At 59.6% G+C, this 196,386-nt stretch carries 175 protein-coding genes and 5 pseudogenes (1 of these 180 cut by a window edge); 129 read left to right on the forward strand and 51 right to left on the reverse strand.

The annotated features are described in order from the left end of the window. Window positions 1–84: the 5' end (the start) of a sensor histidine kinase gene (locus HMPREF9696_RS20110; RefSeq protein ID WP_002714898.1), read on the reverse strand. 1,347 nt of this gene lie to the left of the window's left edge; the window shows 84 of its 1,431 coding nt (coding positions 1–84); it begins with the start codon at window positions 82–84; its stop codon lies beyond the left edge, outside the window. A gap of 393 nt (window positions 85–477) precedes the next feature. Between HMPREF9696_RS20110 and HMPREF9696_RS20115 the strand changes: the two genes are divergently transcribed. The 5 genes from HMPREF9696_RS20115 to HMPREF9696_RS20135 all read left to right on the forward strand — a co-directional run bounded on the left by HMPREF9696_RS20115 (window position 478) and on the right by HMPREF9696_RS20135 (window position 15,656). Beyond that, window positions 478–9,768 carry a peroxidase family protein gene (locus HMPREF9696_RS20115; RefSeq protein ID WP_002714899.1) on the forward strand — a complete coding sequence of 3,097 codons (9,291 nt, stop codon included), beginning with the start codon at window positions 478–480 and terminating at the stop codon, window positions 9,766–9,768. 72 nt (window positions 9,769–9,840) lie between these two features. Then, entirely contained in the window at window positions 9,841–11,580 is a 1,740-nt protein-coding gene (locus HMPREF9696_RS20120; RefSeq protein WP_002714900.1) for a type I secretion system permease/ATPase, read from the forward strand. Then, window positions 11,577–13,583 (forward strand): calcium-binding protein, encoded by a 2,007-nt coding sequence (locus HMPREF9696_RS21440; RefSeq protein WP_002714901.1) that lies wholly within the window; start codon window positions 11,577–11,579, stop codon window positions 13,581–13,583. Before HMPREF9696_RS20120 ends, HMPREF9696_RS21440 begins: the two co-directional genes overlap by 4 nt. Window positions 13,584–13,613: 30 nt before the next feature. Then, complete coding sequence (locus HMPREF9696_RS20130; protein WP_002714902.1) at window positions 13,614–14,942, forward strand: HlyD family type I secretion periplasmic adaptor subunit; 1,329 nt, start codon at window positions 13,614–13,616, stop codon at window positions 14,940–14,942. Window positions 14,943–15,341: 399 nt separating this feature from the next. Continuing rightward, window positions 15,342–15,656, forward strand: coding sequence for a low affinity iron permease family protein (locus tag HMPREF9696_RS20135; RefSeq protein ID WP_002714903.1), 315 nt, complete (start codon window positions 15,342–15,344; stop codon window positions 15,654–15,656). Window positions 15,657–15,696: 40 nt separating this feature from the next. On the opposite strand, the gene HMPREF9696_RS20140 is transcribed toward HMPREF9696_RS20135, so the two are convergent. Further along, window positions 15,697–16,086: a helix-turn-helix domain-containing protein gene (locus HMPREF9696_RS20140; RefSeq protein WP_040301676.1), complete on the reverse strand. Its 390-nt coding sequence runs from the start codon at window positions 16,084–16,086 to the stop codon at window positions 15,697–15,699. A 21-nt stretch (window positions 16,087–16,107) separates the two neighbouring features. Continuing rightward, window positions 16,108–17,178 (reverse strand): LysR family transcriptional regulator, encoded by a 1,071-nt coding sequence (locus HMPREF9696_RS20145; RefSeq protein ID WP_002714904.1) that lies wholly within the window; start codon window positions 17,176–17,178, stop codon window positions 16,108–16,110. A gap of 67 nt (window positions 17,179–17,245) precedes the next feature. Here HMPREF9696_RS20145 and HMPREF9696_RS21090 point away from each other — a divergent pair, with 67 nt between their 5' ends. From HMPREF9696_RS21090 to HMPREF9696_RS20165, 5 genes are read left to right on the forward strand one after another with little or no spacing between them, the layout of a single operon-like run. Continuing rightward, window positions 17,246–18,469 (forward strand): GNAT family N-acetyltransferase, encoded by a 1,224-nt coding sequence (locus tag HMPREF9696_RS21090; protein ID WP_002714905.1) that lies wholly within the window; start codon window positions 17,246–17,248, stop codon window positions 18,467–18,469. Further along, window positions 18,466–19,068 carry an isochorismatase family protein gene (locus tag HMPREF9696_RS21445; protein WP_002714906.1) on the forward strand — a complete coding sequence of 201 codons (603 nt, stop codon included), beginning with the start codon at window positions 18,466–18,468 and terminating at the stop codon, window positions 19,066–19,068. Before HMPREF9696_RS21090 ends, HMPREF9696_RS21445 begins: the two co-directional genes overlap by 4 nt. Further along, the gene (locus HMPREF9696_RS21865; RefSeq protein ID WP_081602426.1) at window positions 19,052–19,273 is read left to right on the forward strand and encodes a hypothetical protein; all 222 of its coding nucleotides are present in this window, start codon (window positions 19,052–19,054) and stop codon (window positions 19,271–19,273) included. Before HMPREF9696_RS21445 ends, HMPREF9696_RS21865 begins: the two co-directional genes overlap by 17 nt. Further along, window positions 19,270–19,953, forward strand: coding sequence for a DedA family protein (locus tag HMPREF9696_RS20160; protein WP_040301680.1), 684 nt, complete (start codon window positions 19,270–19,272; stop codon window positions 19,951–19,953). The genes HMPREF9696_RS21865 and HMPREF9696_RS20160 overlap by 4 nt, the downstream gene beginning before the upstream one ends. Window positions 19,954–19,982: 29 nt before the next feature. Beyond that, a complete protein-coding gene (locus HMPREF9696_RS20165) occupies window positions 19,983–20,249 on the forward strand; it encodes a hypothetical protein (RefSeq protein WP_002714908.1) in 267 nt (88 codons plus the stop codon). A gap of 367 nt (window positions 20,250–20,616) precedes the next feature. Here HMPREF9696_RS20165 and HMPREF9696_RS20170 read toward each other — a convergent pair whose 3' ends face one another. Further along, the gene (locus HMPREF9696_RS20170) at window positions 20,617–20,877 is read right to left on the reverse strand and encodes a hypothetical protein (protein WP_002714909.1); all 261 of its coding nucleotides are present in this window, start codon (window positions 20,875–20,877) and stop codon (window positions 20,617–20,619) included. 541 nt (window positions 20,878–21,418) lie between these two features. Here HMPREF9696_RS20170 and HMPREF9696_RS20175 point away from each other — a divergent pair. After that, entirely contained in the window at window positions 21,419–22,816 is a 1,398-nt protein-coding gene (locus HMPREF9696_RS20175; RefSeq protein WP_002713063.1) for an ISNCY family transposase, read from the forward strand. Window positions 22,817–22,825: 9 nt separating this feature from the next. Here HMPREF9696_RS20175 and HMPREF9696_RS20180 read toward each other — a convergent pair whose 3' ends face one another. Beyond that, window positions 22,826–23,026 (reverse strand): hypothetical protein, encoded by a 201-nt coding sequence (locus HMPREF9696_RS20180; protein ID WP_002714910.1) that lies wholly within the window; start codon window positions 23,024–23,026, stop codon window positions 22,826–22,828. Between the two features lie 164 nt (window positions 23,027–23,190). Here HMPREF9696_RS20180 and HMPREF9696_RS20185 point away from each other — a divergent pair, with 164 nt between their 5' ends. Both HMPREF9696_RS20185 and HMPREF9696_RS20195 read left to right on the forward strand, forming a co-directional pair. Further along, a complete protein-coding gene (locus HMPREF9696_RS20185) occupies window positions 23,191–24,714 on the forward strand; it encodes a recombinase family protein (protein ID WP_002714911.1) in 1,524 nt (507 codons plus the stop codon). A 512-nt stretch (window positions 24,715–25,226) separates the two neighbouring features. Next, window positions 25,227–25,997: a S1 family peptidase gene (locus tag HMPREF9696_RS20195; protein WP_002714912.1), complete on the forward strand. Its 771-nt coding sequence runs from the start codon at window positions 25,227–25,229 to the stop codon at window positions 25,995–25,997. Window positions 25,998–26,739: 742 nt separating this feature from the next. On the opposite strand, the gene tnpC is transcribed toward HMPREF9696_RS20195, so the two are convergent. The 4 genes from tnpC to HMPREF9696_RS22090 all read right to left on the reverse strand — a co-directional run bounded on the left by tnpC (window position 26,740) and on the right by HMPREF9696_RS22090 (window position 29,815). Continuing rightward, window positions 26,740–28,281, reverse strand: a complete 1,542-nt coding sequence (gene tnpC / locus HMPREF9696_RS20200; RefSeq protein WP_002711355.1) for an IS66 family transposase — start codon at window positions 28,279–28,281, stop codon at window positions 26,740–26,742. A gap of 72 nt (window positions 28,282–28,353) precedes the next feature. After that, window positions 28,354–28,713 (reverse strand): IS66 family insertion sequence element accessory protein TnpB, encoded by a 360-nt coding sequence (gene tnpB, locus HMPREF9696_RS20205; RefSeq protein WP_002711356.1) that lies wholly within the window; start codon window positions 28,711–28,713, stop codon window positions 28,354–28,356. Then, complete coding sequence (gene tnpA, locus HMPREF9696_RS20210) at window positions 28,710–29,231, reverse strand: IS66 family insertion sequence element accessory protein TnpA (RefSeq protein ID WP_002711357.1); 522 nt, start codon at window positions 29,229–29,231, stop codon at window positions 28,710–28,712. Before tnpA ends, tnpB begins: the two co-directional genes overlap by 4 nt. Window positions 29,232–29,629: 398 nt before the next feature. Beyond that, a complete protein-coding gene (locus tag HMPREF9696_RS22090) occupies window positions 29,630–29,815 on the reverse strand; it encodes a toprim domain-containing protein (RefSeq protein WP_002714915.1) in 186 nt (61 codons plus the stop codon). Window positions 29,816–29,900: 85 nt separating this feature from the next. Here HMPREF9696_RS22090 and HMPREF9696_RS20220 point away from each other — a divergent pair. Then, a pseudogene (locus tag HMPREF9696_RS20220) lies at window positions 29,901–30,209 on the forward strand (short-chain fatty acyl-CoA regulator family protein); the annotation flags it as partial. A gap of 48 nt (window positions 30,210–30,257) precedes the next feature. On the opposite strand, the gene HMPREF9696_RS20225 reads toward HMPREF9696_RS20220, so the two are convergent. Continuing rightward, entirely contained in the window at window positions 30,258–31,388 is a 1,131-nt protein-coding gene (locus tag HMPREF9696_RS20225; RefSeq protein WP_245259247.1) for a substrate-binding domain-containing protein, read from the reverse strand. A gap of 199 nt (window positions 31,389–31,587) precedes the next feature. Here HMPREF9696_RS20225 and HMPREF9696_RS20230 point away from each other — a divergent pair, with 199 nt between their 5' ends. The 9 genes and pseudogenes from HMPREF9696_RS20230 to mobB (HMPREF9696_RS20270) all read left to right on the forward strand — a co-directional run. Next, a complete protein-coding gene (locus HMPREF9696_RS20230) occupies window positions 31,588–32,481 on the forward strand; it encodes a LysR family transcriptional regulator (protein WP_002714918.1) in 894 nt (297 codons plus the stop codon). Window positions 32,482–32,671: 190 nt separating this feature from the next. After that, window positions 32,672–33,148, forward strand: a complete 477-nt coding sequence (locus HMPREF9696_RS20235) for a formate dehydrogenase subunit gamma (RefSeq protein ID WP_002714919.1) — start codon at window positions 32,672–32,674, stop codon at window positions 33,146–33,148. Then, window positions 33,145–34,698, forward strand: coding sequence for a formate dehydrogenase beta subunit (locus tag HMPREF9696_RS20240; RefSeq protein ID WP_002714920.1), 1,554 nt, complete (start codon window positions 33,145–33,147; stop codon window positions 34,696–34,698). The genes HMPREF9696_RS20235 and HMPREF9696_RS20240 overlap by 4 nt, the downstream gene beginning before the upstream one ends. Before the next feature lie 9 nt (window positions 34,699–34,707). Continuing rightward, window positions 34,708–37,578: a formate dehydrogenase subunit alpha gene (fdhF, locus tag HMPREF9696_RS20245; RefSeq protein ID WP_002714921.1), complete on the forward strand. Its 2,871-nt coding sequence runs from the start codon at window positions 34,708–34,710 to the stop codon at window positions 37,576–37,578. Then, window positions 37,579–38,403, forward strand: a complete 825-nt coding sequence (fdhD, locus tag HMPREF9696_RS20250) for a formate dehydrogenase accessory sulfurtransferase FdhD (protein ID WP_002714922.1) — start codon at window positions 37,579–37,581, stop codon at window positions 38,401–38,403. After that, window positions 38,390–38,614, forward strand: coding sequence for a formate dehydrogenase subunit delta (locus HMPREF9696_RS20255; RefSeq protein ID WP_002714923.1), 225 nt, complete (start codon window positions 38,390–38,392; stop codon window positions 38,612–38,614). The genes fdhD and HMPREF9696_RS20255 overlap by 14 nt, the downstream gene beginning before the upstream one ends. A gap of 61 nt (window positions 38,615–38,675) precedes the next feature. Further along, window positions 38,676–40,331 carry an OFA family MFS transporter gene (locus tag HMPREF9696_RS20260; protein WP_002714924.1) on the forward strand — a complete coding sequence of 552 codons (1,656 nt, stop codon included), beginning with the start codon at window positions 38,676–38,678 and terminating at the stop codon, window positions 40,329–40,331. A gap of 78 nt (window positions 40,332–40,409) precedes the next feature. Then, window positions 40,410–40,682 carry a hypothetical protein gene (locus HMPREF9696_RS20265; protein WP_002714925.1) on the forward strand — a complete coding sequence of 91 codons (273 nt, stop codon included), beginning with the start codon at window positions 40,410–40,412 and terminating at the stop codon, window positions 40,680–40,682. A gap of 118 nt (window positions 40,683–40,800) precedes the next feature. Then, window positions 40,801–41,058: pseudogene (gene mobB, locus HMPREF9696_RS20270) on the forward strand (molybdopterin-guanine dinucleotide biosynthesis protein B); the annotation flags it as partial. A gap of 60 nt (window positions 41,059–41,118) precedes the next feature. Here the strand turns inward: mobB (HMPREF9696_RS20270) and fahA are convergent. Genes fahA through HMPREF9696_RS20285 form a run of 3 tightly spaced genes read right to left on the reverse strand, consistent with a single transcriptional unit; the run spans window position 41,119 to window position 44,501 of the window. Further along, window positions 41,119–42,444, reverse strand: coding sequence for a fumarylacetoacetase (fahA, locus tag HMPREF9696_RS20275; protein ID WP_002714926.1), 1,326 nt, complete (start codon window positions 42,442–42,444; stop codon window positions 41,119–41,121). A 55-nt stretch (window positions 42,445–42,499) separates the two neighbouring features. Further along, window positions 42,500–43,783 (reverse strand): CaiB/BaiF CoA transferase family protein, encoded by a 1,284-nt coding sequence (locus HMPREF9696_RS20280; protein ID WP_347335775.1) that lies wholly within the window; start codon window positions 43,781–43,783, stop codon window positions 42,500–42,502. Continuing rightward, on the reverse strand, window positions 43,734–44,501 hold the full coding sequence (locus HMPREF9696_RS20285; protein WP_002714928.1) for an enoyl-CoA hydratase/isomerase family protein: 768 nt from the start codon (window positions 44,499–44,501) through the stop codon (window positions 43,734–43,736). Before HMPREF9696_RS20285 ends, HMPREF9696_RS20280 begins: the two co-directional genes overlap by 50 nt. A 169-nt stretch (window positions 44,502–44,670) precedes the next feature. Between HMPREF9696_RS20285 and HMPREF9696_RS20290 the strand changes: the two genes are divergently transcribed. The 11 genes from HMPREF9696_RS20290 to HMPREF9696_RS20340 all read left to right on the forward strand — a co-directional run bounded on the left by HMPREF9696_RS20290 (window position 44,671) and on the right by HMPREF9696_RS20340 (window position 56,117). Then, window positions 44,671–45,783 carry an AraC family transcriptional regulator gene (locus HMPREF9696_RS20290; protein ID WP_245259248.1) on the forward strand — a complete coding sequence of 371 codons (1,113 nt, stop codon included), beginning with the start codon at window positions 44,671–44,673 and terminating at the stop codon, window positions 45,781–45,783. A 407-nt stretch (window positions 45,784–46,190) separates the two neighbouring features. Next, complete coding sequence (locus HMPREF9696_RS20295) at window positions 46,191–47,408, forward strand: ABC transporter substrate-binding protein (protein WP_002714930.1); 1,218 nt, start codon at window positions 46,191–46,193, stop codon at window positions 47,406–47,408. Between the two features lie 241 nt (window positions 47,409–47,649). After that, window positions 47,650–48,651, forward strand: coding sequence for a helix-turn-helix domain-containing protein (locus HMPREF9696_RS20300; protein ID WP_245259249.1), 1,002 nt, complete (start codon window positions 47,650–47,652; stop codon window positions 48,649–48,651). A gap of 197 nt (window positions 48,652–48,848) precedes the next feature. Next, window positions 48,849–50,066, forward strand: coding sequence for an ABC transporter substrate-binding protein (locus HMPREF9696_RS20305; protein WP_002714933.1), 1,218 nt, complete (start codon window positions 48,849–48,851; stop codon window positions 50,064–50,066). Window positions 50,067–50,115: 49 nt separating this feature from the next. Then, a complete protein-coding gene (locus HMPREF9696_RS20310) occupies window positions 50,116–50,994 on the forward strand; it encodes a branched-chain amino acid ABC transporter permease (RefSeq protein WP_002714934.1) in 879 nt (292 codons plus the stop codon). Next, window positions 50,991–51,977, forward strand: coding sequence for a branched-chain amino acid ABC transporter permease (locus HMPREF9696_RS20315; RefSeq protein WP_002714935.1), 987 nt, complete (start codon window positions 50,991–50,993; stop codon window positions 51,975–51,977). The genes HMPREF9696_RS20310 and HMPREF9696_RS20315 overlap by 4 nt, the downstream gene beginning before the upstream one ends. Further along, window positions 51,974–52,723: an ABC transporter ATP-binding protein gene (locus HMPREF9696_RS20320; protein WP_002714936.1), complete on the forward strand. Its 750-nt coding sequence runs from the start codon at window positions 51,974–51,976 to the stop codon at window positions 52,721–52,723. Before HMPREF9696_RS20315 ends, HMPREF9696_RS20320 begins: the two co-directional genes overlap by 4 nt. Further along, window positions 52,716–53,417, forward strand: a complete 702-nt coding sequence (locus HMPREF9696_RS20325) for an ABC transporter ATP-binding protein (protein ID WP_002714937.1) — start codon at window positions 52,716–52,718, stop codon at window positions 53,415–53,417. Before HMPREF9696_RS20320 ends, HMPREF9696_RS20325 begins: the two co-directional genes overlap by 8 nt. A 47-nt stretch (window positions 53,418–53,464) precedes the next feature. After that, window positions 53,465–54,664 (forward strand): CaiB/BaiF CoA transferase family protein, encoded by a 1,200-nt coding sequence (locus tag HMPREF9696_RS20330; RefSeq protein ID WP_002714938.1) that lies wholly within the window; start codon window positions 53,465–53,467, stop codon window positions 54,662–54,664. Window positions 54,665–54,705: 41 nt separating this feature from the next. Further along, window positions 54,706–55,449, forward strand: a complete 744-nt coding sequence (locus tag HMPREF9696_RS20335; protein ID WP_002714939.1) for an SDR family NAD(P)-dependent oxidoreductase — start codon at window positions 54,706–54,708, stop codon at window positions 55,447–55,449. Beyond that, window positions 55,449–56,117, forward strand: coding sequence for a glutathione S-transferase family protein (locus HMPREF9696_RS20340; protein ID WP_002714940.1), 669 nt, complete (start codon window positions 55,449–55,451; stop codon window positions 56,115–56,117). The genes HMPREF9696_RS20335 and HMPREF9696_RS20340 overlap by 1 nt, the downstream gene beginning before the upstream one ends. Before the next feature lie 357 nt (window positions 56,118–56,474). On the opposite strand, the gene prpB is transcribed toward HMPREF9696_RS20340, so the two are convergent. The 4 genes from prpB to HMPREF9696_RS20360 form a co-directional block, all read right to left on the reverse strand. After that, window positions 56,475–57,422, reverse strand: a complete 948-nt coding sequence (gene prpB / locus HMPREF9696_RS20345) for a methylisocitrate lyase (RefSeq protein ID WP_002714941.1) — start codon at window positions 57,420–57,422, stop codon at window positions 56,475–56,477. Window positions 57,423–57,566: 144 nt separating this feature from the next. Then, a complete protein-coding gene (prpC, locus tag HMPREF9696_RS20350) occupies window positions 57,567–58,730 on the reverse strand; it encodes a bifunctional 2-methylcitrate synthase/citrate synthase (protein WP_002714942.1) in 1,164 nt (387 codons plus the stop codon). Between the two features lie 19 nt (window positions 58,731–58,749). Continuing rightward, complete coding sequence (locus HMPREF9696_RS20355; RefSeq protein WP_002714943.1) at window positions 58,750–60,291, reverse strand: MmgE/PrpD family protein; 1,542 nt, start codon at window positions 60,289–60,291, stop codon at window positions 58,750–58,752. A gap of 20 nt (window positions 60,292–60,311) precedes the next feature. Further along, window positions 60,312–60,740, reverse strand: a complete 429-nt coding sequence (locus HMPREF9696_RS20360; protein WP_002714944.1) for an acyl-CoA thioesterase — start codon at window positions 60,738–60,740, stop codon at window positions 60,312–60,314. Between the two features lie 139 nt (window positions 60,741–60,879). On the opposite strand from HMPREF9696_RS20360, the gene HMPREF9696_RS20365 reads away from it, so the two are divergent. Continuing rightward, window positions 60,880–62,304 carry a short-chain fatty acyl-CoA regulator family protein gene (locus HMPREF9696_RS20365; RefSeq protein WP_002714945.1) on the forward strand — a complete coding sequence of 475 codons (1,425 nt, stop codon included), beginning with the start codon at window positions 60,880–60,882 and terminating at the stop codon, window positions 62,302–62,304. Between the two features lie 402 nt (window positions 62,305–62,706). Here the strand turns inward: HMPREF9696_RS20365 and HMPREF9696_RS20370 are convergent, their stop codons facing one another. Further along, a complete protein-coding gene (locus HMPREF9696_RS20370; RefSeq protein WP_040301688.1) occupies window positions 62,707–63,798 on the reverse strand; it encodes a helix-turn-helix transcriptional regulator in 1,092 nt (363 codons plus the stop codon). A 206-nt stretch (window positions 63,799–64,004) separates the two neighbouring features. On the opposite strand from HMPREF9696_RS20370, the gene HMPREF9696_RS20375 reads away from it, so the two are divergent. Genes HMPREF9696_RS20375 through HMPREF9696_RS20385 form a run of 3 tightly spaced genes read left to right on the forward strand, consistent with a single transcriptional unit; the run spans window position 64,005 to window position 67,768 of the window. Then, window positions 64,005–66,167, forward strand: coding sequence for a TonB-dependent receptor (locus tag HMPREF9696_RS20375; RefSeq protein WP_245259250.1), 2,163 nt, complete (start codon window positions 64,005–64,007; stop codon window positions 66,165–66,167). Between the two features lie 12 nt (window positions 66,168–66,179). Then, complete coding sequence (locus HMPREF9696_RS20380) at window positions 66,180–66,548, forward strand: hypothetical protein (protein ID WP_002714948.1); 369 nt, start codon at window positions 66,180–66,182, stop codon at window positions 66,546–66,548. Then, on the forward strand, window positions 66,548–67,768 hold the full coding sequence (locus HMPREF9696_RS20385; RefSeq protein ID WP_002714949.1) for an MFS transporter: 1,221 nt from the start codon (window positions 66,548–66,550) through the stop codon (window positions 67,766–67,768). Before HMPREF9696_RS20380 ends, HMPREF9696_RS20385 begins: the two co-directional genes overlap by 1 nt. A 107-nt stretch (window positions 67,769–67,875) precedes the next feature. On the opposite strand, the gene HMPREF9696_RS20390 is transcribed toward HMPREF9696_RS20385, so the two are convergent. Beyond that, window positions 67,876–68,286 carry a MarR family winged helix-turn-helix transcriptional regulator gene (locus HMPREF9696_RS20390; protein ID WP_002714950.1) on the reverse strand — a complete coding sequence of 137 codons (411 nt, stop codon included), beginning with the start codon at window positions 68,284–68,286 and terminating at the stop codon, window positions 67,876–67,878. Between the two features lie 136 nt (window positions 68,287–68,422). Then, complete coding sequence (locus HMPREF9696_RS20395; RefSeq protein WP_040301689.1) at window positions 68,423–68,971, reverse strand: hypothetical protein; 549 nt, start codon at window positions 68,969–68,971, stop codon at window positions 68,423–68,425. A 313-nt stretch (window positions 68,972–69,284) separates the two neighbouring features. Between HMPREF9696_RS20395 and HMPREF9696_RS20400 the strand changes: the two genes are divergently transcribed. From HMPREF9696_RS20400 to HMPREF9696_RS20415, 4 genes are all read left to right on the forward strand, one after another. Then, window positions 69,285–70,619 carry a substrate-binding protein gene (locus HMPREF9696_RS20400; protein WP_169332511.1) on the forward strand — a complete coding sequence of 445 codons (1,335 nt, stop codon included), beginning with the start codon at window positions 69,285–69,287 and terminating at the stop codon, window positions 70,617–70,619. 125 nt (window positions 70,620–70,744) lie between these two features. Then, window positions 70,745–71,620, forward strand: coding sequence for a branched-chain amino acid ABC transporter permease (locus HMPREF9696_RS20405; protein ID WP_002714953.1), 876 nt, complete (start codon window positions 70,745–70,747; stop codon window positions 71,618–71,620). A 13-nt stretch (window positions 71,621–71,633) separates the two neighbouring features. Continuing rightward, window positions 71,634–73,466 carry a branched-chain amino acid ABC transporter ATP-binding protein/permease gene (locus HMPREF9696_RS20410; RefSeq protein ID WP_002714954.1) on the forward strand — a complete coding sequence of 611 codons (1,833 nt, stop codon included), beginning with the start codon at window positions 71,634–71,636 and terminating at the stop codon, window positions 73,464–73,466. Further along, the gene (locus tag HMPREF9696_RS20415) at window positions 73,463–74,161 is read left to right on the forward strand and encodes an ABC transporter ATP-binding protein (protein ID WP_002714955.1); all 699 of its coding nucleotides are present in this window, start codon (window positions 73,463–73,465) and stop codon (window positions 74,159–74,161) included. Before HMPREF9696_RS20410 ends, HMPREF9696_RS20415 begins: the two co-directional genes overlap by 4 nt. A gap of 86 nt (window positions 74,162–74,247) precedes the next feature. On the opposite strand, the gene HMPREF9696_RS20420 is transcribed toward HMPREF9696_RS20415, so the two are convergent. Next, window positions 74,248–74,673: an HIT family protein gene (locus HMPREF9696_RS20420; protein WP_002714956.1), complete on the reverse strand. Its 426-nt coding sequence runs from the start codon at window positions 74,671–74,673 to the stop codon at window positions 74,248–74,250. A gap of 470 nt (window positions 74,674–75,143) precedes the next feature. Next, window positions 75,144–76,700: a L,D-transpeptidase gene (locus tag HMPREF9696_RS20425; RefSeq protein WP_002714957.1), complete on the reverse strand. Its 1,557-nt coding sequence runs from the start codon at window positions 76,698–76,700 to the stop codon at window positions 75,144–75,146. Between the two features lie 254 nt (window positions 76,701–76,954). Between HMPREF9696_RS20425 and HMPREF9696_RS22160 the strand changes: the two genes are divergently transcribed. The 10 genes from HMPREF9696_RS22160 (at window position 76,955) to ccoS (ending at window position 85,546) form a co-directional block, all read left to right on the forward strand. Beyond that, complete coding sequence (locus tag HMPREF9696_RS22160) at window positions 76,955–77,089, forward strand: hypothetical protein (protein WP_002714958.1); 135 nt, start codon at window positions 76,955–76,957, stop codon at window positions 77,087–77,089. Window positions 77,090–77,115: 26 nt separating this feature from the next. Then, entirely contained in the window at window positions 77,116–77,565 is a 450-nt protein-coding gene (locus HMPREF9696_RS20430) for a DUF6455 family protein (RefSeq protein WP_002714959.1), read from the forward strand. Between the two features lie 114 nt (window positions 77,566–77,679). Then, window positions 77,680–79,305, forward strand: coding sequence for a cytochrome-c oxidase, cbb3-type subunit I (ccoN, locus tag HMPREF9696_RS20435; RefSeq protein WP_430642322.1), 1,626 nt, complete (start codon window positions 77,680–77,682; stop codon window positions 79,303–79,305). Window positions 79,306–79,315: 10 nt separating this feature from the next. Further along, window positions 79,316–80,050 (forward strand): cytochrome-c oxidase, cbb3-type subunit II, encoded by a 735-nt coding sequence (gene ccoO, locus HMPREF9696_RS20440; RefSeq protein ID WP_002714961.1) that lies wholly within the window; start codon window positions 79,316–79,318, stop codon window positions 80,048–80,050. Window positions 80,051–80,062: 12 nt separating this feature from the next. Then, entirely contained in the window at window positions 80,063–80,227 is a 165-nt protein-coding gene (locus HMPREF9696_RS20445; RefSeq protein WP_002714962.1) for a cbb3-type cytochrome c oxidase subunit 3, read from the forward strand. A gap of 6 nt (window positions 80,228–80,233) precedes the next feature. Next, window positions 80,234–81,109 carry a cytochrome-c oxidase, cbb3-type subunit III gene (gene ccoP / locus HMPREF9696_RS20450; RefSeq protein WP_002714963.1) on the forward strand — a complete coding sequence of 292 codons (876 nt, stop codon included), beginning with the start codon at window positions 80,234–80,236 and terminating at the stop codon, window positions 81,107–81,109. 94 nt (window positions 81,110–81,203) lie between these two features. Further along, window positions 81,204–82,661 (forward strand): cytochrome c oxidase accessory protein CcoG, encoded by a 1,458-nt coding sequence (gene ccoG / locus HMPREF9696_RS20455; RefSeq protein WP_002714964.1) that lies wholly within the window; start codon window positions 81,204–81,206, stop codon window positions 82,659–82,661. Between the two features lie 22 nt (window positions 82,662–82,683). After that, window positions 82,684–83,184, forward strand: a complete 501-nt coding sequence (locus tag HMPREF9696_RS20460) for a FixH family protein (RefSeq protein WP_002714965.1) — start codon at window positions 82,684–82,686, stop codon at window positions 83,182–83,184. A gap of 11 nt (window positions 83,185–83,195) precedes the next feature. Beyond that, window positions 83,196–85,388, forward strand: a complete 2,193-nt coding sequence (locus tag HMPREF9696_RS20465) for a cation-translocating P-type ATPase (protein WP_002714966.1) — start codon at window positions 83,196–83,198, stop codon at window positions 85,386–85,388. Beyond that, window positions 85,388–85,546, forward strand: a complete 159-nt coding sequence (ccoS, locus tag HMPREF9696_RS20470; RefSeq protein WP_002714967.1) for a cbb3-type cytochrome oxidase assembly protein CcoS — start codon at window positions 85,388–85,390, stop codon at window positions 85,544–85,546. The genes HMPREF9696_RS20465 and ccoS overlap by 1 nt, the downstream gene beginning before the upstream one ends. Window positions 85,547–85,570: 24 nt before the next feature. On the opposite strand, the gene HMPREF9696_RS20475 is transcribed toward ccoS, so the two are convergent. The 3 genes from HMPREF9696_RS20475 to HMPREF9696_RS20490 all read right to left on the reverse strand — a co-directional run bounded on the left by HMPREF9696_RS20475 (window position 85,571) and on the right by HMPREF9696_RS20490 (window position 87,887). Beyond that, window positions 85,571–85,777, reverse strand: a complete 207-nt coding sequence (locus HMPREF9696_RS20475; protein WP_002714968.1) for a YgaP family membrane protein — start codon at window positions 85,775–85,777, stop codon at window positions 85,571–85,573. Between the two features lie 433 nt (window positions 85,778–86,210). Further along, window positions 86,211–86,888 carry a nitroreductase gene (locus HMPREF9696_RS20485; RefSeq protein ID WP_002714969.1) on the reverse strand — a complete coding sequence of 226 codons (678 nt, stop codon included), beginning with the start codon at window positions 86,886–86,888 and terminating at the stop codon, window positions 86,211–86,213. Between the two features lie 84 nt (window positions 86,889–86,972). Then, entirely contained in the window at window positions 86,973–87,887 is a 915-nt protein-coding gene (locus HMPREF9696_RS20490) for a LysR substrate-binding domain-containing protein (RefSeq protein ID WP_002714971.1), read from the reverse strand. Window positions 87,888–88,047: 160 nt separating this feature from the next. On the opposite strand from HMPREF9696_RS20490, the gene HMPREF9696_RS20495 reads away from it, so the two are divergent. Both HMPREF9696_RS20495 and HMPREF9696_RS20500 read left to right on the forward strand, forming a co-directional pair. Further along, window positions 88,048–88,716, forward strand: coding sequence for a hypothetical protein (locus tag HMPREF9696_RS20495; protein WP_002714972.1), 669 nt, complete (start codon window positions 88,048–88,050; stop codon window positions 88,714–88,716). A 33-nt stretch (window positions 88,717–88,749) separates the two neighbouring features. After that, complete coding sequence (locus HMPREF9696_RS20500) at window positions 88,750–89,661, forward strand: SDR family oxidoreductase (RefSeq protein ID WP_002714973.1); 912 nt, start codon at window positions 88,750–88,752, stop codon at window positions 89,659–89,661. A 96-nt stretch (window positions 89,662–89,757) separates the two neighbouring features. Here the strand turns inward: HMPREF9696_RS20500 and HMPREF9696_RS20505 are convergent, their stop codons facing one another. Both HMPREF9696_RS20505 and HMPREF9696_RS20510 read right to left on the reverse strand, forming a co-directional pair. Continuing rightward, window positions 89,758–91,005 carry a c-type cytochrome gene (locus HMPREF9696_RS20505; RefSeq protein ID WP_002714974.1) on the reverse strand — a complete coding sequence of 416 codons (1,248 nt, stop codon included), beginning with the start codon at window positions 91,003–91,005 and terminating at the stop codon, window positions 89,758–89,760. Between the two features lie 168 nt (window positions 91,006–91,173). Beyond that, complete coding sequence (locus HMPREF9696_RS20510; RefSeq protein ID WP_002714975.1) at window positions 91,174–92,067, reverse strand: substrate-binding domain-containing protein; 894 nt, start codon at window positions 92,065–92,067, stop codon at window positions 91,174–91,176. 87 nt (window positions 92,068–92,154) lie between these two features. Here HMPREF9696_RS20510 and HMPREF9696_RS20515 point away from each other — a divergent pair, with 87 nt between their 5' ends. The 3 genes from HMPREF9696_RS20515 to HMPREF9696_RS20525 are packed head-to-tail and all read left to right on the forward strand — an operon-like array spanning window position 92,155 to window position 94,426. Next, complete coding sequence (locus HMPREF9696_RS20515; protein ID WP_002714976.1) at window positions 92,155–92,847, forward strand: ABC transporter permease; 693 nt, start codon at window positions 92,155–92,157, stop codon at window positions 92,845–92,847. Window positions 92,848–92,879: 32 nt separating this feature from the next. After that, entirely contained in the window at window positions 92,880–93,572 is a 693-nt protein-coding gene (locus tag HMPREF9696_RS20520) for an ATP-binding cassette domain-containing protein (protein WP_430642323.1), read from the forward strand. A 20-nt stretch (window positions 93,573–93,592) separates the two neighbouring features. After that, window positions 93,593–94,426 (forward strand): ABC transporter substrate-binding protein, encoded by an 834-nt coding sequence (locus HMPREF9696_RS20525; RefSeq protein ID WP_002714978.1) that lies wholly within the window; start codon window positions 93,593–93,595, stop codon window positions 94,424–94,426. A 30-nt stretch (window positions 94,427–94,456) separates the two neighbouring features. Here the strand turns inward: HMPREF9696_RS20525 and HMPREF9696_RS21465 are convergent, their stop codons facing one another. Next, window positions 94,457–94,747 (reverse strand): hypothetical protein, encoded by a 291-nt coding sequence (locus HMPREF9696_RS21465; protein WP_002714979.1) that lies wholly within the window; start codon window positions 94,745–94,747, stop codon window positions 94,457–94,459. Between the two features lie 119 nt (window positions 94,748–94,866). On the opposite strand from HMPREF9696_RS21465, the gene HMPREF9696_RS20530 reads away from it, so the two are divergent. Together HMPREF9696_RS20530 and HMPREF9696_RS20535 are read left to right on the forward strand one after the other, a co-directional pair. Continuing rightward, complete coding sequence (locus HMPREF9696_RS20530; protein WP_040301697.1) at window positions 94,867–95,988, forward strand: molybdopterin-binding protein; 1,122 nt, start codon at window positions 94,867–94,869, stop codon at window positions 95,986–95,988. Between the two features lie 7 nt (window positions 95,989–95,995). Continuing rightward, window positions 95,996–97,945, forward strand: coding sequence for a molybdopterin biosynthesis protein (locus HMPREF9696_RS20535; protein ID WP_002714981.1), 1,950 nt, complete (start codon window positions 95,996–95,998; stop codon window positions 97,943–97,945). Between the two features lie 6 nt (window positions 97,946–97,951). Here the strand turns inward: HMPREF9696_RS20535 and mobA are convergent, their stop codons facing one another. The 4 genes and pseudogenes from mobA to HMPREF9696_RS20555 all read right to left on the reverse strand — a co-directional run bounded on the left by mobA (window position 97,952) and on the right by HMPREF9696_RS20555 (window position 102,425). After that, complete coding sequence (gene mobA, locus HMPREF9696_RS20540; protein WP_002714982.1) at window positions 97,952–98,587, reverse strand: molybdenum cofactor guanylyltransferase MobA; 636 nt, start codon at window positions 98,585–98,587, stop codon at window positions 97,952–97,954. Further along, window positions 98,577–99,428, reverse strand: coding sequence for a formate dehydrogenase accessory sulfurtransferase FdhD (locus tag HMPREF9696_RS20545; RefSeq protein WP_430642324.1), 852 nt, complete (start codon window positions 99,426–99,428; stop codon window positions 98,577–98,579). Before HMPREF9696_RS20545 ends, mobA begins: the two co-directional genes overlap by 11 nt. Before the next feature lie 66 nt (window positions 99,429–99,494). Beyond that, window positions 99,495–100,367: pseudogene (locus HMPREF9696_RS20550) on the reverse strand (Mrp/NBP35 family ATP-binding protein); the annotation flags it as partial. Between the two features lie 18 nt (window positions 100,368–100,385). Further along, on the reverse strand, window positions 100,386–102,425 hold the full coding sequence (locus HMPREF9696_RS20555) for a 4Fe-4S binding protein (protein ID WP_002714985.1): 2,040 nt from the start codon (window positions 102,423–102,425) through the stop codon (window positions 100,386–100,388). A gap of 147 nt (window positions 102,426–102,572) precedes the next feature. Between HMPREF9696_RS20555 and HMPREF9696_RS20560 the strand changes: the two genes are divergently transcribed. The 12 genes from HMPREF9696_RS20560 to HMPREF9696_RS20615 all read left to right on the forward strand — a co-directional run bounded on the left by HMPREF9696_RS20560 (window position 102,573) and on the right by HMPREF9696_RS20615 (window position 113,870). After that, the gene (locus HMPREF9696_RS20560; protein ID WP_002714986.1) at window positions 102,573–103,331 is read left to right on the forward strand and encodes a biotin/lipoate--protein ligase family protein; all 759 of its coding nucleotides are present in this window, start codon (window positions 102,573–102,575) and stop codon (window positions 103,329–103,331) included. A 5-nt stretch (window positions 103,332–103,336) separates the two neighbouring features. Further along, complete coding sequence (locus HMPREF9696_RS20565) at window positions 103,337–103,894, forward strand: DUF6505 family protein (protein WP_002714987.1); 558 nt, start codon at window positions 103,337–103,339, stop codon at window positions 103,892–103,894. Further along, window positions 103,891–104,910, forward strand: a complete 1,020-nt coding sequence (locus HMPREF9696_RS20570) for a DUF6352 family protein (protein WP_002714988.1) — start codon at window positions 103,891–103,893, stop codon at window positions 104,908–104,910. The genes HMPREF9696_RS20565 and HMPREF9696_RS20570 overlap by 4 nt, the downstream gene beginning before the upstream one ends. A 31-nt stretch (window positions 104,911–104,941) precedes the next feature. Further along, complete coding sequence (locus tag HMPREF9696_RS20575; protein ID WP_002714989.1) at window positions 104,942–105,463, forward strand: DUF3305 domain-containing protein; 522 nt, start codon at window positions 104,942–104,944, stop codon at window positions 105,461–105,463. Beyond that, window positions 105,460–106,152 (forward strand): DUF3306 domain-containing protein, encoded by a 693-nt coding sequence (locus HMPREF9696_RS20580; protein ID WP_002714990.1) that lies wholly within the window; start codon window positions 105,460–105,462, stop codon window positions 106,150–106,152. The genes HMPREF9696_RS20575 and HMPREF9696_RS20580 overlap by 4 nt, the downstream gene beginning before the upstream one ends. Window positions 106,153–106,266: 114 nt before the next feature. Beyond that, entirely contained in the window at window positions 106,267–107,055 is a 789-nt protein-coding gene (locus HMPREF9696_RS20585; protein ID WP_002714991.1) for a Cro/CI family transcriptional regulator, read from the forward strand. A gap of 37 nt (window positions 107,056–107,092) precedes the next feature. Next, window positions 107,093–107,317, forward strand: coding sequence for a hypothetical protein (locus tag HMPREF9696_RS20590; RefSeq protein WP_002714992.1), 225 nt, complete (start codon window positions 107,093–107,095; stop codon window positions 107,315–107,317). A gap of 13 nt (window positions 107,318–107,330) precedes the next feature. Then, window positions 107,331–110,297, forward strand: coding sequence for a formate dehydrogenase subunit alpha (locus HMPREF9696_RS20595; RefSeq protein ID WP_002714993.1), 2,967 nt, complete (start codon window positions 107,331–107,333; stop codon window positions 110,295–110,297). 14 nt (window positions 110,298–110,311) lie between these two features. After that, complete coding sequence (gene fdh3B / locus HMPREF9696_RS20600; protein WP_002714994.1) at window positions 110,312–110,908, forward strand: formate dehydrogenase FDH3 subunit beta; 597 nt, start codon at window positions 110,312–110,314, stop codon at window positions 110,906–110,908. 77 nt (window positions 110,909–110,985) lie between these two features. Beyond that, window positions 110,986–111,996, forward strand: a complete 1,011-nt coding sequence (locus tag HMPREF9696_RS20605; RefSeq protein ID WP_002714995.1) for a formate dehydrogenase subunit gamma — start codon at window positions 110,986–110,988, stop codon at window positions 111,994–111,996. Between the two features lie 83 nt (window positions 111,997–112,079). Further along, window positions 112,080–112,607, forward strand: coding sequence for a molybdopterin-guanine dinucleotide biosynthesis protein B (gene mobB / locus HMPREF9696_RS20610; protein ID WP_002714996.1), 528 nt, complete (start codon window positions 112,080–112,082; stop codon window positions 112,605–112,607). 6 nt (window positions 112,608–112,613) lie between these two features. Beyond that, on the forward strand, window positions 112,614–113,870 hold the full coding sequence (locus HMPREF9696_RS20615) for a molybdopterin molybdotransferase MoeA (RefSeq protein ID WP_002714997.1): 1,257 nt from the start codon (window positions 112,614–112,616) through the stop codon (window positions 113,868–113,870). A gap of 4 nt (window positions 113,871–113,874) precedes the next feature. Here HMPREF9696_RS20615 and HMPREF9696_RS21870 read toward each other — a convergent pair whose 3' ends face one another. Beyond that, the gene (locus tag HMPREF9696_RS21870) at window positions 113,875–114,030 is read right to left on the reverse strand and encodes a hypothetical protein (protein ID WP_002714998.1); all 156 of its coding nucleotides are present in this window, start codon (window positions 114,028–114,030) and stop codon (window positions 113,875–113,877) included. A gap of 193 nt (window positions 114,031–114,223) precedes the next feature. Here HMPREF9696_RS21870 and HMPREF9696_RS20620 point away from each other — a divergent pair, with 193 nt between their 5' ends. The 5 genes from HMPREF9696_RS20620 to HMPREF9696_RS20640 all read left to right on the forward strand — a co-directional run bounded on the left by HMPREF9696_RS20620 (window position 114,224) and on the right by HMPREF9696_RS20640 (window position 120,519). Further along, entirely contained in the window at window positions 114,224–114,463 is a 240-nt protein-coding gene (locus tag HMPREF9696_RS20620) for a sulfurtransferase TusA family protein (protein WP_040301700.1), read from the forward strand. After that, complete coding sequence (locus HMPREF9696_RS20625) at window positions 114,460–114,837, forward strand: gamma-butyrobetaine hydroxylase family protein (protein ID WP_002715000.1); 378 nt, start codon at window positions 114,460–114,462, stop codon at window positions 114,835–114,837. Before HMPREF9696_RS20620 ends, HMPREF9696_RS20625 begins: the two co-directional genes overlap by 4 nt. 183 nt (window positions 114,838–115,020) lie before the next feature. After that, the gene (locus tag HMPREF9696_RS20630; protein ID WP_002715001.1) at window positions 115,021–116,730 is read left to right on the forward strand and encodes an NADH-ubiquinone oxidoreductase-F iron-sulfur binding region domain-containing protein; all 1,710 of its coding nucleotides are present in this window, start codon (window positions 115,021–115,023) and stop codon (window positions 116,728–116,730) included. Further along, the gene (gene fdhF, locus HMPREF9696_RS20635; RefSeq protein ID WP_002715002.1) at window positions 116,727–119,492 is read left to right on the forward strand and encodes a formate dehydrogenase subunit alpha; all 2,766 of its coding nucleotides are present in this window, start codon (window positions 116,727–116,729) and stop codon (window positions 119,490–119,492) included. The genes HMPREF9696_RS20630 and fdhF (HMPREF9696_RS20635) overlap by 4 nt, the downstream gene beginning before the upstream one ends. Before the next feature lie 250 nt (window positions 119,493–119,742). Next, on the forward strand, window positions 119,743–120,519 hold the full coding sequence (locus tag HMPREF9696_RS20640) for an SDR family oxidoreductase (protein ID WP_002715003.1): 777 nt from the start codon (window positions 119,743–119,745) through the stop codon (window positions 120,517–120,519). Between the two features lie 98 nt (window positions 120,520–120,617). Here HMPREF9696_RS20640 and HMPREF9696_RS20645 read toward each other — a convergent pair whose 3' ends face one another. Beyond that, window positions 120,618–121,022 carry a carboxymuconolactone decarboxylase family protein gene (locus tag HMPREF9696_RS20645; RefSeq protein ID WP_002715004.1) on the reverse strand — a complete coding sequence of 135 codons (405 nt, stop codon included), beginning with the start codon at window positions 121,020–121,022 and terminating at the stop codon, window positions 120,618–120,620. A 244-nt stretch (window positions 121,023–121,266) separates the two neighbouring features. Here HMPREF9696_RS20645 and HMPREF9696_RS20650 point away from each other — a divergent pair, with 244 nt between their 5' ends. Next, the gene (locus tag HMPREF9696_RS20650) at window positions 121,267–122,157 is read left to right on the forward strand and encodes an NAD(P)-dependent oxidoreductase (protein ID WP_002715005.1); all 891 of its coding nucleotides are present in this window, start codon (window positions 121,267–121,269) and stop codon (window positions 122,155–122,157) included. Window positions 122,158–122,187: 30 nt separating this feature from the next. Here HMPREF9696_RS20650 and HMPREF9696_RS20655 read toward each other — a convergent pair whose 3' ends face one another. Further along, window positions 122,188–122,958, reverse strand: a complete 771-nt coding sequence (locus HMPREF9696_RS20655) for an SRPBCC family protein (protein WP_430642313.1) — start codon at window positions 122,956–122,958, stop codon at window positions 122,188–122,190. A 218-nt stretch (window positions 122,959–123,176) separates the two neighbouring features. Between HMPREF9696_RS20655 and HMPREF9696_RS20660 the strand changes: the two genes are divergently transcribed. From HMPREF9696_RS20660 to HMPREF9696_RS20675, 4 genes are all read left to right on the forward strand, one after another. Then, window positions 123,177–124,052, forward strand: a complete 876-nt coding sequence (locus HMPREF9696_RS20660) for an FAD binding domain-containing protein (protein WP_002715007.1) — start codon at window positions 123,177–123,179, stop codon at window positions 124,050–124,052. Beyond that, the gene (locus HMPREF9696_RS21470; protein ID WP_002715008.1) at window positions 124,049–124,531 is read left to right on the forward strand and encodes a (2Fe-2S)-binding protein; all 483 of its coding nucleotides are present in this window, start codon (window positions 124,049–124,051) and stop codon (window positions 124,529–124,531) included. Before HMPREF9696_RS20660 ends, HMPREF9696_RS21470 begins: the two co-directional genes overlap by 4 nt. Before the next feature lie 46 nt (window positions 124,532–124,577). Beyond that, entirely contained in the window at window positions 124,578–126,968 is a 2,391-nt protein-coding gene (locus HMPREF9696_RS20670; protein ID WP_002715009.1) for a xanthine dehydrogenase family protein molybdopterin-binding subunit, read from the forward strand. Window positions 126,969–127,192: 224 nt separating this feature from the next. Continuing rightward, window positions 127,193–128,158 carry a winged helix-turn-helix transcriptional regulator gene (locus HMPREF9696_RS20675; protein ID WP_157170048.1) on the forward strand — a complete coding sequence of 322 codons (966 nt, stop codon included), beginning with the start codon at window positions 127,193–127,195 and terminating at the stop codon, window positions 128,156–128,158. A gap of 28 nt (window positions 128,159–128,186) precedes the next feature. On the opposite strand, the gene HMPREF9696_RS20680 is transcribed toward HMPREF9696_RS20675, so the two are convergent. Further along, on the reverse strand, window positions 128,187–129,398 hold the full coding sequence (locus HMPREF9696_RS20680) for an ABC transporter substrate-binding protein (protein ID WP_002715011.1): 1,212 nt from the start codon (window positions 129,396–129,398) through the stop codon (window positions 128,187–128,189). A 152-nt stretch (window positions 129,399–129,550) separates the two neighbouring features. Here HMPREF9696_RS20680 and HMPREF9696_RS20685 point away from each other — a divergent pair, with 152 nt between their 5' ends. The 15 genes and pseudogenes from HMPREF9696_RS20685 to tcuB all read left to right on the forward strand — a co-directional run bounded on the left by HMPREF9696_RS20685 (window position 129,551) and on the right by tcuB (window position 144,140). Then, window positions 129,551–130,342, forward strand: coding sequence for an ABC transporter ATP-binding protein (locus tag HMPREF9696_RS20685; RefSeq protein ID WP_002715012.1), 792 nt, complete (start codon window positions 129,551–129,553; stop codon window positions 130,340–130,342). Beyond that, window positions 130,339–131,076 carry an ABC transporter ATP-binding protein gene (locus HMPREF9696_RS20690; protein ID WP_002715013.1) on the forward strand — a complete coding sequence of 246 codons (738 nt, stop codon included), beginning with the start codon at window positions 130,339–130,341 and terminating at the stop codon, window positions 131,074–131,076. Before HMPREF9696_RS20685 ends, HMPREF9696_RS20690 begins: the two co-directional genes overlap by 4 nt. An 8-nt stretch (window positions 131,077–131,084) precedes the next feature. Further along, window positions 131,085–131,963 (forward strand): branched-chain amino acid ABC transporter permease, encoded by an 879-nt coding sequence (locus tag HMPREF9696_RS20695; RefSeq protein ID WP_002715014.1) that lies wholly within the window; start codon window positions 131,085–131,087, stop codon window positions 131,961–131,963. 8 nt (window positions 131,964–131,971) lie between these two features. After that, the gene (locus tag HMPREF9696_RS20700; RefSeq protein ID WP_002715015.1) at window positions 131,972–132,997 is read left to right on the forward strand and encodes a branched-chain amino acid ABC transporter permease; all 1,026 of its coding nucleotides are present in this window, start codon (window positions 131,972–131,974) and stop codon (window positions 132,995–132,997) included. Window positions 132,998–133,096: 99 nt separating this feature from the next. Further along, window positions 133,097–134,248, forward strand: a complete 1,152-nt coding sequence (locus HMPREF9696_RS20705) for an iron-containing alcohol dehydrogenase (RefSeq protein WP_002715016.1) — start codon at window positions 133,097–133,099, stop codon at window positions 134,246–134,248. Further along, window positions 134,245–134,691, forward strand: a complete 447-nt coding sequence (locus HMPREF9696_RS20710; RefSeq protein WP_002715017.1) for an acyl-CoA thioesterase — start codon at window positions 134,245–134,247, stop codon at window positions 134,689–134,691. The genes HMPREF9696_RS20705 and HMPREF9696_RS20710 overlap by 4 nt, the downstream gene beginning before the upstream one ends. Window positions 134,692–134,729: 38 nt before the next feature. Beyond that, window positions 134,730–135,503 (forward strand): enoyl-CoA hydratase-related protein, encoded by a 774-nt coding sequence (locus HMPREF9696_RS20715; protein WP_002715018.1) that lies wholly within the window; start codon window positions 134,730–134,732, stop codon window positions 135,501–135,503. A gap of 10 nt (window positions 135,504–135,513) precedes the next feature. After that, a complete protein-coding gene (locus HMPREF9696_RS20720; RefSeq protein ID WP_002715019.1) occupies window positions 135,514–136,269 on the forward strand; it encodes an N-acyl homoserine lactonase family protein in 756 nt (251 codons plus the stop codon). A gap of 51 nt (window positions 136,270–136,320) precedes the next feature. Then, window positions 136,321–137,073: a 3-oxoacyl-ACP reductase family protein gene (locus HMPREF9696_RS20725; RefSeq protein WP_002715020.1), complete on the forward strand. Its 753-nt coding sequence runs from the start codon at window positions 136,321–136,323 to the stop codon at window positions 137,071–137,073. Window positions 137,074–137,094: 21 nt separating this feature from the next. Next, window positions 137,095–138,660, forward strand: a complete 1,566-nt coding sequence (locus HMPREF9696_RS20730; protein ID WP_002715021.1) for a class I adenylate-forming enzyme family protein — start codon at window positions 137,095–137,097, stop codon at window positions 138,658–138,660. Between the two features lies 1 nt (window position 138,661). Continuing rightward, a complete protein-coding gene (gene gabD, locus HMPREF9696_RS20735; protein ID WP_002715022.1) occupies window positions 138,662–140,134 on the forward strand; it encodes an NADP-dependent succinate-semialdehyde dehydrogenase in 1,473 nt (490 codons plus the stop codon). A 264-nt stretch (window positions 140,135–140,398) separates the two neighbouring features. Continuing rightward, a pseudogene (locus HMPREF9696_RS20740) lies at window positions 140,399–140,524 on the forward strand (branched-chain amino acid ABC transporter substrate-binding protein); the annotation flags it as partial. 63 nt (window positions 140,525–140,587) lie between these two features. Continuing rightward, a complete protein-coding gene (locus HMPREF9696_RS20745; protein ID WP_002715023.1) occupies window positions 140,588–141,472 on the forward strand; it encodes an NAD(P)-dependent oxidoreductase in 885 nt (294 codons plus the stop codon). A 39-nt stretch (window positions 141,473–141,511) separates the two neighbouring features. Beyond that, window positions 141,512–142,942: an FAD-dependent tricarballylate dehydrogenase TcuA gene (gene tcuA, locus HMPREF9696_RS20750; protein WP_002715024.1), complete on the forward strand. Its 1,431-nt coding sequence runs from the start codon at window positions 141,512–141,514 to the stop codon at window positions 142,940–142,942. Further along, window positions 142,926–144,140: a tricarballylate utilization 4Fe-4S protein TcuB gene (gene tcuB, locus HMPREF9696_RS20755; protein WP_002715025.1), complete on the forward strand. Its 1,215-nt coding sequence runs from the start codon at window positions 142,926–142,928 to the stop codon at window positions 144,138–144,140. The genes tcuA and tcuB overlap by 17 nt, the downstream gene beginning before the upstream one ends. 342 nt (window positions 144,141–144,482) lie before the next feature. Here the strand turns inward: tcuB and HMPREF9696_RS20760 are convergent, their stop codons facing one another. Further along, complete coding sequence (locus HMPREF9696_RS20760) at window positions 144,483–144,935, reverse strand: hypothetical protein (protein ID WP_002715026.1); 453 nt, start codon at window positions 144,933–144,935, stop codon at window positions 144,483–144,485. A gap of 161 nt (window positions 144,936–145,096) precedes the next feature. Here HMPREF9696_RS20760 and HMPREF9696_RS20765 point away from each other — a divergent pair, with 161 nt between their 5' ends. Next, window positions 145,097–145,831: a cyclic nucleotide-binding domain-containing protein gene (locus HMPREF9696_RS20765; protein WP_002715027.1), complete on the forward strand. Its 735-nt coding sequence runs from the start codon at window positions 145,097–145,099 to the stop codon at window positions 145,829–145,831. Window positions 145,832–146,145: 314 nt separating this feature from the next. Here the strand turns inward: HMPREF9696_RS20765 and HMPREF9696_RS20770 are convergent, their stop codons facing one another. After that, window positions 146,146–146,943 carry an IclR family transcriptional regulator domain-containing protein gene (locus HMPREF9696_RS20770; RefSeq protein ID WP_002715029.1) on the reverse strand — a complete coding sequence of 266 codons (798 nt, stop codon included), beginning with the start codon at window positions 146,941–146,943 and terminating at the stop codon, window positions 146,146–146,148. Between the two features lie 78 nt (window positions 146,944–147,021). Here HMPREF9696_RS20770 and HMPREF9696_RS20775 point away from each other — a divergent pair, with 78 nt between their 5' ends. From HMPREF9696_RS20775 to HMPREF9696_RS20795, 5 genes are all read left to right on the forward strand, one after another. Further along, window positions 147,022–147,993: a Bug family tripartite tricarboxylate transporter substrate binding protein gene (locus tag HMPREF9696_RS20775; RefSeq protein ID WP_002715030.1), complete on the forward strand. Its 972-nt coding sequence runs from the start codon at window positions 147,022–147,024 to the stop codon at window positions 147,991–147,993. Between the two features lie 35 nt (window positions 147,994–148,028). Continuing rightward, on the forward strand, window positions 148,029–149,081 hold the full coding sequence (locus HMPREF9696_RS20780) for an amidohydrolase family protein (protein WP_002715031.1): 1,053 nt from the start codon (window positions 148,029–148,031) through the stop codon (window positions 149,079–149,081). 1 nt (window position 149,082) lies between these two features. Then, the gene (locus tag HMPREF9696_RS20785) at window positions 149,083–150,186 is read left to right on the forward strand and encodes an amidohydrolase family protein (RefSeq protein WP_002715032.1); all 1,104 of its coding nucleotides are present in this window, start codon (window positions 149,083–149,085) and stop codon (window positions 150,184–150,186) included. Window positions 150,187–150,188: 2 nt separating this feature from the next. Then, complete coding sequence (locus HMPREF9696_RS20790) at window positions 150,189–150,602, forward strand: Rieske (2Fe-2S) protein (protein WP_002715033.1); 414 nt, start codon at window positions 150,189–150,191, stop codon at window positions 150,600–150,602. Window positions 150,603–150,687: 85 nt separating this feature from the next. Next, window positions 150,688–151,008 carry a non-heme iron oxygenase ferredoxin subunit gene (locus HMPREF9696_RS20795; RefSeq protein WP_002715034.1) on the forward strand — a complete coding sequence of 107 codons (321 nt, stop codon included), beginning with the start codon at window positions 150,688–150,690 and terminating at the stop codon, window positions 151,006–151,008. Between the two features lie 11 nt (window positions 151,009–151,019). Here the strand turns inward: HMPREF9696_RS20795 and HMPREF9696_RS20800 are convergent, their stop codons facing one another. From HMPREF9696_RS20800 to HMPREF9696_RS20830, 7 genes are all read right to left on the reverse strand, one after another. Continuing rightward, a complete protein-coding gene (locus tag HMPREF9696_RS20800; protein ID WP_002715035.1) occupies window positions 151,020–151,901 on the reverse strand; it encodes a hypothetical protein in 882 nt (293 codons plus the stop codon). A 128-nt stretch (window positions 151,902–152,029) separates the two neighbouring features. Then, window positions 152,030–152,557, reverse strand: a complete 528-nt coding sequence (gene ppa / locus HMPREF9696_RS20805; protein WP_002715036.1) for an inorganic diphosphatase — start codon at window positions 152,555–152,557, stop codon at window positions 152,030–152,032. 54 nt (window positions 152,558–152,611) lie between these two features. Next, window positions 152,612–153,007, reverse strand: a complete 396-nt coding sequence (locus HMPREF9696_RS20810) for an acyl-CoA dehydrogenase family protein (protein ID WP_002715037.1) — start codon at window positions 153,005–153,007, stop codon at window positions 152,612–152,614. A gap of 241 nt (window positions 153,008–153,248) precedes the next feature. Next, entirely contained in the window at window positions 153,249–154,451 is a 1,203-nt protein-coding gene (locus tag HMPREF9696_RS20815) for a CaiB/BaiF CoA transferase family protein (protein WP_002715038.1), read from the reverse strand. Between the two features lie 92 nt (window positions 154,452–154,543). Next, window positions 154,544–155,320, reverse strand: coding sequence for an SDR family oxidoreductase (locus tag HMPREF9696_RS20820; protein ID WP_002715039.1), 777 nt, complete (start codon window positions 155,318–155,320; stop codon window positions 154,544–154,546). Continuing rightward, a complete protein-coding gene (locus HMPREF9696_RS20825; RefSeq protein WP_002715040.1) occupies window positions 155,317–156,297 on the reverse strand; it encodes a 3-hydroxyacyl-CoA dehydrogenase NAD-binding domain-containing protein in 981 nt (326 codons plus the stop codon). The genes HMPREF9696_RS20820 and HMPREF9696_RS20825 overlap by 4 nt, the downstream gene beginning before the upstream one ends. Further along, the gene (locus HMPREF9696_RS20830) at window positions 156,281–157,075 is read right to left on the reverse strand and encodes an acetoacetate decarboxylase (protein WP_002715041.1); all 795 of its coding nucleotides are present in this window, start codon (window positions 157,073–157,075) and stop codon (window positions 156,281–156,283) included. Before HMPREF9696_RS20830 ends, HMPREF9696_RS20825 begins: the two co-directional genes overlap by 17 nt. Window positions 157,076–157,465: 390 nt before the next feature. Here HMPREF9696_RS20830 and HMPREF9696_RS20835 point away from each other — a divergent pair, with 390 nt between their 5' ends. The 11 genes from HMPREF9696_RS20835 (at window position 157,466) to HMPREF9696_RS20885 (ending at window position 169,158) form a co-directional block, all read left to right on the forward strand. Further along, window positions 157,466–158,470 (forward strand): AraC family transcriptional regulator, encoded by a 1,005-nt coding sequence (locus tag HMPREF9696_RS20835; protein ID WP_169332505.1) that lies wholly within the window; start codon window positions 157,466–157,468, stop codon window positions 158,468–158,470. A 430-nt stretch (window positions 158,471–158,900) separates the two neighbouring features. Beyond that, window positions 158,901–159,842: an AraC family transcriptional regulator gene (locus HMPREF9696_RS20840; protein WP_002715043.1), complete on the forward strand. Its 942-nt coding sequence runs from the start codon at window positions 158,901–158,903 to the stop codon at window positions 159,840–159,842. A 216-nt stretch (window positions 159,843–160,058) separates the two neighbouring features. After that, window positions 160,059–160,868: an esterase/lipase family protein gene (locus HMPREF9696_RS20845; RefSeq protein ID WP_002715044.1), complete on the forward strand. Its 810-nt coding sequence runs from the start codon at window positions 160,059–160,061 to the stop codon at window positions 160,866–160,868. A 49-nt stretch (window positions 160,869–160,917) separates the two neighbouring features. Continuing rightward, window positions 160,918–161,355, forward strand: coding sequence for a phasin family protein (gene phaP, locus HMPREF9696_RS20850; RefSeq protein ID WP_002715045.1), 438 nt, complete (start codon window positions 160,918–160,920; stop codon window positions 161,353–161,355). A gap of 97 nt (window positions 161,356–161,452) precedes the next feature. Then, window positions 161,453–162,220: an SDR family oxidoreductase gene (locus tag HMPREF9696_RS20855; protein ID WP_002715046.1), complete on the forward strand. Its 768-nt coding sequence runs from the start codon at window positions 161,453–161,455 to the stop codon at window positions 162,218–162,220. A 30-nt stretch (window positions 162,221–162,250) separates the two neighbouring features. Beyond that, window positions 162,251–163,954: a long-chain-fatty-acid--CoA ligase gene (locus HMPREF9696_RS20860; RefSeq protein ID WP_002715047.1), complete on the forward strand. Its 1,704-nt coding sequence runs from the start codon at window positions 162,251–162,253 to the stop codon at window positions 163,952–163,954. Window positions 163,955–164,058: 104 nt separating this feature from the next. Then, window positions 164,059–165,561 (forward strand): WS/DGAT/MGAT family O-acyltransferase, encoded by a 1,503-nt coding sequence (locus tag HMPREF9696_RS20865; RefSeq protein WP_002715048.1) that lies wholly within the window; start codon window positions 164,059–164,061, stop codon window positions 165,559–165,561. A 58-nt stretch (window positions 165,562–165,619) separates the two neighbouring features. Continuing rightward, complete coding sequence (locus tag HMPREF9696_RS20870; protein ID WP_002715049.1) at window positions 165,620–166,954, forward strand: MFS transporter; 1,335 nt, start codon at window positions 165,620–165,622, stop codon at window positions 166,952–166,954. 94 nt (window positions 166,955–167,048) lie between these two features. Continuing rightward, complete coding sequence (locus HMPREF9696_RS20875) at window positions 167,049–167,612, forward strand: GNAT family N-acetyltransferase (RefSeq protein WP_002715050.1); 564 nt, start codon at window positions 167,049–167,051, stop codon at window positions 167,610–167,612. Window positions 167,613–167,661: 49 nt separating this feature from the next. Continuing rightward, complete coding sequence (locus HMPREF9696_RS20880; RefSeq protein WP_002715051.1) at window positions 167,662–168,273, forward strand: adenylate kinase; 612 nt, start codon at window positions 167,662–167,664, stop codon at window positions 168,271–168,273. Window positions 168,274–168,399: 126 nt separating this feature from the next. Further along, on the forward strand, window positions 168,400–169,158 hold the full coding sequence (locus tag HMPREF9696_RS20885) for an SDR family NAD(P)-dependent oxidoreductase (protein ID WP_245259251.1): 759 nt from the start codon (window positions 168,400–168,402) through the stop codon (window positions 169,156–169,158). Window positions 169,159–169,171: 13 nt separating this feature from the next. Here the strand turns inward: HMPREF9696_RS20885 and HMPREF9696_RS20890 are convergent, their stop codons facing one another. Both HMPREF9696_RS20890 and HMPREF9696_RS20895 read right to left on the reverse strand, forming a co-directional pair. Continuing rightward, window positions 169,172–170,089 (reverse strand): response regulator transcription factor, encoded by a 918-nt coding sequence (locus tag HMPREF9696_RS20890; RefSeq protein ID WP_002715053.1) that lies wholly within the window; start codon window positions 170,087–170,089, stop codon window positions 169,172–169,174. Further along, window positions 170,079–173,450 carry a hybrid sensor histidine kinase/response regulator gene (locus tag HMPREF9696_RS20895; protein WP_002715054.1) on the reverse strand — a complete coding sequence of 1,124 codons (3,372 nt, stop codon included), beginning with the start codon at window positions 173,448–173,450 and terminating at the stop codon, window positions 170,079–170,081. The genes HMPREF9696_RS20890 and HMPREF9696_RS20895 overlap by 11 nt, the downstream gene beginning before the upstream one ends. Window positions 173,451–173,600: 150 nt before the next feature. Here HMPREF9696_RS20895 and urtA point away from each other — a divergent pair, with 150 nt between their 5' ends. The 7 genes from urtA (at window position 173,601) to HMPREF9696_RS20930 (ending at window position 180,292) form a co-directional block, all read left to right on the forward strand. Next, on the forward strand, window positions 173,601–174,863 hold the full coding sequence (gene urtA / locus HMPREF9696_RS20900; protein ID WP_002715055.1) for an urea ABC transporter substrate-binding protein: 1,263 nt from the start codon (window positions 173,601–173,603) through the stop codon (window positions 174,861–174,863). A 118-nt stretch (window positions 174,864–174,981) separates the two neighbouring features. Then, complete coding sequence (gene urtB, locus HMPREF9696_RS20905) at window positions 174,982–175,908, forward strand: urea ABC transporter permease subunit UrtB (protein ID WP_002715056.1); 927 nt, start codon at window positions 174,982–174,984, stop codon at window positions 175,906–175,908. Between the two features lie 13 nt (window positions 175,909–175,921). Further along, window positions 175,922–177,118, forward strand: coding sequence for an urea ABC transporter permease subunit UrtC (gene urtC / locus HMPREF9696_RS20910; protein ID WP_002715057.1), 1,197 nt, complete (start codon window positions 175,922–175,924; stop codon window positions 177,116–177,118). Between the two features lie 9 nt (window positions 177,119–177,127). Then, window positions 177,128–177,883 (forward strand): urea ABC transporter ATP-binding protein UrtD, encoded by a 756-nt coding sequence (gene urtD / locus HMPREF9696_RS20915; RefSeq protein WP_002715058.1) that lies wholly within the window; start codon window positions 177,128–177,130, stop codon window positions 177,881–177,883. A 23-nt stretch (window positions 177,884–177,906) separates the two neighbouring features. After that, a complete protein-coding gene (gene urtE / locus HMPREF9696_RS20920) occupies window positions 177,907–178,596 on the forward strand; it encodes an urea ABC transporter ATP-binding subunit UrtE (RefSeq protein WP_002715059.1) in 690 nt (229 codons plus the stop codon). Between the two features lie 32 nt (window positions 178,597–178,628). Next, the gene (gene fmdA, locus HMPREF9696_RS20925) at window positions 178,629–179,858 is read left to right on the forward strand and encodes a formamidase (RefSeq protein WP_002715060.1); all 1,230 of its coding nucleotides are present in this window, start codon (window positions 178,629–178,631) and stop codon (window positions 179,856–179,858) included. A 92-nt stretch (window positions 179,859–179,950) separates the two neighbouring features. Continuing rightward, complete coding sequence (locus HMPREF9696_RS20930; protein ID WP_002715061.1) at window positions 179,951–180,292, forward strand: FmdB family zinc ribbon protein; 342 nt, start codon at window positions 179,951–179,953, stop codon at window positions 180,290–180,292. Between the two features lie 58 nt (window positions 180,293–180,350). On the opposite strand, the gene HMPREF9696_RS20935 is transcribed toward HMPREF9696_RS20930, so the two are convergent. From HMPREF9696_RS20935 to HMPREF9696_RS20945, 3 genes are read right to left on the reverse strand one after another with little or no spacing between them, the layout of a single operon-like run. Continuing rightward, on the reverse strand, window positions 180,351–182,888 hold the full coding sequence (locus HMPREF9696_RS20935) for a branched-chain amino acid ABC transporter ATP-binding protein/permease (RefSeq protein ID WP_002715062.1): 2,538 nt from the start codon (window positions 182,886–182,888) through the stop codon (window positions 180,351–180,353). Next, entirely contained in the window at window positions 182,885–183,760 is an 876-nt protein-coding gene (locus tag HMPREF9696_RS20940; protein WP_002715063.1) for a branched-chain amino acid ABC transporter permease, read from the reverse strand. The genes HMPREF9696_RS20935 and HMPREF9696_RS20940 overlap by 4 nt, the downstream gene beginning before the upstream one ends. Before the next feature lie 30 nt (window positions 183,761–183,790). Beyond that, window positions 183,791–184,999: an ABC transporter substrate-binding protein gene (locus tag HMPREF9696_RS20945; protein WP_002715064.1), complete on the reverse strand. Its 1,209-nt coding sequence runs from the start codon at window positions 184,997–184,999 to the stop codon at window positions 183,791–183,793. 173 nt (window positions 185,000–185,172) lie between these two features. Here HMPREF9696_RS20945 and HMPREF9696_RS20950 point away from each other — a divergent pair, with 173 nt between their 5' ends. The 8 genes from HMPREF9696_RS20950 to arcC all read left to right on the forward strand — a co-directional run bounded on the left by HMPREF9696_RS20950 (window position 185,173) and on the right by arcC (window position 193,639). Beyond that, window positions 185,173–186,135 carry a polysaccharide deacetylase family protein gene (locus HMPREF9696_RS20950; protein ID WP_085946822.1) on the forward strand — a complete coding sequence of 321 codons (963 nt, stop codon included), beginning with the start codon at window positions 185,173–185,175 and terminating at the stop codon, window positions 186,133–186,135. Window positions 186,136–186,190: 55 nt separating this feature from the next. Continuing rightward, window positions 186,191–187,396 carry an amidohydrolase family protein gene (locus HMPREF9696_RS20955; RefSeq protein WP_002715066.1) on the forward strand — a complete coding sequence of 402 codons (1,206 nt, stop codon included), beginning with the start codon at window positions 186,191–186,193 and terminating at the stop codon, window positions 187,394–187,396. 193 nt (window positions 187,397–187,589) lie between these two features. After that, the gene (locus HMPREF9696_RS20960; RefSeq protein WP_002715067.1) at window positions 187,590–188,339 is read left to right on the forward strand and encodes a TetR/AcrR family transcriptional regulator; all 750 of its coding nucleotides are present in this window, start codon (window positions 187,590–187,592) and stop codon (window positions 188,337–188,339) included. Between the two features lie 263 nt (window positions 188,340–188,602). Next, window positions 188,603–189,511, forward strand: a complete 909-nt coding sequence (locus HMPREF9696_RS20965) for an oxamate carbamoyltransferase subunit AllH family protein (RefSeq protein WP_157170118.1) — start codon at window positions 188,603–188,605, stop codon at window positions 189,509–189,511. Window positions 189,512–189,702: 191 nt separating this feature from the next. Continuing rightward, the gene (locus HMPREF9696_RS20970; RefSeq protein WP_002715069.1) at window positions 189,703–189,897 is read left to right on the forward strand and encodes a hypothetical protein; all 195 of its coding nucleotides are present in this window, start codon (window positions 189,703–189,705) and stop codon (window positions 189,895–189,897) included. Window positions 189,898–189,907: 10 nt separating this feature from the next. After that, the gene (locus tag HMPREF9696_RS20975) at window positions 189,908–191,158 is read left to right on the forward strand and encodes a YlbE family protein (RefSeq protein ID WP_002715070.1); all 1,251 of its coding nucleotides are present in this window, start codon (window positions 189,908–189,910) and stop codon (window positions 191,156–191,158) included. Then, entirely contained in the window at window positions 191,155–192,687 is a 1,533-nt protein-coding gene (gene fdrA, locus HMPREF9696_RS20980; protein ID WP_002715071.1) for an acyl-CoA synthetase FdrA, read from the forward strand. The genes HMPREF9696_RS20975 and fdrA overlap by 4 nt, the downstream gene beginning before the upstream one ends. Continuing rightward, window positions 192,674–193,639 carry a carbamate kinase gene (gene arcC, locus HMPREF9696_RS20985; RefSeq protein WP_002715072.1) on the forward strand — a complete coding sequence of 322 codons (966 nt, stop codon included), beginning with the start codon at window positions 192,674–192,676 and terminating at the stop codon, window positions 193,637–193,639. The genes fdrA and arcC overlap by 14 nt, the downstream gene beginning before the upstream one ends. A gap of 30 nt (window positions 193,640–193,669) precedes the next feature. Here arcC and HMPREF9696_RS20990 read toward each other — a convergent pair whose 3' ends face one another. Then, the gene (locus HMPREF9696_RS20990) at window positions 193,670–195,637 is read right to left on the reverse strand and encodes a hybrid sensor histidine kinase/response regulator (RefSeq protein WP_430642314.1); all 1,968 of its coding nucleotides are present in this window, start codon (window positions 195,635–195,637) and stop codon (window positions 193,670–193,672) included. 208 nt (window positions 195,638–195,845) lie between these two features. Between HMPREF9696_RS20990 and HMPREF9696_RS21875 the strand changes: the two are divergent. Further along, window positions 195,846–196,386: pseudogene (locus HMPREF9696_RS21875) on the forward strand (hypothetical protein); the annotation flags it as partial.

Genomic DNA, 196,386 nt, shown 5'->3' on the forward strand with positions numbered 1-196,386 from the left:
GGTCAGCCCTGCGGCGATCACGAATTGCTGAAGAAGGCCTAAGCGGAATTTTCCGAGGCCGGCTCTAAATGACGGCCAAAACATGGGGACAGCTTCTCTTGGTTTAAAAAGTTCGTAACCGGATCAACGGCAAATCTGCTTGGATCGCAGGGAGCCAGAGTTCTGCTTGGAATGATACACATACTGCAATCATTGTCTTCGGTTCCATCATTAATGCTAAATTTCCTGAGGGGGTATTTCTCGCCTATGGGTTCGTGGCGCCGCTGTGCGAAAAATACCTGATTGAAACTGGTTTAGCGCCCGGCTTTCGATCCCCGTCAGACCAAGGTCTGGCGGATTTTGGACTAACGTCGAAAGACCTTAGCCCGATGGAGATAACTCTTTGGTCCTGAGAGTCCTCGGACCTTTCGCGGTTAGCAGCAGACCCAAACGGATCAACAATAGGCAGTCATTTTCAGCCTATTGGGAGTTGGGTCCATGACCGCATTCGCGCTGAACCAAGCCGACCTTGAGTTCGTCCTCCGTCAGATCAAGATTGCAGAGGCACACGCGGCCGGGACCCCGTTAACTGAAATCTATGTGGACGCCGACGGCAACGTCGTTTCCGCCAGCACGCCGGGTGCAACACTCGCGATCCCTGATCCTCATGTCCCGAGTGGACTGCGCACAGTTGACGGATCGTATAACAACCTCATTCCAGGCCGTGAATTTTGGGGTGCCGCAGATCAGGCGATGCCGCGTGCGCTTGATGGCAGTTTCCGTGACGATGCCGATGGCGATCAAATGCCGCTCGGACCTCCGGGATCGCCTGTCGTCACGAATACCGATTACGATATCATCGGTGCGCCGACCGGCAATCCATTCAACAATGGCGGTAATTCAGGCAACGTCGCCGACGCGGACCCCCGTATCATTTCCAATCTCGTCGTGGATATGAGCGTCAACAACCCGGCGGCAATTCAAGCCTGGTTGAACAACGCCATTGCCCAGGCAGCCTGGGAGGAAGCCAATCCCGGCAAAATTCCTGTCGCCCCCGGTCAGCCGCTAGGCGACAACGGCGTCTACATCACCAATGAAGATATCTCGGCCATCCCGAACATTGCCGCGGACGAGGGCCTTACGGCGTCGTTCAATGCCTGGATGACCTTCTTCGGCCAGTTCTTCGATCATGGCCTGGACCTGATCAGCAAGGGTGGCAACGGCACCGTATACATTCCGCTTCAGCCGGATGATCCATTGTATGTGCCGGGTGGCAACGCCAATTTCATGGTCTTGACGCGCTCGACGGTTGTCGAGGGACCGGATGGAAATCACGAAACGCGCAATACGACCACGCCGTTTGTCGATCAGAATCAGACCTATACGTCACATGCGTCCCATCAGGTATTCCTGCGCGAGTATACGACTGTCGAAGGAAAATCGGTCGCGACCGGCCATCTGCTCGATGGCGCGAATGGCGGCCTGCCGACCTGGGCCGACATCAAGGCAAACGCCCTGACGCATCTTGGCATTCAGCTCGAGGATCGCGACGTCCTTAATATTCCGCTGATCCGGACCGACGCCTACGGAAAGTTCATCCCAGATCCGTCGACCGGATACGCTCAGCTGGTCGTTGGCCTCGGCACCGACGGAATACCGAATACTGCTGACGATATTGTCGTTTCCGGCACCAGTTCTGCTCCAGTGAACACATTTGCAGCTGGAGCTGTGCGCATCGGTCATGCCTTCCTGGACGACATCGCGCACAACGCAATTCCGGGGACGTTCTACGATACCGATGGGAATCCCGCGACGCAGGGAACCACCATGGTGGCTCCAGACTCGGATTCCGACCTGGGCAACGCAATCTCAGCCGATTTCCAGGGGCGTAACACGTCCTACGATAACGAGTTGCTCGATCGGCATTTCATCACTGGCGACGGGCGAGGCAACGAAAACATCGGTCTCACCACCGTCCATCACGTCTTTCATTCGGAGCATAACCGTCAGGTCGAAGCACAAAAGCTAACGGTTCTCCGCAGCGGCAACCTTGCCTTCATCAATGAGTGGCTCACGGATGATCTGACTTCGCTGTCTGGCGCTCCGGGACCTGATGCCACACCGCTCGAATTGACCGCCTTTGCCGCCACGCTGGAGTGGGATGGCGAACGGCTGTTTCAGGCCGGCCGCTTTGCCACCGAAATGCAGTACCAGCACCTTGTGTTTGAAGAATTCGCTCGCAAGGTTCAGCCAAACATCGATGCCTTTGTCTTCAATTCCACGACCGACATCGACCCGTCGATCTTCGCCGAGTTCGCTCATACAGTTTACCGTTTCGGTCATTCTATGCTGACCGACAACATGCCTCGCATCGATGGCGAGGGAAATATCTTTGATGCGGATATCAGTCTGATCGAGGCGTTCACGAATCCCATCAGCTTCGACCACGTCGATGACGGTATAGCCGGCAACGATCTGACCGCCGATGAGGCGGCAGCCTCGATCGTTCGAGGTATGACAATCGAAACCGGGAATGAAATCGATGAATTCATCGTCGGCTCGCTGCGGAACAGTTTGCTTGGTCTGCCGCTCGATCTCGCTGCGCTGAATATCGCGCGAGGCCGCGAAGCGGGCGTTCCGACCTTGAACGATGCCCGTGGCCAGCTCTACGGAGCAACCGGATCATCGTTCCTGAAACCTTATGACAATTGGGTCGACCTTGCCGCGAACCTGAAGAACTCGATGTCGGTGATCAATTTCATCGCCGCATACGGCACGCATCCCACGATTCCCGAGGATGGAACGCTACAGCAGAAGCGCGATGCAGCGATGGTGCTTGTTCTCGGCACAACCGATCTGAACGGGAATGGCACAATCGAGGCAAATGAGATCGCGCCTTCGGACCGAGTTGACTATCTCACAAGCACCGGCACCTGGGCGGGCAGGGAGACCGGTCTCAATCTGATCGATCTCTGGATCGGCGGATTGGCCGAAAAGGTCATGCCGTTCGGCGGCATGCTGGGTTCGACATTCAATGCGATATTCGAGGCTCAGCTCGAGAACCTGCAGGATGGCGACCGTTTCTATTATCTGACACGTACGCAGGGTCAGAACTTGCTGGTCTCGCTTGAGCAGAATTCATTCGCCAAGCTGATCATGGCCAACACCGATCTTGCACAGCCGGGTCCGGACGGGATTCGCGGCACGTCGGACGACGTGGTTGAGCGGCATATCGGCGTCGATTCCTTTGCCAAGTACGATTTCGTACTAGAGGTCAATTCCGCCAATCAGCAGGACTACAACGGCTCCGCGCCAGGCGTTGATCCGGAAGGCAACGATCCAGTTCTCGAAGCTCTGGGGCTGGGCAAGGTTATCCGAGATGATTCTGGTACCTCCGGTCCGGATGCAAACTACCTGCGGTTCACCGGCGGTGAGCATGTGGTTGCAGGCGGAACCAGCGGTAATGATACCATCATCACTGATGACGGTGATGACGGTATCTGGGGAGACGCCGGAGACGATCGGATTGAATCGGGTGCCGGTGTCGATCTCGTCAACGGCGGGGCGGGCAACGACATCATCACCGATTCCGGCGATACCGGCGACTTCCTGAAGGGCGATGAAGGCGACGACGTGATCGCCAATTCGAACGGTATTGATATTCTTATGGGCGGCAGCGGCAAAGACATCATCTTTGTCGGCGTCGATAGCACCGAAGTCTTTGCCGGGCAGGGCGACGATTTCGTTCTGGGTGGCGATGGCGCCGATCTGCTTATGGGCAACGAAGGCGACGATTGGCTCGAGGCGGGTGCTGGTTTTGACACCACCGCGGGCGACAACTCCGAACTGTTCTTCAACAGTACGATTGTCGGACACGACGTCATGTTCGCCGGTACGGACGAGCACGATTTCGACGGTGAATCCGGCGACGACATCATGGTTCAGGGCGAAAGCGTGAACCGAAGCGAAGGCATGTTCGGCTTCGACTGGGGCATCTTCAAGGGAATGGAGCTTGACGCTCTTGCCGATCTGGGCGTTCCGATTTTCACTACAGAGCAGGCCGATATTCTGCGTAACCGATTCGACAAGGTCGAAGCTTTGTCGGGATGGAAACACGACGACACGCTGATTGGCGATGATCGTGTGTACACGCCCCCGGCAGTGGGAGATATCACTGCGACGACCGAAGGGGCCTTTTTCAAAGATGGCCTTGATCAAGCGGGCATTGATCGGATCGCTGGGCTTGACCAGATCGTTAGCGTCGGATCGACAGGATTCTTCGAAAGCGGCAACATCCTTCTCGGCGGTGCGGGCAGCGACATTCTCCGCGGCAGAGCTGGCGACGATATTCTGGACGGTGATCGCTGGCTCAATGTGCGCATCAGCATCAAGGACCAGAACAATCCGACTCTGGAAATCGCGACAGTCGATAGCATGAAACATGTTTTCACGGTGTCGGAAAATCCGGCATGGGCCGGCAAATCGCTGTTCGAGCTGCTGATTGCTCGAACTGTCGTGCCGAGCCAGATGCATATCGTTCGTGAAATTTTGACCACCGGCGCAAGTGCTGCCGATGAAGACGTCGCAGTCTTTAGCGATCGCTATTTCGACGACAATGGAAGCCCGAACTACACGATCACAGCGAATCCCGACGGAAGCATTACGGTGACGCACGTTAACGTCACCACGGCGATCGATCCCACGACCGGACGACAGCTTCTTTCCGACGGCGTGGATACGCTGCGCAATATTGAAGTGCTGCGGTTCACGGATCGTGACATCAGATTTACTCCGCCGAGCCTGAAACTTGACGCATTTGATCCAGGCGGAACTTATGCCGATAGTTTCGGCACTCAAAATTACGGCAATACCAATGGCAGTCTGAACTGGGGCCCGGATTGGACGGAAATCAGCGATGACAACAGCGCATCCGCGACAGGCGGGCAAATCCGGATTACAGGTGGAGCTCTGCAATTCGACGCAGGAAACGGGGCATCAATCGAACGCAACGTTAACTTGTCCGCAGCGTCGTCTGCCCGGCTGACCTACGCGGTCAATGAAGATGGCTTCGATGCCGGCGAGACTGTGACGGTTTCGTTTGCACCTGACGGTGTCAATTTTACCGTCATTGAAACTATTGACAATTCAACCGGTAACGCGAACAGAAGCTTCGACTTTGCTGGTCCGTTCACCGCCAATGCGACGATCCGTTTTGCGGTATCGAATGTGGTCGGCAACAATGACTTCGTGAACATCGATAATCTTACGTTCACATTGACGGTGCCGAAAGCTGTTCCGACGGTGGATTTCGAAACGTCGTTTACCGAGGGGGCAGCGGCAGTCGCAATCGCCAGCGGTCCGTCGATCGTCGATGACGCCGTGCAGATGGTGTCTGCTCGGGTGGTGCTTACCAATGCATCGGCGGGCGATCAGCTGGTTGTGGGCGGCTTGCCTGATGGTATCACCGGTGCTGTCGATACGACGGTGACCGGACGTATAACCGTCACATTGGCCGGCTCAGCTTCGCTCGCTGCTTATCAGGCGGCTATTCAGGCAATTTCATTCCGCAATACGTCGGAGGCGCCTGCCACCGACGACCGGATCATACACGTCACTGTGAATGACGGGTTTATCGACAGCAACGTCGCGGTGACCATGATTAACGTGACGGCCACGAACGATGCGCCAGTTGCGGGCGACGACAGAATTGTAACCAACAACGTCAATGTGCCGTTCGCGATTCCGACCTGGGCGTTGATGGCCGATGACACCGATGCCGATGGTCCGATTCTGGCTGTCAGCGGCGTGTCGTCGATCAACGGTCTGACAGTTGCGCCATCGACCGGAATCTTGACGATCAATGACACCGGTACTGCCGGAGGAAGCTTCAATTACGCACTGACCGATTCGATTGCGACCGACACCGGTGCGGTCCAGGTGGTCCGTGACATAACTGGTTTGCTGAACGGTAATGGTGGAGATGACATCATCGTCGGAAACGCTGTCAGCAATACCATCGAAGGCGACGGCGGCAACGACATTATCTTCGCCGGAGCAGGCGACGACACGGTCTCATGGACTGCAACGTCCTTCAACTTGCTCGGAAATCCAATCGAACTTACGCAAGATGACCGCGACTTTGTTGATGGCGGCGATGGTAACGACGAGTTCGTGATCAATGGCAGCGGGATCGTTGAAAATTTCATTGTGTATTCGGCCGCCAACGCCGCTGCGGCGGGTATCACTGGGCTGAAGCCGGGCACTGAAATCGTAATAACGCGAAACGGTGCGGTTATTGCCGAACTCGACAACATTGAAGAGATCATCATCAATACGGGTGCGGGTAATGACACTGTTACAACGTCCGGTAACTTCAACCCAACAAGTCTGAATTTCAGCACCATCACGGTCAATGGCGGTTCTGGCGACGACACCGTCGATGTTTCAGACCTCCAGTCGGCTCACCGCATTCTGTTCCGATCAAATGGCGGTAACGACACCATCATCGGCAACCTGCGTCCACAAGATGTCGTTGAGCTGGCGCCGGGATCCGATCTGGGTACATATACGCTTGCCAACAACGGAAACGGCACCCAGACTCTCTCAAACGGGACGAATTCGATAACTTTCACAGGTTCGGTCCCTCCACAATTCCAGAACACGCCGCCAGCTCCTGGCAACGATGAAGGGATTTCGGGCGTATTCGAATATACGCCGGGTGATGTTGCCGGGTTGAAGGCTCTCGTGAATGGGCAAACCCCTGCAAGCGCTGGAGACGATGACGTTCCGGTCGGGCCGCGCGATCTGTCGGGCCATGGCAACAACACGGCCAATCCCGATTGGGGTGCGGCGGATGAACCTTTCATCCGCATCACGAATCCTCATTACGGTGAGGCCGATGCGTTCGAAAATCGTGCAATCAATCCGGTGTTCGATGGACTCGATGCACGCAACATCAGCAATATCCTCGGCACACAGGAAGCAGGCCTGCCCAAATCGGGGAATGACGCCAATATCTTCTTTATGGCGATGGGCCAGTACATCGATCACGGCCTCGACTTCCTCGGGAAGGGGGGCAACGGGACTGTCCAGATCGGCGCACCCGGCGGGGGCGGACCGGTGTCAGGCGATCCGGCCGATCTCACGCGCGGTACGGTCGATGGCTACGATGCGAATGGTGTGCCGCAACACATCAATCACACGTCGCCCTATGTCGACCAAAATCAGGCCTACGGCTCCAATGCTCTGGTCGGGCAATTCTTGCGGGAGGGTGACGGAACTGGCGGCCTCGGCGCGCATTTGTTCGCGGGCTCACCAGATCCATCCAATCCGAACTTGAAATTGCTGCCGACGCTGCGTGAGCTGATCGAGCATCACTGGGCGAACAATACCGTATTCCAGTCGGAGCAACTTTCCGGCGGAGAGGTTGCATTCCGCGATTACTTCCCGGGTCTCGTGGTCGGAGGAGTTATTACGTCTTCCATGCTGCCGGGCATGATCTCGAGCTTCATGGGCAGTGGCCATGCGCTCCTGCTCGACACCAATCCGTTCATCAACGTATTGGATCACTACGTGGCCGGTGACGGGCGCGCGAATGAAAACTTTGCACTGACGTCGATTCACACGATCTGGGCCCGAAACCACAATTTCCACGTGGAAGGGCTGGAGGCCGCGGGCTTCCAGGGTACGGCGGAAGAATTGTTCCAGGCCGCCAAAATGGTCAACGAGGCGGAATATCAGCGGGTCGTGTTCGATGAGTATCTTGAGACATTGCTGGGAGGTCTGCGCAGCGAAGGAACGCACGGCTTCGAGGAGTACGATCCTAGCGTAAACTCCGGCATTTCTCACGAGTTCGCTGCAGCGGTGTTTCGGTTCGGCCATTCGCTGATTGGCCAGACCATGACGATCCTCGACGCAGACGGGAATCCGACTCAGGTCTCGCTGTTCGACGCTTTCCTGAACCCAAGCAACGATCCGTCGGTGTTTCCGGTGGACGTTTCCGGGTACTACACGCCGCAACCTGGCTACGCGCAGCATGGCGTCAATGCCATTGTGGGCGGTATCGTAACGCAGCCGGCCGAGGATGTTGATTTCAATATCGTGGATGCCGTCCGTAACGATCTCGTTCGTATCAGTGCGGATCTTTTCGCCTTCAACGTGGCTCGCGGCTGGGATGTCGGCCTCGGTACACTTAACCAGGTCCGCAAGGATCTTGCGGCTTCCAGCAACGCCTATGTCAGCGATGCTGTAGGCTTTGCCGGCGGCAATCTCTCTGCCTACACGTCTTGGGAGGATTTCCAGCAGCGCAATAGTCTCAGCGATGCTGTGATCAATCAATTCAAGCAGGCCTACCCGGATCTTGTTCTGGCTGCAGCCGATATTGCGGCTTTCAACAGTGTAAACCCCGACATTGACGTGATCGTTCAGTCGGATGGAACTGGCATCGTCAAGGGAATCGACCGTGTCGATCTCTGGGTCGGCGGTTTGGCCGAGAAGCACATTAATGGAGGCGTTGTCGGCGAAACGTTCTGGGTCGTGCTTCACGAACAGTTCGACCGCCTGCAGGACGGCGATCGCTTCTACTATATCTCGCGCTTCGATAACTTCGACTTCTACGAAAACTTTATCGACGGTCAGGAGTTCGCAGACATCGTTGCTCGGAACACCGGTTTGACAAACCTGCCTGAGCACATGTTCGAAACCAACGAGCTCGACGATGAAGATGAAAACGCCGACGACGATGATGACACGACCGGCAATAACGACGACGACGAAGTCGACGAAGACGATAACGCTGGAAATGAGGACGACGAAGACGAAGATGAAGACGACACGGCCGGAAACGACGACGATGACGATGAGGTGACGCCCGTTCCAACAACCGGAGGAGCGACTCGCACGGGAACCCCTCAGGCGGATGTTCTGGCCGGAACGGCGGGCGACGACAACATCGTTGCGTTTGCCGGTGATGACGTGGCCATCGGAGAAGCGGGTGACGATGCAATCTCTGCCGCCGAAGGAAATGACTTCATCAGAGGCGGCGATGGTCGCGATGTCATCTTCGCCGGCACTGGCGACGATCAGGTCTTCGCAGGCAGTCAGGCCGATATTGTGTTCGGCGATGCTGGAGCCGATCGCATCTTCGGCGATGGCGGAAACGACATGATCAATGCTGGTGCGGGTAACGACACTGTCTTTGGCGGAGCCGGCAACGATCTGATCGTGGCCGACGTCGGCGACGGTGACGATGCCTACTTCGGAGACGACAGCGATGGAGGACCCGGCGTCGATACTCTCGATATGTCAGCGATAACCGTTAATGCAAATGTCAATCTGGGCTCTGGCCCGATGGCAAACGGAAGCGCCTTCAGCGCGCAAACGGGAAGCGATACGCTTTGGGGAATCGAGAACGTCAACACCGGATCCGGCAACGACACGATCACAGCGAGCAATGCAGTGAACGTGATGAACGGCGGAACCGGTGCTGACACGTTCAGGTTCCTATCAGCTTCCGGCGCCGATGGTGACACCATCATCGGCTTCGAGCCGGGTGATCGTCTCGATCTGAGTGCGATCGACGCCGACCTGGCTGCCGCGGGGGACCAGAGCTTCACCCTGGTGACGGGTGCTGCGTTCACGGCGGCTGGCCAATTGGCGGTCAGCTTCGGCTCGGGTGAAAATGGCGACTTCACGCTGGTTCAAGGCAACATCGACGGAAATGCCGATGCTGACTTCACAATCCAGATTGAAGGTCATCATACCCTGACGAATTCAAATCTTACGTCCTGATACCATCGGCGGTGGATTGGGGGCATCGCCCCCAATCCGTTTCAAAATGCCTTCAGTTAGTGAGTAGAGTCGATGGTCAAGTCCAAAGAACTAACGCCCGAAAAGCGGAAGAACCTCAGCGAACTAACGCAGGGGTTCAAGAGCATTGTTCTCTTCCTGTTCGTGGTCTCGGGAATGATCAATATTCTCGCGCTCACTGGCTCGCTCTACATGATGCAGATTTATGATCGCGCCTTGACGAGCGGAAGTGTCCCGACACTTGTTGTTCTATCGACGCTGGCGATAGGTCTCTATCTGTTTCAAGGTTGTTTCGATGTTATCAGGTCGCAAGTTCTGGTACGGGTTGGGGCAAGACTCGACAAGAAAATTGCACCAATGGCGCATCGAGTAGCGATCGATATGCCGCGATTCGGCTTCTCAACAGCTGAAGCGCTGGAGCGCGGCCGCGATGTCGATACGGTGCGAGGCTTTCTGGGTAGCCAAGGGCCGGGCGCACTATTCGATCTTCCTTGGATGCCGCTCTATCTAGCGTTCATATACTTTCTTCATCCGCTGCTCGGCGCGCTAACGTTTGCGGGGGCTATATTTCTTGCGGCTCTCACCGTTGTAAGCGAAATTCTGACCAAGCGCCTGAATACTTCGACACGAAGGGCGGCAATCGTTCGCAATTCAATCGCGGATTCCAATGCACGTAACGCCGAAATCTTGAAGGCGATGGGTTTTTCCGGCCGGGCTGTAGATCGCTTCAATCGGGCAAACGGCGAACACCTGGAATTGCAGACGAAAGCGAACGACATCAGCGGAACGTTTGCAGCTATCTCGCGTGTTTCGCGCATGCTGTTGCAATCAGGCCTCCTTGGACTGGGTGCCTATCTGACCATCAAAGGTGAACTTTCAGCCGGAGCGATCATCGCCTGCTCGGTGGCCTCGGGTCGGGCACTGGCACCGGTCGATCTCGCGATCGGGAACTGGAAATCCTTTGTGGCGGCCCGTATGGCCTATCATCGATTGCGTGAGACAGTCATCGCCTTGGCCGCCGTCGAGGAGCCGATGCAGCTTCCGGCCCCACATTGCAGCCTTCAGGTCGACAAAGTCACCATCGCAATTCCGGGCTCCGGACAGGTCGTTCTGAGCGACATCAGTTTTGATCTGACGCCAGGCCAGGCTTTGGGTATCATTGGGCCGAGTGCTGGCGGAAAAACGACGATGGTGCGCGCTCTCACGGGCTTCTGGCCCGTCCTACGCGGGAGTGTGCGGCTCGATGGCGCCGAGCTCGCTCAATGGCGCGAAGATGAAATTGGCCAGCACATCGGTTATCTGCCTCAGGATGTCAGCCTGATGGATGCGACAATCGAGGAAAATATATCGCGCTTCGAGCTGGCGCCCGATTACAAAAGAGTCATCGAAGCGGCGAGAGCTGCCGGCGTACACGACATGATCGTAAAGATGCCAGAAGGCTATCGAACGCAGCTCGGGCCGAATGGAACAGCGCTTTCGGCTGGTCAAAGACAACGCATCGCGCTTGCGCGCGCGCTCTACGGGAATCCTTTTGTCGTCATCATGGATGAACCCAACTCGAATCTGGACGGTGAGGGGGAAAGCGCGCTTACCGAAGCAATCGAAGGCATTAAAAAGCGCGGCGGAATCGCTATAGTCATCGCGCATCGGCCCAGCGCACTCGTCGCCGTCGATCTTGTTGCCGTCGTTCAGAACGGTCGAATGGTCGCTTTCGGTAAAAAACAGGACATTATGACCCCCGGCCTGCCGTCGTCTGCGAGGCCTGACGGGCTCAAGATGAGGCGGCCGGCATGATCAAGGTAAAAGCAATCAAGGAATCTCCAAAGAAGCAGCAGGGTCGCGAATACTACGATCAGCCGGAGCAGAAAAAGAGCATTATACCTCTGGCGTTTCTGCTATTTCTCACCGGTTGTGCGGCATACCTGAAAAGCTTCCTTCCGGTTCGCTCTGAGGTTACTGAATCCAAATCTGATCAGGCCAGATCGCTCCGGGATAGTGACGATCGTCAGGAAGCGCCTGCGCCCGATGTTGCGGGCGTTGCCTCCGAGGCTGAAATGGACGAGGAGATCGTTACAGGCTCATTGGATCCTAAGGCAAAGTCGTCAGACAACGTGATCGCGCTCCGGCTTGCGCCGCAAGCAGTCGAACAGTTTCTTGCCAATGATTCTCCAGCCATGGAGTTTAGCGCTCAAAGGCGTCACTCATTCACACGTACGGACGTAGGGTCGGGCAGCGATCCTGGACGTCCCGCCAACGAGAATCAATCTACACCCGCTCGTAACGGCGATACTTCTCACCCTGGTGGTGGTGGTGGTGGTGGAGGTGGTGGTGGCGGCAGCAGTGGCAGCGGATCCGATCAGGGTCCAAAGCAACCGCCTAATCCTGATCCTCCGCGCAATCGCGCGCCGCGAACTTCCGGGCCAGTCCAGTTACAGGATCTGGTCGGCTGTCACGCGTACTTGATCTCGGTTCTGGCGTTGTTGCAGGGGACGACAGACGCCGATGGTGATCCACTCGCATTGCGCGATGTGTCTATATCGTCGGGGACACTCACGTTGGCCGAGGGTGGAGGCTGGCTGTATACACCTGACAAGGGAATGCTCGGAGACGTTATACTCACCTACTATATCACCGACGGTGCGGAGATCGTTCAACAAACCGCCCACTTCAGAGTCGTTGAAGCACCGCCAATTGTCGGAACAGACGGCGATGACAATTTGCTGGGCACCCAATGTGCCGATGTCATCGATGGCCGGGCAGGGAATGACAATATCGTTGCCAGGGATGGTAACGATGTGATCTTTGGCGGCGATGGCGATGACCATATCGTTGCCGGCGCTGGCAACGACATCATTCACGCTGGAGCCGGAAACGACATCGTTTTTGCCGGAACTGGAAATGACATCATTTTCGGTGGCAGCGGCGATGATCGCCTGTTCGGGGAGCAGGGCGACGACACGATCAACGGCGAAGACGGTGATGACCTAATTTCCGGCGGAGAAGGTGCCGATGTGATCTTCGCCGGGATGGGTCATGACGTTATCCAGGGAGACGATGGCAAAGATACTATCGACGGTGGCGAAGGTAACGACAGGATCAGCGGTGGCGCAGATCGCGACATCATTCTTGCTGGCTCAGGCGACGACACCGTTTACGGTGATCAAGGTGATGACGTCATTTCCGACGGCGAGGGCAAGGACGTCGTTTACGGTGGCGAGGGCAACGATTACGTTCTGGCTGCGATCGACGGCGTTTCCGATATATATTCCGGAGATTTCGGCGAAGATACTCTAGACTATTCCTCTGCCACCGTAAGCATTAGGATCGATGTTGGCCGAGGCCGCGCCGAAAGCTTCGAAATTGGTAGGGATTTGATTGCCGGTTTCGAGAGGATCATCAGCGGTCAGGGTGATGACCGGCTGATTGCCGGTTCATCCTCCATCTCTATGACCGGCGGCGACGGAAACGATATCTTCCAATTTGATCGACCGACTGATGATCATCAGCCAGACCTTGTCAGAAAAATTACAGATTTTACGGTCGGCGACCGCATTATCGCGGCAAGCTATGAAATTCGATATCGCGAGGGCGACAACGTATCGGAGGCGGTCGGGGACCTGTTCGACAGCATCTATCTGTCGGATGATCGTGACCGTCCAATCCGCTTTCGTTTCGAGAAGCTCGATAATGATGATCGAACATTCATCGAAGTGCATGACAGGCCCGATTCGGAAGAGTTCTATTCGATAGAACTGTCCGGTTACCACAAGCTCGAAGTCGTTGTAGGCATTTCGTAGACCAACATCGTATTGTGTTTTGAGGTCACCATGACGAACATCATAAACCAGGGCTCAAGCTCAAGCATTGCCAAGCTTGAGTCTTTCTCGCTTTGGTCAAGGGTTGCTGCTGGATTGCTTCTCGTCGTCTTTCTCGTAATAGGTTGTGGTGGTTGGGCGGCTTTGGCTCGCCTCGAGGGCGCGGTTATCGCGACCGGAATTGTCAAGGTCGATCAAAATCTCAAGGAAGTTCAGCATCGGGATGGCGGTATCATCAAATCGCTTTCCATACGGCAGGGTGACCTGGTCAAAGAAGGGCAAATTTTGTCGACCCTTGACGACGTTCAGGTCAAGGCGGAGCTTCTGATTGTAAGGTCACAGCTGGCCGAGGCCCTCGGACGCCGAGCGCGGTTGATAGCGGAGCGGGACAGTATGCCTTCAATTGCCTTCCCTGATGAGCTGAAGGGGATGGCAAGTTCAGCTGATGCGGTCATGCAGGGGGAGATGCGGCTATTCGCAGGCAACAAGCGCGGCAGGGATAGCCAGAAAGAGCAGCTTGAACTCAGTATCAGCCAGACCGGCGAAGAGATTAACGGCATGGAGTCTCGGCTCGCCGCAAAGCTCGAGGAAATCAAGCTAGTCGGCGACGAACGGGAAAAACTCGCGAATCTTTTTGAGAAGAAGATTGTCGAATATGCTCGCGTTTACTCGGCACACAGGGATTGGGCCCGGATTTCCGGAGAACGCGGCGAAATTGAAGCCGGCATCGCTCGCGCGAAGGTTCGTACAAGTGAAATTAAAGTTCAAATCATCGCCGTTGATCAAAATGCAAGTACGGAAGCTCAACGTGATCTTCGCACTGTCGATGCGCGTATAGCCGAATTGAACGAACGCAAACTTGCGATCGAAGATCGTTTGTCGCGCACCGAAATTCGGGCGCCGGTCTCCGGATACATTAATGAGCTGTTCGTTCACACCGTGGGTGGCGTGATCACGCCGGCCGCAAAAATTGCGACGATTGTTCCCGAAAGCGCGGAACTGAAGTTCGAGGTCAGAATATCGCCCATCGATATCGATCAGGTCAGGGAAGGTCAGCCTGCCCGAGTGCGGCTAACATCGTTTAATCGCAATACCACGCCGGAAATGAAAGCCAAGGTTGTCATGGTATCGCCTGCGTCGGCGCGCGACCCTTCGACCGGCCAAGAGCATTACGTTGCTTACGTGCAACTGACCTCGGATGCGTTGTCTCAAATGAACGGAATCCGGCTCGTCCCGGGAATGCCTGCCGAAGTCTTTGTTTCAACGCAGGAACGAACAGCCGTATCGTACTTGATGAAGCCGTTCACCGATCAGATGAATAAAGCCTTCCGCGAGCGATAAGAATGAAACCACTGCGTGCTTAGCCAGCAATGAAGATTGCGCTCTCTCGTAGCATCAATGTATTGAAGCAACACGATGCTCACGAGAGAGGCCCCAGCTAAAAGCTAAAATGCAGACGATCGGACTAGTGAGTTTCGTTTCGGTGCGGGATCGGCCCCACATGTTCAATAAGCAACCTTGGGACACGGAAGAGCGAGCCAACTCCGACCTGCTTCCGAGATGGACCGCTGGATTTCGTCTTCCGGGCTCAAGCCTCCAAAGGGCTTTAGCAACTTGGATGCGATAGCATCATCCCTATAGTCCGAGCAGAGGAACAAGGTCTTAAGTTCCGCTCCACAGGCCGTTAAGGAACTACAAGTTATGAAATTCGTTCGTTACTGACATGCATTGGTACGATCTATGGGAAACGCAATTTCATCTGCTTTAACAAAGCTCGGCGTTCTGACGGCGAGTCCGCTCGCCTTCCTGATCGTGGTTATCTATGCAGGCATTTGGGCGATCGTCGACCGCGAAAGCCTCGATCTTCATGGCGTAGCAACTTTAGCAACGTGGCTAATGACACTGTTGATTCAACGCTCTGAACACCGTGACACGCAAGCCATCCATGCCAAGCTCGACGAATTACTGCGTGTGCACAAAGACGCCTCAACTGATCTTACTAAGGTCGACAACAAAGAACCGGAAGAGATTGAGAGACAGCGAAAGAAGAAATAATGTCGGGCATTTCTTTCGACGGCTGGGTTCCAATTACGTGCTACTTCTGCGGCTGATCTTGCAAGACGGTAGATTCAACGAGCTTGACCAGTCCCTCTCGCAGTTCAGGATCTGATATCTGTGAGAAAGCTCGGAGCATCCGCAGGTTCAACGCTGTTGATAATAGATCTATGGGTGAAGGATGATCGGCGCTTATTGAAACATCTTTGTCTTGAAAGAAATAGCCAAGCGGCACCCGGAGTACCTCTGCAACTTCCTTTAGCCGCGCAGCGCTAATTCGATTTATGCCGTTCTCGTATTTCTGAATCTGCTGGAATGTTAGGCCCAATTCGTTGCCAAGCGCGGTTTGCGTGACGCCGAGAAAGATCCGCCGCGCGCGTACCAACGCGCCGATCGTGCGGTCTATGTCGCTAGTTTCCCGAGGGGCCACGGTCGTTTCCGATGAGTTGTATTACACTGATTGAGCGGTTCTTAAGGTGGTGGACTGAGTAAAGCCCGCGAACAGATTGGCGAGCGGCTCGCCTTTGTACTGAGTAGGTAGCTCACTTGGATGAACAAACTCATCCCTGAACCATGGAAAATTCCGGCCATTAAAGGCTTCGATGGTCCAGTCGATTAGTTTCTTTACTCTTGGAATACGCTTCACATCGGGATGATAGGTCAACCAAATATCAAATTGAAATTGAATGCCGATATCCAGTGGAACGAGGCCGCCGACGATCGCGGGAACGTAGGTCGGTAGCCAACCTATGCCGGCGCCCTTGGCAACCGCCCATACATGAGCGCTGCTCACGTTAGTGCGCATCGCCACAAAACCCACTTGCGGCCTGCCTTTTGAGTGCTGCTTGTACAGTGCAAGAGTTTTCGTCTGTTCGGCAACCTGCATGACAATCCGGTGATTTTCACGGATGTCGTCTTCGCCCTTGGGCAATCCATAGATTGAAATATAATTGTCGCTGGCAAATGGCATCGAGTGAAGTCTGCCGATCTTCAAGACCTTCAGATCGGGATTCTCCGGCTTGTCGAGTTGTACCGATACATCGGCTTCCAGCCGTAGGACGTCAGCGGATCGCATCTCGCATTTGAGATCCACAAGAAGCTTGGGATAGGCCCGTTGAAACTCAATCAGCCGTGGCGCTATCCAGAATGTCCCGAGCCCCTCGGTGACACCTAATTTTACCTCGCCGACGATTTCGGGACGGGCGTGGGTAGGGGCCCGCTGGATCCCGAATGCGGCAGCTTCCATCTGCTTAGCCACGGCCAGAACATGCTGCCCCTCGGCAGTGACGCGAATTCCATCGACATGGCGGGTGATGAGAGGGTGTTTGGATTGGTCCTCGAGCTTTGAAATTTTGCTCCTAACCAGATTGACAGACACGCCCAATTGCTCAGCGGCGGCGCGCAGGCTGCCACGCCGGACGACCTCCAGAAATATCCGGACCGCGTCCCAGTCCACCGGTAATTCAGTAGCTTTACCAGGGTGTTCGCCTGTCAGAACACCCCTGTTCTTATCCGAGTACATACCCACAGCCCCGTTTCGGCTTCTAATAATTGCAGAATCATTCTCGCTCCACAACCAGAGGCTAGGTATGGCCTTCAATCCCATCACGTCATCGAAGCGCTCAGACGCTGTTCAAAGGTCATCGACCAATCACAGGCTTGACCGATCGGGGCTACCCGATTTGGCAAAGCGGCTTGTAATCTTCACACCTGCCGCGGCCGAAATCAGCGCGCTGCTCGCCAGGGCGCGGAAGCATATTCAGGGCCTCACAACAGACGAGATTGTTCACAACGCCGTACGGCACAACCCCGATTCCTTCTGGGCGATCTGCAGCCGGCATCGGTTCGATCTAGCTGCTCCCGCAGGGGATGGATTTCTTGCCGTACTGACCCTCAATCACGAGGGGATGATCAAACTGCTCGACGGCTCCCTGGACACTCGCAACCCGGATCACAAGTATCTCGCCCGTCAAAGCGAAAAACCGGCTGGCATCTATGTTTGGGCTATATATGCGCGCGGTGTCATGGCAGCGGGCATTCCCCTTGTATTTCAAAAGTTCTCAACACCTTTGCTCGCGGACTGCGACATCTACGCCAAAGCGGCGACCGAAGATGGCTCTCGCATTCTCGGAGCGGTTGGATTTCGTAAAGGTGCCGAATACGACAATCAGGTGTCATCCGAGCTCTTTATATTCGCGCGTGGCTCATCGGACGCCGATGGCGCCCTTCGCGGATCGGACTCGAGCCCAAAGACAAGGGTGTCTGTTGCAAGGACAATGGAAGATCTGGCACGCGTGTACTCAGTGCGGAGCGCTGTTTATATCGGCGAACAGGAATGTCCGTATGATGAGGAGTTCGACGGGAATGACTTCTCTGCGAGTCATTTGATCGGGTACTTTGGCAAAGAGCCGGTTGGGTGTTTGCGAATCCGCTACTTTGCCGGCTTTGTCAAATTCGAGCGACTGGCGGTGCTCGAGAAGGCGAGGCTGTCGGGGGTTGCCAGCCAGATTGTGGATGCGGCCATCGCGCTCTGCAAGAGAAAGGGCTATCAGAAATTCTATGCCCATTCTCAAACACGTCTGGTTGCATTTTGGGAACGCCACGGATTCTTCGCCAACAATAGCTCGCGTCATTTCCAGTTCTCGGACATGGACTATGTTGAGGTCTTCCGCACAACGGAGCCTGACGGGACCGCGCTGGCGATAGACTCAGATCCGCACATCCTGATCAGGCCTGAAGGCTTCTGGCACACTGCCGGAATCCTGGACCATTCAGCAAAACGCGGCGCGCGTACGTCTGTCGCGGTGGCATGACCGAGATCATCGATATTAACGCGCACCGGCGCTCGTTTGGTGAAACGACGCTGGTTTTGCTCGACATGCAACAGGCGCACCTTCAGACCATGCCAACGCTCGACACTGCGGGACCTGTCGGAAATTGTCTTAGAGCGTTGAGGCACGCAAGATCGCAGCGATTGCAGGTGGCATTCGCGCGCTGGAGCGGCCCGGGTGCATTCTTTCATCCTTCGACGGACGATCACGGATGGATCGAAGGCTTCACACCTCACCGCGAAGACTTGGTTTTCGATCGAGGTCGGCCGTCTTGCTATAGCAGTACCTGGTTCGATGATGCGATCTCGCAACGTTCTGGCCGCTTTGTACTGGCGGGCTTCTCGGGGGAAGTCGCGTGCCTATCAACCGTGATCGATGCATTTCATCATAATCATGTAGTGACCTTGTTGGTCGATGCAACGGCCAGCCGAGAACTGGGGGGAGTCGAATCGCGCAAAGTGCACCGTGTTGTGCACCAGATTGCGGATTTGTTTGGAATGGTGGCGACGACGAGTGAGTGGATTTCTCGCACGTCATGTGGGGTACTTGCGGAAGGAAAGCATCTTGAGGGACGGGTTTGAAGAGCTGGCGGCGGCGATTAGCGTGATTGAGCACCAGATCAGTGTCCTCAGGACGGCTAACGTTACCGTTGCGGTTCAGCTTTTAGAGATGACGAAGCTTGAATTGATGCTACATTTGAACGACATCTCTGCTTCCGAACTTGAGAGCTTTTGCATTCAAATACGTGAGGCAATAGAACGCAAATCATTGAGACACGATAATTGAGCATTCAGTATCGAGTTCTTTTATTGCCATTCGCAATCGCGGTGTTCGCTTGTCTGCTTTACGGTGTGTGGATCATACTGGATTTGCCACCGGAGCAACGTGTGATCGAGATCGCGCGCGAATATTTCAGCCGCTTTGGTCTCGCCATTATCATCGTAAGCTCGTTTATCGAGGGCCTCCTGATTGCGGGTCTGTATTTCCCAGGATCGATCGTGTTTTTTCTCGGGCTGATCGTGGCCAGTGACGATGTTGGCCAAGTGGCTAAAGTCGCTGTCTTTGCGATTATCGGGATATGGACTGCTTATGTTGCTAACTTCTATATCGGACGATTCGGCTGGTATCGCATCCTGATCGCGTTTGGATTGCAGGAGCCGCTTGACAACGCCAAGGGCAAGCTTGAGCGCCATGGTCTGAGTGCAATCGCGATGACGTTCTGGCATCCCAACATCGGAGCTGTTGTATCGACAGCAGCGGGCGTGTTGCAGTTTCGGGCAAGAGCCTTTTTACCGGCGTCGTTCCTCGCAGTCGCATTCTGGCTCTCGTGCTGGAGCATTCTGGTGTTCTGGCTGGGACCGAACGCCATTTCGATTTTGGGTTTTCGAGTGCTTATCATTCTTCTTTTGATCTGGATGACTTACCGCTTTCTGATGGCACGGTACCGGCCAGGCGTTCGAGACTGAAATCGACTCCAGGATCAAGGGAGGGCAGAATGCGTTTGTTCGTGGTTGTACTGCTGAAAGTGATGGTCACGGCAAGCGCGCAGGCCGACGATGGACCAAAGTCCATTAAGACGCTCAAGATTCAACAAGCCTCGCAGCAAGCAACAATGCTGTATGTTATCGACAGCGACGGTACCGTGAGGATCGATTGGGGTGCGGTCGAAGCTCTTTCCGCATCGAAGGCCGATCGCACGCTTTCGCCCTTCGCCGATGTCATGCTGGCAATCCGCGGCGAAACCTGGAAGGCGATGCGCTAGGGCAGACTTGCAGCTTCGATGCGAAACTCTTGTTTTCTCCGCAGAACTGATTACGTTTCCAATATCGTCAATCACGAAAGGAGGTGGTCCAGTGTCTCATTCCAAGCGCTGTCACCTCGCTGAGGCCGCCCGCTAAGCTCAATCGAGCTCCGGATAGGGCGGTCTTCCGCCTGGTTCAGCGAGATCTAGGAAGAGCGCGGGATTTGCTTCCCGCGCTCTTTTTCGTAAGCCGTCCTTTTGGCAATCATGTGATCGTGCAGGATACTCTGCATCAGCTCTTGCAATTCCCCGTTGCGCGCCGCGTCGCGGAAATCGAACCTGCGGATCGCCCATCCAACCACCGTTCAGCGGGGTGAGATTTCTCGTTTTAGTGAGACGTAACTTTCGGCAAAACCATCACGATGCCAATCTTCCGATCAAGGATTCCGGATGCGAGAGTTGCCAGATGTTCCGCATACTTGTCCTCGATTTCAGCGGCACAGTCATCGTCATAGGCATGCGCGAAAAGAATATCCCCTTCGACTTCACTAAAGGCGATTCCCAAAAACAGGCGATCGAACTCTTCTGCGCCAACCACGAGAGCGATGCGCGCAGTGATGGCCTGTTCCTGAACGAGGGAAAGTTTCATGGCTGTGTCCAGCGATAATGAGTGCAAGACGTGATGTATGCGCGAGGGTCGCGTGTTCAAGTCCATCGCTTTTAAAGCGGTAAACAATCAGCGACTGGTTAGTCGCGTCGCGAAAGGGCCGACAGGTCGGTTTGGCCAAGGCGGGCTGCGATCTGTTCGAGGATTTGCGGGTCGCGCGGATCGCCTGTTTCGATCAGACGCTTTGAGTTCTTCCAGATCCGCGCCGGCCTGAGGGGGCATCGGCGCAGCACGGGGCGGGGGCGTACCGGCCCAGAGGCTGCGTAACCACTGCTTGAAGCGTCTCATGCCCTTAGCAGAAGGGGTTTGTGCGCCAATGGGAAGCCTGAGGGCTCAATGGCGTCCCCTGGAGTTAGTATACCGCCCCGACAGACAGGGACGTCCTGGTGGTTACTTCGACGCAGGTTCCATAACATCTGATGTGCGAATCTACACTGTAGCAGCAAAGCTAAAATGTCAGCACTGAGCAAAGTTCAAATGTCAGTTTCTGGTCCCTTTGGGGACCTTGGAGGCTGTCATTTCGATGGGCATAGTGTTGATGAGCAAGCGCGAGCTGAACCGTCTTGATGTTCTGGCACGGCTGGATAGCGATAGACTGACCGTCCTCGCTGCGGCCGGCTTGATGAACGTAACACCGCGGCAGACGTATCGGCTGTTGAGCAGATATCGCGAAGGCGGTGCTTCAGCGATCGCCAACCAGCGCCGTGGCCGCCCCTCGAACAACCGGTTGTCCGACGAAGTGCGGGATCACGCGATCGCTCTGGTCCGCCAGCTCTACGCCGACTTCGGACCGACATTGGCGGCCGAGAAGCTAGAGGAGCGTCATGATCTCAAGGTCTCGCGGGAGACGCTGCGCAACTGGATGCGGCAGGCAGGAATCTGGGTATCGCGGGCCGAGCGCAAGCGGATTCAGCAGCCTCGGTACCGCCGCGAGCATGTCGGCGAACTGGTCCAGATCGACGGCTCGGAGCATCGCTGGTTCGAGGATCGCGCGGCTCCCTGTACGCTGCTGGTGTTCGTCGATGACGCCACAAGCCGACTGATGGAGCTGCGCTTTGTCGCCTCGGAGAGCACATTTGCGTATTTCGAGGCGCTGAAGGCTTATCTTGGTCGACACGGCAAGCCGGTCGCCTTCTACTCCGACAAGCATTCCATCTTTCGGGTGTCGAACGAGAACGCGGTCAGCGGCAACGGAATGACGCAATTTGGACGGGCCTTATCGGAGCTCAACATCGAGATTCTCTGCGCCAATACCAGCCAGGCCAAAGGCCGCGTCGAGCGTGCGCACCATACGTTGCAGGATCGCCTGGTGAAGGAGCTGCGGCTCGCCGGCATCAGCACGATCGATGCGGGCAACGATTTCCTGCCCAGCTTCGTCGCTCACTACAATGCCCGCTTTGCCAAGCCGCCCGCCCGTGAACAAGACTTCCATCGCGTGCTCGACCCCCGTCAGGATCTCGATGATGTTCTGTGCTGGCGTGAGCAGCGCAAGGTCTCGCATCAGCTGGTGGTGAACTACAATCAAATGAAGCTGACGCTAAGATCTCAGGGTTTGGCAGTTCGCCTGCGCGGCAAGATGGTCGAGATCTATGACTTTCCGGATGGACGGCTCGAGGTTCGCTGGAAAGGCAGATCATTGCCCTACACAGCCTTCGACAAGCTACAGCGGGTCAGTCATGCCGCCATCGTCGAGAACAAGCGCCTCGGCGAGATTCTTGCCTGGATCAAGGAGCGGCAAGACAGTCAACCTCGCTTCAACACTGTTCCGAAGGGCCCGCGCCGATCAAGCCAGAAGTCCGGTCTTATGAAGAACCGGACCTTGCGGATGAACGAAGCCAGCAACTCAGCCCCAAAATCCTCCCGCAGAGGACGGCGCCGCTCCGATACGATGGTCGGCGCGGCGCCGTCTCCTGTCCCCTGACAGGCCGCCCTATGATATTTCTACTTTGCACAAATCGTGACATCTCAACTTGGTTGCAACATACACGCGCAGCCCCACCACAACGGCGAGGGTGAGCACGAGGATCACCAGCACCATCGCAAGCGGCCAGCGCAAGGCGGCTATCGCCCGCTCGCCCGACACCATCACCCTGAGAGGCCAGAAGCGGATATCAATGCGATCAGGTCTCATTCCGATCTCCTCATCCAAAATAGGACTATAATCCTTAGATGGGAGATGTCAACCCGCACCGAAGCAAACTTGAAGATCAGTCGAGTTTTAGTCGCTGAGACTTTGTGTCGATAGCCCGGCGTTGGGTTTCTGACCCGTTGAGAAATGATCGGCTATCGTCGGTCATGTTACCATTTGAACAAAGAGCCGCGCAGTACGTCCGCATGTCCACCGACATGCAGCAGTATTCCATCGCGAACCAGGAGGCGGCAATATCAATCTATGCCGCCCAAAATGGTCTCCATATTGTCAAAAGATACGAAGACTCTGCAAAGAGCGGCCTCAGCATAGAAAAGCGCTCCGGCCTGAAGCAACTGCTCAGCGATGTGGTGTCTGGCGCGGCCGATTTCGCGAAAATTCTGGTTTACGACGTCAGCAGATGGGGACGATTTCAGGACAGTGACGAAAGCGCGCATTATGAATTCGTGTGTCGGTCGTCAGGAGTTCCCGTCGAGTATTGCGCAGAGCAGTTTAAGAACGATGGGAGCATCAACGCAGCGCTCCTCAAAAGCCTGAAGCGTGCCATGGCGGGCGAATATAGTCGCGAACTCTCTACAAAGGTTTTTCAAGGACAAAGCAGAATTGTTCGCGCTGGATTTAGAATCGGATCAACCCCAGGATTCGGGCTGAAGCGCGTCTTGGTCGATGGAGCCAAGAACAGGATCGCTGACCTTGGTTTCGGCGATCGAAAAAGTGTGCACGGTCAGCACACGATCCTAGCGCCAGGAAATCCTGATGAGGTCAAACTGATTCGCCAAGTCTATCGTCTATTTCTGAACGAGCGAAAAACGCCAAATGAGATCGCTGATATTCTGAACAGCGCCGGATCGATGAGTGCGAGTGGTCACCCGTGGTACTGGACGTCGGTCAGGGATCTTCTTACCAATGAAAAATACATGGGCAATAGTGTTTACAACCGCTCGTCAAGGAAACTTGGCGCCAAGTGTAAGCGAAACCCGAAGAGCGCTTGGGTGCGCGGCGTGGGGGCCTATGAAGCGATTGTCACGCCCGAAGAATTTCAGCGAGCTCAAGACCGGCTAGATGAAATCAAGGTGCGTTATTCGACATCGTTTATGCTCAATTTGCTTTCTTCGCTTTGGTGCAAACACGGCTGTCTCCAAATAGACCACATTTTGGCTTGGGAGGGCGCTCCGTCGGTAAATTGCTTCCAGGCGAGATTTGGCAGCCTGACTCAGGCATACGGTCTCATCGGATACAGGGCGCGCCAACATCGACTTTGCAACATATCGATACGTCGTGAAATGAAACGAAGGATTATGGAGGAGTTGCCAAGCCGTGGTGCGCTGACCTCCATCGATAATTTCCTGTTTCAACCAAGAATAAACGACGAATTTACAGTTTCCGTTGGCGTTGGCAGAACAAAGAAATCGAGCAAGCCGGGCACCTGCGAGTGGCAGCTCGGCTATAGGTCACGGAAGAAGCCAGACGTTTTTATCATTGCGAGAGCGGATTTCGTCGGGACGAAGGTTCGCGACTATTTCATACTGCCGTACATGTTATTGCCCCATGGTGCGTGGCTCACAGTGAGCGGCAAGAACTACGACCGACTGAGCTCATTCAGAGCTGAAACGCTTGATCCGTTTTTTGAGCTTTGCGCCCGAGAAAAATTGGAGCTGTCCAATGAATGAACCGGGCGTCATGCCCCGAACGAAAATGAGAGCTGTAAGAGCGGCAGCGAGGGCAGAGGCGGCGGATCGTTTCGAGAGAAATCGCCAGGCGGTGATCGTTGCGATAGAGGCCGGCCGACAATTGATGGCCGATACAAAGTTCCGCGCAATACTCATACGCATTGGAGTTTCAGACGCTCCACGCCTGCTTATGCAAAAGTCTGCGCCAAATAAAGACCGAAAGTCCGCTTTCGGCGACCCCTCGCTTGAGTTTGTAATTGCCTGGTCTTTCTTTAAGCCGCTGTTTGAACAGCCGCCCGTAGCCGAATATCTTAGTAAAAGGCAGCCGGAGTTTGTTATGCGAATGAAGGATGCTTTTATCTCCCTCGTCCTGGATGGCCCTTTTCCGTTAACAGAGGCGATTGGCCGGCCTGCTAGGTCGGTCATTCCTTCTCAGCGTGCGAGAGTACGGAGAGCAGGCTTTTCAACCAAATCTGGTTGACAGCGACCCTGCCTGGGACCATCTCTTGCCCATGCATTTTATAGCGTCTCGCTCAATCGCCGGTGCGATCAGCTTGTTTTTGCTTGTCCCACAGGCCTACGCTATCACCGGCAGCCGCTCCGCGCCTAGCAGCAGCGTCGCGCAATCTATCGTCACGGTGGTTGCTGCGGGCGGCGGTGTCTGCACCGGTGCGATGATCGCGCCCAATATCATCCTAACAGCTGCGCACTGTATCGCTCCGAGCGCTGCCAATCGCGCAATCGACTACTCATCAAAGCCGCCTGCGCTGATCGCGCCGAAGCAGGTTGCTATTCATCCGAATTACAATGCCAAATCCATCGGTGCCCATCGTGCAACTGCAGATGTAGCTCTGCTGCGTCTCTCCGCGCCGATGCCCGGCAAGTCCATCGCGCCTGTTGGCGTGCCGCGCGTTCCTTTCACGCCGGTTTCCCGCTTCACGGTTGTCGGCATCGGATCGACAGTCGCAGGCAGCGATGCTGGTGTCGGCACTGTTCGCGCCGCCCCGCTCGCCGTCACTGGCCAGCCTGGCACATTGCAGGTGCGGCTGGTGGATCCGCAAACCCAGAACAAAAGCGCGGGCATGGGTGCCTGCACCGGAGACTCGGGCGCGCCCGCGTTTGAGGATCAAGATGGTCGCAGCGTCATCACCGGCGTGGTGAGCTGGTCCACGGCTGCGAACAATTCGGTCGGCTGCGGCGGCCTCACCGGCGTTACACCCTTGACGTTATATATAGACTGGATCGTGAAGACGGCCCGAAGCTGGGGCGCTGAGATTCGATAACCGCGGAGCTTTAACCGAAGGGTTATTCGCTGCGGCTTGTCCAATGATGTTATTTTCAGATGTATGCGAGAACCACGATGCGCGCCTCGTTCATACCGATCATCAAGCACATCGCAGTCGTCGGGCTCTCGATTATACTCATGTCTGCAGCACAGGCGCAGCAAAACGAGCGAAGAAGGCCCCACTTACGTCTGAAAGGAGCGGCTCAGTATCAGCCTCTCAAGCCGGCTCGTCCACAACGCTCTGCCTGTTCCGAGTTCGGGCCCGGCTTCGTACGAATGCCAGGCTCGGACAGCTGCATCCGCTTTGGCGGCGGCGTTGGCATTGGCGTCGGCGCGGTGCCATAGGCGCTTGCCGCTTGCCAGTTCAGTGGTGATGGGTGCGATGCCGTTTCTTCTTGCGCGGGTGAGTCGGCTGCGGTCGCACCGGAGGCTGAACCTCCAGCCGATAACGCCTACGCGATTCTTCGAGCGCTCTCTGATAGCCCGGCGAATTCATGATGCTAGGTGCGGCGCCGCGCGCGAAGGCCGATGTGTTGGCCGATGCCGCACAAACGGTTGCGAAAAGGGAGATGACGATTCCAATCCTCAGGAAACGCTGCATACGCTCCGACTCCTCAGCAACGAAGGGCAATGTAAGGGCTACAATAGGCCGATGCGTGAATGGTTCCCAGCCCCCGACGTGCCGTTAGGTTCGCGAGGTATCTGATCCGCGCGTAAGCGTCAATTCCTTACACGTGGGCTTAGTGGAGGGTGTTGGAAGGCCGCCAATTCCAGGGCAGGATTTCGTCGAGCCGGTTCATCGGATACCCGTTGGACATGCGCTCGAGCACATCCTTGAGATAGGCGAATGGCTCGACATTGTTGAGCTTGGCGGTGGTGATGAGCGAGCAGACCGTCGCCCAGCGTGCTGCGCCGCCATCGGATCCGGCAAACAGATGGTTCTTGCGGCCGAGGGTAACGGGACGGATCGCGCGTTCGACCGTGTTGGTGTCGAGTTCAATGCGGCCGTCGTCGAGGAAGCAGCAAAGCGCGTCCCAGCGGCTCAAGGCGTAGCGGATGGCATCGGCGAGGCCGCCGCGGGGTGGGAGTCGAGCGAGCTGCTGGTCGAGCCAGGCCTTCAGCGCAGCAACCAGTGGTCTGGTCGCTGATTGGCGCATGGTCTGCCGCGCAGCGGCGGTTTGGCCGCGGATGGATGTCTCGATCGCATACAGTTCAGCGATGCGTCGCAGCGCCTCGGCTGCGACCGGCGACGCGGTCGCCTGTTGCACCTCGTAGAACTTTCTCCTGGCGTGAGCCCAGCAGCCGGCGAGTTCGATGCGGCCACCTTCGCGGAGCCGATCGAAGCCGGGGTATCCGTCAACCTGCACGACGCCACTGAACGCCGCCAGATGCGAGGCGGGACGCTCCGCCTTCCGATCGGGGCTGTAAAGATAGAGAGCGGCCGGCGGATCAGGTCCATTCCAGGGCCGGTCATCGCGAGCGTACACCCACAGTCGGCCTGTCTTGGTGCGCCCACGGCCAGGATCGAGCACCGGGATCGGCGTGTCGTCAGCGAACAGCTTTTGCGAGTTGAAGACGTGCTCGGCGAGCCTTGCCTGCAATGGCTCCAGCCACCAGCAGGCGCCGCCGACCCAGTTCGCCAGGGTCGAACGATCCAACTCGACACCCTGCCGGGCAAAGATCTGGCTCTGTCGATACAGGGGAAGATGATCGCAGTATTTGGAGACAATCACGTGAGCCAGAAGAGCCGCCGTCGCGAGGCCCTTGGCGATCGGGCGCTCCGGAGCCGGTGCCTGGTGGATGGTCCCGCAGGCCCGGCAGCCGTAGCGCGGCCGGCAAATGCGAATGACCCGCAGCCGTGCTGGTACGTGGTCGAGCATCTCGCTCGTGGTCTCGCCGATCAGATGGAGATTGCCCCCACAGCAACGGCAGGTCTGATGATCGAGGTCGAGCCGAACATCTTCGCGCTCAAGATGGGAGGGCAGGCTCGCCCGCTCGCCCTGTGTCTTCGTCGTCTTGCCCTGGGCGGGCGATGGCGGAAGCCTGGCTTCCGTCCGTGCAAGATCGACATTGAGATCCTCCAAACTGAGCCGCAGCTGATCGTCATCAAGCTGCTCGGCCCGCCGGCCGAACTGGCTACGCTGGAGCTTCTTGATGATGAGGTTGAGCCGTTTGATCTCGGCCTGCGCTTCGCTGAGGCTGGTGCGCTCTGCGGCAAGCGAGCGCACCAGCTTCTGCAGTGTCCCCACATCGTTCGGCAGAGCGGCGAGATCGATCTCCATGACGAGGAAGATTAACCGACTCGCGCCGCTCTCGCCGCACTGATTGTCTCATCGAGTCAATCAGCCGCAGCGTCAGCCCGCGATTGCCGGACGCCATCGTTGCTCCGGCGCGCGCCAGTCGACGCCTTCGATCAGTAGCGACAACTGGGCCGAGGTCAGCGACAGCGTCTCGTCCACCTTCATGCTCGGCGGCCACAGGAACATGCCTTGCTCGAGCCTCTTGGTGAAGAGACAAAAGCCGGTGCCGTCCCAGTAGATAATCTTGATCAGGTTGGCCCGGGTGCGTCCACGGAACACGAACAAGTGGCCCGTGAACGGATCCTGGTGCAGCACGCCCTGCACCAGCATGGCGAGGCCGTCGATGCCCTTCCTCATGTCGATGAAGCCTAGGGCCAGATGGACCTTCACATTTGGCGGGAGCATGGTCGTCATGACAGCGCCTCCATATCGGCAGATGCCGGGCGGGACAGCGGGTCATCGCTAATCCGCACGGTGACAAACGCCGGCGCTGCCAGATCTTGCTTCCATCGGCGCAGAACGCGACGATCGATGCCATAGCGACGCGCCACATTGGCGCTCGCCCCTGGTCGCGCGGCCTCTGCCAGGATCGAGGCCTTGTCTGCCTCGCTGAACCGGCGGCGATGCCCCTCGCGTGGCCGCGGAACAATGGGCGTTCTGACCGCGAGGAGGGATAAGTCCCCCGGACTTAAAGGCGGACCAACGGGGGGACTTAGGGGAGGACTTAAGGGGCGCCGCCGGTAGAGCAACTTGCGTTGCAACGGCTCCGGTTCGGCTTTGAACTTCTGGCGCCAGTTCTCGAATGCCTTCTGTGGCAGATTATGAAACTCGCAATATTGCCGCTGATTCAAGTCGCTACGCTTCCACGCCTCATGGTGTGCCCGCCAGAAGTCCTCGCCCTGACGTCTCCACACCCGCTTGTCGTTCGACATCTCGCTCTCCTCATCTACAAATCGAGAGCGAGAACAGATCGCGTCCGCAATAGCCTATTCAAGCGTGTCAGAATTCAGCGCTTACATCCGCGCCAATTTTTCTTGATCTGAAGAGGACGTTTCCCTGATGGCGGCGCCAAAATTCCCTGATCGCAGAATAGGGAATTCTTCCAAATCGGCCAAATTTTAGCGGAGAAAGCATAAATGAAGGCTCGTTCGCATCGAAAAATCGACTAATTCCCTGAAAAATTCCCTGTTTGCAGGGAATTCTCGCGGAGACGAGTGCGATCAGCACTGTGTCGCCAGCCAGACAGGCGGCCAGCATGGCGATGCCGGATTCGGGCGGGCACCGCACGGGAGAAGCCTTCAACGAGGGGGCGCTTCCGCGATTTCGGGTATCATGAGGTGAGGTCTGATGCTGCGCCCGACCGCCAGTTCGATGGTTCGAAAATCCAGGTCCCGTCCGGATCGATGTCGGACCAGTGGAAGATCGGCGTACCGGCCGGTACGGCATCGGCGAGAACGCGCAGCGCCTGCTGCGTTGCCAGCGACGGGTAGCCGCCGACGTATACGGTTGCGCCCATGCGCGCGGGGTCGGCTTCTATGATGTGCCTGCTAAAGCTCGCGAAGTTCTCGATCGCGGGAAGGTAGGCCGGTAGCTCGCGGAAACGGATGCCGGACGAGCGGACTTATCTGTGGATCGCGCGCACGGTGTCGCATGGGCAGGGCGGCTATGGCGCACCGACGAAAACGTTCGCGGTGGCGCTGGGGTGCGACGTGCGCCAAGCCGAACGCATCGTGTATTCGCAAGGCTTGAACATCGATCCGGCGGTGGCGACGCCGATCGGCATGGGTTGCAAGGTCTGCGAACGGCTGGATTGTCCGCAGCGCGCATTTCCGCCGATTGGCCGCGAACTCAACATTGATGAGTCGCGCTCGCATTTCGCGCCTTATGCGACCTCTGCGCCAAACACGTAATGACGCGTTATGGAATGTGATGTCGGAGTAGCTCCTATCTGCTTAGGGCTATTGCTTAGTAACTAAATTATCAAGTTCGATAATCGTCCCGGATCTAGAAACGTCGTAACCGGAGAGCGTGGCGGAAATATTGCGAAACGCCTTTGATTTCAGGACCGCCACGATGCCCTGAACATCTTTTCGCTCAAGTGCGTCGCGCTTAAATAGAAGATAATAGTCTTCAGCGAAGAGCGGGACGAAGCCGATATTCAGCTTTCGTGCGACAGTTTCGATGCCCAGCCCGACATCGGCGACGCCGCTTGCCACCGCTGATGCAATAGCGGCATGGGTGTATTCTTCGTTGCTGTATCCGTTTATTTTCCTCTTATCGAGACCCTCTCGCTCCAGCAACAGATCCAGCGCGATTTGAGTTCCAGATCCGCGCTGACGATTGATGAAGCGGGATTTCGTCTTGATGATGTCGGAGATGCTTCGGATGTTTAGCGGATTGCCGCGCGCAACGATCAAGCCTTGCGTCCGTCGTACGAAGTGAACGAGAACCTGTGAACGTGGCCGCAACCAGGGCTTGAACTCGCGCAGTACGTTCTGCCCGAGTTCTCCCTCGGGAAAATGAAAGCCGGCTATGTCGCAATGCGATTTGCAGAGCGCGGCAATGCCGCCAAGGCTGCCGGCAATTTGAATGTCCAATTTGGGGCCTGTGCGCGTCTGAAGCAGATTGCGAAATTCCATCAGCAGCAAATCGTGGCTTGCGATCATCCGCACCGCGTCCGCTGGAGCAGTCAGGAGCGGTGCGATTTTCTGATCAATGTCACGAACTGCTTTCGCCAGATGCGGAGCCATTTTGTCCCGCACGTGTCCGTGGGCTTGCAGCAGACTTTCACCCAGTGCGGTGAGCGACGTTCCTTTGCCGCGTTCCTTGAGAACGAGTGGCTGGCCGAGCGCATCCGACCATGATGTGATCAGTCCCCACGCCTGCCGATAGTGCAGCCCCACCTTCGCCGCCGCGTCGGTAAGCTTTCGGGTCCGTCTGATGGCCTCAAGCAGCGCGAACAGTTGCGGATCAACCTGAATGTTCGGTTGCCGCCCGTTGGTCCAGACCAGATCAAGGGTGAATGCAGGTAAAGTTTCCTTCATATGTAATTTTAAGCATATTTGCGATCCAGCGAACATGGTGTTCATTCCTGTCGATAGGACCCCTCTTTTTTGGGGGCTGTATCGACGGCTGCGTGGCCATAGGATGAGAAACGCATATTCCCGCGCCGGTCGTCATTTTCAGGAAATTCGAGCAGGCAAAGAACGTGTTCACTCGGGAAAGCCAATCAACTCAGGTCGAACTGCATAACCCTGGCGGCGATGCTGTCTTGCCGGGTGGCCGTTCTTGATCGACAAGCTTGAACTCCTGCTTGCGCTGGCAAAAGAACGGCACTTTGGGCGGGCGGCCGAAGCCTGCGGCGTCACGCAGCCGACAATGTCCACAAGCCTGAAGCAGCTCGAGGAAATTCTCGGAGTTATGCTGGTGCAGCGCGGCTCGCGGTTTGTTGGGTTCACGCCGGAAGGCGAGCGAGCGCTCGATTGGGCGCGGCGCATCGTCGGCGACACGCGTGCAATGAAGCAGGAAATCAATTCGCTCAAGGACGGTTTGACCGGAGAAATCCGGATTGCCGCGATTCCGACCGTGCTCGGCATGGTTGCGTCGCTCACCACACCGTTCAGGGCGCGGCATCCCAATGTGCGTTTCCGTATTGTGTCCTGCACGTCCTCCGACGTGCTGGGCCTTTTGGAGAACCTGGAGGTCGATGCTGGCCTGACTTACATTGAGAACGAGCCGGTGGGGAAGGTGCGCACCACGCCGCTCTACCGTGAGAGCTATCGCTTGCTGACGTCGCCGGATGGCATGTTTGGCGATCGCGATCAGGTGACGTGGAAGGACGTTGGACAGGTGCCGCTCTGTCTGCTGACGCCTGATATGCAGAATCGCCGGATTATCGATCGCGCCCTGCGCGAGGCCGGAACCGAAGCGACGCCAACGCTGACGTCGAATTCGATCATCGTTCTCTACACGCATGTGAAGACCGGCCGCTGGTCGAGCGTGATGCCGGCAAAACTTGCTGAAACACTGGGCCTGTCGGATGCGGTTCGGATTATTCCGATTGTCGATCCGCTCGTGACCTACAGTATCGGGCTTGTGACATCGCCGCGCGACCCAATGACGCCCCTTATCGCGGAACTCGTGCAGATCGCGCGGGACGTTGCTCCGACGCTTGAATCCTAGTTCCGATTTTCTCTGTTTCGCTGCGCCGGTGCTCGCAACAGATTCCCGCGCATCGATGGCATCTCCGAATTAGTCCATTCCTAATTCCTATCGATGCTCATTCCGTATCGCAGCATGAGACAGCTTTATTGATCTTTAGAGGGATTCTCATTCTCCTAAGCGCTCGCGATGTGCGCGATCGAGAGTAGCTATGCCGTCAGCATACGAAGCTTGGAATGCCGAGAGGGGCGCGGAGATAATCGCCGCCCATAAGGATCTTGAAGGTCCAACGATTGTCATCCTGCATGCGATTCAGGAGGCCTTCGGTTACGTGCCAGAGCCGGTAATTCCGATGATTGCCGACGCGCTCAATCTCTCGCGGGCGGAAGTCCACGGCGTCTTCACATTCTACCATGATTTTCGTCACAAGCCTGCCGGGAGGCATGTGCTGAAGCTCTGTCGCGCCGAAGCCTGCCAGGCTGCCGGCGGTGATGCACTCGCGGCGCATGCGGAGAGAAAACTTGGTGTAGCCATCGGAAACACGACCGCCGATGGTCGCGTGACACTGGAGCCGATTTATTGTCTCGGCCTTTGTGCGACTGCGCCGTCTGCAATGCTCGATGGCCGTGTTGTCGGACGGTTAGACACCAAGCGCCTTGATGCTCTGGTTTCGGAGGCGCAGCGATGACCTTGCGCTTTTACGTATCGCGTGATGCAGGCGCGGTTGCCGTTGGTGCGGACGAGGTTGCGCTCGCGCTTGAAACTCTGGCTGCAGATCGCAACGTCGCCGTTGAGATTGTTAGGACCGGATCGCGCGGACTCTACTGGCTGGAGCCGATGATCGAAGTCGCAACTGCGCGAGGCCGGATCGCTTTCGGACCGGTTACCGTCGAAGACGTTGCGTCGGTGCTCGAAGCGGCATCATCCGATGGCTCTCATGCCCTGCGGCTCGGTATCACGGACGAGATCCCGTGGCTGAAGCGGCAGACGCGTTTGACCTTTGCACGCTGCGGCGTCATCGATCCGCGCTCGGTCGAGGATTATCGCGCGCATGACGGCTACAAGGGCCTTGATCGCGCGCTGACGCTGGGCTCGGATGGCATTCTCGCCGATGTGAAGACCTCCGGCCTGCGTGGGCGTGGGGGCGCGGGCTTTCCGACCGCGGTCAAGTGGACGACCGTCGCGCAGACGACTGCCGACCAGAAATACATCGTCTGTAACGCAGACGAGGGCGACAGCGGCACCTTTGCCGATCGCATGATCATGGAAGGCGATCCGTTCGTCGTCATTGAGGGCATGACCATTGCCGGCGTCGCGGTCGGTGCCACCCGTGGCTACATCTATATCCGTTCCGAATATCCGCACGCGGTCGAGGCCATGAACGCCGCGATTGTTGCCGCGCGCAAGGCCGGCTATCTCGGCAAATCGGTCGGCGGTTCGAAGTATGCGTTCGACGTGGAAGTCCGCGTCGGCGCGGGCGCCTATGTCTGCGGCGAGGAAACCTCGCTGCTCGAAAGCCTCGAAGGGCGCCGCGGTCTTGTTCGCGCCAAGCCGCCGTTGCCTGCGCATCACGGCCTGTTCGGCAAGCCGACCGTCATCAACAACGTGCTGTCGTTCGCTGCTATTCCGTTTATCCTGAATGGTGGCGCGCAGGCTTACGCCGATTTCGGCATGGGCCGCTCACGCGGCACGATGCCGATTCAGCTCGCGGGCAACATCAAGAACGGCGGACTGTTCGAGGTGGCGTTCGGCATCACGCTTGGCGAACTGATTGACGACGTCGGTGGCGGCACCGCCAGCGGGCGGCCGGTTCGCGCGGTGCAGGTCGGTGGCCCGCTCGGTGCGTATTTTCCGCGCGCGCTGTTCGACACGCCGTTCGATTACGAAGCCTTTGCGGCGCGAGACGGCCTGATCGGCCACGGCGGCATCGTGGTATTCGACGACACCGTCGACATGTCGAAGCAGGCGCGCTTTGCGATGGAATTCTGCGCCATCGAGTCCTGCGGCAAGTGCACACCATGCCGTATCGGCTCGACGCGTGGCGTCGAGACCATCGACAAAATTCGGGCGGGCGATAAAGGCGCGGCGAACATCGCTGTGCTGGAAGATCTCTGCCACACCATGAAGTTCGGTTCGCTTTGTGCGCTCGGCGGGTTCACGCCATATCCGGTGATGAGTGCGCTGAAGCATTTCCCCGAAGATTTTGGCGCGACACCGCGCTTGCAAGCCGCTGAATAAGGACACGCCATGTCGCTCATTCATGAAACCGACTACGGAACGCCGCTTTCCAAGTCCGAGAAGATGGTGACGCTAACCATCGATGGGCAGAATGTGACGGTGCCGGAAGGCACTTCGATCATGCGGGCTGCGATGGAAATGGGGACGCAGATTCCGAAGCTTTGCGCGACCGATATGGTCAACGCCTTCGGTTCCTGCCGCATGTGCCTCGTTGAAGTGGAAGGACGTGCGGGCACCCCGGCGTCCTGCACCACGCCGGTGATGAACGGGCTCGTCGTTCACACCCAGACAGAGCGCGTGAAGAAGATTCGCAAGGGCGTGATGGAGCTTTATATCTCTGACCATCCGCTCGACTGTTTGACCTGTGCCGCGAACGGCGACTGCGAATTGCAGGACATGGCCGGCGCAGTCGGCTTGCGCGATGTTCGCTATGGCTATGAGGGCGAGAACCATGTCTTCGCCAAGAGCGGCGCCAACGAAAACTGGATGCCGAAGGACGAGTCGAATCCGTATTTCACCTACGATCCGTCGAAGTGTATCGTCTGCTCGCGTTGCGTGCGCGCTTGCGAGGAAGTGCAGGGCACCTTCGCGCTGACGATCTCGGGCCGTGGCTTCGACAGCCGCGTGTCGCCCGGCATGAGCGAAAGCTTCCTCGGCTCAGAATGCGTGTCGTGCGGCGCCTGCGTGCAAGCCTGCCCCACCGCGACCTTGACCGAGAAGTCTGTGATCGAGATCGGTCAGCCGGAGCATTCGGTGGTGACCACCTGCGCCTATTGCGGCGTCGGCTGCGCCTTCAAGGCCGAGATGCGCGGCGAGGAAGTCGTACGCATGGTGCCGTACAAGGACGGCAAGGCCAATCGCGGCCATTCTTGCGTCAAGGGCCGCTTTGCGTGGGGCTATACCACCCACAAGGAACGCATCCTCAAGCCGATGATCCGGAGCAAGATCACCGATCCATGGCGCGAAGTGTCATGGGATGACGCCATCAATCACGCGGCATCGGAATTCAAGCGCATCCAGACCAAGTATGGCCGCGACTCCATCGGCGGCATCACGTCCTCGCGCTGCACAAACGAAGAAACCTACCTGGTCCAGAAGCTGATCCGTGCGGGATTCGGCAACAACAATGTCGATACCTGCGCCCGCGTCTGCCATTCACCGACCGGTTATGGCCTGTCACAGACTTTCGGCACGTCGGCCGGTACGCAGGATTTCGACTCGGTCGAACAAACCGATGTCGTCATCATCATTGGCGCTAATCCGGCTTCGGCGCATCCTGTTTTCGCCTCGCGTCTCAAGAAGCGTATCCGCGAAGGCGCGAAGATGATCGTGATTGATCCGCGCGTTACCGAGATGGTGAAGTCTCCGCACGCCGAAGCCGAGTATCATCTGCCGTTGATGCCCGGCACCAACGTCGCGGTTCTCACCGCACTGGCGCACGTCATCGTCACCGAGGGCCTTGCCGACGAGGCCTTCGTCCGTGAGCGTTGCGACTGGACCGAATTCGAGGAGTGGGCGGCGTTCGTTGCGCTCCCGAAGAACAGCCCGGAGGCAACCGCTATCGCCACCGGCGTCGATCCGAAGGAATTGCGGGCCGCTGCGCGTCTCTTTGCCACCGGCGGCAACGGCGCGATCTACTACGGTCTCGGCGTCACCGAGCATAGCCAAGGCTCGACCACTGTCATGGCCATTGCCAACCTCGCGATGGCAACCGGTAATCTCGGACGTCCGGGTGTCGGTGTAAATCCGCTGCGCGGCCAGAACAACGTGCAGGGCGCTTGCGACATGGGTTCGTTCCCGCACGAACTGCCAGGCTACCGGCATATCTCGGGCGACGCGGTTCGCGAGCAGTTTGAGAGCATGTGGAACGTCAAGCTCAACAGCGAACCGGGCCTGCGCATTCCCAACATGTTCGATGCCGCCATCGAAGGCACGTTCATGGGCATATACTGCCAGGGCGAGGACATCCTGCAATCCGATCCGAACACCAAGCATGTCGTCGCCGCGCTGTCGTCGATGGAATGTGTCGTGGTCCACGACCTGTTCCTGAACGAGACCGCGAACTATGCGCATGTCTTCCTGCCGGGATCGACCTTCCTCGAAAAGGACGGCACCTTTACCAATGCCGAGCGCCGCATCCAGCGCGTGCGCAAGGTAATGTCGCCGCTCAACGGGTTTGGGGATTGGGAAATTACCCAGAAACTCGCCAATGCGATGGGCTACGCGATGAACTACGAACATCCGTCCCAGATCATGGACGAGATCGCGTCGCTGACACCGACGTTTACCGGCGTCTCCTATGCGAAGCTCGAGCAAATGGGTTCGGTGCAGTGGCCTTGCAATGAAAAGGCACCTGAAGGCACGCCGATCATGCATATCGATCACTTCGTGCGCGGGAAGGGCAAGTTCGTCATCACCGAATACATCGCCACCGACGAACGCACTGGACCACGGTTCCCGTTGCTGCTGACTACGGGCCGCATCCTGAGCCAATACAACGTGGGGGCGCAGACACGCCGCACCGATAATGTGATCTGGCATTCGGAAGATCGACTTGAGATGCATCCGCACGACGCCGAGCAACGCGGCGTTCGCGACGGCGATTGGGTCCGGCTCGCGAGCCGGGCGGGCGAGACTACCTTGCGTGCATTGATCACCGATCGCGTTGCGCCCGGTGTCGTCTACACCACGTTCCATCATCCGGACACGCAGGCAAATGTCATCACCACGGATTTCTCCGACTGGGCGACGAACTGTCCGGAGTATAAGGTCACGGCCGTGCAGATTTCTCCTTCCAACGGGCCGAGCGATTGGCAAAAGGAATATGATGAGCAGGCGCGCAACTCGCGCCGGATCGCACCGATGGAGGCAGCGGAGTAGTTGGCAAAGCCACCGGCCATAAGCACAGAGCGGTACGTCTGGCGCGAAAACGGATTCAGCGAGGGTTCTCGCTCGATTCCGGAGGAGACGGCTGTTGCCCTGACCTACAACGGCGGAACCTACGCGGTGATGATGGCGACGCCCCAGGATCTGGAGGACTTTGCCGTTGGCTTCAGCCTTGATGAAGGCGTTGTGCGATCTCACTCGGAGATCGAATCCCTTGAGGTGCTGCCGCTGGACGACGGGATCGAACTGCGGATGTGGCTTTCGCAGACCAACGCCGATCGTCTGAGCGAACGTCGGCGGCATATTGCCGGCCCGACCGGCTGTGGGCTATGCGGGATCGACTCGATTGTGGAAGCGCTGCGTCCTGCGACTATTGTCGGGATTGGGCGAAATTTCTCTCCGGCGCAGATTATGATCGCCATGCAGAGCCTGCCGCCACTTCAGAAACTCAACATCGAGACACGCGCAGTCCATGCCGCGGCATTCTGGAGCCCGGAGAAGGGCGTCGTTGCCTTGCGCGAGGATGTTGGGCGTCACAACGCGCTCGACAAGCTGGCCGGAGCGCTGGCGCGTTCAGCGGCCGAGACGGCGAGCGGCATGGTACTTCTGACCAGCCGTGTATCGGTCGAAATGGTTCAAAAGACGTCTTCCATTGGTGCATCGGTGATGGTGTCGGTTTCGGCTCCGACGGCGCTGGCGGTGAAGATGGCCGAGAAAGCCAACATCACACTCGCAGCCATCGCTCGTGACGACGGTTTTGAAGTGTTCACACATCCGCATCGAATCTTACCCGGAGGGGCAATTCATGTCGTCGCCTGACCGGCTTGTCTATATGGCCAACCAGATCGGCAAGTTCTTTACAAGCCAGGGCGCCGGAAAGGCGGTCCCGGGCATCGCCGAACACATCAAGAAATTCTGGGATCCTCGAATGCGTTCCGCGATCCTCGCGCATCTCGAGAAAGGCGGAGCCGGACTGGATCCGGACGTAAAGGAGGCGATCACGAGTTTGAGAAAAGCAGGAGCGCAATAAACAGCAGACACGCCCAAAACAAAAAACGGGCGGCTGAATTTTACTTTTGGGGAGAACAGACATGACGACGATAGAACAAGCAGGCACCATGTCGGGTGCCGCGCCGGGGATTCTCGACCGCGAGACAATCATCGCAAAGGCAGGTTTTAATCGCTGGCTCGTGCCGCCGGCCGCGCTCTGCATCCATCTCTGCATCGGCATGGCATATGGCTTCAGCGTGTTCTGGCTGCCGTTGTCCCGTGCCATCGGCGTGACGGCGCCGAAAACGTGCGCGAATATCTCGCTTTGGGGAGAGCTTTTTACAACGAGTTGTGACTGGAAAGTCGCGAGCCTCGGCTGGATGTATACGCTTTTCTTCGTCGTTCTCGGAATCGCGGCTGCGATCTGGGGTGGCTGGCTGGAGCGCGCCGGTCCGCGCAAGGCCGGTTTTGTCGCTGCACTGTGCTGGGGCGGCGGCCTCGTTCTCGGTGCCATCGGCATCTATACCCATCAGCTCTGGCTGATGTGGCTCGGCTCCGGCGTAATCGGCGGCATTGGCCTCGGTCTCGGCTATATCTCGCCGGTATCGACGCTCATCAAATGGTTTCCTGACCGTCGCGGCATGGCGACCGGCATGGCCATCATGGGTTTCGGCGGCGGCGCGATGATCGGTGCTCCACTTGCCAACCTTCTTATCAATTATTTCAAGAGCGCGACGGACGTCGGCGTATGGCAAACCTTCCTTGCCATGGGCATCATCTATCTCGTGTTTATGATGATCGGCGCTTTCTCGTATCGCGTTCCACCGGCTGGCTGGGTTCCGGATGGATGGACCGCGACCGCGAAGGCCAACACGATGATCACGACCAAGAACGTTCATCTCGACAATGCACACAAGACGCCACAGTTCTGGCTGATCTGGTGGGTGCTCTGTTTGAACGTGTCCGCGGGTATCGGCGTGATCGGCATGGCGTCGCCGATGCTGCAGGAAATCTTCGCCGGAAAACTTATCGGTCTTCCGGACGTCGGCTTCAATGCACTGACGGTGGAACAGAAGGCGGCGATCGCCGGCATCGCTGCCGGGTTTGCCGGCTTGCTGTCGCTGTTCAATATCGGCGGCCGGTTCTTCTGGGCCTCGCTGTCGGACAAGATCGGGCGGAAAAACACTTACTATACGTTCTTCATTCTCGGCATTGTCCTTTATGCGCTTGCGCCGACATTCGCTGCGATGGGATCGAAGCTCCTGTTCGTGCTCGGATTTGGCATCATCCTCTCGATGTATGGCGGCGGGTTCGCAACTGTCCCGGCATATCTTGCGGATATGTTCGGCACGCAGTTCGTCGGTGCTATCCATGGCCGTCTGCTGACTGCCTGGTCCACGGCGGGCATCATCGGCCCGGTTGTGGTGAACTACATCCGCGAATTCCAGCTTGCCGCCGGCATTCCGCGCGATCAGCTCTACAACACGACGATGTATATCCTGTGCGCTATGCTCGCGGCGGGCCTGATCTGCAACTATCTGATCAAGCCGGTCGATCCTAAATGGCACATGAGCGATGCTGAGGTTTCAAAACTGCAGGCGGTGAACAATGCGGGCGCAATTGCCGTGTCGTCTGGATCTTTCGGCATCGGAAAGGGCGGTCTCGACGCCAAAGCGGCTCTATTCTGGGCTTTTGTGGGCGTCCCGCTCGCCTGGGGCGTATGGAAAACGCTCGAAAGTGCCGTGAAGATCTTTTGATCGGTCACTGTGAGACGCGGGACATTCGTCCCGCGGCATCACGCCTGTCATTTGGAAAATTAATATCAGGGGAATTCCATGTCTCGTATCAAGAGCTGCCTCGTGGCAGCGCTTCTTGTCGCTGGCACGTTTTCGCCAGCGTTCGCGCAAACAACAGCGCCTGCACCAGCCGCTTCGTCGGCGGCAAAACCTTCAAAGATGAAACTGACGGCCGAAAAATTGAAGGCGATGAAGGTCAAGTGGAGCGCCAATAAAACCAGGCTCAAGGCATGCCGCAAGGACGTCAAATCCAAGGGGCTGGTGGGTGACGATCGCTGGTTCTACATCGAAGACTGCATGGGAAAGACCTGAAGCGATTACCAGTTTTGCGCAACGGCATGATGGCTCGATCCATCATGCCCCTTTTACGTCAGCAATCTCTGGCGGAGCGCCGCGGAGAGCGGAATTTCTCGCGAGGCAGCCGAATTTCATGAAGGTCATCGGACTTGCAGGATGGAGCAGGGCCGGAAAAACAACCTTGCTGACGCGCCTCATCCCCCATCTCGTCGCGGGTGGATTGAGTGTGTCCACGATCAAGCACGCCCATCATCGATTTGACGTGGATGCGCCGGGCGAAGATTCTCATGTCCATCGGCAGGCGGGTGCGGAAGAAGTTTTGGTTTCGTCGCCTCGCAGGTTTGTCCTGATTCATGAACTGCGAGATGAACCGGAGTACTCTCTCGCTGACTGATAAACGAAGGTGAATTTTTTTATAGCTCAATGCGACCGAAGGACCACGAGACTGGAACTAATGGCTGTGTGATGTCTTGATCGTGCCAGAGCAATGCCCGAAGCCGATCGAGGCGAAGCCCTGTCGCTGACATCGTCCTCTGAAAGTGATCTCATCGCCATCTTCCAGAAAGCCGCGCATCTCCCCATTGGGCAGCGTTATCGGGCGGGATCCCGCCGCTGTTAGCTCCAGCATACTGCCCAACTCGGCATCGCGCGGGCCGGAGATCGTCCCTGTGCCGATCAAATCCCCCGGGTGAAGGTTGCAGCCGTTCACGGTGTGATGGGCAACCATCTGCGCGGTGGTCCAATACAGGTAGCGTGCGTTTGAACGAAGAATTTCTGCGGGCATATCGCCTTCGCGGCGCATTCGTCCGGTCGACAGAAGCACACGCAAGTCAATGTCCAGCCCGCCGCTTGCCTGATCGTCGTCATCAAGAAGATAGCCGAGCGGTCTGGGGTCTCCTGCTGGCCGTTCCATCGCCGGAACGCGAAAGGGGGCGAGGGCATCCGCCGTCACGACCCATGGCGAAACAGAAGTTGCAAAGCTCTTGCTGAGAAACGGTCCAAGCGGAAACATCTCCCAGCGCTGGATGTCACGGGCGGACCAGTCGTTAAGAAGAGAGTATCCGGCAATGTGCCCGGCTGCGTTCTTGAGCGGAATGCTTTCGCTCAACGCATTGCCGCCGGTTACATAGAATCCCAGTTCGAGCTCGAAATCGAGCCGTTTGCAGGGGCCGAATTCTGGTGCTTCACCCGGCTGCGCGGGAGGCAATTGTCCAACGGGCCGTCGGATGTCGCCTCGCCCGATCTGCACCGACGAAGCGCGACCGTGATAGGCAATCGGCACCCACTTGTAATTCGCCGGCAGCGGATTTTCGGGCGTCAGCAGTGCGCCTGCCGCTTGCGCATGATAAATTCCAGCGTAGAAGTCGGTATAGTTCCCGACATTGGTCGGGCGATGGAGGCTGCTATCGCTCATCTGCACCAGCAGATCAATCGCGTGGTGGCGCGCCGGCGCGCTGCTTTCAGCTTCGCTGAGCAACTCTGACAATGCGTGACGAAGTCCGGTCAGTGCGTCGCGTCCGAGCGCAAACAGAGCATTGAGCGAGCTCTGTTCGATGGCTTCACCCGGAATATCGGGTGGAAGCAATCCGAGACGGTGAGCCGCTCTTAAATCGAAAATCTGGTCGCCGATAGCGATTCCCGGACCGGGCTCTTTTGAGCGATGGCTGAAAATCCCAAAAGGGAGATTCTGGATCGGAAAATCGGTGACGCCGTCGTTGGCGGTTTTGATAAAGCTCCGCAGCTCAGGGTCGTGCGTCTTGTCGATCGCTGGTTTCATCAGGCATCCTCACGCCGCTGCGGCGCGCATTCAATCTGTTCTGCTATTGCTTATGCTAGTCGTAGGCCCCAGCCGGGCTTTGGCGGCTAAGCAACACGCCTCGCTTCTTGAGGTCTTCGATCCGGGATCTGGCAATGTTGTTCTCGGAAAGAATATCCTCGTTGTGCTCGCCTTGAAAAGCTGGAACGCCAGGCGCGGGAAGAACAGATGCACTGAAACGCCAAGGATTGCCGGGCATCCGCGTGGTGCCGCCGGCACGGTCATCGACGTCGACGACCGCACCCCATTCCTTCACCCAGTCCGACTCGGCGAATTCACGAACGTCTCGAATCGTGCCGACAGCGAGGCCAGCTTCGCTGACCTGAGCCTGGAGTTGCAGCAGATCCGGGAACGTCATCAGCCATGCGCGGATTTCCGCAAGAAGCGAAGCGAGATTCTTCCGCCGCAGATGCGCGGTTGCGTAACGCGGATCGCCTAACAGGTCGTTGCGTCTCATCATTGCGCAATAGCGGCTGAACATCGGCGTATAGATGGGACTGCCGGCAATGGTCAGCTGGCTGCCATCGGGCATCTCGAAAATGTGCGATTCGTTCGCGGACAGCGCAATCGGTTCACCATCGGTATCGATGCCCGAGAGCTGGGCGCCGGCGCGCTCGTTGACCGACAGCATGGTCGCAGCCATCGAGACGTCGATGTGCTGGCCTTCACCGGTCTGATTGCGATGATTGAGCGCGGCGAGAATGGCAATGACGCCCTGCAGGCCGGTATAAACGTCGGCATGGCTGCATGCGTCACCGCGCGGCTCCGTGAGCGCGTCGCCAAAGTGCCCCCTGACGATAGCGGTCAAGCCGGTCTCACCTTGAACCGTCGGCGCGAAAGCGGGGCGGTTTCGCCAAGACGTCTGCTGGCCGTAACCGCTGAGTGAAGCGTAAACGACCCTTGGATTGAACGCGCGCACATCTTCATAAGCCAGTCCGAAGCGCGCAAGGGTGCCAGGACGGAAGTTCTCTACGATAATGTCGGCGGTGCGGCAAAGATCGGTGACGATCTCGCGTGCCTCGGCCCAGTTCAAATCGATACTCAGATTCCGCTTTCCGGCGTTTTGCTGCACAAAGTAGAGTCCCATGTCGCCGACATGTGGCAGGCTGACGCGGGCAAGATCGCCCGAGGGCGGTTCGATCTTGATGATCTGCGCGCCGAGGTCGCGCAGGGCCTTGGTGCAGTGAGGACCGGCAAGCACGCGCGTGAAATCAATGACGCGCAGGCCGTCGAGAGGAGCTGCCGACATGTCAGTCCCCCTTGAAAACGGCGGACGCCGGGCCGGTGGCGAAGAAGGCATCGAACCCGCGCTGACGATCGGCCGCCTGCCAGATCATGTTGTTGATCTCAATCTGTCGTGCATCAGCGGCATTAATGCCGCCTCTGGCTTCGAGATTGGCCTGCATTTTGATGCCTTTGATGATGGCCGTCGGTCCGGCCGCAAGCTGACGCGCCCAAGTCAGTGAAGCGACGGGGAGCTCGGCCTCCGGCACCACAAGATTGATGATGCCCCAGCGCTCAAACGCTTCCGGCGTATGCCGCCGTCCGAGCATTGCAATCTCCTTGGCGCGTGCGGAACCGGCGCGCTGTGCTAGTCGCTGCGTTCCGCCGAGGAGCGGCAGAAGACCGACAGTCACTTCGACTTGTCCGAGAAACGCTGTGTCGGCCGCGATAATCATGTCGCAGGTCAGCGCAAGTTCGAGGCCGCCGCCGAGAACGCCGCCATGAACCGCGGCGACTGTCGGGACGGGGACATCCTCCATCACTTGCAGGAATTCCTTGAACCGCTGTTCGTCGTTTTGAATATGGGTGGTGGTTCCGAACGACTTGAGCTCAGCGCCCGCGCAAAAGTGACGCATCGAACTGCGCAGCAGGATCGCCCGGCATCCGGCCGCCACCACCTGACGATAGGCAGCCATCAGATCTTCGATCATTACATCGTCGATAAGATTGTGCGGCGGCTTGGCGAGAGTGACGATCCCCACCGTACCGTCCATGTCGTGCGTGACTGTGGTCATTGGATTACCTGCCCTGATGGATATGGGCCGATGCATCGGCGGAGCGATGAATTCGGTCCTTATTTCCTTGTCGCGGCAACGTGTCTCTGTCCGGAGGTCGCGGCAACGTCGAAGAGTGCCAATTTTCGTGTCCTAAGCTGCCAGTGCGCTGCATCAAGGATGACGTGACATGTCAAAATGTGCCAATCTGAAGAAAAAAGAACGTGTGTCCGGAGGAAGCATGTCTTCATGGAAGGTTCTCAGTCCGCTGTCGGACGATATCGACGCGCCTACCCAGAGCCTGCTTGGGCTGGCTGCACTTGCAGCAGAACTCGCTACGGAAGGCGTCTCGGTCAAGGATCTGTTCGCGCGCACCGGCGTGCAGCCATCCCAACTTGAAGATCCTCATGCCCGCATTTCCCGGCGGCAGCGTCTTGCAATTTATCGAAACGCTGTTGCGCTCGCCAAGCGATCAGATATCGGGCTGCTCGCCGGCGCGCGACAGCGCATCAGCGACTACGGGATCTATGGTTATGCGATTGTCAGCAGTCCGACCTTCGGAGAGGGACTGAAATTTTCGGTCGAACACATAACCATGGCGGGATCGACCGTGCCGCAAATCAGTCTCAACGTGGAAAACGACATAGCGATTTTGCGGAGTCACGGCACACAGTTGCTTGGCCAGTTGCTGCCATTCGTCGCAGAGTTCTGGCGCAGCTCCATGACAGCGCTGTTCAGCCGCGTGCTGGAGGTGCCATTTCCCTCAACGCGAATGCTGTTCCCGTTTCCGGCGCCAAGACACTGGCGGAACTACGAGCGTATGTTCAATTGTCCGATCGAATTCGGCGCCGGCTCCATGGAGTGGCATTTTCCGGCGCATGTGCTGAACCGGCGCTGTCCCAATGCCAACCCGATCACCGCGCAGGTATGTCAGCAGTTCTGCGACGTCGTACTCGCCGAACGTCCAGGCGAAACCGAGTTGGTTCGCCGTATCAGAACGGCTTGCCTGAACAGTCCGCGCCGGTTCCCGCCGGCAGAGGATATCGCAGAGCAGCTTGGCCTGTCGTTGCGCACGTTGCATCGGCGCTTGGCGCAGGAAGGGATTTCGTACCAGTCCGTGCTCGACAACATGCGCCGCTCGATCGCAACGGAATTTCTCGAGAACACTCAGCTGATGATCGATGAGGTTGCGGAGCGTGTCGGCTTTGCCGATGCCACCAGTTTCCGCAAGGCGTTCAGGAAATGGACCGGTCATTCGCCGACCCACTATCGTCGCGCCAATCCTGCCATTCCCCAGGCATAGATCCGGATCGCGTCCGCCGCTCCCGTGCGTCAAAGGTGCCGGCAGGTTTCCTGCCGGTGGCATTTTTTGACGTGGCATTTGGCAGACTTCGACATTTGCCAGCGCGCGCGGCGCGCACAAACTTCGCGGCGAGACCTGCGGAGGATTTCATGTGCAGCCTTGATCGCATCTACGCCATGCTCGTTCTGGAATGTCGCAAGCAAACCGGCCGTTCCGAAATCCCCGTTCATCGCTCTCACGATGCGTTTGCACGAGGCAGACCTGACTTAGCGCCCGCAAAAAGTCGCGCGCTCCTACGCGGGGCTGTTCTCCCGGCCGTCGCGGCTTCGGCATTGCGGACAGCGCGATTCGATCGTGAGTGCCGCAATCATTCACTGACCAGCTAATCAAGGATAACGGAGGGGATCATGAGGCACATCGCATCGTCGGTTGTGGCGGGTATCGTGTTCAGCGTTGTTGTTGGCGCACCTGCCCTGGCGCAGAAGAAGTACGATCCCGGCGCGTCCGACACGACGATCCGAATTGGCAACATCATGCCCTACAGTGGTCCGGCCTCGGCTTACAGCGTCATTGGAAAAACACAGGCGGCCTATTTCAAGAAGATCAATGACGAGGGCGGAATCAACGGCCGCAAGATTGAATTCATCACATATGACGACGGCTATAGCCCGCCAAAAGCCGTCGAACAGGCCCGCAAACTTGTCGAAAGCGACGAGGTGCTGCTGATCTTCAGCCCGATGGGAACGCCGTCAAATGCAGCAATTCAGAAATACATGAATGCCAGGAAAGTGCCGCAGCTCTTTCCCGCTTCCTATTCGGCAAAATGGAGCGATCCGAAAGCCTATCCGTGGACGATGCTGCTTGGCACCAGCTACAAGACAGAGGGCGGCATTTATGCAGCGTATATTTTGCGCGAGAAGCCAGACGCGAAAATCGCAATTCTTTATCAGAACGACGACTTCGGAAAGGAATTGCTGAACGGCCTGAAGGCCGGGCTGGGATCGAAAGCATCCATGATTGTCGCAGAAGCGCCCTATGAGGTCGCAGATCCGACCATCGACTCGCAGATCGTCAAGCTCCGGCATTCCGGCGCGGACGTCATGTTCTCGTTCGGGACACCAAAATTCGTGGCGCAGAGCATCAAGAAGATCGGTGAACTGGGTTGGAAGCCGATGCACTTCATTCCCAACGTCGCTTCATCGGTCGGCACGGTGCTTGTCCCCGCAGGCGTCGAGAACGCGCAAGGCGTCCTGTCGGGGACTTTCATCAAGGATGCGTCCGATCCGCAATGGGATAATGATCGCGGAATGAAGGCGTATACGTCGTTTCTGGCCAAATATATGCCGGATGCGAACAAGGCGGACAGCCTGATGGTGCACGGCTATCTCGGTGCGCAGCTCATGGTTCAGGTTCTCAAGCAGAGCGGCGACAATCTTACGCGCGAAAACGTGATGAAGCAGGCCGCCAGTATCAAGGATTTTGAATCAGATGTTCTGATCCCCGGCATTGTCATTAACACCGGCAAGAACGACTTCGCTCCGCTGGAGGACATGCAGATGATGCGCTTCAAGGGAAGCAAGTGGGAGCCCTTTGGCGAAGTGATCCGTGGTCGAAGCGACGGTTAGCCCGCGTTTGTCTGATGTGTTGCACGTCTGGTGTCAGGGATCGTTTACAAGGCGTCTCAGAGGGTAAAGCGGCCCACCAGGCCGCAACGTTACAAAGATGATCGGCCAGGTGACGGAGGAGAACATAGCGGAAGGCCCTTAGAGGGCATGACCCTGCAATGTTCCCTGCCGTACGTGCAGCAGCAAAGCGCGGACTCCCTGATCAACCCGTCCACCCTGTATGCAATCGCTGCGGTGCAGCATGAGCAGGGCAGATAAGACGCCGCGAAAAGCGCTCGATTTTCGGCCTCTTTTAGTCCATTCTTCTTTGGAACCTAATGAGTTCAACGTGCGGACGCCTTGTGGGCGCTCGATCGCGCGATTGGAGGACGGCATGGGACGGGCCGGAGAAGAATATGTTCGCGTGGTCGGTGGGGATCTGGTGTCGTCAGTCATCACCGATACGACAAGCATGCGCATCGAAGTCCTTCGCCGCGAATGCCAGGGGCGGATGTACTGGCATTTCAAGCAGCCCGAACTGTCGCTGTTCTGGTTTGCCAAGGGGGCCGGACGCTTGAACGCGACCGTCGACGGCCGTTCGGTGGATTGCAAATTCGTTGGGAAATCCCAATTAGCGATCTTTCCGGCGGCGATTGAAATCGAGGGCGAATGGGATGTGGGACCCGAACTCGATTACACCGTTGTTTTTCTTAATCCGGCTTTTGTGACCGAGCGATTGCGGACGGCTATTACAAGCTCGACGATCGCATTTGAGCATCCCAGTCTCATGCGTAGTCTCGCGGAGTTATGCCGCGAAGCGGCGACACCCGACAATGTTTTTGACCTGATGGCGGAAGGCTGGTCGATCCAGGCGCTGGCGCACATCGCGCGTGTCAGTGAACGGCAGCAGCCCCAGGCCTCTGGCGTGAAGGGTGGTTTGTCCGCGCGAAGCCTCAAGCGGATCGAGGATTTTGTTCGTGAAAATCTTTCGCAATCCATCTCGCTTGGAGAACTGTCGCAGATTGCCGGCCTCAGCAAGCGTCATTTCCTGCGCGCTTTTCAGGAAAGTGTCGGAAAGACGCCATACAAGTACGTGCTTGGCCTTCGGATCGATGAAGCAAAGCGGAAGCTGGCTGAATCAGATGCCAGCATAACCGATGTGGCGCTGGCGGCCGGTTTCGGGCATGCCCAGCATTTTTCGACCAGTTTCCGCAACATGACCGGCGAAACGCCATCATCCTACCGCCATCGCATTTCGTGCTGAGAGCAGGGGATTGGCGGCATCGCGGACCCCAGAACATGACGCTCTTCCGTAGGTTCCGGCGCTAATGCGCAAGCCAGCCACGACGCTCCTCCCTTACTGCTGACAATAACAATCCGAGCAGGTCGTTCCGAAAAGGCGATCAAAGCCGGGACTTGCGGTGGGCGGAAACGGCCCACCCTTTCATGTCAGGAGGGAACATGGCCTTTTCATTCAGAGCATATGCACGTTTTGCCGCTGGAGCCGGTGCCGCAGTGGTCTTGGCAGCGGCCGCGACCACGTCCATCCGCGCGGAGGATCAGGCGCCGATCAAAATCGGCCTAATGCTGCCCTACAAGGGCGTCTACGCGCTTCCGGCGGAAAGCATCGACCGCGGATTTCAGCTCGCGCTGGAAGAATTCGGCAACAAGAGCAACGGACGTCCCATCGAGGTGATTCGCGCCGACGACGAACTCACGCCGAGCGTCGGTGTGCAGAAATTCAACAAGCTGGTGCAGGGTGACAAGGTTGACATCGTCGCCGGCATCATCGGCTCCAATGTAGGTATCGCGATTTCCGAGCTTGCCGAAAAGAACAAGGTTCCGCTGGTGTTCGCGAACGCCTTCGCGGACGAGATCACCGGAAAATTCTGCAGCCCGTATATCGCGCGGACGTCTTTCAGCGCCAACGGCTTTGAATATGCATCTGGCAAGTACTGGGCCAGCAAGGGCATCAAGACCGCTGTGACGATGGGTCCTGACTACACGGCCGGACGCGCGTTCATTGACGGCTTCAAGCGAGGCTTCGAGGAGAATGGCGGCAAGGTTGTCGAGCAAATCTGGACGCCTTTCCAGAAGACCAAGGACTACAGCGCGGCTTTGACGCAGGCCGCCAACGCCAACGCCGAGATCATTTACGCTTTCTACGCCGGTGCTGAGGCCATCCAGGTGGTTAAGCAGCATGCCGATTTCGGGCTGCGGAGCAAGGTTCCGCTGATCGGCGATCACTGGGTTTATGATGAAGCGCTGTGGCCGGCGCTCGGAGATCTCGTCATCAATGCGCGACACGTCGCGACGCATTATCCGGGCGTTCCGACCGAGGTAAATCGCAAGTTCGTCAAGGCGTATCAGGACAAGTTCAAGATGGAGCCGGACGTCAGCGCCGAACTCGGCTACGACAACGGCAAGGCCATCATGCTGACGCTGGAGAAGCTGGGCGGCAAGATTCCGGAAGACCGCGCGAAGTTTATCTCCACCATGCGCGGTCTCACGTTCGACGCGCCGCGCGGCAAGATCCGGTTCAACGCGCAAAATAGCGCCCAGCTTGAAAAGGTCTATCTCGTCGAGATCGTCAAGGGGGCGGATGGGAAACCGCAGCGCAAGGGACTGGATGAATTCCCCGGCGCGGGCGATTTGCCGGGCTGCACCAAGTCGTTCTAATCGGGAAGCTGGCTCCCCGCGGAGCCAGCACCCTTGCTCAGTGTGAGACATGCAGATTTTTCTTATCCAGATTCTCAACGGCATTCAGTTGAGCATGCTGGTGTTTCTTCTGGCCGTTGGACTGACTTTGATCTTCGGATTGATGGACACTCTCAATCTGGCGCATGGGGCGTTTTTTACCATCGGCGCATATTTCGGGCTGGTCGTCGCCAATGCGACCCATACGTTCTGGCTCGCGCTGCTGATCGGGCCGCTGCTTCCGTTCGCGCTCGGGTTCATCCTGCAATATTTCGTGCTGCAGCCGCTGGCACAACGGGGACGATCCACGCATCTCGATCTGGCGCTTCTCACGTTCGGGCTTCTGTTCGCGACGGCGGGAGCCGTCGAGTACATCTATGGTTCGGCCTTCTACAGCATCGCGCTTCCGGACGTTTTGAAAGGCCGCGTGGCATTACTCGGGATGGAATATCCGGTCTATCGCCTCTTCATCATTGGAATCGGCTTGCTTGTCGCCGTCGCACTGACGCTGCTCATTGACCGCACACTGATTGGCGCGATTTTGCGGGCGGGCGTCGACAATCGCGAGATGGTGACCGCGCTCGGTATCAACATCAACGTGGTCTTCGGGCTTGTGTTCGGCCTCGGTTCGGCACTGGCCGGCCTCGCCGGCATCGTTGCCGCGCCCGTTATGAGCATTTACTCCAACATGGGCATTGGGATCGTGGTGACGACCTTTGTCGTGGTGGTTGTTGGCGGTCTGGGGAATCTCCGCGGATCGTTCTACGCCGCGCTGATCGTCGGCATGACGGATACGTTTGCACAGGCTTTCCTTCCGGAAGTCGAGTTGTTCGCGATCTACGCGCTGCTGATTGTCGTCATGATCTTTCGGCCCCGCGGCCTCTTCGGCGTTGCCGGGAGAGTCGCATGATCATGGATACGGAACTGCCTGAAGTCGTTGACCGTGACATGAACAAGACGAGACTGGTCAGGATATCCGGCATGCTGCTCACGGCGGCCGGGTTGCTGGCCTTCCCGCGCATGGCCTCGACATACGGAATGACGCTGGCTGTGGAGGTTCTCATCGCCGGCGTATTTGCCTCGGGCATCAATTTGCTCGTCGGATATACGGGCATGGTTTCGCTCGGGCAGGCCATGTTTCTTGGCTTTGGCGGATACGGCATCGCGATGGGAACGGCGTTGTTGGGCTGGCCGCTGTGGGTATCTGTCCCCGTGACGTTGGTTGTCTCCGGTCTGATGGCAGTTTTGATCGGCGCAATCTGTACGCGGACGCGCGGCGTTGAGTTTCTGCTGATTACGCTGGCTTTCTCGCAGATGTTCTACGGCGCGGCGGTCAAGCTGCGCTGGACCAATGGTTCTGATGGTATGACGGGAATTCCTCGGCCCGATCTATCGCTGTTGGGATTGAGCGCTGACGATCCTGCTGTTTTCTATTACTACGTGCTCGGTATAGCGGCCATTGTCCTGATACTTGTCTGGAGAATCGTCAATTCTCCGTTCGGAAGTGTGTTGATCGGAATCCGTGAGAACGAATCCCGCGTTACCGCCATGGGTTATTCGGTCCCGAGCTACAAGATTGGCTCATTCGTGGTCGCCGGAATGATTTGCGCGAGCGCCGGCATTTTACAGTCTCAATACACCTATTTCATCAATCCCGACTCGATGAGCTGGCAGATGAGCGGCGAGGGTATCCTCATGGCCATTATCGGCGGACTTAACGTTGTCGTCGGGCCGTTCATCGGCGCGGCCGTGTTCGTCTTGGTCAAGAGTATGCTCAGTCAGGTGACCGAAGAGTATAATCTCTTCTTCGGCGTGTTCTTCATGCTGGTGGTAGCGTTTTTCCGCGGAGGTATCGGCGGAGCTCTGCGGACTTTGTGGGAGCGGCGGCGATGAACGCTCTCGAGATACGGAACCTACGCAAAGCCTTCGGCGGCCTTGAGGTCATTTCCAATTTCGATCTTTGTATTCCGCAAGGCCAGCGCCACGCGGTGATCGGGCCGAACGGCGCAGGCAAGACGACGCTTTTCAATCTGGTCACCGGCTGGATGTCTCCGACCAGCGGCGAGATCATGATTCACGGGCAGCTATTGAAGCCGGGTCATCCGGATGCGGTGACGCGCGGTGGCTTGTCGCGTTCGTTTCAGAAGAACATGTTGCTGGAGAACCTGACCGTTCTCGAAAACCTTCGGATTGCCTGTCAGGCATCGCATCCGTCGCGCCGCTCGCTGTTGCGTTCAAAAGACAACTTTCCAGACATCATCGAGAAAGCGCGCCGTGTTGCGGCGCAGATGCATCTTGATTCCTGTCTGGATCGGAAGGTGGGCGAACTTTCCTACGGTCAGAAGCGGCAACTTGAAGTTGCCATCGCTCTGTGCGCCGAGCCGAAAATTCTGCTGATGGATGAGCCCGCGGCCGGAACGTCACCAGATGAGCGCGAGCGGCTAATCGAACTGATTAACGGGTTGCCGCGAAATCTGACGATCATCCTGGTGGAGCACGACATGGATGTCGTATTCGGAATCTGCGAGATCATCACCGTACTCAGCTACGGCAAAGTTCTGGCGACAGGCACAAAGGACGAAGTGCAGTCCAACCCTCGGGTAATCGAGGCCTATCTGGGACAGCATCATCATGCTTGAACTCAGAAATGTTCATGCCTACTACGGCGAAAGTCATATCCTTCAGGGCATTGACCTCGATGTCGCGTCGTCGCGTTGCGTTGCAATTCTCGGCCGCAATGGCGCGGGCAAGACGACGACGCTCCGCTCGATCCTCGGACTCGTCCCGGCGCAGCAAGGGACGATCAGGTTCAAGGGCCAGGATATCACGCATGCGGCGACCCATCGCATCGTGCGTCTCGGGATTGCCTTCGTGCCCGAGAACCGCGGGATATTCGCCAATGTTACCGTTGAAGAGCATCTCGCGATCGCGCGGAGCGCCGCCAGCCACCGGCCAGCTCTAAAACCCATCGAGTACGTCTATGAGGTGTTTCCACGTCTGGCCGAGCGCCGTCACAGTCTCGGCGGCCAGCTATCCGGCGGCGAACAGCAAATGCTGGCGGTGGGACGCGCGCTGATCGCGGCTCCCGATTTGATGGTTCTCGATGAACCAAGCGAAGGCCTTGCGCCGGTGATTGTCGAGACGCTGGAACGTGTCCTGGTGGATGTGAAGGCGTCGGGGATTCCGATCCTGCTTGTCGAGCAGAATTACCATCTTGCGACACGTCTGGCGGATTACGTCTACGTGCTCAGTCAAGGTCGCGTGCAGTTCGCCGGAGAAACGGTGGCGCTGCTTTCGAACGAAGATGTCAGGCGCACCTATCTGAGCGTTTGACCGAGTGAGCCGGGCGTTTCCGCCGGGCGCTGGAATAAGAGGAAAACATGTCCGGTCCATTGAATGGTGTTCGGGTTCTCGATCTGACGGCGGTGGTGTCGGGTCCTTACGCGACGATGTTTCTGGCGGATCAGGGCGCGGACGTGCTCAAGATCGAGCCGATCAGCGGCGACGGCACGCGGCGAAGCCGGAACCTGATCGACGCGGCGGGCGAGTTCTCCGCGCTGTTCGTCTCGTGCAATCGCGGCAAGCGCTCGCTGTCCATCGACATCAAGAGCGAGACAGGGCGCGAGGTGCTGGCGAAGCTGGCCTCGCAGGCCGATGTGCTGGTGCAGAACTTCCGTCCCGGCACCATGGAGCGGCTCGGGCTCGGCCACGAGGAATTGCGCAAGAAGTATCCGCGCCTGATCTATGTCTCGATCAGCGGCGTGGGCGACAGCGGGCCCTACGTCAAGAAGCGGGTCTACGATCCGATCATTCAGGGCCTGTCGGGCTTCGCCGACATCCAGTCGCAGCCGGTGACCAACCGGCCGCAGATGATCCGTACCATTGTCTGCGACAAGACCACCTCGGTGTTCACCGCGCAGGCGGTGTCGTCGGCACTCTACGCCCGGGAGAAGACCGGGCAGGGCGACCACATCCAGGTTGCGATGCTCGACACCATGATCTCGTATCTGTGGCCGGAAGGCATGATGCAGTACACGGTGGTGGGGCAGGAGGCGGCTGTCGGCGATCCCAACGACCGGCCCGATCTCGTGTTCCAGACGCTGGATGGCTACATCACCGCCGGCACCATTTCGGATTCCGAGTGGCAGGGCTTCTGCAAGGCCTCCGGCGATCCGGAGCTTGCGAAGGACGAGCGCTTCGCGACGCCGAGCGCGCGGTTCATCAACGCCACCGCGCGGATCAACAAGATGCAGGAATATATCAGCCAGCGCACCACCGCCGAATGGCTGGAGCGTCTCGACGCAGCGGATGTGCCGTGCTCGCCGATCCTGCGCCGGGCCGAGATCATCACCAACGATCAGGTGGTGGCGCGGGGCCTGATCGAGGAGTTCGACCAGCCGACGGTGGGCCGTGTGCGCCAGCCGAAGCCAGCGGCGATCTTCGAGGTCAACAAGGCCGCGATCGGCGGTCCCGCGCCGCGCGTCGGCGAGCATTCGCGCGATGTCCTGCGCGAACTCGGCTATGCCGACGCCGCCATCGACAAGATGGTCGCAAGCAAGGCTGTCAGAACAGCCGTTTAAGCAACAGTTCAAACATATCTGTCGAAGCATTGGAGTGTGTGATGTCCGGAAAGAAAGACGGCGTGGTTCTGCTGGTCGGAGCAGGAGACGCAATCGGTGCTGCAGTCACGCAGCGGTTTGCTGATGGCGGTTACAAAGTGGTCATCGCGCGGCGAGATGCGGAAAAATCCCGGGAACTGGTCAACGAACTGACAAAAGCAGGCCGGGATGTGCGCGCGGTGAGTGTCGATGCACGGCAGGAGGCAGATGTGCAGGCGCTTTTTGCAAGGGTAGAGCGCGAAATCGGTCCGATCGAAGTGTGTCTCTATAACGCTGGCTCGAACGTAGCCAAACCGTTGCTGGAGACGACCGAGAAATTGTTCTTCAAGGCCTGGGAGCTGGCCTGCTATGGCGGCTTTCTTGTCGGCCGGGAAGCCGCAAAGTACATGGTGCCTCGCGGTCGCGGCACTATCCTGTTCACTGGGGCAACAGCAAGTGTACGTGGCGGCAAGGGATTTGCGGCGTTTTCGTCGGCGAAGTTCGGTTTACGCGCAGTTGCGCAGGCGATGGCACGCGAACTCGGACCGAGGAATGTCCATGTCGTCCATCTTCTTATTGACGCGGGTGTGGATAGCAAGGCGATACACGAGCGGATGAAGGCCGCAGGCGTCAATGTCGCTGAGATTCCCGAAGACAGCCTGACGAAGACATCTTCAATCGCAGACGCCTACTGGTTCGCCCATCATCAAAGCCGCGATGGCTGGACGCATGAACTCGATCTGAGACCATCAGCGGAGACCTGGTAATGACAAATGGTCTCATCCTTTGGGGCGCAGGCACGCCGCGCACGATGCGGCCCTGCTGGGCATTGCATGAACTCGGGCTCCGTTATGAAAAGAGACCGATTGGGCCCCGAACAGGGGAGACCAAAACACCCGAATACACCCGGCTCAATCCTCGACAGAAGGTCCCGCTGCTGCAGGACGGCGACTTCGTCATCGGAGAAAGCGCTGCGATTGTTGCCTATCTTGCCAAGACTTATGGAAGTCCGGAACGATCATTCATCCCCGAAGATCGGCAAAAGTACGCGACCTGGCTGGAGTGGAGTTTCTTTATTGTCACTGAACTGGACTCGACAAGTCTTTATGTGATGAGACGTCATGGTGTGAACCAGGGCTTGGCTCATCTCTACGGCCACTCGCCCGAAGTGGTTGATCGCGCCGCCGAATACTTCCGTGATCAGCTTAAGCATGTGGAGACCGCGTTGTCCGACGGCCGGACCTATCTGATCGGTGATCAGTTTACGACCGCTGACATTCTCCTCGCCACATGTCTGGAATGGGCGATCGCCTACGGCGTGGGGATATGCGACGTTGCGAAGCCTTACCTTGATCGCATCGTGGCGCGGCCGGCCTATATTCGTGCAAGAGACGAGAATGCGCCGGCGCCGGTCGAGGGCGAGGCGCGGAGGTAGCGAAAAAGCGTGAGCTTTGTTGCCCAAAACGTAACATCTCACATTGTCGCCGATTGCGGTTATCTCGTGCCGGAAGAAGCACCCGATGAGTTGAGCGAGGTGCTCGTCCCTTCCCTTGGCGGTTCGCAGTAAGGTGGCCTTAAGGCGCGTCCTCACCGCGCGCGGCCGCTGTACCGCGGAATTTGGCCCCAGAGTAACTCTTTGAAAGGCCAGCCATGGCGGGCCTTTGTAAACGAGGCGCGCAAGCGCCGTGCGCGCATGGTCACTGATCCGACGACGTTGTTCCGTGTTCGAGCCGATACAGTCAACCAGATCGCGCTGTCTGCGGACTAGCAGTTGATCCGCGAAGGGCCGAAACTAGCTTGTCGTGCTATGCGTTCCACCCTGCCGCTGCGGCATGCCCTCCGGCACGACGGTCTGGACAATCGAGGAATCAAGCGCTTCATAATCGTGCAATCGGATCGTGGCGTACAGTTCAGCGCGGGTCTGCATCCTTTCGACCATCTTGTGGGTGCCGCCATCGCGGGCGATGGCCGCGTATAGCTCCTGTTGCGCTTTATTGGCCACACGGAGCGATGACACCGGCCAGATCACCATGCGATAGCCCATGTCCTGGAATTCCTGTGCCGTGAAGAAGGGCGTTCTGCCGAATTCGGTCATGTTGGCGAGCAGCGGCACGCCGGGCATCCGTTTGGCGAAGGCGCGGAACATCTCTTCGGTGTTGAGCGCTTCGGGGAAAATCGCATCGGCGCCGGCCTCTACGTAGAGTTTTGCCCGCGCAACGGCGCCGTCCAGACCTTCGCTTGCGGCTGCGTCGGTTCGTGCAATGACGACGAGATCGCGGCGAGCCTTGGCCGCGGCGGCGACCTTCGCGGCCATGTCGTGCGCGTCAGCGAGCTTCTTGTCGTTCAGGTGTCCGCACTTCTTTGGCAGCAACTGGTCTTCAAGATGCACCGCGCCTGCGCCTGCGTCCTCGAAGGTGCGGACCATGTGCATGACGTTGAGTGCTTCGCCGTAACCCGTGTCGCCGTCGACCAATAGCGGCAGACCGGAACTGCGGACAATCTGGCGGACGAAGAACGCGACTTCATCCACGGTGATGACGCCGAGATCGGGAAGGCCCATCGAGGCCGTCATCGCTGCGCCCGACAGATACAGCCCCTCGAATCCCGCCGCCTTGGCTTGCAGCGCGGCCATGCCGTTATGGGTGCCGGGAAGGCGGAGGATATCTGGCCGTTTCAGGAGCACGCGAAAACGCTGTCCGGCGCTTTGGGCGGGAAGATCGGCGGCAATGAGGTAGGGCATGTCAGAACTTTCTCAGGCGTATTTGAAGACAACGCCGCCCTTGCGAGGAGTTTTTGCGACGAAGCAATCCAGCTTGCGGCCCAAGGACGGATTGCTTCGCTTCGCTTGCAACGACGTGATGTGAGCGGCGGCTCCCGATGATCTTCAGGCCGCGCGGATTGCGGATGTCGTCTTGCCGCGTGCTTCGATCGGAACGAAGCTGAGATTTTCGGGGCCAACGTAGTTGGCCGAGGGGCGGATGATCTTGTTGTCGATGCGTTGTTCGATCACATGCGCCGCCCAGCCGGACGTGCGCGAGATCACGAACAGCGGCGTGAACATCGCCGTCGGCACGCCAAGGGCATGGTAGGACACTGCGCTGAACCAGTCGAGATTGGGAAACATCTTCTTGGCGTCGTCCATGACGCTCTCGATACGCTCGGCGATGTCGAACATTTTCATGCTGCCAGCTTCCGCGCTGAGGCGGCGCGCCACCTCCTTGATGACCTTGTTACGCGGATCGGCAATCGTATAGACCGGATGACCGAACCCGATCACCACCTCCTTGGCATCGATGCGCCGTCGAATATCGGCTTCCGCTTCATCGGCGCTGTCGTAGCGCTTCTGAATCTCGAACGCGACCTCGTTGGCGCCGCCGTGCTTCGGACCGCGCAGCGCGCCGATGGCGCCGGTGACGGCCGAATACATGTCGGAGCCGGTTCCTGCGATAGAACGGGCCGTGAAGGTCGAGGCGTTGAACTCGTGCTCGGCGTAGAGAATGAGCGAGGTATGCATCGCGCGTTCGTGCGACGCCGGCGGAGTCTTGCCGTGCAACAGGTGCAGGAAATGCGCACCGATGGAGTCGTCGTCGGTCTCGACGTCGATACGCTTGCCGTTGTGTGCGTAGTGGTGCCAGTAGAGCAGCATGGACCCAAGCGACGCCATCAGCCGGTCGGCGATGTCGCGCGCGCCGGGCAGATTATGATCGTGCGCTTCAGGCAGCACGCAGCCGAGCGCGGAAACGCCCGAACGCATGACATCCATCGGATGCGCGGCCGCGGGGAGCAGCTCCAGCGCCTGCCGCACCGCTGCCGGGAGTCCGCGCAGCGATTTCAGCTTGGTCTTGTAGGCGTGCAACTCCGCCGCGGTCGGCAGATGGCCATGGACGAGGAGATAGGCAATTTCCTCGAATTCGCAGGTCTCCGCGACATCGAGAATATCATAGCCCCGATAGTGCAGGTCGTTGCCGGTGCGGCCGACGGTGCAGAGCGCGGTGTTGCCCGCGACAACACCGGACAGAGCGACGGATTTCTTCGGCTTCGTTATCATAGCATCCTCCCTTGAATGGTTAGCTGTTGGCAGCGCGCCTCGCGGCGGGCTGGGGCCAGTCGAAGATGCCGTGCACGGCGTGTGAGCCGAGCAGCTTCGCATCGGCGGTAAATGTGAGTTCGGTGAGTTCGCCGGCTTTCAGCGACGCGAGCCGCTCAACCGTCGCGATGAAGCGATCCTGTTCGCCGGGCGCGATGACCCCGTCCGACAGCGTGCGGAACTTCCTGATGTAATCGGGGCGTTTGAAGGGACGCGCGCCGAGCGGATGGGCATCTGCAACGGCAAGCTCGTCGCTGATGATGGAGCCACCCCTAAGCGTGACAACCACGCGCCCGCCGAATGCTTTTTCTTTCGGGTCGTGGCTGTGATAGCGGCGCGTCCATTCCGGATCTTCCAGCGTCGAAATCTTGTGCCACAGCGCGACGGTGCTTTCGCGATTGGCGCGCTCGGGCGCATAGGATTTTTCGTGATGCCAGCCGCCGTCTTCCAGCGCGACAGCAAAAATATACATGATCGAATGATCGAGGGTTTCGCGGCTCGCGGTCGGGTCCATCTTCTGCGGATCGTTGGCGCCGGTACCGATCACGTAGTGGGTGTGATGGCTGGTGTGAATGACGATGCTTTCGACCTTCGACAGGTCGCCGATCTTCGGACCCATGCGGCGCGCGAGGTCGATCAGTGCCTGGCTTTGGTATTCGGCGGAGTGTTCCTTGGTGTAGGTGTCGAGGATCGCGCGCTTCGGTTCGCCCTTTTCGGGCAGCGGCACGATGTACTGCGCTTTCGGGCCGCTCAACAGATACGCGATGAACCCGTCCTCGCCTTCCCATGCAGGCGAAGGCGCGCCTTCGCCGCGCATTACGCGATCAACAGCCTCGACCGCCATCTTGCCGGCGAAGGCCGGAGCGTAGGCCTTCCAGCTCGAGATTTCGCCCTTGCGCGACTGGCGCGTGGTGGTGGTGACATGCAGCGCCTGCTGTACGGCCTGATAGATCGTTTCGGTCGGGACGTTCAACAGCGTGCCGATGCCGGCTGCTGCGGACGGGCCGAGATGCGCGATATGGTCGATCTTGTGCTCGTGCAGGCAGATGCCCTTCACAAGATCGACCTGGATTTCGTAGCCGGTGGCGAGACCGCGGATCAGATCGGCACCTGAGGCGCCGACATGCTGCGCGATCGCGAGGATAGGCGGGATGTTATCGCCGGGATGCGAGTAGTCGGCGGCGAGGAAGGTGTCGTGGAAGTCGAGCTCGCGCACGGCCACGCCATTGGCCCAGGCCGCCCATTCCGGCGAGATGCGCTGTTGTTTGTTCAGGCCGAACACGGTCGCGCCCGGCTGGAACGGATGGGCCTCGGCCTGCGCCCGTGCGCTGGCAACGGGGCGGCGCGCCACCGACGCAGCAGCCACCGCCGCATTGTCGATGATCCGGTTGCCGATCATCTCGACGACTTCGCGCTCAACGGCAACAGGATCGGCCGCGACTTCGGCGATCTTCCACGCAAGCTGGTCGGCGCGATCGAGCTTTTCGGCGGACTTGTAGGTGCGAACGGTATGCTGCTTCACGATTGTAGGTCCTTGGTGCTTCAGGTCAGGTGATGGGTTGCAGAGCGTGATGTCTGTGGATCGATCGGGATCGGGCGGCCCTTGTCATCGACGGCGACCATCTCGAACGAGCCGCGCACCACAGGTTTGCGGGTGCCGGTCAGAAGATTCTCCCGGATGATCTCGACCGAGACGGTCATGGAGCTGCGCCCGGCGCGCTCCACCTGCGCGATGAGTTCGACGAGTTCGCCGACCGGAATAGGTTCGTGGAATTCGATCTTGTCGGAGGTCGCCATCACAACGTTGCAACGCGCGTGGCGGGTCGCCGCGACAAAGGCAGCCTTGCCCATCAGGTTCAGTGCGTTTCCGCCGAACAGCGTGCCGTAGTGGTTTGCCAGTTCGGGAAACACGACCTCAACGAAGCGCGTCTCGGGGGCCGGACGAGGGGCGGTGCTTGCAGAAAATTGCATGAGATCGCTCAGGACACCTTGCGCTTGTGGGTGAACTTCGCAATATCTGCATCGCGTGCCTTCGAGAAATAGCTGAAAAAGCGTAATTTTGCGAAGGTTTGGCGAGGAGTTTGCAAAGTTTGCAAAGTGGAGCGGCCAAATGAAAAAGACATTCATGGGCGTCCGGCTCAAACGGCTGCGTGAGGAGCGCAAGCTCACGCAGGCTGCGCTCGCGGCAAAGCTCGGCATTTCGTTGAGCTATCTGAACCAGTTAGAGAACAATCAGCGCCCGCTGACATTGCCGGTGCTGCTGGCGCTGAATGCGACGTTCGGTGTCGACGTGCAGACGTTCTCCGACGATGACGAGGCGCGGCTGATCTCGGATTTGCGCGAGGCTTTGGCCGATCCAGCCATTGGAGAGCCGATCGCGACGGCCGATCTGCGCGAACTGGCGCTCAACATGCCGGCCGTTGGCCGCGCGCTCGTCGCGCTTCACCGCCAGTATCGTCAGGCTGCGGAGCAAGGGGCGGCGTTGGCTGCGCGGCTGGGTGAAGACCGGCAAGCTGCCTCTGCGATCCTGCCGTCAACGCCATTCGAGGAAGTGCGCGATTTCTTCTACGCCAACAACAATCATATCCCTGAACTTGACGAGGCGGCCGAAGCCATCGTCACGCGCATGAAGTTTCCTATCGGCCGGATGGCCCCGGCATTGGCGACCTATCTCGAAGAGCGTCACCGCGTCAAAATTGTCCTTGACGCATTCGACGATATTCCGGCCGGGACGCAGCGCACGTTCGATGTCGGAACGCGGGTGATGCATCTTTCACGGCGGCTGCGGCCCGGCCAGCAGGCCTTTCAGTTTGCGACCCAGATCGCGTTTCTTGAGTTCGACAACGAATTGCGGTCCATCGTGAAGCGATCCAGATTCACCAGCGACGAGGCGCGGGGTCTCGCGCGCATCGGCCTCGCCAACTACTTCGCGGGCGCGCTGGTGCTGCCATATACGGCGTTCTTGAAGGAAGCCGAGAAATGCCGCTACGACATCGAGTTGTTGGGCGATCGTTTCGGCGTCGGGTTCGAGACAGTCTGTCACCGGTTGAGCACCTTGCAACGGCCCAACGCGCGGGGGGTGCCGTTCTTTTTCATCCGCGTCGATCGCGCGGGAAATATTTCAAAGCGGCAATCGGCGACGGATTTTCATTTTTCCCGTGTCGGCGGGACATGCCCGCTGTGGAATGTCTATGAGGCGTTCGCCAGTCCAGGCCGTGTCCTGACACAGCTCGCGCGGATGCCGGACGAACGAACGTATCTCTGGATCGCGCGAACGGTATCGCACGGGCAGGGCGGCTTCGGCGCGCCCATGAAGACATTTGCCGTGGCGCTCGGATGCGACGTACGTCATGCCGATCGCGTGGTCTATGCACGTGGATTGAGCATAGATTCGGCAGTGACGACGCCCATCGGTATGGGGTGCAAGGTTTGCGAGCGGCCGGATTGTTCGCAGCGAGCGTTCCCGCCGATTGGCCGCTCGCTGCATGTCGATGAGTCACGTACGCATTTCGCGCCATACGCAACGTCGTTGTAGCCCGTGGTGCGAAATGCGGCTCATCTCCATTGGGCTTTAGAGCGAATTTAAACCGTTGAGTGCAGCAATACGTCCGACTGTATTCGGAAAGAAGAGACATCAAAGACCGGGTTCGATACTGGGGATTTGGGACGTGCAGCAATTGTTTCGCCGCTACAATGGCGACCTGAAGCGCTATCTGCGCCACCATGTGCTTCCGCAGAGACTGCCGCGACCCCACTCAGAAAACATTCCTCCGTCTTTTGACGGCATCAGCCGCTCGGCCCGGTTGACAACGTGCAGGAATGCGACCCGCCAGGTTGCTCACTGCGGCTTGGCAGGGTTACGGATCGATTCTGCCGAGCGGCAAACTGATCCGGCCGCTTCGGCCATTCACAGTCGTTTCGTCTCCGCGGCGGGCGGTCAATTCTCGACGCCGGATGCGTTCACCAGGGCGATGCTGCGCGCGCGGGTTTCACGGGGCGTTATTCCGAACCGCTTCTTGAAGGTCCGGTTGAAATAGGAGAGGTCGCCGAAGCCGAGATCGAAAGCGATCGTACTGATCGGTTGTGGAACGACCACCGTATTGAGCAATAGCTGCCGAGCACGTTCAAGCCGCCGTTCCAGCACATAGTCGGAGAACGTCCGGCCTTCCGCTTCAAAGAGTTTTTGAAGATGCCGGACGGTGACGCCGCGCGCCGTCGCGAAGCTGGTCAGGGACAAATCCCTTTGACCAAGCCTCACCTCAATGTCGGCCTTGATTGCGATCAGACTCGGTTGCGATCGCGTTGGGCTGCTGCGCGGCGGTGCTGGCGCAACGCTCGCGGTGTTAGCCATCGCCGATACAAGGCTGTGCATATAGTCAGTTGCGAGGGAGGCGAGCAGGGCGGAGTTCATCGGCAGAAGCCCGCGCATCAGCGCAGCCGCGTAGTGACCGAGAACGATCAGCGCGCCGTTGTCCTGCTCGATCCGCTTCATCATATCGATCGCGATTGCATTATGCTGATCGGATCCCGTGGAGAGGATAAAGCAGTCGAACCGGCTTACGCCCGTGGCGATGAATGTGGTTTCCTTTGTGGCATCGAGAATGATTGCTTCGCGCTGAAGGCAGGTCTTGCGACTTTCTTGTTGCTCGGCGACCAGAATTCCGTCGGACGGTCTGATGACCATGATTTTTGGCGTCGCGCTTCGCGGCATGACGGAGCGCGTTGCCGGTTCGAAGCATGACATTAGTCCGAGATCAGGCTCCATTCGAAGGATGGCTTTTGATTTGAAGGGCGCATTCTGGAACGATTCCAAAGAGCAGCGCGAAATACTCCTGGACGGAAGGTGACCTTCGAGTCGCGCGCGCTCCGCATCGTCAATATCGTCGGCAATCATCCAGAGAGGATGTAGCACTTCATCCGGCGCGACACTTGAATGTGGCTCGGACCAGATTTGTAGCCGCTTTACCACATCATCAGGATCGGGATGAATTTGTTCGCTCCAGTCTGTGTATTTGAAGCGCGAGTCCAAGAAAGATTATCGAACAATCGCGTAGCGAGAGAATAGTCGGGTGGACGAAGAGTAAAAAGAAGCAAAGCGTCATCAGGAAATACAATGGTTCTAAAGTGGGGCCATTGGCGCGCGTTTCGGGGCTCTCGTTACCTGTTAGATTTGATCAAGCAATGCGAGCCAAAATGCGCGTCCGTTACCCTGTCCTGATTGCCACGGTCTCCGTAATGTCTTCGCAAACCCATGCGCAGCAGCCGCAAAATACCACCCAACTTGATGAGATCAGCGTCACGGCGGCGCGTGCGGAAAGGTCGATCTCCGATATTCCGCAATCCGTTCAAATCGTAAATCAGCAGCAAATCGAGGATCAACTGAAGCAGAGCGGAAGTGCCTCGGCGGCACTCTCCAAGCTGTTGCCGGGTTTCTCGTCGTCGAACCAGACAATTTCCGGTGCGTCTGAGACTTATCGCGGCCGAGATCTGCTGGTCTTGCTCGATGGTGTCCCGCTCGGAACCCCCTTGCGCGACGTCTCGCGGATTCTGGCCCTGATCGACCTGAATTCGGTTGAGCGGATCGAAATGGTCGCGGGCGCTTCCAGCCTTTATGGCGCCGGCGCGACAGGCGGCACCGTCAACTTCATTACCAAGAAAGCCCAGGCGGGGCCGCCACGGGTGACAGTGAATACAGCGTTGCGGGCATTTACGGCGAATGTCGGCAGTTCGATTGCCCCCGAAGCCTCGGCGACGATAAGCGGAAAAAATGCCGACGGGATCGACTACGTATTCGTCGGCACCGGCCGGGCTGCGCAAAAGACCTATGACGGTTATGGCCGCGAATTGCCTTCGGACGGCATGCTCGGCCAAGGTGGGGGCGACCGCTTTATTAGCGGCAACTTCCTTGCCAAGGTCGGTAAGGATTTCGACAATGGAAAACGTTTTGAGATCTCGGCAACGTCGATCTATCTCGATCAGCGTCCGCAGTATCTGACGAACTATTCTGGCGCCTACGCGCGGCCCGACTTCACCAAGCCCTACACTGGAGAAAGCGTGCTCGAAGATACCCGCTCGTTTTCGGCGCGATACAACGATGCCAATTTCGCGCTGGGCAACGTGAACGTTGTTGGCTTCTACAACGACATCAAAAAGCGCTTCAACTACTCTGTCTTTGCGTTTCCTTACAATAATCCGGTCTATTACTCCGGAAATCCCGCAAGCCCGACCAGCCCTTTCAACCAAACCACGCTGTATTCAGACCGCGGCGGCGTGAACCTGTCAATTGACACACCGCTTGACCGAATCTGGAGCGGCGCGAAGCTCACCTGGGGCAGTGACGTTATTTATGAGAAAACCACCCAGGAACTGACAAACGGTCAGGATGTCTTTACGCCGTTGACCCAGACCACCACTGCAGGCTTTGCATTGCTGCAAGTGCCGGTCACCGATCGGCTGACCGTACGGGGCGGCGTGCGCTACGAGCATTTCGATCTGAATGTCGATAACTTCGTTCGGCCTGCGGCTTATGCCGCGATCTCTCAGGTCGTTTCGTTCGTGCTTCCGCCGCTCAATGTTATCGGCGGAAAGTATGAGTATGCGTCTCCTACCTACAACGCCGGTGCAACATTCAAGCTGAATGATCGCTCGGAGATTTTTGGCGGATTCTCGCAAGGCTTCGCGTTGCCTGATGTGGGTGCTTATACGCGGCGCGCGGGCCTGAGCACCGCTTACGCTTGTCCGCTCAACAATCCAAATTGCACGCCGGCTGGCGGCCTGACGATCAGCTATGCATCGATCGCGCCGGAGGCCCAGATCGTAAACAGCTATGAACTCGGCATCCGCGGCGGAGACGACCGCTTCAAGGGCAGTCTTACTGGCTTCCTCAGCACATCAGACAATGGCGTTACGTTCGATCCATTGACCAACAAGATCTCTCAGCAGAAGGAGCAGATCTACGGTGTTGAATTTGTCGGCGAACTCGCTGTGACCTCACAATTTTCGTTCGGAACGGTTCTTGGATATCGCGAGGGCCGCTACGACAGCGACAAGAATGGGTCGCTGGACAGCTGGCTTCCGAACAATCGCATAGCGACACCGTTCCGCGGCACCATCTACACTGACTATCGCTTTGACAACGGCATCAAGGTCAGGCTCGAGGGCGAAGGATACACCGGGCGTGCAGCTCCCATCAATACGGCCGGGCAGGTCTATCCCATTGGCGGCGGAATGACGATGAACGCAGCAATCAGCGGTCCATGGCAGGGAGGCGAGGTCTACGCTGCAATCAATAACTTGTTTGATACTCCGCTCGTCAATCCAACGGCAACATCCGTGCGTAACCTGAATGTCTATTCCTGGGGCAGGACTGCGACGGTCGGCTACCGCAAAACCTTCTGATCTGGATCGATCATGGTAAGCCTCGAAGTCGGAAAGCTTCTGCTCACGCTGCGTTTTCTGCCGCCCTATGCGGACGGGGACGAACGCGACTACCTGGCCGCGCTTGCCGGAATCGGCGAACGCACCGATCCTTTCATGCTTCTCACGCTGTTTGGAGGCGGGGGCAGGTTGTCCGCGGATGGGGAACGGGCGCAGGCACTCTGGTTCAAGGCGACGCGAAAGACCCTGTCGGAGCGTTGCCTTGCGATTGCAATCGTTCGGCCGGATGCAAGCAGGAAGATGCAAGAGACCTTCCAGAAGCTCTGGCCGATGCCGACGAAGGTCTTTCAAGACGAGAGCGAAGCCCGCGACTTTCTCTCCAGCCATGCGCCGGCTGGCTGATGCCTGAAATCGCTCCCGCCGGACCGCTCAAGGTACCTGGACGCAAGCGGCTTTTGAAGGTGCTGGCGGGACTCTATCTCGCCCAGGCGATCCCCTCGTACCTGTTCGCGGCGGCTTTGCCTCCGATCATGCGCGAGGCCGGTGTCTCGCGAACAGCGATTGCCTATCTCAGCCTCTGGTTTCTGCCGCTGCTGCTCAAGTTCTTCTGGGCGCCCTATGTCGACCGCATCCGGCCCTTTGCGCGGGCTCATCGGGCCGGATGGGTCATTCTCACGCAAAGCGGCGTTATCATCAGCATTTTGTGCCTTATTCCGTTCGGCCCCACCGATGTCGGCGCGATTATCTGCGTGGGCATGCTGGGCTCGCTGCTGATATCGACACAGGATATTGCGACTGACGGCTACGCTGCAAAGTATCTGGCGCCGGAGGACAGGCCCGTCGGCAATGCCATTCAGGGCGGATCGGTGGCGTTCGGCGTGGTGATCGGCGGCACGCTGGGACTTGTCCTGTACTCCCGTATCGGCTGGACGGGAATGCTCCTGACGATTGCGGCATTCAGCTTCATCCCGCTCGTGGCGGCTTTCGCCATGCGTGAGGCCGACCCCTCGGCGGAAAGTAATCCTGTCGATCGGCCGTCGCTGAGGGCTTTCTTCCGCCGCAGCGAGGTGCGCAATGTGTTGTGGATCGCGCTGATCTACCGGATGAGCGAAGGACTGGTAAAGGCGATGGAAGGCTCGTACCTGGTCGATGCAGGTGTCCCGCTCACCCAGATCGGTTACTTGTCGGGTATTTCAGCAACGACGGCCGGCCTGGCGGGCGCTGCTGTCGCGGCTGCGCTGTTGCAGAGGTTTGGGACCGGGTGGACCCTGGGGCTTCTGGGCATACTCAGAACAATCTGCTTCGCGCTTTTTACCGCTCATGCGTTGGGTATCATGACCGGAATCATGCCGATTTTCGGAGCGGCAGGATTCCAGACGCTGATCCGCTATATGGAGATCGTCGCACTCTATAGCCTGTTCATGTCGGTCGCATCGAAGGAGCAACCGGGCACGGATTTTACAATTCTCGCCTGCGCCCAACTTATCGTCTACTTTGCTGGATCAATGATCTCCGGAAAAATTGTCGACATGCTTGGATACGGCCTGCTGTTCGGGACCGCCTCTGTGCTTTCGTTTGTGGCCGTGATTGCGACAGTCAGAATACTGGCTCCCCGCGGATAAAACCTGTGCTTTTGTTGCAGGAGAATACTCCTGTCTGCGCCAAACTTTTAGTTTAGCCGCGAGCACGCGGAATCCCCGTTCCAGCGAAGGCAGGCTTCGGCAAACTCTCAGCTTGCTGTTCGGCCAATCAGTCTCAGTATTTTCGACAAGGCGGAACTGGCCGTTCCGAGATGTTTGTAATTGACCGCCGCCACTTTCTCGAGGCGATGCGCTCCCGTCTTTGTCAGGGTCACCAGCACTCGTCGGTTGTCCGTGGAATCTACGGTCCGTCGCAGGAGTCCCCGGCTCGCCATCCGGGCAACAAGTTCTCCTGCCGTGTGATGCTTGATCAGCAAAAGCCGGGCGAGCTCACCGACATGCATCGGATCCTTTCCAGCCCATCCCCTGATAGCGAGAAGCGCCTGGTACTGCTGCGAGGTCAAGCCCGCTTTGCGTACGTTTGTTTCACTGAATGAGAGGAAGATTCTCAGTTGGTGACGAAATTCAGCAAGGGCCTTGTAGTCGATCGGCTTGCTCACTGCAGCCTTCCTTTGCCATTTGTGCGCAGAGCGATTTGACCCGGGCTGAGTTACTCACCAATCTTGCGAGAACAGAATCGTCGAAATCCGGTGCTCTTCCCCAAGACGATAAACGTCATGGCGCGACGACGTCACATTATTCATTCGAGGAGTTAAACAACTCCAAAAGCGCCTTCTGAAATTCAATCGGAATTCGGGTGTTTCGGCGGCGCGTCGAGACTTCCAAGGCGGCGGCCACCTCGGCTTTGGAGACGCCCCCTGAGGACATCTTCGCAATAATATCGTTCCACATGATCGTGAGCGATTTTCCGGCACGGAAGGACGGCTTGATCGTTCTTCCCTTCAGTTGTGCCCATCTCAGGATTTCCGCGAGTGTTTGCGGGCCGCAGTTTCGTGCAGTCGCAAGATGCCTGTAGGTCAGCCGGCGTATCAACAGGTCAGACGGCGTCCATCTGCCCCGCGGCGGGTTCTCGCCAGTCAAATCCGTTGAAAGAATCTTCAGGACATTCTCAGCCCGGACGCTCAACTGGATGTCCTGGTCCTGCGGAGAGCAGGCCGTCGCGGACCGCGGATCATGCAGACGGGCGCTCATCGCCCGTCCGTCGCCGTCATAGCGATCAACTGAATGCTTCGCGATGTTCGCGCGGGCGCGGTCCATGCGCTCAACACTCACTGTCGACTTCATTGGCGGGGGATGTCCACACCCGTCATTCGCAGCTTTCACGCTTGGTCGATTGTGCGATTTCATCGGCGCCGGGAAAACTGATTAATCCTGAGGCAGTAACCGTTTGGTGCGGAGCAATATATCGTATCGCGATATATTCACGACGGCAACGTATAGAACGAAAGTCACATTGACGAAAAGGGTGTGCGTGAAAGTATCAAGGGATCATCGGAACCGTCCGCAAGAGATCGGTCCGCAGGCCGGTTCGTCTTGATCGGCAACATAAAAGATCCAGGGAGGATTGCTCGTGACCAAGAAACTGTTCGATAAGGAAATGAGTTTGTCGGTTTCGCGTCGAAGCCTGTTGCAGAGTGGTGCGGGCTTGATCGGCGGAGCCATGCTTTCCACTGGCATGACGATTCCAGCATTCGCAGTGGGAGAGTCGCCGATCGGAACGTGGCCTGCCGGCTCGGCCGGAGACACGGTATTCATTGGAGCCACGATACCGCGCACCGGTGCCTACGCGGCGCAGGGCGAAGACGAGCTCAAGGGCATGGAACTGGCCGTTGAGCACATCAACGAGGGGCATGATCTTATCAAGAAGATCGCTCCGAAGGTCACCAAGGGCGTTCTCGGCAAGAAGGTGAAGCTGGTGTCCGCCGATTCCGCGGCCAAGCCGAACCAGGCGTTGCAGGCGCAGCAGACTTTCATCAACGACAACAAGATTGTCGCGATGACCGGTTCAACCTCGTCGGCGGTTGCAGTTGCGCTGAACAAGTTCGCAGAACGCGAGAAGATCCTCTATCTCGTGGCGATCTCCGGCTCGAACGACACCACCGGCAAGGACTGCTCGCGCTACTCCATGCGGCAATGCTTCTACGGTGACACTGCTGCCAACGCTATCGGACCGGTCCTGCTGAAGAATTTCGGCAAGGGCAAGAAGGCGGCGTTTATGACGCCGGACTACACCTACGGCCACACGGTCACCAAGGCGGTGAACGAGTACCTCACCAAGAACGGCGGCTGGACCATGGTAACCAACCAGGTCTCTCCGCTCGGCACACAGGACTTCAGCCAGTATCTGACCAACATCGCCAATTCCGGTGCTGAGTTCATCGTCAATGTGAACTGGGGCCGCGACGCAGTGTTGTCGGTCCAGCAGGCCAAGCAGTTCGGCCTGACGCCGAAGATGAAGATGGTGATTCCGTACCAGATTCCATTCCTCGCCAAGGAAGTCGGCGCGGAACTGACAGAAGGCGTCTTCGCGGCGACCGACTTCTGGTGGACACTGGAAGACAAGTATCCGCTGGCCAAGATGTTCGTCTCGACTTTTGAAAAGAAGTACGGCTACAAGCCCGAATGGGGCGCCGAGAACGCTTACATGCAGTTTGCAATGTGGGCACGCATGGTTTCGCAAGCCGGCACGTTCTATCCGCCGAGCGTCATCAAGGAATACGAAAAGGGCGAAACCTTCCCGTCGATGGTTGGCGATGTGCATTTCCGCGCCGCCGATCACCAGCTCGTCCGGCCGGTCATCATTGTCAGGGGCAAGGCGCCCAAGGACATGAAAAACAAGGAAGACTTCTGGGAAGTCATGGAAGTCGTCCCCGGCGAACCGCTGATGCAGAAGCCGGAAGCGTCCGGCTGCAAGCTCGGCGATTACACCTGATCGACGATTATCCGTTCTGTCCGAGAGCGGGTGCATTCGCAGTAGGCGATGGCCGGGCCATTTAGGAAAAGCCCGGCCATTCCTCTACCGCGTTCCTTGAATTTTATCCGACGGCGAGCGACAGCGTGATCAATTGGGCGAATTTCATCTCGCAGTGTTTCAACGGGCTGGTGCTCGGTGCGCTTCTGGCGCTGATCTCATCTGGATTGACGATCATCTACGGCACACTCGGGGTGCTCAACCTCGCGCACGGCGCGATGTTCATGCTCGGTGGCTATGCCGGCTGGTTTGCCTATAGCTATACCGGCTCCTTCCTGGTTGCCGTTGTCGTCGGATCCCTGTTCGTGATGCTGGTCGGTGTCGCGGTCGAGCGCGGGATTATCCGCTATTTCTATTCGCGGCCGCATGAGGATCAGATTCTCGTGACTTTCGGCCTCAGCGTCGTCTTCGTCGAGGCCGTTCGCTTTGCTTTCGGCAGCCTTTCAAAATCGGTTCCCCCGCCGTCGTTTCTCGTCGGCATCACCGATCTCGGATTCATGATTTATCCGACCTACCGGCTGGCGTTGCTCGGGATCGTCGCTGTTGCGCTGATTGTGCTTTACATCGTGCTTTACCGCACCCGTATCGGAATGATCGTGCGCGCCGGCATCGAGGATTCGACCATGGTCGATGCGCTCGGTATCGACGTTTACAAGGTCTTCATGCTCGTCTTCGGTATCGGGGCCATGGCGGCGGGATTTGCCGGAATCGTCAACGCCCCGGTGGTGTCGATTGCGCCCGATGTCGGCGAGGCGATCCTGGTGCAAACATTCGTTGTGGTTGTGATCGGGGGCGTCGGCTCTTTTCCGGGCGCGATTATCGGCGGGCTGATCGCAGGCGAGATCATCAGCATCACCTCGATGTTCAACCCTGGATATTCCTATGTGATGTTGTTTGTCGCTATGACGCTGGTATTGGTGCTTCGGCCGTATGGCCTGCTCGGCACCGCCGGCCGCGAATAAGGCTGCCGGTCCGATGCTGAAGAATCGTTCTTATCTTGTCGAGGCGCTGACGGCGCTGGGTTTGATTATCGTGCCGTTCGTGTTGCCGCATCTTGGCTTTTCGCCAACGACGATCGACCGCATTCTGATTTGGGGTCTTTTCGGGATCGGTTTCGATATCCTGTTCGGCTTCACCGGCTTGCTGTCGTTCGGTCAGTCCGCCTTTTTTGGCACCGGCGGAATGGTCGTCGCCTATCTGCTGACGATTGCGGGATTCCCTTATGGGATGGTGGCGCTGGTCATCGGCACCGTTGTTTCGGCGGTTGTCGGCTATCTGATCGGCCTTATTGCGTTGCGCCGGACCGGCATTTACTTCGCGATGATCACGGTCGCCATCGCCGAAGTGTTCTTTTTCGTCGAGTTCAGTCCGCTCGCCGAGTTTACGGGCGGCGAGAACGGTCTGCCGGGTGTGCCGCCGCCGTCGATCTTCCTGGGCTTCACAACGCTGAAGTTCAACACCGACTGGACCATGTATGGGTTCATCGCGTTCTGGTTCTTCGTGGGCATCGTGATTGCGCTGCGCATCATCCGTTCGCCGGTCGGCGCGGTGCTGCGGGCGATCCGCGACAACCCGCTGCGGGCGCAGGCGGTTGGCCACAACATCAAGGGCTACAAGCTCACCGCGTTCGTCATCGCTGCGGCCTATGCCGGATTTGCCGGCGGGCTGCTCGGCATGATGCAGGGCTTCATGCCGCCCGATGCGTTTACGTTCGAGACATCCGGACAGCTTGTGATGCAAACCGCCATCGGTGGAACCGGAACCTTGTTCGGTCCGGTAGTTGGCGCCGCGGTCTGGCTTTTCCTCAGCGACTTTTTCCAGAATACGCTGCACCTCGGCGCGACCTGGAAGCTCGTCCTTGGCATCATCTTCGTCCTGCTGGTCTGTTTCCTGCGGCGTGGCATTGTCGGTGGCTTCGTGGATTTGTTCAACTGGCTGGGCACGCGCAGGAGCCCGTCCGAGGCGAGCGACGGGGATTCGCATGCCGATTTTGAAGATACCGCTGCCGTTGCGGTCGCAGCGCCGCCACACCGGCGTGAAGGCGACAGAACCTCCGGCCCAATCCTGCAGGCGACCGGCCTGACCAAGCGGTATGGCGGTTTGGTCGCCAACAGCGACATCGATTTTACCGTGAATCACGGTGAACTGCGCGGCGTCATCGGGCCGAACGGTGCGGGCAAATCGACCTTCTTCAAGATGCTGACGTGCGAAATTCCGCCCAGCGCCGGAACGATCATGTTCGAGGGCAACGACATCACCGGAAAAAGCGTGACTGACGTTTGCCAGCTTGGACTCACCAAGAGCTATCAGGTCAATCAGTTGTTCACGCAGCTCACGGTGCGCGAAAACCTCACTGTTGCGGTGCTTGCCGACTTGCGCGGCAAATTCAAGCTCGACCTGTTCCGCGATCCGAATTCAATTCCCGGCCTCAAAGAGCAGGTCGAGCACACGCTTCAACTCGTGCGGCTGACCCGGCGCGTCGACACCAAGGTTTCCGATCTGGCCTATGGCGAAAAGCGCCGGCTCGAAATCGGCCTTGCACTCGCCACATCGCCGAGCCTTTTGTTGCTCGATGAACCTCTCGCCGGGATGAGCCCGCAGGAGCGCACCGAAACGGTCAAGCTGTTGCAGTCGATTCGCCAGGGCCGGACCATGATCGTGATCGATCACGATATGGATGCGCTGTTCGAACTGGCCGAGCGCGTCACGGTCCTGCAGGAAGGACGAGTGCTGGTGGAGGGGACACCTGACGAAATCAAGGCCAATCCTGCCGTTCAGGAAGCCTATCTCGGTGGGGTACTCGAATGAGTCTGCTCGAAGTCTCAGGGTTGAATTCTTATTATGCGGACTCGCACATCCTTTTTGATGTCGGTTTGCGCGTCGATCGCAATGAAGTGGTCGCTTTGCTTGGCCGCAACGGCGCGGGCAAATCGACTACCCTTAAAAGCCTGATGGGCATTCTGACCCCTCGCAGCGGCAAGGTGGTGCTCGACGGGACTGATGTCGCAGGATCGAAGAGCCACGCGATCGCCAATGCGGGCATGCAACTCGTGCCGGAGGATCGTCGCATTTTCGGCAGTCTCAATGTTGAGGAAAACATCGTTCTTGCGGGTTTGACCGCGCCGAAAAAATGGCCGCTCGATCGCATCTACGAAATGTTTCCACGCCTTAAAGAGCGTCGCGGCAGTCGCGGAACAGATCTGTCGGGTGGCGAACAGCAGATGTTGGCGATTGCGCGCGCGCTGGTGCGCGACCCCAAAATCATTCTGCTCGATGAACCGTTTGAAGGACTGGCGCCAGTGATCGTGCGCGATCTGGTCAGGGCCTGCCGCGATCTTGCGGCAAGCGGACAAACCATCGTGCTGGTCGAGCAGAATCTCGCGGCGACGCTCGCGTTGGCAAACCGTGTCTATATTATCAACAACGGCCATATCGCGCATGAGGGTCCGGCCGCCGAGATCAAGGCCAATCCGGATGTGCTGCAACGATATCTCGGAGTCTGAGGGAGCACGGCAGGGGTGACTGCGAGTTCCCCTTGCCGGCCGGTTGCCAATCTGCGGCGGTGTACGCAGGACTAAACCTGCTACTGCTACTCGCGGAGGGCTGCAATCAGCCGTGCCGCGTGCTGTTCAAGGACCTTCGGATCTTCCTTGCGCGTTTGCGCCGGCAAAAGGTCAATTCCCTGGGTCACAGGCATGACGTGCATATGCATATGCAGCACGACCTGGCCGCTGGCCGGCTCGCTGAACTGCTGAATGATCACGCCGTCGGCATTGAACGCACGAACTGCCGCCACGGCGATCCGCTTCGTCGTCCGCGCAACCTCTGCGAATGCATCGGCTGATATATCGAGGAGACCCCGCACCGGACTTTTCGGAATCACCAGCGTATGTCCGGGAGAGCGGGGCATGATGTCCAGAAACGCAAATGTATGTTCGTTCTCATAGAGCTTGTAGGAAGGTATTTCGCCGCGAAGGACTTTCGCAAAGATGTTTTTGTCGTCATAGACTGTCATCTTGTTTCTTTCCGCCTGAGGGCGACCAGGATAGCTCGCGGCGAGGTTATTGACACCTGTCTTTGTTGACCACTTGCCTCAGCGGAGGTCGCTCATCAGCCGTGCTCTCACAGTGAGCACGATTCCAGGAGGTCCCTTTAAAATTCAGCGCGCGCTGTTCCGGGCGGTGCGATCAGTTGATAGCGGGATTGTTGGCAATTCAGTCGTCGCATGCCCGGCAGACAACGCCGCGCAGCTTTTCAACAGACGACCGGTAAAGAGCAAGTGACTGCGAAAGCATGCCGAAAACGGCCAATTTCCGCCGCCGGTGAACGTGGCGCCGCGCCGGAGATGTTGTCGTCCGGCTTCGGCTCGAGCTTCAGGTCGAAAAGTTCCTGAAAAGCGTCCGCGCGATGTGACAGGCGGCGCGCTGACTGTCCTCCCGTGCGGTGGACGCGGCCAGATACGCCGATACGCCGTGCCGGTTTACGTCACCAGCCCGGCTGCACCGGAGAAAAGAAACGGCGACCTTCCCTGCGGGGAAAGTCCGGCTGGCGGGCCGGGCCGCGCTGGAAGAAAATGGCGAAGCCGTCGTCCTGACCGTTCCCTGTATTCCAGCCACCGTCGTCCGCCATGAGAACTTCACTCGGCCGGCGCGTGATGAAGCCGCCCTGTGGCTGGTCGCTCAGGACAGCGACGAACTCGGTGCGATAGTTGGTCTCCTCGCTCAATGGCTCGTCCGAGACCACGATGGAGGACCGGGGCGGCATGGTTGGCGCGAGACGGTCCAGAATTTCCTTCGGGATGGCGATGCGGTCGAGCGCGTCTTTGGCGTCGCTTCCTTTGTCAATCGTGACGGATGTCCAGCGCAGGCCTGAATCGCTGCGCGCTACCGCAGTAAAAATATGCGTGCCGAGCGGCTTTCCGGGGTCTCGTATCGTGATCGGCACTTCGATGGAAGCGTCAAACACTTCTCCGCCGCCGTCGGGAGCCGGCTTGTGTGTGTTGCGGCGGACATAAAGCCTGCGCGTCGCGCGGCTGATGTAGATCGAGACCGGTTCAAGCGCGAGTTTCGCATCGAGCGCGGTCTTTTCTGTCTCGGTCTTTCTCGCCTGCGCCGTCTTGGCAGCTTCTTTCGCAGCGCTGGCTGCATCGAGCTTGGATGCGGAATCCGCTTTCGCGGCGTCGAACTTGCCGCCCATCTCCGCTGCCTTTGCCGCCGCTTTCTGCTTGCGGTCCTCGGCGCGTGCTTTCGCTTGATCGGTTTTGGCGGAGGCCAGCGCCTTCTCGGCGGATGCGAGTTCGGCGTCGGCCCGTGTCTTGAGCCGCTCCAGCTTGCGCAGGGACGCAGCAAGCGGGGCTGCCTCGCGCGTCGCCGCGACAGCGGCTTTCTTCGCCGCATCGGCATTCGTCACCGCCTCCGAGGCCTCGGCTGCGATTGTCGCCGCCTTTGCCGGCGCGGCAGCGATTGCCTGCGCATCCGGCGTGAAGAGCGACAGCGCCGGATGAGAAAACTCGACTGGAACGGCATCGTCCGGCGAAACGATCACGCGCATCCCGATCCGCGTCTTGTCGAAAAGTTTTTCGGCAAAGCCATAAGGCATCCGCACGCAGCCGTGCGAGGCCGCATAGCCGGGCAGCGGGCCGCCATGCAATGCGAGGCCGTTCCAGGTGATGCGCTGCATGTTGGGCATCCAGGCATCGTCATACATGGTCGAGCGGTGGTCCTTGTCCTTCTCGACGACGGCGAAGACACCGGCGGGCGTCTCGCGCTCCTTGACGCCGGTCGAGACCGGCGCGCGCAGAATCCAGCCATCCGCGTCGTAAAGCGTGACCTGCTGGCTTTTGATCGACACGATCGCCATGATCGGTTCACCCGCTTCGCGGGGGGCAGCCGTTTCGGCGGGTTGTGCGCGGCGCGCCGGTTTCGCCGAGGCCTCGAAAGGCAGTGTTGTCAGCGCGATCACCGCAGCGACCATGGCAACGGCCGGAGGAATCCAGCGGCCCAGCACCCCAGCGGATTGTTCCGCCGTCAATCGATTCTGCATTCCATTCCTCGTCGCAGCGCGCGCCGCTGCCGCGCACAACTTCTCATATTCGGCATGGAGGAAACAAGTGTGCTCACTCGCGAATTGGTATTTGGCGGCAGGGTTCCAGCCATCCATTGACGCGAGGCGGTTGCCGGATTTCAGCCTTGCTGCGGCTCTCGCGGCGGCGTGCCGCCGCGCGCACACGAATTGATCCGTGTCAAAGACGTCATTCCGGTCATGCGGCACGCTCTTCACAATAAATGGAGTGAGCCATGTCCGCCAATGCGATGATTCTGTCCGCGATTGTCCTGCTGATGTTGGCCGGGTTCGGCGCCGTCTTGCTGTCGACGGACAAGCCGCGCCGCGTGGGGCCCGATGCCCCGAAGCCGCGCCGGCGCGCGTTCTGAAATTCCGGATGCAGGTGGAGGGTGCGATGGAGCCGCAAGCCGGACCTCTCGAACGTGTGTCGATATTGGGTCATGTCATGTCGTGGGCAAAGCGGTGCTCGCAGCGGTTTCGTCGGCCCGATGGATTGCAGGGGCTGGATGCCGATGAAGTCAACCGGATCGCCCGGGATTTCGGACTGTCGACTTCCGATCTTCTGACTCTTGCCGGCAGCGGCAGCCATGTGCGGGAGCTGTTGACGCAACGGCTCGCCGGAATGGGGCTGTCAGAAGAAATTCTGAAGAAAAAGCACTTCAGCGAGTTCGGCGATCTCAATCGTGTTTGCGCCAATTGCACCTCAACGAAGCGCTGCGCCAGCGATTTCCAGAACGGAAGATCCGGCCACTCCGGGTATTGCCCAAATACGGACACGCTGGAGGCGCTGCGCGCGGCGGGCGATGCGAACAACGAGCCTGACAAGGCAGCTCCAAAAAGCTGACCAGCCTTAGCTCAGGTTGATCTCGATCAATTCGGGCGCGGCGAAGTCATGATTAATGACCCGGACACGCACAGAGAAGCCTCAATCATGAACGAGTCGCAAGAAACCAAATGGATGACCTTTGGCGAGGGGAGCCTTGCAGCCTTTTTCGCGGTATCGGTGCTTCTCTGTCTGGTCGCCGCAGCCAAAGCCCAGGATGCCGCTTTCGCATTCCACGCCTATGTGGCGATGGGCGCGAGCCTGATAGCGGCATTTGCGATCATCAATCGCTATTTTGACAGACCTGCGTCTTTACCGCCCCAGGAAATCGGCGGGCGGCCGAATTACAATCTCGCGCCGATCAAGGTCGCATCGGTCCTGTCCGTATTCTGGGGAATCGCGGGTTTCACGGTCGGCCTCCTCATCGCCTCGCAACTGGCGTGGCCGCAACTGAATTTCGACCTGCCTTGGACGACCTTCGGCAGACTGCGGCCGCTGCACACCTCGGCGGTTATCTTCGCCTTCGGCGGCAATGTGCTGATCGCGACATCCTTCTATGTGGTTCAGAAAACCTGCCGGGTGCGCCTCGCAGGCGATCTTGCCCCGTGGTTTGTCGTGCTTGGGTACAACTTTTTCATTCTGATCGCAGGCACCGGGTATCTGCTCGGCGTGACGCAATCGAAGGAATATGCCGAGCCGGAATGGTATGCGGACCTGCTGCTGACGGTGGTGTGGGTTACCTATCTGCTGGTGTTCGTCGCGACGCTGATCAAGCGTAAGGAACCGCATATCTTCGTCGCGAACTGGTTCTATCTGGCGTTCATCGTCACCATTGCCGTGCTGCATCTCGGCAACAATCCCGGCGTTCCGGTTTCGCTGTTCGGCTCGAAGTCCTACATCGCCTGGGGCGGCGTTCAGGACGCGATGTTCCAGTGGTGGTACGGCCACAACGCGGTGGGCTTCTTCCTGACCGCCGGCTTTCTCGCCATCATGTACTACTTCATTCCGAAGCGCGCGGAGCGGCCGGTTTACTCCTATCGGCTGTCGATCATCCATTTCTGGGCGATCATTTTCCTCTACATCTGGGCTGGCCCGCATCATCTGCACTACACGGCGCTGCCGGACTGGGCGCAGACTCTCGGCATGACCTTCTCGATCATGCTGTGGATGCCCTCCTGGGGCGGCATGATCAACGGATTGATGACGCTGTCCGGCGCGTGGGACAAGCTGCGGACAGATCCGGTGCTGCGAATGCTCGTCGTGTCCGTTGCCTTTTACGGCATGGCTACGTTTGAAGGGCCGCTGATGTCCGTCAAGGCGGTCAATTCGCTCAGTCACTATACGGACTGGACCATCGGTCATGTCCACTCGGGCGCGCTCGGCTGGGTCGGTTTCGTATCGTTCGGTGCTCTGTACTGTCTCGTGCCGTGGCTCTGGGACCGCAAGGGGCTTTACAGCCTCAAACTGGTGAACTGGCATTTCTGGATCGCGACCATCGGCATCGTCCTCTACATCTCCGCGATGTGGGTGTCGGGCATCCTGCAGGGCCTGATGTGGCGCGCCTATACGTCGCTGGGCTTCCTTGAATACTCCTTCATCGAAACGGTCGAAGCGATGCACCCGTTCTACATCATCCGGGCCGCAGGCGGCGCGCTGTTCCTGATCGGATCGCTGATCATGGCCTACAATCTCTGGATGACCGCGCGAACCGACGAGGCCTCCGAGATGAGCTCGTCGCGCGCTCTTCAGCCTGCCGAGTGAGGAGCGAGCGATGTCATTCTGGAAGCGTCATCAGATTTTCGAGAAGAACTCCATCATTCTCATCATCGGCATTCTCGCCGTGATCGCGATTGGCGGTCTCGTCGAAATCACGCCGCTGTTCTATTTGAAGAGCACGATCGAGAAAGTGGAGGGCATGCGGCCCTATACGCCGCTCGAACTGGCCGGGCGCAATATCTACGTCCGCGAAGGCTGTTATCTTTGTCATTCGCAGATGATCCGGCCGCTGCGCGACGAAGTCGAGCGTTATGGCCACTACTCGCTCGCCGCAGAGAGCATGTACGATCATCCGTTTCAGTGGGGTTCAAAGCGAACCGGACCCGATCTGGCCCGCGTCGGCGCGAAATACTCGGACGAATGGCATATCACCCATCTGGTGAATCCGCGTGCCATCGTGCCGCAATCGGTCATGCCCGGCTATCCGTTCCTCTCGGAGACCGAAGTCGATGCGACGACAATCGCCGGGCATCTGCAAGCGAACCGGACGGTGGGCGTGCCCTATTCGGATGAGCAGATCGCGAATGCGATTTCCGATCTCAAGGCGCAGGCCGATCCGGACAACGGAGACGTCGATGCGCTGCAGAAGCGATATCCGAAGGCCGTCGCGCGAAACTTCGACGGAAAGCCCGGGAATCCGACGGAGATGGATGCGTTGGTCGCCTATCTGCAAATGCTCGGCACGCTTGTCGACTTCAAACTCTACGATGAAAAAGCCAATCTTCGCTAGGAAAGCCGAAACATGAAAGCGCTTCTTACGGCCCAGAATGCTGTTTCGGATTTCATCGTGACTTGGTGGACCCCGATCTTCGTCGGCACCTTTCTGGCTATCGTTGTCTACGCTCTATGGCCTCGCAACAAGGCGCTGTTCGATGCGGCGTCGAGACTTCCGCTGCGGGAGGACTGACGGATCATGACGCATCACAAGGAAGAGATTGATTCCGTATCGGGTACTGCCACGACCGGTCATCAATGGGACGGGATCAAGGAGCTGAATACACCGCTGCCGAGATGGTGGGTCATCACGTTCTACGCGACCATCGTGTGGGCAATCGGCTACTGGGTTGTTTACCCGGCTTGGCCGCTGGTCCAGGGCTATACGGCGGGGATTATCCGCTATTCGTCGCGCGCCGATGTCGCGGTCGATCTCGCAAACCTCGAGAAGCTGCGCGGCGGCAAGATGGCCACGCTGAACGCGACGCCGCTGGCCGATATCGAAAAGGATCCGGCCCTGCTTGCGCTGGCACGCGCTCGCGGCAAGGCCGCTTTCGGCGATAACTGCGCGCCCTGCCATGGCAGCGGTGCCGCAGGTGCAAAGGGCTATCCCAATCTCAACGACGACGAATGGCTGTGGGGCGGTTCGCTCGATCAGATCGGCAACACCATCGCGTTCGGCGTTCGCTCCGGACACGCCAAGGCTCATGAAGGTGCGATGCTGGCGTTCGGCAAGGATGGGATTCTGAAACCGGATCAGATTGTCGCGGTCGCCAACTACGTGCGGTCCCTGTCGGGACTCTCCACGGCGCAGGGATTCGACAAGGCGGCCGGGCAGAAAATCTTCGCCGAGAATTGCGCCGCCTGCCATGGCGAAAATGCCAAAGGCAATATCGAGCAGGGCGCGCCGGACCTGACGGACCAGATCTGGCTCTACGGTTCGGACGAGAAAATCCTGATCGAGACCATTACCAACGGACGGGCCGGGGTGATGCCGGCCTGGACCGGCCGTCTCGATCCGGCAACGATCAAGGCGCTGGCGGTCTACGTCCACTCTCTTGGTGGTGGAAAGTAGGCGGTTCTGAGGTCGAGCATCCGGCTCGGTTGAGCTGAATCAATGGCACGGGGACGATCGCGGCTATCTTGATTGATAGCGCGAGACCGATTTCATGAATAAAGTCACGATCCCCGGAGACCTGGAAGGCGACGACTATGGGCCGCTTTATGCGGCTCATAAGCGGGTCTATCCGCAGAGCGTTTCCGGAACATTCCGCAGCATCAAGTGGAAGCTGATGGCTGTATGCCTCGGCATCTACTACTTCCTGCCGTTCGTCCGCTGGAATCGCGGCGTGGGTGCGCCAGACCAGGCTGTTCTGGTGGATATGCCGAACAGCAGGTTTTACTTCTTCTTCATCGAGCTCTGGCCGCAGGAGGTTTACTACTTCACAGGCCTTCTCATCCTCGCTGCGTTGACGCTGTTTCTGATGAACGCGATCGGTGGCCGCATCTGGTGCGGCTATCTGTGTCCGCAGACGGTCTGGACCGACCTTTTCTACGCAGTCGAGCGCCTGATCGAGGGAGACCGCCGCGAGCGGATGAAGAAGGAATCGGAGGGATACACACTTCAGCGCTGCTCGGAGATCGCGCTCAAGCACTCGATCTGGATTCTGATCGCCTGGTGGACCGGTGGCGCCTGGGTTCTGTATTTCAACGACGCGCCGACGCTTGTGAAGCAGCTTCTGACCTTCCAGGCGCCCATGCTTGCCTACATCTGGATCGTCATTCTGACTTTCACGACCTACGCGCTCGCCGGATTCATGCGCGAGCAGGTCTGTGTCTATATGTGTCCCTGGCCGCGGATACAGGCCGCGCTCACGGATGAATGGGCTCTCAACGTCACCTACAAGTACGACCGGGGCGAGGAGCGTACGTCGCTGAAGAAAGCGCTGGAGCGGCGATCTCACGGCGAGGCGGTGGGTGACTGCATCGACTGCCGCCAGTGCGTCGCGGTCTGCCCCACGGGAATCGACATCAGGGACGGCGCGCAGCTCGCCTGCATCCAGTGCGGTCTTTGCATCGACGCCTGCGACACGGTGATGACCAAGATCGGCAGGCCCACTCGCCTGATCGGCTACGATAACGACATCAACATTCAGCGGCGATCTGCCGGAAAGCAGGAGATATTCAAGCCTGTCCGGCCCCGAACCGTTGTCTATGCGGCTCTGATCGCGAGCGTCGGCGCCATCATGCTCTATGCACTGCTGACGCGCTCCCTGCTGGACATCAACGTGCTCCATGATCGCAACCCCATCGCGGTCAGGTTGAGCGATGGCTCTATTCGCAATGCGTACACCGTTCGTCTGCTCAACAAACGCGGCTTCGACCGGACCGTTGCCATCGACATCGACGGCGTAAGCGGCGCGGTCGCACATGTTGTCGGCGCGGACACGCTCACGCCCGACAGGCCGACAATCGTTCTGGGCCGCGATCAGACCAAGGAGCTTCGCGTCCTGGTCACGGCCAAGCCGGCGGGCGAGCTCCCGAAATCCACGCCGTTGACGTTTCGTGTGACCGATATCGGACTCGGCGAGGCGGCATCCGCGACCGACAACTTTGTCACACCGTGACCATCAGGAACGGATCGTTTTCATGAACAGCTCGGCGGCTACGGAAAAACCTCTCACCGGACGCGCGGTACTTGCCATACTGATCGCGTTCTTCGGTGTGGTGATTGGTGTGAACGCCGTGATGATGCGGTTCGCGATCGAAACATTGCCAGGAACGGACGTCGACAGCGCCTATCGCGCCAGTCTGGCTTATGAACGCGAAATCCAGAGCGCCCACGAGCAGGAAGCGCGGCACTGGCAGGTCGAGGCAAGTGTCGCGCGCCACGATATCGACGGCGCGCAGATTCGGATTGTCGCGCATGACATGAAAGGCGCGCCGCTGACGGGACTGGAATTCTCCGCGCGGCTTGAACGTCCCACCGACAAGCGGGCGGATCGGACCGTTCCTCTGACCGATGCCGGAGCAGGTATTTACAAGGGCACCGTCGCGGGAATTTCGTCCGGGCAGTGGCACCTGGTGATCGAGGGCGATGCGCGCGGACAGCGCGTGTTCCGATCGCGCAATCGGGTTTTGCTGGATTGAGGGGAGACGTCATGGCTGTTGCGCGGGACTTCTCACATTACGTGAAGGATCTGGGATCGGGCGTCTCCCACATCGACCTTGCGGTCGAAGGCGTCAGTTGCGCCGGATGCATGATGAAGATCGAGCGTGGTCTGTCGGCCATTCCGGAAGTAACGCTCGCGCGTGTCAATCTGACCGACAGGCGTCTGGCGGTTGAGTGGAAGAGGGGGACGCTGGATCCTGCGCAACTCGTGGATCGGGTCGCGGCTCTTGGCTACAAGGCCTATCCGTTCGAGCCCGTCCGTGCGGAACTGACGGAGGTCGAGCAGTCGCGTTTCCTGTTGCGCTGTCTTGGCGTCGCGGCATTCGCCACGATGAACGTGATGATGTTGTCGATTCCGGTGTGGTCCGGAAATGCGACGGACATGCTGCCCGAACAGCGTGACTTCTTCCACTGGCTGTCGGCGCTGATCGCACTGCCAGCGGTCGCTTATGCAGGACAGCCGTTTTTCCGCTCGGCGCTTGCCGCGTTGCGCACGCGCAGCGTCAATATGGACGTTCCGATCAGTATCGGAGTCGTGCTGGCACTTGGCATGTCGGTCGTCGAGACGATCCATCATGCGGAGCATGCCTATTTCGATGCGGCCATCATGCTTCTCACGTTCCTGCTCGTGGGCCGCTATCTCGACCAGAGCATGAGGCGGCGCACGCGGGCTGTCGCCGGAAACCTCGCGGCGCTGAAGGCGGAGACCGCCACCAAGTTCGTATCGCCGACGGAGATCAGCGAGGTCCCCGTCGCTGCAATCGCGGCCGGCGATATGGTGCTGCTTCGTCCGGGTGAGCGATGTGCCGTCGACGGCACGGTGGTCGATGGGCGATCGGACATCGACCAGAGTCTGATCACCGGTGAGACGCGCCATGTTGCCGCGGAAGCGGGCACCGCAGTTTACGCGGGAACGATGAACATTTCCGGCACGTTGCGTATCCGTGTCGGCGCGGCAGCCGAAGGAACATTGCTCTCCGAAATATCCCGGCTGCTGGAAAACGCGCTGCAGGGTCGCTCGCGCTATGTGCAGTTGGCGGATCGTGCGTCGCGGCTGTATGCCCCGGTGGTGCATGTCACCGCGCTGCTGACCGTGCTTGGATGGGTAGCCCTCGGGGCGAACTGGCACGATGCGATCGTCACCGGGATCGCGGTTTTGATCATTACATGCCCGTGCGCGCTTGGCCTTGCGATTCCAACGGTGCAGACAATCGTCGCAGGCGCACTGTTCCGTGCGGGCGTCCTGCTTAATTCGGGCGATGCCGTCGAGCGTGTCGCCGAGGTCGATACCGTCGTCTTCGACAAAACGGGCACGCTGACTTTACCTGAACTCGATGTGGTGAACGCGGATGCTGTTCCGGCCGATGTTCTCAAGACGGCGGGTCGATTGGCACTGGCCAGTCATCATCCGGTCGCAGCGGCAGTTGCTCGCGCCTCAAAGGAAACATCGCCTCTGGAGGGAGCCGTCGAGGAGCCGGGGCAGGGCGTGCGCGGAATCGCCGGCGGCGTTGAGTTCAGGCTGGGCAAGCCTTCCTTCTGCGGGGCAGACTTGATCGCAAACGAACTGCTGGCGACGGATCCGGAAATTTCCGTTGTCGCGTTCGCTAAGGGCAATGAGCGGTTTGTATTCGCCGTGCGGCAGCAGTTGCGACCCGACGCGGCTGCCACGATCGGAGCGCTGATCAGGCGCGGCATCGCTGTGGAGATACTTTCCGGTGACCGCGCGCCTGCTGTACAGCATGCCGCCATGGCTTTGGGCGTTCCGGCCTGGCGGGCCGGACTCGATCCGGCGGACAAGATCGCGCACATCGAAGCGCTGAAGAAACAGGGCCGCAAGGTGATGATGGTCGGCGATGGCATGAACGATGCGCCGGCGCTGGCTTCGGCGTCAGTCTCGATGTCGCCCGTCAGCGCCACACATCTCAGCCAGGCGGCTGCGGATATGATCTTTCTCGGCAACAATCTCGCGCCGGTCCTGACCGCGGTGGATTTTTCGAGGAAGGCGCTACGGTTGATGCGGGAAAATCTGGTGCTGGCGATCGGGTATAACGCTCTGGCTGTTCCGATTGCTATCGCGGGATATGCAACGCCGCTGATCGCGGCGGCGGCCATGTCGGGATCTTCAATTTTGGTGATGTTGAATTCGCTGCGGGCGCGCCGCGTAAAGCCGGAGGGCAAGTGATGGAAGTCCTCGCATACCTCGTGCCGCTTGCTCTGGTTCTCGGCCTTCTGGGTCTCGTGGGTTTCCTTTGGTCGCTCAGGAGCGGGCAATACGACGATCTGGAGGGCGCGGGATGGCGCGCGATTGCCGAAGACGAGCCGCCTTCGCCATCCAGGTGAATGAGCTGTTGAGACCCGAGCCGGCTATTTCTGCCGCGCGCAGCTCGAATAGCCGATCAGGCTGTAGGCCGGGCACGTTCCGAAAAGACCGGTGAGAAGCGGGACGATTCCGATCAGTCCGGCCCAATCCCAGCCATGGACGGGAACGCCGTTGCGAAACGTGAATGCAATCAGCGCAAGTCCCAGCACGATGCGGACCAACCGATCCGCCGAGCCAACATTACGCAACATATCCGTACCTCCGGAGATTCTGGTTGTGGAAAATTTCACCGGAAGGCTGATCCCTTCGCTCATACGGAGCACTGATTTGGATCAAACCGGGCACGCTGCACTATCCGCAGCAGCTAAAGTAAGTCACCGCGGGCCACTTGCGCCAATGGGTCGGCGACATCTCCAGCTTCTTCATTGTCTCGGCATTCAGCCAGCCATCGGCCGTTAGAACGCAGGGGAAGAACGCAGCGTGGACTTCGGTCTCAATGACCGCTATCGCGAGGAATTCATTGACCGGCGCAGTGCATATGTCTTGCCACATATGCCATCGTTTACCGGCCGAGCTGGAAGCTCGCCTTGATTCAGATCAGCGGCATGAGCTGTCTTCAGCCGGCTGGCGTCGGCCATTGCCATGTCGGAATGGCCGGACGCCTACATTGTGTATCGGCGGCGCCTACTTGTCGAAACCGACAAATACGGCCGCTTCCTTGACGGGCTTTCGTTCCGACACCACGGCATTTGCCGGGAATGTGTCGTCCGGCCATCCCAGCGCGATACTTTTCATGATGACCTGATCGTCGGCGATGCCGGCATGTTCGCGCACCACCGGGGATTGCATGATGCCCTGACTGTTGATCACGGCGCCGAGTCCGCGAGACCATGCGGCGTTGACCAGCGCCGTCACCACGGCGCCGCAGTCGAACGGCGTATCGTCGCTGCCGTCGAGCACGCGGTCATAGGTCACGATAACGCAGACGGGCGCATCGAATTGGCGAAAGCCGCGCATGACCCAATCCTGCCGCCGGTCCTTGTCGTCGCGCGCAATTCCCATGGCGGAGAACAATTGCTTGGCGACGCCGACCTGCCGGTCGCGGTGCTGGCCCGTGAAAGGCTGGCCGGTGCGGAATTCGCGTGACTGGGGCACGCCCGCCAGCATTCTTTCCGTATTGCCCGCGCGAATCCGGTCCAGCGGTTCGCCGGTGATGACATAGAAATTCCATGGCTGGGTGTTCATCGACGATGGCGCGCGCATCGCCAGGCCGATGATTTCCTCAATCAATTTCTGTGGGACCGGATCGGGTTTATAGCCGCGGATACTCCGGCGGCCGAGAATAACGTCGTCAAACAGCATCAGACTGGGATTCCTGGGAAATGTTCAAACTGGCCTGCATTTTCGCCAGTTACCGGCCTTTGCGCAAGATGGATGGCAGGCGGGTTAGCGCGATTGGCGCGTCGCGCGGGAAGGGCTGGTTTCCGAAAGCTGGCCTGTTTTGGAAATGAGAAGTTTCAGGACCGGAGATTTGTTGGCCTTATGATAGGCAAGAATCAGATCGAGTGTGGGCGCTGCTCCCGCCACCGGCCGCATCTTCAGCGATTCCGGCAGGTAGTGTTTGGTATAAGCTGGCAAGAGCATAACACCGCAAGTCGATGCGATCATGGATATGGCGTGGACCACATTGTGTACGTCGTATCCCGATTTGATCTCGATACCTGCCCGACTGAAAGACTCCAGGACGACACGGCGCAACGCTGGTGCCGCCTTTGATGGAAGAAGAAAAGTCTCTTTAGCGATGTCGTCCAGACTGACCGAGGCTTGCGACGCAAACCGGTGATCGCTGGTGCAGACGACCGCCAGTGGGTCCGATCGTACCTGCTTGTAATTCAGATCGTCCATGTGCTCTTCCGGGCGAATAAAGGCCGCGTCGAGCCTGCGCCGCATCAAGCTCTTTGCAAGCACGGGGGAATAATCGCTCGACAGCCGGATTTCGATGCCTGGATACTCTTTTCGGAGGACTCGTTCCGTATTGGGCAACAAGCCGATTTCAACGCCCGAGATGAATCCAAGCGCGAACGAAGGGTTGGACGACTGAGCTGCGCGCAGGGCTGCTTCCTTTGCGGCCTCTGACTGCACCAGCGCCATCCGCGCATGTTCCAGAAACGCCTTGCCGGCCGTGGTCAGCTCGATGCCGTGTGGGCCGCGAAGCATCAACTGGACACCGACTTCGTCTTCGAGATCGCGAATCTGCCGGCTGAGCGATGGCTGGGAGGTGTGCAGCTTCTGCTCCGCCGCCACCGTCAGGCTGCCGGCATCCGCCACTGCAATGAAATAGCGGAGATGACGTAGCTCCATTCTATCCTCCATGCCTCGCAGGCATGGGGCCAACCTACAAAGTCTTTTCCGGTCGGGCCAGCAATCATTATAGCGATATGTCGAAGGTCTGCCTGTAAGGCAGGGCCAGTTCGTCGGCCGCTCCGGCGGCGAGGGCGTTGATCTGGGCTGGAGCATTCGCATGCGCAAGACATTCGCGGCGCCGATACTTTTCCTGCTGGCGCTGGCGGCGCCCGGCGTCGTTGCGGCGCAATCTTCCGGTCATCAATCGAAGGCAATTCACATGGAAGCAGACGTGGGCAAGATCAAGGATGCAATGCTCGGAACCTGGGAGAGCATTGCTCCGGAAGTGCGGCCGAGCAAGAATGCGGATGGTGGGCTCAAACCGTTCTATCTCACACGCAAATTCAAATATCTGCCGGCGGACCGGTTTGAACTCGAGATCGTCAACTCGGCGGACTCTTATGGCGCCGTTCCGCTGGCGCGGATCAGGATCGGCGGACATATGCTATGGCGAGGTCCCCATCCGATCGCTCCGGGAGCGCAGAAGGTCGATTTTGTCGCCGATGAGAGCTACGAGGTCACTCCGCTCGTTCAGGGTTTTGCGGATGTGCTCAACAAGGTGGCGTCCGCCGGGTACAATGCCTGGGCCGTCAATGTGCCGCAAAGCGTCTTCGGAAAGACATTCGTTCCGTTTGCGTTGAAGGAGGGAACGAATTTCATGGAATACGATCTGGTCTATCTTCGCGGAGACCTGCTGTTCTGGGGCGCTCGCAATGTCGACGGCCGAGGTTTCGACACAGAGCAGAATCGTCCGACGAACCTGCAGATCCCGATGGTCAGGAAATAGTTCCGAATTTGTGTATCGCTGATTGATTCTTCCATGACTGGTTCGACATCGGCTGAAATCCCGTCGCAACTTGGCAAGACTGCGGTCGTCACCGGCGCCACAGGCGGTCTCGGTTACGAGATCGCGCTCGCTCTGGCCAACGCCGGCTTGGACGTCATTCTCACGGGGCGCGACGATGAGAAGGGCCGGGCGGCGATCGAGCGGATTGCCAGTGCTGTCCCCGGTGCAAAGGTGAGTTACCAGCATCTCGATCTGGCGAGTCTCGCATCGGTTGCCGGCTTCGCCGAGCGGGTGGCGTCACGAGGTTCGCTTGATTTGCTGGTCAACAATGCCGGAGTCATGGCGCTGCCCCGGCGTCAAACGACCGAGGACGGCTTTGAAATGCAATTTGGAACCAACCATCTGGGTCATTTTGCGCTCACCGCCCGGTTGTTGCCGTTGCTGCGCGGCGCGCCTGCGCCACGGGTTGTCAGCGTCAGCAGCCTGGCGCATCGAACCGGGTTCCTGGATTTCGGGGACCTTCAGGGCGAACGGATGTACCTGCCGTGGAAGGCATATGGGCAATCGAAGCTCGCAACCTTGATGTTCGCGTTTGAACTGCAACGGCGCAGCGATGCCGCAGGCTGGGGTCTAACCAGTTGCGCCGCCCATCCCGGGTTTTCACGAACCAACCTGTTCGCGCGCGGCCCGGGTGGCTTGATCTCCATGGCGACCGATCTTGTGGCTCCCGTCCTCGGTCAATCTGCGGCCGATGGTGCCCGGCCGATCCTGTTCGCCGCGACCAGTCCGGACGTAAAGCCGGGCGGTTACTACGGTCCCGGCGGATTCGGCGAATTGCGGGGACCTCCCGCCCGCGCCGTCGTCATGCCTCAGGCGCGCGACGCTGCCGCAGCGGCGCGACTTTGGGACGTCTCCGAGAAATTGACGGATCTGCCGCTGCGATAGATGCATTCATCGCACGGATGTCACGGAGAATAATCAGTCAGGTCGCGACACGATCGCGATCCTCGTCAAGATCGCCGCTGTATGGACGGGGCGGAGCTATCTCTTCGTCACCCGCGCGAGAAATTCCACCAACGCCTGACGGTCTTTGTCCGAGCCGATGATCTGTTCGGGCATTTTGGTGCCGGGCGTATAGGCCGCGGGTCCGATTTCAAAAAGCCGGGATACGGTCTCGGGTGTCCAGACGATATCGAGCTTCTTCAGCGGCTCCGAGAAATTGTAACCCGGCAAGGTTGCAATTCGTCGCCCAAAAATTCCTGACAATGTCGGGCCGGCCTTGTTGCCTTGATCCGGCGCAAGCGTGTGGCAGGCGATGCACGCACGGAAAACCTCGGCGCCGCGGTCGCCCGCATAGGCCGCGAGCGGATCGTTGGGGCTTTCCTGGATGGCGGCTCCGATCGGCTCACCCGTGCGGACATTCCAGCGCCGGATCATGCTGTCGGCGCCGCCGGTGATAAGTGTGCCATTGTCCGGCATGAACGCGACCGACCACACCGGAAGTCCGGGTCCAACCAGCCGGCGCACCAGCGTCCGCGCCTTGCGGTCGATGATCGCGACGGATCCCCTGACGTCCGCCGCGGCAAGCAGCGCATCGTCCCGGGAGAGTGCCATCGCAATCACCGGGATTGAACCGGCGGCAACCTCGCCGCGAGATTTGCCCGAACTGTCGAGAAAGTAGATTTTCCCGTCAGCGCCGGCGGTGGCGATCTCGCCGTCGCTGGATACGGCGACAGAATTTAGCGGTGAAGGCAGTGTGACAATGGCTGGCGAGGTTGATCTGTCGAGCGGCCAGATGCGAACCGTCAGGTCATAGCTGGCGCTGATCAGGAACTTGCCGTCTGCGCTGAAAGTCACGCCGTTGACGTTCTGGGTGTGGCCCTCGAGCACACGCGGCGCGCCGCCGGCGAGCGGCCACAGCCGCACGGTATGATCCCATGATGCCGACGCAAGCGTTGCGCCGTCCGGCGAGAGCGCCAGCGCCACAATCGGCGCGGTGTGACCTTCAAGGACACTGTCAGGTTGCTGTTTGCCCGGAGTCCAGATCGCGATGCGTCCATCGGCGCCCGCCGTTGCGGCGCGTCCATCGGCGAGCAGGGCGGTGGCGTTGACGGCGTCGGCATGGAATCGCAGAACCTGCTCGGCGGCATCGCGGCCAAGCGACCAGCGGATTGCGCTGCCGTCGAAACTTCCCGATAGCAGCGTCTGTCCGTCCGGAGATACAGCCAGTGCGCGAACCGGCCCGCCGTGTCCGCGCAACTGGGCAAGAGCAGGCGGCACGTAAAGCATGGCTACAACCGCGCCGGCAACGAGCGGCAGGCGGATTCGAGTTGCTAGGCCGTGACGGGCAACGTCTCGCACAAAGGGTTCCCTGGACTGCGATCTCTTGAAGGCTGAACCTATCGAAGCACGAAAACCAGTTTCGATAAACGTCAGCAGGGAAAGGAGGTTCAGTCGTCAGGCGAAATAGCGGATTTGTCCCGCAGGCGCTGTGTCGTAGCCTGTGAGGTCATTCGCGCGCTGCTGAAGTGACGGCTGCGAGATGAAGCGGGTCAGCGCCTGCAGCGACGGCTTGAAGTAAGAGCGCTGGCGCATCAACAGATCGAAGTTTTCCCAGAGCAGGGGAACGAAGTCGAGACCTGCGGCCTTTGCCGCCGCGCGCGTCGCAATGCCGCAATCGGCCTTGCCGGTGCGAACCGCCGTGGCGAGATCGGGCCCAGTGAGGCAGGGTTGATCGAGCCGCCGCAGATCCTTCAGCGTGGCATTGTTCCGTTTCAGAAGCACATCGAGCAGCATCTGCGCGCCTGCGCCCGGCTGCCGTACAGCCATCGTGACGCCGGATGCAACAACATCGGCGATGCTTGCCAGGTTTTTGGGATTTTCCGGTTGCAGCAGAAGACCCTGCTCGCGCCGGACGAATCCCACCAGTACGGCATCATGCAAACCGGCCATTGCGCGCACCGCCGTGACATTGGCGTCGTCGCCGGCATCTTTCGCGTCGTCATCGGAGTGGAAGTGGATCGCTGCCGCGATCGCTTCGCCACGCAGTACACGGCCAACGCCGCTTTCCGTTCCTTCAACAAGGGTCGCAAGGCCCGAGCGGGACTCGCGCAGGCACCATTCCAGCAAAGCATCCTGACTTCCGCCGACGATCAAGGGAACGTCCGCATGCGCCATGCCGGCCGGTCGCATCAATCCCGCAAGAACCCATCGGTCAAGCTCATCTCGGGGAAAGAGCCATTTGCCGGTGACCTTGGTGCAAGGGATCGCGCCGTCCGCCACCAGCTCGTAGAGCTTGCGCTCTCCGAGACGCAGGTATTCCGATGCCTCGCTCGTAGTTAGAAGCTCCATCCTGCATTTGTATGCATATTCCTGTTCTTTTTCAAATGATTGACATGCCGGAAAAATATGCAGGACAAAGCATGTCGGAGGAAAATCATGCTGGACGGGCTGAGTGCCTGGCAATTGATCGCGGGTGGCGACGCAGCCCTGTTTGCCATCGTGAAATTGTCGCTGGCTGTCAGCCTTTCCGCGGTCGCACTTGCGGCCCTTGTCGGTCTGCCGCTTGGCGCATGGCTGGCGCTGACGCACTTCCCCGGGCGAGACGCGGTTGTCGTGCTTGTCAACGCATTCATGGGGTTGCCGCCGGTCGTGGTCGGTCTTGCGGTTTACCTTTTACTGTCGCGTTCCGGACCGCTCGGCGATCTCGGCGTCCTGTTCACGCCGACGGCAATGGTCATCGCGCAAGCCGTCCTGATCATGCCGATCATCGCTGCCCTGACGCGCCAGACCATTGACGATCTCTGGACCGAATACCGCGACGAGCTTTCGGCGATGGATGTCGGTCCGCTCGGTCGGATCACGACACTCTTATGGGATGCGCGGTTCAGCCTGCTGACGGCGCTCCTTGCGGGATTTGGGCGGGCGGCTGCGGAGGTCGGCGCCGTGATGATCGTCGGCGGCAACATCGACGGCTTCACCCGCACCATGACCACAGCGATTGCGCTCGAGACGTCGAAGGGCAACCTGCCGCTTGCGCTCGGTCTGGGAATGGTCCTGGTGGTTATCGTTCTTGCGATCAACGCCGCGGCGTGGGGTGCGCGAGTCTGGTCCGAACGGCAGGCGGGATGACCATGCGCGCGCCGGTGACCGATCTTCCTGTCATGTGCGATCGCGTCACGGTTCGCTCCGGAGCGACGACGATCCTCGATCGTCTCAGCCTCACCCTGACTTCCGGCTCACCTACATTTGTGATTGGTCCGAACGGCGCGGGCAAGAGCACCCTGCTGCGCCTGTGCATGGGATTGATCGAACCCAGTGAAGGACGCATCACCTGGGGAGGCCGCGCCGACACCAAACCGGACCGCCGCGCGTTCGTGTTCCAGCGGCCGGTGATGCTGCGCCGGACCGCGGCGGCCAATGTCGCATATGGATTGACCCACGCGAATTATCCGCGCGAGAAACTGGCTACGCGCACCGCTGAACTGCTCGAGCGGGTGGGGCTCTTGGACCTGGCGATGCGTCCTGCACGCCGTCTTTCCGGAGGCGAGCAGCAGCGTCTCGCTCTGGCCCGCGCTTTGGCCCGCGACCCCGAACTGCTGCTGCTCGACGAGCCGACAGCGAGTCTCGATCCCGCCGCCACGCGCAGCGTCGAGGAGATCGTCCGTCAGGCCGCGCAGTCGGGCATCAAGATCGTCATGGCCTCACACGATCTGGGCCAGGTGCGGCGGCTCGCGGGAGAGGTCGTATTCATGGTGCGCGGCACGGTACGCGAACATTCGCCCACTGAGGATTTTCTGAAAACCCCATCCACGCCGGAGGCCGCGGCCTTCGTGCGCGGCGATCTTGTCGTCTGAACTCTGAAAAGGAATACATCATGCAGCGCCGATATGCTTCGCTTGCTCTTGCACTGTCATTGTTGGCGGCGTTCGCCGCGCCGGCTTCCGCGCAGGACAAATCAATCGTGGTTGCTTCGACCACCTCCACACAGGACTCTGGCCTGTTCGGCCACATCCTGCCTCTGTTCAAGGCCAAAACCGGAATCGAAGTGAAGGTGATCGCGCAAGGAACGGGACAGGCCCTCGATACCGCGCGCCGTGGTGACGCTGATGTCGTTTTCGTTCACGCGAAAGCGCAGGAGGAAAAATTCGTCGCCGAAGGCCATGGCGTGAAGCGGTTCGACGTCATGTACAATGATTTCGTCTTGATCGGACCTAAAAGCGATCCCGCTGGCGTCAACGGATCGAAGGATATTGTCGCGGCGCTGAAAACCATTCAGGCAAAAGCGGTGCCGTTCGTGTCGCGCGGTGACAAGTCCGGCACGCATTCAGCAGAACTCGCACTTTGGAAACAGGCAGGTGTCGATATCGCGGCGGCGAAAGGGCCGTGGTATCGCGAGATCGGGCAGGGAATGGGGGCGGCGCTGAATACGGCGGGCGCGATGAATGCCTATGTCGTTTCCGACCGCGGCACATGGCTCTCGTTCAAGAACCCGGGCGATCTCGTGATCGCCGTTGAAGGCGACAAGCGGTTGTTCAACCAGTATGGGGTCATTCTGGTCAATCCGGAGAAGCATCCGGCGGTGAAGAAAGAACTCGGCCAGAGCTTCATCGACTGGTTGACATCACCCGAGGGGCAGGGCGCCATCGCTGCCTACAAGGTCAATGGCAAGCAACTGTTCTTCCCGAACGCCGAGAAGAAAGCGTCCTGAAGCATATGGGATGCCCCGGTTGGGGCTGTCCTATTTCTTCTGTTCGGGCGGGCAATCCGGCCGCACCTCCATCGGCTTGCCGTCGCTCTGCACCGTGGGAGCGGCGGAATCGGCATGTCCGCCGGCGGACGGCAGGATCGCGCTCTTTTCGATCCCCGTTGAAGTTCCCGTGGTGTTTCTGGCATGGTCGGAGGATGCGGCTGATGACGGCGTGTTACAACTCGTCTCAGCCTTGTCACTCTTTGACGTTGGAGTTTGCGCGAGCAATGGTGTCGCAACGAACAGTCCCGCACAAACGGCTGCGATAAGTTGAGAACGCATGTCGGCCTCCCGGCAATAAAACGACGAATGAAATCTCCTCCTCAATGTCCCATGACTGAGATCGTTCCCTGCCGCAAAGCAGCATCCTGCGCTGCGACGGGGCTTCATCGGGCGTCAAAATGACACAGCGTCTTCCGGCTGCACTGACCCCGCTCGACGCCGCCCTTCGGTTGCTGCTGGATGGGACAGGGCCTGTTGAGCCTATGGATGGGTCGCTCGCGGACTCCGTTGGGCGTGTGGCTGCCGTGAATGCGCCACAGCGAGAAGCACATCCGGCGTTCAGCGTCGCGGTCTCCGATGGATGGGCACTGCGCGCGAGCGATATTGCAGGCGCTTCGTCATACTCACCGGTGGCTTTGACATCCGCGCCGGTATGGGTCGAGGCGGGTGATCGATTGCCGGAGCATTGTGACTGCGTGCTCGATGCCGACATGACCGAGCAGATCGGCCCGATATTTCAGGTACTCGCCGAAGCGGTGCCGGGTCAGGGTGTTCGCCGGGCCGGAGACGATATCGCCGCCGGGCGTTCGATTGTCGTGCAGGGCACGCGCATAAGGCCTCTAGACCAGCTTGTTGCGCGTGTGGCCGGAAACAATCGTCTCCAGGTTCGCTCGCCGCGCGTATGCGTAATTGATGTCGCAGCGACAGACGGCAGTACGGCATCGTCGCAGTTCGTTCTGGAGTTTGCGGAAAGCGCCGGTGCACGGACGGTTGGTCTGCAAACTAAAGGGCGTGACGCAGCCGCTATTTCAGCCTTGATTAGCAAGGCGGACTGCGACCTGCTCGTGACTGTTGGCGGCACCGGCCTCGGCCGCGGGGATGCGGCGATCGAAGCACTGGTCACGCGCGGGGCCAGACTTGCTCACGGACTCGCGCTGCAGCCGGGACGCACAGCGGCTGTCGGAAAGATCGGTTCAAGGCCCGTGATCGCTGCGCCTGGAGCGCCCGATCAGGCGTTGTCCATTTGTCTGACTCTGGTTCAACCGGCGCTGGACCTGCTTACTGGACGTGGACCCCGCCACAAAGTCATCCGTCCGCTTGCGCGCAAGATTTCGTCCACTGTTGGCATGACAGAGGTCGTATTGCTGGAACAGGCGGGTGAGGCCTGGATGCCGATTGCCGCGGGGCAGCTTTCGCTGGATGCCATGACACGCGCCGATGCCTGGATGGCCGTGCCGGGAGACAGCGAAGGTTACGCGGCCGGTGCGCCAGTTGGCGCGTTTTCTCTTCGCGAGATATGAGATCGAGATGACCGAACCGATGGCGCCGTCAACCAAATCGAGCGTCGAGCAGGATCAGTTCCTGACCATCCTGTCGCGTGAGGAGGCGCTTGCCCGTTTCGAGGCTGCGTTGTTTCCGCGCCATCTTGCTGCCGAGGAACTGGACCTCGCCGCCGCCCTTGGCCTTGTGACCGCAACCGATATTGTCGCCGCCGTCGATGTCCCACCGTTCGATCGCTCCAATGTCGATGGCTTCGCGGTCCGTTCCGCGGATATTGCTACTGCGGGCGAAGCAGTGTCGGTTCGTTTGACGTTGAACGATGAGGTGATTGCGTGCGGCACGGCACCGCATTTGCCGGTGACGCGGGGCACAGCGACGCCGATTGCAACAGGCGGTCCCGTTCCACGCGGCGCCGACGCTGTTGTGATGGTCGAGCATACGCACCCCGCCGGCGACAGTGCGATCGAGATTCGCCGCGCGGCCTCGCCCGGCCAGTTCGTCTCCTATGCGGGATCCGATATTGCACGCGGTGAAATTTTGCTGCGCGCGGGGACGCTAATCGGGTCACGCGAAATCGGCATGCTGGCGGCGTCCGGCGTCGCGCGCGTGTCCGTGGTGCGCAAGCCGCGTGTTGCGATCATCTCGACCGGCGACGAACTGGTGCAGCCGGGTCAGCCGCTGCGGCCCGCTGCGATTTTCGATACCAATGGCGCGATCGTGACGGCGGCGGTGTCGGAGAATGGTGGGGAAGCGTCTTTTCTGGGTGCGTTTCCCGATGACGCGGTAAAGCTCGAAGCGGTCATGCGCCAGGCACTGGCGACAAGCGACATGCTGATCCTGTCCGGTGGGACGTCGAAGGGCGAGGGCGATGTGTCCCATCGCATTGTCTCGAAACTCGGTGAGCCCGGAATCATTGCGCATGGCGTGGCGCTGAAACCGGGCAAGCCACTGTGTCTCGCGGTGTGTGACGGAAAACCGGTCGTCATTCTGCCAGGCTTTCCAACTTCTGCGATGTTCACCTTCCACGATATGATCGTGCCCGTGCTGCGTCGCCTTGCGGGCCTGCCGCCGCGGAATGATGCGCGCGTGATGGCGAAGGTGCCGGTGCGGATTGCGTCGGAATTGGGCCGCACGGAATTCGTGATGGTGTCACTGGTCGAGGGTGACGCCGGCTTGATCGCGTATCCGACCGGCAAGGGTTCCGGAGCAATCACGTCATTTGCCCAGGCCGACGGGTTTCTGAAAATCGAGGCGCTCGCCGAGCAGATGCCCGCGGGCACCGACGCCGAGGTGACGCTGTTCACGCCGCATGTGCGGGTGCCGGATCTGGTGATTGTCGGGAGCCATTGTACCGGGCTCGACCTCGTGACGGCGCCGCTGGCGCGGGCCGGCCTGTCAGTGCGTTCGATTTCGGTGGGGAGTCTCGGCGGGCTGTCGGCGGCGCGGCGCGGTGAATGCGATCTCGCACCGATCCATCTGCTCGACGAGAAAACCGACACTTACAACGTTCCGTTTCTCGTCGATGGCCTTGAACTTGTGCCGGGCTATCGCCGTATGCAGGGCATCGTATTCCGCGCGGGCGATATTCGCTTTGAAGGTCTGGGTGCGGAAGACGCCGTGCGTGCCGCGCTGAACGATCCATCATGCCTGATGGTCAACCGCAATCAGGGCGCGGGGACGCGCATCCTGATCGACCGCCTGCTGGGAGAGGCGCGCCCCGATGGATACTGGAATCAGCCGCGTTCACACAATGCGGTGGCGGCGGCCGTGGCGCAAAATCGCGCCGATTGGGGAATGACCATCGCGCCGGTCGCACGCGCGGCGGGCCTCGGATTTATTCCCTTCGCCGACGAGCACTACGATTTTGCGCTTGTGACCGCGCGGAAGCAGCGTCCTGCCGTCCGGGCGTTTCTCGACGCCCTTCATTCGGCAGAGGTTCGGAACGCGCTGGAACAGGCGGGCTTTCGCCCGGCGTAATCCATATCAGGCGCGATCATCCAGCGCGGCAAGCTGGTCTGCTTCCGCGATATCCTCAACCGTGTTGGCATTGAAGAAAGGATCGAGCGGCACGACCGGCCAGTTGACCGTCGCCAGTTTGTAACGCGCCGTCCACCGGTCGATCTTGCGAATGTCTTCCACGACCAGCGCGTGACGCAATTCGCCGCGGAGCGCGACATTCCATAGCCCGATGACAGGATGGGTCTGATCGCCAGACGACGCGACGGCGAGTTGCGCCTGTTCTTCAATTCGCGCTTGCTGCAGCCGCGCGACAAGATTGCGGGGCAGGAATGGGCAATCTGTCGCGGTGGAGAGCACCCACTCGATATCCGGCCTGTGCGCGGCGGCCCAGTCGAGGGCCGCGAGGACACCGGCGAGCGGTCCTGCGAATCCCTCAACCGTATCCGCGACGACTGGAAGTCCGAATGACGCAAAGCGTGATGGATCGCCATTGGCGTTCAGAATGAGTCCGTCGCACTGTGGCGCAAGGCGCGTGATGACGCGCTCCAGAATGGTGCGCCCGCCGATGGTCTTCATCGGCTTGTCGCCGCCCCCCATACGCCGCGCGAGTCCGCCGGCAAGCAAAACGCCAAGAGTTGACGGACGGTCGTCAGTCATCATCGCTGCCCTTGCGCCGATGCCGGGCGGACTCCTCGGCGACGAATTCCAGATTCTGGTCGAACACGATCCGCTGTTGGCCCGAGAGCGCGATGAAGCGCTTGCCCTTGGTGCGCCCGACAAGGGTCAGTCCGACCTGCCGCGCAAGCTGAACGCCCCATGCGGTGAAGCCGGAGCGCGACACCAGAATGGGAATTCCCATGCGCACTGTCTTGATCACCATCTCCGAGGTGAGGCGTCCGGTCGTGTACATGATCTTGTCGGCGGTATCGACCTTGTGACGCCACGCCCAGCCTGCGATCTTGTCGACGGCGTTGTGACGCCCGACATCCTCCATGTAGCAGATCGGCTCGCCCTCCTTGCACAGAACGCAGCCGTGGATGGCGCCTGCTTCGAGATAGAGCGAAGGTGCGGTATTGATCGCATGGGTCATCTGATAGAGCCATGACGTCCGCAATTCGGCTTCGGGAAGCGTCGCGCCTTCGATGGCTTCCATCAGGTCGCCGAACGCGGTGCCCTGCGCGCAGCCGGAGGTGAGCGTCTTCTTTTTCAGCTTCTGTTCGAAATTGGTGCCGCGTTCGGTGTAGACAACGACGACCTGGAGATCGTCGTCATAAACGACCTCGGTCACCGTATCGTCCGGCCTGAGCATGTTCTGGTTGAGCAGGTAACCCAGGGCCAGATATTCCGGATAGTCGTTGATCGTCATCATGGTGACGATCTCCTGCGAATTCAGGTACAGGGTCAGCGGACGTTCGACCGGCACACTGATCTCGACAGGCGCGCCGGTCTGGTCAATGCCGGTCACACGTTCGGTCAGCCGCGGATTGTTCGGATCGGGCATCACCCGCGGCAAGCGCTGGTCGCTGCCTTCGGTTTCCGGTTTGGCTCGAAGTGTTCCGGTCATGATTTACTCGATCACGATGCGCGGCGCAGGTTTGGCCGCCGCGCCGGTGGTGATGGATGTCCAGAGCTGGCGCGCGATACCGATATAGTGCTTCGCATGCACGCCTTCAGGATCAATGGCAACAATCGGGCGTCCTTCGTCGGAGGTCTGGCGGATCGCCATATCGAGCGGGATTTCTCCGAGAAAGGGAATACCCTGCCGTTCCGCGTCAAGCCGCGCGCCACCGTGGCCAAAAATCGGCGTGACGTGATTGCAGGCCGGGCAGCAGAAGCTCGCCATGTTTTCGATCAGGCCAAGGATCGGGATGTTGACCTTGTTGAACATCTCGATTCCGCGGCGTGCGTCGATCAAGGCGATGTCCTGCGGCGTCGAGACGATCACGGCGCCTGCGAGGGGCGCCTGCTGCGCCATGGTGAGTTGCGCATCGCCGGTTCCGGGCGGGAGATCGACGACGAGAACGTCGAGGTCGTTCCACGCCACCTCGCGCAGCATCTGCGTGACGGCGGAGATCACCATCGGTCCGCGCCAGGCCATGGCGTTGTCTTCCTCGACCAGAAAGCCGATCGACATGACCTTGACGCCGAAGCGTTCCAGCGGCTCCAGCATACGGGGACCGAGCATCCGCGGCTTGCCGCGCAGACCGAACAGCTTCTGCTGCGACGGTCCGTAGATATCTGCGTCGAGAATGCCGACTTTCAGCCCCAGCGATGCGAAGCCGAGCGCAAGGTTGCAAGAGGTAGTGGACTTGCCGACGCCGCCCTTGCCGGATGCGACGGCGATGACGTGCTTGACGCCGGGAATTCCCGCGGCCTTCGAGGTCGCAGGCGGATGCGGTATGGTGCGAGCGACGGACAAATGCGATCTCCCGGCCGGTTGCGCGTCCCGCGCTTCGGATTATTGCGATCCAAATGGATCGTTCTTCTTGATGGTCTGCGCACGCAGATAGTCCTCGGTCGACATGACCGGCGGGCGCTGCGGTCCGGAATGCGGATCGAATCCCTCGTTGACAGCGGCTTCGACACGGCAATCTGAACACATCTTGATCACGTCGAGCCGCCGCGCGTTGGTGCCCTGGAACATCCAGTGCTTGTCCTGCAATTTCGACAGCACGCGCTCGATCGAGCTCCTTGTGCCGAACGGTGTGCCGCAGGCGATGCAGTGGAAGGGCTCTTCTTCTTTCAGGACACGGAGCGGTGCATTCCAGGCCTGGAAGTCGAGGCGCGGCTCCAGTGTGATGACATCTTCCGGGCAGGTCGCCTCGCACAGACCGCACTGAACGCACAGGCTTTCCGTAAACCGCAGCATGGCGCGGTCGGGATTATCCGAAAGCGCATGCGTTGGACATGCGGTGACGCAGGCATGGCACAGGGTGCATCCTTCGACGTTCAGTTGGACGCCGCCAAACGGAGCGCCGCGCGGAAGCGGCACGGAATCGATGGGAGCGGGTGCCGCAAGTTGAAGTTCGCGGAACAAGGTTTCCATGACGCCGCGTTTGGCGCCGCGCGGAATCAGCGTCGCAGGTGCTGGTGACGCGGTCGCGAGCGGTATGGCGTCGAGCATTGCGCGCAACTCATCCGGATCGTCGGTTTCCAGAATGCGAACGAGGTCTTCGCCGAAGCCAAGCGCGGCGGCGATCGTTCCGGACATTTGCGCGCTGCTGCGCAGCCCGGCTGTTTCGTGCCGGGGCTGTGCGCGCAACAGAAGCGCAACACCCGCGCCGCCATAGGCAAAGACCGCCGCAAGGGATTCCGGCCCAAGCTGCGTCACCTCGTTGACGCGAACCGGGAGCACGGTGGCGGGCAGGCCGTCGCCGAATCGTGCGAGTGCCTCGATCAGCGGCTCGCCGTGATCGCCGTCATGAAAAAGCACAATCGCCTGTTCGCCGCCGGCCTTGCGATAGGTCTGCAAGAGCGTGCGAAGGCGGCGCATCAGCGCGTCGGCGCTCGGCAGTGCATAGGATGCGGCGCCGGTCGGGCAAACCGACGCGCAGGAGCCGCACCCCGCGCATATAAATGGATCAATCGCAACAGCATTTCCGTTCGGCACAATCGCGCCGGTCGGGCACTGATCGAGGCATCGCGTGCAGCCGGTGATATTCGAGCGCGAATGCGCGCAGAGGGATTCTTCGAAATGGATGAAGCGCGGCTTGTCGAATGTTCCGACAAGGTTTCCGGCGTCCATGATTGCGCGTTCGACGGAGGCAGGGTCGCGCGGATCGGCGCGCAGGTAGCCGGGCCGCAATTCATGCGCCGGAAACAGCGGCAGACCGCCGCTGACATCGAGAATGACATCGCATGTCGAGGTCGCGCCGTCGTGCGCCATGCCGAACAGCAATTTGTCGCGGGACGAAGGCGAGGGGATCGCATAATCGTCAATCGCGAGTTCAAATTTCCCGAGATAGCCTCGCGCGTTGCGGATCGTGCCTTTCACCACCGGAAATTCGTTCACCGCGCGTGGCGCAAGATCGCCCGGCTTTGTCAGAACCACCGTGATGTCGAGGCGATCGGCGAGACGTTTCGCTGCATTGATGGCCACCTCGTCGCGGCCGTAGATCAGCACGACGCCGTTGCTCTCGAGCGTCACAAGCGAGATGGGCGGCATCTCTTCCGCCGCCGCGGCAATGAGCGCCGCGGTCTTTGGTCCGGCCGCCTCAGCATCCTTCGACCAGCCGCCGGTCTCGCGAATGTTAACGAATGTGAGCGGAACTTGCGGAAAATCCTCGGCGGTCTCCTTGAACAGCGGCGCTTCCTGCGTGCAGGCCACCGTTATCGCTTCACCCTCGGCGAGGGCCGCCTTGAACTCGCCGAGATCGGCGCCGCAGAGCTGGTCAGCCCGCGTCATTTTCGCCGTGCAGCCGCGCCCGATCGCCTGCGTATCGAGCGGTATGGTCTTTTCGCAACTGCAAACCAGAAGGCGGGTCTTCGCGCTGTTCATGATCTGCAACCTTGACCCTTGGCGTCTGCTAGGAGTGGTGATGTCAATCATATGGTGTCACGGCAAGGACTTGCGCAAGCATCGCAATGCCTTGACCGGGATAGCATAGACTGCCCAAATACAAAGAGCTTAGGGAAATTTTCTACGATGACGGTTTCGCGCGCGGCGCAGGCGGAAAAGCTGCTCGATCTGCCTCCAGGCTACACACTCGTCCCGCTCCGCGAGCATGGTGATGCGTTCGCCCATGGCTGCAGCATCGCTTCGGAGGCCGGAGCCGGGACGCTGGTTTGGGTCCGGCGTTACGATCTGGTCGAATTCGCCGTGGTTCTGGAGCCGGACGAACCGCTGCTATCCGCACGCCGCGCGTTTTTTGCAGGCATGAACGCGACTGCGGACGCGATTGCGGTTCATTGTCCGCCGGAGCGGCAGGTCCAGTTCATCTGGCCCGATACGATCCTGTTCGATGGCGGAATACTGGGCGGCGGGCGGCTTGGCTGGCCGGCGGCCTGCCGGGAAAGTGAGGTTCCGGATTGGCTGGTGTTCGGCGTGATGCTGCGCGCCGCGGATATGGCGCAGGTTGGCGAGACCGAAGCCGCGAGCGGAGTTGCGCTGCTGAACGAAGGTTTTGAAATGGTCGATACCGAAGCGATGATCGGCAGTTTCGCCCGTCACCTTCTGACAGCATTCGATCAATGGAACGAGCAGGGGTTCGACCCGGTGGCGCGTGACTATCTCAGCCGTCTGTCCGGAAAGGGCGGCGACGAGCAGCGCGGGATCGACACCAACGGCGACCTGCTCATCAGGATTCCTGGAGCAAAGGGACCGGTGACGCGAACCGGCCTTGTCGATGCGCTGGCCAAGGCCGCGTGGTACGATCCGGACTATCGCGCTCCGAAACTGGGGTGAGGCGGATGCTGAAACTTCCGCGCACGATCAGGCTCGATCCGTCAGATACGTTCGTGTTCGAGCGGGCGGCGGAGCCGGGCGAATGGGCGGTGTCGGGCGCATTCGTGTTCTGGGATCGCGATCCGGCGACCTTGGGCCAAAAGCAGAGGGTGGCGCTGCGGTCCGGGTTTCTTGGGATCGACAGTCTCGGCTGGTCCACGCTTGCGGTTGTCACCGAGGCGACGGAGGCCGAGAGGTCCGAGATTGTCGAGCGGCTCGCGGCGCAGCTTCTGGCGAAGTTTGGCGCGCCAGACATGGAAGCCGCGCGCGCTGCCGCCGGGGAGGAAGTCGCATTTGCATCCTCGCTGTGCGACCATGCGCCCCAGACGATCCTGGCGGTGCAGCGTTCCGTTGAGAACGGGGAAATCCGCGAGCGCTTCCGGACCTTGAAGCCGCGTCCGACCGGGCCGGGCGGGGATCAATTGCATCGCCATGCCCCGGCCTTTACCTTTCACGAAGTTGAAGGCGAAGAACCGGCCGAGGACGTCGATCTCCTCGGCCTTACGAAGACGGAGCGGACATGAGAGAATTCTGGGTCGCTTCGGGTCACCACCTGACACGTCGTGCCGATCACGGCGGGCTGCTTGCGACACCCGAACTGATCATGGCCTATCTGGCGCGGCCGGAACTGATGCCGCCCGATGACGCCTGCGATGCCGAGCGCAACCTGCATGCCGGGCTGCTTGCCGATCCATTTCGTCCGGTGACCAAGGCCGAGATTGCCGCGCTCGCCGATGCCGACGCCCGCGAGAACTGGACCTTCATGATCGCCTTCCGTGACAGGATTCTTGCGGCTCCGTCGCTCGAGGCTGTTTTTGTCTCGCTGGCGCGCAAAGGCACCAGTGATTTGCCGCCGATCTTTCTGTCGCAGTTGTGCCATCTGATTCTGCGCAACGCCCTCGAGGGTTGCGAGGATCCCTATATGCTGCGCGCCGCCGAGCTGTTCTATCGTAGTCAAAAGGCGACGGTTCACGAAGGCGCGTTGTTGCTGGCGGATGCCGAAGTGGTCGAGGCGCAGCATCGCGCCCAGCAGGATCTTCATACGTCTCCACTGACGGCGATGCTTCAGCCGCAGGCCTTCGGCGAAATGGATGTGATGGACGACAACAATGCCTGGACCTATTGGTCACGGTCTGACGCCCATGCGATGGTAATGAACCTGGGCGGCAATCCGAAAGCGCGCGATGCGCTCTGCCGGGTGATCGAGCGCTGGATCGCGCATCTCATGGGTGTTGTGGTGACGGTCGAACCGATGGCTTCCATCGAGGATCGTGACTGGCGCTGGTTCATCGGCCTCGATGGTGAGGGCACCCGAATCGGCAATGCACTTTGGAATGGCGACACGCCGGGCGCGCATGCCGCCGAGCGGATCGTCGCCCTGATGCGCCTGACGTTTGAGGACGCCCGCGTTGTCGACGGACGTGTTGGAAACAAGCCGGTCTATCTCATTCTGGCGATGGATTCAGACAAAATCGTTCGTCTGAAGCCGCAGAATCTTGTCGCGGGGCTGCCGCTGGCGTCCGCGGCAAACGTCGCGTGAATCATTTGTAACGGGAGGATCAGCAACGGTCATGACCGAGACGTCCCGTGAAGTCGGTGTGGTGCTGCGCCGCCGTGCAATCGACAATCCGTGGGTCGACCACATCTGGTCGCCGGTGACTATTCTCGAAGACGTCCCTTCGACCGCGCCATGGACAGTCCTGTCGCACGAGCCTGATGCCGTCCTGTATTATGCGGGCCGCGCGACTCTCGATCTCTTCAGCGCCGACACGGCGAACTACCGCGACAATCTTGCGGATGGCGAGCCGCGCATCTGGGTTGCGCTGCGGCGTCAGGACGGCGGTGCGGAGCTTGAACTGACAAAGGTGACCGCCGATCCGACCGAAGGCGAGGCGATGTTTGAAAGCGGCACCGATGTCATTGGGACAGTGCCGATGCCTCCGGATGTTGCGGCGTGGATCGCTGCATTTGTCGACGAATTTCACGTCGAACAGGTGTTCCACAAGCGCAAGCGCGACAAGGCGAAAGCGGGTCGCAGGCCAAGTGAAGGTCCAGGTGAAGGTTCGTCCGGAGGATGGAGGGACGACGTATGAGCCAGGACGAGAAAGACAACGGGAAGAGTTTTCTTTCACGCTGGTCGCAGCGCAAACAGGAAGCGAAACAGCCTGAGGGCGATAACGCGGCAGAAAAGCCGGCTGACGAGGCGGGAGGCAGCCCTCGCTCTATTGTTCCAGAAGATGAAGACACGCAATTCGATCTCTCAAGCCTGCCGAAGCTGGACGAGATCACGGAAAAAACCGACATCACCGGGTTCTTGCGCAAGGGAGTGCCCGAGAGTTTGCGAAACGCGGCGCTGAGAAAATCCTGGGCGCTGGATCCGGCGATCCGCAACTACGTCAATCCCGCGCTCGACTACGCATATGACTGGAATTCGCCCGGGGGTGTGCCCGGACACGGCGAACTGGCAGCCGGCACCGATGTCGCAAAGATGGTTCTGCAGATCATGGGCAGTGATCCGGCGGTGCACCATGCACAGGACAGCGCTGCACCGCCTCCTGAAGCGGTGGCCGATGCGGACACCGGCGGTGCTGAAATGCAAAATCCAGTGCCGGCATTGCCGCCGGAGTCCGTGCGGTTGTCGGCAAATTCCATTCCGCAGGCTGCCAGTGGCGAGGAGGCTGAAGGTGCCCCGTTTGACGATTCAGGGCACGAGCAGGACGCCGAATCCGCCGCATCGCAGCAAAAGGTGCGACGACATGGCACTGCAAAACCAAGGCTTTAGACAAAAGTTTTCGAGACATAGGACAAGCCTATGCTACAAATTTAGAACTAGAACAGTTCTAGTAAACAAGAATGCCTCGTTTTAGGGCACGGATGGGGGAACTCGGTTCGTACCATGCGCGATTCCGGATTAGAGCAAGCGATCAAGGCAGCAGGCGGCGTTGCAGCGCTGGCGAGAGCTGTTGGCATTTCCCAGCCCTCGATATCGGCCTGGTCGCGTATTCCAGCAGAGCGCGTGCTGACCATTGAAACGCTGACGCGCGTTCCACGTTTCATCCTTCGTCCCGATCTCTACGGATCAGCGGAGGTTGATGTGCCGTCGATGTCCAGCATTGACGAAATTGATCAACTCCGCAGCGCGGAGTATGGCCTGCTCGCATTGCTGCTCGGCAAGGCCCCGGATGCGCAAACGCTCGCGCGTGTCGCAACGCTCAAGGGCGACGCTTCCGATCTCGGCATGGCGCATGTCGAACTGGCGGAGGCGGCTGCGGATGTGACCGAGAGCGCCGCTGCCAGGGAATTTTTTGATCTCTTCATCGGTCTGGGGCGCGGCGAGTTGCTGCCCTATGCCTCGTACTACCTCACCGGCTTTCTTCACGAACGCCCGCTCTCGCGTGTCCGCGAGGATTTCGATCTGCTCGGAATTGAGCGGGCGGGATCGTCGCGTGATCCCGAGGATCACATCGCGATCCTGCTTGAAGTCATGGCCGGTCTCGCGCGCGGGGAGTTCGATGCCGACTTTGCCGCACAGGTCCGGTTTTTCGAGCGCCATCTGAAGCCGTGGGCGGCGCGCATGTTTGCCGACCTTGAGATGCAGAATTCTGCAAAATTCTACCGCGCTGTCGGTCGTGTGGGCCGCGTCTTCATGGAACTGGAATCTGAAGCCTTCACGCTGTCCGAGTAGCGGCAGGCGAAATGGAATCGATTGGAAGGAGATCGCTATGAGCAAGCCATCCAAAGCGAAAACGCAAGCGGGCCACGGCAAGGCGCCAGGACTCGATCGCCGCCGATTTTTCATGATGGGCGGATCGGCCGTCGCGGCCGCGGCCATCGTGCCGGTCTCCACCGAAGCTGAAGCCGATGAGTCGCAGGCCGAGCGCGTCAAGGCCCGTTACAAGGCCGATGCGCCGGACGTCAAGAATTTCTATCGCGTCAACCGTTATTGATGGAAGCACGCACATGTTGATCAAGCGAAAAGATGGATCGGCGGGACGCGCGCGGATGCAGGGCATCGCCGCCGGACTGGCTTCCGGTGTCCTCGATCGCCGCACATTTCTGCGCCGCTCCGGTCTGGTGGCGGGCGCGGGTGCAGCGATTGGACTGTCGCCGCTCGGATCGGTGCGCAAGTCGCAGGCCGGGCCGATGATTGTTGGCGCGCCGACCGAGGTCAAAAAGAACATCTGCACGCACTGCTCGGTGGGATGCACCGTCATCGCCGAAGTGCAGAACGGTGTCTGGGTCGGGCAGGAGCCGGCCTGGGACAGCCCGATCAATCGCGGTTCGCATTGCGCCAAGGGGGCGTCGGTCCGTGAACTGGTTCACGGTGACCGCCGGCTGAAATACCCGATGAAACTCGTCAATGGCGAGTGGCAGAGGATCGGGTGGGATCAGGCCGTCAACGAGATCGGCGACAAGATGCTCGAAATCCGCGCCAAGTCCGGCGCCGATTCGATGTACCTGCTCGGTTCGGCGAAGTTCTCCAACGAAGGCGGCTATCTGTTCCGCAAGTTCGCCGCGTTCTGGGGCACCAATTCGATCGACCATCAGGCGCGTATCTGCCACTCGACCACGGTCGCCGGTGTCGCGAATACATGGGGCTACGGCGCCATGACCAATTCCTATAACGACATCCGCAATTCCAAGACCATCATCTTCATGGGATCGAATGCGGCCGAAGCACATCCTGTGTCGCTGCAGCACATCCTGACCGGCAAGGAAATCAACCGGGCCAACGTCTTTGTGCTCGATCCGCGGTTCACGCGCACCGCCGCACACGCGACGGAGTATGTCCGCTTCCGCGGCGGCACCGACATCGCCGTGATCTGGGGCATGCTGCACCACATTTTCAACAACGGCTGGGAAGACAAGCAGTTCATCGCCCAGCGCGTTTACGGCATGGACCAGATTCGCGCCGAAGTCGCAAAATGGACGCCGGACGAGGTTGAGCGCGTCACCGGCATTCCCGGCGAGCAGTTGAAGAAGGTGGCTGAGACCTTTGCCAAACAGAAGCCGGCCACGTTCATCTGGTGCATGGGCGGCACGCAGCACACTGTCGGCACCGCCAATGTCCGCGCCTATTGCAACCTTCTCCTCGCAACCGGTAACGTCGGCTCTTACGGCACGGGCGCGAATATCTTCCGCGGTCACTGCAATGTGCAGGGTGCGACCGATATCGGCCTCGATATCACGTCGTTGCCACTCTACTACGGTCTTGTCGAAGGCGCCTGGAAGCACTGGGCTCGTGTCTGGGAAGTCGATTATGACTACCTGCAGAGCCGCTTCGATGAAGTGCCGGCCAAGGCCGGCCGTCCGGCCCGTACGCGCAAACAGAATATGGAATTGCCGGGCATTCCATGGACACGCTGGTTCGATGCGACGCTTGCCAAGCCTGACGACGTCGATCAGCGCGATACGCTGAAGGGCGTGTTCATCATGGGGCATGGCGGTAACACCATCCCGCGCATGACCGAAATGGTGAAAGGCCTTGAGGCGCTCGAACTGCTGGTGGTCGCGGACCCGCATCCGACGACATTTGCCGCGATCTCGGATCGCAAGAACGGCACCTATCTGCTGCCGGCATGCAGCCAGTTCGAGACATCGGGCTCGCGGACCGCGTCCAACCGCTCGTTGCAGTGGGGCGAGCAGGTCGTCAAGCCGCTGTTTGAATCCAAGGACGACTACGAAATTATCTACCGGTTTGCCAAGAAGCTCGGCTTCGCCGATTTGATGTTCAAGAACATCAAGGTCGAGAACGAGCGTCCTGTTCCGGAAGACCTTCTGCGCGAGATCAACCGCGGCGGCTTCTCCACCGGGTACTCCGGCCAGTCGCCCGAGCGCCTGAAGGCGCATATGAAGAATCAAGGCAAGTTCGATCTCGTCACGCTGCGCGCCAAGGCGGATGAGCCGGATATCGGCGGCGACTACTACGGCCTGCCATGGCCATGCTGGGGCACGCCGCAGGTCAAGCATCCGGGAACCCATACGCTCTACAACACCAATCTTCATGTGAAGGATGGCGGCGGTACGTTCCGCGCGCGCTTCGGTGTGGTCTACGAGGAGAAACAGCCCGACGGTTCGGTGAAGAAGGTCAATCTTCTCGCCGAGGGGTCCTACAGCAAGGGCTCGGAACTGACCGACGGTTATCCCGAATTCACCTATGGCGTTCTGAAGAAACTTGGCTGGGACAAGGATCTCACCGAAGCCGAGCTCGCCACCATCAACAAGATCGGCGGTAACAATCCGGACGGCGTGGGCTGGGCGGTCGATCTGTCCGGCGGCATTATCCGCGTCACGATGGAGCACGGGGTGATGGCGTACGGGAACGGCAAAGCACGCGCGGTGGCGTGGAACCTTCCGGACCCGGTGCCGGTTCATCGCGAACCGATCTACACGGCGCGGCCTGACCTCGTGTCGAAATATCCGACACGGCCTGACGGGCGTCAGTTCCGTGTGGCCAATCTCGGCTTCTCGATTCAGAAGGCCGCGGTGGACAAGGGACTCGCCAAGCAGTTTCCGATCATCCTGACGTCCGGGCGCCTCGTGGAATACGAAGGCGGCGGCGAAGAAACACGGTCGAATCGCTGGCTGGCCGAATTGCAGCAGGACATGTTTGTTGAAGTGAACACGTCCGACGCGGCTGAGCGCGGCATCAAGGACGGCGGCTGGGTCTGGGTGTTCGGTCCGGAAAACGGATCGAAGGCCCGCGTCAAGGCGCTGGTCACCGATCGCGTCGGCAAGGGTGTCGCCTTTATGCCCTTCCACTTCTCCGGCTGGTTCCAGGGCGTCGATCAGCGCTCGAAATATCCGAAGGGTGCCGATCCGATCGTTCTCGGCGAAAGCGTGAACACGATCACGTCGTACGGCTACGATCCGGTGACAGGCATGCACGAGGGCAAGGTGACCCTCTGCCAGATTCAAGCGGCGTGAGAGGAGAATGAACGATGGCTCGCGTCAAATTTCTTTGTGATGCCGACCGTTGCATTGAGTGCAATGCCTGCGTAACGGCCTGCAAGAACGAACATGAAGTGCCCTGGGGCATCAATCGCCGCCGCGTTGTCACCATTAATGACGGCAAACCCGGCGAGCGCTCCGTCTCCATGGCCTGCATGCACTGTACGGACGCGCCCTGCGCAGCGGTCTGCCCGGTGTCGTGCTTCTACACCACGGCCGACGGCGTGGTCCTTCACTCGAAGGACCTCTGCATCGGATGCGGCTACTGCTTCTATGCGTGTCCGTTCGGCGCGCCCCAGTATCCGAAGGTCGGAAACTTCGGCTCGCGCGGCAAGATGGACAAATGCACGTACTGCGCGGGTGGACCGGAAGCCGACAACACGCCTGCGGAATACGCCAAATACGGCGCGAACCGTCTGGCCGAGGGCAAACTGCCTATCTGCGCCGAGATGTGTTCGACCAAGGCGCTGCTTGCCGGTGACGGTGCGATCATCGCCGAGATTTACAAGGAGCGCGTGATGAAGCGCGGTTACGGCTCGGGCATGTGGGGCTGGAAAACAGCCTACAGCGATTCACCGACCGGCTAGGGCAGGCTCGAAGCCGTTTCGACGGCCTTCGACACCATGCTGAGGTCATTCTTGAATAGAACCGGAAGGTTTTGCCGATGTCGATCTCACTCTCAACTCTCAGGGCCGCATGTGCTGCCATCGTGCTGCTGTTCGCATATTCGCAACCGGCTGCAGCGCAACTGGTATTCAAGCCGACCGCCGATGCGGTGCATGAAGATCAGCTTCTCAAGTCGCTGAAGGAAGGCGACAAGATCACGGGCCGGATCACCATTCCCGATCCGATGGCGCGGAATCTGATCCAGCCTGCCGGAAAGGATTGGCGGGATTTTCAGCGTCATAAACTTCCGATCATCGGCGGTGTTGCCATCATCGGCATGCTGGCTCTTCTGGCGATCTTTCTCGCCGTCCGCGGCCGCGTCCGTGTCGAGCACGGGCTTTCAGGGATCAAAATCCTTCGGTTTGCCAGCTTCGAGCGGTTCACCCATTGGCTGACGGCGACGTGCTTCATCATTCTCGCGTTGTCGGGCCTGAACATCAGTTTTGGCCGGGTGCTTATCCTGCCGCTCTTCGGGCCGGACGCATTTTCCACGCTGACCGCCTGGGGCAAGATCGCGCACAACTATCTCGCGTTCCCGTTCATGCTCGGGATCGCGATCATGTTTGTCATCTGGATCAAGGATAACATCCCGGGAAAACTCGATCTCGTCTGGCTCAGGGAAGGCGGAGGCATTCTGAAGAGCGGCGAGCATCCGCCGGCGAAGCGCTTCAATGCCGGCCAGAAGGGCATTTTCTGGATGGTTGTTGTTGGCGGCGCGCTGATGTCGGTGTCGGGCTGGTTCCTGCTGTTTCCCTACATCCCCGCCAACGTCACGGCCCTGCAGTTCTGGACGGTGGTCCATGCGGTGATCGCCATGCTCTTTATCGCCGGGATACTTGCCCATATCTATATCGGCACCGTCGGCATGGAAGGCGCGTTCGAGGCGATGGGCTCCGGTGAGGTGGACCTCAACTGGGCCAAGGAGCATCATTCGCTCTGGGTCGAGGAAGAGCAGGCCAAGGGCCATGTCCCCGACACCGGCAGGTCGCGGCCGATGCCGGCGGAATAATTCGAGTTATCGTTCAGTTGCATGCCTATATAAGGGACTGTCCGGCATCGCCGGGCGGTCCCTTTCGATTTTCGGAGCATGGAATGAGAGTCATAGGTCTTTCGGGGTGGAGCGGAGCAGGCAAGACGACGCTGCTGACGCGCCTCATCCCGCATCTGACCGCCGAGGGTTTGCGTGTCTCCACTATGAAGCATGCCCACAGCAATTTCGACGTCGACATTCCCGGCAAGGATTCCTGGCTGCACCGGCAGGCGGGCGCAGCCGAAGTGCTGATCTCCTCCGGGCGGCGCTGGGCGCTCATGCATGAATTGCGAGGCGCCCCCGAGCCGCCGTTCATGGAGTTGCTGGCGAGAATGTCACGGGTTGATCTTCTGATCGTCGAGGGATTCAAGGCTGATCCGCATCCCAAGATCGAAATTCATCGCGCGGCGAACAACAAGCCGCTGATGTTTCCGAACGATCCGACGATCGCTGGCATCGCAGCAGATATTCCGGTCGACACGGGGTTGCCTTATGCCCATCTCGATGATGTTCCGGCCATTGCGCGCATGATGCGCGCGTTGGCGGTGAAGGTCGAGGATGTGCTCGCGTTCCAGCCCGCAGGAGCCTGACCGGCGATGGCGCAGCTTTCGGACGATTGTTTTGCGTTTGGCGGGCCGATGATGTCGGTCGATGACGCCGTTGCCACCATCGCGGCGCGCGTCAACGCCGTTGCGGAATGCGAGTCAGTTGATCTCGCCGACGCCGACGGCCGAGTGCTCGCCTCGGATGTCAGGGCGCCGATGGCGCTGCCGCCGTTTACCAATTCAGCCGTGGACGGATACGCCGTGCGCAGTGCCGATCTGCCGCGCGATAAGGAGCGGGCGTTTTCCGTCTCGGGCCGCATCCAGGCCGGGTCGCCTTCGCCGGGGGCGATTGCGGCGGACCATGCGATCCGTATTTTCACCGGCGCGCCGATGCCTGAAGGCGCGGACACCGTGTTCATGCAGGAAGACGTGCGCATTGACGGCACCGGCAACGTCGTGCTGCCGCCGGGTCTGAAAGCCGGCGCCAACGTTCGTCCCGCCGGCGAGGACATTCCGCAGGGACATCTGGCGCTGCCTGCGGGGCGTCAGTTGCGGCCGCAGGATATCGCGCTCTTGGCTGCACTGGGCATGACGCGCATCGAGGTGAAACGGCGGTTGCGCATTGCCGTATTTTCAACGGGCAACGAAGTGGTTTCGCCCGGTGAGCCACGCAGCCCCGTGCAGCTCTTTGATTCCAATCGTTTCATGCTGACTGCGATGCTGAAACGGCTGGGCTGCGAGGTCAGCGATCTTGGCATCCTGCGTGATGATCGCGCGTCTCTTGCCTCCGCCCTGCAAGACGCCGCTGCCCGTCATGATCTCATCCTGACCTCTGGCGGCGTTTCGACTGGAGAGGAAGATCACGTCAAGGCCGCGGTCGAAAGCGTCGGCACATTGGTGCTCTGGCGGATGGCAATCAAGCCGGGCCGCCCGGTTGCGATGGGCATTATTGGCGGAACGCCGTTCATCGGCTTGCCGGGAAACCCCGTCGCGAGCTTCGTGACCTTTACCTATGTCGTCCGTCCGGTCGTCATGGCGTTGGCGGGCGCGGTTCAACGGCGGCTGGCACTGACGCCGGTGTGCGCGGGCTTCAGTTACAAGAAGAAGGCGGGACGCCGCGAATATGTCCGGGCCAGTTTGCGCAGCACCGGCAACGGCACGTTGGAGGCGGTGAAATTCCCGCGCGAGGGCGCGGGTCTTCTGTCCTCGCTGGTGGACACTGATGGGCTGGTCGAACTCGGCGAGGAGATCGTCAAGGTTGAACCCGGCCAGACGGTCGGATTTCTGGACTACACGGCTTTACTCTGATGCTTCAGCCCGGCCCAATCAGGTTGTGGCCGGGATCACCAACGCGGGCGCCGCTTGTGGTGAATGCGACGTAGCCGGGCTCCTGGAACTTGTTGAGGAGCATCGACACTGCGGTGGCAGACAGGGCTGCAAAGACCAGCGCGACGATAAAGACCTTCATGGTTTTCCCCGGCAAATCGGTTTGTTACCGCATCATTTTGTGCGCCGGAACCGGACAAGGCAAGTTATCTGTTGTCGCGCTTTGGTCGCAGGGCCGCCTCCTGGTTGACAGGCCAGGACGGTCAGAATGATGCGTTGCGAGAGGAAATGGACGGCGCCGTTGACGCGGCATAGCGCCTCCGCCATTGAAGGGCATGGCCATGACCAAACTCGATTTGACGGGTCTCAAATGCCCGCTTCCAGTCTTGAAGACGCGCAAGGCGCTGAAGGCGCTGATGGCCGGCGACCGGCTCGAAGTCCACTGCACCGATCCATTGTCCGTGATTGATATCCCGAACCTGATCCGCGAAACCGGGGACCGGGTCGAGATCGTCGAGCGCGCGGAAAAACGCATTGTGTTCATGATCGAGAAGACGAACGGAGCCACCGCTTGAGCACGCCGTCTGTCTGGCCGGTGGAAATCCGGCTTGTGAAGGACAGGCGCTCGCTCAGGATCGCGTTCGACGATGGTTCGGAGTTCACTCTGCCCGCGGAGCTGCTCCGTGTGACCAGCCCTTCGGCTGAAGTCCAGGGCCATTCCGAGGCGGAGCGGAAGACCGTGGGCGGCAAGCGCAATGTCGCTATTCTTTCCGTCGATCCCGTCGGAAACTACGCTGTGCGGATCGGCTTCGACGACATGCACAGCACCGGAATCTACTCATGGTCCTTCCTGCATGATCTCGGCGAGAATGCGGAACGCCGCTTTGTGGATTATCTGGACGAACTGGCTGCCAAGAATCTCGATCGCGATACACCCGGCGTTCGCTAACCCGTCGCAGAGATGCCTTGGCCTCGGGTCGGCTGACCGGACACTGTTCGGAAGTTCATTTCATATTGTGGATGGGAGCCCGGAGGTTGTCATGTCGCAATCGAATGCTGGAATAATTCTTGGCATACGAAATGCCAGAGACTATCCTTCGCGGCAGGAAAGCATCAAGGATGAGACATTCGAATGAGCCATAGCGTTCAGACAGTTCAGCCGTTCGAACATCCAGGTGAGGGCCGAAAACGGGCCAAGTCCACTCCCAAGGGCCGTCAAATTGATCCCCAAGCGGCTGAAGAGATTGAGCTTTTGCTCGGTGACCGCCCCCGGCGGCGGGACATGCTGATCGAGCACCTCCACCTCATTCAGGACAAATACAACCAGATCTCGGCGGCCCATCTGGCGGCGCTGGCCGATGCGATGAAACTGGCTTTTTCTGAGGTATTTGAAACCGCGACCTTTTACGCGCATTTCGACGTGGTCAAGGAAGGCCAGCCGGATCTGCCGCCACTCACTATACGGGTTTGCGATTCCCTGACCTGCGCCATGCTCGGCGCGGAGGCGCTGCTCGGCGAGTTGAAGAAGAAAGCAGGACCGGGCGTGCGGGTCGTGCGGGCGCCTTGCGTCGGACGCTGCGACACCGCACCGGCCGCCGAAGTCGGACACAACTTCGTCGATCACGCCAGCGCCGACAAAGTGCTGGCCGCGGCCGATAGCGGCGACACCCATGCGCATCTGCCCAGCTACATCGACTACGATGCCTATGTCGCCAAGGGCGGCTACGCGCTCTTGCGGAAATTGCGCGCCGGCGAAATGTCGAAAGAGGACCTGCTGCAGGCGCTCGACGAAGCCTCATTGCGCGGTCTCGGCGGCGCAGGCTTTCCGACCGGCCGCAAATGGCGCGCAGTGCTGGGCGAGCCCGGGCCGCGACTGATGGCGATCAACGGCGATGAAGGCGAGCCGGGGACATTCAAGGATCGCTATTATCTCGAGACCGATCCGCATCGTTTTATCGAAGGCATGCTGATCGGCGCCCATGTCGTCGACGCGCCGGAGGTCTACATCTACCTCCGGGATGAATACCCGGCGGCGCGGGAAATCATCGCGCGCGAAATCGCAAAGCTTCCCCCCGGCGGACCGGTTCTGCATCTGCGCCGTGGCGCCGGCGCGTATATTTGCGGCGAGGAATCCGCGCTGCTCGAAAGCATCGAGGGCAAGCGTGGTTTGCCGCGACACAAGCCGCCATATCCGTTTCAGGTCGGCTTGTTTGGCCTGCCTACGCTCATCAACAATATCGAGACGCTGTGGTGGGTTCGCGACATCGTTGAGAACGGTGCGTCCTGGTGGTCCCATCAGGGCCGTCACGAACGTCACGGATTGCGCAGCTATTCAGTCTCGGGCCGTGTGAAAGAGCCGGGCATGAAACTCGCGCCCGCGGGAATCACGGTGCGCGAACTGATCGATGAATTCTGCGGCGGCATGGCCGATGGTCATACATTCCACGCCTATCTGCCAGGCGGCGCCTCCGGCGGCATCCTTCCGGCCTCAATGGACAACATTCCGCTCGATTTCGGCACGCTGGAAAAATACGGGTGCTTCATCGGATCGGCCGCCGTCGTCATCCTGTCCGACAAGGATCAGGTCAAGGACGCCGCGCTCAACCTGATGCGCTTCTTCGAGGATGAGAGCTGCGGACAATGCACGCCGTGCCGCGTCGGAACGCAGAAGGCTGCGATACTGATGAAAGAGCGGAACTGGAACCGCGAACTGCTCGAAGAATTGAGCCAAGCGATGCGAGATGCGTCCATCTGCGGACTGGGGCAGGCCGCATCGAATCCGCTGACCACTGTGATTAAGTATTTCCCCGAGGAATTCGCGCCCAAGGAAGCTGCAGAATGACCAGGATTCAATTCGAGCTCGATGGGAAAATGGTCGAAGCCCAGCCGGGCGAGTCGATCTGGCAGGTCGCCAAGCGCGAAGGAACGGACATCCCGCACCTTTGCTACTCGCCGGAACCCGACTATCGCGCCGACGGCAATTGCCGTGCCTGCATGGTGGAGATCGAAGGCGAGCGCGTGCTGGCGGCGTCCTGCAAGCGGATGCCGAATGTCGGCATGAAGGTGAAGTCGGCGAGTGCCCGCGCAGTGTCGGCGCGCAAGATGGTGATGGAGCTTCTGGTTGCCGACCAGCCGGCGCGCGAGACCTCGCACGATCCCGATTCCAAATTCTGGAGCTGGGCTGACAAGGTGGACGTCACCGAAAGCCGCTTTCCGGCGAACGAACGCTGGGCGAGCGATACAAGCCATCCCGCGATGAGCGTCAATCTCGACGCCTGCATCCAGTGTGGCCTGTGCGTCCGCGCGTGCCGCGAAGTTCAGGTCAATGACGTCATCGGGATGGCCTATCGCAACCACGACGCCAAGATCGTGTTCGACTTCGACGATCCGATGGGCGAATCGACCTGCGTTGCGTGCGGCGAATGCGTGCAGGCATGTCCCACCGGCGCGTTGATGCCATCTGCCTATCTCGATGCGAACCAAACCCGCACGGTCTATCCCGACAAGACGGTGGACTCGCTTTGCCCGTTCTGCGGCGTCGGCTGTCAGGTGGAATATCAGATCAAGGACGAAAAGATCGTTTATGCCGAGGGGCGCGACGGCCCCGCCAATCACAACCGGCTTTGTGTGAAGGGGCGTTTCGGCTTCGATTACATCCATCATCCGCACCGCATCACGAAGCCGCTGGTACGGCTGCCGAATGCCAAAAAAGACGCCGGCGATCAGGTCGATCCCGCCAATCCGTTCACGCACTTCCGTGAAGCGTCGTGGGACGAGGCCCTCGACATCGCCGCGCAAGGTCTTGTCAAAATTCGCGACACCAAGGGCGTCAAGGCGCTTGCGGGCTTCGGGTCGGCCAAGGGCTCCAACGAGGAAGCATATCTCTTTCAAAAGCTGGTACGCACCGGCTTCGGCTCGAACAATGTCGACCACTGCACGCGGCTGTGCCACGCATCGTCCGTTGCGGCGCTGATGGAGGGCCTGAATTCAGGCGCGGTGTCGGCGCCATTCTCCGCGGCGGCGGATGCGGAAGTGATTATCGTGATCGGCGCCAATCCGACGGTCAATCATCCGGTCGCAGCCACCTTTATCAAGAATGCGGTGAAGAAGGGCGCGAAGCTGATCGTGATGGACCCGCGGCGTCAAACGCTGTCGCGTCACGCCACCAAGCACCTGCAGTTCAAGCCTGGCAGCGATGTCGCAATGCTGAACGCGATGCTGCATACGATCGTCACTGAAGGATTGACCGACGCGCAATATATCGCCGGATACACCGAGGGATTTGACGATCTCAAGGAGAAGATCAAGGAATTCCCGCCGGAAAAGATGGAGCCGATCTGCGGCATTCCCGCCGAGACGCTGCGCGAAGTCGCGCGCATGTACGCGAAGGCGAAATCGTCGATCATCTTCTGGGGAATGGGCATCAGCCAGCATGTTCATGGCACGGACAATGCGCGCTGCCTGATCGCGCTGGCGCTGACAACGGGCCAGATCGGCCGTCCCGGCACAGGACTGCATCCGCTGCGCGGGCAGAACAATGTGCAGGGCGCATCCGACGCCGGTCTTATCCCGATGTTCCTGCCGGACTACCAGCCGGTGGGCCGCGTCGATCTGCGGCAGCCGTTCGAGCATCTCTGGCATCAGGAACTCGATCCGGTCCGCGGATTGACCGTTGTCGAGATCATGGACGCGATTCATGCCGGCACCATCTCCGGCATGTACATCGAGGGCGAGAATCCGGCGATGTCCGATCCTGATCTGCAGCATGCGCGCGAAGCGCTTGCCAAGCTCGAACATCTGGTGGTGCAGGACCTGTTCGTCACCGAAACGGCATTCCATGCCGACGTGATCCTGCCGGCGTCGGCGTTCGCCGAGAAGGCCGGCTCATTCACCAATACCGACCGGCGTGTGCAGATCGCGCGCCAAGTGGTCAAGCCACCCGGCGATGCCCGTCAGGACCTGTGGATCATCCAGGAAATCGCGCGGCGCATGGGTCTCGACTGGAATTATAACGGACCCGCGGACGTCTTCACGGAGATGACGCATGTGATGCCATCACTGAAGAACATTACGTGGGAGCGGCTGGAGCGTGAAGGCGCCGTGACCTATCCCGTCAGCGATCCGTTCGTGCCCGGCAACGAGATCATCTTCACAACCGGCTTCCCGACCGAGAGCGGCCGCGGGAAGATCGTTCCAGCGAAGGTGATTGCGCCGGACGAAATCCCCGATGACGAGTATCCGATGGTTTTGTCCACAGGGCGCGTGCTCGAACACTGGCACACAGGCTCGATGACGCGCCGCTCCGAAGTGCTGGACAATATCGAGCCGGAAGCTGTCGCGTTCATGTCGCCGAAGGACATGCGCAGGCTGAATGTCTGGCCGGGCGATTTCGTCCGGCTTGAAACCCGGCGCGGGGCAATCGAGGTCAGGGTCCGTTCGGATCGCGACGTGCCCGAGAACATGGTGTTCATGCCATTCTGTTATGCCGAGGCGGCAGCGAACCTGCTGACCAACCCGGCGCTCGATCCGTTCGGCAAGATTCCTGAATTCAAGTTCTGCGCCGTGCGCGCAAAACCTGCCGAGCTCCGCTCCGCAGCGGAATGACGTTGATTGGGGTTCCTTTAAGGCCCCGCGAAGCAAAGTTCTCCGCGGTCCGATTTCGATCGGATGCGAGCGGCGAACTGGATTCCCTTGCATACGACACAGACAAACGGCGGCAGGTTAAATGCGGCCAAGCGGGAGGTCATAAACCACCTCTTGGGCGGACGGTTCTGGCCGCTGATTGGTCTGGAAGGCTGCGTCAGCGCGGACCATAATGGCGTGGATATCTGCTACGCCAGCAAGAGGAATCCGGATGAAAATCGAAGAGCTTTTCAGTGTGCGCGGCAAGGTTGCGCTGGTCACCGGTGGAAGCCGCGGACTGGGAGAAATGTTCGCCCGCGCCTACGTGGAAAACGGCGTCAAGGTCTACATCTCTTCGCGCAAGGCGGAGGCCTGCGCCAGCCTCGCGGAAGAGCTCTCGAAGTTCGGGACTTGCATTCCCCTTCCGGCAGACCTGTCGAAGATGGACGAGATCGAGCGGCTGGCGAAAGAGATCGCCGCCCGCGAGAGCAAGCTCGATATCCTCATCAACAATGCAGGTGCGAGCTGGGGAGCTTCATTTGCCGAATTCCCTGAAAACGGCTGGGACAAGGTGATGGACCTCAACCTGAAGTCGGTATTCTTCATGACCCAGAAGCTGCTGCCGTTGCTGAAGGCGGCGGGCAGCGCCGAGGACTATGCGCGCGTTATCAATATCGGTTCGATCGAGGGAATCAGGACCTCGCATCTGGAGGCCTATTCTTATGCGGCTTCCAAATCCGGTGTGCTTCATGTCACGCGGATGATGGCGAAGTATCTGGCCAGCGACCACATCGCCGTCAATGCCATCGCACCCGGCTACTTTCCGTCAAAGATGACCGAGGCGATCGAGGCGGAGGACAGCGCCGAAATCCTGACCCATACGCCGATGAAACGCTGGGGGCAGCCGAGCGATATGGCCGGCGTCGCCCTCTATCTCGCCTCAAAAGCCAGTGCATTTGTTTGTGGCGCGGTGATCCCCGTCGACGGCGGCCTCGCCACCACTAGCTGACAGGAGCAACGAGGGCGCGCGCATGCTTATGGCGGGCACCGACAGAACTCACGGACGGGTCCCGGCATTCTGTGTGTCGAATGCCGGGATGCCGAGCCTTACTTTACTTGGCCCATTTCCTTGAGCACCTCGTTGGCGGCCTTGAAGGCATCGAGGCCCGCCGGAATCCCGCAATAGACCGTAGCGTGGAGCAGAACCTCCTTGATCTCGTCGACCGTTACGCCGTTGTTGATGGCGCCGCGCGTGTGCAGCTTGATTTCCGGTGAGCGGTTCAGCGCCGTCAGCATCGCGAGATTGAGCAGGCTGCGGGTTTTACGGTCGAGACCTGGCCGGTTCCAGGCATAGCCCCAGCACCATTCCGTGGTGATGTGCTGGAACGCCATCGTGAAGTCGTTCGCCGACCGGATCGACTTGTCGACATAGTCCGAGCCGAGCACCTCACGGCGCGCGGACAGGCCGATGTCGAACAATCCGCCAAGAGTAATCTTCTGATCGTAGCTCATGAGTGCTCCGTGAGTGGTGTTTGACGTCGAAGTGGACGGTCCGCCGCAGCTTGCGCATGAGCGGTTGCCTGATCTGCATCATGATTGAGGCGGCACGTTTCAATAGATCAGATCGGCGGTCAAGCTGATTGACAGAGTGTCCGGCAATCAGTTCATTGGCGATATCTCGCGGCATTGAACATGCGATCAGCAGCGACACCCGCCGCGCAGTCATACGCCAGCTTTATGGTGAGGAGCCTTTCTCGTGTCTCAGTCCACGGCCATCATCCCGCCCGCGAAAATCGCAGTGATCGGCCTCGGCAACATGGGGCAACCGATGGCGGCCTGTCTGTCCCGTGCGGGTTATGAGGTGGTCGGCTTCGATACGTCGGACGATGCGCGGCGCAAGTTCAGCGCTGCCGGCGGTATCGCTGCTCCCGGCGTGGCTGAGGCCGTGTCGGATGCCGCCCTCGTCATTACGCTTCTGCCGGATGGCACGATTGTTCGGGCTGCTATCGAAGGCATGAAACCGCATTTCGCGCCCGGTGCGGTGATTGTCGACATGAGTTCATCCGCGCCTATGGGGACGAAAGCCCTCGGCCAGGAACTGATCGCAGCAGGTTTTGAATTTATCGACGCGCCAGTGTCTGGCGGCGTGAAGCGTGCGATCGACGGAACGCTCGCGATCATGGCGGGCGGAGATGAAAGCACCATCGACCGGGCTGAACCCGTTCTGCACGCGATGGGCAAGTCAGTCTTCCGGACCGGTCCGCTCGGGTCGGGCCATGCCGCCAAGGCACTGAACAACTATGTCTCCGCAGCCGGTCTCGCGGCGGCGGTGGAGGCGGTTGCGATTGCAGAGCGCTTTGGAATTGATCCCAACAAGCTGGTGGACGTTCTGAATGCATCTACGGGGCGCAACAATTCCACCGAGAACAAACTCAAGCAGTTCATCATCTCAGGGACATTCAATTCCGGATTCTCGCTTGCCCTGATGGCCAAGGACATCCGCACGGCTGACGATCTCGCCCGCCAGCTCGATGTGCCGGCGCCGCTCGCCGACGAGGTGGCCGCGCAGTGGGATGAAGCGCTGAAGATGCTCGGATCGTCGGCCGATCATACCGAGATCGGCCGCTATTCCGCGGCCAGGCGGTGATTGCCGATTATGTGCGCTGTGTAACCGGCGTCAGTGCCGGCCGGTCTGCAGGCGGCCGAACAGATAGCCGATCGCGGCGACCATCAGGAGCAGGACCGCGCTGGCGAAGTCCGGAGAAACGGCCTGGTTGTTTCCCGCCGGGACCAGTTTTGGCAAACCGCCGCCAAGAAAATACCAGCCCGCGCCGACGAGCAGCGCGAGGGCCAAAAAGCTCGCAAGCCCCGCGCGTCCGGGGAAACCTGACGATCCCGTTTCAGCTTCAGGCTTGTAGGCCCGGCGGACGGCTTGCCGATCCGGTTCTGCTGCGGGCCGCGCCGAGGCGGTCTCAACACCAGCGGACGCATGTGTCGCGTTCCCCTTGCCGTACTGCCTCTCGATCTCCAGCGCAAATCGCTTGAAGAAGGCCGCCGACATCTGTTTGGCCGTTGCGTCAATCAGCCGTCCGCCAAGCTGCGAAAGTTTGCCGCCAATCTCCGCCGAGACGTCATAGTGGAGCAGGGTGGCATCTCCATCCGCTTCAAGGCGGACAACGGCGCCGCCCTTGGCGAAGCCTGCAACGCCGCCCTGGCCTTCACCTGTGATGCGATAGCCATTGGGGGGATCGAGATCGGACAGCGTGACCGCGCCCTGAAACTTCGCGCTGACCGGGCCGACCTTGATCACGGCGGTGGCAGTCATCTGCGTGTCCGAGAGTTTGACGAGTTCCTGACAGCCGGGAATGCACGCTTCCAGGATCGCCACATCGTTGAGGGCTTTCCATACAACGTCACGGCTGGCCGGAATGCGCTGTTGTCCCGCCATCTTCATATCGTGTTCCCTTGTCCGCCACGTTCCGCGATGGCGTTTGAATGCGCCGCAATATCCGATCCACAGGCGCGCCCTCGCGACCTTGACATTGCACATATTAGTACAGTAATGCAAGTCACTATGCTTGATGATTTTGGCTTGGACGGTATTGTCGGAGATCATGATGCCTGATGATCCATCGTGTTGATCGCCAGCCAGGTTGAGACATCGGTATGAAGCCAGCTTCCTTTGACTATGTCCGCGCCGAGAGTATCGAGCACGCTGTGCAGACGCTTGCTCGGGCGGATGGCGATGGAAAGGTCATTGCCGGCGGTCAGAGCCTGATGCCGATGATGAACTTCCGGCTCGTAAAGCCATCGGTGCTGGTTGATATCAATCGCATTCCCGGTCTCGACCGGATCGAGCAGCGCGGAAGCCGGCTCGCGCTGGGCGCGCTGGTGCGTCACCGGATGACGGCCGCCGATCGGCTCATCGCGACGCAGATTCCGGTGCTCCATCAGGCCATGAAGCATGTGGCGCATTTGACGGTGCGGAATCGCGGCACCTTTTGCGGCAGCGTTTGCCATGCGGATCCGGCAGCGGAAATGCCGATGATGACCCTGCTTCTCAACGGGGCCATCCAGATTTCTTCTCCGAGAGGCACGCGCGTAGTAGCGGCGGAGGATTTCTTCGTGAGTTCGCTGGTGACATGCCTCGAACCCGATGAAGTCGTCACGGAAATCGAAATCGACACGTTCCCTGCCGAAACTGGCTGGGGCTTTGAGGAGTTCGCCCGGCGCCATGGCGATTACGCGCTGGCGGCCGTCGCCGTGACGATGACGCGGCGAGACGGGGTGGTATCGGCTCCGCGGATTGCCTTGATGGGCGTCGGCGAAATGCCGATGCGGATGTCCGCGCTGGAGACGATGATCGAAGGACGAGAATTGACCGACGATCTGATCGGCGAAGTGGTCGCGGTCTTGCGGGATGAGATCACGCCGAACTCCGATCTTCACGGGTCGGCCGATTATCGGCGGCATCTGGCGGGTGCCCTTACGCGCCGCGCCCTGTCGGCCGCATGGTCTCGCGCAGGGGTGCGTGAAGAATGAGCAAGCAGATCGACATTACGGTCTCCGTGAACGGGCTGTCGTACACACGGCAGATCGAGCCACGGTTGTTATTATCCGACTTCCTGCGTAACGAACTGGGGTTGACCGGAACCCACGTCGGTTGCGAGCACGGCGTGTGTGGGGCCTGCACGGTGCTGCTGAATGGCCGCAGCGCGCGGTCCTGTCTGACGCTTGCCGTTCAGGCTGACGGTGCGGATATCGAAACGGTCGAAGGGCAGGGAAGCGTCGAGAATCTCGGGCGGATTCAGCGGGCGTTTCGCGATCATCACGGTCTTCAGTGCGGGTTCTGTACGCCCGGCTTCATCATGACGATCACCGATATGCTGCGTCACCACGGCCTTGAGAATGATGAGGACATCCGGGAGGCGCTTTCCGGCAACATCTGCCGATGCACGGGCTATGAACACATCGTCAATGCGGTGCGCGAACTCGCCAGAGAACGAGGGCCACTCAAGTGATCCGGACCCGTCTCAACAGAAGCGTGTTATCAGACGAGTGCGGCGAATGAAGAAGCCGGAAACGCCATCCGCGGAATTGCGCCCGAAGCTGGTGGGGCAGCGCATCAAGCGCACCGAAGATCCGCGCCTTCTGACGGGCGCGGGCCGCTATGTCGATGACATGACTCCTCCCGGAACGCTTCACGTCGCGCTCAGGCGCAGCGATCAGCCTCACGCCCGCATTGCGGGTATTGATGTGGGCGAAGCCTTCTCGATACCCGGCGTCGTGGCCATCTTCGATGCCACCGATATCGAAGGTGATCTGAAGCCAGCGATTCCGACCTCGAAGATGAAAAACTACTACGCCACGCCAATCTGGCCGCTGGCGAGGGGCAAGGTGCGGTACGTCGGCGAACCGGTCGTTGCCGTTCTCGCCGAAAGCCGCTACGCGGCCGAAGACGCGCTGGAACATATTTCCATCAAATACGAGCCGCTTCCGTTCGCGATCCGGCAGGTGGACGCTGTTGCCGACGATGCGCCGCTGCTGCACGACGAAGCCGGAACCAATGTCATCATTTCGCGCGAGTTCGCGCGTGGCGACGTGGACAAGGCGATCACGGATGCTCCGGTGACGGTGAAGGGCGTTTTCAGGATGACGCGGAAGACCGCGGTTTCGATGGAAAACCGCTCGTATCTTGCCGAATGGGATCGCCGCCGCCTTGCGCTGACGCTGCATTCGTCGACCAACATTCCCGGCATCATCCGCGATGTGCTCGCAGGTTGCCTCGATTTGCCGGGAAACCGCATGCGTGTGGTTGCGCCCGATGTCGGAGGCAGCTTCGGGGGCAAGGGATCACTCTATCATGAGGAGATGCTGGTTTGCGTCTTGGCGCGCAAGCTGGGACGGCCAGTCAAGTATGTCGCCGACCGCCTTGAGGATCTGTCGGCGACGAGTCAGGCCTTCGATGAATTGATGGAAGCCGAACTCGCGCTCGATCACGACGGCAAGCTGATCGGACTGCGCGCCGACGTCATCGGCGATATCGGCGCATACTCAATCTATCCATGGACCGGTGCTCTCGAGCCGGTTCAGGTGGTCAGCTTTCTTCCGGGACCCTATCGGCTGGAGCATTATCGCGGACGGATTCGCGGGGTGCTCACTCCCAAGCCGCCGACCGGTCCTTATCGCGGCGTCGGCCGTCCATCCTCGACATTCGCGATGGAGCGGCTGATCGAGATGGCGGCGCGCAAGATCGGAATGGATCCCGTCGAAATCCGGCGCCGCAATCTCGTGACCGCCGAGGAATTTCCGTATCGGACGGGCTCCGGCATTATCTGGGACAAGTCTGCCTTTCAGGAATGCCTTCAGGGCGCCGTTGATCTTGCCGATTATCCGGCCCTTGTGCGTGAGCGCGACAAGGCGCGCCAGGAAGGCAGATGGGTCGGCATCGGGCTTTCAAGCTATGCCGAATTGACCGGAATCGGGTCGCGCATTTCGGTGGCGCCGGGCATGCCGATCAACACGGGCACCGAGACGTCGTCGATCCGGATTGACGCCACCGGGGCGATCACTGCCGCCTTCGGCATCTCGTCGCACGGGCAGGGACTGGAAACGACCCTTGCGCAAGTCATCGCCGATGAGATGGGCTGCAAGATGCACGACATTGAGGTCCAGCACGGGGATAGTTCGCTCGTTCCCATGAGCAGCGGCACCTTTGCCAGCCGCTCGGCAGTGATCGCGGGCGGCGCGGCGACGATGTCGGCGCGTGTGGTCAAGGCCAAGGTGCTGAAGGCTGCCGCTTACCTGATGGAGGTCCCCGTCGACGATCTGGAAGCGTCGGACGGGATTGTCCGCGCGCGTTCCTCCAATGCCTCGATGACCTTCAAGGAGGTCGCGCATGCGGTCTATTCGCAGATGGGACGGATTCCGCGCGAATTGCGGGAAGACCTGGTCGCATCGGAAACCTACGATCCCTATCTCGGAACGGCATGTTCCTCCACGCATCTCGTGATGGTTGAGATCGACCCGCAAACCTTTGGCGTCACGATCAAGCGATATGTCGTCGCGGAAGATTGCGGTCGCATCATCAATCCTATGATTGTCGACGGCCAGGTTCACGGCGCGGTGGCGCAGGGAATCGGCGCAGCTTTGCTTGAAGAGCTTGTCTATGACGAGAAGGGGCAATTTCTCACGGCCAGTCTTGCGGATTATCTCGTTCCGGTCGCCACGAACGTGCCGGACATTGGAATCGTGCATATCGAGGCCGAACTGCCGAACAATATCGGTGGGTTTCGCGGCATGGGCGAGGGCGGCACGATCGGCGCGCCGGCGGCTATCGCCAACGCTGTCTCGGATGCATTGTCGCCGCTTGGTATCGAGATCGATACGCTGCCAGCCACTCCGGAACGCATTTTCCGTCTGGTCGAGGCTGCGCGTTCCGGCGGAGGGGTGGTGTAGGCGAGACACGGCTTCGGGCCGATCGGCTTGTTCTGGATTGAACAACTGGTATACATTGCTAAGTCTCGTGCGTTGAGATACGCGCCTTTCAATCCGTAGAATGTCTCGTCAGGGGCACTTGGTCAGAGCCAGACATGCGGCCAGCGGTTGCAGCAAAAGACAAGAAGCCGGCCAGATCCCCAAAGTCCGATTTGTCGGTTCGTTCAGAGGAAAAAAGCTCCGATTTGCTCGAGCGCAAATGCTCGATTGCAAGTACGGTCGGGATTCTGTCCGATGCTTGGGCATTTCTTGTCATTCGTGAGGCGTTCTTCGGTGCGCGGCGGTTCGAGGAATTCCGTTCGGGTCTCGAAATTTCGCGCGCGACACTGACTGACCGGCTGCGGCGGCTGACCCAGGAAGGCATTCTTCGCGAGGCCAGCTATTCGGACACGTCGAGCCGGGTCGAGTACAAGCTGACCAAGTCCGGGATCGATCTCTATCCGACATTCATGGCGCTGATGCAGTTCGGCGACCGCTGGCTCGATCCAACGGATGGACCGCTCCAGCTCATCCATGAAGATTGCAACTGCGTCAGCAAGCCGCTGGTCGCCTGTTCATGCTGCCAGAAGAAAATCACGGCGCGCGAGGTCACCTATCTCGACGGTCCAGGAGCGGGCGTGGTGGGCGCAGAAACCAATGCGCGGCGCACTCGCCGCACCGTCGACGATTTCATGCGCGGCCGTCCGAGCTCGGTGTCCCGTGCGCTGGAAGTGATCGGAGACCGCTGGAGCTTTCTGATCATTCGCGAAGCGTTCTACGGCGCGGCGCGTTTCGATCAATTTCAGGCCGAACTGAAAATCGCGTCCAACATTCTTACCGACCGGTTGAGCCGCCTTGTCGATCGCGGAGTCTTCAAGAAGCGGAAATACCAGTCAGCTCCCGAGCGGTTTGAATATCTGCTGACGCCGATGGGGGCCGATCTACACGGGCCGATCATGATGATGATGGCCTGGGGAGACCGCTGGCGCGCCGGCGGCGAGCCGCCGATGCTTCTCAAGCATTCCGTTTGCGGCAAGATTTTCACGCCGACCGTTGTTTGCAACCGGTGCGGCAAGCCAATCCATGCCTACGCGATGAAGTATCGGATGCGCTACGATCCCAACAAGTTCGGCGGACGAAAAAGCAGCCGGGCTGTGCCCGGCCGCGTCTGATCGGCGTCGTCCGGAATTTGTGGACGAGTTACTTCTTCACAAGCGGACACTTGCTTTCGGAGAGCGGGCGGAACGCCTCGTTCCCGGGAATGACGGCGCGGAGCTTGTAATAGTCCCAGGCGTATTTCGACTCCGACGGCTTCTTCACCTCGTACACGTACATGTCGTGGACGAACCGTCCATCCTCGCGAACGCGCCCGTTCTTGGCGAAGAAGTCGTTCACCGGCATCTCACGCATTTTCGCCATAACGGTTTTGGCATCGTCCGTACCAGCGGCCTTTATCGCATTAAGATAATGCATGGTCGAGGAATAGTCGCCGGCATCGCCCATATGCGGCATGCGCTTCATCTTCGCGAAGAAACGCTTCGAGAACGCGCGGGTTTCCTCGTCGCGATCCCAGTAGAAGCCGTTGGTCAGAACAAGGCCCTGTGCGGTCTTGAGGCCCATCGAATCGATATCGGTGATCCACACCAGAAGTCCGGCGATGGTCTGCTTGCCGCCGTCGGTCAGTCCGAAGTCTTTGGCCGATTTCACAGCGTTGATGAAAGTCGTGCCGGAGCCTGCGACGGCGACGACCTTTGCCTTGGACGCCTGCGCCTGCAGCAGGAAGGATGAATGGTCAGGTGTGTCGATAGGATAGCGGATCGATCCGAGAACGTTTCCGCCATTCGCCTTGACGACATTCGCTGTATCGCCTTCGAGAGCATGTCCGAACGCATAGTCCGCGGTGAGGAAGTACCATGAATTCAGACCTTCCTTGATCAATGCCTTTCCGGTGCCTTGGGCGAGGGCGTAGGTGTCATAAGCATAGTGGATGCTGTTGGGTGTGCAGGAATCGCCGGTCAATCGCGACGAGCCTGATCCGTTGACGATGGCAATGCGGTTCTTCTCCTGCGCAACATTGGTGACAGCGAGTGCAATGGATGAGTTGATCAGATTGGCAATCATGTCGACCTTGCCGACATCATACCATTCACGCGCTTTGGCGATGGCCACTTCGTTCCTGTTCTGGTGATCGGCCACGATCACCTCGATTTTCTTTCCGAGGACCGTTCCGCCAAAATCCTCAACAGCCATTTTCACGGCCGTCACAGAACCCTCGCCGGATTCGTGGGAAAACTGCCCCGACATATCCGTCATCACGCCGATCCGCACCACGTCGTCCGAAATCCTGTCCTGCGCAAATGCCGATCCGGCGAGCGCTACACTTGCGGCCAGTGCCAATGCAGTTGTTCTCATAGTGCCTCCTCCCGTTTTCAAAAACCTGCGGCTGCTCAGTCAGCTCGAAATTACAGGCTTGCATAACTAGACTAATTTGATATGACTGTGTCAACAGCGTTGCGCGGACTCATTGCGTTGCGGCGCACAAGCAAAATCGGGAGGAGGAGCGGATGGGTGCAACAGCGCGTCATCCGACGACGGAGGTCGTTCTGCAGGCGCGGGGACTGCGTAAGGATTTTCGCGGCTACACGGCTGTCGGCGGTGTTGATCTCGATATTCATCGCGGCGAGATTCATGCGCTGATCGGGCCCAATGGTGCGGGAAAGACCACGGTCTTCAACCTGCTCACGAAATTTCTTGTGCCAACCTCCGGGCAAATTCTTCTCGATGGAATCGATGTCTCGCATGAGCCGCCGGCGGCGCTGGCGCGGCGCGGACTTGTGCGTTCATTTCAGATTTCAGCGGTGTTTCCGCATCTGACGGTGAGCGACAACATCGTGGTCGCGCTGCAGCGGGCTTGTATTTCCCCTGTGGCGTTTTGGCGCGGACGAAAGCGCCTTGGCGATGTTTCGGCCCGGATCGGCGAACTGCTTTCGCAGGTGGATCTTGCCGCATTCGCGAAAACGCGTGCCGGCGATTTGCCGTACGGGCGCAAGCGGGCGCTGGAACTGGCGACGACGCTGGCGGCTGAACCAAAAGTGATGCTGCTCGACGAGCCGACGCAGGGATTGGGGCATGAGGACGTCGATCGCGTCACCGCGCTGATCAAGCAGGCGGCGGTTGGCCGCACTGTGGTCATGGTGGAGCACAACATGAAGATGGTCGCGCGAATTGCCGACCGGATCAGTGTTCTGAGGCGTGGAGAGATTATCGCCGAAGGCACTTACGAAGAGGTCTCGCGCGATCCGCAGGTCGTGGAATCCTATCTCGGTTCGCGATCTCGCGCGGAGAAAAAACAATGATGGCGACAGCCGAATTTACCGCTCCGGAAAATGCGGCGGACGTATTGACGGTCGACAGCCTTCACGCCTGGTACGGCGAATCCCATGTGCTGCACGGCATGTCGTTTTCGCTGCATCCCGGAGAGGTCGTGGCCTTGCTCGGCCGTAACGGCAGCGGCCGGACCACGACGCTGCGTGCGGTGATGGGCCTGACGGACCGGACCGAAGGGGAGATCCGGATCGGCGGCAGGAACGCCACGCGGTTGCCACCGCATCTGATCGCGCGCATGGGGGTCGGCTATTGTCCGGAAGAGCGCGCGATTTTCGCATCGCTATCATGCGAGGAAAACCTTCTATTGCCGCCCCGGCAGACGGATGGCGGCATGCCGCTGGACGAAATCTACGCGCTGCTGCCCAATCTCGCGGAGCGACGGCACACGCCGGGCACGCGGCTTTCGGGCGGGGAACAGCAAATGCTGGCGATTGCGCGCATCCTGCGCACCGGCGCCCGTCTGCTGTTGCTGGACGAAATCTCCGAGGGCCTCGCGCCGGTGATTGTCGACCGGTTGTTCGATCTGGTCGTGGAGCTGAAGTCGCGCGGCTACACCATTCTGCTGGTCGAGCAGAACAAGTATTTCGCCGCGCCGCTCGCGGACAGGTTTCTGGTGGTCGAGCGTGGAACCATTGTCATGCGCCTGACTGCTGATGAACTGGAAGCGCAAGCCGATCTTGTCGACCGCACGCTGGGCGTTTGAGAGGCATCATGTTCGATATTCCAATTCAGGTGCTGTTGGGGCAGGTGACGATCGGTCTCGTCAACGGGTCGTTCTACGCCATTCTCAGCCTGGGCCTCGCGCTCATCTTCGGGCTTCTCAACGTGATCAACTTCGCGCACGGAGCCCTCTACATGCTTGGTGCGTTCGGCGTGTATCTGGCCATGCAGAAGCTGGGCGTGAACTACTGGTGGTCGTTGATCCTTGTACCCGTCGTCGTTGGCGCATTCGGCGCCTTGATCGAGCGGCTTCTGCTGCGGCGGCTGTCGGGGCTCGATCATCTTTATGGCTTGCTGTTCACGTTCGGTCTTGCGCTGGTTCTGGAAGGCATCTTCCGCGACATCTATGGCTCGGCCGGACTTCCATATCCGACGCCGCCGGCGCTGCGCGGACTGATCGATCTGGGCTTCATGCGGCTTCCGATCTATCGCGTCTGGATCGTCTGCATGTCGCTGCTGGTTTGCATCGCCGTCTGGTTCCTGATCGAACAGACACGGCTTGGCTCCTATCTCCGCGCAGGCACCGAGAATGCCCGGATCGTACAGGCGCTCGGCATCAATGTCCCGCTGATGGTGACGCTGGTCTATGCGCTCGGAGCGGCGCTGGCCGCCTTCGCCGGTGTTCTTGCAGCCCCGATCTATCAGGTGCAGCCGCTGATGGGCTCCAACATCCTGATCATCACCTTCGCGGTCGTCGTCATCGGCGGGCTTGGCTCCACCGCGGGTGCGATCATGACCGGGCTTGCGCTCGGCGTGATCGAAGGCCTGTCCAAGGTGTTCTATCCTGAAATCTCGTCAACCATCGTGTTCATCGTCATGGCGTTCGTGCTTCTGATCCGCCCTGCCGGCTTGTTTGGACGTGAAGCATGAGCATATCCATGAGGACGTCCACCGCATTACTGATCAGCCTGCTCGTAATCGGGTTCATCGCGCCGTTCGCAGGCCTGTACACGCAATTTCTGATGAAGTGCGTCGCTCTCGCGTTGTTCGCCGTGGCTTTCAATTTTTTCACGGGAAACGTCGGTCTGCTTTCCATCGGCCATGCAGCCTTCTTCGGCATGGGCGCCTATGTCGCCGGTTACGTTACGAAAGAGTGGGCGTTGACGCCTGAACTCGCTCTCGTGGTCAGTCTTCTCACGGGTCTCGTGCTCGGCCTTGTGATGGGCGGCATGGCGATCCGGCGTCAGGGCATCTATTTCGCGATGATCACTCTGGCTTTGGCGCAGATGGTCTATTTCTTTTGCGTGCAGGCACCATTCACCGGCGCCGAGGATGGATTGCAGCGCATTCCAAGGCGTGACCTGTTTGGTGTCATTCATCTCACCGACGACCATGCGATGTACGTTTTCGTGCTCGTGGTCATGGTCGCAGTGGTATGGGCGTTTCAGCGGCTAATGGAAGCGCCGTTCGGTCAGGTTCTGCTTGCCATTCGGGACAACGAGCCGCGCGCAATTTCGCTCGGCTACGATGTGCAGGGCTACAAGCTGTCTGCATTCGCGATGTCCGCGGCGGTTGCTGGACTGGCCGGTGGCATGAAGGCGCTGACGCTGGGCTTTGCGGGATTGCCGGACGCGCACTGGACCCAATCGGGCAATGTCATTCTCATGTGTCTGCTCGGCGGGCTCGGCACGCCGCTCGGACCCATTATCGGCGCCATTCTGGTGGTGACGCTGGAAAGCAGGCTTTCCGGGCTTGGTACGATCCAGGTTGGTTCGCTGTCTGTCGATCTCTCGACCAAGGTTCCGATCATCATTGGGCTGATCTTCATGGTGTGCGTCCTGCTGTTTCGGCGCGGCATTGTCGGCGAGATCGCGGCCGCTTTCGACGCCGCGCGGGCTCGGCGCAAACCATCACCGGAGAGCAGCAATGCCGCGAAACGTGTTGACATCGCCACCGCCGATTAGTCTATTTATGCAAGTGACATGGCCGAGCGCGAGATAGAAGCGCGCGGCGATAAGATGATTTCGGGGCCGCTATCCTGGCTCCGTCGAGCGGAGTGCGCAGTGCAGGGGTTTGTCTTCCAGTCCACGAAATCGGTCCTGGTCGAGCCGGGATCGTCGTCTCGCATCGGAGAACTCGTCAGTTCACTTGGCTGCAAATCCGTGCTGATGGTGAGCGATCCGGGGGTCAGCGGCGCCGGGCTTCTTCAGCCGGGGTTGGATGGTCTGCGCCAGCATGGCGTGACCGTGACTCTCTTTACGGATGTCCAGGCCGATCCGCCGGTGCATGTGATCGACGCAGCGGTGAAAATGGCGAGGGACGCCGCGGTCGATGGTGTCGTGTCCATCGGCGGTGGAAGCTCCATGGATGTGGCGAAGCTGGTCGCGTTGCTGGCTGTCGGTGAGGAGCGGCTGGATGATATCTACGGCGTCGGCCTGGTGAAGGGGCGGCGTCTCCCGCTGGTGCTTGCGCCAACAACGGCAGGCACCGGCTCGGAGGTCACGCCGATCTCGATCGTGACGACAGGCGAGGGCGAAAAGAAGGGTGTCGTCTCGCCGGTCTTGCTGCCGGACTGGGCGGTACTCGATGCGGAACTGACCGTCGGTCTGCCCGCTCCGGTCACAGCAGCGACGGGTATCGATGCCATGGTCCACGCCATCGAAGCCTATACCAGCAAGCGGCTCAAAAATCCGCTGTCGGATTCGCTCGCGCGTGAGGCGCTGCGCCTGCTGGGTGGAAACATTCACGAGGCTTGCCGCAACGGCATGAACCGCGAGGCGCGCCACAATATGCTGCTCGGGTCCATGCTTGCGGGCATGGCCTTTGCGAATGCGCCGGTCGCCGCCGTTCACGCGCTGGCTTACCCGGTCGGCGCGCGCTTTCACGTCCCGCATGGCTTGTCGAATTCGCTGGTGTTGCCGCAAGTCATTCGCTTCAATGCAGGTTCGGCCGAGAACCATTATGGCGAACTCGCAGGCATCCTTGTGCCGGCGGCGAAGGGAAATGCAGCCGAACGCACCGGGGCATTGGTGGACATGCTTTGCGCCTTGCCGGTGGAGCTCGGGTTGCCGACGCGGCTTCGCGATGTCGGCATCACGTCCGGCGATATTGGACTGCTGGCCGACGACGCGATGAAACAAACGCGCTTGCTGGTCAACAACCCGCGCGACGTCGCGCGCGCGGATGCGGTAGCGATCTACGAGGCCTCCCTATGAGCGAGCGTCCGAAGCCGGATCTCCGCAGCGGTTATGCCTACTTCCAGCTCATGACGACGCGCTGGATGGATAACGATTCCTACCGGCACATGAACAATACCACATACTATTCGTTCTTCGATTCCATCGTGAACCAGTACCTCATCGAGAACGGCGTGCTGGATGTTGAAAAGAGCGAGGTGATCGGTCTGGTGGCCGAAACCATGTGCCGGTACTTCAGATCGGTCGGCTTCCCGTCCAGGCTCAATGTTGGATTGAGAGCCAGTCATATCGGCAACAGCAGCGTTCGTTACGATGTGGCGCTCTTCAGGGACGATGACGACGAAGCATCGGCGCAGGGGCACTTTGTCCATGTTTATGTCGACCGCGCGAGCGGACGGCCGGTGCCGATTCCCGAGAAGCTGAAGTCGGTAGTGAAGCCGCTGTATCGCGGCGAGGTCTGAGATTCAGTCGATCAACTGTATGCCCGCAGGAGAGACTATTGGCCGACATAGATGTTGCCGTTCAGGACAGGATTGCGGTGGTGACGCTCAACCGGCCCGCCGAACGCAATGCCATGACGCTCGCGATGTGGGAAGGCATTGCCGATATTTTTTCTCGTCTCGGCGTTGATCCTGAAGTGCGTGCCATCATTCTGACCGGCGCGGGCCGGAATTTCAGTGTCGGTGCCGATGTTTCGGAGTTCTCAAAGGTCCGTTCCAATATCGCGGAGAGCAAGGCTTACGAGGTCGCCGTGGATGCATCGTCGGATGCGATCGCCAGCGCGCCGAAACCGGTCATTGCCGTTCTCGAGGGGTACTGCCTCGGCGGCGGATGTCATCTGTCGATGGCATGTGATTTCCGCTACGCCGATGCCGAGACGTCGATCGGAATCCCCGCGGCGAAGCTCTCGATTGTCTATGGTGTGCGCAGCACCCAGCGGCTGCTTGCCCTGGTCGGGCTGGCGAATGCCAAGCGCGTTCTTTACGCCGCTGAACGGTTCAGGGCGGGTGATGCGGCGCGGATGGGACTGATCGACCACGTCTCCACGGACCCGATGTCAGCCGCGAAGGCGCTGGCGGCGGATATCGCCGGGCTGGCACCCCTCTCGGTTGCGGGAGCCAAAAGGATATTGACCGGACTTTCAATGGGCGCCGGGGCGCTCGATCTGCGGGAGGCTGATTCATTGATCGACGCGGCGTCGGCCAGCGAGGATTATGAGGAGGGCCGGCGGGCGTTTGCCGAGAAGCGCCCTCCGGTGTTCCGCGGCAAGTGAGGGCAAAACCATGAAGATGCATGTTCTGTCAGGTGGGCGGCTGCGGATGCGCAGGACCATCTATTTTCCCGATGCCGGCCGCGACGAAACAATCGAACTTCCCGTCTCCTGCATGCTGATGCGCCACAAGCAGGGCAATGTGCTGTTCGATACCGGATGCCATCCCTCGATTGCGGAAAATCCCGAAGCGCGATGGGGCAGCGTCGCCAAGTATATGACGCCGATCATGCCGCCGGGCGACAACGTGCTCACAGGCCTGAAAGCGGTCGGTCTTGGTCCGGATGATATTGATGTCGTCGTCTGCTCGCATCTTCATACGGATCACTGTGGCTGCAACGAGTTCTTCAGAAAATCGACGATTGTCGTGCATGCGCGCGAACTGGACGCAGCGAGGGCGCCGGACGCGGCCGGATATTTTGCCGCAGACTGGGATCATCCCATTCCCATGAAGGCCATTGACGGACAGTTCGACCTGTTCGGTGACGGGAAGATCGTGCTCGTTCCGTTGCCCGGTCACACGCCCGGGACCGTTGGGGCGCTGGTCAAGCTGGATCGCAGCGGCGAGTTCCTGCTCACGTCCGACGCCGTCAGCATCAGGGAAAACCTCGACAAAAACATCGTTCCGAAGAACACGAAGAACGCGGAGGAATTCCTCAAATCGTTCGAGGAAATTCGCCGCATCGAGAAGGCCGGCGCAACAGTGATCTGCAGCCATGATGAAGCGCAATGGAATTCGTTGCGCAAAGGCATGGACGCTTACGAGTGATGCGCGGACTGGCCGCAAAAAATTGCAATTTCAACGACAAAGGATACCGGAATGGACATGCATCTGAAGGGTAAGGTCGCTCTTGTCACCGGCGCGGGCCGTGACGTTGGCCGCGAAATCGCACTCAGTCTCGCGGCGGAAGGTGCTGCGGTCGCGGTCAACTACAACGGATCGCGTGAGAAGGCTGAAGCGGTGGTTGCGGAGATCGAAAAAGCGGGTGGCAAGGCCATCGCCTGCAAGGCGAACGTTGCCAATTTCGATGAAGTCCAAGCCATGGTTGCGAAGGTAGTTGAGCATTTTGGCGGACTCAACATCGTGGTCAACAATGCCGGCGTGGCGCTTCGGAATCGCTTTGTCGACACAACGCCCGAGGAATGGAAGAAGCAGATCGATATCTGCCTCTACGGCGCCATTCACATTTCCAAGGCGGCGGCGCCTCATCTGGAAAAGGCCGGAGACGGGAGGATCATCGCGCTGGTGGGCGACTCATCCCGTGTCGGCGAGTCCGGACTTGCCATCGTTGCGGCCGCGCGCAGCGGCGTTATTGCCTTGATGAAATCGCTGGCCCGGGAACTCGGACGTTTTGGAACGACGGCCAATACGATCTCGCTGGGATTGATCGAAACCCCGCACGATCTGGCGTGGGTGAATGCAAACCGCGACAAACTCACCAAGCTCTACCCGCTGCGCAGACTTGGCTTCCCGTCGGACATCGCACCGATGGTCACGTTGCTGGCGTCGAAGCATGGCGGCTGGATTACTGGTCAGACGATCAGTATCAGCGGCGGTTTCAGCATGGTCTAACGAGCAAGCTGAGAGGGAGACATGCTCCACACAGATCTTATCGCGCCGATTCCCGCGCTGTTGCGCCGCCATGCGGAGGCGCGTGGCTCGAAAATCGCCTTCCGCGACGCCGAGACGGCGGTCACCTACGCCGATCTGGCGGCGCGCACTGCCAATCTGGCTGGTCATCTCGTTGATCACGGCGTGAAGCCGGGCGACAAGGTGGCGATCTTCCTGCCCAACTCGGTTGCCTGGATTGAAAGCTGTTTCGCCGTCAATCGGGCTGATGCCGTCGGTGTTCCTGTCAGTTATGAGGCAACAGCATCGGAGGTTCTTTATCGGCTTCAGGATGCCGGATGCACAGCCATCATCACCACCGATGAGCGGATGGACATGATTGCGGCTTTGCGCGCAGACGCGCCGTCGCTGAATTTGATTGTGCTGGTGGACCGTGGACCGGAAACCCGGCAGGGCTTGAGATATTCTGAATTTGCAGCAGGAAAGCCAAAATCGGCTCCGCCGGATTCACTCGATATCCACGCGCCTGCTTTCATTATCTACACATCCGGAACGACTGGCCGCGCAAAGGGGGTGTTGCTTTCGGTTCACAGTATGCTCTGGGTGGTCGCGGCCTGCTGGGCGCCGATCGCGGGCCTGTCCGAAGCAGACACCGTGCTGTCTCCGCTTCCGCTCTTTCATTCCTACGCGCTCAACCTTTCCGTGCTCGGCATTCTTGCGACCGGAGCGACCGAGTACGTCATGGAGAAGTATTCGACCACCGAGGCGGCGCGCCTGCTGAAGACCGGCGAGTTCACGGTATTCCCCGGTGTGCCGACCATGTTTCACTACTTTCTCGAGGCGGCGAAATCAGAACCGGCGCAAGCGTTTCCGAAGCTGCGCATTGGCATGTCGGCCGGTGCGATCATGCCTGCGACGCTCAATCGCGAATTCGAATCCCGTTTTGGAATCAAGCTGCTCGACGGTTACGGCATCACCGAGACGTCGACGATGGTGACGATGAACTGGATGACCGGTGCCCGCATCATGGGATCGTGCGGATTGCCTCTCCCCGGACTGGCTGTTCGTATTGTCTCCCCAGCGTCCGGAGACGATGTTGCGATCGGTGAAGAGGGCGAATTGATCGTTCGCGGTCCCAACCTGATGAGCGGCTATCATAACAAGCCGCAGGAGACCGCCGCCGCGTTGCGAAACGGCTGGTATCATACCGGCGATCTGGCGAAGAGTGACGAGAACGGCTTCCTGACGATCACGGGACGTCTCAAGGAGTTGATTATTCGCGGCGGTCAGAACATTGCTCCGGCCGAAATCGAGGAGGCGGTCAATTCTCTCGAAGACGTGATCGACAGCGCGGTGGTCGGCATCCCCCACCAACATCTGGGTGAGGTTCCGGCCTTGTTTGTCGTCACCCGGGGTGACGGACGTATCGACGCGGAGGCTGTTCTGGAACATTGCCGGGGCCGTTTGTCTTCTTATAAGGTGCCGTTCTCGGTTCATTTCGTGGCGGACATCCCGCGAACCGGATCGGGCAAGATCATCCGCTTCAAGCTGCGCGAAATGCTGGTCGCGCCGGAAAACAAGGCGTCATAACATGCTGGACAAGGTCGCAAAGCTCACCCTGAAGGATTCCTCGCTGCTGCGTGATGCCTGCTTCATTGGCGGCGAATGGGTTGCCGCCGACGGAGGCGGAACGATCAAGGTCGATAATCCGGCGACGGGCGCAGTTGTCGGCAGCGTGCCGAACATGGGCGCGGCGGAGACGAAGAGAGCCATTGAAGCGGCCAACGCGGCGTTGCCGGCCTGGCGCGCCCGAACCGCGAAAGAGCGATCGGCGATTCTGCGCAAATGGTTCGATCTGATGATGGCCAATCAGGAAGACCTTGCGATGATCATGACGGCGGAGCAAGGCAAGCCGCTTGCCGAGAGCCGCGGCGAGATCGCCTATGCGGCGAGTTTCATCGAGTGGTTCGCGGAAGAGGGTAAGCGCGTTTACGGCGATACCATTCCGCCCTTCACCTCCGATCGCCGTATTGTGGTGCTCAAGCAGCCGATCGGGGTCTGCGCCGCGATCACGCCGTGGAATTTTCCGGCGGCGATGATCACCCGCAAGGCCGGCCCCGCGTTGGCAGCGGGTTGCACCATGGTCGTGAAGCCGGCGAGCCAGACACCGTTGTCCGCACTCGCGCTGGCGGTTCTTGCGGAACGCGCCGGCGTGCCGAAGGGTGTGTTCTCCGTGGTGACGGGATCCGCTTCCGCCATCGGCGGTGAGATGACGTCGAATCCAATCGTGCGCAAGGTGACGTTCACCGGCTCGACGGAAATCGGCAAGAAGCTGATGAAAGAAAGCGCCTCGACAGTGAAGCGGACCTCCATGGAGCTGGGCGGCAATGCTCCGTTCATCGTGTTCGACGACGCCGACCTGGACGCCGCAGTAAAGGGCGCGATGGCGTCCAAATATCGCAACGCCGGCCAGACCTGCGTCTGCGTCAACCGCATCTTCGCGCAGGATCAGATTTACGACAAGTTTGTCGAAAAACTCTCGCAGGCAGTGCGCGAACTGAAGGTCGGAGATGGCTTCGCGGAAGGCGTCACCATTGGACCGCTGATCAACATGGCTGCGGTGGAAAAAGTCGAAGAGCACATCAATGATGCCACGTCAAAGGGTGCCAAGGTGGCGGTCGGCGGTCACCGCCATGCGCTCGGCCGTACTTTCTATGAGCCGACGGTTCTGACGGGCACGACGCCCGACATGCTGATCTTCCGTGAAGAAACCTTCGGGCCTGTTGCGCCAGTGTTTCGCTTCAAGACCGAGGACGAAGCCATACGGCTTGCCAACGACACCGAGTTCGGGCTCGCGGCCTATTTCTATGGCCGCGATATCGGGCGGGTCTGGCGCGTTGCCGAAGCCCTTGAATATGGCATGGTCGGTATCAACGAGGGGATTATCTCCACGGAAATCGCGCCCTTCGGCGGCGTCAAGGAAAGCGGCAACGGCCGCGAGGGTTCGAAATACGGCATCGAAGACTATCTCGAGATCAAGTACCTGTGCATGGGTGGAATCTGAGGCAACGTGCGATCGCGACCGCCCGGTTTCGGACGCATATGCGGCTGCCCGAGATGACTCGGGTGTTCCGCCGCGCTTGCTCTTTGTAGGGCAGAGGCGTGCCAATTCAGGCCGCCTGATCAGGCTGCGCCGGATTTTCTGGACTTCCGCGCCGGTTGGACGTCCAGGAATTTCCCGGGCAGGTCGTAGTTCTTCGGCACTTCGGGAATTTCCCGCCCAATGTATGCGTGACCGGCGTTGCGGCGGCGAGCAGCAGGCCGCGCATTCCAGGTCAAAAAGCCGGACGAATCGAAGTACAAGTACGACTACTATAAAATCATTACGACATCGCCCGGCGAGCAGGCCTTTCGGCCGATGAGCGACGGCAACTGCCCGCTGGTGAAGGGCTGATCTGGTGTTGTGGCGGGCGCGGGATTCCGCACTCGTCGAGGTTCGATATTCAAGGAGTTTGGCATGGCGGGTGCCATTGGCTTTATAGGTCTCGGCGTGATGGGCGAGCCGATGTGCCGGAATCTCGCACGCAAAAGCGGGCGTGCTGTTTTCGGCTTCGACCGGGCGGACGATCCGCTGCAGCGGCTGGCGGCCTCAGGTGTCAAACGGGCCGCTTCGCTGGCCGAACTGGCGAAGCAATGCGACACCATCTTCATGGCGTTACCGAGCGGAAAGCATGTGCAGGCGGTCTGCGATGGGGAGGACGGCCTTCTGAAGCACGCCGAAGCCCGCCATATCATTGTTGATCTTGGAACGTCTCCCGTGGAGATGAGCCGTGAACTGGCGAAGCACTTCGCCGCAAAGGGCGCGCGATATGCCGATGCTCCCATCGCGCGGACAAGGCAGGCCGCGGAAGAGGGGACGTTAAGCGTCATGGTCGGCGCGGACGCCGCGACCTTCAGCGAACTCCAGCCGCTGATCGCGACTTTTGCTACGGACATCACCCATTGCGGCGATGTCGGCGCGGGTCAGGTCGTGAAAATCCTCAACAACATGGTCCTGATGCAGACGGTCGTAGCGCTTGGTGAGGCGCTGGAAACGGCGAAGCGCGCCGGACTTGATGCGAAGCTGCTGTTTGAAACCCTTGCGAAGGGTTCGGCTGACAGCTTTGCATTGCGCAATCACGGCATGAAGGCGATGCTGCCGGATATGTTTCCGGAGCGTGCGTTTTCCGCGGAGTATGCCCGCAAGGATATCTCCTACGCTCTCGACCTGGCCCGTTCAGTGGACATCAAGCTGCCGGGAGCCGAACTGGCCGACAAGGTGCTCGGCGAGACGATCGAGGCCGGATATGGTGATCTCTATTGGCCTGTGCTCGCGCGGGTCATCAAAATATCCCGCGCGTAGGGTCGCGGGTGAGGGGAAATCCTTGCAAGAATCTCGTTCATGATTGACGTCCTTGTCATCGGCGGCGGGAATGCCGCGCTGTGCTCCGCGCTGATGGCGCGCGAGGCAGGCGCGTCGGTGCTGATGCTGGAGGCCGCGCCGCGCGAATGGCGCGGCGGCAATTCCATGCATGTGCGCAACCTGCGCTGCATGCACGATGCACCGCAGGACGTTCTTGTCGAAGCCTATCCCGAGGAGGAGTACTGGCAGGATCTTCTGAAGGTGACAGGCGGACTGACCGATGAACCACTTGCGCGGCTGGTGATCCGTCATTCGTCGCGGTGCCGCCCATGGATGCGCGGTCACGGCGTTCATTTCCAGCCGCCGTTGTCCGGCGCTTTACATGTGGCGCGCACCAACGCCTTCTTCATGGGCGGCGGCAAGGCACTGGTGAATGCCTATTATCGCAGCGCCGAAAATCTTGGCGTCAGGATTCGCTACGATGTGCCAGTGAAAATGCTGGAGCTGAAGGATGGACGCTTTATCGCCGCCATCACGGAAGCAGGGGAGCGGATCACGGCGAAAAGCTGCGTCCTTGCCTGTGGCGGCTTTGAGTCAAACATCGAATGGCAGCGCGAAGCCTGGGGACAGAACGACCTTGGCGAGTGGGTCGCTGAGAACTTCCTGATCCGCGGCACGCGATTCAATCAGGGCGTGCTTCTGAAGTTCATGATCGACGTCGGAGCGGACTCCATCGGCGATCCAACACAGGCGCATTGCGTCGCCATTGATGCGCGGGCGCCACTTTACGATGGCGGCATCTGCACCCGTATCGACTGTGTTTCACTCGGTGTCGTGGTGAATCGCGAAGCGCGCCGGTTCTATGATGAAGGCGAGGACTTCTGGCCCAAGCGCTATGCGATCTGGGGCCGGCTGGTTGCACAGCAGCCGGGCCAGACAGCCTGGTCGATCATCGACCGGAAAGCGATTGGGCGTTTCATGCCGCCGGTGTTTGAAGGTACGCGGGCGGATACACTCGAAGATCTCGCGGGCAAGATCGGTCTTGACCCCGCAGTCTTCGTGCAGACGCTGTCAGCCTACAACGCTGGATGCCGTCCCGGCACATTCGATCACACCACGCTCGACGATTGCCATACCGAGGGTGTGACACCGGCCAAGACCCACTGGGCGCGCGCAATCGATACGCCGCCATTTTATGCCTATCCGCTGAAGCCGGGCATCACTTTCACCTATCTCGGCATGAAGACCGACGCCACCGCAGCGGTGCGCTTCAAGAATGTTCCAAGCGACAATCTTTTTGCGGCAGGGGAGATGGTGGCGGGGAACGTGCTGGGCAAAGGCTATACGGCCGGGGTCGGTATGAGCATCGGCACGGCATTCGGTCGAATTGCCGGGGTCTCCGCAGCGCAGAGCGCGGGCTTCCGTCATCCGATATTCCGGGAGGAACTGGCTTATGCAGCCGCTCGCTGACATGCCGGATGCTGCGGCCGACAACGGCGCGTGTGACGACGGAATCTCGCTTGTGAGCGCGCTCACCGCGGATGAGCGCGAGGTCGCGCGTGTCATGCAGATTTGCAACGCCTGCCGCTATTGCGAAGGGTTCTGCGCGGTGTTTCCCGCCATGACACGGCGGCTTTCGTTCGACAGGGCGGATACGCACTATCTCGCTAATCTCTGTCACAACTGCGGATCATGCCTGCATGCATGCCAGTATGCGCCTCCGCATGAGTTCGCGGTCAACGTGCCGAGAGCGATGGCGAAAGTGCGCAAGCGCACCTATCAGGACTATGCATGGCCCTCGTCATTCGGCCAGCTTTATCGGCGCGCGGGGCTCACCACGGCGCTCGCGCTTGCGGGTGGGCTTTCGCTGTTCCTTGTGCTTGCCGTTGCGATGAACGGAAAGCTCATCCACGCGCCACTGGCGGGAAACTTCTACGCCATCTTCCCGCACAATTTCCTGGCAATTCTGTTCAGTGTCGTTTTCCTGTTTGCGCTTCTGGCGCTCTTTATCGGCGTGATCAGATTTTGGCGTGAAGTTTCGCCGGCTAAAGACGTCGCTGCGCGCGACGTGGCGTCCATGGCGCAGATACGAATGCCTGCCGCGGCGGAGTCCCTCTCGGACGTTGCACGGCTGCGCTATCTCGGCGGCGGACATGGCGAAGGATGTAACGAGGAAGACGATCATTTTACGCTATGGCGGAGGCGCTTTCACCATTTCACGCTTTACGGATTTCTGCTGTGTTTCGCGGCGACCTGTGTTGCAACGCTCTATCACTATCTTCTCGGCCTTCACGCGCCTTATGCCTTCACCAGCTTGCCGGTGATCCTGGGATCGCTCGGCGGCGCCGGCCTTGTGATCGGTCCCGTCGGGTTGCTGTGGCTGAATCTGCGCCGCAACCCGCAACACGGTGATCCCGAGCAGCATGGCATGGACCGCGGCTTCATCCTGTTGCTGCTGCTGGTCAGCGTCACGGGCTTTGCGCTCCTTCTCTTGCGCGATACGCGATTCATGGCGCTGTGGCTTGCCATTCATCTCGGCACGGTCATGGCGCTGTTTCTGACATTGCCCTACGGCAAGTTCGCCCACGGGTTTTTCCGCTCTGCAGCGCTTCTGAAATTCAATATCGAGAAGCGCATGCCAAATCGTCTTGGAGTCGGTGGAGAGTAGTGCGGGGCAAAATCTGCACCGACCACTGCAGAGTGACGTCAGATTCTTCGGCATCGGCATGACGTCGCCAATGCTGCAGGAAATCTCCGCCGGGACACTTATCGGACTTCCGGATGCCGGCTTCAATGCACTAACGGTGGAACAGAGGCGAGCATCGCCGGCATCGCAGCCGGATTCGAAGATGAATCACTGTCCGCCACTCAGAGAAACCAATTTATGAGTATAGAACCTGGCCGGCGATGACCGCTGGTTTTATATCGAAGACTGCATGGGCAAGAACTGAACGGAAACGGGGCATGATCGCGGCCGTCATGCCCCTTGTTTTTGCGATGATGGCTGCAATCAGTGACGTCGCGTGCTCGGGATAAAGCTGATGCGGGCCGCCAGCAGATCGTAGGTTGTAGGGCAGGCGCCGGGGACACCGGTTCTGCGGTTGAACGGTTGCTCGAGGCTGATGGTCTGGCACGAGAACCGGGCAGCGAGTTCGTTTGCGCTTGTGATGATCGCCTCGTCGATCAGTTGACCGGGCATTCGCGCAACCACAAGATTGCCAAGACAGAGCTTCTTGCGGGCCCTGAGGTCGATGTCGATCCGGTAGCCGAACAGGGCATGGATCAAGCCCCGCCGGTCCCGGATGGCGATCAGACCCGTGCGGTCTTCCGGCTGGCGGCAGCGACGCCGGGCAAAGCGCATCCATTCGTCCAGCGAAATGCTGGCGTCATGCAGGTAGACCAGCGGGTATGCCGACTTGGCGTCCCTGAGGCCAATCGGATGCGCTTGAAAATGCTGGTCCATCGCCAAGAACCTGTTGCCGATCCGTCCCCGAAAATGGCAACCTGACCGTTATCCAGCCCTTATCGCATTGATGTGTATCAACGATTCCGGATTTTGATTTAGGTCAAAAGTGTTCAGGGAATTGGTATATATAAAGGGTCAGGTCAACACGGGCGGCAGAGATGGACACGGTCGAGCAGTGCGCGGTGGGTCAGCCTTGCAAGCACAATCGCAGCAGCACCGGGTGCGCGGAATGCGGTGTCCGATTGGTCAGCGTTTGCGGCGCGCTCGAACTGTCCGAACTTGAGGCGCTTGAGCGAATCAGCCACCCGACGACCTTCGCACCCAAGGCGATGCTGTTCGATCAGGGAGCGCTCGCCAGCCACGTTTTCAATATCACCGAGGGGGTCGTGCGGCTCTATAAGTCGCTGCCGGACGGCCGGCGGCAAATCATGGGATTTGCCCTGCCGGGGGATTTTCTCGGGCTTGCCCTGATGGATCGTTACGGCGTGACCGCCGAAGCGGTGACGCCGGTCAGGGTCTGCCGTTTTGTGCGCTCGTTGTTCGTGTCTTACATCGACGGCAAGCCGCATCTGCTGCGGCGCTTGCATGAGTTCGCTGGACACGAACTCAGCTTGGCGCAGGATCAGATGCTTCTGTTGGGGCGCAAGACAGCCGAAGAAAAGGTTGCCGCGTTTCTTGTCAATCTCCAGATGCGCTATGCGCGAATCGGGCCGATGTCAGTCACTGTGGCGCTTCCTATGGGACGACAGGACATCGCGGATTATCTCGGCTTGACCATCGAAACGGTGAGCCGCACACTGACCAAGCTCGCGCGCGAAAAAACCATCCTGATCGTCCCCGATGGTGTCCGGCTTCTCAGCAGTGAACGGCTCGATCATCTGACCGCGGCATGACCCGCCACACGCGAATGCGCGTTTGATCGAGGTCAATTCGCGCATCGTCTATCGGCGATAGGTGTTTCTCCATTGTAATGGAGACAACAATGCCGAGAGACACCGTCATCGCGATGATTCCCATCCTTCTCATGTTCGGGTTCTTTGCAGCGGCCATGATCTGGGCCGATATCTATTCGCGCAAACCGAGATAGAGAGTCAGGGCAGGGGCTTGGCTGCGTCGGCGCGCGCTGCCCTGTGCTGAGAGTCAAGGCGCGGGGCGGATGAGCATCCCGCGCCAGCAGGACTTCCGCTCGGCCGCGGAGTCTTGAGCGTCAAATCATGTGATTGCTGATTTCGTCGGCTGCCCTGATCAGCCGTGGCAGAAACTTCTTCACCAGCGCGGCGGGCGAGTGCCGCGCCAGATTTGTCGACAGATTGATCGCGGCGACCGTTTTGCCGCCTTCGCCCCGGATCGGGGCCGCAATGCCGAAGGCGCCCACTTCGAGTTCATCGGTGACGATACTCCACCCTTGACTGCGGACCGTCGCGATTTCCTTTTCAAGTTTGCGGATATCTGTGACGGTCTGGCGGGTCCATGCGCGGCGATCCGAATTCGTCAGCACCGTCCTGCACTCCTCCGGCGGCAACCCTGCCAACAGCACTCGCCCCATCGACGTGCAAAAAGCCGGAATGCGGCTGCCGATCGTCAAGCTCCGCCGCAGCACGCTCGTCACCTCCGCGCGGGTAATATAAATCACATTGGATCCGTCGAGCACCGAGATGGCGACAACTTCGTCAGCCTCGCGAGACAGCGTCTCGATGATCGGCTGTGCGACCTCGCGCAGCGAGAGCGAAGACAGATACGAGAAACCAAGTTGCAGAACGCGTGGCGACAGCGAGAACACGTCGCCGTCCTGACGCGCCATCCCCAACGCGACCAGCGTATGCAGCAGCCGCCGGACGCCCGCGCGGGGCAGGTTCGTTCGCTGGGCGACACCAGTCAGTGTCAGACCGCGCTCCTGACTGAAGGCGGCGATCACCAGCAGGCCCTTGGCGAAGGATTCCACGAACTGGTCGCTGCCCGGGGGCCATCGTGTCGCATCCGTCCATTGATCATCTAGCGTGAGCATGGATTGCCATCCCTGAGGTCTGTGTTATCGTGTTCGATAATAGACAATAAGTTCGACAGTCGAACAAGAGGAAACTACATGCGACGGGTTCAGTTCTTTTCTATTCTGGGTATGGTGGCGGCACTTGCGGCGGGCGCGGCGTCCGCACAGGATTTCCCTGTTCGTCCGGTCAAGATCGTGGTTCCAGCGGCGGCCGGCGGGCCGACCCACATTACGGCACAGCTCCTCGCGGATAAAATGCAGGCATCGCTCGGACAACCGGTGATCGTGGAGCCGAGGCCCGGCGCCGGCAACAATCTCGGCGCCGAAGTGGTCGCCAGAAGCGCCCCGGATGGATACACGCTGTTGTTCGCGACGACCGGGACGCACGCGATCAATCAGACCCTTTTCAAGAAACTGCCGTTCGACCCGATCAAGGATTTCGCGCCGGTTTCGCTTGTCGTGCAGTATCCGCTGATGCTGGTGGTCAACAACGACCTTCCGGTCCATTCCGTGAAGGAATTGATCGAATACGCCAAGAAGAATCCTGGCAAGCTCAATCGGGCTTCTGGCGGAAACGGCACATCAATGCATCTGTCGGGCGAGTTGTTCGTCAAGCAGGCCAACATCGACGCGCCTCATATTCCCTATAAGGGCAGCGCGCCCGCGCTGAACGATCTGATGGGCGGACATGTCCAGCTCATGTTCGACTCGATGATCACCACCATGCCGCTGGTGGAAGGCGGAAAGGTTCGGGCGCTGGCCGTCACCGGCAAGAAGCGCTCGCCTGCGGTGCCGAACATTCCGACGCTGGCCGAGAGCGGCTTGCCAGACTACGAGGCGACCGGATGGACAGGTATCGTCGCGCCGGCGGGCACGCCCCCGGACGTCATCAAGAAGCTGAACGCATCCATCGTGCAGGCGATCAAGTCTCCCGACGTTCAGCAGGCCTTTGCGCGGCAGGCTGCCGAACCGGCCGGCTCGAGCCCGGAGGAATTTGCCACCTTCATCCGGAAGGAAACCGATAAGTGGGGCAAGACCATTCGTGCCGCCGGCATTAGCGCGGACTAACGGCGTCCCGAACGTCAGCGAGAAGGAACGATCCGGTGCTGCAACGAGTCAATCCGACACCGAAGATCGACTGCGATCTTCATGTGACTTTGCCGACGACGCAGAAGTTGCTGCCGTTTCTGGACGACTATTGGCGTGAACAGGTGACCAGCCGGGGAATTGACCGGCTGGAATTGACAAGCGATCTGTCGAACATGCCTCCGGCGGTCCGGCCTGACTGGCGGGGCGAAACCGAAGTCGATCAGGTGCGCAAAAGGGCGCTGGACGACATGGGTTCGGACATCGCGATCTGCAACTGCCTTTATGGCAGTCAGGCGGTCTACAATCAGGATCTTGCTGCTGCGCTCTGCCGAGCGACGAATGATTGGCTTGCGAAGGAATGGCTCGACAAGGACGATCGCTTTCGCGCGTCGATCGTGATCCCCTGGCAATCTCCCGAACTTGCCGTCGAAGAAATCGAGCGCCGCGCGTCCGATCCGCGTTTTGTCCAGGTGCTGATGATGGTGCTGGGAGAGACGCCGCTCGGCAAGCGGCAGATGTGGCCGATCTATGCCGCTGCGGAAAAGCACGGACTTCCGATCGGCATACATTCGGGGACGATCTATCGCTCCGCGCCATGGACCAACGGGTGGCCGTCCTATCACATCGAGGATCAGGTCGCCCAGAGTGTGGGTTTTCAAACCCAGCTACTCAGCCTGGTTGCGGAAGGTGTCTTCGAGCAGTTTCCCTGGCTGAATGTCGTGCTGCTCGAATCGGGCGTCACCTGGCTTCCGTCGTTCCTCTGGCGGATCGACAAGCTCTGGCGCGGTTTGCGCATGGAAGTGCCGTGGCTGAAGCGCGCGCCAAGCGAAATCGTGAAGGAGCGGGTGCGGCTGACGATGCAGCCTTTCGATGGACCGAATGATCCGCAGATTGTGCGCGAAATGATCGACCAGATCGGTCCTGACATGATGCTGTTCTCAACCGACTATCCTCACTGGAACTTTGAGGGTGCCGACTTCGCGCCGGCTGGCTTCGATGCCGATCTGATGGCGAAGCTGCGCACCGAGAATCCGATGAAGACATACGCACGCCTGCAGGGGGCCTGAGATGAGCATCGTCGAAAGCACGCAAAAGTCAGCCGACGCCAAGAGCGCGGCCGGGATCATTGACTGCGATATTCATCCGCTGCCGAAGACCGCCAAAAGTCTTCATCCGTACCTGCCGAAGCGCTGGCAGGAACATGCCGAGGAATTCGGGGCGCACCTCAGACAGCCGTTCATCAACACGACGCAATACCCGCGCTCGGCGCCTCTGATCTGCCGCCGGGATGCGTGGCCGCCGGGAGGCGGACCTCCGGGATCCGACCTCGCGTTCATGCAGCAGCAGCATCTCGATCCATTCAATATCGTGCATGGCGTTCTGATTCCCCTGTTCGGAAATGTCGCGAGCGAACGGAATCTCGGTTACGCCCGGGCCATGGCGACGGCTCACAACGATTGGCAGATCGCGGAATGGTGCGAGCGCGACAAGCGGCTGTACGCGACGCTGGTCGTCGTGCAGGACGACGCGGCGGCGGCCGTCAGGGAAATCGAGCGTTGCGCCCGTGACAAGCGTTTCGTTCAGATCATGCTTGCGCCGCGCAGCAGCGAGCCGCTCGGCCGGGAACGGTACTGGCCGATCTATGAAGCGGCGCAGGCGTTCGATCTGCCGCTCGGAATTCACTCTTACGGCGTCGGCGGGCATGCCTCGACAGGGGGCGGCTGGCCGTCCTTCTATATGGAAGAACACTACGCCACGACGATGGGGGGACCCGCCGTCATGAGCAGCATGGTTCTTGAAGGAGTGTTTGAAAGATTCCCGAAGCTGAGAGTTGTCTTGGTGGAGATCGGCTTTGCCTGGGTTCCGAGCTTCGCGTGGCGTCTTGACCGGTTGTGGCAGCGCATGGGCCGGGAAGTCCCGCATCTGACCCGGCCGCCGTCCGAGTATATCAGACGGAATTTCTGGTACACGACACAGCCGATGGAAGAGCCGCCCCAGCCGGAACTGCTCCGGCGCACGTTCGATTGGGTTGGCTGGGACCGTTTGTTGTTCTCCAGCGACTATCCGCATTGGGATCAGGACGATCCGGCCTATGCGTTCAACATGAAGATGACGCCGGCGGAGCGGCGGCAGATCTGCCGCACCAATGCGGAACAGTTTCACAGGTTCTGATCATGGCGAAGGAAAAAGTCGGACTGGTGAGGGATATTCCGCCGGGACATCGCAAGGTCGTGACGGTTCGGGGCCGCGAGATTGTAGTTTTCAACGTGAAGGGCGATTTTTACGCCTTGCTCAATCGCTGTCCCCATGAGGGCGCGAACCTGAGCCGGGGCATCATCACCGGCTTGCCGGAATCCAGCGCGCCGGGCTGTTACAAGCTGTCGCGGCCTGGCGAGATTTTGCGCTGCCCCTGGCATGGGTGGGAATTCGACATCAAAACGGGAAAATCCTACTGCGATCCGCAGCGGCTGTTTACACGACAGTACAAGACCAGCGTTGAAAGCAGTTGCGAGCGCGTGGAGGGACACCTGACCGCGGAGACATTTCCGGTCGTGGTTGAAGAGGCGACGGTTTTTGTCGAGGTCTGATCCGGGTGAATGGTTCTTCGCACCTTAGTCCCGAAGACAACGCTTAAAAATAGCTTCCGTAAAATCTCTGAATACAGGAATGAATATGAGTGAAGTTTGGCATTCCGTTTGCGCGCGCGATGAGGTTCAGGCCGGAGCAATGCTCCCGATCGAAATCGGCGACATGCATATCGCTGTCTACAACGTCGATGACGAGTATTTCGCGACCGATAACATCTGCACGCACGGCTTCGCGCTGCTGACAGACGGCTTCCTTGACGGGGATAGCGTTGAGTGCGCCTTGCATGGCGGATGTTTCAACATCAGGACCGGAAAGGCGCTGTGCGAGCCGGTCGATGTCGATCTTCGCACCTTCCGGACACGGCTTGTGGATGACCGTGTCGAAGTTTGCATCGACGGGGCCTAAATATTCGGGCGTTATCGCAGCGGCATCGGCGGGCGCGGGACGCTGGCGTCGCCGGGCTGCGGCGGAAGTTGCGCGGGCGCAGCCGGGGCGGCGTAGGTGTCGCGTTGTGCGGGCGCATGCGGATACGCCTGAGTCTGTGATGGCGGATACGGCGCCGCTGGACGGGGAATCACAACGGGAGCGGCGAGCGCGCGCTGCGGCTGCGCCTGCCGTTTTGGCGCGGGTTTTGTGCCTTTCGCGCTGGCCGCCCGGCGCGCTTCCTGCTCATTGATCTTTGCGACATCGCGGCCGAGCTGCTGCTGACCGGTCTGAAGTTGTTCAACGGTTTGCCTGAGCGAGGCGATTTCCTGCTTCATGCTCTCGATCGACTGCGCGATCTCGGGCGGCAACTGAGCTTGACCGGGAACAGAGGTGGCTTCCGGCACGGAGGGGGCAGTGTTGGCATCCCGCGTGGAAGCATTCGGCGCGGTTGCGGCCTCGGCTTTTGGCTCGGACGGAGATGCCTGGCCCGCTGAATCCTGTGATTCAACAGAAGCGGTTTGTGGGACAAGCGCAGCAGGGCGGAGTTGCGGAATCAATTGTGAAATCTGCTGTTTCGCCGTGTCGCCATAGACAAGCCAGACTGCCGCGATGAGCATGCCGGCACACACAGTCGTCATGAAAAGACGGCGGCGCGACCTTGCGAGATGCGGCGAATCGAGGAGGTCGCCGATGTTGTCATTCAACGGTGCGGTCTGAAATTCCGGTTCGCGTGCAAGCTCCGGCGATACAGCAGGCGCAATGCTGAGTTGGGCGGATTCTTCCATGACGCGGGGAGCGAGGCCTCGGAGCTGCGCTGCGATCGCGTCATGGGGATCGGCCGAAGGGTCTGCGTGTTGCAGGTTGGGTTGCATGGTCGCTCCGTGATGTGTGCGAGGTGCGATGCGGCGCGGACATTCCGGGCAGTCTGCATCCGGAAAGAGGCATCGCGCTTTGACCACAACAAGGCGCAGGGGTGGAAAGTCTGGGGCAGGGGAACCGGCTATTTCCTTGCGCGCGCAATTGCCTCGACGATTAATTGGCGTGCATCCGCTGCATCACCCCAGCCGATCATCTTGACCCACTTTCCGGGCTCAAGATCCTTGTAGTGTTCGAAGAAGTGCTGGATCTGCTCGCGCGTAATCGGCGGCAGATCGACATAGTTGTGAACATTCTCATAGCGTTTGGTGAGGCGCGGCACGGGGACCGCGATGATTTTCTCATCACCGCCGCCGTCGTCCTCCATTCTCAGCACGCCGATCGGGCGTACATTGATCACCGCTCCGGGCACGATCGGCCGCGTGTTGGCGACCAGGACATCGATTGGGTCACCGTCGTCGGAGAGCGTATGCGGTACAAAGCCATAATTGCCGGGATAACGCATCGGTGTATGCAGGAACCGGTCGACGATCAGTGTTCCAGCAGCCTTGTCCATCTCATATTTGATCGGCTCGCCCCCAATTGGCACTTCAACGATCACGTTCACGTCTGCCGGTGGATTGTCGCCGATTGCAATCGCGTCGATGTTCATGGCCGGCTGTCCTCTGAGCGGATGTGTAAATGAAGCGAGAAGTAGCCGATCTCCTCAGACGAATGCACTCAGGCCGGTAATGGCACGTGCTGTGACAAGCGAATTCATCTCGCGGGTACCCTCATATGAATAGATGGCTTCGGCATCGGCGACAAACCGGCCGATATTATAATCGAGCACAATCCCGTTGCCGCCAAGAAGCTCGCGAGCCCACCCTACAACTTCGCGCATCCGATAAGTGCATGTTGCCTTGGCAAGTGCAGAGTGTTCGTGGCGATAGACCCCTTCGTCCTGTGCTTGTGCGAGACGCACCACAAGTCCGAGACAGGTCGTGATGTTGCCGAGCATGCGTACCAGCAGGTCTTGAACGAGTTGGTAGCTCGCGATCGGTTTGCCGAATTGCTTGCGGGTTTTTGTGTATGCGAGAGCGTGTTCATAGGCGCCCATCATGATGCCCACCTAACTCCAGGCGACCCCGGCGCGGGTGCGACGCAGCAGTTCGGCGGTGTCGCGGAAGCCTTTCGACGTCAATTGATGCGTAAGCGGGACGCAGCAGTCCGTCAGTATGATGTCGGCGACAGTCTGCTGCTCCTGTTCGGTCAGCAGACTCTAGAAATTGTAGAAATCACTGGGAAGTTGCTCGAGGATCATTGCAGATATCCTGAACTGTAATGATTGATGGATCGAACGGTTATGCGACGGCTTTCTTCTCTCGCAGTTGAGCGATCATGGCGTCGTTGTAGCCAGCTTCGCGCAGGATCTGGTCGCTGTGTTCTCCGAGCGCAGGAGGCTTCCGCGGCGGCACCTTTCTAGAGCCGGTGACGAAGAACGGACTGTTGACCGTCATCAGTGTATCGCCCTCGAATGGAATCAAAACTTCCGCAGCGAGCGCCTGTTGGTCGCTGGCGACCTGATCCATCGTGGATACGGCTTCGAACACCAGACCATTTTCCCGGAATAGCGCTTGCCAGTCGGCGCTATCGCGGGCGGCGAATGCTGCGTCGAGGATGGCAATCAGATCGCGCGAGTTCTTGGAGCGAGAGGCGCGGTCGGTGAAACGCGGATCGGCGACCAGTCCCTCGTTGCCGATGCATTTGGCGAGAATCGGAAAATGCTTGTCTTCGTTCACCAGTGCCAGAAGCAGCCATCCGCCGTCGCGGCACTGATAGTAGCAAGAGAGAGCGTTGAAGCTGTGCTCGCGCGGCGGGCGGGGCTGGAAGGTCGCGCCGCATAGGGCAGCTTGCGTCCATACGCCGTTGGCCCACATGCCGTTGGCGATCAGCGACGATCCGACATGAGCGCCACTGCCGGTTTTCTCCCGCTGATAGAGCGCCAGCATGATCGCGGCGAACAGCGAAATTCCCGAAGGATGATCGCCCATACCGCTCAAGGCGCGGGCGGGTGTCGCCCCGGCGTTCGGCACGACCTGATCCATCAGGCCGGAGCGCGCCCAATAGGCCGTGAGATCGAAGCCCGGTTTACCGGACTCGGAGCCGGTCTCGCCGTACCCGGTGAATGATGCATAGATCAGCCGGCCGTTCAGCGCGGAGAGTGTTTCATAGTCGATGCCCAGCTTCTTGCGGATCGCCAGCGGCTGGTTGGTGATGAAGACATCGGCGTCCCCGATCAGTTTGTGAAGAACCTCCTGTCCCTCCGGTGACGCCAGGTTGAGCGCGAGGCCGCGCTTGTTGCGGTTATCGAGAAGCCACGCGTAGTTGTGTTCGGATTTCGGCATGCCGGGATTACGGGTGACATGCCGATAAGCATCGCCCATCCCGGGCGGCTCGATCTTGATGACATTCGCGCCAAAGTCGCCCAGCACCGAGCCCGCGACAGGAGCTGCGATAAAGCTACCGCAGTCAATGACTTTCAACCCTTCGAGAATGCCGGTCATGAGTCTTCTCCCGAAATTGCGACAATGTTTCAGTCTGGCGATTGGTTTGTGCAACCGATCCGGACGGCGCACCGGCGCCGTCCGTTCGAGCCTCAGCCAAGGCTGGTCTGGTCTCCGTCGACAGGAATAGCCTGGCCGGAGATGTTCCGGCCCGCATCGCTGACGAGAAACACGACGAGCGCCGCGACATCTTCCGCGGTGACGCCACGCCGCAGCGAGATGCGCTGAAATGCACGCTCCTGAAGCGTCTCGTAAGAAATGCCCGCTGATGCCGCCTTTTCGCGCATCACGCGCTCGACGCGCGGGCCTTCGACCATTCCCGGCTGAATGGCGTTGACACGGATGCCTAACGGGCCAAGCTCGATCGACAGCGTCTTCGTGAACCCGATGATTCCCCACTTGGCGGCCGCATAGGCGGCGCGTTTGGGGTAACCGAGCCGTCCGCCGATCGACGACATATTGACGATGCTGCCGCCTCCGGCATCGCGCAACAGCGGGATCGCGCGCCGTGCGCAGAGAAAATGCCCGTCAAGGTTGACGGCGATCGTGCGCTGCCAGTCTTCAAGGGACAGTTCCTCAGCCGGCAAGGTCGGCCCGGAGATGCCTGCGTTGTTCACCAGAATATCCAGACCGCCGAGTTGTTGCTCGACCTGATCGAACATGACATCGACCTGCGCTTCGTCCGATACGTCGGCGCGCACCGCGAGACCCTTTCCGAAGGTCGACGTGAATGCGTCAAGCGCCGCGGTATCGACATCGCAGACCATGCAGCGGGCGTCGGCCTCGATCAGCCGCTCGGCGATGACGCGGCCGATCCCGGACGCTCCGGCTGTCACGAGCGCCCGTCGATCCTTGAGGAGGGCGCTCATACCGGCTTCTCATCTCTGTCGTTGACGGCAGCAAGCGCATGCAGGATCGCAAGCTGTGAATCATCGCGCCTGCGCTCCATCTCCGGAATGGACGTGCGTCCGAACGAAGCCGCAGCCTGGTCGATAATGCGTCGTTGGAGTTTCTCGTCGAGCTCGACCTGAAGAATGACCTTGAACGAATTGGCCATGTTCTTGCCCAGGTGCTGGAAGAACGATTCCAGTCCCTTCGGTCCCCCACCCATATGAAAAGAACTGAACGGACCGTTCACCGCCCATCGAAGACCGATTGAACTCGTGACGATGTCGTCAAGCTCATCGACGGTCACGACGCCTTCTTGTACGAGGTAGCAAGCCTCCCGCATGATGGCGCGCTGCAGCCGGTTCGCAACGAAGCCCTGAATTTCCTTTTTGAGAACGCGGGGTACCTTGCCGATCGCCTCATAGAACGCCACTGCATCGGCGGTCGCGTCGGGAGAGGTGCGTTCTCCGGGCACAACTTCGACCAGCGGAATCAGGTGCGGGGGGTTGAAGGGATGGCCGACAAGCATGCGGCTTGCATCCTTCATCAGCGCTGCCTGTTCCGTGGCGGGCCGCGCGGAACTCGAGGACAACAGCAGCGCGTGTTTTGGCACGAGCGGTTCGATCCGTGCCCAGAGCTGCTGTTTCCATTCCGGATTTTCCGGGCCGTTTTCCTGAATCAGGTCGACGCCGGTGATTGCGCGTTCAATATCCGGCTCGAAGCGCAGGTTCTTGTCGAGTCCTTCATGCGGCAGACCGAGCGCTTTCAGCGTCGGACCCGCCTTCGCCAACATCGTCCGGACGACCTTTTCGATATCCGGCTGCGGATCGTTGACGACGACATTAAGTCCACGGGCGAGAAAAAGCGCGGTCCACGATGCGCCAATCACACCGGCGCCGATGACGCAGGTGTTCTTGTAGCGGCTCAGAATTGCCTGATGATCAACTGACAGTGGCATGACGTTCACCTGATGCAGCCTTGGTTGGTTTATCCAGATAGTTGTAGCAAGGCTTGGCGCGGGCCAGTGTCAGATCCGTCAGGATGTGAGAGGCTCCGATAATTTCCCTGACGGGGAAGTCGGCCATTGGCGCGAGCGCGTGTGCGAACAATTCCAGCCTTGCCGGGCCTATCCATGCACCCTTGACGGTAATGTCGGTAATTTCGGTGCGCAAGAGTTCGCAGATGCGAGGCTCGCCGGCCGGCTTCGGGCTGTCATAGGTCCAGAGAATTTTCAGCATAAAGGTCGGTACACAGATCTCTCGTTTGGCTTCTTCGAGGTCCATGGCGCGGTGCTTGTATCCCATGGTGGCCTGGGCAACACGCAGGGTGCCGTAATCCATCGTTCCGACGAGCGTGTCTGAATCGACGTACAGCCGCGGCTTACCGAACACCTTTGGATAGGCACTGATCTCGCGACCGGATGCGAGCGCCGGCGCGTTGTCGAGATACATCGCATGCAGGTATTCGCCCTTTTCCTCACCCAGGCGGACCTGGATTGCTTGTCCGCATTCGGTGTAGTCGCCGAGGCCCGACGTATCGGGCATGCGCATGATTTCCCAGCGCACCAGCGGCTCGTCGATCTCCAGGGGTTCGGGAACGACAGCGCGGAGCGCTTCGATGTCGGTCCGATACAGGATGTTGAAGTATTCGCGGTTGTTGAAGCGAAACGGGCCGCGCGGAAAGGCCGGTGCGCCGATCGGAGTTGTTAACTGTTTGACGACGTCCTTTTCCTTCATTGCACTCCCCCCATTGTGCGATGCCGAAAACTTGCGAGCGAACGGCTTATTTGTTTCTGTTGATTGGCTGCATCGCTTCAATCGACGATGCACATGACGCATTTCGACCGACAAGGTGCGATCAGACCGATTGGAGGGTTACTTCAGGACATGCGCTTTCGACACGAAACCCTTTTCTAAACTTTCGGTCGTCGATATCGTGTGCATGTATCTAGTCGGATCGTTTCGCTGCCAGAGTAGCGAGGACTTGCGGGCCGCTCTCAACAAAGATCCCGAATAAGGGGACGCAAGCCGAGCTATGGATGGAGGAAACGAATGGTCAGGGTGAGCAAGCATGTTTCGGACGGAGCCGCGACTGAACTCGTTCGCCGGTGTCCGCCAGATTTCGATATGCGCATCTACTCACCGCATTCGATCGCAGCGCTCGTTGCCGAGCTTGCGACGCAGGGAACTCCGGCGGATGCAGTGCTTGGGGGAACGGATATCGCCGCCTCGCAGCTTGATGCCCATACGACAAAAATATCCTACAGACAGCTCGACCTCGTGATTCGTAATGTGCTGGGCCTATCGAGCGATCCCGCTGTCGCCCTGCGCGCAGGCAAGCGAATGCATATTACGGCTTACGGAATGTATGGCTATGCGCTGTTGAGCAGCGCGACGCAGGAGGAAGCGCGTGAATTCGGCGCCCGCTACATCCGGGTGGTCGGGCCGTTCTGCGATTTTTCCGTGTCGCAAGACAAATCCACCGTTGCATTGACCTTCGAGCCGTTGCACTGGCCCAACCCGACGGAGGACCTTCATCGCTTCGCGGTTGAGTTCGCGCTGTCCGCGCACTTGACGTCGACGGGGGATCGCATGGGCCCGGCGTTCAAGTTTTCTCGCGTTCTGCTCGACTACGCGCCGCCGCCGCATGCCGGCATGTACGACGATCTATTTCAGTGCCCGGTGCTCTTCGCGCAGCGAAGTTGCGGTTATGAGTATGAACGGAATGACGGGCCGGCGAGGCTGGCGGATGCGCGAACCCATGCGATGGCGCGCGAGATGTGCGAGCAACTTTTGGTTGATGTAAACCGATCTGGCGGCATTGCCGCGGATATCCGGCGAATTCTGATCGAGCATCCGGGAAAGTATCCGAGCATCGAGACGATCTCGGAGAAGCTCGGGATGTATCCCCGTTCGTTGCGGCGCAAACTGGAGGCTGAGGGGAATTCCTATCGCGATCTCCTGGCAGAGGTGCGCATGCGGCTCGCTATCGAATATCTGCGCAAGACACATATGACGAACGACGAGATCGCCACCCGGCTCGGCTATAGCGATGCGGCAAATTTCCGCCATGCGTTTGTCCGTTGGACAGGCAAGAGCCCATCAGATTTCCGAATTGCGGCGCGTACTTGAGTTTGCGATCGGTTCATTTCGTCCGCAAGTCACCGGGAGAAGGGATCAATCGCACCTCCCGCGCGTGAAGCGGCAGCGCTATGTTTTGGGGCTCATTGGTTTCCACCCCCAAACTCGACCGCTGGCGCCGCGCAACCAGCGGTCTCTTTTTTGAGACCGATGCAGCATAGCCTCAGGGCAACGCTCATGAGCGTGTCCGGAATTCACCCCGAGAACGAGTAGATTCGACCTTCCAATTCACCGGGATTATCGGATAGCGTCTGTTTCCGATCAGCCGGCGTTCTTTCGAGGCGCCAATACATCGCGCCAGATGGCATGCAAAAAGCCGGAGGAGAGCGGGATCGTGTATCGGCCTTCGCCCAATCTCATGCAGCGAGTGCATGCAGCTCACCGCATTGCGGCAGTTATCGCCGTTCTCAGGGAGGATGGAGTGCCTGCGTCGCAGGCGTTGTCGGGATCCGGGCTCAAGGTATCGACTTTCAAGACCGGCACCACGCGGGTATCCTATCAGCAGGTCGAAACCGTCTTCCGCAATGCCATTCACCTCTCGAAAGATCCTGCCATTGCATTCCGGGCCGGGCAGAAGATCAATGTGATGGCGTATGGGTTGTATGGCTACGCGCTCTTGAGCAGCCCGACTCGTGCCGAGGGGATTGATTTCACCACCAAATACAGTCGCGTGCTTGGCGCGATCGCGGACGTCATTTTCTCGCGCGACGAGGATACGGCGACTTATGCGCTTGAGCCGCTATTGTCGCGAAACCATAACGACGACGTCTACCGGTTTGCGATGGAGTTTGCATTTGCCGCCCTGATCACGCTTTGCAGGGATGTGTACGGCGGATCGTTCGGAATTTTGCGCCTGCGCGCGGCTTATTCCGCGCCTGCCCATGCCCGCATCTACAAACGCATGTTTCAATGCCCGATCAGTTTCGACCAGCCAAAGAACGAACTCGAATTCAACGCCGGCTGGATTGATCATCCGATGGTGAGGCCGGACCCGATCACCAATGTGATGGCTGCGGAAATGTGCGAGCGCTTTCTTGGCAAGGCGAAGGGATATGGCGGGGTTGCCGCCGATATTCGCCGCGCGCTGCTTGAACATCCCGGACGATTTCCAAGCATCGAAGCCATGGCCGCGGATCTGTCCATCCATCCGCGTACGCTGCGCCGCAAACTGGAAGCGGAGCAGGTCACGTATCGTGATGTTGTCGCGGAAGTCCGCATGAAGCTGGCCGTTGAATATCTGCGCAATACGCGCATGACCAACGAAGAGATCGCTGCGCGGCTGGACTACAGCGATGCTGCGAATTTCCGGCATGCCTTTGCGCGTTGGACAGGCCGAAGCCCTTCAGACTTCAGGGCAGGTTGAGCGGCTGCGGAGTTAGCCAAAAGGTGTACCGCTGTCCCAAATTCACCGGTCAAATGGTTCAATTGCACCTTTCCCGGCTTTGGAGCGCTGGCTAGCGTTTGTTCAGAAATCAAGCAGTGCGCGTGAGTGATCGTTCGCAATAGCGATCACGGGCGAAGACAAAGACTTGATGCTGAATGATGCGGAGATTCCGCAAAATCCGGGGGACATTCTGACATGGGCACTGCAGCCAGTTCTTCACATCCGCCATCGCAGTTACTTCTCGCGCTCGAACTGCGCGGGCTTTGGGAGCTGCAGGCGTTCTTCACGGCTTATCCTTTGCTGCGATACGCGCCGCGTGGCGACGGGCATCCTGTCCTTGTATTGCCCGGGCTCGCCGCAAGCGATGTTTCGACGAGACCGTTGCGGAGTTATCTCAAGGCACAGGGATATGCCGCGCACGGCTGGAAGCTCGGCCCGAACCATGGTCCACGCCCCGGCGTGGAGGACGGCATTGACGCACGTCTTGCCGAACTTTCCGATCGTTATGGCCGCAAGGTCAGTCTGATCGGATGGAGTCTCGGCGGCGTCTTCGCGCGTGAAGCCTCGCGGCGCGCTGCTGACCGGGTGCGTCAGGTGATCACACTCGGCAGCCCGTTCGCGAACGAGCCGAAGGCAAGCAATGCGTGGCAGCTTTACGAAGCCCTGAGCGGACGCCGGGTCGAGGATTGGCCTGGGCGTGAAGCCATGAAGCTGCCGCCGCCAGTTCCCAGCACCGCGATCTACACACGTTCCGATGGCATCGTCGCCTGGCAAGGATGCCGCGAGCAGCAGAGCGACACGACGCAGAATATTGAGGTGGAGGGTAGCCACTCCGGTCTCGGTTTCAATCCGGCGGTGCTTTATGCGATCGCGGATCGGCTGGCATTGGCGGAAGACAAGTGGTTGCCGTTCGACCGCAGCGGCTTACGGAGCATGGTTTATCCCGATCCGCATCGCAACGACAGCGAATGGGAAGCCGCGTTGCGGACAGGCGTCGCCGGGTAACAGCCGGAATTCTCGTCTTATCCGTTTCATATTCAAGAAGGAGGAATCCATGAACGCCGACAGCAAGCAGCCTTTCAATCCCGCGGCACTGATGCCCTGGATGGATGAACTCAAGAAACTTGTCGAGCAGTTCAAGCTGCCCGGCATTGACGTGGCTGCACTTATGGAGTGGCAGCGCAAGGATATGGAGGCTCTGGCCGAAGCGAACCGTCAGGCGTCCGAAGGTATCAAGGCGCTTGTCGATAGGCGCAATGAGATCATGCAGGAGGCGCTCGCGCAGTGGCAATCGGCCGTAAAGGATGTCACCAGCGCTGACGCGACGTCGAAGCAGGCGGAAGCGATGAAGCAGGGTGTCGAAAAAGCGGTCGCCAACTTTCGCGAACTCTCCGAACTGGAGGCAAAGGCGCGGACCAATGCGTGGACTGTCGTTCAGCAACGCATGCAGGAGAATCTGACGAATCTTCAGAAGCTGCTGCAGCCGAAATAGCGGCGGAGCGTTTGGCCCGGCGGGGCAGAAACGGTGAGTCATCCGCGCTGAAAGACGGAAGGCCGCCGAAGGGACGAGAGACCGGAGGGAGGAGAGCATGAGTCTTGCCAAGTTGCAGGATCTGACGGGCCGTGTCGCGCTCGTTACAGGAGGATCCAGAGGCCTGGGCTTGCAGATGGCCGAGGTGCTGGGCGAACTCGGCGCCAAGGTTGCGATCACGGCGCGGAAGGCTGATGAACTGACGGCTGCCGCGGCGCACCTGAAGTCGCTCGGTATCGAAGCGATGCCGGTTGTCTGCGACATGGGGCAACTGGCGGCAATCGGCCCCATGGTCGAACAGGTTATCGCGACGCTCGGGCCGATCGATATTCTCGTCAACAACGCCGGGACGTCCTGGGGGGCAGCCACAATCGATCATTCCCTCGATGGCTGGAACAAGGTCATCACCCTGAATGTAACGGCAATCTTCGTTGTAACGCAGGAGGTCGGGCGCCGCTGCATGGTTCCGCGCCGGAGCGGCAAGGTCATCAACATCGCTTCGATCCAGGGGCTGACGGGGACATATCCGGAGAGTGTGCCGACGCTCGCCTATAATGCCAGCAAGGGCGCAGTCGTGAACATGACACGCACGCTTGCCAATGAGTGGGCGCCGCTGGGCATCAATGTGAACGCGATCGCGCCGGGTTACTTCCCTACCAAAATGACCGCGCAGCTTAACGAAGATAACACCTCTGACATGGCGCCGATGAAGCGCGGGGGCGGCCCCGAGGATTTGAAGGGAGTCACGGCCCTGTTCGCGTCGGACGCCTGTGCATTCATTACTGGCCAGACACTCGCCGTCGATGGCGGAGTAACGGCTGTCTGAGCAAGCAATAAAATATTGGGAGGAACGAAAATGAACGATATGCCCTGGATCAAATCCTATCCGACCGGCGTGCGCTGGAACATTGATATCGTTCCCGGAGCAGTGCAGAAAATCCTTCAGGATACCGTCGCGAAATATCCCGATCGCCCGGCGATCGACTTCATGGGCAAGCGCCTGAACTATCGCGAACTGGGTAATCTGGTGGACCGCGCGGCGCGCGGCCTGCAGAAACTGGGTGTGAAGCCGGGCGTTCATGTCGGGCTCTTCCTGCCGAACACGCCGCACTACATCATCGCGTTTTTCGGTGTGCTGACGGCCGGCGGCACCGTGGTGAATTACTCGCCGCTCGATGCGGCCAAGGTACTCGAGCACAAGATCGAGGATAGCAAGACGGACTTCATCATCACGCTCGATCTTGCGGCGCTCTATCCGCAGATGGCGCCGATGCTCGGAACGACCCGTTTGAAAAAGCTGATTGTCGGAAATGTCGGTGAAATGTCAGCCGCTCCCGATGCCGTGAATGCCGAGATGAAAGCCGGGAAGCAGTTGAGCGAGGTGCCGAAAGACGATCGGCATGTCAGCTTTGCTGAACTGATCGACAACGATGGTGCTTACGAGGCTTATCCGATCTCCGATCCGAATGAGACGATCGCTGTGCTCCAGTATACCGGGGGCACCACGGGATTGCCCAAGGGGGCGATGCTGACACATGCCAACCTGTCCAGCGCCTGTCAGCAGGCATGGGAGACCACGAGCGGGTCTCCTCCGGTTCTGGTCGAGGGGCAGGAAAGTGTACTCGCGGTGCTGCCGCCCTTCCATATCTACGCGCTGACAGTGAACGTCCTGTTCGCGGTGCTGGGCGGCGCCGAGATTCTTCAGCACATCCGGTTCGATCCCAAGGCGGTCCTTGAAGAAATCTCGAAAAAGAGACTGACGGTGTTTTGCGGCGTCCCGACCATGTACACCGCCTTGCTCAATCATCCGGATACACCGAAATACGATCTGAAATCGCTGAAATACTGCGGCTCCGGCGGTGCGCCGCTGCCGCTTGAGGTCGCACAGCAGTTCGCGGCGGTGACCGGATGTAATCTTAGCGAAGGGTGGGGGATGACCGAGACCTCTCCCACAGGGACCTTCACACCGGTCAACGGCATGCGCAAGGCGGGCTCCTGCGGAATGCCGATGCCGCGTATCGTGATCAAGTTCCTGAGCATCGACGACCCTGGCAAGTATGTGGCGCTTGGCGAACGCGGCGAAATCTGCATCCAGGGCCCCAATGTCATGAAGGGTTACTGGAACAAGCCGCAGGCGACCGCCGACGTCACGACATTCGATGGTTTCATGCGGACCGGCGACGTCGGCTATATGGACGATGACGGATTCATCTTCATCGTGGACCGTACCAAGGACATGCTTCTGTGCAGCGGATACAATGTCTATCCGCGCGTTCTCGAAGAGGCGGTCTACAAACATCCTTCTGTCGCGGAAGTCGCCGTGATCGGAATTCACGATGAGTATCGCGGACAGTCGCCAAAAGCCTTCGTCACCCTGAAATCCGGCGCTCCCGCATTCACCATCGAAGAGCTGCAGAAGTTTCTGAAGGACAAACTGGGCAAGCACGAGATGGTGCAGGCTATGGAAATCCGCTCCGAGCTTCCAAAAACGGCGGTCGGCAAAATTTCCAAGAAAGACCTGTACGACGAGGAAGAGCGCAAGGCGAAAGCGCAGGCCTGAGCGGCCCGTGCTTCATGCAAATCCGTCGGCGCTGGATCTTTCAGCGCCGACACGTGACCAACGGGAGCGGCCATGGCCGCCGTCTAACCTCTGGAGGCAAGACAATGGATCAACTTAGCGGGATGGATGCCTCTTTCCTGCATCTGGAAACCCCCGAAACCCCGATGCATGTCGGCAGTTTGATGCTTATCGATCCGCCGGACGGTTACGAAGGCGACTATTATGAAGACGTCAAGGCCATGCTGGCCAAACGCCTGCATCTAGCCACCGTCCTGTGCCGGAAGCTGGCACAAATGCCCTTTGAGCTTGCCGAGCCGGTATGGATCGACGATGACGACATCGACCTCGACTACCATGTGCGGAGCCTGACGCTTCGCCGCCCCGGTACAATGGCTCAGCTCGAAGTGCTGATTGCACGGTTGCATTCGACACTGCTCGACAGGAGCCGGCCGCTCTGGGAAATCTACGTCATCGAAGGACTCGAGTCCGGGCAGGTCGCGCTTTACACCAAGGCGCATCATAGCGGCGTCGACGGCAAGGCTGGCGCCGAGCTCGCCAAGGTGCTGTACGATACGTCCCCCAAAATGCGTGACGTTCCACCGCCGCGGCGCAAGCGTTCGAGCGGGCAGTACCAACTCGGCATGACCGAGTTGTTGCAAGCGGCGGCCAACAACGCGGCCCAGCAATACCGGAAGCTCGCGGAGCTTTTGCCGACGGCCGCAAAAGCCTTCAGCACGGCAGCCGGCGTTGTCGCAAGTCAGCGCACGACCGATGGCAGCCGGTCGCTCAATCTGGGATTGGCGCCAAAAACCATCTTCAACGATTCAATCACCAACCAGCGTTCCTACAGCACGCTGTCGCTTCCCTTGGCGGACGTTAAAGCGCTTGGAAAGCGCGTCGGCGGAACGGTCAATACGATCGTGATGGCGATGTGCAGTATTGCACTCCATCATTTCCTGAAGGAACGCGGGCTGCTTCCGAAGGAAGCGCTCATTGCAATGGTGCCGGTAAGCCTTCGGGCGGAAGGTGACAGCGCGATGAACAACCAGGTTTCGATGGTGCGGGTCGATCTTGCGACCGATATCGACAATCTTCCGGAACGGTTCAAGGCGATCCATGCCTCATCGGAGGCGGCAAAGGCCGTCGTGAGGGAGCTGAAACCGGTGCTCGGCGTCGATGTGCCGATCACGGGCTCGCCATGGCTGATGACCGGGCTGGCCTCGCTGCTTGGCCGCTCCAACATGGCGAGCCGCCTGCCTGCGGTTGGCAATGTGCTGATTTCAAATGTTCCGGGTCCGCCGATGCCGCTCTACGTCGCTGGTGGCCGGATGGTGCACTATTATCCGGTCTCGATCCCGTATCACGGCAGTGCGCTGAATATCACGGTGCAGAGTTACGCCGGGCTGCTCGATCTCGGGATCACCGCCTGCCGCCGCGTGTTGTCGCAGGATGAATCCCACGAACTCATCGCGCATCTGCAGACAGCGCTGCGCGAAATTGAAGCGCTGCCCGCGGTTTCGGAAGTATCCGGCGGAGAGGTCGCAGTGCTGGAGCTGAACGACGCGGGCAAGGCATCTGCGAAGAAGAAGTCCGCAGCAGGTCAGTAAAGGCACGCTGCAATAGGCTCGGACTGACAGAAAATAAAGATTTCCAAGGGAGGACAAAATGGACCCATCACAGGCACGACAAAGCGGACCTATCGTACAGAGCGCAGCCGACAAAGCGCTGTTTTCCAAGGTGAGCTGGCACCTGCTGCCGCTGCTGATCATTTGTTACATCATCTCGTTCATCGACCGGATCAATATCGGCTTCGCCCAGCTTCAGATGAAGCAGACCCTCACGTTCAGCGACGAGGCCTATGCGTTCGGAGCCGGCATCTTCTTCCTCGGATACTTTCTCTTTGAAGTCCCCAGCAACCTGATGCTGGAGAAGATCGGCGCGAGAAAAACCCTGCTGCGCATCATGTTCTGCTGGGGTATCGTCGCATCGGCGATGATGTATGTGCAGACGCCGACGCAGTTCTATGTTCTGCGTTTCCTCCTCGGTGCGTTCGAGGCAGGCTTCTTTCCGGGGATCATCCTCTACCTGACGTTCTGGTATCCATCCGCCCGCCGCGGTCAGATCATCGCAGTCTTCATGACAGGAACTGCGATAGCCTACCTGCTCGCAGGGCCGACGTCCGGAGCGATCATGAAGTACATGGATGGATTCCTCGGTCATCATGGCTGGCAGTGGCTGTTCGTGGTGCAGGGGCTACCGGCCTCGATTCTCGGAATTGTCGCCTACTTCTATCTGAAAGATAAGCCCGAGGACGCAAGCTGGCTGACGGCGTCCGAGAAGACGGCGCTCCGCGGTCATCTCGATAACGACAAGCAGTGCGTCGAATCCGCATCACACGGGTCTCTGGGAGCACTGCTGCGCGACCCGAAGGTCTACTCGCTGTCGCTGATTTACGCGGTGTTTCTCGGTGCCACCTATGCGATGCTGTTCTGGACTCCGACCTTGATCAAGTCCTGGGGGATCAGCGATCTGTTCTGGATCGGTATGGCATCATCGCTCCCGGCGGTCTTCGGCATCGTCGGCATGGTGCTGGTCGGCCGCAGTTCGGACAAGCAGCGTGAACGGCGCTGGCACTTCATGTTCACCACTGCGATTGCCGCAGCGGGCGTGCTGACGACGGTTGTGACCCAGGGCAGCCTGGTCGGATCGCTCGCCGGTCTCTGCCTGGTCGGCATTGGTCAATCCGCCATGACGCCAATCTTCTTCGCGGCGGTCAGTGAATATGTGCCGAAGAAGACCGCGGCGGGTGGTATCGCGCTGATCAGCAGCCTTGGCAATCTCGGGCCGTTCGTGACGCCTTCGATCGTCGCGTCGATCAACAAAGCGACGGGAACGCCGGTGGCGAGCATGATCCTCGTTGCGGTCTTGTGGATAACGGCTGGCGTGATGCTGACGTTCATCCTCCGTCCGGCACCGGCTCCCCGGTTGGCGATGGCATGATGACAGGACTTTGTCGGGACATCCGGCGCGGGCCGGATGTCCCGGCAGAAACCGGCGAACGCGCGTCCTGGATGCGAGATGATCGGAGGGGCCATTGCATCTGGGGATCAAAACGCGGGAACTCATTCCGGATGAGCGCTCGTGTCTCCTCGCCCATCTGCTGGCTCTTGATGCGGAAGATCGCCGCCTGAGATTTGGACAGGTTCTCTCCGACGACGGTATACGCAAGTACACCGAGAGCATTGATCTGTCGCGCGATGCCGTCTTCGTCTCGACCGATGACGAACTGGCGATTGTGGGAGCAGCTCATCTCGCCCGCGAGGAAGATCATGCTCAATTGGGGGTATCTGTTCTGGCGAAAAGCCGCGGGCAGGGGATTGGCGAGGCGTTGCTTGAACGGTGTGCATCGCGGACCCGTATCTGGGGTGTGCGTATTCTGTTCATGAACTGTCTTGTTGAGAATGCTCCGATGATGCACCTCGCTCGCAAGCAGGGTTTGAGGATCGTGTCGTCGGGTACCGAGGCCGAGGCTTTCGTGCGATTGCCTCGCGCCGATCTTGCGAGTGTCGCCGCGGAAGTCACCGCCGAGCACGTCGGTCTGTTTGACCATGCATTGAAAGCGGGATGGCTGGCCTTGCAGGGACGCCGGCCAAGGTAAGCGGAAAAAATTTCGACCATCGGCGCATTGGCAATTTGGGGAGAGGACAGTGAGGATTGTTTTGTTGGGCCCGCCGGGAGCGGGAAAAGGCACGCAGGCGGAAAGCATCGTTAGAAAGTACGGCGTGCTGCATCTGTCCACCGGCGACATGCTGCGCGCCGCGGCGCAGGCGGATACCGAGGTCGGGCGGAAGATCAAGCAGACCATGGCAAGCGGGGCCCTGGTGTCGGATCAACTCGTCATCGCTGCCGTTGTCGAGCGAATTTCTCAGGATGATGCGCGGAAGGGCTTTATTCTCGATGGCTTTCCGCGAACGGTATCGCAGGCCGTCACATTCGACGACATGCTCCAAACGGAGCATCTGGAGCTTGATCATGTCGTCGAATTACAGGTCGATGAGAAGATATTGCTGGACCGCATTTTGATCCGGGCGAACGAGGCGAAGGAGCGCGGCATCGCCCAGCGTGAGGACGACAATCACGACTCCTTGAAGGTTCGTCTCGATGCGTATCGCGCGCAGACGGCGCCGGTGATTGATTACTACCGTGCGCGAGGCATTCTGAAGAGCGTCGACGGACTGCAGCCGATTGAGCATGTGACAGCGGATGTGTTCAAGGCGATTGATACAGCCGAGTCGCCGAAGGTTGCGATGCGCAAATAGGAAGTTCAATCGTGCTCGCAGTCCCGCGAGCAACTGTTGAAGGGTAGTGTCGCTGACTGTGAGTTGGTAAAGACTGGAAAAGGATCGCCTATGACTGCAGAAAAGAAGAGCGGCCAGTGCGCGCTCGTGACCGGCGCATCGGGCGGTATTGGCCTCGAACTTGCCCGTGTTCTGGCCGCCAACGGTTTCGATCTGGTTCTGCTGGCGCGAAGCGCGGCGAAACTTCAGGAAATCGCCAATGAACTGAAAGCCAATCATGGCAGCAAGGTAACGGTCCTTCCTGCCGATCTGAGCGATCCCGGCACGCCGCAAGCCGTCTTCAACACCCTGGCGGATGCCGGAATTCGGATTGATCTGCTGGTTAACAACGCCGGCCTTTTGTTCGAGGATCGCTTCAACGCCATCAGTCTCGATGACACCATGCAGTTGCTGCGGGTGAATATCGGGGCGACGACCGCGATGACCCATCTCTTTCTCGGGTCCATGCTGGAACGCAACAGTGGTCGGGTACTGAATGTCGCGTCGATCGCTGGATTCGTGCCCGTGCCGAATCTGGCGGTCTATGCGGCATCCAAAGCCTACGTATTGTCATTCGGAGAGGCTTTGTCTCAAGAGTTGAGCGGCAGCAAGGTGACGCTGACGACCTTGTGCCCCGGAGTGACCGAGACGGCCATGGTTCACGGGACCAACCTCGCCAGCGTTCCCAAAATGATGATCATGGACGCCAAGACGGTCGCTCGGGAAGGATACCGCGCCTGCATGTCCGGAAAGCCGGTTCACGTCGCGGGCATTGCCAACGAAATGGCGGTTCAATGGATCAAGTACCAGCCAAGTTGGCTGATGCGGGCGGTCGGCGGCTTTCTCAGCCGAAACCGGAATTCCTGACGACGATCTTATATCAGGAATGTCTTTGGCTGGCATTGGCTGCCACAGCGGCGGCAGCGGTGCGATTCTCGACGCCGAGTTTTGCGTAAATCTGCTCGAGATGCTTGTCCACGGTGCGCGGACTGAGCTCGAGTATCTGTGCAATGTCGCGGTTTGTCTTGCCCTTGCTCAACCAGGAGAGGACTTCGCCTTCGCGGCTGGTCAGTCCCAGTTCCTTGCTGAATTCGGCTGGTGAGTCGGAACTGGTTTCCCGAGTTAGCCGCAGGAGGAACTGATCCGCGTTCAATCGGCCCATGTATTGAAGACGATGCTTGTTGTCTCCAAAGGGGGTTGAGGGAGGAGACTTTGGCGCGGCCCCGCCTTTCTGCATCCTGTCGAGCCAGGCAAGCCAGGGCTCGGGCAATTGGGGAGCATCGTTGCCAGCCTCGCTTCCCACCAGAAGTTTCTGCGCCTGCGGTGTGGCCCAGATCAGTTGCCCCCGGTGATCGACCGCAAAGAGAATGCGTCCGGAGGCATCGAGCGCTGCGCGCGCGCTCTGGGTGAGACGCGCATTGGCAAGATGCACCTTGATGCGGGCAAGCATCTCCGCGATCGCGATGGGCTTTGTGACATAGTCCACGCCGCCAACTTCGAGCCCGCGCACGATGTGCTCTGTTTCAGCAAGCCCGGTCATGAAGATCACGGGAACATCGGCAAGTCCGGGAAGGCGTTTCAGTCGCCTGCATGTTTCAAAGCCGTCGATTCCCGGCATCACGGCATCGAGAAGGATGATGTCGGGCAGGATTTGTTCGACAACGCGCATCGCCGAGGCGCCGTCGAGCGCCACCATGACGGTCATGCCGGCCCCGTCCAGCGCATCGGTCAGCATCCGCAATGTTTCGGGGGAATCGTCGACGATCAGAACGGTGTCGCGCTTTTTCTCAATGGTCATGACGCTGCACCGTTTTCAGGGTTGCCATGTACTGGCCAAGGTCGAATTGCTCGATCAGGGACCGCATCCGGGCGACAAATGCCGCGTGCTCGGGATGATCCTGATTGATCTGGTCGAGCTTTGTGTGAATGGCCGTCACGTATCCGATCTGCCCGAGATTGATAAGCTCATCGACGTATTCGACGGGCGGGGCGAGATCGTCCTTGACACTCCAGACCGCGGTTGGAGCTTCCCCTGGCTCATACCGCCATTCGATTTTCAGCAACTGTCCGACAAGCTCCAGCAACCGTGGAACGTCAATCGGCTTCATCAGGTATCCGTCGTGAAACGGCTGTGCGAGCGGTGCCCCGTGCGCCTCGAGCGCACTCGCCGACACCATCAGAATGCGGGCATGATGATGCCCCATCGTGCGCAAGGTCTCGGCGACGGTCCAGCCGTCGATCCCGGTCATGGAGATATCGAGGAGAAAGAGGTCGGGCTGACAATGCCGCGCGAGGTTCAGGCACGATTCCCCGTCATGGGCGCTGAGAACGATGAACCCGAGCGGGGTCAGAATTTCGCGCAACAGGTCACGCTGTGTCGGATCGTCATCGGTAACCAGAATAGTCCGGCGCGGGCCGTGATAGCCGAAAATCGGCGCGTTGATGGCTTTCAGGCGGGTTGGATTGGTCACCTCGGACAGCAGCATCTTCACGTAGAAGGTGCTGCCTCTATCCACCACGCTGCTCACACGAATATCGCCGCCCATGACGCCGGCCAGGAGTTTGCTGATGGTCAATCCAAGTCCGGTCCCGGTCTGGGGCTGCGAGACGCCGAGTGCGCCGCGCTCGAAAGGCGCGAAAATACGCTCCAGATCATCCGCATGAATTCCGGGGCCGGTGTCGCGCACCTCGAACTCTGCGACAGGACTGCGGTAATGAACGATGAAGTGGACGCCGCCGGTCTGGGTGAATTTGATCGCATTCGACAGCAGGTTGATCAGAATCTGGCGCAGCCGCTTCTCATCGGCATAGACCACCGGTGGCAAGGTTTCCGGCCGCTGGAACACGAACTCGATATTCTTTGCCGCGGCCTGAAGACGAAACATGCCGACGAGCTGATCGAGGAAGGCATGCAGGCGGACTTCGTCGCGGGACAGATGCAATCGTCCAGCCTCGATTTTCGAGATATCCAGAAGGCCGTCGATCAGGCCGGACAGATGGTCTGCACTGCGGCGAACGACGCGAATCTGGTCGCGGGGTTTCGGCTGGATGGTGTCATCCTGCTCCAATAGCTGGGCATAGCCACTGATGGCGTTCAGCGGCGAGCGCAGTTCGTGGCTGAGACCGACTACATAGCGGCTCTTGGCAAGATTGGCGGACTCGGCGACTTCCTTTGCGCGCTGAAGCTCCATATCCGTCTTCCGGTGCGCGTCGATTTCCTGCATCAGCAATGTTGTCTGCCGCCGTGTTTCCGCTTCCGCAGCCTGCCGACTTTGTCTGGCGAGGACAAACAGCCAGGCGACGACACCGATGATGATGGTCAGGGCGAAAAACACCTTCCACAGCACATCGGAGAGCTGGATCTGGTCGAATCGTATGGCATTGGCTGTTTGCAGGTAGATCAGGCCCAGCGTGAGGCCGACCAGCCCCGCGGCTGCGGCAAAGACACCGAGATAGTGGCCGAGTTGAGAGTTGATGCGGGCGTAGATGGCCTGCGGCAGAAGCCGTCCGAGAGTTTCCGAAAGCTGCGCCTGCACACGCGCATGCGGTTTGCAAAGATCATGGCACCGCGCATCCAGTGAGCAACAGAGCGAGCAGATCGGGCCGGAATAAGCGGGGCAGGAGGCCATGTCTTCCGGCTCGAACGCATGTTCACAGATACAACATTTAATGGTTTCGGCGGTCTGCCAGCTCCGCTTCGGCTTACGCGCGATATAATACTTTCCTCCGGTCGCGTAGGCGATGAGCGGTGCGGCGATAAACGCCGTGGTAAGCGCCACAAATGGGGCCAATGCCTTGGCGGTAGGGCCGAAGAAACCATAGAACGCGCTGATCGAGACGATTGTCGCGATCGTCATAGCGCCGACGCCGACGGGATTGATGTCGTAGAGATGCGCGCGCTTGAATTCCATGTGGGGCGGACGAAGCCCGAGCGGCTTGTTGATGATCAGATCCGCCACAAGCGCGCCGACCCACGCTATTGCGACGTTCGAGTAAAGCGCCAGGGTCTGTTCGAGCGCCTTGTAGACGCCGATTTCCATCAGAAGCAGCGCCACAAGGACATTGAACACCAGCCAGACGACGCGGCCGGGATGGCTGTGCGTCAGCCGCGAAAAGAAGTTCGACCACGCGATGGAGCCGGCATAGGCGTTGGTGACATTGATCTTGAGCTGCGAGAGGATCACGAAGGTTCCGGTCAGCGCCAATGCCAGATCGGGCTGGGACAACACGTAGCGAAACGCTTCCAGATACATGTGGGAGGGTTCGGCGGCATATTCCGCGACGACGCCGTGCTTGAGTGCGAAGAATGCGAGGAATGAGCCTGCCAGCAGCTTGATAGCGCCGGGAACGATCCAGCCCGGCCCGGCGCTGATCATGGCGAACCACCAGGCGCGTTTTGATGTGCGCCGGTCGCGCGGCAGGAAGCGCAGGAAGTCCACCTGTTCGCCGATCTGCGCCACCAGCGAAAAGACGACGGAGGCGGCCGTGCCGAACAGCAGCAGGTCGAGGTGCCCCGACGGACTGCCGTGTTCGCCCGGAAATGCGCGCCATTCGGCGAACGAGCCGGGACTCTTGATCGCGATCGCAGCGAAGGGGAGGATATGGAGGAAAATCCAGAATGGCTGCGTCCAGAGCTGGAAGCGGCTGATGAGCGTGATCCCGTGTGTCACCAGCGGGATGATGACCACCGCGCTGACCAGATAGCCGATGGGGCGGGGGAGGCCGAAGCAGAGTTCCAGCGCCATCGCCAGGATCACCGCCTCGATGGCGAAGAAAATGAAAGTGAACGAGGCATAGATCAGCGACGTGACGGTCGAGCCGATATATCCGAAGCCGGCGCCGCGGGTCAGAAGATCAATATCTACGCCGTATCTGGCTGCATAATAGGCAATCGGCAGTCCGCAGCAGAAAATGACCGCGCTGACCACCAGAATGGCAGCCGTCGCATTGGTCACGCCGTAGTTGAGGGTGATTGTTCCGCCAATGGCTTCGAGGGCGAGAAACGAGATCGCGCCCAGCGCCGTGTTTGCCACGCGGGCCGCGGACCAGCGCCGCGCGCTCTTGGCTGTGAAGCGGAGCGCGTAGTCCTCAAGCGTCTGGTTGGCAACCCATTGATTATATTGGCGCCTGACACGGTCTATGCGCTGCCGCCCGACCAACTCGCTCTCCTCTTGACGCCCGTCGCCCGCTGAAAAATCTACGTCGCGTTTTTGCGGTGCCGTATGCGCGATTTCACGTATGCGTGCGATGCACAATCCGGGCCATCGTTCCCCTATCGAAGCGTTGTTCAGCCAACACAAGGGGCGGTCATGACAGACAAAAAAGATCAGGGATTGCAGTCACCTTTCCGGCGCAAGATGTTGATGGGAATGGCGGCGCTGCCGGCCATGTCCATGATGTCTCGCCCATCATTCGGCGCGGGACCGGCGACCTCAGCCGTCAACACCACGGGCCTTGCGGTGACCGATACCGAGGTCACGGTCGGTATCCTGCACTCGGTGACCGGCACGATGGCAATTTCCGAGACCGGATCGGTTCAGGCTGAAAAGCTGGCGATCGAGCAGATCAACGCCTCGGGCGGCGTCCTCGGGCGCAAGATCAAGTTCATTCAGGAAGACGGCGCGTCCGACTGGCCGACCTTCGCCGAAAAGGCCAAGAAGCTGCTGGTCAACGACAAGTGCGCGTCGGTGATGGGCTGCTGGACCTCGGCGTCGCGCAAGGCGGTGTTGCCGGTGTTCGAGCAGTACAACGGCATGCTCTACTATCCGACCTTCTATGAAGGTCTCGAGCAGTCCAAGAACGTCATCTATACCGGTCAGGAGGCAACCCAGCAGATCATCGCCGGCCTCGACTGGGTCAACAAGACCAAGGGTGCGAAGACCTTCTATCTGCTCGGATCGGACTACATCTGGCCGCGCACCTCGAACAAGATCGCGCGCAAGCATATTGAAGGCCACTTGCAGGGCGCGAAGGTGGTCGGCGAGGAATACTTCCCGCTCGGCCACACCCAGTTCAACTCGGTCATCAACAAGATCAAGCTGACCAAGCCGGACGTGATCTACGCCATCATCGTCGGCGGCTCGAACGTCGCCTTCTACAAGCAGCTCAAGGCGGCCGGCATCGACCTGTCGAAGCAGAAGCTGCTGACCATCTCGGTCACCGAGGACGAAATCGACGGCATTGGCGGCGAAAATATCGCAGGCGCATTCGCTTGCATGAAGTACTTCCAGTCGCTCGACAATCCGAACAACAAGGAGTTCGTCGCTGCGTTCAAGAAGATGTGGGGCGAAAAGACCGTGATCGGAGACGTCACCCAGGCTGCCTATCTCGGGCCCTGGCTCTGGAAGATGACCGTCGAGAAGGCCGGCAGTTTCGATGTCGACAAGATCGCGGCGGCATCCGCGGGCATCGAGTTTACCAAGGCGCCGGAAGGCTACGTCAAGATCCATCCGAACCACCATCTCTGGTCCAAGACGCGCGTTGGTCTCGCCCAGCTCGATGGCCAGTTCAAGGTTGTCTACGAGACGCCGGACCTGATCGAGCCGGATCCGTTCCCAAAGGGCTACCAGTAAGCCCCGCGCCAGGTCTCTCACAACAATCAGCTCCCAGGTGTGGGTCGTCAGCCCACACCCGCAGCGCTCGCGCCGCGGATTCGTCCGCGGCGCGAGACTTCCCCGGCGGAGAATTGAAATGTTCGGCGACTACTCGATTGGCGATCTCGGCTCGATCTTTGTGATGCAAGGATTTGCGGGCCTTATCCTGTTCTCCGTCTACGTTCTGATGGCACTTGGCCTCGCGATCATCTTCGGCCAGATGGGCGTCATCAACATGGCGCACGGAGAATTCATGATCCTCGGCGCTTACGTCACCTGGATGACGTCGAACTTCTTTCAGGCCTATTTGCCTTCGCTTTTTGGCGGCTACTTCTTCATCGCAATGATACTCGCCTTCATCGCATCCGGCGCACTCGGGATGGTCGTGGAGTGGGGGCTGATACGCCACCTCTACAAGCGCCCGCTCGATACGCTGCTCGCGACATGGGGGTTGAGCCTCATCCTGCAACAGGCCTATCGATCGATCTTCGGTGCCCGCGAGGTCGGTGTTGAATTGCCGCAATGGATGTTGGGCTCGCTCAAGCTCACGGATACGATCGAAGTGCCGATCAACGGCATCTTCGTGATGTGCTTGACCGTCCTGATCACGCTCGGCGTTGCTTACATCATGTACAAGTCGCGCTGGGGCCGCCAGGTCCGCGCCGTGGTGCAGAACCGCGTGATGGCAGGCGCCACCGGCATCAACACGGAAAAAGTTGATCGTTACACCTTTGGTCTTGGATGCGGGATCGCCGGCGTCGCGGGTTCGGCCTTCACCATGATCGGTTCGACAGGCCCGACATCCGGTCAGCTCTACATCGTCGATACGTTCCTCGTGGTGGTGTTCGGCGGTGCTGCCAGCCTGCTTGGGACCATCGCCTCGGCATTCACCATCTCGCAGGCCCAGTCGACCATGGAGTTCTTCCTGTCGGGTTCGATGGCGAAGGTTCTCACGCTGCTTGCCGTCGTCGGCATCCTCATGCTGCGGCCGCAGGGACTGTTCGCTCTCAAGGTCCGGAAGTGAAAAGGCCAGGAAAATGTCCAACAAAAGCGTAGAGCAAACTTCTGTCGCAAAAGCGGTCAACGACAATCCGCGATTTGCCAACCGCACCGAATTCGTCGGCATTCTGGTGCTCGCGGTTCTGCTGGTCGTCATCCTGCCGCTGACGCTCGATATCTTCCGGCTCAATCTGGTCGCGAAGTATCTGACCTACGCATTTGTCGCCATCGGCCTTGTGATCTGCTGGGGTTACGGTGGAATTCTCAGCCTCGGGCAGGGCGTGTTCTTCGGTCTCGGCGGCTACTGCATGGCGATGTTCCTCAAGCTGGAAGCATCGAGCGTCGCCAACACGAAGATTCAATCGACGCCGGGTATCCCGGATTTCATGGACTGGAACCAGATCACGCAGCTTCCCTTCTTCTGGAAGCCATTTCACAGCCTGACTTTCACGATCATTGCGATCATTCTGGTCCCCGCAATCTTCGCTTTCATCGTCGGCGCCGCGATGTTCAAGCGGCGGGTCGGCGGCACCTACTTTGCTATCATCACCCAGGCGATCGCCGCGATCCTGACGATCCTGATCATCGGCCAGCAGGGCTACACCGGCGGCGTGAACGGCATCACAGACCTGCGCACGCTGAAGGGCTGGGATATTCGCACCGACAATGCCAAGTTCATTCTCTACTTCGTGGAAGTGGCCTTGCTGTTCGGATGCATCGGCGTTGCGCTTTTCATCCGACACTCCAAGCTCGGCCGTATTTTGGTAGCGATGCGCGAAAAGGAGGATCGCGTCCGGTTCTCCGGCTATAGCGTGGCGAACTTCAAGATCTTTGCTTTCTGTGCCGCCGCGGTCTTCGCTTCCATCGGAGGCGCATTGTTTGCCCTCGAGATCGGGTTTATGTCGCCGTCCTTCGTCGGCATCGTGCCCTCCATCGAAATGGTGATCTACACGGCGGTCGGCGGACGGCTGTCGATCCTCGGGGCGGTCTATGGGACGCTGCTGGTAAACTTCGCCAAGACCAGCCTTTCGGAATCGTTCCCGGAATTGTGGCTGTTCGGTCTTGGCGCGCTGTTCATCGCCGTGGTCCTGGTCTTCCCCAACGGCCTCGCCGGAATCTGGCGCGATCACATCCAGAAGTACATCGACCGTCTGCTTTCATCGCGCAAGCCGAAGGTCGACGGAAAGAACGGCTGGACCGACGGCTCGGTCGCAGACGGCGCGCCTGCGGAATAGGAGAGCATCATGCTTGTCGGTCATCAGCCAAAGGAATTTCTCCTCGCAGTCGAAGGCCTGACGGTTTCGTTCGATGGCTTCAAGGCTGTGAACGATCTGTCGTTCTATGTCGATGAAAATGAGATCCGGGTCATCATCGGTCCCAATGGCGCCGGAAAAACCACGGTGCTAGATCTGATCTGCGGAAAGACCAAGGCGACATCCGGCTCCATCCAGTTTCGCGGCAAGGAACTGACCCGTATGAAGGAGAACGAGATCGTCCAGACGGGCGTTGGCCGCAAGTTCCAGACGCCGTCGATCTATGACGACCTCACGGTGTTCGAGAATCTCGAAATCTCCTATCCGCGGGGGCGCACGGTGTTCGGCGCGCTGACATTCCAGCGTGACAAGGCAGTGCGCGAGCGCGTGGAGGAGGTCGCCGAGATGATCTTTCTGAAGGATCGTCTCGGGATGAGCGCCGAGCTTCTCAGTCACGGCCAGAAGCAGTGGCTGGAGATCGGCATGCTGCTGATCCAGGACCCTGATCTTCTGATGCTGGACGAGCCGGTCGCCGGCATGAGTGTCAGCGAGCGGGTCAAGACCGCCGAACTTCTCAATCGCATCATCAAGGACCGCTCGGTTCTGGTGATCGAGCATGACATGAAGTTCGTCGAAGACATCGCCCACAAGGTGACTGTGCTGCATCAGGGCAAGATTCTTTCGGAAGGTTCGATGGAAGCTGTGCAGAACGATCCCAAGGTCATCGAAGTCTATCTCGGTCACTAGGTCCGCAATTCAAGGAAGACATCATGCTTGCGATTTCCGACCTTCATGTCGCGTACGGACAAAGTGAAGTTCTTCACGGCCTCAACGTATCGGTCCAGCCGAATGAGATCGTTGCGATCATGGGCCGCAACGGCATGGGCAAGACCACGCTGATGAAATCCCTGATGGGCATTGTGCCGACCAAAAGCGGCTCGGTGTCAATGGAGGGGAGCGAACTCAGCAAGCTGAAGAGCTATGAACGTGTCGCCAAAGGGCTGGCCTACGTGCCGCAAGGCCGCATGATCTTCTCGACCATGACTGTGAAGGAGAATATTGAAACCGGATTGGTAACGTCGGGCGGGAAAGAGGTTCCCGGCGATATCTACGAGCTGTTTCCCGTTCTTCTCGAAATGAAGGGCCGGCGCGGGGGCAACCTGTCCGGTGGGCAACAGCAGCAACTCGCGATCGCCCGCGCTCTCGCAACCAATCCGAAGGTTCTGCTGCTGGATGAACCTACGGAGGGCATCCAGCCTTCGATCATCCGCGAGATGGCGCGCACGCTGAAGCGCATTCGCGATGAGCGCGGTCTGTCGATCATTGTCTCCGAGCAGGTGTTGAGCTTTGCGCTCGATGTCGCCGATCGTGTTCTCGTTATCGAGAATGGAGAAATCGTTCGCGACGAAGCGCGCGACGGCATCGATGCTGCGCAGGTCGCAAAATATCTTTCCGTTTAACCAAGCCGTTCGTAACCAGGGGAGCATCCTAAATGCCAGATACACTGATCAAGGTCGATCTCAATCAGTCGGCCTACGATAACGACAAGGTTCATAACCGCTGGCATCCGGATATTCCGATGGTGGAGTGGGTTAATCCCGGCGATGACTTCATCATCGAGACCTACGACTGGACCGGCGGGTTCATCAAGAACAACGACTCGGCGGACGACGTGCGCGATATCGACCTGTCGATCGTGCATTTCCTGTCAGGTCCAATCGGCGTCAAGGGTGCAGAGCCGGGCGACCTTCTGGTGGTCGATCTGCTCGATGTAGGCCCGATGAAGGATAGCCTGTGGGGCTTCAACGGCTTCTTCTCCAAGCAGAATGGCGGCGGCTTCCTGACCGACCATTTTCCTCTGGCGCAAAAGTCGATCTGGGACTTCAAGGGCATGTATACCTCGTCGCGGCATATTCCCGGCGTCAACTTCGCGGGCCTGATCCATCCGGGCCTGATCGGCTGTTTGCCTGACCCCAAGATGTTGTCGATGTGGAATGAGCGCGAGACCGCGTTGATCGCCACCAATCCAACCCGCGTGCCGGGCCTTGCCAACCCGCCGTTCGGGCCGACCGCGCATATGGGCCGCATGAAGGGCGACGCGAAGGCGAAGGCGGCCGCGGAAGGCGCGCGCACCGTTCCGCCGCGCGAGCATGGCGGCAACTGCGACATCAAGGATCTGTCGCGCGGCTCGAAAATCTACTTCCCGGTCTATGTTCCGGGCGCGGGCCTTTCGATGGGTGACCTTCACTTCAGCCAGGGTGACGGTGAAATCACCTTCTGCGGCGCCATCGAAATGGCGGGCTGGCTGCACATCAAGGTCGATGTCATCAAGGACGGCATGGCGAAGTACGGCATCAAGAACCCGATCTTCAAGCCGTCGCCGGTGACGCCGAACTATAACAACTACCTCATCTTCGAGGGTATCTCCGTCGACGAGCAGGGCAAGCAGCACTATCTCGACGTACACATCGCCTATCGTCAGGCATGCCTGAATGCCATCGAATATCTCAAGAAGTTCGGATATTCCGGCGCGCAGGCCTACTCAATCCTCGGAACGGCGCCGGTGCAGGGGCACATATCCGGCGTGGTGGACGTGCCGAATGCCTGCGCGACGCTATGGCTGCCAACCGAAATCTTCGACTTCGACATCATGCCGTCGTCGGCCGGGCCGATCAAACACATCAAGGGCGGCATCGACATGCCGCTGTCGCCTGACAAGTAACCCGCGAGGCAACGTGGAGACGGCAGGATGTACGCCGTCTCCACGTCCGCGCTGGATCAAATATCGACTGAGCAGACCGAGGGAGACGTGCTGTGCCGGTTTACGAGTATCTTTGCAACGATTGCGGACCTTTCACCGAGATGCGGCCGATGTCCGAATACGACATGCCGCAGGATTGTCCGCATTGTGCGGTCTCCGCGCCGCGCGCTATTCTGACCGCGCCGCATTTCTCGTGCATGCCGGCGGCAACACGCAAGTCACATGCGATCAACGAGCGCAGCGCCAATGCGCCGAAGACTCTCGGTGAGTACAAGGCCTCGCATGGTCCGGGCTGCGGCTGCTGTTCGGGCGGCAAGCCGTCGCGGCTGATGACAAAGTCACGTTCCGGCGCAAAGGGCTTTCCGACCGCTAGGCCGTGGATGATCAGTCACTGAGCCGCTGATGTTCGATTCAGATCGGCAGCGGCCGGGAAGGCCGATGCCGATTTGACATTCAGGCGCCCACGGTCGTGCGTGGCGCAGCCTTTGCCTGAACTTCGCCGCCCAGATAGCTCGCTTCGAGCGATGGATCTTCAGCGATAATGCCGGCCGCGCCACTCTTAACGATGGCGCCGGTCTCCAGCAGATAGGCGCGGTCGGCCACTGCGAGGGCGTGCCCGGCCATCTGATCGACAACGATGAGCGTCATGCCTTCGGTGCGCAGCCGCTCGAACGACGCGAACAGCTCGTCGACCACCAGTGGTGCGAGGCCGAGCGAGGGTTCATCCAGCATCAGCACCTTTGGCGAGGTCAGGAGGCCCCGGGCAACCGCAAGCATTTGCTGTTCGCCGCCGGACAAGAGGCCGGCCCGGTGATCAATGCGCTGTCTCAGGCGCGGGAAGCGCGTCAGCATGGTCTCGACTTCGGCATCGAGGTCAATGCCGGGGCGGGCATAAGCGCCGAGCTGCAGGTTCTGACGGACGGTCAGTTCGGGGAACACCTGCCGTCCTTCGGGCACGAGAACGACGCCAATACGAGCCCGGGCATAGGCCGGGAGGTTGTCGATCCGCTTGCCAGAGAGCTGTATTTCGCCGTTGGCCTTGGGCGGCTCCAATCCGGCAATCGAGCGCATCAGCGTGGTCTTGCCCGCACCGTTTGCTCCGAGTACGGCAATGGCCTCACCGTTTGCGACCGTGACGTCGATGCTCTCGAGAGCCTGAGACAGACCATAGAACGCATCGAGCTTTCTGATCTCCAGCATGATCTCCGACGAAACCTGACGTGGCGGGCGGTGCTGCTGTTCCTTCGCGGTGGCGTCGCCGAGGTAGGCTTTTCGGACCAGAGGATCGTTGCGGATGTCCGCCGGCTCGCCGACGGCAATCCGCTTGCCGCCGTCGAGCACCACGATATGGTCGCTCAACGACATGATCATGGGCATGTCGTGTTCGACAATAATCACGGCGACACCAAGTTCAGCGATGCGGCGGAGCAGTTCGGTCAGGCGTTGTTTATCGCCTTTCGACAGACCGGCGGCCGGTTCATCGAGCAGGAGCACCTTGGGGCGCAGGGCGAGCGAGCGTGCGATCTCGACAAGACGCTTCTCGCCATGGGGCAGGGATTCCGCCGGCCGGTCGAGGTCGCCATCAACGCCTGCGAACCGCAACAACGATCGCGCGAACCGCTCGGATTCCGGATTGCGCAGGGGCGAGACGATGCCGCCGAGCTTTCCCGCCGTTTCCGCGAGAAGCGTATTTTCGATGATGGTGAGCGAGCCGAACAGTTGGGTGGTCTGGAATGTGCGCGCGACACCGAGACGGGCCAGGGTATGCGATGGCAAGCCGGTCAGATCGCGATCTCCCAGTTTCACCGTCCCTGACGTCGGCCGGTAGAAGCCGCAGAGCAGGTTCAGCGCGCTGGTCTTTCCGGCTCCATTCGGGCCGATCACGCTGGTGACATGACCCGGTTGTGCGGTGAACGAGACGTTCTGCACCGCACGGACGCCGCCGAATGCAATCGAAAGATCGCTGACATCAAGCGATGGAGCCCCGCTTGCCACACGAAGTGCGGTGTCCGGGCTGCCGATTGTGGAGTTTTCCGCCGCGTCGTGCTGCGCAGATGCGGCGGGGAAAAACTTCGCGATGAGCTGGGCAATCAGGCCGGCAATTCCGTTCGGCGCCACGCGCAGGACCGCAAACAGCAGGAGTCCGAACGCGAGCAGGCGATATTCTGCCAAATCGGAAAGAAGTTCCGGCAGCAGCACAACCAGCAGCGCGCCGATGATCGGACCGAGCGCTGAACCCGCGCCGCCGATCATCACGCCGAACAGCAGGAGGATCGATTGCAGGAAAGGAAACGAACTCGGGCTGATGTATCCCTGAAGGGGCGCGAACAGCGAACCCGCCAGCGCCATCGCCGCGGCGGAAATGACAAAAGCCATGGTCCGTACGCTGACAAGGTCGATGCCGATCGAGCGTGTAGCGACTTCGGAATCGCGCGCCGCGCGCATGGCATAACCCCATCCGCTGCGCTTCAGCCGGTCAAACAGGATGACGCCTGCGAACATCAGGACAACGCTGGCGATGGCCAAGCCGCGCTCGTTGAGGGGCATGCCGAAAATATCCGGAGGCGTGGTCAACACGAGGCCGTTGCCGCCGCCGGTGAGATCGCGCCATTCGACAGTGCCGTGTTCGACGATGAAGCCGAAAGCGATGGTGACCATCGCCAGATAAGGACCCCTGACGCGCAGCGCAGGCATGGCCAGGAGCCCGCCGACAATGCTGACAAGGACAATACCCGCGCCGGTCGCCGCCAGATAAGGCCAGCCGGCCTTTTCCATCAGCAGGACGGTCGTGTAGGCGCCTATCGCCATGAAGCCGATGTGCCCGAGCGAAATCTGCCCGGCCAATCCGAGCAGGACATTCAGGCCGATGCAGGCGATGGCCGTCAGTGCGATCGTCGCAATGAGAAACACCGCATAGCTGTCAGCAACCGCGGTATAGCCGAGCATCGCCACGAGAGCGGCAGCGGCGAGGAGAGAGGTGCGAGCGGTCATACCTTCTTGACTCCAGCGCGGCCGAGCAGCCCGTGAGGCAGAACGACGAGAATGACGATGACGGAAGCAAATGTGATGATCTGGGTGTAGACCGATCCGAGATAGCTGGTGGCGAAGACTTCAATGAGACCGAGGCAAAGGCCGGCCAGCATCACGCCCCAGGCGCTGCCAAGGCCGCCGATGATCGCGGCGGCGAAGGCCTTGATGCCGAACAACGTGCCCATTTCAGATGAGACGTTGAACAGCGGCGCAATCAGAAGAGCTGCGATTCCGGCAAGAATGGCCGACACTGCGTAGCTCCCGGCAATGGCGCGGCCGACGTCGATGCCCATCAGTTTGGCGGCGCCGGGATTCTGAACCACAGCAAGCATCGCTACGCCATGGCGAGTGCGCCGCGTGAACAGATGCAGCGCGCCGGCCAGCAGCAGGCCGATGACCGGGATCAGAAGCTGAAGGGGATAGACGCCAGCGCCATCGACAATCTGGATCGGCTTCACCGCGAGCGGAGACGGAAAGCCGCGCGGCTCCTTGCCGAACACGAACAACATAAGGTTATCGACGATGATGCCGACGGCGACCGTCGCCATCAACCAGTTATCCGATCCACGCTGCACGAAGGGACGCACGGCATAGCGCTCGATTGCAAGGCCGTACAATGCGCAGATCAGAAGAACGATGGGGATGCCCAGCGCGGCCGGCCAGCCCCAGAGAACGAGAACGAAGTATCCGGCAACGGCTCCCAGGGTCATTGAGCTGCCCTGGGAAAAGTTGACCGTTCCGGATACCGCGTAGGTGACGTGAAAGCCCAGCGCGAGCAGTCCGTACATGCTGCCGAGCGCCAATCCTGTGATGATCGCAGGAAGAAGTGACATGTGCTGACTGCCCTGTTGCGAGAACGGCGGTTACTTCTGGGCGACGGGCATGATGTGATTGTCCTCGAAGCGCGTCCAGATGTAGTCCTTCTCCGACAGGGCGTCGTGCCGGGTCTTGGTGAACGGCTTGTCGTAGGTCTTGATCAGGCCATTGACCTGGTCGACTTCATAGAGCCCGTTACGAATGGCGGCAGGATCTGCACTTTTGGCTTTCTCGATGGCGCGCGCGATCACAAGAACGGAGTCATAGGCGTTGGCGACGCCGACAGCCGGCGTCACGTCCGCCGGTCCCTTGATGTCGGGATACTTCGCCTGCAATGCGGCCATCACCTTCTTGCCGACGGGTGAAAGGTCGCCGAAGAAGCTGTAGGTCTGAACGAAAATCACGTTCTTCGCGTTCGGCCCAGCGAGCTCGGTGAAGCGGCCGCCGGCCGGACCCCAGTGCGAAACGATCGGGGGGGCCCAGCCCATGCGGTCGAGCGATTTCACGACTTGCGATGCCGGGCCGACATTGCCGACCAGGAAGAGCGTGTCGGCACCGGCCTGCTTCAGACGCGAGAGCTGCGGAACGACATCGACATCGTTGCCTTCAAACTTCTCGATGCCGGCGGGCTCGATGCCGGCCTCTTTCATGGCGTCCTTGAGCCCATGCTCGTTCGACTCTCCCCATGGATTGTTGACGAGGATCAGGCCGGGCTTTTTGGTGCCGTAGGTCTTGCGCGCGAACTGGACGATGGCCTTGTCGACTTCGCTGTCCTTCGCGGAGACGCGGAACACATAGTTATCGGCGGCGCCGTTCTGCGTGATGTTGGTGCCTGCGGCCCATGGCACAACGAATGGCATCTTCGAGTTGTTCACGAACGGCACGATGGCGAGAGCGACAGGTGTATCGAGGCCGCCGAGCACGGCGGAAACCTTTTCGCGCTGAATCAATTCACGCGCGGCGATCAGGCCTTTGGCCGGATTGCTTTCATCGTCGCGGCGGACGAGCTCGAGTTGCCGGCCGAGAACGCCGCCCTTGGCGTTGATCTCGTCGATGGCGATGGTGGCTCCGCGGGTGAGAGCTTCACCGGCCCGCGCCGATTGACCCGACAGGGCGGTGACAAGGCCGATCTTGATGGGTTCTGCGGCGTGAGCCGCTGAAACGGAAAGTGTTGCGGCGAAGGCAACGCCCATCATGCCACGCAGGAACGAAGGGCGGGAAAAGGCACGGTTCGATGATGTCGAATTGTAGCGCATTCTGCTATTCCTCCCGATAAGGCGAGTTCTCGCATCGAGAACAGTTCGCCAGCATTTCCGCCGCTCATCGTGTCGCGAACTTGACGGAAGTAAAAACTTTCTTCAACAATGCGCGAAATGTCAAGCGGCTGTAGTTACTTTGACGGAGTTTTCGGATGAATGGGAAAATTTCTATGCCCACAATTTCGGCAAATGATGCCGCGTCTTCGCGCAGTGCGGAAGATGACGCAGCACGCGCGGCATTCGAGATTTCCTCACATGGACGATACGGTTACAGCGCGATCGTCAATCGTCCGGACTTCACTTGGCCGGGTGGAAAGCGCCTTGCGGTCTACATCGGTTTGAATCTCGAACACTTCACTTTCGGGGACGGCTTGGGCGCGGAACTTTGTCCCGGAGGTCCGCATCCGGACGTTCTGAACTACGCCTGGCGCGACTACGGTAACCGGGTCGGTGTCTGGCGGTTGATGGATCTTTTCGACGAACTGTCGTTTCCGGTCTCCGTACTCGTGAACAGCAGCATCTATGCGTATTGTCCTGAAGTGATGGATGCTTTCCGGGAGCGCGGGGCGGAAGTCGTCGGTCATGGCCGGACCAATTCGGAGCGGCAGGGCATCATGCCTGAAGCGCATGAACGGCAATTGATCGCCGAGTGCACATCGGTGATTGCCAATGCCGAAGGGCACAAGCCTGCAGGCTGGCTCGGGCCGTGGATATCGCAATCGCATCTGACGCCAGATCTGCTCGCCGAGGCTGGATACGGTTATCTGCTCGACTGGTGCATGGACGACCAGCCGATATGGTTCAAGACGCGGAACGGCGGACGGATTCTATCGGTGCCTTATCCGCAGGAGTTGAACGATATTCCGTCCATTGTCGGACGAAAGGATTCCGGCGAGCAGTTCGCTGGAATGATCGTCGATAACTTCGAGGAAATGCTGAACCAGTCGGCGAAGCAGTCCCTCGTTATGGGAATTGCGCTGCATCCTTATCTCGTCGGTCAGCCGCATCGCCTCCGGCCGCTGCGGCGGGCGTTGCAGGCCATCGTTGCAAAGCGCGACGATATCTGGATCACGACGGCCGGCGGCATTGCCGATTATTGCCTGACCCTGCCGGACGGGATCATCCAGTCCTGACGCTGCGCGGCCAGATCATAGGCTCAAAAACCATTCCCCAATCGAGGACGTGAACGTGACCGGGATCGAAACGCTTTTTCAGAATGCACGTCTGACTGACGGGCGCGTTGTCGACTTTGCGACGGTGGATGGGCGCATTGCTGCGATGGCGCAGGGGCTGCAGTCGCCGCAGGCGCGGCAAACGGTCGATCTTGAGCGCCGGCTTGTGCTGCCTGGATTTGTCGACGGCCATCTCCATCTGGACAAGGGTTTTATCGGCGACGACTGGAAGCCGCATCGGCCCTGCACGGCGGGCTTTAACGTCCGCGAGCGGGTCGAGTTCGAGAAACAGGCGCTTGCGAAGGCAAAGCCGATCCCCGTGCGCGCCGCTGCCTTGATCGAGCTGTGCGTGTCGCACGGCACCACGCACATGCGCAGTCACGTTGACATAGATCCGCAGGTCGGATTGCGAAATCTCGAACAGGTTGTGGCTGTGCGCGACGCGCATCGCGACAAGGTCTCAATCCAGATTGTGGCTTTTCCGCAAAGCGGAATCGTGACCGCACCCGGTACGCGCGAGTTGCTCGATGCGGCCATCCGGAACGGCGCGGATCTCGTCGGAGGTCTCGATCCGGCGAGTTTCGATGGCGACATCGCAGGACATCTCAATGTGATTTTCGGCATTGCGGAGCGCCACGGCGTCGGAATTGACATCCATCTGCACGATGGCGACCTGCTCGGCGTTTTTGAAATCGAGGAAATCGCGCGGCGCACCAAGGCGCTCGGTCTTGGCGGCAAGGTCACGATCAGCCACGCCTATGCGCTGGGGCAGGTGTCCCGGGATGTCGCGCAGAGGGCCGCGAACCTGTTGGCCGAAGCAGGAGTTTCGATCCTGACGAATGCGCCCGGCGCTCATGCTTTCCCGCCTGTCATGCTGTTGCACGAGGCTGGCGTGAATGTCTTCGCCGGCAACGACAACATTCGCGATTCCTGGTGGCCTTACGGTGACGGCGATTTGCTCGAAAGGGCGATGATTGTGGGATATCGCTCGGGCTTCAACACCGACGCGGAGCTCGAACTGGCATTCGGCATGGTCACCGGGCACGCGGCGCGGGCGCTTCATGTCAAGGATTACGGGCTCGCCGAGGGCGGGATGGCCGATTTTGTCGTGCTGGATGCGGAGCATATCCAGGAGGCCGTGATTGCGCGGCCGAAAGCCCGCGATGTCTATAAGGCAGGCCGTCTGATTGCACGAAATGGCGCCACAATTTCCGCCGCGTAACAACAGCCTGCTTTTGGGCAAGCTCCTGGTTTGGTGCGGATGATGCGCCGGATGATTTGATTGCGGGAGTGGCGATGTGGTAGTTTGGGCGCATATTGCCCGTAGAATGCAATTTCAGAGGCCGAATGGCCCGCCGGCAACGGCACCGTGATAGATCGCCAGATTCTTCCAAGGGTGTTGACCAGGTGCAGGAATGAACGAGACGTCAGCGAAAAAATCTCCTGCGCGGAAGAAGACCGCAGCGGGCAAGCGCAAGCGCGATTCTGCACTCACCAAGGAATCGATTCTTCAGGCCGCCACTTACGAGTTTTGCCGGAACGGTCTTGGCGGCGCGCGTGTTGATGCCATCGCCCATCGCGCGAAAGCCAATATGCGGCTGCTCTATCACTACTTCGGCGACAAGGACGGGCTTTATCTGGCGGCCCTCGAGCATGTCTACACGGACATCCGCGCCGCCGAGCAGCAGCTCAATCTCGACAGCCTCGATCCTGCGACAGCGCTGCAGGAACTGATTGATTTTACATTCACGTTCTTTCAGAACCACCAAGACTACATCGCCATGATCAACACGGAGAATTTGCAGCGTGGCAAATATCTCCGGAAATCCCGCAAAATCGCCGCGCTCACAATGCCGCTCGTCTCCAATATCGAAAGCATTCTCAGACGGGGCGTGGCTGCCGGAATTTTCCGCAGTGGCGTGGACCCGATCCAGCTATATGTGACGATCACCGCCTTCAGCTATTTCCATGTGTCGAACAGGCATACGCTGTCCTTGATGTTCGACAAGGAACTGGGCGATTCAAAATGGCTTGAAGATCGCCGCAAGCATACGCACGACGTGATCGGAACGTGGCTGGCTGCCCCGGGAGCTTCCCGCGAAGGGCAGAAGATGGCCTCACCAAAACTCTCGCCGATCCGGGGCAAGGCGTCCGATCTCGTGTGACGATCCGCCCGGGACGGACCTGATGTGCTCCCCGCGGGTAAGCCGCAAGTCCAAAATTAGACCGTCCTCGGCTCACCGGGATCGACCCGGGTTTCGCCACGCGAATAGCCGGACGGCCATTTGACAATGATAAGTAAGAATATTATTACTTAAGTGGTCGCGACTGTTGTCGCTGTTGCGGGATTATTGGATCGGGAATGGCCAGTCAGGCCCATCGGATGCGTACGGAATTTCTCCGGCCGAGAACGGCGGGGCATTCGCCGTTGCCGTCGATCCGGGAGATCGGGCTGCTCGCTGACGTCACGCTCCGCAAATCGCAGGCCGGCCGCGTGACGGCTGTTTTCGACAGTTCCTTCTACGCTGTCTTCGGCGGCGAATGGATATGCGTGGGCCTGCCTCACATCGGCTCGGGACCGCTGCATGTCGTGTGCGAGAGCAGGCCCCATGCTTGGCCGCAATCGGAAAACGCGATTACGCTCGACGGCTTCGCCCTTTCTCTCGACGGCATGCCGTTCGCGACCCTCGAAGGCGCATCCGTCTGGCAGCCGGAAAGGCTCGAGGACTGGACGTTGGCCGATCTGCAGCGAGGCGTCGGCGCGGCCAGCGCGTTGTGGCGCGGGGAACCATCCGGGAGCGGGTTGGCAGCGGCGGGCTGCGTGCCGTTTCCTGCAGGCCTCTCGCGGCTCATGTCCGCGGCCCGCCCTGCGGTTGCGGCCCTCGATCGGATTCTCGCACAGGCATGCGCGGGCTGTGATGCATCGCCCGAGGACGAAATGCTGCTCATCACCCTGATCGGGCTCGGGCCGGGACTCACGCCATCCGGCGATGATCTGCTCGGCGGCGCGCTCATCGCGCTGGCGTCTCTCGATCTGCTGGATGTCAGGGACAGGTTGTGGAGCGTGTGTTCTGACAAACTCGACCGCACCACTGACATCAGCGCATTGCATCTGCGGACGGCAGCGCGCGGCTACGGCGCGGCGTCGCTCCACGACGCGATCCATGCCACGATCGGCGGTGATGTGTCGCGCCTTCCGGATTTCCTCAATGCGGTTTCAACAATCGGTCACAGTTCAGGTCGCGACAGTTACGCCGGTGCATTGATTGCCTTGCGCGCGGCCGAGCGTCATTTCTCTCGCGAAGACACGCGCACATGGGGTTCTGCCGAAGCCTGACGTTCTGCGTCTGGTTTCTCCAAACTTGGCTGCTCCGGTGTCATGCCCGGAGCAGCCTTTTTCTTGCCCGATCGTGCGTCGAGGCGCCTGCGTTCCTTGTTGTTGGTTGTCGATTGAGGCGTGGCGAACGTTGCAATTGACAAAGTAAGAATTTTCTTACTATCTTGAAACCTCGATACGAGTGGAGGACGATGTTCGTGGCAAATGAAACCAACAAGCCGTACCAGGCGCTGCTGACCGGCAACGTAAAGGTCGTGAATGTCGGCCTCGAAGGCTTTGTGAAAGATCTGCGCGATTGCGACATCGAAGTCGTTCATGTCGATTGGTCTCCGCCCGCCGGTGGTGATCCGGAGATGGCGGCTTTGCTCGCGAAGCTCGGCGTGTGAGGGGGCATCCATGAAGCTGATCGAGGAAGCGAACAAGCAGGCTCTCGCGCGCATTCTGGAGGGTGAGCCAAAGCTGATCGACATCGTTCCTGCGCGCGATGTCCTGAAGGGCCTGAAGGAGAGGATGATCCTTCACGCCGGTCCGCCAATCACATGGGACAGGATGTGCGGGCCGATGCGCGGCGCGGTCGCCGGCGCAATCGTCTTTGAAGGCTGGGCGTCCGATCTTGAATCCGCCACTGAACTGGCCGCCGGCGGCGGCATTGAATTCCATCCGAACCACCATTTCGGTGCGGTAGGGCCGATGACCGGCATGACGACGGTGTCGATGCCGCTGTTCGTTGTCGAGAACACACGGTTCGGCAACCGTGCCTACTGCGCGATCAACGAAGGCCTCGGCAAGGTGATGCGCTTTGGCGGCAACGACGCGAGCGTGCTTGCGCGGCTAGCCTGGCTGCGCGACGTGTTCGGTCCCGTGCTCGCCAAGGCGATCCGGGCGCGGGGCGGCATCGAGCTCAAGTCGATCATCGCGCGTGGTCTCTCGATGGGCGACGAGATGCACCAGCGCAACCTGGCCTGCTCGAGCGTGTTCCTGCGCGAGATCGGGCCATCGCTGGCGCGAACCTCGACTGACAACAACATTCTCGCCGACTGCATCGGCTTCATCGCGCAGAACGATCAGTTCTTCCTCAATATCGCGATGGCGATGGGCAAGGCGATGACCGATCCGGCGAAGGGCATTCGCGGTTCGACGGTAGTCACAGCCATGTGCCGCAACGGCACCGACTTCGGCGTGCGTGTGAGCGGTATGGGCGACCAGTGGTTCACTGCGCCGGTCGAGATGCCGGAAGGTCTGTATTTTGCCGGTTATTCCGAGAAGGACGCCAACCCGGACATGGGTGATTCCGCGATTGTGGAGACCGTCGGTCTGGGCGGCTTCGCGATGGCGGCGTCGCCCGCTGTCGCCGGGTTTATCGGCGCCGGTGCGCCGTCGGAGGCGGGAAACTTTACCCGGGCAATGGGTGAAATCACCGTGGGGCAGAATTCGGAGTGGACCATTGCTGCGCTCGATTTTGCCGGAGTGCCGACGGGAATCGACGTGCGGCTGGTTGTCGAAACCGGACTGGCGCCGATCATCAATACCGGCATCGCGCACCGTGAACCCGGAATCGGTCAGGTCGGTGCGGGCGTGGTGAAGGCGCCGATGGCGTGTTTCCAGCAGGCTGTCCGGGCGATTGCGAAAGATCTGGGGGTGTCATGAGCGCGTTTGTTCTGAGCGAAATCCGCAAGGGATTTTATCTGGATTCGGTCGCGCTGATGCGGCTGTCGCGTGAGATTGCCGCGGCACCCGGCATTCTCGAAGCCGCACTGATGATGGGAACGCCTTCCAACACGGCCATCATGCGCAATGCGGGACTTCTTGACGGTGACATCAATGCGCAAGGCAACGATCTCATTCTCGCCGTGAAAGCCGAGAACGAGCAGGCTGCCCGTGCCGCGCTTGCCGAGGCGCGCAAGGCGCTCGATAAACCGAAGAGCCAAAGCGCGGAAGGTGCGGTGTGGCGGCCGCGCAGCATCGGCGCGGCGGTCAAGGCAGCGCCTGATGCCAATCTTGCGCTGATCTCCGTTCCTGGTGAATTCGCGGCTGCGGAAGCGCGCAAGGCGCTCAACCGCGGCCTGCACGTCCTGATGTTCAGTGACAACGTCGCGATCGCGGATGAATTGTCTCTGAAGCAGCATGCGCGTGAACGCGGCTTGCTGATGATGGGGCCTGACTGCGGCACCGCCATCATTGGCGGAGCGCCGCTGGCCTTCGCCAACAAGCTGAACCGCGGACGGATCGGAATCATCGGCGCGTCGGGAACGGGCACGCAGGAGGTTTCGTGCCTTGTCTCGGAAGCAGGTGAGGGCATCTCGCATGCCATCGGCGTCGGCGGACGTGACCTGAAAAAGGAGATCGGCGGGATCACCACGCTGATGGCGATCGACGCGCTCGACGCCGATCCGGAGACGGAGCATGTGGTGCTGATTTCCAAGCCACCACATCCGGATGTCGCAAAAGCTGTCATTGCGCGGATCGCGCAAAGTCCGAAATCCTACACGGTATGCTTCATCGGGGCGGACTCGGCGGATCTGCCGCCCAATGCGAAGTTCGCCCGCACGCTCAAGGATGCAGCCGAACTTGCGCTCGGCGGCAAGACGATCGGCGGCCATTTCAGCGTGACGAAGCTGGCGACACGTCTGCCGAAGCGCAGGGGCGAGCGCCGCATCGAGGGTCTGTTTGCCGGCGGAACGCTTTGCGCCGAGGCGCAGGTGATTCTCGGTGCCGGCGGCCGCAAGGTCGCATCGAATGCGGCGATTCCGGATGTGCCATATCTCGATGCACCGGAAAGCGCAGGCCGCGACCGCATCATTGATCTGGGTGCCGACGAATATACCCAAGGCCGTCCACATCCGATGATCGACCCGTCCGTCCGGGACGATGCGTTGCGCGCAGCCCTGGTCGATCCTGAAGTCGCGGTCATTCTCGTCGACCTCGTGATCGGTTATGGCGCGCATGCCGATCCTGCCGGACATCTGGCAGGGATTGTGGCGGGTCGCTCCGACAGCGCGCCGGTCATTGTCGCCTCGGTGACCGGCACCGAGCTCGACCGTCAAGTGCGTTCCGCACAGGTTCGCCGTCTGGAAGAAGCGGGAATTCTGGTCGCGCCATCGAACGCACAGGCTTGCGAACTGGCTCTTGCCTTCGCCGCCAACGACATCAAGGTGGCTCGCTATGCGCACTCTTAATGAGGTCCCGCGCCGTCTCGTGATCGCAATCGGCGGTAACGCGGTTCATCCCGAAGACATTTCCGGGACGTCCGAGGAGCAGAAGAACGTCGCCCAGCACACCGCGAGGGCGCTGTTGCCGTTGGCCAAGATCGACAACGAGCTTGTCATTACCCATGGCAACGGGCCGGTGGTCGGCAAGATCATGATGCGCCAGATGCTGACCATGAGCCGCATCCCGCCGATGTCGATGGATATCTGCGTGGCGCACAGTCAGGGCGGGATCGGTTATCTGCTGATGCAGGCGATCGAAAATGCGCTGCGGGAGGATGGAAACCAGCGGCACGTCGCAAGCCTTCTCACGCAGGTTGAAGTCGATGCCGATGATCCCGCGTTCAAGAATCCGACGAAGTTCGTAGGCCCCTTCTTCACGGAAGAGGAAGCGAAGAATATCAGCAAGGAGCTCAACTGGGCGATGCGCGAGGATTCAGGTCGCGGTTGGCGTCATGTCGTGCCGTCGCCGAAACCGAAGCATGTCTGCGACATCTCGCTGGTCGATGCGCTGGTGAAGCGCGGCACGATCGTGATCGCAGGCGGCGGTGGCGGCATGCCGGTGGTGCGCGATGCGCGAGGTGTTCGCACCGGCGTTCCGGCGGTGATCGACAAGGATTTGACCTCGGCGCACATCGCCAATGTTCTCGACATTGAAGAACTGCTGATTTTAACGGCGGTGCCCCGCGTCGCCGTCAACTTCGGCAAGCCCAACCAGAAGGAATTGGCTGAGGTCACCCTCGACGAAATCAAGATGTATCATCGTGAGGGGCATTTCCCGCCCGGAAGCATGGGGCCGAAGGTCGATGCCGCGATTCGCTTTCTGGAGGGAGGCGGCAAGCGCGCGATCATCAGTCATCTCGATCATGCGATGGCGGCGCTTCGCGGACAGACCGGCACACATATCGTCCGGAATCCATGATCGCGTCAGAGCGGATCTGGCGCGAGGCAATTAGGCTTCCCGCGCTATCCGATGCGGCGGGCTGGATGCAGACGACATGGCCTCGTCGATGATCGCGGCCAGATCCTGTTGTCTGAACGGTTTGGCGAGTTTCGGAATTCCGTCCGCTTCCCCGTGGGGAAGCTCGGCGTAACCGGTGGCGATGATCGCTGGAAAGTCCGGCCTTTCGGCGCGGATGGTTCTGATCAGGTCGATGCCGGTCATATGCGGCATGGCTTGGTCGGTTATCAGAAGCTCGATGTCGGATTCCTGCTCAAGGATTTCGAGCGCTCGTGTGCCCGAGGAGGCGCTATGAACCTTGTGCCCGAGTTCTTCCAGAATTGAGGACGTGTTCAGTCCGACGAGCGGATCGTCGTCCACGGTGAGGATCACGAGCTTCCGGTCAGAGCGCGTGACCCGCGTAGGGGTGACGGGCGATTTCACGGACGCGGCTTCCGCCAGTGCGACAGGCAGCCAGAGTTCGGCTGTCGTTCCGACGCCAAGCTGGCTTTTCAGAACGAGCTTTCCTCCCGATTGCTGCGCCATGCCATGAACCATGGGCAGACCAAGGCCGGTCCCTTTTCCAACACCTTTGGTCGTGAAGAAAGGCTCCATCGCATGCGCGAGGGTTTTGTCGTCCATGCCGGTGCCGCTGTCGGCGATGGTGATGCAAAGATAGCGTTGCGGAGCCGATCCATCCGAGCCGGAGGCGATGTGATCGCGAGCGCTGACGACCATTGTTCCGCCCTTGGGCATGGCGTCGCGCGCATTGACTGCCAAATTAAGAATCGCAAGCTCGAGCTGATTGGCGTCCACCAAAGCCGGGGGCAACGAGGCCGGAAATTGCATGTCGATCCGGATCGAGGGGTCCAGCGAGCGCTGCAAAAGCTCGGTCATTCCGTTCAGCAGGACCGGAACATTTACCGCGATCGGCTTGAGTTCCTGGCGGCGGGCAAAGGACAGCATGCGCTGCGTCAGCGCGGCGCCGCGTTGTGTGCCCTGAAGGGCATTGTCAAGGAGCTGTCCGATCTTCGGATTGTCGTTGGGAAGATTTCTCTGCAGCAGCTCAAGGCTGCCCTGAATGGCCATCAGCAGATTGTTGAAGTCATGCGCGACGCCGCCGGTCAACCGGCCGAGGGCTTCCATTTTTTGCGATTGAACAAGCGCCTGACGTGTTTCTTCGAGAGCGCGCTCAGTATCCTTTCGCGCGGTGATGTCACGGGTGATCTTGGCAAATCCGAGCAGGGATCCGTCGGCATGGCGGATCGCGTCGATCACCACATTGGCCCAGAATATCGTTCCGTCCTTGCGGACGCGCCATCCTTCTTTCTCGAATCGTCCTTCGCGTTCCGCGATTTCAAGGGCGCGTTCGGGGAGACCGGCACTCTTGTCTTCTTCGGTATAAAACCGCGAGAAGTGCTGCCCGACGATTTCGTCCCGTGTGTAGCCCTTGATACGCTGTGCGCCGGAATTCCAGCTCGCAACCGTGCCATCGCGTTTGAGCAGGTAGATTGCGTAGTCGGTGACGCCATTCACCAGCAGCCGGAACTGCTCCTGGCTGTTGCGCAGTGCGGTTTCTGCCTGTTTGCGTTCGGTGAGATCGCGGGTGATCTTGGCGAAGCCGACCGGATTGCCGGACGCGTCGCGGATCAGGTCGATGACCACATAGGCCCAGAATCTCGTTCCGTCTTTGCGGACGCGCCAGCCTTCGCTTTCAAATTTTCCGTCGCGAATCGCGGCTTCGAGCGCGCGTTGTGGAAGACCGGATGCCCGGTCAGCTTCGGTATAAAATCGGGAGAAGTGCTGCCCGACGATTTCGGCTTCCTCGTAGCCCTTGAACCTGCGCGCTCCCGGATTCCAGCTTGAGATAATCCCCTGAAGGTCCAGCATGTAAATCGCATAGTCGGTAATCGCATCGACAAGCATGCGATATCGTCCGGCGTCGGATCCTGATGCATCGAAACGTGCCTGGCCTTCCACGAATTCCCCCACCAATCGTCAGATCAACCTATTGAAACCCGCCGGAACCGGAAAGGTTCCAGCCGCCTGTTCCGAGACGGGTCGGCGGAAATATCGTGTGTCTGCGCGGGTTGAGACGACAGATATCCGTGAACGGTGCAAAAATGCTGTGGAATCAAGTGATCCGGACCAACCGGACGCAGGGACGTGATTTCAGGTTGGGGACATCGTGGGCCTGGTTGGCGGATCAGCTCGGGGGCTGCGGGCGGCTTTTTGCGGCTGCGCCTTGCTGTATGCGTCGGTTCTTCCGGCGTCCGCGGCGTGTGATGGCGTCGTCAATTGTACTGGAAATATTTCCGGCGGCGTCAGTTACGACGGCAACGCGGTCACGACCCTCAATGTCAACTCGCTGACCAATAATGTCACGCCGTCCGGCGGGGTGTCCGGGTTGGCATTGAACGCTCGCGCCGACGATGGCAGCAACGGTCGCGACGGCGGCGTCGGCATCGGGACCGAACCAGGCGACAATGGCAATGGCGGCAACAACCTGACCTTGACCTATTCCCAGCCGGGCGCCAATCCGGCGGTGGGAAGCTCCGGAGCTGTTGTCACCACCAACGCGGCCGGCATCATCGTGACATCACGCGGTGGCAACGGCGGTAGCGGCGGCGACGCCTACGTTGCGGGCAACGGCCGGGGCGGCGGCGACGGCGGAGCAGGCGGCACCGTTACCGTTTCTGCCACCGGCGCGATCTCCACCAGCGGCAATG

Origin of the sequence: Afipia clevelandensis ATCC 49720 (assembly GCF_000336555.1) — a bacterium.
Lineage (GTDB): Bacteria > Pseudomonadota > Alphaproteobacteria > Rhizobiales > Xanthobacteraceae > Afipia > Afipia clevelandensis.

Bases quoted from the DNA above. Each gene is read 5' to 3' on its own strand.
- HMPREF9696_RS20115 (WP_002714899.1), top strand. From the start codon at position 478: ATGACCGCATTCGCGCTGAACCAAGCCGACCTTGAGTTCGTCCTCCGT.
- HMPREF9696_RS20120 (WP_002714900.1), top strand. From the start codon at position 9,841: ATGGTCAAGTCCAAAGAACTAACGCCCGAAAAGCGGAAGAACCTCAGC.
- HMPREF9696_RS21440 (WP_002714901.1), top strand. From the start codon at position 11,577: ATGATCAAGGTAAAAGCAATCAAGGAATCTCCAAAGAAGCAGCAGGGT.
- HMPREF9696_RS20130 (WP_002714902.1), top strand. From the start codon at position 13,614: ATGACGAACATCATAAACCAGGGCTCAAGCTCAAGCATTGCCAAGCTT.
- HMPREF9696_RS20135 (WP_002714903.1), top strand. From the start codon at position 15,342: ATGGGAAACGCAATTTCATCTGCTTTAACAAAGCTCGGCGTTCTGACG.
- HMPREF9696_RS20145 (WP_002714904.1), bottom strand. From the start codon at position 17,178: ATGTACTCGGATAAGAACAGGGGTGTTCTGACAGGCGAACACCCTGGT.
- HMPREF9696_RS21090 (WP_002714905.1), top strand. From the start codon at position 17,246: ATGGCCTTCAATCCCATCACGTCATCGAAGCGCTCAGACGCTGTTCAA.
- HMPREF9696_RS21445 (WP_002714906.1), top strand. From the start codon at position 18,466: ATGACCGAGATCATCGATATTAACGCGCACCGGCGCTCGTTTGGTGAA.
- HMPREF9696_RS20165 (WP_002714908.1), top strand. From the start codon at position 19,983: ATGCGTTTGTTCGTGGTTGTACTGCTGAAAGTGATGGTCACGGCAAGC.
- HMPREF9696_RS20170 (WP_002714909.1), bottom strand. From the start codon at position 20,877: ATGAAACTTTCCCTCGTTCAGGAACAGGCCATCACTGCGCGCATCGCT.
- HMPREF9696_RS20175 (WP_002713063.1), top strand. From the start codon at position 21,419: ATGGGCATAGTGTTGATGAGCAAGCGCGAGCTGAACCGTCTTGATGTT.
- HMPREF9696_RS20180 (WP_002714910.1), bottom strand. From the start codon at position 23,026: ATGAGACCTGATCGCATTGATATCCGCTTCTGGCCTCTCAGGGTGATG.
- HMPREF9696_RS20185 (WP_002714911.1), top strand. From the start codon at position 23,191: ATGTTACCATTTGAACAAAGAGCCGCGCAGTACGTCCGCATGTCCACC.
- HMPREF9696_RS20195 (WP_002714912.1), top strand. From the start codon at position 25,227: ATGCATTTTATAGCGTCTCGCTCAATCGCCGGTGCGATCAGCTTGTTT.
- tnpC (WP_002711355.1), bottom strand. From the start codon at position 28,281: ATGGAGATCGATCTCGCCGCTCTGCCGAACGATGTGGGGACACTGCAG.
- tnpB (WP_002711356.1), bottom strand. From the start codon at position 28,713: ATGACGACCATGCTCCCGCCAAATGTGAAGGTCCATCTGGCCCTAGGC.
- tnpA (WP_002711357.1), bottom strand. From the start codon at position 29,231: ATGTCGAACGACAAGCGGGTGTGGAGACGTCAGGGCGAGGACTTCTGG.
- HMPREF9696_RS22090 (WP_002714915.1), bottom strand. From the start codon at position 29,815: ATGGGCGCAACCGTATACGTCGGCGGCTACCCGTCGCTGGCAACGCAG.
- HMPREF9696_RS20225 (WP_245259247.1), bottom strand. From the start codon at position 31,388: ATGAACACCATGTTCGCTGGATCGCAAATATGCTTAAAATTACATATG.
- HMPREF9696_RS20235 (WP_002714919.1), top strand. From the start codon at position 32,672: ATGCCGTCAGCATACGAAGCTTGGAATGCCGAGAGGGGCGCGGAGATA.
- HMPREF9696_RS20240 (WP_002714920.1), top strand. From the start codon at position 33,145: ATGACCTTGCGCTTTTACGTATCGCGTGATGCAGGCGCGGTTGCCGTT.
- fdhF (WP_002714921.1), top strand. From the start codon at position 34,708: ATGTCGCTCATTCATGAAACCGACTACGGAACGCCGCTTTCCAAGTCC.
- HMPREF9696_RS20255 (WP_002714923.1), top strand. From the start codon at position 38,390: ATGTCGTCGCCTGACCGGCTTGTCTATATGGCCAACCAGATCGGCAAG.
- HMPREF9696_RS20260 (WP_002714924.1), top strand. From the start codon at position 38,676: ATGACGACGATAGAACAAGCAGGCACCATGTCGGGTGCCGCGCCGGGG.
- HMPREF9696_RS20265 (WP_002714925.1), top strand. From the start codon at position 40,410: ATGTCTCGTATCAAGAGCTGCCTCGTGGCAGCGCTTCTTGTCGCTGGC.
- fahA (WP_002714926.1), bottom strand. From the start codon at position 42,444: ATGAAACCAGCGATCGACAAGACGCACGACCCTGAGCTGCGGAGCTTT.
- HMPREF9696_RS20280 (WP_347335775.1), bottom strand. From the start codon at position 43,783: ATGCCTTCTTCGCCACCGGCCCGGCGTCCGCCGTTTTCAAGGGGGACT.
- HMPREF9696_RS20285 (WP_002714928.1), bottom strand. From the start codon at position 44,501: ATGACCACAGTCACGCACGACATGGACGGTACGGTGGGGATCGTCACT.
- HMPREF9696_RS20290 (WP_245259248.1), top strand. From the start codon at position 44,671: ATGTCAAAATGTGCCAATCTGAAGAAAAAAGAACGTGTGTCCGGAGGA.
- HMPREF9696_RS20295 (WP_002714930.1), top strand. From the start codon at position 46,191: ATGAGGCACATCGCATCGTCGGTTGTGGCGGGTATCGTGTTCAGCGTT.
- HMPREF9696_RS20300 (WP_245259249.1), top strand. From the start codon at position 47,650: ATGAGCAGGGCAGATAAGACGCCGCGAAAAGCGCTCGATTTTCGGCCT.
- HMPREF9696_RS20305 (WP_002714933.1), top strand. From the start codon at position 48,849: ATGGCCTTTTCATTCAGAGCATATGCACGTTTTGCCGCTGGAGCCGGT.
- HMPREF9696_RS20310 (WP_002714934.1), top strand. From the start codon at position 50,116: ATGCAGATTTTTCTTATCCAGATTCTCAACGGCATTCAGTTGAGCATG.
- HMPREF9696_RS20315 (WP_002714935.1), top strand. From the start codon at position 50,991: ATGATCATGGATACGGAACTGCCTGAAGTCGTTGACCGTGACATGAAC.
- HMPREF9696_RS20320 (WP_002714936.1), top strand. From the start codon at position 51,974: ATGAACGCTCTCGAGATACGGAACCTACGCAAAGCCTTCGGCGGCCTT.
- HMPREF9696_RS20325 (WP_002714937.1), top strand. From the start codon at position 52,716: ATGCTTGAACTCAGAAATGTTCATGCCTACTACGGCGAAAGTCATATC.
- HMPREF9696_RS20330 (WP_002714938.1), top strand. From the start codon at position 53,465: ATGTCCGGTCCATTGAATGGTGTTCGGGTTCTCGATCTGACGGCGGTG.
- HMPREF9696_RS20335 (WP_002714939.1), top strand. From the start codon at position 54,706: ATGTCCGGAAAGAAAGACGGCGTGGTTCTGCTGGTCGGAGCAGGAGAC.
- HMPREF9696_RS20340 (WP_002714940.1), top strand. From the start codon at position 55,449: ATGACAAATGGTCTCATCCTTTGGGGCGCAGGCACGCCGCGCACGATG.
- prpB (WP_002714941.1), bottom strand. From the start codon at position 57,422: ATGCCCTACCTCATTGCCGCCGATCTTCCCGCCCAAAGCGCCGGACAG.
- prpC (WP_002714942.1), bottom strand. From the start codon at position 58,730: ATGATAACGAAGCCGAAGAAATCCGTCGCTCTGTCCGGTGTTGTCGCG.
- HMPREF9696_RS20360 (WP_002714944.1), bottom strand. From the start codon at position 60,740: ATGCAATTTTCTGCAAGCACCGCCCCTCGTCCGGCCCCCGAGACGCGC.
- HMPREF9696_RS20365 (WP_002714945.1), top strand. From the start codon at position 60,880: ATGAAAAAGACATTCATGGGCGTCCGGCTCAAACGGCTGCGTGAGGAG.
- HMPREF9696_RS20375 (WP_245259250.1), top strand. From the start codon at position 64,005: ATGTCTTCGCAAACCCATGCGCAGCAGCCGCAAAATACCACCCAACTT.
- HMPREF9696_RS20380 (WP_002714948.1), top strand. From the start codon at position 66,180: ATGGTAAGCCTCGAAGTCGGAAAGCTTCTGCTCACGCTGCGTTTTCTG.
- HMPREF9696_RS20385 (WP_002714949.1), top strand. From the start codon at position 66,548: ATGCCTGAAATCGCTCCCGCCGGACCGCTCAAGGTACCTGGACGCAAG.
- HMPREF9696_RS20395 (WP_040301689.1), bottom strand. From the start codon at position 68,971: ATGAAGTCGACAGTGAGTGTTGAGCGCATGGACCGCGCCCGCGCGAAC.
- HMPREF9696_RS20400 (WP_169332511.1), top strand. From the start codon at position 69,285: ATGAGTTTGTCGGTTTCGCGTCGAAGCCTGTTGCAGAGTGGTGCGGGC.
- HMPREF9696_RS20410 (WP_002714954.1), top strand. From the start codon at position 71,634: ATGCTGAAGAATCGTTCTTATCTTGTCGAGGCGCTGACGGCGCTGGGT.
- HMPREF9696_RS20415 (WP_002714955.1), top strand. From the start codon at position 73,463: ATGAGTCTGCTCGAAGTCTCAGGGTTGAATTCTTATTATGCGGACTCG.
- HMPREF9696_RS20420 (WP_002714956.1), bottom strand. From the start codon at position 74,673: ATGACAGTCTATGACGACAAAAACATCTTTGCGAAAGTCCTTCGCGGC.
- HMPREF9696_RS20425 (WP_002714957.1), bottom strand. From the start codon at position 76,700: ATGCAGAATCGATTGACGGCGGAACAATCCGCTGGGGTGCTGGGCCGC.
- HMPREF9696_RS22160 (WP_002714958.1), top strand. From the start codon at position 76,955: ATGTCCGCCAATGCGATGATTCTGTCCGCGATTGTCCTGCTGATGTTG.
- HMPREF9696_RS20430 (WP_002714959.1), top strand. From the start codon at position 77,116: ATGGAGCCGCAAGCCGGACCTCTCGAACGTGTGTCGATATTGGGTCAT.
- ccoN (WP_430642322.1), top strand. From the start codon at position 77,680: ATGACCTTTGGCGAGGGGAGCCTTGCAGCCTTTTTCGCGGTATCGGTG.
- ccoO (WP_002714961.1), top strand. From the start codon at position 79,316: ATGTCATTCTGGAAGCGTCATCAGATTTTCGAGAAGAACTCCATCATT.
- HMPREF9696_RS20445 (WP_002714962.1), top strand. From the start codon at position 80,063: ATGAAAGCGCTTCTTACGGCCCAGAATGCTGTTTCGGATTTCATCGTG.
- ccoP (WP_002714963.1), top strand. From the start codon at position 80,234: ATGACGCATCACAAGGAAGAGATTGATTCCGTATCGGGTACTGCCACG.
- ccoG (WP_002714964.1), top strand. From the start codon at position 81,204: ATGAATAAAGTCACGATCCCCGGAGACCTGGAAGGCGACGACTATGGG.
- HMPREF9696_RS20460 (WP_002714965.1), top strand. From the start codon at position 82,684: ATGAACAGCTCGGCGGCTACGGAAAAACCTCTCACCGGACGCGCGGTA.
- HMPREF9696_RS20465 (WP_002714966.1), top strand. From the start codon at position 83,196: ATGGCTGTTGCGCGGGACTTCTCACATTACGTGAAGGATCTGGGATCG.
- ccoS (WP_002714967.1), top strand. From the start codon at position 85,388: ATGGAAGTCCTCGCATACCTCGTGCCGCTTGCTCTGGTTCTCGGCCTT.
- HMPREF9696_RS20475 (WP_002714968.1), bottom strand. From the start codon at position 85,777: ATGTTGCGTAATGTTGGCTCGGCGGATCGGTTGGTCCGCATCGTGCTG.
- HMPREF9696_RS20485 (WP_002714969.1), bottom strand. From the start codon at position 86,888: ATGCTGTTTGACGACGTTATTCTCGGCCGCCGGAGTATCCGCGGCTAT.
- HMPREF9696_RS20490 (WP_002714971.1), bottom strand. From the start codon at position 87,887: ATGGAGCTACGTCATCTCCGCTATTTCATTGCAGTGGCGGATGCCGGC.
- HMPREF9696_RS20495 (WP_002714972.1), top strand. From the start codon at position 88,048: ATGCGCAAGACATTCGCGGCGCCGATACTTTTCCTGCTGGCGCTGGCG.
- HMPREF9696_RS20500 (WP_002714973.1), top strand. From the start codon at position 88,750: ATGACTGGTTCGACATCGGCTGAAATCCCGTCGCAACTTGGCAAGACT.
- HMPREF9696_RS20505 (WP_002714974.1), bottom strand. From the start codon at position 91,005: ATGCTTTACGTGCCGCCTGCTCTTGCCCAGTTGCGCGGACACGGCGGG.
- HMPREF9696_RS20510 (WP_002714975.1), bottom strand. From the start codon at position 92,067: ATGGAGCTTCTAACTACGAGCGAGGCATCGGAATACCTGCGTCTCGGA.
- HMPREF9696_RS20515 (WP_002714976.1), top strand. From the start codon at position 92,155: ATGCTGGACGGGCTGAGTGCCTGGCAATTGATCGCGGGTGGCGACGCA.
- HMPREF9696_RS20520 (WP_430642323.1), top strand. From the start codon at position 92,880: ATGTGCGATCGCGTCACGGTTCGCTCCGGAGCGACGACGATCCTCGAT.
- HMPREF9696_RS20525 (WP_002714978.1), top strand. From the start codon at position 93,593: ATGCAGCGCCGATATGCTTCGCTTGCTCTTGCACTGTCATTGTTGGCG.
- HMPREF9696_RS21465 (WP_002714979.1), bottom strand. From the start codon at position 94,747: ATGCGTTCTCAACTTATCGCAGCCGTTTGTGCGGGACTGTTCGTTGCG.
- HMPREF9696_RS20530 (WP_040301697.1), top strand. From the start codon at position 94,867: ATGACACAGCGTCTTCCGGCTGCACTGACCCCGCTCGACGCCGCCCTT.
- HMPREF9696_RS20535 (WP_002714981.1), top strand. From the start codon at position 95,996: ATGACCGAACCGATGGCGCCGTCAACCAAATCGAGCGTCGAGCAGGAT.
- mobA (WP_002714982.1), bottom strand. From the start codon at position 98,587: ATGATGACTGACGACCGTCCGTCAACTCTTGGCGTTTTGCTTGCCGGC.
- HMPREF9696_RS20545 (WP_430642324.1), bottom strand. From the start codon at position 99,428: ATGCCCGATCCGAACAATCCGCGGCTGACCGAACGTGTGACCGGCATT.
- HMPREF9696_RS20555 (WP_002714985.1), bottom strand. From the start codon at position 102,425: ATGAACAGCGCGAAGACCCGCCTTCTGGTTTGCAGTTGCGAAAAGACC.
- HMPREF9696_RS20560 (WP_002714986.1), top strand. From the start codon at position 102,573: ATGACGGTTTCGCGCGCGGCGCAGGCGGAAAAGCTGCTCGATCTGCCT.
- HMPREF9696_RS20565 (WP_002714987.1), top strand. From the start codon at position 103,337: ATGCTGAAACTTCCGCGCACGATCAGGCTCGATCCGTCAGATACGTTC.
- HMPREF9696_RS20570 (WP_002714988.1), top strand. From the start codon at position 103,891: ATGAGAGAATTCTGGGTCGCTTCGGGTCACCACCTGACACGTCGTGCC.
- HMPREF9696_RS20575 (WP_002714989.1), top strand. From the start codon at position 104,942: ATGACCGAGACGTCCCGTGAAGTCGGTGTGGTGCTGCGCCGCCGTGCA.
- HMPREF9696_RS20580 (WP_002714990.1), top strand. From the start codon at position 105,460: ATGAGCCAGGACGAGAAAGACAACGGGAAGAGTTTTCTTTCACGCTGG.
- HMPREF9696_RS20585 (WP_002714991.1), top strand. From the start codon at position 106,267: ATGCGCGATTCCGGATTAGAGCAAGCGATCAAGGCAGCAGGCGGCGTT.
- HMPREF9696_RS20590 (WP_002714992.1), top strand. From the start codon at position 107,093: ATGAGCAAGCCATCCAAAGCGAAAACGCAAGCGGGCCACGGCAAGGCG.
- HMPREF9696_RS20595 (WP_002714993.1), top strand. From the start codon at position 107,331: ATGTTGATCAAGCGAAAAGATGGATCGGCGGGACGCGCGCGGATGCAG.
- fdh3B (WP_002714994.1), top strand. From the start codon at position 110,312: ATGGCTCGCGTCAAATTTCTTTGTGATGCCGACCGTTGCATTGAGTGC.
- HMPREF9696_RS20605 (WP_002714995.1), top strand. From the start codon at position 110,986: ATGTCGATCTCACTCTCAACTCTCAGGGCCGCATGTGCTGCCATCGTG.
- mobB (WP_002714996.1), top strand. From the start codon at position 112,080: ATGAGAGTCATAGGTCTTTCGGGGTGGAGCGGAGCAGGCAAGACGACG.
- HMPREF9696_RS20615 (WP_002714997.1), top strand. From the start codon at position 112,614: ATGGCGCAGCTTTCGGACGATTGTTTTGCGTTTGGCGGGCCGATGATG.
- HMPREF9696_RS21870 (WP_002714998.1), bottom strand. From the start codon at position 114,030: ATGAAGGTCTTTATCGTCGCGCTGGTCTTTGCAGCCCTGTCTGCCACC.
- HMPREF9696_RS20620 (WP_040301700.1), top strand. From the start codon at position 114,224: ATGGCCATGACCAAACTCGATTTGACGGGTCTCAAATGCCCGCTTCCA.
- HMPREF9696_RS20630 (WP_002715001.1), top strand. From the start codon at position 115,021: ATGAGCCATAGCGTTCAGACAGTTCAGCCGTTCGAACATCCAGGTGAG.
- fdhF (WP_002715002.1), top strand. From the start codon at position 116,727: ATGACCAGGATTCAATTCGAGCTCGATGGGAAAATGGTCGAAGCCCAG.
- HMPREF9696_RS20640 (WP_002715003.1), top strand. From the start codon at position 119,743: ATGAAAATCGAAGAGCTTTTCAGTGTGCGCGGCAAGGTTGCGCTGGTC.
- HMPREF9696_RS20645 (WP_002715004.1), bottom strand. From the start codon at position 121,022: ATGAGCTACGATCAGAAGATTACTCTTGGCGGATTGTTCGACATCGGC.
- HMPREF9696_RS20655 (WP_430642313.1), bottom strand. From the start codon at position 122,958: ATGGCGGGACAACAGCGCATTCCGGCCAGCCGTGACGTTGTATGGAAA.
- HMPREF9696_RS20660 (WP_002715007.1), top strand. From the start codon at position 123,177: ATGAAGCCAGCTTCCTTTGACTATGTCCGCGCCGAGAGTATCGAGCAC.
- HMPREF9696_RS21470 (WP_002715008.1), top strand. From the start codon at position 124,049: ATGAGCAAGCAGATCGACATTACGGTCTCCGTGAACGGGCTGTCGTAC.
- HMPREF9696_RS20670 (WP_002715009.1), top strand. From the start codon at position 124,578: ATGAAGAAGCCGGAAACGCCATCCGCGGAATTGCGCCCGAAGCTGGTG.
- HMPREF9696_RS20680 (WP_002715011.1), bottom strand. From the start codon at position 129,398: ATGAGAACAACTGCATTGGCACTGGCCGCAAGTGTAGCGCTCGCCGGA.
- HMPREF9696_RS20685 (WP_002715012.1), top strand. From the start codon at position 129,551: ATGGGTGCAACAGCGCGTCATCCGACGACGGAGGTCGTTCTGCAGGCG.
- HMPREF9696_RS20690 (WP_002715013.1), top strand. From the start codon at position 130,339: ATGATGGCGACAGCCGAATTTACCGCTCCGGAAAATGCGGCGGACGTA.
- HMPREF9696_RS20695 (WP_002715014.1), top strand. From the start codon at position 131,085: ATGTTCGATATTCCAATTCAGGTGCTGTTGGGGCAGGTGACGATCGGT.
- HMPREF9696_RS20700 (WP_002715015.1), top strand. From the start codon at position 131,972: ATGAGGACGTCCACCGCATTACTGATCAGCCTGCTCGTAATCGGGTTC.
- HMPREF9696_RS20710 (WP_002715017.1), top strand. From the start codon at position 134,245: ATGAGCGAGCGTCCGAAGCCGGATCTCCGCAGCGGTTATGCCTACTTC.
- HMPREF9696_RS20720 (WP_002715019.1), top strand. From the start codon at position 135,514: ATGAAGATGCATGTTCTGTCAGGTGGGCGGCTGCGGATGCGCAGGACC.
- HMPREF9696_RS20725 (WP_002715020.1), top strand. From the start codon at position 136,321: ATGGACATGCATCTGAAGGGTAAGGTCGCTCTTGTCACCGGCGCGGGC.
- HMPREF9696_RS20730 (WP_002715021.1), top strand. From the start codon at position 137,095: ATGCTCCACACAGATCTTATCGCGCCGATTCCCGCGCTGTTGCGCCGC.
- gabD (WP_002715022.1), top strand. From the start codon at position 138,662: ATGCTGGACAAGGTCGCAAAGCTCACCCTGAAGGATTCCTCGCTGCTG.
- HMPREF9696_RS20745 (WP_002715023.1), top strand. From the start codon at position 140,588: ATGGCGGGTGCCATTGGCTTTATAGGTCTCGGCGTGATGGGCGAGCCG.
- tcuA (WP_002715024.1), top strand. From the start codon at position 141,512: ATGATTGACGTCCTTGTCATCGGCGGCGGGAATGCCGCGCTGTGCTCC.
- tcuB (WP_002715025.1), top strand. From the start codon at position 142,926: ATGCAGCCGCTCGCTGACATGCCGGATGCTGCGGCCGACAACGGCGCG.
- HMPREF9696_RS20760 (WP_002715026.1), bottom strand. From the start codon at position 144,935: ATGGACCAGCATTTTCAAGCGCATCCGATTGGCCTCAGGGACGCCAAG.
- HMPREF9696_RS20765 (WP_002715027.1), top strand. From the start codon at position 145,097: ATGGACACGGTCGAGCAGTGCGCGGTGGGTCAGCCTTGCAAGCACAAT.
- HMPREF9696_RS20770 (WP_002715029.1), bottom strand. From the start codon at position 146,943: ATGCTCACGCTAGATGATCAATGGACGGATGCGACACGATGGCCCCCG.
- HMPREF9696_RS20775 (WP_002715030.1), top strand. From the start codon at position 147,022: ATGCGACGGGTTCAGTTCTTTTCTATTCTGGGTATGGTGGCGGCACTT.
- HMPREF9696_RS20785 (WP_002715032.1), top strand. From the start codon at position 149,083: ATGAGCATCGTCGAAAGCACGCAAAAGTCAGCCGACGCCAAGAGCGCG.
- HMPREF9696_RS20790 (WP_002715033.1), top strand. From the start codon at position 150,189: ATGGCGAAGGAAAAAGTCGGACTGGTGAGGGATATTCCGCCGGGACAT.
- HMPREF9696_RS20795 (WP_002715034.1), top strand. From the start codon at position 150,688: ATGAGTGAAGTTTGGCATTCCGTTTGCGCGCGCGATGAGGTTCAGGCC.
- HMPREF9696_RS20800 (WP_002715035.1), bottom strand. From the start codon at position 151,901: ATGCAACCCAACCTGCAACACGCAGACCCTTCGGCCGATCCCCATGAC.
- ppa (WP_002715036.1), bottom strand. From the start codon at position 152,557: ATGAACATCGACGCGATTGCAATCGGCGACAATCCACCGGCAGACGTG.
- HMPREF9696_RS20810 (WP_002715037.1), bottom strand. From the start codon at position 153,007: ATGATGGGCGCCTATGAACACGCTCTCGCATACACAAAAACCCGCAAG.
- HMPREF9696_RS20815 (WP_002715038.1), bottom strand. From the start codon at position 154,451: ATGACCGGCATTCTCGAAGGGTTGAAAGTCATTGACTGCGGTAGCTTT.
- HMPREF9696_RS20820 (WP_002715039.1), bottom strand. From the start codon at position 155,320: ATGAGCGCCCTCCTCAAGGATCGACGGGCGCTCGTGACAGCCGGAGCG.
- HMPREF9696_RS20825 (WP_002715040.1), bottom strand. From the start codon at position 156,297: ATGCCACTGTCAGTTGATCATCAGGCAATTCTGAGCCGCTACAAGAAC.
- HMPREF9696_RS20830 (WP_002715041.1), bottom strand. From the start codon at position 157,075: ATGAAGGAAAAGGACGTCGTCAAACAGTTAACAACTCCGATCGGCGCA.
- HMPREF9696_RS20835 (WP_169332505.1), top strand. From the start codon at position 157,466: ATGCGCATCTACTCACCGCATTCGATCGCAGCGCTCGTTGCCGAGCTT.
- HMPREF9696_RS20845 (WP_002715044.1), top strand. From the start codon at position 160,059: ATGGGCACTGCAGCCAGTTCTTCACATCCGCCATCGCAGTTACTTCTC.
- phaP (WP_002715045.1), top strand. From the start codon at position 160,918: ATGAACGCCGACAGCAAGCAGCCTTTCAATCCCGCGGCACTGATGCCC.
- HMPREF9696_RS20855 (WP_002715046.1), top strand. From the start codon at position 161,453: ATGAGTCTTGCCAAGTTGCAGGATCTGACGGGCCGTGTCGCGCTCGTT.
- HMPREF9696_RS20860 (WP_002715047.1), top strand. From the start codon at position 162,251: ATGAACGATATGCCCTGGATCAAATCCTATCCGACCGGCGTGCGCTGG.
- HMPREF9696_RS20865 (WP_002715048.1), top strand. From the start codon at position 164,059: ATGGATCAACTTAGCGGGATGGATGCCTCTTTCCTGCATCTGGAAACC.
- HMPREF9696_RS20870 (WP_002715049.1), top strand. From the start codon at position 165,620: ATGGACCCATCACAGGCACGACAAAGCGGACCTATCGTACAGAGCGCA.
- HMPREF9696_RS20890 (WP_002715053.1), bottom strand. From the start codon at position 170,089: ATGACCATTGAGAAAAAGCGCGACACCGTTCTGATCGTCGACGATTCC.
- urtA (WP_002715055.1), top strand. From the start codon at position 173,601: ATGACAGACAAAAAAGATCAGGGATTGCAGTCACCTTTCCGGCGCAAG.
- urtB (WP_002715056.1), top strand. From the start codon at position 174,982: ATGTTCGGCGACTACTCGATTGGCGATCTCGGCTCGATCTTTGTGATG.
- urtC (WP_002715057.1), top strand. From the start codon at position 175,922: ATGTCCAACAAAAGCGTAGAGCAAACTTCTGTCGCAAAAGCGGTCAAC.
- urtD (WP_002715058.1), top strand. From the start codon at position 177,128: ATGCTTGTCGGTCATCAGCCAAAGGAATTTCTCCTCGCAGTCGAAGGC.
- urtE (WP_002715059.1), top strand. From the start codon at position 177,907: ATGCTTGCGATTTCCGACCTTCATGTCGCGTACGGACAAAGTGAAGTT.
- fmdA (WP_002715060.1), top strand. From the start codon at position 178,629: ATGCCAGATACACTGATCAAGGTCGATCTCAATCAGTCGGCCTACGAT.
- HMPREF9696_RS20935 (WP_002715062.1), bottom strand. From the start codon at position 182,888: ATGACCGCTCGCACCTCTCTCCTCGCCGCTGCCGCTCTCGTGGCGATG.
- HMPREF9696_RS20940 (WP_002715063.1), bottom strand. From the start codon at position 183,760: ATGTCACTTCTTCCTGCGATCATCACAGGATTGGCGCTCGGCAGCATG.
- HMPREF9696_RS20945 (WP_002715064.1), bottom strand. From the start codon at position 184,999: ATGCGCTACAATTCGACATCATCGAACCGTGCCTTTTCCCGCCCTTCG.
- HMPREF9696_RS20950 (WP_085946822.1), top strand. From the start codon at position 185,173: ATGCCCACAATTTCGGCAAATGATGCCGCGTCTTCGCGCAGTGCGGAA.
- HMPREF9696_RS20960 (WP_002715067.1), top strand. From the start codon at position 187,590: ATGAACGAGACGTCAGCGAAAAAATCTCCTGCGCGGAAGAAGACCGCA.
- HMPREF9696_RS20970 (WP_002715069.1), top strand. From the start codon at position 189,703: ATGTTCGTGGCAAATGAAACCAACAAGCCGTACCAGGCGCTGCTGACC.
- HMPREF9696_RS20975 (WP_002715070.1), top strand. From the start codon at position 189,908: ATGAAGCTGATCGAGGAAGCGAACAAGCAGGCTCTCGCGCGCATTCTG.
- fdrA (WP_002715071.1), top strand. From the start codon at position 191,155: ATGAGCGCGTTTGTTCTGAGCGAAATCCGCAAGGGATTTTATCTGGAT.
- arcC (WP_002715072.1), top strand. From the start codon at position 192,674: ATGCGCACTCTTAATGAGGTCCCGCGCCGTCTCGTGATCGCAATCGGC.